The sequence below is a fragment of the Komagataeibacter xylinus genome (genome assembly GCF_009834365.1).
Taxonomy (GTDB): domain Bacteria; phylum Pseudomonadota; class Alphaproteobacteria; order Acetobacterales; family Acetobacteraceae; genus Komagataeibacter; species Komagataeibacter xylinus_D.
The window spans coordinates 1,638,007-1,830,000 of record NZ_CP041348.1; the positions used below are offsets into that span (position 1 = coordinate 1,638,007).

A 191,994-nucleotide genomic window follows, 5' to 3' on the forward strand; every position below is an offset into this window, starting at 1 on the left:
GACCGCGCAGGCGCTTGCCGCGACCGACACCACTGATGGCGCCGAGCGCCTGTGGGCTGGCGAGGAAGGTAACGCGCTGGGCCAGCACATGAGCGCCATGCTGGCGTGGTGCGACGTGCTGCCCGAGGCAAGGCTGGGCGCGCTTGACGGGCTGCTGGCCTCCTCGCTTGCGGGCATGACGGTGCAGGGGCGGCGCGCGGTGCGCGGGCGCGAGGGCACGGCGGTGCATCCGCGCGTGTTCATCTGGGGCCTGCTCGAGGCGCGGTTGCAAACTGCTGATACCATCGTGCTCGGCGGGCTGGTCGAGACCGTCTGGCCCCCCGCTACCGATCCGGGGCCGTGGATGAGCCGCCCCATGCGCACCCGTGTGGGCCTGCCCTCGCCGGAATGGGCCATCGGCCAGGCCGCGCATGACTTCGTATCATGCGCCTGCGCCGCGCCACGGGTCGTGCTGTCCATGGCGGCGCGGCGGCAGGGCGCACCGACCGTGCCCGCGCGGTGGCTGGTCAGGCTCAATGCCTATCTGGCAGGGCACGGCCACGGCCTGCCGCCGCACCCCGCCCTGCGCTGGCTTGACAGTCTCGACCGGCCGCCCGGCGGGCTGGTGCAGCCTGCAAGCCCGCCGCGCCCCCGGCCTGCCCTGGCCCTGCGCCCGCGCAGCCTGTCGGTGACCGAGATCGAGACATGGATGCGTGACCCCTACGCCATCTATGCCCGCCGCATCCTGCGCCTCAACCGCCTGCCCGACCTTGAGGAACTGGCCGATGCGGCCGATTACGGGCAGATCGTGCACACGGCCCTTGACCGCTGGTTCCGCGCCCACCCCACCGGCTGGCCTGCCGATGGCGAAGAACGGATGCAGGCCGTCTTTGCCGATGTGCTGCGCGAGGCCGAACTGCGCCCCGCACTGGCCGCATGGTGGGCGCCAAGGCTGGAACGCATCGCCACCTGGTGCGCGCAGACCGAACAGGCGCGCGGCACGACGGGTGGCAAGCGCACGGTGCTGACCGAGCTGAGCGGGCGCATGCAGCTCGAGGACCTGCCCGGCGGCCCCTTCACCCTGCGTGGCCGGGCCGACCGGATCGACCGCCATGATGATGGCACGCTGAGCCTGTTCGATTACAAGACCGGCACCCTGCCCACCCGCCGCAGCGTGCTGGAGGGCTGGCAGTCGCAGCTGGTGCTTGAGGCCGCGATGATTGAAAGCGGCGGCTTTCCGCCCCCCGTGGCGGGCACGGTGGCCGAACTGGTGTACTGGCGGCTGACCGGCGGCCATGTGCCTGCGCTGGTGCTCGACGTGGCGCGCGGGGAGGAGCTGGCCGAACTGATCGCCTCATGCCGCACGGGGCTACGCGATCTGGTAGCCGGGTATGACAATCCTGCGCAGCCTTACCTGTCGCATCCCTATCCCGGCGAGGAACCCCGCTTTGCCGATTACGCCCATCTGGCCCGCGTTGCGGAATGGAGTGCGGCGCGTGAGGAGAATGGCGGATGAACGTGTCTCCCCCCAAGGCCGACACCACGATGGACGCCATCGGCCTTGCCAATCGCAGCCAGGCCCAGGCATCTGACCCGCAGGCTTCGGTGTTTGTTTCGGCCTCGGCGGGCAGTGGCAAGACCAAGCTGCTGATCGACCGGCTGCTGCGCCTCATGCTGCCGCGTGATGTGCCTGACCGTGATGGCGTGCCCACCCGCGTTGCAGGCAGCGACCCCGGTCGCATCCTGTGCCTGACCTTTACCAAGGCGGCGGCAGCCGAAATGTCGATCCGCCTGCAGGACAGGCTGGGCCAGTGGGTCATGCTGCCTGATGCGGCGCTTGATGGGGAACTTGCCCGCCTGTCCGTGCCGGTGGATGACCGCACGAGGGAGGTGGCGCGTGAACTCTTTGCCCGCGTGCTCGACCTGCCCGGCGGCATGCGCATTGGCACCATCCATGCCTTCTGCCAGTCGCTGCTGCGGCGCTTCCCCATCGAGGCCGCGATCAGCCCGCATTTCACCCTGATCGAGGAGACCGATGCCCGCCTCGCCCAGCGCGCGGCAGTGGAGGATGTGGTGGGCGCGGGCGGCCCCGCCGTGGGGCTGCTCGCGGGTCAGATCGGCGTGGGTGACTTTACTTCCCTGATCGCGCGGCTGCAGGCGCATGCGCGCCGCATGCTGCCGGTGGCACGGCAGTGGGTGCGCGACCGGGCCAGTGTCGAGGCCGCCCTGATGCGCCTGCTGGGCATAAGCGGGCGCAGCGTGGAGGAGGTGCTGCGGCATGCCTGCGCCACCATCCCCGATGAGGCCGCCCTGCGCGATGGTCTGCGTTACGCGGCGCAGGAAGGATCACCCACAGTAAGGACGCAGGCCGAGACCATGCTGGTCTGGCTGGGGCAGGATGCGGCCACCCGAACTGCGACCTGGCCCGTGTGGCGCAAGGCGCTGCTCAAGAACGATGGCGCCCCCCGCCAGCGCGGTGGCCTGAACGCGAAGCTTGCCACCGAGTGCCCGATTCTGGTCGAGCAACTGCTGGCGGAGGCCGCGCGCATCATCGCCATCGAGCAGCAGATGCGCGCGATCAGGGTGTTTGAACTGACCTGTGCACTGCTCTCGGTCGCCCAGCCGGTGCTCGAGCGCTACGCCACGCGCAAGAGCGCGCAGGGCATGGTCGATTATGATGACCTGATCGACCGCACGCTCGAACTGCTGCGCGACCCCGGCGCTGCATGGGTGCTGTACAAGCTCGATGGCGGCATTGACCACCTGCTGCTTGATGAAGTGCAGGATACCTCATTCGACCAGTGGGCCATCGCCGGTGGCCTGACGGCGGAGTTCTTCGCGGGCGAGGGCACGCATGATGACGAGGGCACGCCGCGCACCATCTTCGCGGTGGGGGATTACAAGCAGTCGATCTATTCGTTTCAGGGGGCTGACCCCGAGGCCTTTCGCGCATGGCGGCAGCGTTTTCGCCAAAGTGCCGCGGCAGCCGACGCCCTGTGGCGCGAACCGGCCCTGACCGTCTCCTTCCGCTCCACCGCCCCGGTGCTGAAACTGGTGGACAGCGTGTTCGCCAACCCTGCCGCCGCCCGTGGCGTGGCCGAGCCTGATGGCACCATTCCTCCCCATGTCACGGCCCGCCCCGGCCAGGGCGGCCGCGTCGAGATCTGGCCCCCCGTGCCGGTGGAGGAGGATGGCGAGGCAGTCAGCCCGTGGCAGGCCCCCAGTCAGAATGCAGGCCAGTCCACCGCCCAGCAGCGCCTGGCCGATACGCTGGCCGCCTGGATCGCAGCCGAGCTGCGCAGGCCCGCGGCACCGGGCGAGGCACCACTTGCGCCGGGGGATGTGCTGATTCTCGTGCCGCGCCGCTCGGCCTTCGCCCGTGCCCTGATCCGCGCGCTCAAAACAAACGACGTGCCGGTCGCCACCCTTGTGCGCACGGTGCTGACTGACCAGCTTGCCGTGCAGGACCTCATGGCGCTGTGCGCGTGCCTGCTCCTGCCACAGGATGACCTGACGCTGGCCTGCGTGCTGACTTCGCCCATTGGCGGGCTGGATGATGAGTCGCTCATGCATCTGGCAACGGGCCGCGATGGCAAGCCCCTCTGGGCGGTGCTGCGCGCGCGCCATGCCGAGCGCCCGGACTGGGCGGCGGCATGGCATATTCTCAACACGCTGTTCCGGCAGGTGGATTACGCAACACCCTACCAGCTTCTGGCCGAGGCCCTTGGCCCGCTGGGCGGCCGCACGCGGCTGCTGGCCCGCCTTGGGCCAGAGGCGGTGGAGCCGGTGGATGAACTGCTCTCTGCCGCCCTGCGCTTTGAGGAGGCGCACGCCATCTCGCTGCAGGGTTTCCTGCACTGGCTCAATGCCTCGGATGAGACCGTGCGCCACGAGCCCGATGCCTCGGCCAACATGGTGCGCGTCATGACCGCGCACGGGGCCAAGGGGCTGCAGGCGCGGCTGGTGGTGCTGCCCGACACCATTGCCAGCCCCCGCTCTGACACCAACATCCTGTGGAAAAAAGATAAGCAGACTGGCCTCGACATCCCCATCTGGGTGCCCCGCCGCGAACTGGCTACTGACCTGACCGCGGCCCTGCAGGAAAAGATAAAGAAGGAGGCGGCAGAGGAATATAACCGCCTGCTCTACGTGGCGCTGACCCGTGCGAGCGATCGGCTGGTCGTATGCGGCTGGAAGCCGGGCCGGGGCGTGCCCGATGGCTGCTGGTATGACCTGTGCCACCGTGGCTTCGAACGGGCAGGCGCCGAGGCCCGGCCTTTTGATCTGGGCTGGGAGGGCGAAAGCCTTGTGCTGGAGGAACAGCGCACGGTCCCCGCGCCCGCGGCAAGACCACAGGCCCCGATGTGGGAGATGGAATCCGTCACCCTGCCGGACTGGATGGGTCACGCGCCGCTATGGCGGCCCGTGCTGCCGGTGGCGGAAGGCCCGCTTGCCCGTCCGCTCGCCCCCAGCCGACCCGATGATATAGCCCTTGGCCCGCAGCCTGCCGTGCGCTCGCCGCTGGTCGCGGCCAGCACGGTGCGCGACCGGGCAGATGCCACGGCCCGGCGCGCCCGCGCCCTGCAACGCGGGCAACTGGTGCATGCCCTGTTGCAATACCTGCCCGACTGCGCGCCCGATGCGCGGGCGGAACTGGCCCATGCCTGGCTGTCGCGCCCGGCGGCAGGGCTTGCGCCGGACCTGCGTGATGCACTGGTGGCGGAGGTGCTCGCGGTCATGGACAGGCCGGAACTTGCAGCGCTGTTTGCCCCCGGCAGCCGCGTGGAGCAGCCGCTGGCCGGAATCGTGGGTGAGCAGGTGATCGTGGGGCAGGTGGACCGCATGGCGGTCAATGCCGATACGGTCATGGTGTGTGACTTCAAGACCAACCGCCACCCGCCTGCCGATATTGGCCAGACCCCCGTGCTTTACCTGCGCCAGATGGCGGCCTACCGCGCCCTGTTGCGCGGGGTCTATCCCGGCAGGCAGGTCGAGTGCGTGCTGGTCTGGACCGAGGGCGTGCGCGTTGACATCCTGCCTGCGGCCCTGCTGGACCATTATGCACCCGACAGGGTTGGCCTAAAGGGATCGGTACGGGCTTGACCGCGCGCCGGGTCATGGCCATGTCAGCAGGACGCAAGGACTAAAGGTGGCCACGGCTGCCATAAATGGAGAATTAAGTGATGAGCGAAAACACGATTGCGGTCAGCGACGACCAGTTCAAGACCCTGGTTCTCGACTCGAAGGAGCCGGTTCTGGTTGATTTCTGGGCTGAATGGTGCGGCCCGTGCAAGATGATCGCGCCTGCGCTTGAAGAACTCGGCGGCGAGTTCAAGGGCCGCATGACGGTGGCCAAGGTCGATATCGACAACAATCTCCGCACCCCCAATGAATACGGCGTGCGCAGCATCCCCACTCTGGTCCTGTTCAAGGACGGCAAGCCCGTGGCGCAGCAGACCGGCGCCATGCCCAAGAGCCAGCTCAAGGCATGGGTTGAATCCAAGCTGGGCTGATTATCAGTAAAAAGTTTTTGGGCGCCGCCTTTTTTTAAAAGGCGGCATTCTTTTGAAGCTTTTTGCAAAAAGCTTCACCAAAAACTTTTAGTCTGTCCGTCTAACGTCCGCTGGCGACATCGCTCCATGTCGTGGGTACCGCCCCCGCATGGGCCAGCCCGGAGCGAAAGCCCGGCGCACAGAGCGTGCGGAACTCGGCCTCATGCTCATAAGTCGGCATGAGCCGTTGCAGCAGCCTGTTCTTGGCCGTGGCCGGATGGAAATAGATTTCCGACAGGCCATCAGGCAGATGGGCGGCCAGCGCCGAGACGCGCTCGGTCGTCATGTGTCCGCTCCATGCCAGGCCAAAGCACCAGTCATTCGTCACCAGTCCGGCCTTATGGGCCTGATGGCGCAAAAGCCCGGTCCAGCGCCGCAGGGCGGCATCGCCCAGTGTATCGGCATAGGTGCCGGCCGCACGGAGCGGCTCGGGTGGCTCAAGCGGCACGCGCACCGCGCGCAGGCCATGGCGCAGGCCGCTTTCAATCAGGTAGCGCCCCACGGTGGGGTGCAGGTGCATGTGCTTGTGCGCGTTGGCATGGTCCAGCGCCAGCCCCGTTGCGGCAAAGGCGCGGAACTGCGCCTCGATCTCGGCGGCAAGTTCTCGGCGCACGGCAGGGCGGAAGAAATACTCCACCCCCAGCTTGAGCTGGTCGGAGGGAAACAGCCCATCCTGCGGCACCAGCAGCGGAATATCGGCAGGCGGCAGGGTAGCCGGGCCTTCAATGGCCACAAGATGCAGCCCTACCCGCAGGTCAGGCAGTTTCCTGGCCCGGCGCACGGCATCGGCGGCAGCAGGGCCGGATACCATCAGGCTCGCGGTTGACAGCAATCCATCCCGGTGGGCGATCTCGATGGCCTCGTTGACTTCTTCCGACAGGCCGAAATCATCGGCGGATATGATGACGCGCTTCATGCAGCAAAACCGGGTGGCTTGAAAAAAGAAATGCCGGAACCCGAAGGCTCCGGCATGGATCGTGGCGGGATCAGGCCGCGCGGCGTTCGCGCAGGAACTGGAAAAACTCCACCCCCTCGCGCAGGCGGCGCTTCATCATCTGCGGGCTGCGCACCATCTCGTTCAGGATCGAGGCGATCTTGGGCGCGCGGAAGTAGAACTTCCGGTAGAACTCTTCCACGCTCTGGAAGATTTCGGTGTGCGACAGGTGCGGGTAGTGCAGCGGTGCGATCTGCACGCCGTTATCATCGATCAGCTCGGCGTTCTTTTCATCCAGCCAGCCATTCTCGGTCGCCTGCTGGTGCAGGAACGTGCCGGGATAGGGCGCCGCCAGTGAGACCTGCAGCGTGTGCGGGTTGATCTCGGTGGCGAAGCGGATGGTTTCCTGAATGGTTTCCTTCGTCTCGCCCGGCAGGCCGAGGATGAAGGTGCCATGGATCTTGATGCCGAGCTCGTGGCAGTTCTTGGTGAACTCGCGGGCCGTCTCGACGCGCATGCCCTTCTTGATGTTGTGCAGGATCTGCTGGTTGCCGCTCTCGTAGCCCACGAGCAGCAGGCGCAGGCCGTTGGCCTTGAGCACTTCCAGCGTCTTGCGGGGCACGTTCGCCTTGGCGTTGCATGACCAGGTCACGCCCAGCTTGCCGAGTTCCTTGGCAATCGCTTCGGCGCGCGGCAGGTCATCGGTGAAGGTGTCGTCGTCGAAGAAGAATTCCTTCACCTGCGGGAAATACTGCTTCGCCAGGCGGATCTCGGCGGCCACGTGCTCGGGGCTGCGGGTGCGGTAGTGATGGCCGCCCACGGTCTGCGGCCACAGGCAGAAGGTGCAGCGCGATTTGCAGCCACGGCCGGTATAGATCGAGATGTAGGGGTGCATCAGGTAACCGATGAAGTAATCTTCAATCTTCAGGTCACGCTTGTACACCTCGGTCACGAACGGCAGGCTGTCCATGTCCTCGATCATGGCGCGGTCGCGGTTATGCACGATCTTGCCATCGGCATCGCGCCAGGAGATGCCATCGACATCCTTCCACTCGCGGCCTTCCGCCATTTCCTTGATGGTGAAGTCGAACTCGTTGCGGGCCACGAAGTCCACCGGCGGGGCGTTGAGCAGGCTCTCTTCGGGCTGCACCGCCACCTTGGCGCCAACCATGCCGATCTTGACCTTGGGGTTGGCATCCTTGAGCATCTGGGCCACGCGCACGTCCGATGCGAAGGAAGGCGTGGAGGTATGCATGATGACGAGGTCGCGGTTGCGCACGTCTTCGAGGATCGGCTCCATGCCCATGCGGGCAGGCGGGGCATCAATCAGGCGGCTGCCCTCGACCATGGCGGCGGGCTGCGCCAGCCAGGTCGGGTACCAGAACGACTTGATTTCCCGCTTGGCCTGATAGCGGGAACCGGCCCCACCGTCGAATCCGTCAAACGAAGGCGGCTGGAGAAACAGGGTTTTCATCATGCTACGCGTATCCTCGGGTTCTGGCGGGGAACGGGGTTCCCTTAATACCCGTTCTTATTGACTACAGGGTGGGTTTTTAAACGGTCCGGCGGGCTGGGGGGTATCAGTCACCGGGGGAGGCGGGTTGCGATCGTGGCGTCATGACCGAATGGGGTGTGACATGCATTGTCTGCCCGCGCCAGGCAACCCGTGTGCCCGTAACGCTGCCCACCATGATCGCGGCTGAAATCCAGTCGCGCAGGGGGAGCAGCAGTAACGGCAGCAGGCTGCGCTGCGCCAGTGTCCGGTCAAGGATGAAGGAACATACGCCCCGCCATCCCCACGCGCCAAGAAAGAAGAACCATGTCCACGCCGCATGGGGTGCGAGCAGCACCGCAACAGTGGCCCAGAACAAAGGTAGCTGGATGGCCGAGGCCGCATAGCCTGCCGGTTCCAGTGTCTTGACAGTGCGGCCCCAGCGCAGTTCATGCGCCAGCACCTCACGCATCGAGGTTTCGCCCACGGTGGTCCATGTCATGCACGCGGCAATGGCAATGTCCTTGCCGTGCTCGCGCACGTAGCGGCCAAGAATCGCGTCATCGGCCACATGGGGCACAAGGGCTTCGAGCCCGCCAATGGCGTCGAGCATGGAGCGCCGCAGCGCCATGGTGGCGCCAAGGCAGTCCTGCCGGCCGAGGTAACGCGACAGCATGACGCCGGGCAGGAAGTTGTGGTTGATCTGGCAGGCGGCAAGCAGGCGCGGCACGGTGCTGGAGGCGGGCAGCCCGGCATAGAGCGTGGTCACGAGCCCCACATTGTCGGGCACCATGGCACCCACCACATGGCGCAGGTAATCGGGTGCGACATGAATGTCCGAGTCGGAAATGACCAGCACATCATGCTTCACGCGCTTCATGATATTGATCAGGTTGCCGATCTTGCGGTTCACCCCATGGAAGGTGGGATCGATCACCAGATCCATCGGCACATCCGGATGGCGTTCCATCAGGCGGCGCACGATGGGGATGGCGGCATCATCCTCGGCCTGCACGCCAAAGACGATCTGCATATGCGGATAATCCTGCGTACAGAAGCTTTCGAGTGCTTCCTCAAGCAGGGGTTCATCGCCATGCAGCGGCTTGAGCACGGAGACCGGGGGCAGGGATACTTCCCGGTCAACGCGTTTTTCCTGCCAGCGGAAACGCGAGACCAGAAAAGTGCCTATCGCTGCCTGCATGCACCCGGCGGCCGCGACAGTCGCAGCCAGTCCGGCGGGTGAAACAAGAGCGTTAAAAACAGACATTATTTTTCCGGCAAGGTCCCGCGCGTGAAACAAAATGAAAAAGACATCAGGGAAGGGTCAGGTTACTCTTCCGAAAAAGTCTTGATTTTCTTCTGTAACAGATTTGTCAGTTTTTGCACATTCCCGCCAGACAGGGCGGAACTGAAATCCGCACGCTGTGCCGCAACCTGACTGATGTGGGCATTGAGCAGCACGTCAACGATCTGCCAGCCCTTTGCACTCGAGCGCATCACGTAATTGATTTCCGTCCCGCTCGGGTCATCGGATGAACCAATATGCGTTATAACAATGCGGTCGTTACCCACTGGTGAGGGGGTGACGGAAGGGTCGATGGTGAAGCGCGCATCGCTGCCGGGCTTGAAGCTCGAGACATAGCGGGCAATGGTAAACTGGCGGAACGTGGTCAGAAGCTGCTGCTTCTGGTCATCGGGCAGGGCGGCGTAGCGCGGGCCGATGGAGGAGGCGAGCACGGCCTCCATGTCATAGGCGCGGTCGATTGCCGGCGCGAGCATCTGCGAGCGCTGCTCGAACGTGCCGCTGCCTTTGGCCTGCACGCGGTCGAGGGCAGCATACAGGGCCTTGATCGGCTCCTGCACCTGCGCATCGGACGCGGCGGCCGCATGGGCTGCGGAAATGGGGAAGACGGCAGGGATGACCGGTGCCGCCATCAGGCCGGCGCACAGCGCCAGTGCGGTGGTTTTCAGGGCATGTTTCATAATGTTCATGATTTCGGTCCGTTTGCCGTCTTTAGCAAGGGCTGCGTCATGCTGATTCCGACACCCAGCGCATCGAGTGCGGTATTGGTAATGGCTACCGCATCCAGCCCGGCCTCATGGTACTGGGCCTCCTGGCTGTTATGGTCGATGAAGCGGTCAGGCAGGGTCATGGGGCGGAAGCGCACGCGGTCGAGCAGGCCGGTTTTGGCCAGATGCGTCATGACAAAGCTTGCAAATCCGCCAACCGAGCCTTCCTCGATGGTGATCAGCACCGCATGGTTGCGCGCCAGTTGCTCGATCAGCGCGGTATCGAGCGGCTTGGCGAAGCGGGCATCGGCCACGGTGGGGGCTAGCCCCTGGGCGGCCAGCATGTCAGCGGCCTTCAGCGCATCGGCCAGCCTTGGCCCGAGCGAGAGGATGGCGATGCCGCCCTGCTCGGGGCCGGACTGGCGCGCCATTTCACGCACGATTCGCCCGCGCCCGATCTCGATGATCTGGCCCGCCGCCGGCAGGTCCAGCCCCAGCCCAGCGCCGCGCGGGTAGCGCAGGCCAAGCGGGCCTTCGTCAAACGCGATGGAGGTTGCGGTCATGTTCAGCAGTTCAAGCTCGTCGCTTGGCGCCATGAGCGTGATGCCGGGCAGGCAGCCCAGATAGGCGATGTCGAACGCACCGGCATGGGTCGCGCCATCGGCGCCGACCAGCCCCGCACGGTCGATGGCGAAGCGCACCGGCAGCTTCTGCAGCACCACGTCATGCATCACCTGATCATAGGCGCGCTGCAGGAAGGTGGAATAGATGGCGCAGAACGGGCGCAGCCCTTCGGTCGCCATGCCGGCAGCAAAGGTCACGGCATGCTGCTCGGCAATGCCGACATCAAAGAAGCGGTCGGGATAGGCCCTGGCGAACTTGTCGAGCCCGGTGCCCGACGGCATGGCGGCAGTGATGGTGACGATTTTGTCGTCAGTCGCCGCCTGGCGGACGAGTTCTTTCGCAAACACCGAAGTGTAGCTCGGCGGGCCGGACGGGCCTTTCTTCTGCTCGCCGGTGACCACATTGAACTTGGAGACGGCGTGATACTTGTCACCCGCCGATTCGGCCGGGCTGTAGCCATGGCCCTTCTCGGTGATGACATGCAGCAGCACGGGGCCGACATCCTCGGCATCACGCAGGTTGCGCAGGATGTGGACGAGCTGGTTCATGTCATGCCCATCAACGGGGCCGACATAATAGAAGCCGAGTTCCTCGAACAGCGTGCCGCCGGTCATGATGCCGCGCGCGTATTCATCGGCCTTCTTGGCCGTGCGCTCGAGGCGGCCGGGAAGGCGCTTGGCCATTTTGGCGGCGAGTTCACGCAAACTCAGGAACTTGCGCGAGGACATCAGCCGCGACAGGTAGCTCGACATGGCGCCCACGGGGGGTGCGATCGACATCTCGTTGTCGTTGAGCACCACGATCAGGCGCTCCGCGCCCGGGCCGCAATGCGAGGCGTTGTTCATTGCCTCATACGCCATGCCCGCCGAGATCGAGCCATCGCCGATCACCGCAATCACGTTGCGTTCACGGTAGGAGGGGTCTTCCTCCGCGCGCAGGTGGTGGGCAACGGCCATGCCGAGGCCGGCTGAAATGGAGGTGGAGGAGTGGGCCGCGCCAAACGGGTCGTATTCGCTCTCGCTGCGGCGCGTAAAGCCCGAAAGCCCGCCCGGCTGGCGCAGGGTGCGGATGCGCTCGCGCCGCCCGGTCAGGATCTTGTGGGGGTAGGTCTGGTGGCCCACATCCCAGATCACGCGGTCGGCGGGCGTGTCGAACACGGCATGGAGTGCGACCGTGAGTTCAACCACGCCGAGCGACGCGCCAAGATGGCCGCCGGTGGTGGACACGGTATCGATCGTTTCCGACCGCAGTTCCTCCGCAAGCTGCTTGAGCTGCTCGACCGAGAGGTTGCGCATGTCGTGCGGCCACTGCACCCGGTCAAGCTGGGCGTAGCGCCCAAGGGTCGGAATCGCGGGTTTGGTCTGATCCATGATGTTCGCGTCCATTGTTCTGTGTCGGCCCTTGCCCATATGGGAGGAACCGACCCGGTTTTCGGTTGGGCCCCATGGCCCCGGCAAAGGAGCCGGGCGGGGCTGCCCCGGCGGCGATGAATGGCGGCTCATGGCAAAACAGACCATGGCGACCGTAGCGTAATCGCGATGTGTTACTCCGGTTAGGCGTGCAAATACAGTCTCTAATTCCCTGACTGTTGTTAATTCGCCACACTGAAGGCAATAGCAATTGAATACAGGATGGTTTCTGTCCTATACCCTCGCGAAAGGCTTCATGTGTCGTACAAGTTCGCATTCTCGGCATGCTCTGTGTGCACGGCTGGGTGATGTTGGGCTTGTTTTCTTGTAGGTGGATGTGTCCATAGTCCGACCTACCAGACTTGAAATATGAGACCGGCGGTTGGGCCGGTGCAGGAGCAGAGGTTTCATGGCCGTTCCTATTATGCAGGCAGTCCGCGTCGGCGCCTATGTTGTCAAGCAGCATGTCACGCGGCGTAAACGTTATCCGCTCGTGCTTATGCTCGAGCCCTTGTTCCGCTGTAACCTGGCCTGCGCCGGGTGCGGCAAGATCGACTACCCCGCGCAGATCCTGAACCAGCGCCTGAGCGTGCAGGAATGCCTTGATGCCGATACCGAGGCCGGTGCGCCCGTTATCGCCGTGGCTGGCGGCGAGCCGCTGTTGCACAAGGAAATGCCCGAGATCATCCGCGGACTGATCGCGCGCAAGAAGTACGTATATCTGTGCACGAACGCCCTCCTTCTTGAAAAGAAGATGGACGATTACGAGCCGAATCCGTTCTTCTCTTGGGATGTGCATCTTGATGGTGACCCGCAGATGCACGATGCCTCCGTCTGCCAGGATGGTGTGTACGAGCGCGCCGTGTCCGCGATCAAGAAAGCGAAGGCGCGCGGCTTCCGCGTGTCGATCAACTGCACCCTGTTCGATGGGGCCGACCCCAAGCGCGTCGCCACCTTCTTTGATGAAGTGATGGCCATGGGCGTGGACGGCATCATGACCGCGCCGGGCTATGCCTATGAGCGTGCGCCCGATCAGGAGCACTTCCTCAACCGGCAGAAGACCAAGCAGCTGTTCCGCGACATCTTCCGCCTGGGCAAGGGAAAGAAGTGGCGCTTCACGCAGTCGCCGCTGTTCCTGAACTTCCTGGCAGGCAACGAGCAGTATCACTGCACGCCGTGGGGCAAGCCGCTGCGCAACCCGTTTGGCTGGCAGCGCCCGTGCTACCTGCTGGGTGAAGGCTACGCCAAGAGCTTCAACGAGCTCATGACCGATACCGACTGGGATGCCTACGGCACCGGCAATTACGAAAAATGCGCCGACTGCATGGTCCATTCGGGCTACGAGTCGACGGCGGTGATGGATGCGGTCCGCAGGCCCTGGCACATTGCCAAGGTTGCGCTGTTCGGCCCCGAGACGGAAAAGCCGATGGCGCCGGAAATCCCGCTCGACCACCAGCGCCCGGCGGAATACGTGTTTACCCAGCACGTCGATGCCAAGATGGCCGAGCTGGCCGCCCGCAAGAAGCCCGCGGCCCCGCCGCGCGTAAAAAAGGTCGCGGCCCCGGCCGAGACTGCGGATGCAGCCGACTGAGCACGCATTCCGGCATCATATCGACCGGATGGTTAAGGGAAGGCGGGGCATTTGCTCCGCCTTTTCTTTTGCGCACGGGTCAGGGGCAAAATATGCCCGTCTGGCTGAATATGCTGTAAGAGCGTGGGATCATGCTTGTTTCCCTGATTGTCATATTGTGCCTCGTTCTGCTCAACGGGCTTTTTGCCATGGGCGAGCTGGCGCTGATTTCCGCCCGCCGGGCGCGGCTTGCCATTCTTGCGCGTGATGGCACCAAGGGTGCGGACCGCGCGCTGAAACTGGCTGGCGACCCGCAGAGCTTTCTGCCCACGGTCCAGATCGGCATGACGCTGGTCTCGATTCTCGAGGGCACGTTTGGTGGCAACAGCATCGAGGCCGGGGTCAGCCGGTGGCTTTCACACATAGCCGCCCTGCGCTCGATTGCCGATGAACTGGCCATGTTCCTCGTGGTCAGCGCCATTACGGCGGTCATGCTGGTGCTGGGCGAGTTGGTGCCCAAGCAGATCGCGCTGCGCCAGCCCGAACTGATTGCCGCCCGCCTGTCGCTGCTGCTGGAGTGGATGGCGTGGTTCACGCGCCCCATCGTCTGGCTGCTTGGCCGCTCATCGGAGCTGGTGCTCAGGGTGATGGGCATTGGCAATGCGATCCGCCAGTCGGTCTCGGTGGAGGAACTGCGCGCCTATATTGCCGAGGGCGCCCAGGCAGGCGTGCTGGAGCAGGAGGAGCGCGACATGATCGAGCGCCTGCTGCGCCTGGCCGAGCGCCCGGTCCGCGCCATCATGACGCCGCGCAACGAACTGTGCTGGGTGGAGCGTCACGTGCCGCGCGCGCAACTGCTGCAGGTGCTGCGTTCGACCACCTATTCGCGCATCGTGGTGTGCGAAGGCGGCGTGGACAACCCGGTGGGTGTGATCCTGGCCAAGGACATGCTCGACCGGTTCCTTGATGGCAAGAGCCCCTCGGTCGAGATCGGGCTGCGCCATCCCATCTCGGTGCCCGATACGCTGTCCGCCTTCGATATGCTCGAGCGCATGCGGGCTTCCCCGCTGGGCATGGCGCTGGTGCTTGATGAATATGGCTCGTTTGAGGGAATCGTCACCTCATCCGACCTGTTTGGCGCGATCGTGGGCGAGCAGCACGAGCCGGGCAGCACACCGCCCCAGCGCCTGGCGCATGACGATGTGCTGGTGCTCGATGGTGCCATGCCTGCCGATGAGGTCAAGGACCGGCTCGGCCTGTCCGACCTGCCAGCCGAGGGCAGCTATCACACGCTGGCCGGCTTGGTGCTGGCCCTGCTGCGTCGTGTGCCCGCGAAGGGGGACAAGGTCGTATTCTCGGGCTGGCTGTTCGAGGTGCTGGAAATGGAAGGTCGCCGCGTGGTGCGCGTGCAGGCCAGCCGCCAGCTTCTGGCTGAGAACTGAGGCCAGAGAAGCGGGTTTGGAAATCCAGGAACGCTTCAGAAAAATGCCGCCTTTTTGAAAAAAGGCGGCACCCGGAAACGTCTGTTTTAGTGGATGGTATGACCCGCCATGGCCATTTCGGCGCCAAAGCCGGGCCATTCATCGCGTGCCATTGTCTCGAGCGAGGGGGTGGCAAGGCCCATCCGGTCGGCATAGATCCACAGATAGGTGAAGGCCCGGCGCACATACTCGCGTGTTTCGCCATTGGGCAGGCTCTCGATATAGAGCAGGGGATCTTCATCTTCATCCATCGTCGCACTGCGGCGCGAGATGACGGATGGACCGGCATTATAGCTGGCCAGCACGCGGATCATGTCGCCACCCGCAGGCACATGCGCCCCGCCCGTCTGGGCAGAAATCTGGGCAAGGTAAAGCACGAAGCGCTGCCCGATATCGAGGTTGGTGCCGGGATCGTGCAGGTCGGTCGGGCGGCGGATGAAGCGGTCCCTGTCATGGGCGATGAAACCGGCGGTCAGTGGCATGAGCTGCATCAGCCCGTGTGCCCCGGAGCCGGAAACGATATTGGGGTCGAAATTGGATTCCAGTCGGGTCAGCGCATAGACGAGTGCCGGGTCCATGCGGAAGCCATGCTCGGGCTGGAGCGGCGGCAGCGGGAAGCGGGCGGCGTGGGTGTTATGCTCGCTCTCGTTGGTGTCGATCAGCATGAGCATCTGCGATGACAGTTCCTTGAGCCCCATCGCGTCAGCCACCATCTGGGTGGAATGGCACAGGGCGGCATCGTTCTGGATATCGGGCCACAGCCGCCGCAGCGCGGCCTCCGCCCGTTCGCGCTCGCCCACCTGCATCAGGGCAAACGCCCTGCGCCCGGCAGGGGTGGCGGCAACCGCCTCGATATCGATTTCACCCAATACCGGGCTGCCCGCATGAATGGTCTGCTGGGCTGCTGCAAGCGTCATGTCGGCATCGGCGCTGATGGTATCGGGCGTGCGGGCCGAGCGGCTGGCCTGTGAGGCCCGCAGGCCCAGAATCTGTGAGGCCAGAAGGCCATAGAAGGTATGCGGTGCCGCCGCCGCCCGGTGCAGCCATGGCTGATAGGCCGCGACATCGCCGGTTGCCTGATGCGCGCGGGCTGCCCAGTAGGCCGCTCCCGCGCGGATGCTGCCCGGTGTCAGGCTGGCGCGAGATGCGGCCTCGAACAGGGGACGGGCCATGTCGGCGCGCCCCTGCCGCCAGGCGGCAAGACCGGCCACATAGCCTGCAAACCCAAGCCTCTGGCCGGATTTTTCAAATGCGTCGCGCGCAACCGACATGGCCAGCCGGTTTTCGCCGCTGCTGAACAGCGTCATGGCAATTTCGGCATGCAGATGGGCGGCATACAGGTCGTTTATGCCCGGCGTCGTGGCAATCAGGTGCAGGGCGCTGCGGGCACCCTTTACGCCCTGGGCGGTACGCTCGCGCACGGCGCGGTCGAGCATGCTGCTGCGCGTGAACACCCGCAGCGAGGGGTCATCCTCCTCCGGCAGGTGGATGTGCTGCGGCGAGCGGCTGCTGTCCAGCATGTCATGGCTGGGAGCGGGGGGGAGTGGCCCTCCACGGACCGGCGCGGGCATGGCGGCCAGCATGGAATAGATGGCCGGTGAATCCGCAAGACCCGAGAAGGTGCGCAACCACAGCCGCAACTGTCCCGCACTGGGGTGGTAGGCCGGGTTGAGGTAGCGGGCTGCCAGGATGTCACCAAGCAGGATGTCATCATGGATAAAAGCGGTCTCGCGGATGGCGGCATCGAACTTGCCATCCGCCTGCAGGCGCAGCACCCGGCGGATACGGCTTACATCCTCGGGCGAGAGCGGGCGCGGCATTCCGGCGTTACCGTGCGCGTGGAGGCGTGGAAGGGCGAGCGCCGTTTCCTCGTTATGGTCGCCATGGCTGGCTGGATCATCGTCCAGTCGGCCTGGCGCCACTGTTTGGGCACGCAACGGCGCGAACGCCGCTCCTGCCAGAAATGCGGCGCCAGCCAGAAAGGCTGCTACCGCATGATGGGGGGTATTGATTGTCCCTCGCATGGCGAAGCGGATTTAAGCCGTGCGTGCAGGGAAAGCAATAGCTAACGCATTTCAGGGCAGTAAATAAGTTTTCAGAACAGAATGAGGGAACTTATGTAAACATCGTAAAGCATGTGCGCAAATGGCAATGAATAGCTGATCTGCACAGCCTAATATGCCGGAATGATTATGTTAATACCCTTTATGATTTCAAGGGCATGTTTCCGATTGTTTCGCGTATGAGCAGCATGTCTTTCCATGCATCGCGCCGGGCCGTGGCGCTGGCGCGCAACTGCAGGGGATGGCGCATGGCAAGGGCTGGCAGCGTGGTGGCGGGGGCGCCCTCGGGGCCGGTGGGCAGGGTGATGTCGCGCCACCGACCGCGCATGCGCGCTGCCGTGGTGTTCTGCCCGGTGATGAGGGAGACGGCGAGGTTGCCAAGCAGCACCACCCGCTGTGGCCGCGCGAGCACGATGGCGCGCTGGATGAAGGGCAGGCAGATCCGTGCCTCCGCCACCGAAGGCGGCCTGCCGCCGGGTGGCCGCCATGGAATGATGGGGGCGGCGAGCAGGTCGGCGCGGTCGATGCCGATGCTGGCGAACATGGTCGTAACCAGCGCGCCTCCTTCCCCCGCGAAGGGGTGACCACTGCGGTCCTCATCCGCGTCCGGTGCTTCGCCGATCAGCATCAGCGCGGCCTGTTCCGAGCCTTCAACGCACACGCTATGGGTGGCGGTGGCCCGCAGCCCGCATGGTTCGAAGCCGCTTACGGCCGCGCGCAGCGCGGGCAGCGTATCAGCCGCCGCCGCGGCCGCACGGGCGGCTGCTACCGCCTCGTCAATCAGCGTGGCGCGCGAAGGGGGTGCTGGCGGTCGGGACCTGCGGGCGGGTTTTGGGTGTCCATTCCCCGCATCTGGCTGTATGGGGAGGGGCTGTGCAGCAGGGGCAGGGTTGTGCTGTGGCGTGGGAAGGGCGAGCCTGTCATGCGGGTCGGGGTCCAGCGCGTCATCCGCGCCCCACTCCACATAAAGGCGTAACAGGGACAGGGAATCAGTCATCGGATGGATACACCCCGCACCGGCACGGACCATGCAGCCGCGCGCCGTCCTGCCTCCCCGCTCGGGGTTTGGCAGCAGACGCCGCACGCGGTAGATTCTGGCGTCATGCTCTTACCTCGTCTGTCACGCATGGTCGTGGCCTCCCTTGTTGTACCGCTCCTTGCCGGGATTCCCAACCGGGAAATGCGGGCCGCCCCGCCAGATGACCCCATCATCGAGGCGGGAAAGCAGGATCTGGCCACCAACCTGCTCGTGGGCAACGTGGCGGCAGCCGAGGGCGACAATGCCGAGGCCGCGCGGGCCTATGGCGTGGCGGCAGGGCTTGCGCCCACCTTCCGGCTGTTTGGCGAGCGGGCGTTTTTCTACAGCATTCTCGCAGGCAGCCCGCAGGCCGCCGCCCTTGCCCACGCCCAGCCCCCCGGCGTGATGCCTGAACTGATCATGGGCAATGCCGCAGCCCTTGCAGGGCAGTGGGATGAGGCGGCGACGCATTACCAGAACGCGCCGGCCGACCAGATCATGGGCCTGCTGCGTCCGCTGCTGCGTGCCTGGGCGCTGCAGGGCGCAGGCAAAACGGATGAGGCCCTCGCCGCCCTTGCCCCCGCCGAGGTCGATGCCCGGCTGGGAGGCTACTATACCCTGCACTCGGCCCTGATCGCCCAGCTTGGCGGCATGCAGATGCGTGCTGATACGCTGTTCCGCCAGGCAGCGGACAAGGGCAGTGGCGATCTGTTCACCACGATGGTCATGGCGCGCTGGCTGGTCACACAGGGGCAGGAGGCGGCAGCGCGCGACCTGATCAACCAGCGCATCGCGGCCATGCCGGTGCTGGAAACGGCGCGTGGCAACATCATGGCCATGCTCCAGCACCCGGTGGTCAGTCATGCCACGCAGGGCCTGGCACAGGCATACGGGCTGGTGGCGCTGCTGATCGACCAGCAGCTTTATGCCCATGAGGGTGGGGACGAAGACCACCCGGGCGATGCCGCAATGGAAATCGGCACCCTGCGCGGCACCGAGCAGATGATGCTGCGCATGGCGCTCACCCTTGACCCTGCGGATTCGGAGGCGCGGCTGCTGCTCTCCTCCATGCTGCATGCCCGCAAGCAGGACCGCCAGGCGCGCGCCGCCTTTGATGGCGCCCCGGCCAGCGACCCGCTGCTGTCCGTCTACCGTGCCGAGCAGGCCGATCTTGACGTGGTGCTCGGCCACAAGGAGCAGGCGGCGCAGGAACTGCGCGACCTGCTGCGCCAGTCCCCCGATGACCGCATGCTGTGGAGCAGCCTTGGAGATGCCCTGCTCGACCAGCAGAAATGGCCCGAAGCACTTGATGCCTACCAGCATGCCACAGCACTCACCCCCCACCGGCTGGAAGGTGATGACTGGCGGCTGCTGTTTGGCCAGGCCATAGCCCAGGAGCGCCAGAACCACTGGCCACAGGCGCGGGTGCTGCTGCAGCACGCTCTCCAGCTTGCGCCCAACGAGGCGGAACTGCTGAACTACCTTGGCTACTCCATGGTCGAGCACGGCGAGAATCCGGCCCTGGCCGAATCCTACCTGCGCCGCGCGCTGGCACTCGCCCCTACCGATAACCAGATCCGCGACAGTGTGGGCTGGGTGCTCATGCGCCTGGGCCACGTGGCGGAGGGCCTGCCACTGCTTGAGCAGTCGGTCGAGCAGATGCCGCAGGATCCCGCCATAAACTACCATCTTGGTGTGGCGTACTGGATGGTGGGCCGCAGGCTGGAGGCGGTCAACGAATGGCAGAACGCCATCCAGTTCCAGCCCGACCCGATGGACCGCCGCAAGATCATGGCGGCGCTGGACTATGCCCATGCGTGGCAGGCCCACAGGCCGATGGCCCTGCCTGCCGACCTCAAGCCGGTGGTAACCCCGCCTTCTTCCCCTTCCCAGCCAAATGGAACCCGTCACTGATGTCGTCGCTGCACGAACTGGCGCATGCCAAGATCAACCTGTACCTGCATGTCACGGGGCGACGTCAGGCCGATGGTTATCACCTGCTTGACAGCCTTGCCGTATTTGCTGGTGCTGCGGACAGGCTGGACCTGAAAACGGGCAGCGGGCAGGGCGGCCATGTGGCGCTTGATATCAAGGGCCGGTTTTCTGCCGGGCTGGGCAGCGAGGACTGCGCCGATAACCTGATCGTCCGCGCAGGAACGATCCTGCGCGAACTGGCAGGCGAGCATGCCTCGCGTGACCTGCCGGATGTAGAGATCACGCTGCACAAGGAACTGCCCGTAGCCTCGGGCATTGGCGGTGGCTCGGCTGATGCCGCTGCTGCCCTGCGGCTGCTGCTTGGGGTGTGGAAGCTGTCGCTGCCGCCTGCTCGGCTCAATGCGGTGGCCACGCGGCTCGGAGCGGACGTGCCGGTCTGCCTTGAGCAGCATGCCGCGCGCATGGAAGGAATCGGCGAGGTGCTCTCACCCGCGCCCCACCTGCCGACCTGTGGCATGATGCTGGTCAATTGCGGGCAGAGCGTATCCACCCCGCAGGTGTTCAAGGCACGTGCCCCGGTCTTCACCCCCCGCGCCACGCTGCCTGCCGCCTGGGCCACGCTGGCCGATATGGTGCGCGACCTCGCTGCCCAGACCAACGATCTGCAGGAGGCCGCCTGCGCCATCTGCCCGGAAATCCTGACCGTGCTTGAAGCCCTGCGCGCAGCACCCGGCTGCCGCCTTGCGCGCATGAGTGGCTCGGGGGCTACGTGTTTCGCCCTGTTCGACAGCCCCGAGGTCGCCCGTGCAGCACAGGCCGCCGTGCAGCAGGCTGGCCCGCACTGGTGGGTATGGGCGGGTGATCTGTGCCGTGCCGAGGCCCATGCAGGGGCATGTGTTTCCGCCTGAGCGGGAAGGACATTTACGGATGAAAGTTTCTGGGTGCCGCCTTTTTGAAAAAAGGCGGCGTTCTCTGAAGCTTTTTGAAAAAAGCTTTACCAGAAACTTTTATCAGTTTTTCCTGCGGCGCAGGGCCAGCAGCACGATGCCCATCAGCCCCGTTACGGTGGCAAGCTGGGCATGGCGGCTGGTCAGCAGGAACGGCATGGCCTTGCGCGTGACCATGTCAAACCGGCCATGGGCGGCATAGGCGCCGGGCACGGTTTCATACAGGTCATCAGGCTCATTGCCTGCCACCGGGGTTTTTTCCAGTTGTTTCGCATAGCCCTTGCCCGACAGCCAGCGGTCCGACAGGCCGGGCAGGAAGGTGGACAGCGCCCAGTTGCGCACGCCCGACAGGCCCACCCAGATATCACGCTCGCGCCCGAAGGCGGCGCGGCAGATGGCCTCGGCGGCAATTTCAGGCTCGTACACCGGCCCCATCGGCTTGAGGCGTTTGCCGGTGTGGTTGCGTGTCCATGAAAAGCGCGGCGTGTTGATGGCGGGCAGATGCACCAGCGCGATATGGATGCGGTCGCCATCATGCAGGATTTCGGGGCGGATGCTCTCGGAAAAGGCCCGCACGGCGGCACGCGCCCCGTTTTCCACCGCCTGCAGCGGCGGCGGGCGCAGGCTGGCCAGCCGGTCAAGGTTGACGATGGTGCCATGGCCCCGGCGGCGCATGCGGGTCAGGGCCGCGCGGGTGCCGTTGACGGTGCCAAGGTAGGTCACCTCGGTTGCGCGTCGGATCTCATCGGCCTCAAGGGCTGCGACCTGACCGGTCACGGTGGCCCCGGCGCAGTTGATCCACAGTGTGATGGGGCCGAGCTTTTCTTCTATTTCCTCAGCCGCCTGTTCCACTGCTGCCGCATCGGCCACGTCGGCGCAGACGATATGGGTGCGCACGGTGAGTTCACGCAGTTCGGCTGCGGCATCATTGAGCCGGTCGCGGTTGCGGCCAAGCAGGGCGACATCGCACCCGGCCCGGGCCAGTGTGCGGGCCGTGGCGCGGCCGATTCCCGCGCCCGCTCCGGTAATGACGGCAACCTGCTGCGGCATGAATGATGCTCCCACCCGTTGGTAACAAGAACCGCGCGGGCAACGCCGCGCGGGCTGAAAATCATGACCGGCACCCTATCACGGCCTGCGGCGGGCGAACACCATCACGCAGGCAGGGGTGCCCCCTCAGATGTATTTCAGCGCCACGATGCCGCCCACCAGCACGACAGCGAACAGCCCGGCCACCAGCGGCAGGCGCTGCTCGATAAAGCCCTGGATCGGCGCGCCATAGCGGCGCAGCAGGGCCGCAAGCAGGAAGAAGCGCGCGCCGCGTGTTATCGCGCAGGCCAGCAGGAACGGCACTACAGACAGATGCGCCGCACCACTGGCAATGGTGACGAATTTGAACGGGATGGGCGTCAGCCCCTTGATGAGAATGATCCACACGCCCCATTCACGGAAGCGGTCCTGCAGGGTCTGTAATGTGTGCTCGGCATGATAGAAATGCACGATTGGCATGGCCGCATATTCCAGCAGGAACGAGCCGATGCACCAGCCCAGCACCGCCCCCGCCACGGAGGCCGCGGTGCAGACGGCCGCCAGCCGGAAGGCCCGCTCGCGCTGTGTCAGCACCATGGGCAGCAGCATGATGTCAGGCGGCAGCGGAAAGACGCTGGCCTCGGCAAAGGCGATCACTGCCAGCCAGATGACGGCATGCCGGCTGGCGGCGAGGGCAGTGATGCGGGCATACAGGCGATCAAGCATTATCGGGCAATGCCATTAACCGCCTGCTGCGGGCAAGGACTTATTGCGCGCTGGTCACCCGTGGCTCGCAGCTCACGGGAAAGCGTACAGAGCGCGCGATACAGCTGCGCATGGCGGCATCGTGGTGCAGGTCAATGACCTGCTGCACGTCATGCGCGGTGGAAAGGGCGGCATGGGGCCGCAGGATGACCTGCGTGAAGGAAAATGACCCGTCCTCGAACTCCTCCAGAATGCCCTCGGCATGGTCGGCATAGGAAAGAATGCCGATTCCCATCGCCGTGCACAGATGGATGAACCAGAGCTGGTGGTCAGCGCACAGCGCGCCGAGCAGAAGCTTTTCCGGGTTCCATTTCTGGGAGTCGCCGCGAAAGGCGGGTGAGGCCGAGCCGTCAATGACCGGTCGGCCCGTGCAGTGCAGCTCGTAGCTGCGTTGATGATGGGCCTGCCGGGAAGCCCCGTCATGTTCGCCGCTTCCGGTCCATAAAAGTGAGACCTGATAACGGTGTGTTCTGTCCGGCATCGAGCGCTATATCCTGATTTGTCCGTACTGGAATCGGACCTTAGCAGACAAGTGTGACAGTCACACGTAGTCCATGCGGGTGTCGGTTGCCTAGCCGGATATCGCCGCCAAGCCCCCAGATGATATTACGCGAGATGGACAGGCCGAGCCCCGTGCCGCCGGTTTCGCGGTTGCGGCTCTGTTCGGCGCGGACAAAGGGGTCGAACATGCGCTCGAGGTCCTCGGTGGGCAGGCCGGGGCCATCATCCTCGATCAGGATGGTGACGGTGGATTCCGCGCCATCCTCGCCTGCCTTCTGGTGGGGTGGAAGCAGCACGATCCGCACGCCGCCGCCATATTTTATGGCGTTGGTCACGAGGTTGCTCAGCGCGCGCTTGAGCGCCATGGGGCGCGCGCGCACCAGCACGTCGGGTATTTCGGATGAAAATGCGATGTTGTCAGCCGCATCGAGATAGGTCTCGGTGGCTTCATCGGCAATGGTCTGCAGCAGTGCGGTCAGGTTGACCTGCCCCATCGGCTCGCGCTGCGAGGCGTCGCGGCCAAAGGCCAGGGTGGCGGCCACCATGGCTTCGAGTTCATCGAGGTCAGCGAGCATCTTGGCCCGCATCTCGTCATCCTCGATGAATTCTGCGCGCAGCTTCAGGCGCGTGATCGGCGTGCGCAGGTCGTGGCCAATGGCGGTCAGCATCAGCGTGCGATCGGTCAGGTAGCGGCGGATGCGGTGCGCCATGGTGTTGAAGGCATGGGCGGCGCGCGCCACCTCGCTTGGCCCGTTCTCGGGCATGGGCGGGGCGTTGACGTTGCGGCCAAGCTCCTCGGCGGCGGCGCCGAGCGTGCTGACGGGCGCGATCAGCCTGCGCACGCCCCACAGGATCAGGATGCCGCCCGCGAAGGTCATGATGAGGAAGGCGATGGGGAAGGTTGGCGAGCGGAACAGGCTGGGCCGGGGCAGGATGTAATGGATCGTGACCCACCGCCGCTCATCGGGCAGCAGGAAGGCAACCGCCCGCCTGCGCCCCGATGCGGGCGAGATCAGCACCTGCTCGGGGCGCATGGATTGCGGCAGCGGCCCCATGCCGGGGTCGTTTTCCGGGCCGAATCCATGCGGGCCGCCGGGGCTGTCGGGGCCAAAGGGGCCACCCGGTCCGTGCGGGCCACCGTGGCTGAAGGGCACCGGCCCCATGTCATCGGACATGTGGCCGCCGTTCCACTCACCCGGTGGCATGTGGTGCTGGGAGCGGGGCGGCAGCGCCATGGCGTTGATCATGTCCGGCTCGGGGCCGGGGGTGAGGGTGATGTGCACGCTCTCAGGCAGGTGCAGGGCCGCAAGCTCGCGGTCACGGTCTGACGGCGCCGTCTCCACGATGGCGCGGTAATAGGTGAACATCTTGCTGCGCGCGCGCTCATAGATCATGCGCTGGTCAAAATCGAACCGGTCCAGCGCGTGGATGGTCAGCCCGATGATCTGGATGATGCCCAGCCCCCCGATCAGCAGCAGCGTGGTGCGCGCGGCAAGCGACTGCGGCAGGATACGGCGCCACAGGCGCGGCCACGCACCTGGCGGTTTTTCCGCCGGTGGAGGGGCTGACAGGAAGGAGGAACCGGAGAACGGCTGCATGGGGCGGGTCAGCTGCGCTCGACCTCGGCTGCGAGCACGTAACCCCCGCCGCGCACCGTCTTGATCAGCTGCGCGTTGCGCCCGTTATCCTCAAGCTTGCGGCGCAGGCGGCTGATGGCCACGTCGATGGCGCGGTCGAACGGACCGGCCTGCCGCCCGCGCAGCAGGTCGAACAGCATGTCGCGTGTCATGACCCGGTTGGCGCGGTCGAGCAGGGCGAGCAGCAGGTCGTATTCGCCGCCGGTCAGGGGCACTTCCACCCCTTCAGGGTTATGCAGCCGCCGCCGCCCGGTATCGAGCGACCAGCCCGCAAAGCGCAGCGTGTGCAGCACCGGCACGCTGCGCGGGTCCGGCGTGTCGCTCGCGCGGCGCAGCACGGCGCGGATGCGCGCGAGCAGTTCGCGCGGGTTGAAGGGCTTGGGCACGTAGTCATCCGCGCCCAGTTCAAGGCCGATGATGCGGTCTGTATCATCGCCCATGGCGGTCAGCATCACGATGGGCACGTTGGCCTGCGTGCGCAGCCAGCGCGAGATGTCCAGCCCGCTTTCGCCCGGCAGCATGAGGTCGAGGATGACGAGCTGGTAATGCCCTTCCCCCCACCGGCGGCGGGCTTCCTGCCCGTCACGCGCGGTGGTGACGCGCAGTTCGTTGCGTTCGAGGAAGCGTGCCAGCAGGTCACGGATCTCGCGGTCGTCATCGATGATGAGGATATGCGGCAGCGGGTTCATGCGGTCTACTCTACACCATGGCGCGGGTGGCCGCACCCGGTGTTTCACTCCGTTTCAAAGGCTGTGACCGCAGCCTTTTCAGGCCAGCCAGGAGGGCACGGGCAGGTTCTTGCCGCGCAGGAATTCCGGGTTGAACAGCTTGGACTGGTAGCGCGCGCCGCCATCGCACAGGATGGTGACGATGCGGTGCCCCGGCCCCATGGCGCGGGCCACGCGGATGGCGGCGGCAATGTTGATGCCCGCCGACCCGCCAACCGAGAGCCCTTCATGGATCAGCAGGCTGTAGATCTGCTCCAGTGCCTCGGGGTCGGGGATGCGCACGGCATCATCGAAATGCAGCCCCTCGAGGTTGCCCGTCACGCGCGACTGGCCGATGCCCTCGGTCACGGAAGACCCGCTGACCGAAAGATCGCCCGACTTCACCCAGCCATACAGGCCCGAGCCTTCGGGGTCGGCCAGCACGATGCGCGGGCGTGCCACGCCGGCCTTGCGGGCTTCATCCTCCAGCCCCAGCGTAACACCTGCCAGCGTGCCGCCGGTGCCGCACGAGCAGGTGAAGGCATCAAGCTTTCCGCCCATCTGCTGCCAGATCTCGGGGGCGGTGGTGTGGCGGTGGCCTTCGCGGTTGGCGGTGTTGTCGAACTGGTTGGCCCACACGCCGCCGGTCTCCTCGGCCAGGCGGCGCGAGACATGCACGTAGTTGCCCGGATCGCGGAAGGGCCTGGCGGGCACGAGCCGCAGGTCGGCCCCGATCATGCGCAGGAAGTCGATCTTCTCGCGGCTCTGGGTCTCGGGCATGACGATGATGGAGCGGTAGCCGCGCGCATTGGCCACGAGTGTGAGGCCAATGCCGGTATTGCCTGCCGTGCCCTCGACAATCGTGCCGCCGGGTTTGAGCGTGCCGCGGCGCTCGGCATCGTCGATGATGGCCAGCGCCGCGCGGTCCTTGACCGAGCCGCCGGGATTCATGAATTCCGCCTTGCCGTAGATCTCGCACCCCGTGATGTCCGACGCATGGCGCAGGCGGATCAGCGGCGTGTGGCCGATCGCGCCAGGCATGTCAGCGCTGGGGGAGGAGACGGGATTTGCACTTTCGGCCATAAGGCAGCACCTTCGCTTGATCTGGGTCGTACCATGCGGCACGGCAGGCCGGATGGGGCCATGCAGTGCCTGTTGCATCCTTACTATCAGGAATGGGGCAGGGGTGGCATATCCCCCTGCACAGGTTTTTCCAGCCGAAAGGAAACATGATGATTGACGATATCTCGCCCGCCGCCGCGTGGGCTGCAGTCAGCGGTCGCCCCAATGCCCATCTGGTGGATGTGCGGACCCCCATGGAGTGGGAGCATATCGGTGTGCCGGATCTTTCCAGCGCGGGGCGCGCGCTGGTGCGCGATAGCTGGCAACTGCCGCCTGCCGGCCAGGTCAACCCGGACTTCCTCACCACGCTTGAACAGGCCGGCATTGGCAAGACCGACGAGATCTATTTCATCTGCCGCTCCGGCGCGCGCAGCATGGCAGCTGCCCACGCGGCGTATGACGCGGGCTATCACAATGTTTTCAACGTGGCTGACGGATTCGAGGGGCCGGAAGACGCTACCGGCAGCCGCGGTCGCCTTGCAGGCTGGCAGGCATCCGAGCTGCCGTGGACGCGTGGCTGAGTGGCCGTGCGGGATTAAAGTAAAAGTTCCTGGGTGCCGCCTTTTTTCAAGAAGGCGGCATTTTTCTGAAACTTTTGCAACTTAAAGCCCGCTTTACTGGTCGGCCTGCGGCTCGTGGTCAGCATCGTAATGCACCTGCAGCACCACGCACCACGGGTAGCGGGGGTCGAGGCTTTTGCCATGGCTGTCGGTCAGGCGGCCATTGGGGCCTACGGGCACATGGGTCAGGGCCACGGCATCATCGATATTGCCGCCAATGATGCTGATCTCGTGGCCAAAGGGCGCATCATCATGCGCGCCTGCCACCACGATGCCGCAATGCGCGGGAAAGCCCTGCGGCGTGGGCAGGTCACGAAAGCGCACCGACTTGCTCGCCCCGCGCCCCACGCAGATCAGGTCGCCCGGTTTTGGCGCGTAACGGGCGGGATTGCGGGCCTTGACGCCCTTCTCCTGCCCTGATGCGGCAGCGTTGATATAGGTGGCGTGGTTGGGGGAATAGGCGAAGCGGTCATTCGCACCCGCCACCCGCATCACATACGAGATGAACGCCGCCGACCACGCATAATAACCATCATGCACGAAATCGGTGATGTGGCCGTTTGCATCATGCTTGCCATCCCATGAGGATTCGGTCTCGGCGGGGTCCTGGCCAATCCACCAGTATTCGCCCACGCGCTGCCACAATCCGGCCGTGCGCTCGGGCTTGACCACGGGCGTGGTCGGTTCGGGGCGCAGCAGCGGGTCATCATCATTGACCGGCTGGCCGAACAGCCGCCATTCGCGCAGCGCGATCGCCACCACATCCTGCCGGTTGAAAGGCTCGTAGTTGCGGGTGGCGAAATCGGGCACGTGCGGGTTGACCGCCAGCGGCCCGGCCCCATTGGCGTATTGCGCGACCGGGGTGGTGGCCCGATGGGCCTGATTGGCCGGAGTATGCGCGCACGCAGCCAGCACGAGCAGGGGGGCGAGCAGGACTGTCTTGCGCAAGGGGCACTCCGTAACAGGTAACGTGCCTCTACCCATACGGCGCGGACCGGCCTTGCGGAAGGGGTGCGCCCCTTCCTGGCCCGAAAAAGAACGCAACGCCGCCACGCGCTTCGTGTTGTGAAAGGGCAGGAGCAGGCGCGGGGCGTGCATGCGGCGGCTCCGTCGGGGCGGGTTAACGCCACGTGCCGCGCCGTGGCACACTATGTGTGGCGGTCCCCCCATCGCCACGACCGTTTTACCACAAGGGAGAGCATTTCATGACGCAGGCGCCTGTTACGGAAACCATCCAGATCCGGGGGCTCAAACACCCCGTCTCGCGCATTGCGCTGGGCACATGGGCCATTGGCGGATGGATGTGGGGCGGCCCGGATGACCGCAATGCCATCGCCACCATTCACGAAGCCCTCGATCTGGGCATAACGCTGGTTGATACCGCGCCCGTTTACGGTTTTGGCCATTCGGAGGAGATCGTGGGCCAGGCCCTGGCCGGGCGACGCGATAAAGTGGCCATTGCCACCAAGGTCGGCCTGGACTGGAAGGACGACCACAAGCCGTTCCGCAATGCCTCACCCGCGCGCATCCGCAAGGAAATCGAGGATTCGCTGCGCCGCCTGCGCACCGACTACATCGATCTCTATCAGGTGCACTGGCCCGATTCATCGGTGCCTATGGAAGAGACCGCCCGCACGCTCGAGGCCCTGGTGCGTGAAGGCAAGGTGCTGGCGCTGGGGGTGAGCAATTTCTCCATCGCCCAGATGGATGCCTTCCGGGAGTTCGCCCCGCTCTGTGCCGTGCAGCCGCCCTACAACCTGTTCGAGCGCGCAATGGAGCACGACATCCTGCCCTATGCCCGCCAGCATGACCTGGCCATCCTCGCCTATGGCCCGCTGTGCCGTGGGCTGCTGTCAGGCAAGATGACGGCGGAGACGAAATTCGGCGCTGATGACCTGCGCAGTGCCGACCCCAAATTCCAGGCTCCCCGCTTTGCGCATTACCTGCAGGCCGTGCGTGAACTGCAAGATTTTGCCCATGAAAAGCATGGCAAGTCGCTGCTTGCCCTGGCCATACGCTGGGTGCTGGATCAGGGACCGACCATTGCCCTGTGGGGCGCGCGCCGCCCCGACCAGATCGCCGCCGTGGCCGATGCAATGGGCTGGCACCTGAGTGCTGATGACCGGCGCGAGATCGATGCCATCCTGGCGCGCTGCATCCCCGACCCGGTCGGCCCCGGCTTCATGGCTCCTCCGGGTAGCTGACGGGTGCAGTCGGCCCCGTGTCCTGTGCCCCCTCCGCAGGGCTCAGGGGTCGACCTTGTCGCCCACGCTGGTGCTGTAGCGGGGGCGCCATACCCCGGACTCGACCATGCATTCGGAGAAGAAAGTTGTATGTGATGACCCGACCCATGTCTGGGCGCTGCCGCTGCCCGCGCTGCCCATGGCGCCTACGCCAGCCTTGCTCTGGCACCGCTGCGAGGCTGCTACGTAGCGGGGATCTTTCTCGCTCATGGCAGGCACGAAACCGCTGATATCGCCATAGGGTGAGTTGCCGTGCGGATGATGTTCGCGCACGTTGAAGTGGTGCGAACGGGCCTGTGCTCCCGCGGCCCCGACGGTGCCGAGGCACAGGCAGGCCAGCAGGATACGAATGCGCAGCAGCATGGGGTGGGTCCTCTTGCGGTTTTGGTCTGCCAGGGGTTCGGGTGGTGGCCCTTTTATCAGTCTGTCAGGGCGGGTGCCATGCATGCCGTTTCAGGCAGGGCTGCGCCATCATGGGTGCTGGCGGGCGGAAGGCCATCGGGGCGGGGCAGGGAACGCGCCTCGATCTGGAGTTCCTGCTCGATGAAATCAAGCTCCTGGTTGATGGTCAGCTCGGTCTCGTCATTGATGAGTTTCTGCACCACCCGCATGTGCAGCCGTTCGCGCATGTGGCGGATGAGGCGGAAGCGCAGCGCGAGTTCGGTCCGCTTTTCACGGATGGCGGTGGCGCGGATGCTGGCTTCCGCCGCGCGGGAATTGTCCAGCCTGCGCAGCGTGTCCTGATATTCGTGCAGCAGGCGGCCAATGGCTTCCTGCTTGAGGTCCACGCTTTCCGAGCCATCGGGCATTGTGTCGAGTTCCTGCTGCGCCAGCACGGCCTGTTCGGCATGCAGGGCCTCGATGGCGGTCTGCGCCAGTTCGATGCGCATCATGTCCAGCTCGTGCAGGCTGGGGTCGTCCTCATCGGTGCTCATGCCATGCAGCAGCGGCGGAATGGCCACGCTCGCCAGCACCAGCGAGCAGATGATCACGCCCGCCGCCAGCGTGACCAGCAGGTCGCGGCCCGGAAAGCCGGGTCCTGCCAGCGTTGCCACCGGCAGCGACAGCACGGCCGCCAGCGTAATGGCCCCGCGCGTGCCCGCCACGGTCATGAGCAGCACGTTGCGTGCCGACGGGATGACCGTGTTGCGGTGGCGCAGATGGGCGAACAGCCGCCGGGCGGAAATGGAAATCCAGATCCACGCAAAGCGGATCAGGCTCATCATGAGCTGAATGCCCACGATGGCCAGGATCAGGAACCATGGCGAAATGCCGCCTGCGCGCGCAATGGCGGCCCCCCCGGTCACCAGATCCGGCAACTGCAGCCCCAGCAGCAGGAAGATCACGGCATTGAACGTGAAGTTCACCATGTCCCACACCGTGGTGGCCTTGAGGCGGGTTTCGGTGCGGGCCTCGTTCATCACGCCGGTGAACTTGACCGTCATGCCGCCCGCCACGGCGGCGAGAATGCCCGAGCACTGCACAGCATCGGCCAGCAGGTAGATGCCAAAGGGCAGCATCATGGCCAGCGTGATGTGGGTGGGCGGGTCGTCATAGCCGCGCACCAGCAGCATGTGCTCCGCCCGGCATGCCGCCCACGCCACGACAATACCGATCACGATGCCGCCCGCTGCCATGAAGATGAAGCTGCCCAGCGCCTGCTGGAACGAGAACAGCCCCGTCATGGCCGCCGCCACCGCAAACTTGAAGCACACCAGCCCCGAGGCATCGTTGAGCAGCGCCTCGCCATGCAGAATATGCACCACGCGTGCGGGGGCCCGCCCGCCCTCGATCATGCTGCCCACCGAGACCGCATCGGTAGGCGACATGACGGCGGCGAGCGCGAAGGCCGCGGGCAGCATGATGGGCGGAATGAGCCAGTGGATGAAGTAGCCGCAGGCCAGCGTGGTGAATACCACCAGTCCCAGCGCCATCATGATGATGATGTTGCGCAGTTCACCAAACTCGCGCATCGGCATGCGGTAGGCATCGGCATAGAGCAGCGGCGGAATGAACAGCAGCAGGAACATGTCGGGGTCGAAACCGATATTCAGCCCCGCAAGCGCCGCGATGGCGCCCACCGCAATCTGGATCAGCGGCAGGGGCACGGGAATGCGCCCCACGCGCGAAATCAGGCTGCTGATCCCGGTAACGGTCAGTAATGCAAGGGTGATGAAAACGGCATGCATCTGGCGTGGTCTTTTTTATAGTTCTATTGCATTGCGGAAATACTTCATTTTGGCATGAATTAAAAATACAAAAGATGTTATTTTGAAGTTCCTGTTGTGTTATTTTCTTCTGCCAGCCATGCATGGATCGAAGATTTCATCACCCTTCATTGACCCTGCCTCCCCCACTTCCCATTATTGAAGCATGAAGGGCCGCAAGGCTGTATTGATGGTGTTCAGGGGGCACGGGCGTGGCGCATGGCCGGGCAGGCCCATTCCTGACGGAGGGATGATTTTTAAGTGAGCAAGGATCCATACGAAGTACTCGGCCTGACGCGCTCGGCCAGCCAGGATGATATCCGCAAGGCCTATCGCAAGCTGGCCAAGAAGTACCACCCCGACCTCAACCCCGGCGACAAGGTGGCCGAAGAACGCTTCAAGGCCATAGGGGCGGCCAACGCCCTGCTGTCCGATGAGGCGCAGCGCGCGCGCTATGACCGGGGCGAGATTGATGAAACCGGGCAGGAAAAGGGCTTCGGCTTTGGTGGCGGCGGTGGCTACCGCGACCATGCCGAAGGGGCGCAGGGCTTCCATTACGGTGGCGGCCAGTTCTCGGAAGATGATCTGGGCGATATCTTCGGCATGTTTGGCGGTGGCGGCGGTGGGTTCCGCCGCAGGCCGCAGGGGCCGATGAAGGGTGCTGACCGGCAGTACGCGCTGACCGTGAGCTTTCTTGATTCCGTCAATGGCGGCACCACGCGCATCACGCTCCCCGGTGGTGCGCAGCTTGATGTGAAGATTCCCCCCGGCACGACCGATGGCCAGGTCATGCGCCTGCGCGGCAAGGGTGATCCGGGGCAGCAGGGCGGGCCTGCGGGCGATGCGCTGATCACCATCACCGTCGCACCCGACAGCACCTACACGCGTGATGGCAACGACATCCGCATGTCGCTGCCGGTGGACCTGAAAACGGCGGTGCTTGGCGGCAGCATCACCATCCCCACGCCTGCGGGGTCGGTGAAGATGAACGTGCCCGCCCATTCCGACAGTGGCAGCGTGCTGCGCCTGCGCGGGCGCGGGGTCAAGGCGCATGGCAAGACCGAGGCGGGCAACCTGTATGTCAAGCTGGTGGTGACCCTGGGCAAGGTTGACCCGGCGCTGGAGGAATTCCTGCGCAAGGGCACGGCGGGCGAAAAGGCGGAGCCTGCGGAGGGCAAGAAGGCATGATTACGATCGAGACCCTGTGCCTGCGCATTGGCAACGTGCCGCAGCAGGACGTGCAGGCATGGATCGATAGCGACTGGCTGCGGCCCGAGGGCGCGCCGGGGCACTACCTGTTTCGTGAAATCGACGAGGCGCGGGCCCGGCTGATTGTCGAACTGCGCGATGACATGGGCATCAATGACGAAGGCATGCCGGTGGTGCTGTCTCTTCTCGACCAGCTTTATGCCGCCCGCCGCCAGATGCTGCGCCTGCGCGAGGCGATCAGCATCCCGCGCGAGAACGAACTGCGTTCACGCCTGCGCGGCCTGCTGACCAGCGCGCAGGACTGACACTGACACACAGCCCGCCCCCGTGCCCGCATCCGGCCACGGGGGGTTTTTTCATGGCTCAGTCCGCGCGGCTGAGCGGCAGGTCCAGCTTCTGGCCCGGCTTCGCACCCTGCATCTGCAGGTCGGCGGCATTGGGCGAGATCAGGCGGAAGACAGTGCGCGGGTCGTCATTGACCGAGCGCAGCGAGGTATCATCCTGCACCTTCAGCTCGATGGTGCGGCCCGTCAGCCCCGTGATCTTGCCCAGCGAATCCGGCAGCTTCAGGTAAAGCCGGGCCGCAGGTCCGAGCGCCTTGTTGGCGGCGATGGTGACGGGCTGCAGGCCAAGCGCCGTCCACTCGCCCGTATAAGCGCCGGGGCCATAGGGAGGTTTGGGGTCGGGCTGGTCGGCGCGCGCCACGCCAGCACCCGCGATCACGCCGGTCAGGCCCAGCGCTGCGATCGCCATGTAGAGGGGTTTCATCATCGGTCATCCTGCCTGTTCATTTAGCGTTCACAATGCAGGCGGGGCGCGGGCAGGGCAAGCGGCAAGCCCCGTGTGGCGGCCCTGCGGTCCGCGCCAATCCATATTTTTTATATATGGAAGTAGCCTTGAATATATATTGGACGTACTGAACAACCTGCAGCACCATCATCGTGCCATCTACACATGATCGGGAAGCAGGTCGTGCCGCCGCGCCGCCGCCCCGTTGCAGGAGACCCAGGTCTTGAAGCTGAAATGCTACTCGGTAGGCGATATCGATACCCGCTCCAGCGCCGCTGACGCGACGGGCGTGCGTCCGCGCATGAACCGCCTGTACCAGACCTCCACCATGGCCGCACTGCTCGATGCCGTCTATGATGGGGAAACCACGCTTGATGAACTGCTGCTGCACGGCAATTTCGGCCTGGGCACGTTCAACGCGCTCGATGGCGAGATGATCGTCAATGACAGCGTCATCCACCAGTTCCGCGCCGATGGGCAGGCCGGTCGCGTGCCGGGCGATCTCAAGACCCCGTTCGCCTGCGTCACCTTCTTCAACCCGGAGAAGGAGTACATGATCGACACCGCGCAGGACAAGGAAGGCTTCGAGGCGATTGTCGACCGTCTGGTCAACAACCCCAACCTGTTTGCCGCCGTGCGCTTCACCGGCCTGTTCGAGCGTGTCGAGACCCGCACCGTGTTCTGCCAGTGCCATCCGTACCCGCCCATGCTCGAGGTGGTCAGCCGCCAGCCGACCATGCAGCTCGGTGCCGCCGCGGGCACCATGCTCGGCTTCCGCACGCCGGGCTACATGCAGGGCGTGAACGTGGCGGGCTATCACCTGCACTTCCTGACCGAAGACGGACGCCGTGGCGGCCATCTGACCGATTATGCCGTGCTCAAGGGCAAGCTCGAGGTTGGCATCATCTCCGATGTTGAGATCCAGTTGCCCCGCACCGAGCAGTTCGCGAAGGCCAACCTGTCACCCGAGAACATTCACGAGGCCATTCGCGTGGCCGAGGGCGGTTGAGGGATTATCCCTCCCGCCATTTCCCTGCCCGGCAGCCAAGGCTGCGGCACATAATCTTTCAGGATAGCTGAACCAATGACTGACAAGACCCAATCGGCCGCGCCTGAGTGCGGGGCGGACATGATCGTGCGCAACCTGGTGGCTCACGGCACGACCCACGTATTCGGTATTCCGGGTGCGAAGGTGGACCGCCTGTTCGACGCGCTGGTCGACAGTCCGATCGAGACGGTGGTGACCCGCCATGAGCAGAATGCCGCCTTCATTGCCGGGGGCATTGGCCGCCTGACCGGCAAGGCGGGCGTTGCCATTGCAACCTCGGGCCCCGGCGCCTCGAACTTCGTGACAGGCCTTGCCACCGCCAACTCAGAAGGCGACCCGGTGCTGGCCATTGGTGGTGCCGTGAAGCTGGCCGACCGCCTCAAGCTGACCCACCAGAGCATGGACACGGTGGCCCTGTTCCAGCCGATTACCAAATACAGCGCGGAAATCACCTCGCCTGCCGCCGTATCCGAATCCATCGCCAACGCGCTGCGCTTTGCCGAGAGCGGCCGCCCGGGTGCTGCCTTCGTCAGCACGCCGATGGACATCCTGTCCATGCCGGCGGAAGGCAAGGTGCTGGCCGGGCGCGAACTGCCCAGGAATGGCGCAGCCCCGGCCGAGGCCATCAATGAGGCGCTGGGCCTAATCCGCAAGGCGCAGCGTCCGGTCATTCTGCTCGGCCTGCTGGCCAGCCGCCCTGATGTGTCGGACGCGGTGCGCGCGCTGGTGGCGACCACGGGCGTGCCGGTCATTGGCACCTACCAGGCTGCCGGTGCGGTGTCGCAGGAACTGTCCGACCGCTTTGGCGGCCGCGTGGGCCTGTTCCGCAACCAGCCGGGCGACCAGCTGCTGCATGAGGCCGACCTCGTGATCTCGATCGGCTACAACCCGATCGAATATGATCCGTGGCTGTGGAATGTCGATAACGGCCGCAAGATCGTGCATGTCGATGTGGTCGCCGCCGAGCTCGACACGCATTACGACCCGGCGGTGGAACTGGTGGGCGACATCGCCGCCTCCATCCGCGCGCTGGCGGCACAGGCAGGCAAGCTTGCGCGTGCGCCGCAGCTTGAAGAGATCCTGAGCCAGTATCACGCCACCCGCCTTGCCGCCCTGTCGGGCGCGCGCAGCACGTCCAACACCGCCGTTCACCCGCTGCAGATCGTGCGCGAGCTTGAGCAGTTCGTGACCCCGGACGTGACGATGTGCCTCGACATGGGTACCTTCCACATCTGGCTGGCGCGTTACCTGCTGTCCTTCCGCGCGCGCCAGATGCTGATCAGCAACGGCCAGCAGACCATGGGCGTGGGCCTGCCGTGGGGTATTGCCGCAAGTCTGGTCAATCCGGGGCAGAAGGTCATCTCGATTTCGGGCGATGGCGGGTTCATGATGTCGTGCATGGAGCTGGAAACGGCGGTGCGCCTCAAGTGCAACCTCATCCACATGGTCTGGGTCGATCAGGCCTACAACATGGTTGAGATGCAGGAGAAGAAGAAGTACGGTCGCGGCTCGGGCGTGGATTTCGGGCCGATCGACTTCGCCATGTTCGCCCGTTCGTGCGGTGCGCACGGCATTGCCGTCCATTCCGCCGATGGCGTGGCGGGTGCGCTGCGCGAGGCCATGGAAATTGAAGGTCCGGTGGTGATTTCGGTGCCGGTGGATTATTCGCAGAACCATCTGCTCATGAAGCCGCTGGCCACACTGGGCGAGACCTCGGCCGCGGCGTAAAACCCGGCCCCGCGCACTTGAAAACCGGCCCGCCACGCCCTGACCGGCGGGCGGGCCGTTCTGTTTGGGCATGCGACCTCAGCATTTTATGCGCACGTCGCCCGATGCGGAACATGCCAGACTATAAAACATCATTTTACGAATGCCCCCAGGCCGTGACTGGCGTGCGGGCATGAGGAAATGACATCGAGGAAAAGTAAAAATGCTGAAAGCGGCACAGGACATGGCATCCACAACGGGCGCGCAACTGGTTACGGAACTCCAGCAGATCGTGGGCAACCACCATGTGCTGACCGAGGATGGCGCAACCCTTCCTTACCGGCGGGGGTTCCGTTTTGGTGAGGGGCGTGCCCTTGCGGTCGTCATGCCCGGCTCGCTGGTGGAGCAGTGGCGTGTGTTGCAGGCCTGCGTGAAAGCAGGCGTGATCGTGATCATGCAGGCCGCCAATACCGGGCTGACTGGCGGCTCCACGCCTGATGGCAATACCTATGACCGTGATATCGTGATCGTGCACAGCATGCGCATGCGCACGATTCACCTCATCGGCGGCGGCAGGCAGGTGGTGTGCCTGCCGGGCGCCACGCTCGACCAGCTCGAGACCATGCTCAGGCCCATCGGGCGCGAGCCGCATTCGGTCATTGGCTCATCGTGCATCGGGGCGTCGGTCTTTGGCGGGGTCAGCAACAATTCCGGTGGCGCGCTGGTGCGCCGCGGGCCAGCCTATACCGACATGGCGCTGTTTGCCCAGGTCTCGCCGCAGGGCGAACTGCAGCTTGTCAACCATCTTGGCATCGAGCTTGGCGCCGACCCCGAGGAGATTCTCAAGCACGCGGAGGAAGGCAACTTCCCTGATGCCAGCATCAACTGGCAGGCCGGGCGCGGGCATGATGATGGCTACGCCACCCATGTGCGCGACGTGAACGCCGATACGCCCGCGCGCTTCAATGCCGACCTGCAGCGCCTGCACGAAGGGTCAGGCTGTGCTGGCAAGCTTGGCCTGTTCGCCGTGCGTCTTGACACGTTCGAGGCGGAAAAGGACCCGGTCGTTTTCTACATGGGCACCAACCAGACCGATGTGCTCGAAGATGTGCGCCGTCATATCCTGTCGGAATTCAAGGAACTGCCGATCGCAGGCGAGTACCTGCACCGTGATGCGTTCAACATTGCCGAGAAATACGGCAAGGACACCTTCGTCATCATCCGCATGATCGGCACCAGCCGCCTGCCCGCCATGTTCGCCATGAAAAATGCGTTTGACCGCATCGCGGACAGGATCGGCTTCCTGCCCAAGCATTTCAGCGACCGGTTCATGCAGTTCATGAGCAACTTTTTCCCCCAGCACCTGCCCGCGCGCATGCGTGATTACCGCGACCGCTTCGAGCATCACCTCATGCTCAAGGTCAGCGCCTCGGGCGCGCAGGAGGCGCGTGACTTCCTCAAAAGCCATTTCGCCACGCATGAAGGCGAATTCTTTGAATGCACGCCCGATGAAGGGGCCAAGGCCTTCCTGCACCGCTTTGCCGCTGCGGGTGCCGCCGTGCGGTACCGCAATGTCCATACCGACACGACCGAGAACATCGTAGCGCTCGACGTGGCGCTGCGCCGCAACGACCGCGAGTGGTTCGAGGTGCTACCCAAGGACATCGAGGACGAGATCATCGTCAAGCTGTACTACGGCCATTTCCTGTGCCACGTGATGCATCAGGATTACGTGGTGCGTAAGGGTTATGACTGCATTGCGCTCGAGCACCGCATGCTGCCTGGCCTGGACAGGCGCGGCGCGCGCTACCCGGCGGAGCATAATTTCGGTCATCTCTATCAGGCACCTGAGGACGTGCTGGCCCATTACCGCCAGCTTGACCCGTGCAACTGTTTCAATCCCGGCATTGGTCAGGCGACCAAGCGCCGGAACTGGGTTGCCGAAAGCGTGGGGTAAGGCGCGAACAGCCTTACCGTGCTTTTGGCATGATGGCCCGGCTGCGGGCCATTCATGTGGATCCTCCCCCCGTTGGGGGAGAGGCGCGGCGCGCCGCGCCCGCCACGCAAGGGAAGGAAAGTCGTCATAATGACATATACAGTTGGCCATTACCTTGGTGAACGCCTGGCGCAGATCGGGCTCAAGGACCATTTTGCGGTGGCGGGTGACTACAACCTCGTCCTGCTCGACCAGCTTCTTGAAATCGAGGGCCTGCGCCAGGTCTATTGCTGTAATGAACTGAACTGCGGCTTCAGCGCCGAGGGCTATGCCCGTGCCAATGGGGCGGGCGCTGCGGTGGTCACCTTCAGCGTGGGCGCGCTGTCTGCGCTCAACGCCATTGGCGGCGCCTATGCCGAGAACCTGCCGGTCATCCTGATTTCGGGTGCGCCCAATTCAAACGACCACGGCAGCGGGCACATCCTGCACCACACCACCGGCACGCCGGATTATGGCTACCAGCTTGAAATTGCCAAACGCCTGACCTGTGCCGCCGTGTCCATCACCGCGGCCGAGCACGCGCCGGTGCAGATCGACCACGCCATCCGCACGGCGCTGCGCGAGAAGAAGCCCGCCTATATCGAGATCGCGTGCAACGTTGCCTCCCAGCCCTGTTCGCGCCCCGGCCCGGTCAGCGCCATCCTGGCCGATGTGCCCTCCGACCCGGCCACGCTGAAGGTGGCGGTTGATGCGCTGGCCCGTTTCCTTGATGCGCGCAAGAAGCCCATCATTCTCGTCGGCAGCCGCCTGCGGGCCGCGGGCTGCGAGGAGGCGGCGATCCGCCTGGCTGATGCGCTGGGCTGCGCCGTGGTGAGCATGGCGGCGGCCAAGAGCTTCTTCCCCGAGGATCATCCGGCCTATGCCGGTACTTACTGGGGTGATGTGAGCAGCCCCGGCGCGCAGCAGATCTTTGACTGGGCGGATGGCGTGCTGTGCCTGACCCCGGTGTTCAATGATTACTCCACCGTTGGCTGGACCGCGTGGCCCAGGGGCGACAACGTGGCGCTGATGGAGGCGCGGCATATCGAGGCGGCGGGCACCACCTATGATGGCGTGCACCTGCGCGACGTGATCGATGCGCTGATTGCCCGCATCAAGGGGCAGCCCAAAAAGGATGCAACGCTGGTTGAATACAACCGCATCAAGGCCCCTGTAGCGCCGGTGGCGCCTGCAGCCCCCGATGCCCCGCTGGTCCGCGCCGAGATGGCGCGCCAGATCCAGGCGCTGCTGACATCCAACACCTCGGTCATCGCCGAGACGGGCGATTCGTGGTTCAACGCCATGCAGATGAAGCTGCCGCGTGGCGCGCGCGTGGAACTGGAAATGCAGTGGGGCCATATAGGCTGGTCCGTGCCCGCCACCTTCGGTTACGCCGTGGCCGAGCCGGAGCGGCGGATCATTGCCATGATCGGCGATGGCTCCTTTCAACTGACCGCGCAGGAAGTGGCGCAGATGGTGCGGCTCAAGCTGCCGGTCATCATCTTCCTGGTCAATAACCGGGGCTACACCATCGAAGTCCAGATTCATGACGGTCCGTACAACAACGTCAAGAACTGGGATTATGCCGGTCTGATGAAGGTGTTCAACGCCGAGGACGGTCACGGCCTGGGCTTCCGCGCCACCACGGGTGCGGAGATGGAAAAGGCCATTGCCGCAGCCCTGGCCAACAGGGAAGGCCCGACCCTGATCGAATGCCAGATCGACCGTGATGATTGTACGAGCGACCTGATCTCGTGGGGGCGGCGTGTTGCTTCCGCCAACGCCCGGCCGCCTGCCGCGCGCTGAAGCGCCTACGCCTTCATGGCCTGAAAGCGGGGGGTGCCTACGGGCGCCCCCTTGCTGTATGGGCCACGCATCAACTGCAAGAGGATGGCCGACATGACCGGACAGACCGGCCCGCGCGTGGGCTGTGGCGCGGCCATTATTGATGAGGAAGGGCGAATTCTGCTGCTCAGACGCCTGCGCCAGCCGCAGGCAGGCTACTGGGGCCTGCCCGGTGGCAAGGTGGACGCGAACGAGACGACCTGCCAGGCGATGGCGCGGGAAATTGAAGAGGAAGTAGGGCTGATCGTAAAAGCCCCTGAATTCTTATGCCTGGTGGAGGAACTCGACACCGCGGCGGGGCATTTCTGGGTTTCCCCGGTTTATCTGGTCACGTCATGGCAGGGCGAGCCACGGCTGATGGAGCCGGACAAGCATGAGGGCCCGCGCTGGTTTGCGCTCGATGCCCTGCCGGAGAACCTGACAACCCCCACCCGCCATGCGGTGGAGGGACTGACACTTCAGGCAACCCTGAATTGTAAAAAATGACAAAGTTTGATTTTTGTCGTGGTTACCGGGGGCGATCCGGTCTCAGATAGGCGAAGGGTCAGGACGGGTCAGCTGCCGTATCGAGCGTGCGGGCATAATCGAGCAGCGCGCGGCGGTGGCGGGCATGGATCATGCGCGTGGTCAGGGACCGGGTCGGAATTTCATCCGTAATTAACGGAAGGGCACCGGCTGCGATGGATGAAGCTGCGGCAGACGGGGCGATCGTATCAACTGCAGGGGTCATTGCTGTTTTTCCGTTATGTGCCAAGGACAGGACAATCTCCGGTGAGTCGGGTTGTTAACCGAACGACACATTACCTAATGTTCATACATGTCAGAATTGAGGCATAAAAGACATACTGGCGCGGAAAGCTCATTTTTTCGTTCACATTTAATTTATCATATGGAACTCAGAAATAGGACCACGTTCCTCCCTGAACCTTTCCGCAAAGTAATGTGAGCGTCTTATCGACTGGCAGGAATTAAAAAATTATCTAAATTTTGTCCTCTGGCTAAAAAAATCAGGTGACTTGCCTGCACTCTCAGCCGATATGGCGCAGGAACTGCCCCTTCTTCCAGGCATGGCACAGGGCGACTGTGCGCTCCGACCAGTCCTGGCCCAGGCTCTGCACCTGTCTGGTCTGGGCATGGGTGCCGGTCCACGCCAGAAGCTGGATGCGGCGTTGGATGACGAGGGCTGGCAGGATATCAAGGTCAGCCTGCGTCAGGTCGCCCGTGGCGCCGTAGCCCGCCAACCAGTGGTCAACCCAGCGCGGGGCCTGCGGATGGTCTTCGTAAAAACTCAGCGCTGCTGCCAGATCGTGCATGAACCAACTGATGCCGCAGTCATCAAAATCGATCAGGCGGGTCTGCGTACCGCTGACTAGCAGGTTGGCCAGCCGCAGGTCGGCATGAATCAGGCCGAATCGTGCAGGGCTGGTGCCATAATCAGCCAGTTGGTCTGCAACCGTACGCAGGCAGCCTGCAATCAGGTCGCGGGCCGTATCGGTCATGCCCGGCGCGTCAGGCCACCGGCCCCACAGGGCATCGGGGCCGGTCATGGTGGCAGGGGTCCAGATTTTGCGGGTGAAGCCGGGCGGGCGCTGCCAGTGGCGGCTGTGGGCATGCAGGCGGGCTGTCACGTAGCCCAGCCGGGCGAAGGCGGCGGGGTCGATATCGGTGGTGGGCTCGGTGCCCTCCATCCAGTCAAACAGCACGGCATGGCGAGGCATGCCATCGGGGCCGCAAAGGGTGCGGATGCACCCGCCATCAAGGCCGGGCCGGGGCTGGGGCACGTCCAGACCTGTGGCATGCAGGGCATCGAGCCATGCCAGTTCGCTGCCAATCTCGGCGGCGGTATGATAGCCGGGCCGGTGCAGGCGCAGCACATGGCGCGGGCCGGATGGCGTATCGATGCGAAAGACGACGTTTTCTGAAATGGAAAGCAGGCTGGGCTGCGCATCACGCAGCGGGTACTGGGCCAGCGCTGCGTGGGCCAGCCGGTAAAGGGAGGCGGGATCGGTCATGATCCCTCTCCCATACCGCCTGGGCACGTATTGATGAAGGGTGGGTTAGAGAATGCAGTTGAACTGCAGGCCCATCACCGCCGCATCATGATAGGTGGTAGTGCCGCCGGGGCGGTTGATATACTGGAAATCGGGCTGGAAGCTCATGCCGCGCGCGGTGTGGATGTTGTAGAAGACTTCGTACACATCCTCATGCGTCTGGATGCCCCAGGCCGGACCCCACTGGTTGTTCAGGTAGGGCGTGCCTGCCAGCGCCGAGGATTCCTGCTGCATCACCGAGGCGCGGCTCATCTCGAAATAATGGAACATCGCACCCACCGTATCGAGCGGGCGGCCCCATGCGGCGCCGGTTTCCACCATGCCGGCCCAGGCGTGGTATTTCATCGCCGAGACCTTGCCCGATGTATACATGAAGCCTGAAAGCGCGATCAGGCCGTTGGTCGGGCCCTTGCCGTTGCGGATGAACATCTGGTCGGCCTGGAACCACGCAGTGCTGACACCGGACTGCTTGCGGAAGGGCTGGCCCGTCAGCACGGCGGAGTTGCCGTTGATGTCGGAATACAGGTCGTTGTACTGCGAGTTGTCATAGCCATACCCCGCCTTGTAGTGACCGGCGAGGTGGTGTTTGCCGAATTCGGGCAGCCAGCCGAATTCCACCGGGGTGGAGAACTTGCCCAGCCCGCTCTGCGCCCAGGCCCAGCCCGAGATGCCACCGTTATAGGAATGCGGGGAGACGGCAAACATCGAGGCCATGATGTAGGTATCGACCGTGGGCATGACGCGCATCACCACGCCAAGGTTGCCCGAAGGCCAGTCACGCCCGCCCGGCACGTATTTGCCCGGCGCGGGATTGCCGCAGATCGACACGTTCATGAAGTCACAGAACAGGGGGGATGCGGCAAAGAAGCTGCCCACCGGAATCCAGCCCGCGCTGATGTCGAGCCGGTTATGGAACAGTGACTGTTCGGCATACATGTACACAAGGTGGGCGACCACGTTACCACGCGCACCGTAGATCTGCTGCACGCCGGCAAGCGAATCGTGGATGTAGTCCGTGCTGGCATTCCGGCCATGACCGTTCACGATCATGGTATGGGTCCAGAAATTCTTGGGCGCGCCTGCCAGCTTGTGCCAGTCGATATCGATTTCCACGCCGACCTGGCCTGCATCGGTCACGCCCTGCTTGGCGCCACCACGGAAGTTGCCTGCCAGTTCCTCATGCACGTCGGCCTCGATATGCACGCCGTGCTTCTGCAGGTAGGGCTGAAGCCCCGCCCAGTCGCCAAAAAAGTGCTGGTTGCCGTAGGGCGCGCTGTAAAACAGCCCCGGATCCTGCACCGTAACATTACGGCGGGAGTTGATGTTGAGGCTGGGCTGTGCGCCGACAACGCCCTGGCCTTCTCCCGGAATGGCCTGTGCCCACGCACCACCTTCACCGCAGGTGAAAAAGGCAAGAAGAAACAGGGGGAAAAGCGCAAAAGAGCGGATAAATCTTCGGGTCATTCGCATATCGATAGCATATTTCATGCCGAATATAAACCTTGGCAGGGGAATTGTGTAAAAACTAATATTTTGCAAAATATTGGTAAAGATATTTTTTTTTGTTATATCAATAGATTTATGTAAAATGTTACTATTCCTTAGGGTGTTTTTTTTGTGCAATGCACAAATACATCAGAACTTCGTGTTTGTTCTCACATATTACTCATTTGCCCTATCCGGGCCCATGATATCGTACCCCGTCCGGCCGACCGTTGACGCAACCCCGTGGGAATGCTGAACATGGCCCCATGTCACGCCTTGATATGAAAAAACCGTTTCTGCCCGTTCGCATCGCCGTGCTCACGGTATCCGATACCCGCACGCCCCAGACGGACAGGTCGGGCGATATACTGGCAGCCCGCATCACCACGGCGGGCCATGAAGTGGCTGCCCGCGCCATCGTGCCCGATGATGCGGGGCAGCTTGCGGCCACGCTGTCGGGCTGGATTGCCGACCCGCAGGTCGATGTGGTCATTTCCACCGGGGGCACGGGTGTGACCGGCCGTGATGTCACACCGGAAGCCTTTGACCGGGTGATCGAGAAGCGCATCGAAGGGTTTGGCGAACTGTTCCGCATGCTGTCGTACCAGAAGATCGGTACCTCCACCATCCAGTCCCGTGCGCTGGCAGGTGTGGCAGGAGGCACTTACCTGTTCGCCCTGCCCGGATCGACCGGCGCGGTGAAGGACGGGTGGGATGACATTCTGGTCTGGCAACTTGATAGCCGTCATGTGCCCTGCAATTTTGTTGAGCTCATGCCCCGCCTGCGCGAGCACCTGCCGCCCGGACATGATGACTGATGCGCGAAATGCAGGGAAAAGGATAAAGGTTTCCGGATGCCGTTCTGGTTGAAAAAGGCGGCATCGGGTTAAGGCAGGCTGAGGAGAAAAGGCATGACAGGCACAAAAAAGCTGCTGTTGCTGGCGGGTGACTATGTCGAGGATTACGAGATCATGGTGCCCTTTCAGGCCCTGACCATGCTCGGCTACACGGTTGATACGGTCTGCCCCGGCAAAAAAAAGGGCGACTACGTGCTGACCGCCATCCATGATTTTGAGGGGGCGCAGACCTATAGCGAGAAGCCGGGCCACCGCTTCGTGCTCAATGCCGGTTTTGATGCGATCAGCCACGCTGATTACGCGGGCCTGATCCTGCCCGGTGGCCGCGCGCCGGAATATCTGCGACTCGATGCACAGGTGATCGAACTCGTCCGCGCCTTTGCCGATCGCCCTCTGGCCGCGATCTGCCATGCCGCCCAGCTTCTGGCGGCTGCCCGCATCATTTCAGGCCGCAGGGTTTCCGCCTATCCCGCCTGCCGCCCCGATGTGGAACTGGCGGGTGGCGTTTATGCCGATATTGCCATTGATGCCGCCGTGACCGATGGCATGCTGGTTACGGCGCCTGCATGGCCCGCGCACCCGGCCTGGCTGGCGCAGTTCATTGCCGTGTTGGGGGCGAAGGTCACACTCGCTTAAAAGCGGAGAAAAGTTTTCTGGTGAAGCTTTTTGAAAAAAGCTTCACCAGAAATTTCTGATTGTATTCAGATCCCCGCGCTGCTCATGGCCGGGCGGTTGAGAATGGACAGGAATTCCCGCCGTGTGTCGGAGTTGGTGCGGAACGTGCCGAGCATGCGGCTGGTCACCATCGACACGCCGGGGCGGTGCACGCCGCGCGTGGTCATGCACTGGTGCGCCGCCTCGATCACCACGCCCACGCCATAGGGCTGGAGTTCCTCGTTGATGGTGTTGGCAATCTGCGCGGTCAGGCGTTCCTGGATCTGGAAGCGCCGGGCATAGGCGTCGACCACGCGGGCCAGCTTGGAAATGCCCACCACCCGCTTGCGCGGCAGGTAGGCCACATGCGCCACGCCAATGATGGGCACCATATGGTGCTCGCAATGGCTCTCCACGCGGATATCGCGCAGCAGCACCATCTCGTCATAATCATCGACCTCGGAGAAGGTGCGGCGCAGCATGTCCACCGGGTCTTCGGCATAGCCTGCGAAGAATTCGCCATAGGATTTGATGACGCGGGCAGGCGTGTCGCGCAGGCCTTCGCGGTCGGGGTCTTCGCCCGCCCAGCGCAGCAGGGTGCGTACGGCCTCTTCTGCTTCCGTGCGGGTGGGGCGGGAATCGATGGGGGTCATGCTGTGGGTTCTTGTTGCAGGGGCCCGCCCGGCAGGGACAGGCCACGGAGGAAAAACTTAATGCAGGATGGTCGGGTGGTGCGGGCTGTCGAGGCTGAAGACCGGAATGCTGATATCGAAGTGCTCCCGGCTGGCCGGGCGGATCATGTGGTACTGCCCGCCCATGAAGCCGGTTGGCGTTTCAAGGGCGGCGCCTGACATGTATTCAAAACTGGCGGCGGCGTCGATCAGGGGCTGCTCGCCCACCACGCCTTCGCCTTCCACCCGTTCGATCCGGCCCTGCCCGTCCACGATGCGCCAGCTGCGGCGCAGGAGCTGCACCGCCGTATCGCCGTGGTTCTCGATCCGCACCCGGTAAGCCCACACATAGCGGTGCTCATCGGGCTCGGACTGGTCATCGAGCCAGAAGGTCTGGACCACCACGCGCACCCTGTCGGTCGTCGCCTCGAAACACGGCGTGTTGTCCGGTGTCTCGCCCAGTGCGGCGTCAGCGGCTTCCCCGCCGGGGGGAAGGAAGGGCCTGTTCTTGCTCATGGTGGCGACGCTCCTGCTCTTACCGGTTGGCCAGCGCCGCGAGGCCGCGCCTGAGGTCATCGATCAGGTCATCGGCATCTTCCAGCCCGACCGAGAAGCGGATCGCGCCATCGGTAATGCCAAGGCGGGCACGCTCTTCCGGTGCGAGCTTCATGTGGGTGGTTGTGGCCGGGTGCGTGACCAGCGAGCGGGCATCGCCAAGGTTGTTCGAGATCGAGATCAGCCGCAGCGCGTTCATGAAAGCAAACGCCCCCGCCTTGCCGCCCTCGACCTCAAACGCCACCAGTGTGGAGCCCGCCGCCATCTGCTTTTTGGCCAGTTCGTATTGCGGGTGGTCCTTGCGGCCGGGATAGAACACGCGGGCAATGCCGGGAGCTGTGGCCAGGAAGTCGGCTACTTTCGCGGCGTTCTGCGTCATGGCGTTGACGCGCAGGGCCAGGGTCTCGATGCTCTTGAGCATGACCCACGCATTGAACGGCGAGAGGCTGTTGCCGGTATTGCGCTGGAAGGGACGCAGCACCTCGTTGATCCATTTTTCCGCGCCCAGCACGGCGCCACCGAGCACGCGGCCCTGGCCATCAATGTGCTTGGTGCATGAATACACCACCACGTCGGCCCCGAGTTCGAGCGGCTTCTGGTAGAGCGGGGTGGCGAACACGTTATCGACCACCACGGTGGCCCCTGCCTTGTGGGCAAGGTCACAGATCATGCGGATGTCGAGCACGTCGAGCATGGGGTTCGACGGGCTTTCAAGCAACACGGCACGGGTGGGCTTGTTCAGTGCGTCCTTCCACGCTGCCATGTCGCCGCCATCGACGAACACCGTCTCCACGCCGTAGCGCGGCAGCAGTTCGGAGACGATCCAGTGGCATGAGCCGAATAGCGCGCGCGAGGCCACAACGCGGTCGCCCGCGCGCACCTGTGCGAGCAGCGCCGATGACACGGCGCCCATGCCGGTGGAGGTCAGGGCACAGGCTTCAGCGCCTTCAAGGTCGCACAGGCGGCGCTCGAGGTTGGCTACCGTGGGGTTACCAAAGCGGGTGTACTGGTAGTGCGAGACATCGCCGGTAAAGGTGCCTTCGGCCTGCTCGGCGCTGTCATAGACAAAGCCGGAGGTCAGGAACATCGCCTCGCTGGTCTCGCCATAGGGCGTGCGCTCGAGGCCCGCGTTGATCAGGCGCGTTGCGGGGCGGAAGGATTTGGGGTCGGGCTGGTCAGTCATGGTGGGTGGCAGTTCCTGCAAACAGGGTGGTGTGAAGGCAGGCCAGCGCCGGTTGATGCCCGGCAGTCTGGCCCGAAGGCGGCGCACGACCGTGGAAACCATGATGCCCGCGCCCTGTCACCGGCGGGATCAGGCCTCTTTAGCGCGTATGTTTTACCTCGCCGCAAGCCGGCCGTATCAAATCACGAGGGCACGGGCGCAACCTTGCCCGGGCATGCATGCTTATTGCGGATCAGGACCGGGTGCGTCAACTGCTGGCCAGCCCCCTAAAGGGGTGATTGCATCTGCCATGCTTGTGCAGTATAGAGGGCGGGCCTGCGGGTGTAGTTCAATGGTAGAACGGCAGCTTCCCAAGCTGCATACGAGGGTTCGATTCCCTTCACCCGCTCCAGTTTCCCTTACAGATCGTTATCCTGATCGTGGCCATCATGATCTGTCTGCGTATTTTCAATACTGCAGTCGGACAGGGCGCATTCACTCTGCCTGTCCCGATCATTTTCAAGATAATGATCAGCCTGCGGCAGTAGTTTTCAATAATGGTGCCAGATAGGATGCATTCTGTGGTGCATTTCTGCACGTAATAGTGTTTCGGGACGTATATCCACAGGGGAATGACTGTATTCCGTATTGGGTTACCCAATCTGGGAACAGTGATTTAAAACAGTAAAAGTTTCGGGGTGCCGCCTTTTTTTAAAAAGGCGGCGTCTTTCAAAGCTTTTTGAAAAAAGATTTGCCAAAAACTTTTGGCCTTTCTGCCTTTTTATCGGGTTGGGGTGGGTTCGGCCGTAGCCTGCGTGTCGGCATAGGTGCTGCCATTCCAGACCCACCGATCTGTGCCATCGACCAGCAGGTCGTGCATGCCCTCATGCATTTCGGGCGTGATGGTGATCGGGCCGCTGACGGAATCCAGAACCTGTATCCATTTACGCCCGTCCGGCAGGTAAACGGAGGTGGAGCACCCCGCCGAGCCGCACAGGCTGGCCGATTGCAACTGCACGAACAGCGCCGTGCGCGGTGGATCATCCGACAGGCGGCCCGAGCCTGTCAGCAGCACCGGACGTTCGTTCTGCATGGCGGCATCATGCAAATCGGGCGAGACCAGCAGCCGGGCCTGCCGGTCGAGTTCGGTGCCGGGATGCTGCGCCAGAATCACTGGCCCCCCTTCCGCCCATGCCGCACTCACGCCCGGCAGCCCCATGATGACGACAGGCAGCACAAAGGCACGCAGCAGGTAACGGATACACGGCATGAAGGGCACACTCCCGCAATGACAAAGGTATAGCGAACCCAATGCGTAGCGCCCTTCAAGGTTCCGTGCTGTCTTCCAGTCCGTGGCAAAAGCTGCGTTTGCAAACGGTCAGCGTTTCTTGAAGCTTGCTGATGAATGCAGGATATTTTCTGAACGGGCCTTTTCAGGTCGTTTCTGACCCCGCAATCTGTATTTCAGTAAACGTAAAAAGATTTATGAAAATAGTGAAGATCGGGGATGTTTTTTATATCAATACCAATAAGGGCAGGGCCTGTTTTTAGTATTTAAAAATATTCCATGGTGAAGTGAATTAAAACGGACAAAAGTTTTTGGGTGCCGCCTTTTTGAAAAAAGGCGGCGTTTCCTGAAGCTTTTTAAAACAGGCTTCTCCCAAAATAGACCTCAGCTCCGCCCGTGGTGGCGGGTGCTGGCGGCAGGTTCCGCTGCCGTTGTGGGCCAGCTGGCCTCGATGCGGTCGCTGAGCTGGTTCAGCAGGCCCTCGGTCACCTTGGCAATGTTTTCATTGCTGCCGGTTGCCCCGCTGCCCAGAATGACGGTGCGGTTGCGCTGGATGGGCTGGCGCGAATCCTGCGGAATGATGGCCCAGTCCGCATTCAGCGCGGAGGACCCATCGCGGCTGACATCAAGGCGGCTGATATTGAGCTGCAGCCGCCAGGTGGGGCGGTCGGGCTGGGGCTGGTCGGTCACGAACAGGTTCGGCCATTTCTGCGCAAGCCGCGCCGTGATCAGGTCGGTTGCCCCCACGGAAAGGCGGCTGGCCCAGCGGCCAAGCCCGCTGCGCTCGATTTCATGGCCGTTGCGCACCATGATGTCCTGGCTGTCCAGATAGTCGGGCAGGCGGGTCCGCTCGACCTCGATGACCGGCGTGCTGTCGGTAATGGGAGTGGTGGAGGTGGTTTCCGCACCCGTGGCGATGGCAGGCGCGCCCAGCGTGTAAAAGCGCACGGGCGCTGAGGAACAGGCCGACAGCACCATGGCCGAGAGCAGCAGGCCACCACCCGCCCGCAGGGCCGGATACAGGCGCGAAAGGGAGATAGCGGGCTGGCGCGTTTTCATTGATTGCGTCCCATCAGCAGAAGTTGCGGATTACTTTCGACTTCATTGGCGAATCCGCGCAGCCCGTAGCCGGCTTCCATTACGTCACGCATCGTATCATTCAGGTTGAGCATGTCACGGGACTGCGGATCGAGCAGTGCGCGCAGCCCTGCAAGGGTTTCACGCGATTGCGCCATGGTTTGCCTTGTGTTGGCAATGAGTGTGAGCAGTTCGGCACGGCGGCCTTCAAACTGGCGGGTATTGGTGGCAATCAGCCTGTCCAGCTTGTTTATGCTCACGCTGGCCCGGTTTTCCGCATCGATCACGGTGGCGCGGATCTGGCGCACCGCCATCTCACTGTGCGCCGATGTATCATGAATGCTGGTCATCATGCCCGGCATGGTGGCGTTCACGTCAGCCACGAGCCTGTGCACGCTGGCCAGGGCGGTGGCCAGGTCATGGCGCAGCCCCTCCATGGAGGTGGAAACCATCATCGCTTCAAGCTGCTGCAGCGCGGTCTGGCCCATCGGTATTTCCGGCAGGTCGGTCAGGTCGGGGTGCAGGCGCACGGGCGTGTCGGGGTCGAGGTCAAGATCGAGTTCGGTCTGGCCCGTGACCAGGCTGTGCAGCATCATGTCCGCCCGCAGCCCGTTGGCCACGAGTTGCGGCAGCGGCGGCAGGTCGCCCCGCCCCGGCGCATGATCCGGGTCGAACAGGATATAGACCGGCATGTAGGTGTGGTGGTCGACCGGGTCCACCTTGACCGTAATCCGCTCGACAGCACCCACCGGCACCCCGCGGAAATTGACCGGCGAGCCAATATCCAGCCCGTTCGTGGGGCTTTCAAACACCACCACGGCCTCGCTGCTGCGGCCGGGCAGGGGCAGGTCGCCCTTGACCGTCAGCACGCCAAGCCCCACGGCCGCCACCCCGAGCACGACCGCGCCGATCAGTGTCTGCCTGCCGGGCATCGGCATTACCCGTTTCCATGGGTGCTGGAACTGTCCAGCTGCTCACGGTGCATGAAGGCGTGCACCGTGGGGTCGGTGCAGTGGTCGCGCAGCCATGTGGGCGAGCCATGGGCGATGGCAGTTTTCTGGTCGGCATCAAGAAAGATGCCATCATCAGCAATATGGAACAGGCTCGAGAGCTCGTGGCTGACGATGATGATCGTAGCCCCCAGCCCGTCGCGCAGGTTCAGGATCAGCTCATCAAGCCTTGCCGAGGTAATGGGGTCGAGACCGGCAGAAGGCTCGTCGAAGAACAGGATATCGGGGTCGAGCGACATGGCGCGCGCCAGCCCCGCGCGCTTGCGCATGCCGCCGCTGAGCTCGGATGGATACTGGTCAATGGCATGCAGCATGCCCACAAGCCCCAGCTTGAGCTCGACAAGCTGGCGGATCACGTGCGGTTCAAGCTTGGTGAACATCTGCATGGGCAGGGCCACGTTCTCGCCCACGGTCATCGAGCTCCACAGCGCCCCGCTCTGGAACAGTACGCCAAAGCGGCGCCCGATCCGCACGCGGCTGTCATCATCGCCGGCCCAGTAATTGTCCTTCTGCACCATGTAGGTGCCGTGCGTGGGGCGCAGCAGGCCGATCATGCTCTTGAGCAGCGTGCTCTTGCCGCAGCCCGAGCCGCCCATTACGGCAAAGATGCTGCCGCGCCGGACCTGAAACGAGACATCATGCTGGATCACGCGCGGGCCGAAGGCCAGCGTCACGTCATTCACGTCGATCATGACGGGGCGGTCATCGGTGGAGGGCATCTGGTTATTCATGGCGATCAGATCCCGATAACATTGGCAATAACCGCGAAGACCGCATCAAGCGCGATCACGCCCACAATGCCCACCACCACGGCCTTGGTGGCCGCGATGCCCACATCAGCCGCACTCCGCCCGGCCTTGAGGCCAATGCGGCAGCTTGTCAGCCCGATGAAGGTGCCGAACACGAGGCTCTTGATGAAGCCGAAGGTGAACTGGTCAAGCGGCAGCGCCTGCAGGGTTTCATGAAAATAGCCCAGCGGCGAGACATCGAGCATGATGTAGGAGACGAAGAACCCGCCGAGCATGCCGATCAGGCAGCCATACAGGTAAAGCAGCGGCATGGTGAAGGCCAGCGCGAGCACCGAGGGCAGGATCAGGTAGCTCGAAACCGGAATGCCGAACACCTGCAGCGCGTCGATTTCCTCATTGGCCTGCATGGTGGAGATGCGCGCGGCATAGGCGCCACCGGTGCGGCCCGCCATGATGATGGCCGTCATCACCGCCGACATCTCGCGCACCATGGCAATGGCGACGAGGCTCGCCACATAGATGTCGGCTGCGAATTTGTGCAGTTCCACCGATCCCACAAAGGCCAGGATCGCGCCGACAAGGAAGTTGACCACGCCCACGATCAGCAGTGCCGCAGGCCCTGCGGCACTGAGGTCGGACATGAGGTCGACGGTACGCATCATGCCGCGCCCCACCACGGCGGCAAACCCGCCTTTGGCGGCTGCAGCCCCCATTTCGCTCACGCAGCCGACCTCGTTGAGCGTATCGAGCGTGAGCTGGCCCACGGCGGTGACAGGCTGGAATTTATGCGGTGGTAATGGCGCGGGCGTGGGCGGGATTTCGGGCAGCAGGTCGAGCAGCTTGCGCGCGGATTCGGGCAGGGTGTCGATGCGCAGCTGCACGTCGTCTTCACGGGCGGTGCGCTTGAGCTCCCACAGGAAGCTGATCAGCGAGGTATCCCATTTGCCAAGCTGATCGGTGCTGAATTCAACCGGTTCGCCGTGTGGCACATCCCTGAACCCGGATTCCGGAAAGTCGGGAAGATGGCCCTGCTGTGCAATCCAGTCCCCGGACAATGTGACAAGGGTCCGGTTCGCCTCGGGCTGCAGATGCCATTGCGGCGCACCATTGACGGACGTTTTCACCAGCCTCTCCAACCTCAGTGCCGCAACCTCGCCCACCCGGTTGCGGGGCGGCATGCACAAAACGATCCCGGTTCTCGTCATCCGCCTGTTTGCTGGCAGGCAGGTGGCGGGTCTCTCACGGTGTTCTGTTTTCCATACCAGATGACCCGCCCGGCACAAGCCCTGCTGCCGTGAAGGCTCCGCGATGGGAGCGCATGGCTTTGGCCGGGCCGTGCTCAGGGCGGCGCATGGGCGGAGGACATTTCCACTGCCGGATCGTTCACATGGCCGGTCATGATGGCGGCGGTCATGTCGGCCATGATGCGCTCGGCCACGGGCTGGCGGTAGTGCAGCGGATCCCAGAAATTGTCCCGGTTTCTGGTCAGGGCGGTGTCATGGTTGAAGTCGAGCACCAGCGTGTCGTGGCGGGGGGCTGTCACCCGGCTCACGCCCAGACGGCAGGCCGCAAGCCGCGCATCGGCCACACTGCCAGGCGTGCCGTGCAGAAAGGTTGAGGCAGGCGGGAACCACACGACGCGCCGCGTGATGGCAGGCATGCGCGCCAGCATATCGGCCAGCAGGTCCATGCCCGCAGGTGGCGTCTGTGCCATGCCGGGCGGGGCGGGCGTGTTGTCTGGGGGTGCCCAGCGGCTGAAAATGGCCTGCACGCGGGCGGGGTCGTACTGGCTGTCGGGGGGCACGAAGCGTGTATAGCCATCCGCGCCAAAGCGCTGGGGCTTGCGCCCGGCCAGCCACAGGAATTCATTGGCTGCTTCCTGCAGGGCATACAGGCTGGCCATGTGCAGGTAGCCTGCTGCTGGCGGGTGGCCGTACATCCATTCCGGCCAGGGGCGGTTGGGGCCGCTCAGGCTGCCGGGGCGGGGGTGGCACCAGGCGGCGTCGATGCCGATCAGGACAATGCGCGGCGCCGGGTGCGCCCGCAGGAAGGCATCGAGTTCGCGCGACTGCTCCCACGGGCTGGCGCTGTTCATGGCCATGCTGAGAAAATGTGCACCCAGCTCCGGTCCCAGCACGGCAGGCTGTATGAGGCGGCTGGTCGAGGTGCCGATGATGACGGAGTCAAACTGCGGCGCGCGCGCCAGCGCAGGCATGGTGTAGCGGGCGTTGGAGGTGACGGGTATGCGCGCAAGAGGCGGCGAGAAGGGCAGAATGTTCCACGGGTCAACCGTGATGATGAACAGGTAGAGCCCACCCCCCGTTACCCCGATCGCCAGCAGGGCCAGCAGGGCAAAGCGCCGCCACGGGCCTGCCTGCCCGGCCCCCGCCTGCCTCATTGATGGCGGAACGTCACGACCAGAACATCACGGTAGGCCGGTCGGGCGGGGTCAAGCGGGCGCACGGCCGTCACGCCATGATAGACGCGGTTGTCATTGACCACCGCCGTATCAAGCGGCTGGTCGAGCATGAACCCGCCAAGCAGGGTGCGTTGCAGGTCATGGATGGAGGTCTCGCCTGACATGACGTTCTCACGCCGCACCATGATCACCATCACCCAGTCCACGCCATCGCGGTGCAGGCCCTCGGGCGTGGGCTGGCCGGGGCTGTTCTCCAATGCTTCGATGCGGAACTGGTGCACCTCGGTGTGCCACACATCGGGCAGGCTCGCGGGTTCGCTCAGGTCGGTCACGATGCGATGCATGAGCCGCAAAATGGCCAGCAGGGCAGGGTGGCTGCCCATCTCGGGCTCGATGGCGCGGAACCAGCGCTCGATGCCGCCATTGAGTTCGTTGTAGTCGCGGCTCTGGTAATGGGGCTGGTGCTTCTTGCGCCTTATGCCTTCGGCGCTGATGGCGAAGGTGGCGTGGCGGCGGCGGCGGTAGCGACCGCCATCAGCCATGTAGCGGTCCAGCCCCAGCCGGTTCCAGCTTGCGGCAAAGCTGGCCCAGTCCGCCACGGCCTGCTGGCACAGCAGGGCGCGCATGGCCCCTGCGGGCACGAAGGCAAAGCCATCCGCGCGCAGGGGAGCCTCGAGGTGGGCCAGTATGCCCGCTGTATCTTCAGCCATGGGTGGAGTCATTTCCCTTTGGCGCGGGGGCAGCACTGGCGGCTTCGCCCTTGGGGGCATCGGTTGCACCCTCCGGGCTGGCGGCCGTGCTATCCTTGGCTTCAGGCTGAGCAGGCTTTTCGAGAGCGGCCTTGGGGAAATTTTCTTCCATGTGCATCTGCAGCTTGCCGGAGGGGCCGTTGGTCAGCAGGTTCATCGAAGTCGGGATTGGGAACTTGACCTGTTCCTTCACCATGCGCGCGCTCAGACGGCTGTAATACTCGCGGTAGACCTTCCACTTCGACCCCGGCGCGGTGCGGATGGAGCCAAGGAACTTGGACCCATTGCCATCAGCCTGCTCCAGCCCGAGGAAGGAGAAGTCAGACTTGATGAGCGGGCCATACACATGGTCCTTGCGCAGGATCGCCAGTTCATCCTGCAAAATTGCGGCCACCCGGTGCGGGTCTTCCGACAGGTCGAGCATGAAGCTGACCACCACGAGGTTGTAGTCGCGCGAGGTATTGGCAATCGAGGTGACGGACGAGAACGGGATGATGTGCAGGTCCCCGTTCACCGCGCGCAGCCGCAGCGTGCGGATGGACAGATGCTCCACCGTGCCCGATACGGCGCCCGCCGTAACCCAGTCACCCACCTGCATGGCGTTTTCCACCAGCATGAAGAAGCCGGTGATGAAGTCCTTGACCAGGCTCTGGGAACCGAACGCGATGGCCGCACCCATGATGCCCGCACCCGTAAGCAGGGGGGCCACGTTAATGCCGATCTGCGACAGCGTGGTCACCGTCACGATGATGATGATGAAGGTGAGCAGCACCGTGCGGATGATCGGCAGTACCGTGCGCAGCCGTGTCGCGCGTGAGGCCTGGTCCGATGTCTCGAAGCGGGTGATCTGGTTCTGCAGGGTGGCGTTGGCGACCTCCCACACCACGATGGCGATGGTGTAGGCGATCATGATCGTCAGCATCGCGCCCACGATCTTGGTGCCCAGCGAGCCATGCACGAAGAAGCGGATGGCCGGCAGCCCCCAGGACTGGAGCAGCAGCACGATCGTGAAGAACACCAGCAGCACCGACAGCGTGCGCCGCGCCATGGGGTAGTAGTAGTCCACGCGGGCCTGCAGGCCGGGATAACGCTTTTCGGTCGCCTCGGGCACGTGGAAGATCTTGTTCTGCAGGCTGAAGGCCAGCACCGACAGCAGCCGCGCGCCCAGAATGACCACGATGGTCAGCGACAGCGTGCGCAGGATCCAGGCATACCCGCCCTGGATCTGGGTGGCCCAGACCAGCCACAGCGCGAAGTCGAAGAACATGGCCGGGATCCACCAGAAGCGGACCATCTTGCCCACGAACATCCAGAACGGCTTCTCACGCAGCCGGCCCGAGGGCTGAAGGGCCGCGCCCACATGGTGGCGGATGCGCCAGATGAAGACGGCGATCAGCATATGCTCGATCAGCACCACCGCGCGGATGATGGCTTCGGTGCCACGGGCGGGCATGTGGAACACGCCGCCAAGCGTGGACAGGCAGACCACGATGGAAGGGGCCGCCACCAGAAAGTTCCACCACCGCGTGACCATGCGCGCTGTCGCATCGGATGCGCTGCACAGGCGGATGGTGGGCGAGTGCGGCACGAACACGGTCTCGAGCAGCAGGTAGATCACGCGCGCGATGACATAGGCGTTGGTGAGCGTGATGGTGACCATCGCCGCCTGGTGGGTGGTGGTGAACAGGGCGGAGGCCCCATAGCCCAGCCCGAAGAAGAGGGCGACCGGCAGCAGCTTGATGAGGAAATGCAGCAGCGAGTAGGGAATGCGCGTGATGATGCGCAGCGTTTCATGCTGCTGGCGGTCATCCTGCTCGCGGGTCTGCTCGGTCTGCTGTTCGGCCTGGGCATCGGCCGCGGTGGCAGGCGGCGGGCTGGGCTGGTTTGCATCTGCCGCGTCCTCACGTGCGAGGCGCTGGTTCAGGCGCTGCTCGGTTGCCACCGCGCGCGCGGTAACACTGGCTAGCGGCTTGCGCAGCACAATGGACAGGCCACGCTCAGCCACGAGGGCGAGAATGAAGATGATGCCCGCACGCCCCATCGCATCAAGCAGGATCTGGCGCGAATCCGCATTGGACAGGATGGAGTGAACCCAGCGCCCCACAAAGGCCAGATCGGCGAACAGCGCCATGAAGTTCTGGCCCTGCTTCAACGCGATATCGCGGATATGGCTCAGCTCGTTCATGGTTTCGCTGCTGATGCTGCCGGGCTCGACTTCAACATCGGAGTTGGCGGCGGCGGCCTTCTTGGCGGGGGCCGGAGCAGGGGCAGGCGCTGTGGCAGGCGTGGTCGGCGCAGGCAGGCCCTTGGCGATGGCATCAAGGGTTTTGGTGAATTCCTCGCGCTTCTGCGGGTCGTTCATCACCGAGAGCACCTGCTGGGCCTGCTGGGCGGTGATGGTCTGCCCCGTGGCCTGGGCGGCCGCCGTGCCGGGATCGGCGGCATGAGCGTGGGGAATGCAGGGCAGGAGGGCGAGCAGGAAAGCCGCCAGCACTGTCAGGATGCCGCCCCGTCGGGACTGTCTGGATACGGGATGGGCGCGCGTCGTGAAATGGGCTGACATGCCGATTGTTCACCTCCTTGAAAATATAAAACCCCGCCGGGGCGGGTTCAGGCTCCCCTGTCGAATGACACAGCACCCCCGCCCATCACTGTGCGGGGGTGTGCCATCTTACCGCCTGAAAGCATGCAATATCAGGACAAAAGATTGCCAAAGCCTGCATGGTTGCATTCTTGGCATGCCTTTTTTGCGTTTTTCAGCCCCATTGCGGGGGCTGTGGGGCCAGGGCGCGGGCTTCGCGCCGGATCACGCAGGTGCCGGCCAGAATGTCGTGCAGTGCCTGCTTGCGCTGTGTCCACATGACCATGAGAAAGCCTACGCCAAGCAGCAGCGCCGAAAGATATTTGCCAAAATAGCGCCCCGCCGCGCGCAGCGGCGTGACCCGGTTACCGTAAAGGTCGGTCACGCGCATCTGGCATGCTAGTTTGCCGGGCGTGGCCTGAAAGCGCGAGGATTCAAACACGATGAAATAGAGTGCAGGCAGCAGGATCGACGCCAGCTCGAACAGCCCGTTCCCGTTCCAGTGCAGGTGGGGCATGGCCGAGACGATGGTGTAGTCAGCCTGCGTGTAGCCCGCGGGCTCGATGTAGGAGATGCGGTAGTCACCGCCGCTGCCGCCAGTCGCCTGCGTGTCGAACACCGACACCGAAAGGCTTGGCGGCACCAGCAGCAGGCCCATGAGCCCCAGCACCGCCCACAGCACGATGCCATCGATCACATGGGCAACCACACGCATCCAGAACCCGGCATAGGTCCAGATCTCGGTGGGGGAGGCAGGGCGGAAAAACGGGTTCGTCATGCAGGGCATTCCTGTCTGGCTGCCAAGAGGTTTACCCGTACAGCAATGCCATTGCTCGCTGCGCAGCGGAAGCAGGAAAAACGCGCTGCCCATCAGGCAGGCCCGGCGGCTGTATAAAAACCCAAGAAAGTTCTTGGTGAAGTTTTTCCCCAAAAGCTGAGAAAAGAACGCCGCCTTTTTGAAAAAAGGCGGCACCCAAAAACTTTTACTTTTTTATCAGTGCCTGTTAGCTGCGATAGGAGCCGTTGATGTCGATATAGCCATGCGTGAGGTCACATCCCCATGCCTGCGCCGTGCCGTTGGCCAGGCCAAGGTCGATCGTGATCTCGATTTCCTTGCCCTTCATGTGAGCCACGACCGGGGTTTCGTCGTAGTCGGGCACCACGGTGCCCCCTTCGGCGATCCATGTGCCGCCAATGCCGACGGAGAGCGTATCGCGGTTGGCGGGCTCGCCGCATTTGCCCACCGCCATGACCACGCGGCCCCAGTTGGCATCCTCGCCTGCCACGGCGGTCTTGACCAGCGGCGAGTTGGCTACGGCCATGGCGACCCTGTGGGCCGATTCATCCGACGTCGCGCCGGTGACGACAATATGCATCATCTTCGTCACCCCCTCGCCATCGCGGATGACGAGCAGGGCCAGTTCCAGCAGCAGCGAATCAAGGGCCGCGCGGAAATGGGCCAGTTCGGGCGCAGCAGGGTCGGTGATCTCGGCATTGCCAGCCTGGCCTGTGGCGAACAGCAGCACCATGTCGGAGGTGGAGGTGTCCGAATCCACCGTGATGCAGTTGAAGCTGCGGTTTACGCCCTCGGTCAGGAAGGACTGGAGCACGCTGGCAGGCAGCTTCGCGTCGGTTGCGACAAAGGCGAGCATGGTGGCCATGTCGGGTGCGACCATGCCGCTGCCCTTGGCAATGCCCTGTATGCGCACCGTGGTGTCGCCGATTTTTGCCGTGCGGGTCGCGGCCTTGGGGAAGGTGTCGGTGGTCATGATGCCACGCGCGGCATCCGCCCAGCCATTGGCCGAGAGTGTTGCGTACAGGCCGGGCAGGGCGGCCGAAATCTTCTGGTAGGGCAGCACCTCGCCAATCACGCCGGTGGAGGCGAGGAACACCTCGCTGGCAGCGCAGTTGACCAAGCGCGCGGCATCGGCCGCGTTGGCCTGCGTCGCCTCAAACCCGGCCCGGCCGGTAAAGACATTGGCGTTGCCCGCATTGACCACCAGCGCGCGGGCCCGGCCATCGGCCATGGCCGCGCGGCACCAGTCCACCGGAGCACCTGGGCATTTGCTTTTTGTATAGACGCCCGCCACCGTCGTGCCCGGTGCGAATTCAGCCATGACCAGATCGGTGCGCCCCGTGTAGCGGATACCGGCCTCGGTTGCGCCAAAACGCACGCCAGCCAGCGGCGGCAGTTCGGGCAGAGGCTGGGCAAGGGGGGAGACGGGCAGGGCTTTGGCCATGGTCGTTCGGCTTCCGGTGCAGGGGCGGGGAAAGAATTCAGGTGGCACGGCAGGGCGTGTGCGCCCCGCCGCGCGGCAGGCCGCTTTTAGTGGGCGGGCTGGTTTTCAGGCAGGGGCTTGCCGTCGGGGCCGTAGCGCACGACCTTGACCTGTGCCAGCGCGTTGGCAACCGCCTTCTGCACGCCGTCCTGGATCAGCTTCTGGCGGATCTGGTCGCGCGTTGCGTCAAGCGTGGGGGTGGGCGCGGTGCGCTTGCCCAGCACCTGGATCACGTGCCAGCCATACTGGGTGTGCACCGGGGTCTGGCTGTAGCTGTTGGGCTGCATGGAAGATGCCGCATCCCAGAAGGTGGGCAGCATGTCGCCCTTCTTGAACCAGCCCAGGTCGCCGCCATTCTGCTTGGCCGAGCCGGGATCCTTCGACAGCTTGGTGGCCAGCTGCCCGAAATCGGCGCCGCCCTTGAGCTGCTTGATCACGTCGTTGGCCTCGGCCTCGGTCTGGACCAGGATGTGGCGGGCATGAATTTCTTCAGCGCCCGGCTTGTTGGCGTAGTTCTTGTCGTAATACGCCTTGACTGCATCATCGGTCAGGGTCGGTGCGACCTGCGCCGACAGGTAGGCATTCTGCAGCGCGCCCTGCGAGGCCTGCTGCATCTGCTGCTGCACGTCGGGCTGCTTGTCGAGCCCGGACTTGGTGGCGGCAAGCTGGATGGCGCGCTGGTCAACGAGCTGGTTGAGCAGGATCGGTACGATGATGTTGTCGGGCAGCTTGCGCAGCTGCTCGGGCATCGTGGCCATGGCCTGCCGCACGTCATTGAGGCGGATATCCTGCCCGTTCACGCTGGCAAGCAGCGGATTCTGGTCCGCCGTGGCCGGTGCGGCGGGCGCCGCCGGCGCGGGGGAGGCCGCCATTGCAGGAGGAATGATGAAAGAGGAAGCAAGCAGGGCCATCGTTGCGACAGCCTTTGCCGGACTGATAGTCCGCATGTGCAAAAAACCCTAGTTATGAACGCGTTCGGCAGGCATCATGGCGAAGGGCGGCCCTGCCTGCAAGGGCCGTATGGCGGATGGCCGTTTTCCCCCGCTTTTTCCATGGCGCTGCGGTCCATCGGTTGACCCGTGGCGGCGTGGGTCCTATCTCATGTCTCCGCGCGAGAATTTTATCCGCACGCCTGCCCTGCCCCTGCCGGTTCCTCTGTCGCGGGCGTGCGGGACTTGTCATTCCGGGAAGGTCTTCATGTTCGCCAGTATTGCCCGCGCCCTGTTCGGAACCGCCAATGACCGGGCGCTGAAATCGTATCAGCGGCGCGTGCCCGCAATCAACGCGCTCGAGCCGCAGGTCCAGGCGCTCGATGACGCCGCCCTCGCCGCCAAGACACCGGAATTCCGCGCCCGCATCGCCAAGGGCGAAAGCCTTGATGCCCTTCTGCCCGAAGCCTTTGCCGTGTGCCGCGAGGCAGCCAGGCGCGTGCTGGGCATGCGCCACTTCGATGTGCAGCTCATTGGCGGTATGGTGCTGCATGATGGCAAGATTGCGGAAATGCGCACCGGTGAGGGCAAGACCCTTGTCGCCACCCTTGCCGTCTATCTCAGCGCGCTTGCGGGTGAGGGCGTGCATGTCGTGACCGTGAACGACTATCTCGCCAGCCGCGATGCCGAGCAGATGGGCAAACTATATGGCTTCCTCGGCCTGAGCGTGGGCGTGGTCGTTCCCAACATGCCCGAGGACGAGCGCCGCGCCGCCTACCGGGCCGACATCACCTACGGCACCAATAACGAATTCGGCTTCGACTACCTGCGCGACAACATGAAATACCGCGTGGAAGACATGGTCCAGCGGCCCTTCCATCATGCCATCGTCGATGAAGTCGACTCGATCCTGATTGACGAGGCCCGTACGCCGCTCATCATCTCAGGCCCGGCAGAAGACAGTTCCGGTCTCTACCGCTCGGTCGATGAAGTAATGGTCGCCCTCGTGGCCGACCCCGAAGCCTACGAGAAGGACGAAAAATTCCGTTCCGTCATCCTGACCGAAAAGGGTGCCGAGCAGGTGGAGGAGCTGCTGCGCAATGCGGGCGTGCTGCATGATGGCGGCCTGTATGACAGCCAGAACGTGGCAGTGATTCATCACGTGCAGCAGTCGCTGCGCGCGCATACGCTGTTCACGCGTGATGTGGATTACATCGTAAGCGGCGGCAAGGTGGTCATCATCGATGAGTTCACCGGCCGCATGATGGAAGGCCGCCGCTACTCCGATGGCCTGCACCAGGCGCTCGAGGCCAAGGAACACGTGGAGGTGCAGCAGGAAAACCAGACGCTGGCCTCCATCACCTTCCAGAACTACTTCCGCATGTATCCGCGCCTGTCGGGCATGACCGGCACCGCCATGACGGAAGCCGATGAGTTTGCTGACATTTACAAGCTCGACGTGATCGAGATCCCGACCAACCTGCCCGTCGCCCGCAAGGACGATGATGACGAGGTCTATCTCACCGCACGCGAGAAGTATGAGGCGGTTGCAGCCCTCATCAAGGAAATCAGCAATACCTCGGGCCAGCCGGTACTTGTCGGCACGACCTCGATCGAGAAGAGCGAGCATCTCTCCTCGCTGCTGCGCAAGAATGGCATCAAGCACAGCGTGCTTAATGCCCGCTTCCATGAACTCGAGGCCGAGATCGTGGCGCAGGCTGGTGCGCCGGGGGCCATTACCATCGCCACAAACATGGCCGGGCGTGGCACCGACATCAAGCTCGGCGGCAATGTGGACATGCTGATCAGCCAGAAGCTTGGCGGCATCGAAGATCCCGAAGAGCGCGCCCGGCAGGAAGAGGCCCTGCGCGCGACCGTGGCGCGCGATCACGATATCGTGCGCAAGGCGGGCGGCCTGTACGTAATCGGCACCGAGCGCCATGAAAGCCGCCGCATCGACAACCAGCTGCGCGGCCGTGCCGGGCGGCAGGGTGATCCGGGCAATTCACGCTTCTTCATCTCGCTTGAAGATGACCTCATGCGCATCTTCGGCACCGACCGCATGGGCAACATCCTGCAGAAGCTGGGCCTGAAGGAAGGGGAGGCGATCGTTCACCCCTGGATCAACAAGGCCCTTGAGCGCGCGCAGAAAAAGGTCGAGGCCCGCAACTTCGACATGCGCAAGAACACGCTCAAATATGATGACGTGATGAATGACCAGCGCAAGGAAGTGTACGCCCAGCGCCGCGAATACATGGCGGCGGAAGATCTTTCGCCCATCATCACCGAAATGCGCGAGGACGTGATTCACGAGATCGTGGCCCGCCGCATTCCCGAGAAATCCTTCCCCGAGCAGTGGCTCAAGGATGAACTGGCCCACGATGTGCAGACCGCGCTCAACCTTACGCTGCCCATTGCCGAGTGGGCTGCGGAAGATGGCGTGGATGGCACGGTGGTGACCGAGCGCATCGAGCAGGCGGCAGCTCAGGCGCAGGCCAGCCGGGCCGCCAATTTTGGCCCTTCCGTCATGCGCTTTGTGGAAAAGCAGGTGTTGCTGACCACGTTTGATGCGGTGTGGAAGGAGCATCTGCTCGCCCTTGACCAACTGCGCCAGGGCATTGGCCTGCGCGCCTATGGGCAGAAGGATCCGCTCAACGAGTTCAAGCACGAGGCGTTCGAACTGTTCAACGCCATGCTCGACCACCTGCGCGCGCGCGTGACCTCCTCCATGGCGCGGGTGGAAATCGCGCCGCCGCCCATCGACAACCCCTTCGCCGGTGTTGCCGAAATCCATGCCGACCCCGAGGTGCCGGGGCTGGAGAACGAGCCGGGCCCCGGCCTCATGCCGGATGCGGCGGGCAACCTGCCCGACCCCGCCATGGGCAGGCCGATCGGGGCTGCGGCCATTATGCCCGATGACCCCTCAAGCTGGGGCGAGGTCTCGCGCAATGCGGCCTGCCCGTGCGGGTCGGGCAAGAAATACAAGCATTGCCACGGGCGGCTGGTCTGAACAGCCAGCCCACCCGGGCCGATAGACAAGCAAGACAGTAACAAGAACAGCACGATCAGGGACGAACGATGGCAGGTCATTCCCAATTCAAGAACATCATGCACCGCAAGGGCGCACAGGACGCCAAGCGCGCCAAGCAGTTTGCCAAGGTCATCCGTGAAATTACCGTGGCCACGCGCGAAGGCATGCCCGACCCGGCCATGAACCCGCGCCTGCGTGCCGCCATCTCGGCCGCGCGTGAGGTCAACATGCCCAAGGATACGGTCGAGCGCGCAATCAAGAAGGCCAGCGGTGCAGGCGGCGGCGATGACTACACCGAGGTCCGCTACGAAGGTTACGGCCCGGCAGGCGTTGCCGTGATCGTGGAAGGGCTGACCGATAACCGCAACCGCACGGCATCTGACGTGCGGGCCGCGTTTTCCAAGCATGGCGGCTCGCTGGGAGAGACGAATTCGGTCTCCTTCATGTTCACCCGCCTGGGCGTGATCGCCTACCCGCTCGATGCCGCGAGCGAGGACGACCTGATCGAGGCGGGTCTTGAAGCCGGGGCCGAGAATGTCGAGACCGTGGACGGCATGCATGAAGTGACCTGCCCGGTCGAATCCTTCTTCGCCGTGCGTGACGCGCTTGAAACCCGCTTTGGCGAGCCCGCCTCCGCCAAGCTGGACTGGCGGCCGTCCAACACTGTCGAACTCGATGAGGACAAGGCGCGCAGCGTATTCAAGCTGATCGACACGCTTGAAGACCATGACGACGTGCAGGCCGTGTACGCCAATTTCGACGTGCCGGACGACGTGGCCGAAAAGCTCTCGGCCTGACCCGGCCTGTGGTCCGCATCCTGGGCATCGACCCCGGCCTGCGCTTTACGGGCTGGGGGGTGATTACGGCGCAGGGCAACCGGCTGAGTCATGTGGCCGATGGCGTGATCGCCACCGATGCGGCGCTGGGCGTGCCCGAGCGGCTGCGCCACCTGCATGATGCGCTGCTGGAGCTGGCCCGCAACTTCGCCCCCGATGAAGCTGCGGTGGAAGAAACCTATGTCAACCGCAACGGTGCTGCCACGCTCAAGCTGGGCTATGCCCGTGGCGTGGGGCTGCTGGTGCCCATGCTGCTCGACATTCCCGTAGCCGAATATGGCGCCAAGACGGTCAAGCGCGCGGTGGTGGGCACGGGTGCCGCCACCAAGGAGCAGGTCAGCATGATGGTCCGCCGTATCCTGCCTACTGCCCTGCTCAGGCGCGCCGATGCGGCGGATGCGCTGGCGGTGGCCATCTGCCATGCGCATCATCGCGCAAGTGCCGCCCACATCGCCAATGCCACGAGGATGGCATGATCGCGCAGTTGCGCGGCCTGCTCGCGCAGGTCGAGGCCGATCGCTGCGTGATTGATGTCAGCGGCGTGGGCTACCTCGTGCAGGCCTCGAGCCGCACGCTGGCCGCCCTGCCGCAGCCGCCGGAACTCGCCCTTGTGCTGGTCGAGACCGTGGTGCGCGAGGATGCGATCCTGCTCTATGGCTTTGCCGAGGCATCGGAGCGTTCATGGTTCCGCCTGCTCACCACCGTGCAGGGCGTTGGGGCCAAGGTGGCGCTGGCCATCCTGTCGGTGCTGCCGCCAGCCGAACTGATGATGGCCATCGGCAGTGGCGACAAGACCATGCTCACCCGCGCGGGGGGCGTGGGGGCGCGGCTGGCCCAGCGCATCGTGACCGAACTGCGCGACAAGTGCGAGGGCATGCCCACCGGCGCGCCCGCAGGCGGTGGCGTTCCGGGTGTGACCATTACGGTGCCCACGCCACGCAGCATTGCGGCGGATGCCGTGCTGGCGCTGTCCGGCCTTGGCTTCAGGCGGGCGGAGGCGCAGCCTGTGGTCGAGCGCGTGATCGACCGCTTCGAGGGTGATGTGAACCTTGATGTCGTGATCCGTGACGCGCTGAAGGAACTGGCCCGATGAGTGAGCACCCCGAGCGCGAGATCGACGCCCGCCGGGCGGAGGAAGACGGCAACGAAGGCAGCCTGCGGCCACAGACGCTCGATGACTTCACCGGGCAGAAGGCCAGCCGCGAGAACCTTGCCATTTTCATCGCCGCTGCCCGCCAGCGTGGTGATGCGCTGGACCATGTGCTGCTGCACGGCCCGCCGGGCCTGGGCAAGACCACGCTGGCGCAGATCGTGGCGCGCGAACTCGGCGTGGGCTTTCGCGCCACGTCGGGGCCGGTCATCCAGCGCGCGGGCGATCTGGCCGCCATCCTGACCAATCTCCAGCCGCGAGACGTGCTGTTCATTGATGAAATCCATCGCCTGCACCCTTCCATCGAGGAAGTGCTGTACCCGGCGATGGAGGATTTCCAGCTTGACCTGATCATTGGCGAGGGGCCGGCTGCGCGTTCCGTGCGCATCGACCTCTCGCCGTTCACGCTGGTTGCCGCCACCACGCGGGCCGGGTTGCTGGCAACGCCGTTGCGTGACCGCTTTGGCATTCCGCTGCGGCTGGTGTTCTACACGCCCGAGGAGCTATGCCAGATCGTGGCGCGCGGGGCGCGCAAGCTCGAGTTCGACCTCACACCGGAGGGAGCGGAGGAAATTGCCCGCCGCTCGCGCGGCACGCCGCGCATCGCGGGCCGCCTGCTGCGCCGGGTGCGTGACTTCGCCGCCGTGGCGCGGGCGGGGCGCGGCCCGGTTGACCGCGCGCTGGCCGATGCGGCGCTGTCCCGCCTGGAGGTCGATTCGATGGGGCTTGATGGCATGGACCGGCGCTACCTGCGCCGCATTGCCGAATACCATCATGGCGGCCCGGTGGGGGTCGAGACGCTGGCAGCAGCCCTGGCCGAGGCACGTGACACGCTCGAAGACGTGATCGAGCCTTACCTGATTCAGGAAGGGCTTGTGCTACGCACCAGCCGCGGCCGCATGCTGGGCGAGCGGGGCTGGCGGCATCTTGGCCTGCAGCCCCCCGCCCGCGTGCCCGGCCAGGGCGACCTGCTCGGGGAGGGGGACTGATGGTTCAGCATAGTATCGATTTCCGCATCTATTACGAGGATACGGATGCGGGCGGCGTGGTCTATCACGCCCGCTACCTCGCCTTTGGCGAGCGCGCCCGCACCGAGGCCATCCGCGCGCAGGGCCACTCGGCCGCCGACCTGCTGGGGGATTTCGGCCTGGCCTTCGTGGTGCGCCATGCCGCCATGGACTACCGTGCGCCCCTGCGGCTTGATGACATCGTGTGCGTTACGACTCGCCTGACGGAACTCGGCGCCGCGAGCTGCAGGCTGCTCCAGACCTTTCATCGGGCGGGCGCGGCTGAAAAACTTGATTGTGGCACGCTGGATGTGCGGCTGGCCTGCGTGCGGGCAGCCGATGGGCGCGCGGCCCGATTTCCGCCGTTATGGCGTGATCTGTTGCGCGGGCTGATCGGCTGAACGTGACAAAGCCATGCAAGGCGTGTGTTCTTTTTGTGTCATGGGTTGACCGTGGTGCAGGGCTGTGCGGAAAGCAGGTTGGCCGTGGCTTGCCAAACGGGCAATCTTCGTGTTTGAGCGAACGGCCAAGGTGGGCAGGAGGCGTATTTGGACCAAGCGGTTAATGCAGCGAATCTGGGTGCTGCAGCGGGTGATCTTTCGATGTGGGCGCTGTTCATGCACGCCTCGATCGTGGTCAAGCTCGTCATGATCGGGCTGGTGACCAGCAGTGTGATTGTCTGGGCCATCATTTTTGATAAATTCACCACCATCCGCCGGGTCAACCGGCAGGCCAACGATTTCGAGGAGCGCTTCTGGGCTGGAGGCAGCCTTGAGGATCTGTACGAATCCGACGGCGCCAAGCCCGTGCACCCGATGGCCGCCGTCTTTGGCGCAGCCATGGGCGAATGGCGGCGTTCATCGCGCATTTCGGGTATCGATCTGGTGCATGGTGGCGTGCAGGACCGCGTCAACCGCGCCATGGCCATTACGATTACGCGCGAGATGGACCGGCTGAACCGCTGGATCATCTTCCTCGCGACCATCGGGCCGGTGGCGCCCTTCATCGGTCTGTTTGGCACGGTGTGGGGCATCATGCACGCGTTCGGCTCGATCGCGGCCATGCACAACACCAATCTCTCTGTCGTGGCCCCCGGTATTTCCGAGGCACTGTTCGCCACCGCCATCGGTCTGGTTACGGCCATTCCCGCCGTGATCGCCTATAACGTGGTCAGCAACAGCATGGGTGTGTTCGAGGACCGGCTGGATGCGTTCGGCACCGAGTTCGCCGCCATCCTGTCGCGCCAGTCGGAAGAAAGGGGCGCGTAACATGGGGGCAAGCCTGGGCGACCTGCGGGGGCGGCGGCGCAAGCGGCGCCCCATGGCCGAAATCAACGTCACGCCCCTGGTGGACGTGATGCTGGTGCTGCTCATCATCTTCATGGTGACAGCCCCCATGATGACCAGCGGCGTGAACGTGGACCTGCCCAAGACGGATGCGGCCCCGGTCAATACCGACACCAAGCCCATCACGGTGTCGATCCGCTCCAATGGCGACCTGTATCTGGGCGATGAACCCGTGTCGCAGGACCAGCTGGTGGACCAGCTCAGGGCGGCTGCGCAGAATGACAGCGAGCACCGTATTTTCGTGCGCGGCGACCAGCATATCGATTATGGCCGTGTCATGCAGATCATGGGGCAGATCACCGCGGGCGGCTTTACGCATGTGGCCCTGCTGGCCCAGCAGCCACCCGGTCACTAAACAGAATCTGATACCAGGAGCCGTCTGATCGTGGTCCCACCGCGTCGTTCCGAACGCATCCTCATGCGGCGTTCCATCCTGGTTTCGGGCGGGCTTCATTTTGCCCTGCTGGTGGCCGTGCTGCTCAAGCTGCCGGTACCAGTGCCCAAAGAGCCGCCGCCACCGCCCACCATCGAGATGGAATTCGCAGCCGATACGGGCACCTCAACCCCCCATAAGGGCGACAAGCCAGCCCCAAAGCCCGCGCCTGCGCCCGCTCCGGTAAAGCAGGAGGCCCCGCCTTCGCCCACGCCACCCGAAAAGGAGCCCAACGAGGAGGCAGCGCCACCCCCGCCGCCGCCACCGCCCATGCCGCCGCCGCAGCAGGTGTCAAAACCCGTGCCTGATGCGCCAACCCCGCCGCGTGAGCAGACACCGTCGCCCGATGCGGTGCCGCTGCCGCCCACGCCGCCCAAGGCGGCCCCCGCGCAGGCGCATGCACCCGTGCCGCCTTCGGCGCAGCCTGACCCGACGGCGGCACCCAAGGTGCAGGAGCAGTCACGCACCACGCAGCCCAACGAGGCCAAGAAGCATGTGCCCGATACGCACTCGCTGCTGGCAACGCTCGATACCTTCCGCGCGGACCAGAAGCAGACCCATCCGCCCAAGGCCCGGCCCAACCCGCAGCAGGGCGGCGCGCCCGATGGTGGTGGCTCGCCTGATGGCGACATAACCAGTTCCATGACCGCCACCGAGCAGAAGGCCATCGGCAATTCCGTGCGGCGCTGCTACTCGGAAGATACGGCGGCACGTAATTATGCCCAGTTTGTGGCGCATCTGGTCGTGACCGTGGATGGCACCGGCACGGCACGGCTTGTGGAATTCGCGCCGCAGACACAGGCGCAGATGGCGGCCGACCCGTCGTACCGCGCGCTGGCCGAACGCGCGCGTGATGCGGTGCTCAGCCCGACCTGTGCCAAGCTGCCCATTCCACAGAACCTGCTGGGCCAGACCCGGCAACTGAAATTCGTATTCCGTCCCTGATACAAAGCGGACGAAGACGAGGAGAGGAAAATGATGTCAAGCGTAAAGCCATTGATCCCGGATGATGATGCCGCACGGCTGGCATCGGCCTTCAGCCGGCGTGGGTTCATGGGCGCGGGTGTTGCGGGGGGGCTTATGGCCACGCCGCTATTCGCAGCAGGGTCCGCTCATGCACAGGATGCGGGCGCGGCCGAAATTACGGTTGATCAGGCGCGTACCGCCCCTATTCCCATTGTCCTGCCCTCGCTTGGCAGTGGCGTGGCCCAGCAGATCACGGATGTGATCTCGGCCGATCTGGGCAATTGCGGCCTGTTCCGCCCCATCAGCGCCAGCATGCCACAGGGCACGCCCGATTTCGCCACCTACAAGTCGATGGGCGCGCGCGCGGTCATGACCGGCAAGGTGGTGGAGCAGGGCAGCAGCCTGCGTGTCGAGTTCCGCCTGTGGGATGTGCTGACCGGCAAGCAGTTGCAGGGCACGGCCTATACGGCGGCCAGCCAGGACTGGCGCCGCATTGCGCATGTCATTGCCGATGTGATCTACAGCCGCCTGCTTGGCGAGCAGGGTTACTTCAACTCCCGCATCGCCTACATCGCCCGCTCCGGCCCGCGTGCGCGCCAGATCACGCGGCTTGCCATCATGGACCAGGATGGGGCGGACAGCCGCTACCTGACCAACGGGCAGTGGCTGACGCTCACGCCGCGCTTCAACCCGGCCAATAGTGAACTGGCATTCATGTCATATGCCAACTACAGGCCGCGTGTTTACCTGTTCAACCTCAATACCGGGCAGCAGCGCCTGCTTGGTGACTTTACGGGTATTTCATTTGCACCGCGCTTTGCCCCCAACGGGCAGTCGGTCATCCTGTCGGTCACGCGCGGCAGCGGGTCAGACATCTTCGTGGTCGATCTTGCCACCATGGCGCGTCGGCAGATCACCTCGTCCGGGGCGATCGACACCAGCCCGTCCTACAGCCCTGATGGCTCGCAGATCGTGTTCAACTCCGACCGTGGCGGCTCGCAGCAGCTCTATGTCATGAGTGCCTCGGGCGGCGAGGCGAAGCGGATTTCCTACGGCCACGGGCGCTACGGCTCGCCTGTATGGTCGCCGCGTGGTGACCTGATCGCGTTCTCGCGCATTGCCAATGGCAGCTTCTCGCTCGGGGTTATGGCGCCCGATGGCACTGGCGAGCGAATCCTGACCGAGGGCTTTACGGTGGAAAGCCCGACTTTCTGCCCCAACGGGCGCGTGCTGGCGTTCTGCCGCCAGAGCTCGGCCGGAGCAAATGGTGCCGGATTTGCAACAGGTATCAATACAATTGACATAACCGGCTTCCATGAACGTGCCCTGCCTGCGGGCAGCGCGTCTGATCCGGCATGGTCTGGCCTGAATAAGTAATTCTTTTCAATACGTTGGACAAACACACTGCCAGAACCTCCTCATTTGGCAAATGGCGGATATGTGTTTGTTCCGCGTTGACTGAAACCGGATTTGACAGCTATGCTTGTGGCGGTTTCCAGCGATCGCGAGTTTCTGTTTTACAATTTGTTTGGCAGGGCGCAACGAGACTCGGGACCGTTCTATATTTAAATCCGGAAATTCAACAAATGGTTTCGAAACAAGAAACCGATCCAGGATCCAAAGTAATGAAACTGAAGCTTTTTGGTGCAGCCGGTCTGGCTCTCTTCCTTGCCGCCTGTTCTGACCATGCGAACAAGAACGCGAACACCGGCGCTGCCATGCAGCAGCAGGTTGGCCCCGTTCCCGGCAGCGAGGCCGATCTGGTCGCGACTGCAGGTGACCGCGTTCTGTTCGCGCTGAACCAGAACACGCTGTCCAGCGATGCGAAGGCAACGCTCGACAAGCAGGCTGCATGGCTCGCCAAGTACCCGCAGGTGCATGTGCAGATCGCCGGTAACTGCGATGATCGCGGCACCGAAGAATACAACATCGCGCTGGGCGAGCGTCGTGCCAACGCGGCGCATGACTACCTGGTGGCCAAGGGTGTCGATGCATCACGCATCACCACCATCTCCTATGGCAAGGACCGCCCGACCGCCGTTGGCGATGACGAGGCTTCCTGGGCCCAGAACCGTAACGCCATCACGGCGGTGCAGTAAGTTTCTGCCAGCACTTCTACGGAATGTGGCAGTATGGAACCGGCCGGGCGCTTATCGCTCGGCCGGTTTTGTTTTAGGTAGACGTGCGTAGTATTGCTTGAAGGGTATGGTCCATGCAGTCTGTTATGTCGTGTTTCCTTTCGGTTCGTGGCCGACTGTCATGGTGGGGGCGGGCTGGCATGCTGGCAGGTGGCGTATCGCTGGCCTGCCTTGGTAGCGCACACGCGGCGGGTGACAGCGGCAACCTGACCCTGCAGTTGCTTGACCGCGTCAACACGCTTGAAGAACAGACGCGCGAGATGCGCGGGCAGATCGATCAGCTGACTAATCAGGTGCAGCAGCAGAATGCCGCCATGAGCAAGCAGATCGATGACATGAATTTCGCCATGCAGCAGCACTGGCATGCCGCTCCGGCGGTTCCGGCCCCGGTAACGGCGGCAAGTGGCATGACTCCTGCCGCAGCTCCTGCCACGGCCACCGCCAAGCGCAGCCCCGATGATGTGCTCAAGGCGGGCAATGACGCGCTGCTGCAGCATGATTACGCCACGGCGCAGGCCGATGCGCAGCAGGTGCTCTCCGGCCCCAAATCCCCCAAACAGATCGACGCGCAGTATCTGATGGCGCAGTCCCTGGCGGGGCAGAAGCAGTATCGCCAGTCTGCCCTTGCCTATTACGATACCTATAACCGCGCGCCGCACGGACAGCGCGCGCCAAGCGCCCTGCTTGGCGTTGCGGCCACACTGGTGGCGCTGAACGACAAGGCCTCCGCCTGTCAGGCGCTGGACAAGCTTTCCAGTGAATTCCCCACGCCCGCACCGCGCATCAAGGCGGCCGAACTGGTCTACCGCAAGCGCGCCAAATGTAGCTGATCGCCCGCAGGGGTGTAGGGCGCATGCAGCCTTCCGAACCGGTCAGTCCGGCCCGTTTTGCTGCCCGTATGGCTGCGCTTGGCCCATGGCCGGGGCCGGGCACGCCTGTCTGTGTTGCGGTATCGGGCGGGGCAGACAGCATGGCGCTGGCCATTCTGGCACGGGGCTGGCGGCAGGACGTGGCGGGGCTGGTGGTGGACCATGGGCTGCGTGCCGAGTCGCGGCAGGAAGCCGATCAGACGGTGGCCCGCCTGACCCGTCTTGGCATACCGGCCCGCCTGCTGGTGCTTGAGGGGCTGGCGCGTGGCCCCCGCATGGCCGAACGTGCCCGGCGCATGCGCTATCAGGCACTGTTCGCTGCCTGCCGCGACCTTGGCGCGCTTGACCTGCTGGTGGCCCACCATGCGGGCGATCAGGCGGAAACCGTGCTCATGCGCCAGCAGGCCGCAAGCGGGGATGACGGGCTGGCCGCCATGGCGGTGGCGACGGATATGGCGGATGTGCGCCTTGTTCGCCCCCTGCTCGGCGTGGGCAAGGCCGCCCTTTATGCCACGGTGCGGGCAGCAGGCGCGCAATGGGTGGAAGACCCTTCCAACGCCGACCTGCGTACCGCCCGCGCCCGGGCGCGGCAGGCGCTGGCGACGGATTCCTCTGTGGCAGGTACACTGCTGGCCGATGCCCTGCGGGCCGGGCGGGCCCGTCATGCACGCGATACGCATGATGCACGCTGGCTGGCCGCCCATGCCCGCTTTCACCCCGGTGGCTGGGTGGTGCTGCCCCCGGACCTTGCGCCGGCACGACTGCTGTCAGCCCTGATCCGCGTAGTGGGAGGACGGGATTATGCCCCGGCGCGCGAGGCGGTGGCAGCGCTTGCGGCCCGGCCCCGGGCGGCCACGCTGGCCGGGGTCGCCCTTATTCCATGGCATGACGGGCAGTGGCTCGTGGCCCGTGAGGAAGCGGGTCTTGCTCCCTCCATGGCTGCCACGGCAGGGGCCATATGGGACCGGCGTTTCATCCTTCACGCGTCCCCTCTGCCACCGGGCTGGCGCGTGGGCGCGGCGGGGCCGGTGGCGGCGTGGTGGCCGCATGGCAGGCGGCGGTCATGCTGGCCCGCGCGGCTGTTGCGCACGCTGCCCGCGCTATGGCATGATGGGCAGGTCAAGGCCGTGCCCCATATGGGCCTGCGCGCGCACGAGCAGGCTGCCGCCCATGCGGTTTTCATGAACCAGCCCCCCCATCCCGTAATCGACTGCGCTGTATTTGGCAGCACCGAACGCGGCGAGGCGGGCAGGCTGGCATAAAAGGTTGGTGGGTGGGGGTGTGAATATCCCCTGATCGTCCTATGTATGTTAGGACGTAGTGAACGTGGCATCTGTTCGCCTGCCCACTGTGGGGCAAGGGCGATGGGGCCAGCGGATGGAACAGTGGACAAGATGAACAATTTCGGCCGGAACTTGCTCCTGTGGGTTATCATCATCGTCCTGCTGCTGCTGCTGTTTAATGTCTTCCAGCCGGGAAGCGTGCAGCATGCATCGCAGCAGTTGGCGTATTCCGATTTCATCGGAGACGTGAACAGCGGGCACGTTCGCTCTGTCGTGGTGCAGGAGCACAACATCACCGGCACGCTGACGGATGGTACCTCGTTCGATACCTACACCCCGCAGGACCCCACCCTGATTTCCCGTCTGACGGAAAAGGGCGTGGAGGTCGTGGCCAAGCCGCTCGAGGCGGATACCAACCCCATCCTGCGCTACCTTATCAATTATGCACCGCTGCTGCTCATGGTGGGGGCGTGGATATTCATCATGCGCCAGATGCAGTCGGGCGGTGGTCGGGCCATGGGCTTTGGCAAGTCACGTGCCCGCATGCTGACCGAAAAGCAGGGCCGCGTGACCTTTGATGACGTGGCGGGCATTGATGAAGCCAAGGGCGAACTGCAGGAGATCGTCGACTTCCTGCGCGACCCGCAGAAGTTCACCCGCCTTGGCGGCAAGATCCCCAAGGGCGTGCTGCTCGTAGGCCCTCCCGGCACAGGTAAGACGCTGCTCGCCCGCGCCATTGCGGGCGAGGCGAACGTGCCGTTCTTCACCATCTCGGGTTCCGACTTTGTTGAAATGTTCGTGGGTGTGGGCGCATCGCGCGTGCGTGATATGTTCGAGCAGGGCAAGAAGGCTGCACCCTGCATCATCTTCATTGACGAAATCGATGCCGTGGGCCGCCATCGTGGCGCGGGCCTTGGCGGCGGCAATGACGAGCGCGAGCAGACGCTCAACCAGATGCTTGTCGAGATGGATGGCTTTGACAGCAATGAGGGCGTGATCCTGATTGCGGCCACCAACCGCCCCGACGTGCTTGACCCCGCCCTGCTGCGCCCCGGCCGTTTTGACCGTCAGGTGGTGGTGCCCAACCCCGATGTGGCAGGCCGCGAGAAGATCCTGCGCGTGCATATGCGCAAGGTGCCGCTGGCTTCCGATGTGGACCCCAAGGTCATTGCCCGTGGCACGCCCGGCTTCTCGGGTGCCGATCTGGCCAACCTGGTCAATGAGGCCGCCCTCATGGCCGCCCGCCTTGGCAAGCGCACGGTGGCGATGCTCGAGTTCGAGAACGCCAAGGACAAGGTGATGATGGGTGCCGAGCGCCGCTCCCTTGTCATGAGCGAGGACGAGAAGAAAATGACCGCCTACCACGAAGGCGGGCATGCGCTGGTGGGCATTCTCACGCCGGGTTCCGACCCGGTGCACAAGGCCACCATCATTCCTCGTGGCCGGGCGCTGGGCATGGTGATGAGCCTGCCGGAGAAGGACCGCTATTCCGAAAGCCGCTCATGGTGCATCGGCAAGCTGACGCTGGCCATGGGTGGCCGCGCGGCGGAGGAAATCATCTTCGGGGCGGACAATGTCTCGACCGGTGCCTCGGGCGACATCAAGATGGCGACCGACGTGGCCCGCCGCATGGTGACCGAATGGGGCATGAGCGAAAAGCTGGGCATGGTGGCCTATGGCGGCAACGGGCAGGAAGTGTTCCTGGGCCATAGCGTGACCCAGAACAAGAACGTGTCGGAGGAAACGGCGCGCGAGATCGATAACGAAGTGCGCAAGCTGATCGATGCCGCTTATGAGCGCGCCCGCAGCCTGCTGCTTGAGCATATTGATCAGCTTCACCGCCTTGGCGCCGCTCTGCTGGAATACGAAACCCTGACCGGCGAGGAAATCCGTCAGGTGCTGCGGGGCGAGAAGATCGAGCGCGTGGTGGTGGATGACCCGATGCCGGAGAACCGCCGTCCGTCCGTGCCGCCTTCGGCCCCTTCCGCCCCCGTGGCACCGCTGCCCACGCCGGAAGGCGGTGGCGGGGTAGGTACTGCCCCGGCTGGCTAGGAACGCTGCGAGAGAAAACAGTAAGAGTTTTGGGTGCCGCCTTTTTTCGAAAAGGCGGCATTCTTTTTGAAGCTTTAAGCTGGCAGGCTTTTCAAGCACTCCGTTAATATAGACATGGCGGGGCAGCTTTAGCTGTTCTGCCATGTTTGTATCCGGCCCATGCCAGCGGACATAAAATGATGGGCACGTGGAAAAGAGATAATTAAAGTTTCTCGGTGCTACTTTTTTCCAGCAAGAATCACCAAAACATTTTCATGATCGGGTACGTCTTTCGTGGGGCATTTTTCCAACCAGAAGCTGATTGAGCCACTGGCCCTGCTGCATGGCAAAGCGGCCCGGCAGGCCGTAGCGCAGGGCGTGGCGCGCTGGTTTTCGGGCGGCCCGCAGGCCTATGCGCTTGCCCGTCTGACCGGACCGGGGCAGGAGGATACGATCCTGCCGGTTGCGGCCCTGCCTCCTGCATGGGAGGGAGCAGCCCGGCGCATCAGCGCGCCCGCGCCTGATGCGGGGCTGCCACCGGGCCCGCAGGTCATGGGCATCATCAACGTCACCCCGGACAGTTTCAGTGATGGTGGCCAGCATGACCGCGTGGAGACGGCGCTGGCACGCATAAAGATGCTGCATGCCGCCGGATGCCGGATGGTGGATATTGGCGGCGAGAGCACCCGCCCTGGCGCGCCCGCCGTATCCGCCGAGGCGGAATGGGGGCGTATTGGCCCGGTCATCCGTGCCGTGCGGGCCTGTTCCGCGCTTGATGGCCTGCATCTCTCGGTTGATACGCGGCAGGCCGCGGTCATGGACCAGGCGCTGCGTGCCGGGGCCACGCTCATCAATGATGTCTCGGCGCTGACGCATGACCCCGCTGCCCGCGCGGTCGTGGCGCGGCATGGCTGCCCGGTCATGCTCATGCACATGCGTGGCACGCCTGAAACGATGCGCGCGCACACGACCTACAGCGATGTGGCGGTGGATGTGGTGCGTGAACTCGGCCAGCGGGTGGAGGAGGCAGTAGCGGCGGGCATTGCGCGCACCCGCATACTGGTTGATCCCGGCATCGGCTTTGCCAAGACGCTCGAAGGCAACCTGATCCTGCTGGCCCGCCTGCCGCTGCTGGCCAATCTGGGGTGCCGGGTGGTGCTGGGCACGTCGCGCAAGCGCATGATTGGCGAACTTGCCCACGAACCCGATGCGGCAGCACGCGATTCAGGCACGATTGCGGCCAGCCTGCCGGGAATGGTCTTTCCCGGCGTGGTGCTCCGGGTTCACAATGCCACAGCCATGATCCAGGCCATGCGGGTGCAGCAGGGGCTGGATCAGCACTAACAGGTAAGGTAGGTCGATGTCCGACCAGAACGTATGCGGAGATCTCCAGTCATGGTAAAAACAAGAAAGCTGTTCGGCACTGATGGAATTCGGGGCATGGCCAACCGCTTTCCCATGACGGTGGAAGTCGCGCAGAAGCTGGGTCAGGCTGCGGGCCTGCGCTTCATACAGGGCACGCACCGTCACAGCGTGCTGCTGGGCAAGGATACGCGTCTGTCGGGTTACATGATCGAATGCGCGCTGGTGTCGGGCTTTCTTTCCGCAGGGATGGATGTGACGCTGGTGGGGCCGATGCCAACGCCTGCCATTGCCATGCTCACCCGCTCCCTGCGCGCCGATCTGGGCGTCATGATCTCGGCCTCGCACAATCCGTATGGCGATAACGGCATCAAGCTGTTCGGCCCCGACGGGTTCAAGCTTTCCGACGAGACGGAAGCGGACATCGAGGCTGCGATGGGCGAGGATCTGACCCACATGCTCGCCGCCCCAGACCAGATCGGCCGGGCCTCGCGCCTGAATGACGCGGCGGGCCGCTACGTGGAAAGTGCGAAGTCCTCCTTCCCCCGTCGCCTGCGGCTTGACGGGCTGCGCATCGTGATCGACTGCGCCAACGGGGCGGCCTATCGCGTCGCCCCCACGGCATTGTGGGAACTGGGCGCTGAAGTGGTGCGCATTGGCTGCGACCCCGATGGCATCAACATCAATGAAGGCTGCGGCTCCACCCGGCCTGAAGCCCTGTGTGCTGCGGTGCAGCGCCACCGGGCCGATATCGGCATTGCGCTCGATGGCGATGCCGACCGCGTGCTGATTTCCGATGAAAAGGGCCGCCTGATCGATGGCGACCAGATCCTGGCACTGATCTCGCACTCATGGGCGCGGCAGGGGCGGCTGTCGGGGCGGCATATCGTCGCCACCGTCATGTCCAACATGGGGCTTGAGCGCTATCTCGAGACGCAGGGGCTGGAACTGGTGCGCACGGCGGTGGGTGATCGCTACGTGGTGGAAAAGATGCGCGAGCTTGGCGCCAATATCGGGGGCGAGCAGTCAGGCCATATGGTGCTGTCTGATTTCGCCACCACGGGCGACGGGCTGGTGGCAGCCCTGCAGGTGCTGGCCGAAGTGGTGGAGTCCGGTCGCCCCGCCAGCGAGGTGTGCCGCATGTTTCGGCCTTACCCGCAACTGCTGCGCAATGTGCGCTTTGCCGGCCGCAGCCCGCTGCATGACCCGCAGGTGCACGAAGCACGCAAGGCGGCGGAAAAGCGGCTGGGCGCGCGCGGGCGACTCGTATTGCGTGAAAGCGGTACCGAACCGCTGGTGCGCGTCATGGCGGAAGCCGAGGACGAGGCGCTGGTCAATGCGGTGGTCGATGACATGTGCGAGGCGATCACCGCCATCCAGATGGCTGGCTGAGCCATGCACGGGCGCATCCTCATCATGGCGGGCAGCGATAGCGGTGGTGGAGCAGGCATTCAGGCCGATATCAAGACCGTAACCGTGCTTGGCGGCTTCGCCATGACCGCCATCACCGCGCTGACCGCGCAGAATACGCTGGGCGTGCAGGCGGTCATGCCGGTTTCCCCGGCCTTTATCGTGGCCCAGATGCGCTGCGTGATGGATGATCTGGGCGTTGATGCGTTCAAGAGTGGCATGCTGGACCGCCCGGAGGTGATCGAAGCGATTGCTGATGTGCTGATCACCACTGCCGATACTCCCTACGTGCTCGACCCGGTCATGGTGGCGAAAGGGGGGGCTGCGCTGTTGCAGGATAGCGCGCTGGCCACCCTCAGGGCGCGGCTGCTGCCGCTCGCCACCGTGCTGACCCCCAATATTCCCGAAGCCGAGGCCCTGCTTGGCCGTGCCATTGCCGGGCGCGCGGACATGGTGCCCGCAGCCCGCGCCCTGCTGGAACTCGGGCCGCGCGCGGTGCTGCTCAAGGGTGGTCATATGGAAGGCGATGAACTGCTTGACGTGCTGGTGCAGACCGATGGTACGATACAGGAATTCGTGAGCCGGCGCATTCACACCCGCCATACGCATGGCACCGGCTGCACCCTGGCCAGCGCCATTGCCACGGGGCTGGGACAGGGCATGAGCCTGCCTGATGCGGTGACCCGGGCGCGGGCCTATGTGCTGCGCGCCATTGCTGCCGCGCCCGGCTATGGCGCGGGGGCTGGCCCGTTGAACCATGGTGCGGGCGGAATAGGATAGCGTGTTAATAATTCATTAATAAAATAAGTCTCATTATATTTATTATTCCTATGAAAGAATGGTAATATATAAACAACTTTAGGTTGTTTAATACGTCTGGCGCACCTATAGGTATATATAGTCAAAATATCTACTGGATGGTCGATATGCGGATTTTGCTTGTAGAGCCCAATGCCCGGAAAGCCGAAGAGACCACCCGGCATATGGAGAGGGCCGGATTTACAGTAGATCATGTTGATACAGGACATGATGGACTGGGAATGCTAAAATCCTATAATTATGACCTTGCGGTCATGGAAGTCCGGCTGAAAGATCTCGATGGATTCGAGGTTATTCGGGTCAGCCGGGCTGCGAGGGTGCCCACCCCGGTAATGGTTCTGTCAGAAGAACGCGAGGCCGCCACCAAGGTGAAAGCCTTCTCCACCGGGGCGGATGATTACGTGACCCGCCCCTACGAATCGATGGAACTGACAGCGCGGATGCAGGCGGTCATCCGCCGCTCCAAGGGGTATAGCGAGCCGACCCTGCGCGCGGGGCCGCTTGAGCTGTGCCTTGATAGCCGCGCGGTGAGCGTGCAGGGCCACTGCGTGCATCTGACCGGCAAGGAATACATGATTCTGGAGCTGCTCCTGCTGCGCAAGGGCATGGTCCTGACCAAGGATGCCTTCCTCAACCATCTGTATGGCGGGATGGATGAGCCGGAAATGAAGATTATCGATGTGTTTATCTGCAAGCTGCGCAAGAAATTGCAGGTTGCGGGCGCGGGGCAGCTCATTGCCACCGTGTGGGGGCAGGGCTATGTGCTGCGCGACGAGGCGCCGGCCCTGGCTCCGGCACCTTTGGGGGCCCCGATGTCTCAGATAACGTTGGCGTGATGCCCGTCAGCCCTGAGTAGCTGCAACCGGAACCAGCCCGTCATCGTTAAATGACCGTGCAAAGAAAAATGGCAGGCCCACCCCGCAAGGTGCGCCTGCCAAAGTTTTAAAGTGATGATTCGATATGCGATGCCCCCATCGCCTGACTCTTATCGCATTACCGTGCCGACCCAGAACATGAGATAGATCAAACTCGGCTGAAATAATTCATATGTTTTTTTCCGCGCATCTTTATTCCGTCTCGTTGATGAGACAGGATGCGCTGATTAACAGGATGGAAACAGGCGGCACGTCGATGGGAAACAAGAAAGCGCTGAGGCATCTTTACGCAGGTGGGGCGTTGCTGCTTGCCATATCCACCGGGCTGACCGCGTGTGAAAGCGTGCATGACCAGATCGTGGATAAGGAAAACAGCCTTGCCGCGGCAGGTTTTGTGGTGCGCCCCGCCAATAATCCGGAACGGCAGCTGATGCTGCAGAAACTTCCCCCCAACCGGTTCCTCCAGAAATCGTTTGGAGACCACATGCTCTACATCTATTCCGACCCCAAGGTGTGCAACTGCCTGTATGTGGGCAATCAGGCTGCCTATGGGCGCTACATGTCCTATGTGCAGGCCCAGAATCTGGCTGACCAGCAGCAGATGACGGCGGATATGTATGAGGATGCCTCCTGGAACTGGGGCATGTGGGGCTGGGGCGGCGGCGGCTGGGGGGGGCCATGGGGCGGCGGCTGGTGGTGAGGCGTTGCCTGCAAATACTGCGTTGATAAAATAATAAAAGTTTTCGGGTGTCGCCTTTTTTTTAAAGAGGCGGCATTTCTTTGGAGCTTCTGGAAAAAGGCGTCACCAAATACTGTTTGATTGCAGGATGGTTTTCCTACTGGCGTTTCAGGTGAATTTGGGGCGATGGTCGGCATAGACCACCATCTGCCAGGCCTCACGCGTGCCAAGCCGGTGGGGGTGGGCATGGATGGCAGGCAGGAGCTGCCCTTCGCTTGCGGCTATTTCCACGCCGCAGCCGGCACAACGGTAAATACCGGAATGGGGAGCGACGGTGCGGGGCGGATGAAGCTTGTCGAATTCAGGATCGGTCCACGTATCAATAAACTGTGCGGACTGGTAGAGGGCCATCCCGTTCTCCATTGTTTTTCATCGGCTGGCTGAACTGTTAAAATAACCTTTAGCATGCATCTTATGTGGAGACACATCCATCCCCCCATTGCTGCATTCTATATTCCTGAGCTTTTTCCTGACCCATGGGTATTGACCCTCATGCGGGTCAGATAGACTATTTATGAGGGCATCAGCCGCGAGCCAATATATTTACCAGTACAGAATTAAATTTTTTATACTTATTAATGTAAAATGTAATTTATATTTTTATTATACTCGCATTGAAATTATCATATACGCATTAAATAAGAATATGTAATTTATACCAATTTATCCAGAAATAAAATATTAGTTTTAATAATTATTTACAATAAGGAACTTGCTAAGAACAATAAATTTTTCAAAAAAAGTTCTTATCGGCGCTGGCGCTTGACTGTGCAGCTTGTTCACGCAAACCACCATCGTCCTGTTTCTGGTCACCTTTATCCTGCCCGTTATCATGATGCGGATAGTATATAACTGAAAAGAACGTTTTTTCAGTCTGGGGAATGGAGCGTGAGCGACTGGTCAACTGTTTGTGTAACAATGGCATTCAGCGCGCCATGTGCGGCTGTCCATTGAAAGGGATCGGCATCGTTATTGAAGGTCGGGTCAAGCTGGTTGCCCCGCACCGTGCCATAGGCCTGGAAATACATGTCGGGGCGGGCGGGAATGGTGTCCATCGTCCATGTCCAGTCATCGGACAGGAGGGCCGTGGCGCCCACCTGCGCGCAGGGGCGAGTGGGTGACAGGGTTACGGCTGCGGTCGTCATGAGGGCTGCCTGCGGGCGGTGGTAGCGGCTGTCCCCGCCAATATCTTCCATCTGCAGATCGCGGCGGCGCGTTTCCTCGGCGGGCGGAATGTTGCGCCAGCCATCGCCATCAGGGGCCGCATGGGCGCGGTCGAGCGGGTCCGATGCGGGGCCAAAGGCATGGCCCGCGTAATTGAGCGCGGTGCCTGCGGGCACATGAATCGGGCCATGGGCCGCGGCATTCTGCACAAAGCTGTTTTCAACAGGGTGCCGGGCCAGACAGAGCTCGATCTGGCCACCCGCCCGGGCCGGGTGTGCGGCAAGGGCAAGGCTCAGTCCGATCACGGCCAGCCAGATGCCCCGCCGCATGGACAGCCCGCCCTGTATCGGGAGGCGGGCTGTCCTCATGCGCGGCATGGTAACGACCGGAAACAACCGGAACTCAGTTCCCGGCGGCTTTCTTGCCCGAAGGCGTGCCGACCATATCTTCGGACACGAAGCGGATGCTGTTCTGGGCATCAAGCAGGGCGGCGTCCGCATCCTTGGTGTTGGGTGTTGCACCCGCAAGCAGGTTGGAGGCGCGATAGACATCGCTGGCGCTGGCATCGAGCGGTGCGATTGCCAGCACGAAGTCAACATCCACGGCAGCAACCTGCAGGTTCTGCGCGGCCTGCGCGGGCTTGCCCTTGTTCAGGCTGGTATTGGCCGAAGCCACCGCCGTGCCCTTGGCGGAAGTGGGTTCAAGGTCTTCGGTCACGATGTATTCGCCATCAACCGGCAGCCAGGCCACCGGCTGGGTGGAGGGAGCAGCCTTGGGCGCGGGTGCGCCGGCCGGGGCCTTTTTGGGGGGCGTCAGCTGGGCTTCGGCCTTCATGAACACCTTGTTGTCGCCCTTGGCGCGGGCCAGGGCGTTGTTGGCATCGGTCAGCAGCTTGACGGCGCCAGCGGTATCGTTGTTGGCGAGGGCCGTGCGGGCCATATCAATATCATCAAACGCGCGGCTGCCATCGGCCGACAGCTTGGCGAAATCACGATTGACAGCGCGCCCGGCCGAGGGGGCAGCCTGCGCTGCGCCGACTGCCGTGCCCAGCATGAGCAGGGCTGCGGGCAGGAATGCATATTTCTTCATGGTTCATTCTCCGGTCTTGGTGGCGGTATCATTGCCCGACGCCATCTGTAACAAAAGATGTGGCAACGCAATGCGGCTGCCCTGCTGCCGCATGTCAGGCCCGACCGGGCGCCTGCATGCCAAAAGCCCACTGGTCACGGCGCATGCATGCGCTAGTATGGCCGTGCCGCTCCTGTCTGGTGCGGAGCTGTTTATCAAGGAATGAATCATGTCTGAATGTGCAACCAAGTGCCCTTCCAAGTCTCCCTGCTTCAAGGGCATCCTGGTTTTCGGTGCGATTGTCGGCGTTATCGTGTTTTTCCTTAAGAAAAAGAAGTGCAACGACTGATCTCGCGCAGTCACGCCGTGCCGGTCATGTCCCTTGCGGGCATGGCCCCGGTGCGGTCCGGGCCGTGAGTAGTGCAGGGCATAGGCGCATCATCCATGTTGATATGGATGCCTTTTATGCCTCGGTCGAGCAGCGCGATGATCCGGCCCTGCGCGGCAGGCCGCTTGCCGTAGGCGGTGCGGGGCGGCGGGGCGTTGTTGCCGCTGCGAGTTATGAGGCCCGCCGGTTCGGGGTACGCTCGGCCATGCCTTCGGTCGTGGCACTGCGCAAATGCCCGGACCTTGTGTTCGTGCCGCCGCGTTTTGATGTATATCGCGCGGTTTCTGCCCAGATTCACGCCATTTTTGCCTGTTTTACCTCCATCATACAGCCGCTTTCGCTTGATGAAGCATATCTGGATGTAACCCGGCCCCTGCTGGATTATCCCTCCGCCACGGCAATCGCCACGGCCATCCGCGCGCGTATCCGCAGCGAGACGGAGCTGACCGCCTCGGCAGGCGTATCCTACAATAAATTCCTCGCCAAGCTGGCCTCCGATTACCGCAAGCCCGATGGCCAGTTTGTCATTACACCGCGCATGGGGCCGGATTTCGTGGCGAGTCTGCCGGTCGAGCAGTTTCATGGCATTGGCCCGGCCACGGCGGCGCGGATGCACGCTTTGGGCATCCGCACGGGGCAGGACCTGCGTGCGCAGCCGCTTTCACGCCTGCTGCGGCATTTTGGCAAGGCGGCTGATTTCTATTACGGTATTGCCCGTGGGCTTGATGACCGCCCCGTGGAGGTCAATCGCCCGCGCCGCTCCATCGGCGGCGAGCAGACCTTCGATGCCGATATTCATGACTGGGCTGCCGCACGGGACCACATGCTGGCCCTGTCGGAGCGGGTGTGGGGGCGCTGCGTGGCGCGTGGCCTGACGGGCGTAACCGTGACGCTGAAGGTGAAATACAACGATTTCCGCCAGATCGTGCGCGGGCGCACGGCGCCGGAGCCGGTAGCGGACGGAGCTGATCTGGCCCGGCGGGCGCTGGCGCTGCTGGCTCCGTGTTTTCCGCCGCCACGGGGCATCCGGCTGCTCGGCGTGACCGTATCGGGCCTGCGCGTGCCCGGCGCTGTTCCGCCCGCACGGCAACTCGCGCTGTTTGGTTAAGAAATAACAGAAGTTTTCGGGTGTCGCCTTTTTTAAAGGTGACGTTCTTTGAAGCTTTTTGAAAAAATCCTCACCAAAAACTTCTTATCGATTGTAGGCAGGTCACATTGAGGTCATTGGATGACCTTCCTCATACGAAGCAGGACGCCATGAACAACGCAGCCCCTCCCGGCTCACAGGCCATTCTCAATGCCATTGCCGAACTCGTGCTGATCGCCGTGCCGGAAGAGGAGGAGGAAACCTGTCGCGCCATCGAGATGCACATGGCCTTTACCGGTAATGTCGAACTTGGTGACACGAATGTCTATTTCGGCTTCGATTACGAAACGCAGGAGGGGGAAAAGGTCAATTTCAGCCCCTTCGAGGACGAATCGACCGAAGGCCACATCCGCTATCTGCACGACCTGCAGCATGAACTGCTGGAACTGCGCGCGGCCTTCTGGCGCGAGAACCCGGCCCGTGACCAGCCGGTCTGGACCGGACTGACCCTGCGGGTGGAGATGACCGAAGGATCGTTCTCGGTCGATTTTGAATACTGATGGGCTGTTAATGCCCTGAAATAATAAAAGTTTTTGATGAAGCTTTTTTCAGGGCCCGCAGGCCATTCAGGCCGGGGCAAAAGGCGGCAGGGGTTCGGGCTTCAGGCTGGCAGGCAAATAGAGCGGGTGCTCGGGGCGGCCAGACCCCTTGCTCAGCCGCATGGCGCTGACCGTAATGCCGTGCTGCTGCAGCATGCGGATCACCTCCGGCCCACGGGGCAGCAGGCTTTTGATCTGCGGTGAGCCATAGGCCGCCACCACCAGGTCGGCCTGCCGTGCCATGGCGAGCAGATGGCGGTCGTTCTCGGGGCCGACCGGGTCGGGCACTTCGGTCAGGCGCTTCTGGTCGGTGCAGCGATAGGCGAAGGTGTTGCCCACCAGCAGCGTGCCGTAGCCCCAGGCGCGGGCATAGCGCTGGCATTTGGCCACCGTGCGGTCATCGCCATCTTCCGTCGCAACCGAGGGGTTCATCATCAGCCACATCACTGCAGGCCCATCGGGGTTCCAGGTGCGGGTCAGTTCATAGCGGTAGCATTTGTCCGGGCCGCCATAGATGGCATGGCTGACCACGTCATCGGCCAGGCGGAGCGGGCGGCTGTGGCCCACATGGTGCTGGCCCTGTCTGCTCGTGTTCATGACCCCAAACATACGCATGGCCGCGCGGAGGTCCACCCCCGCGCAGCCATGCGTGTTTCAGTATTGGCGAAAGATCAGCGCGGCGTGCCGATCTTGTGCGGGGCCACCATCAGTTCATGGCCGCGCAGCATGCCATCCCAGTACAGTGCGGGCATGACCCATTCCTTGAGGAACCATGCCAGATGCGTGGGCTTGCGGCCATTGAGCAGCCATGTGGGCAGGGTGGGGGCCAGCTTGCCGCCATAGGCGAACTCGGCCAGCACGATCTTGCCGCGCTCGACGGTGAGCGGGCAGGCGCCATAGCCATCATAATCGGCCACGGCGGGCTTGTGGTCCAGGGTGGCCAGCACGTTCACGGCCACGACCGGAGCCTGCACGCGCACGGCGGCGGCGGTCTTGGCGTTGGAGGTGCCCGCCACATCGCCAAGCGCAAACACATTGGCAAACTTCGTGTGGCGCAGCGTTGCGGGGTCAACCGATACCCAGCCGCCATCGCCTGCAAGCGCGCTGTTGCGGATCACGTCGGGCGCGCGCTGGGGCGGCACGACATGCAGCATGTCGAATTCCACTTCCGAGGACGTCTTGCTGCCGTCTGCCGCCACGTTCTCGAAGGTGGCGATGCGGCCCTTGCCATCCACCTTCGTCAGGTTCGACTTGAGGCACAGGTCAATATGGTAGCGGTTGATGTAGTCCATCAGCGGCGGCACGAATTCCTTCACGCCAAACAGCCCCGGCGTTGCGGTGTGGAAGGAGACGTTGATGTTATCGGCCAGTCCGCGCCTGCGCCATGCGTCGCATGCCAGGTACATCGCCTTCTGCGGCGCGCCCGCGCACTTGATGGGCATGGGCGGCTGCGTAAAGACCGCATTGCCACGGCCAAGCGTCTGCACCATCTGCCAGGTATAGGGGGCAAGGTCATAGCGGTAGTTGGAGGTCACGCCATTGCGGCCAAGGGTCTCGCTCAGGCCCTCGATTGCGTCCCAGTCCAGCGTCAGGCCGGTGGCAACCACCAGCGCCTCGTAGCGGATGGATGAGCCGTTGGACAGGTGCACGAGGTTGGCTTCCGGCTCGAAGCCGGTCGCTGCCGCCTGCACCCAGTCGGCACCGGCCGGGATCAGCCTCTTTTCCGACCGGCGGGTCTGTGACTGCTTGAACACGCCGCCCCCCACCAGCGTCCAGCCCGGCTGGTAGAAATGCGAGCCCGACGGCTCGATGATGGCCAGCGTGATGCCGCCGCGCCGCTTGAGAATGCTCGCAGCGGTGGACAGGCCGGCAGCGCCCCCGCCCACCACGACGACATCATAGGTCAGGCCCCGCGCCGTGCTGGCGAGGTTCGGGGTGGATGGGGCAGTATCGGTCATGAAGGGTCTCCGTAATGACTGTATAGATAAGGCTGCGATGGATGTGCGTCAGGAACGGGTGAGCGGAATTTTGATGTAGCTTACACCATTATCCTCAGGTTCGGGCAGATGGCCGCCACGCATGTTGACCTGCACCGAAGGCATGATCAGGTTGGGCAGCGACAGGGTGGCGTCGCGCGCGGTGCGCATCTGCACGAACGCATCCTCGTCCACGCCATCATGAACGTGAACATTGTTTTTGCGTTCCGCGCCGATGGTGGTTTCCCATGCAAAGGTGTCGCGGCCGGGGGCCTTGTAGTCGTGGCACAGGAAAACCCGCGTCTGGGTAGGCAGGGCCAGCAGGCGGCGGATGGAATGGTAGAGCATGCGCGCATCCCCGCCGGGAAAATCGGCCCGCGCGGTGCCGTAATCGGGCATGAACAGCGTATCGCCGATAAAGGCGGCCTCACCGATCACATAAGCCATGTCGGCAGGGGTGTGGCCGGGCACGTGCAGCACGGTCACGGGCAGCGTGCCGAGCGTGAACTGCGCCCCGTCCTCGAACAGCGCGTCGAACTGCGAGCCATCGCGCGCGAACCGCGTGCCCGCATTGAACAGCTTGCCGAAGATGTCCTGTACTTTCAGGATGGCGTGGCCAATGCCGAGCCTGCCGCCAAGGCGTTCCTGCAGCCAGGGGGCGGCGGAGAGATGGTCGGCATGAACATGGGTTTCAAGCAGCCATTCCACCTTCAGCTTTTCCGCCGTGACGTAGTCCACGATGTCCTGCGCCATGGCGTGGTCGGTCCGGCCTGATGCGGGGTCGTAATCCATCACGCTGTCGATGATGGCGCAGGTGCGGGTGGCGGGGTCGTGCACCACATGGGTGGCGGTGAAGGTGGGCAGGTCAAAGAAAGTCCGGACAACCGGCGCCTGGCCTGTTGCGCGGCATTGGGTCACCTGGCTTGCAGCGGCTTCAAGGGCGGGGTCGGACATGGAATATCATCCATAGTTTATGAATTACATAATAAATGTATGTTATAAGATGGCTTGCGTCAAGGCGCGGCAGATGCAAAAGGGCAGGGCATGAGCACAGAGGCGAGTATACCCGCAAACCATGGCGCGATCGGAACGCGCCCGTTGCGGATCGGGGACGTGGCACCAGACTTTCAGGCCCGTACCACGAAGGGGGAAATGCGCCTGTCGGACTTCCGTGGGCGCTGGCTGCTGTTTTTTTCGCACCCGGCCGATTTCACGCCGGTCTGCACCAGCGAGTTCATGGCGCTGGCCCGCGCGGCGGATCGCTTCGAGCAGCTTGACTGCGCGCTGCTTGGCCTGTCGGTTGACAGCCTGTACGCGCATCTGGCCTGGCTCGAGACGATACAGGAGCGCTTTGGCGTCGAGATTCCGTTCCCGCTGGTGGAAGATCCCTCCATGGCGGTCTGCCGTGCCTATGGCATGCTGGACCTGACCGCGCAGAACAGCGCCACCGTGCGCGCCACCTACGTGATCGACCCCGAGGGCGTGATCCGCGCGCTGGTGTGGTACCCCATGTCGGTCGGGCGCTCGGTCGAGGAACTGCTGCGCCTTGTCGAGGCCCTGCGCCGCAGCGAAGGCAATGCGGTCATGACACCGGAGGGCTGGACGCCGGGCGGCGACGTCGTGCGCCCCGTGCCCACCACGCAGGCCGCCCTGCGCAAGGCCGGGGGCGTTGTCGGCTGCTGGTTCTATAACCCCGTGCCCGATACGGGCCGCAAGCGCGGGCAGTAAAGCCATGTCCGGTCCTGCCCCGGGTTCGCGCCTGTCCTATGTGCTTACGCTGTCGTGCCCCAACCGGCCCGGCATCGTGGCGGCGATCAGCCAGGCCCTGTTCGAGCTTGGTGGCGACATTGCGGGTGCCCAGCAGTTTGATGAGCGTGAAAGCCGCATCTTCTTCATGCGCGTGGTGTTCAGCGTGCCCGCCGGGGGCATGGAACGGGGCATGCTCGAGCAGGCGCTGGCCGCTTTGGCCGCGCGGTTCGACATGCAGTGGTCGCTGCGCGAGAGCCTGCAGCCCACGCGCACCGTCATCATGGTCTCACGATTCGATCACTGTCTGGTTGATCTGCTGTATCGCTGGCGCATTGGGGAGCTTGCCATCGCGCCGGTGGCCATCATCGCCAACCACCCGCGCGAGACCTACGCCCATATCGACCTGGACGGCATCCCCTTCCACTACCTGCCCGTAACATCCGCCACCAAGGCCGCGCAGGAGGCACGGATGGCCGAAATCGTACGCGATACAGGAGCCGAGCTGGTGGTGCTGGCGCGGTACATGCAGATCCTGTCCGATTCCATGAGCGCGTGGCTGGCGGGGCGGTGCATCAACATCCACCACTCCTTCCTGCCCGGCTTCAAGGGCGCGCGGCCCTACCATCAGGCGTTTGCGCGCGGCGTGAAGCTGATCGGCGCTACCGCCCATTTCGTCACCCCCGATCTCGATGAAGGCCCGATCATCGAGCAGGATGTCGAGCGCATTACCCACGCCGATACCCCCGATGACCTGATCCGCAAGGGGCGCGATATCGAGCGCCGGGTGCTGGCGCGTGCCGTGCGTTACTTTACCGAGCGCCGCGTCATTCCCAACGGGCGCAAGACCATCGTGTTCAATCCCTGATGCCCGGCCCGGACTCCAGGCCAGCCGCGCCCCCCATGCCCGATGCCGATACGCAGTGCGCGGGCTTCCGCCAGGCGCGGCTGGCGCGCAAGACGGCCCTGATCGAGGATTATGTCGAACTGATCGACGATCTGCTCAATGACGGGCAGGAGGCGCGGCAGGTCGATATTGCCGCCCGCCTTGGCGTATCGCAGCCCACGGTAGCCAAGATGCTGGTGCGGCTCGAGGCGGATGGTCTGGTCACGCGCAGGCCCTATCGCGGCATTTTCCTCACCGGGGCGGGGCAGGAGATGGCGCAGGCCAGCCGCGAGCGCCACCACACGGTCGAGCAGTTCCTGCGCGCGCTTGGCGTAAGCGAGGCAAATGCCCGCATTGATGCCGAGGGCATGGAACACTATGTGGGGGCGGAAACGCTGCGCGCCTTTCGCCATGCGCTCGAGGCGGGGCTGGCCGCCTTCATGACCAGCGCGGGCAAACGCCACGACGACTGACCTGCCAACGGAAGGGAACACCCCATGACCCGACGTGCGGGTTCCGCCGACCTGCCACTGCATACCGGGCGGGTGCCCGCATGGCTGGGCCAGCGCATGGCGCGGTTGGGAGCGGTCATCACGCAGGCGGTGGTGCATCATTACGGGCGTGATGAATTCCTGCGCAGGCTCGCGCACCCGTTCTGGTTCCAGTCCTTTGGTGCGGTCATGGGCATGGACTGGCATTCATCAGGCATTACCACCAGCGTGATCGGCGCACTCAAGCGCGGGCTTGCGCCATTGCAGGATGAACTGGGCCTGTATGTGTGCGGTGGCCGGGGCCGCCATTCACGCCGCACCCCCGATGAACTGCTGGCGGTGGGGGAGGTCACCGGGCTTGACGCCACGCCCCTTGTGGCCACGAGCCGCATGGTCGCCAAGGTGGACAGCGCCGCCGTGCAGGACGGGTTTGATCTGTACCTGCACGGCTTCGTGGTGGCGGCGGATGGCAAATGGGCGGTGGTGCAGCAGGGCATGCATGCGGGCCAGCGCCTGGCGCGGCGCTATCACTGGCTGTCCGATGACGTGAGCAGTTTTGTCGAGGCCCCGCACGCCGCCATTGATGGCCGCACGACAGGCCGCCCCATCATGAACCTGACCGACCGCCGGGCGGATGCGTCACGCACGGGGCAGGTCGAACTGCTGCATGCCATGGCGCCGGACCGGCTGACGCGTGAACTCATGCGCATCGAGGGTCATGCGCCTCCGCCGCCGCCTGCGCAGGGCGAGCTGCCCTATCTGTGCATGCCCGCCCATCATGATGTGCAGCCACAGGATGTAAACATGCGCCGCCTGCATGGCGCGCTGGCGGCAGCGGCCGAGGCCGGGCCGCGTGACTTCCCCGATCTGCTGCGCGTGCCCGGCGTGGGGGCGCGCACGGTGCGTGCACTCGCACTGGTGGCGGAGGTGGTGCATGGCGCGCCGTGCCGTTTTGATGATCCGGCCCGCTTCTCGCTGGCGCATGGTGGCAAGGACCGCCACCCCTATCCCGTGCCGGTGGCGGTATATGACCGCACGCTCTCGGTCATGAAGGCGGCAGTGAGTGCTGCGAAGCTGGGGCGTGAGGAACGGCTCGACGCCATCCGCAGGCTAGACTCCGCTGCACGCAGGCTGGAGCGCGACGTGGGCGGGCCATCGTTCTCCACTATTATGGGCGAAGAACGCGCACGCTCGCATGATTATGGCGGGCGCTCGGTATTCGGTCATGAACCGCCACCGCCCGGCCGGGTTTCAGAAGGGCAGCGGAACGGGATCATGCGCCATGATGACCAGCCACACGACCAGCAGCGACACGAAGGCGAGGCGTCCCGCAATGCGGGATAGGGGTGCATCTGTCATGCAGGCATGATACCGGGCCAAATGCGGCATAAGTGCGGAGCCTTTCTCCCGCCATGTCCCCAAGGCAGCATCCTCGCATGAACGTGAAAGACTCGGTACTTCCCCCTGATACGCGCCCCGTGCCCGCCCTGGCGCGGTACCGCACGCGCCCGCTGGGGTTCATTTTCCATTACGTGCGGCTGCATGGCCGGTGGCACGCCATCATCATCAGCGCGATTGCGGTGGCGGTGGCGTGCAACGTGGGCATGTCGGCCATTATCCGCCACCTGGTCAATGGCATGACACAGGGTGGCCAGGGCATGCAGGCGGTCTGGGTATCCATCTTTCTGTTCTGCGCCACCATCATCTGCGACAACGCGGCCTGGCGGGTGGCGGGGTGGATGGCCTCGGGCGTGTTCGTGCGCGTGGGCGGCGATGTGCGCGGCGACCTGTTCCGCTACCTCAGCGGGCATGATGCGACCTATTTTGCCGACCGGCTTTCCGGCGCACTTGCGGCCCGCGTCTCGGCGGCGGCAGGGGCGGTGGTGTCGCTGGAGAACATGGCGGCGTGGAACCTGCTGCCTTCGGTGTTCAACCTGTTTCTCGCCATCATCACGCTGGGCACGGTCAGCCCGCTGATGGCGGGGGTGCTGGTGGGCATGACGCTGCTGCTGGGGCTGTGCATCTACCTGCTGGCAGGCCACGGGCAGGAGATGCACCTGGCCTACGCGGCGGAAGCGGCGGAGGTGGATGGCGAGATGCTGGACGTGATGCAGAACCTGCCCCTTGTGCGCGCCTATGGCATGATGGGAGTGGAGCATGCCCGCATGCGCCAGCGCATCCGTGGCGAGATCGGGCTGCACACGCGCTCGCTGCGCTACATGGAAAAGCTGCGGATGATCCATTCCGTCGTCACCGCCTTCATGACCACGGGGCTGCTGCTGTGGGCCGTGCTGCTGTGGCGCATGCACCGGGCCACCACGGGCGATGTGGTGATGGTGACTACGCTGGGCTTTCTGATCCTGAACTGCACGCGTGACCTGGCCTTTTCCATGGTGGAGGCGATGAAGCACGTCACCCGCCTGGCCGAGACGCTGGGCCACCTGCTGGTGCCGCATGAAGGCAGCGGCGTGGCCGAGACGGTGGTGCTGCCGCCCACGGCGCTACGCGGGCACGTGCAGTTGCGTAATGTCAGTTTTGCCTATCCCGGTGGCGCGCCGGTGCTGTCGCATTTCAACCTTGATATTCCCGCAGGCACACGCGTGGGGCTGGTGGGGGTGTCGGGCTCGGGCAAGAGCACGGTGCTTGCCCTGTTGCAGCGCCAGCGCTTCGTGCAGGCAGGGGCGGTGGAACTCGATGGCGTCAACATCCTTGAACTTGACGAGGCCAGCCTGCGCGCCTCCATGGCGGTGGTGCCGCAGGAGGTGTACCTGCTGCGCCGCCCGGTGGGCGAGAACATCCGCTACGGCCGCCCCGATGCCACCGATGACGAGGTGAAGGCCGCGGCCGAGGCTGCGGGCTGCACCCGTTTCATCAACGCCATGCCGCAGGGGTTCGCAACCGTGGTGGGCGAGCGCGGCGTCATGCTCTCGGGGGGGCAGCGCCAGCGTCTGGCCATTGCGCGCGCCTTCCTGCGCAATGCGCCCATCCTGATACTTGATGAAGCGACCAGCGCGCTTGATGGGGAAAGTGAGCGCCATGTCCATGCCGCCCTTGAGCGGCTCATGGTGGGGCGCACGGTCATTGCCGTGGCGCACCGGCTTTCCACCCTGCGCGGATTTGACCAGATTGTCGTGATGGAGCACGGTCATATTGCCCAGGCGGGCACCATGGCCGAGCTTGAGGCCGTGTCCGGCCCGTATCGTGACCGGCTTCTGGCGACTGGCGACCTGCTGCGCCCGGTACCGGGTCTTTCGCCCCTATCCTGAACCGTGCCTGAAGCAATTCAGGCAGCGTCCTGAATTACGCTACAAGGAAACCCCATGCAGGCCCCAACCCACCGCATAGGCCCCGAAGATCTCGTGCCCATGGTGGCCGCCACCCTTGCGGGCGAGACGGATCTGATCGCCAACATGGCGAATATTGCAGCTCTGGTGTTCGAGGCGCTGCCAGACATCAACTGGGCCGGATTCTATCTGTGGAAGGACGGCATGCTTGTGCTGGGGCCTTTTCAGGGGCGGGTGGCATGCACGCGCATTGCGCCGGGGCGTGGCGTATGCGGTGCGGTCGCACGCGAGCGTAGGACAAAAGTGGTGCCCGACGTGCACGCCTTTCCCGGCCATATCGCCTGTGACGCGGCTTCTGCTGCCGAAATCGTGGTGCCGGTCCTGCACGGGGAACGGCTTGTGGGGGTGCTGGACGTTGACAGCCCCCTTAAGGAACGTTTCACCCCGGCGGACCAGCACAGGCTCGAGCAGGTCGTGGCCCTTCTGGTGGCAGACATGCCCTGCGAAGCACCGGAACATTCTTGAGGGTTACAGGCTGTCTGCCGTCTGTCTTTTTCAGGCAGCCGCTTTTAAAGACACGGCTGCCGGTCGCTTTTGTTATTTCCTGTCAGTCTGCAGGGCGGGGTGGGGCGCAGGGTCGGGCGCGGTCTGCATTGGTGCGGCTGGCGCGGGCGGCGTGTCCGTCAGGCGGGCAATGGCCGTGCGGGTGGTGAGCATGCCGTGGGCGGCCTGACCGCGGTCATTGGGCATGTCGGCCTGGGGGGTCATGTATATCATGCCCTGCGGAAAGGCCATGAGCACGCGCCTGCGCCGCAGGAAGTTCATGCCCAGCACGCTGTAGCTGGTTTTTTCCACATTCACGTCCAGCGGCAGGTCGTGCCATGCGCCAAGGGCAATATTGTCAAAATGGTGCCTGCGTCCGTTCAGGATTTTTCCGGCATTGGTCCGTACGTGAATGTCTTCATGCAAAATGGCGGCGGTCAGGCCCAGCGCCCTGGCATCCTTGCGCGAGAGGGAGGACATGTCGGCCCCCGGTTCGATCTCCATGCGCGTATTCTGCGTGCCCACCTGCATGCTGATGCCGGTCAGGCGACCACGGTGGTCGGGCTGCAGGGGCAGGGCCGTGCTGTCCGGCCCGAGCCATTCCTGTAGTGGCGGGCAGCCGGGCGCGGTGCTGGCAACGAACAGCACCATGACGCGGGCGGGGAAATCAAACAGCACATCGTAATTGCCCAGTATGTCATAGCCGATCACGCCCAGCACGGGCTGGTCATTGAGGTGGGGCTGCTGCATGCCCTCGATCAGGGCGGGCACGTCATCGGCATGGCCGTTGCTGATGCGCAGGTCGTGCAGCACCGTGGTGTAGGTGGTGTCGACGCCTGCGATGGTCTGTATGCTGATGGCTGACAGAACGGGAAAGGCGGTGGCGTTGGGCGCGTAAATGCCCACCTGGTCCTGGGTTACGCTGACATAGGCCAGCCCGGCCATGTCATTGAACGTGGCGGGAATGATGGGGCTGCCGCTATTGGTCAGCAGCGGGGCGGCGATGACATGGCTCAGGCAGGCGGCGGGCAGGCCATAGCGCAGCGCGGGTGGCGGCGGTGCAGGCGGGGGCGCGGCGTGCCGGGCGGCATGGGCGGGTGTGCCCCCCACAAGGGCAAGCAGCACGGCACCTGCGCGGGCCAGCAGGGCAGCGCGCGGATCAGTCCGGCTGGTCCGTGAGGTATTCCGCCACCTCGGCATTTTCATCGAGGGGAGATTCGGTCTGGTCAAAGCGGGTGTAGTCAACGGTGATCCGCCCATCCGGCCCGGCGTTGATGATATCGACGAAGCGGTGATTATACAGCATGCGGTCAAATCCGTAAGCGGAGCGCGCAAAAACGGTCTGGCCGGAGGCCTCGTCGGTGCCGGTCAGGCTGACGATGATTTCCGCCTCCTGTGCGGCCAGATCGTTTTCCGTCAGGCCATAAAGCGGGCTGTCGGTGTTGATGACATGGGTGGGCGTGCAGGCAAAGCGCAGCACCGGCACATGCGACTGCTGGAGCGTGAGCGGGTCGAACTGCCGCACCACCCGGCCGGATGGCGTGTGAATGAGGCGGGCGAGCGCAAACTCCACATCCACTGACAGGATGGGGCTGCGGCGGCAGTTGGCAATGCGGATATCAAGGTGAAGGTGACCGGATTCCGCCAGGATCAGCGCCTTGTCGCTGAACATGACCCGTGCGCGCGGGCGCGAAAAACGCGCGAAGATGAGGCCCGTGGCCAGGGCATTGATCATCATGCCGCCCAGCACTTCCACCGTGGCGATCAGGTTGGCGGTGCGGCTGACAGGCACCATGCCGCCATAGCCCACGGTCGAGAGGGTCTGCACGCTGAAGAAGAAGAAATCGGCGAAGCTGTGCGGATCAGCTCCTTTAACGCCCTGGCTGTCGGCCATGTACAGCAGCGCGAAAAGGATATTGACCACCACGTAAACCAGCAGCGAACTGTAAAAGAACGTGCGCCACGGTGCCGTGAGGGCATGGTGGTAGAAATCGGACCAGATGCGGTCCACCTGCCCCACGCGCACGATTGTATCGTGTCCCTGGTCTTCGATCCTGTGAAGAGATTGCGGCCTGTCGCCTGCCGGAGGGCTGGGGCGTGGGGGCGTTTGTGGCCCGGCGTCCTGTGCCATGGCGTGTCCTGCCTGCGCGTGTGATGTGGGGCCAGGACGGATCGGCCTGACAAACTTTGTAATATGGCATGTGCCCCGGCGGGGCAACGGGCTGCATGATAGAGAGGGGCGTGCACCCTTCGCATATCCATGCACACCCGCCCGGCAGGAGACCCCATGACAGAGCTTACCCCCGACCAGATGGAACACATGGCCACCACGCTGGAAGGCACGGGCCGCTACCGCGTGCTGCGCCCGCTCACCCCGCGCGTGCTGACCGGATACCCGCCTGAGGCAGGCACGCGGCTGGGCATGTTTCTTGATCTCGAGACCACGGGACTGAGTGCTGCGAAGGACGAGATCATCGAATTCGGCATCGTACCCTTTGTGTACACGCTGGACGGACAGATTCTGGGTAGCCTGGAGCCGTTCAGCCGCCTGCGCGAACCCTCGCGCCCCATTCCGCCCCAGATCACCGCGCTGACCGGCATTACCCCGGCCATGGTGGCGGGGCAGTCGGTAACACCTGAGGAGGTGGCCAGTTTTGTGGCGCCTGCCTCACTTATTATCGCGCATAATGCAGATTTTGACCGCAAGTTTGCCGAGCGTTTCACACCTGCCTTCACCACCAAGCCCTGGGCCTGCTCCATGAAGGACGTGGACTGGGCGGCAGAAGGTTTTGAGGGGCGCAAGCTGTCTTATCTGGGCATGCAGGCGGGGTTCTGGTTTGACGGGCATCGCGCGGTGGATGACTGCCAGGCGGGCATTGCCATTCTCGACCGGGTGCTGCCGGTGTCAGGGCAGCCTGCCCTTGCGGCGCTGTTGGAAAACGCCCGGCAGGTGCGCTGCCGCATCTGGGCGGAAAATGCGCCCTATGAGTTCAAGGACCAGTTGCGCCAGCGCGGCTACCGGTGGAATGACGGAACGGATGGCAATCCGCGCGCATGGTCCATCTCGCTGCCCGAGGCGGAGGTGGAGGCCGAACTGGCATTTTTGCACGCAGAAGTCTTTGCCCGTCCGGTGGAACTGCCGGTTACGCGGATCACGCCGTGGGACCGGTTTTCCACCCGTTGCTGATGGGGCTGCCTTTTTTCAGGAGGCAGTGTTGGATGAAGCTTTTTGGGGAAAGCTTCGAAAAATGCTTCCCCCAGCAATTTCTACGGACCGGTAAAGAATGCATCCCCCATGTAATCGGGCGGCCCCCCGTCCAGCCCTTCGGCCTCGAAACCGTCATTATAGGGGCCTGAATAATACCCCATGCCGTAATTATGTTCATTCCAGTCATTATTCGCAATCATCGGGCCATCTGGCCCGGAAAGCTGCGGGCCTTGAGGCCCCGCGCAGGCCGCCAGCAGGCCCAGCAGCGGGAGCAGCAGGCCCAGGCTCAGGGCGGTCTTGCGTGCGGGCATAAGGCGGGTTCCTGTCATTTTCCGGCAGATGACTGGCCGGGCAGCGGGCCGGTAACCGGCTGGCCACGATGCCAGACCTGCCGGATCCGGTCCAGCGCGGCAGGCTCCACCGTGGGGTTGCCCTGCACCACCAGCAGGTCGGCCCACTGGCCGGGCGCTATGGTGCCCCGGTCAGTCAGGTGCATGAGGTGTGCGGCATCGCCCGTGGCCAGCGTAATGGCCTGTAGTGGCGTTAGCCCGGCCATGATGGACAGGCGCACTTCCCGGTGTTCCGCAAAGCCGGGAATGCGCACCGGCGTGGCCCCTGAATCCGTGCCGAAGCCTACGGGGATACCCGCACGGTAAACCGCCATCAGGTTCTGCATGTTCATGGCCAGCGCCCGGTGGGCGGCGGCTGTCAGGGGGGCTGCCAGCGTTCTGGCCCGCCAGGCGGGGTCGGCAAATTGCTGGCGCAGCGCGGGCGAAAGGCCGAAGGACAGGAAGGGATCATCGAGCCATTCCGGGTGCTCGGCAAAGATGTAGCCGGCCTCATCAAGCGAGAGCGTGGCGATATAGCCCGTGCCCTGCGCGCGCATGGCGTTGATTAGTGCGGGGTCAATGGGCCGGTCGCGCACGCCATGGGCCAGAATGTCCACGCCCGCGGCCACCAGCGCGCGGGCATCGGCCAGGTCATGAATATGGGCCGCAACCCGCTTGCCCCTTGCGTGCGCCTGCGCAATGGCGGCGCGGTAGATTGCAGGCCGCATCTTGGGCAATGGGTGCGCGCCAGGCACGCCGTTACGGAAATCATCCACCCACAGCTTTATCAGGTCCGTGCCTTCATTGACCATGCGATCGACAGCGGCGCGTGTCTCGGCAGGCGTTGTGGGGCGAAAGACCTGATCGGAGCCGATATGGAACATGTTTTCAGGCGGCACGCCATCGGGCGCGCCAATGCCCTGATCCACGCCAAACAGGTCAGAGCCGGGGTTGAGGCCCGCATGCTGTTCGTGGCGCAGGTCATCGAATAGCGGGGAGCGGTTCAGTCCGAGCGCGACCACTGTCGTCACGCCATAGCGTTCATACTGCGCGAGTTCGGCAAGGATGTTGGCGCGGGTATAGTTTTCCGCCCCGTTACGGGTACCGCTGACCTGGCCCACATGGCTGTGATCCGAGATCAGCCCTGGCAGCACGCTTGCACCCGACAGGTCGAGCACGCTGGCATGGGCAGGCGGCTTAAGCTTATGCCCTGTGGCGGCAATATGCCCGTTTTCGATCAGGATATCCGTATCGACCTGTGCAGGCTGCCCCGTGCCGTCAATCACGGTGGCATGGCGCAGCAGCACGGGTCTGGCCGTCTGGGCCTTGGCGGTGCCGCACAGGGCGGGCAGGCTGGCCAGAATGGCCATCAGGGCAGGGCGGACGCGGGGCATGCAGACCTCCATCGGGCACGGGCAATAGTGCAGTGTTGCCCATCGGGTGGGCCCGCGTCCATTCACGTCCGTGCCGGTCAGGCGGTTTGGGCGGGCAGGCGGGTCGCGCCCCCTTCAATCAGGTCGGCAAAGGCGTCCTGCACGTCGCCACTTTCAGGAAAACAGACAAGAACGTCGTCGCTTTCCACTTTCGCCTCACGCGCGGGTTTGACCACGCTCTCCCACTGGCGCGAAAGGGATGTGACCGTGCCGATTTCGGGCTCAAGAAACTGCCATGACCCACCCTTGGCCGTTGACCCCATGACGGTGGTGAGCAGAAACACGCCCGCCTGGTCCGGCAGGGGCGAGGGCACGCGATGAAACTGGTAAAGCGTGCCGGATTTTCCAAACAGCGTGAATGAATTCCACGGTTCCATAAGCCTGTTACCTCCCTCGGTAGCGAGGCAGTATGCCATACTTCGCCATGATGGTGGAAAGGTGACGCAGGGCCTGCCAGCCATGCGGGCGGGGCCAGAACAGGGGGGGGAGTCAAAGTTTTCAGGTGCTGCCCTATTTTAAAAAAGGCGGCCTTTACGAAGCTTTTTGAAAAATGCTTCACCAAAAACTTTTGATGATTTCCGGGAGAATGAAAACCCGTCAGCCATGGAAATGACTGGCAATCTGGCAAATCAGGAGAAAAGCCTGTCTTCAGCTGATACGCGCATTGATCTGCGGTAAAGTAGCTGGCGTCCCGTACGGGATTCGAACCCGTGTTGCCGCCGTGAAAGGGCGGTGTCCTAGGCCTCTAGACGAACGGGACTAAAGGCGTGAGCGGTAACTATCCCGCCACGGGGGGCAGGTCAACCCCCAGATGCAAAAAAGACTGAAATTATTGAGCGATCGCCACATCGCGGATGAAGAACGTGGCTGATGTCCGCCCGTTCCAGCTCTCCGCCCGCAGCCAGCCCGCAAGGTGCAGCGGGGGTGTGTCGCGGTCTTCCAGCACCGGGGCGATCGGGCTTTCATTGGCGCGGAATACCAGCGCCTTGAGCCGTGGGCCCCGGCCTTCGCCCTGTAGTGTCAGGCGCAGGGTGTTGCCCTCGCGCCCGATCCGCTCGGCATAGGCCACGCGCACGCGGGGCAGGGCGATGAGTGGTTCGTCATTGCCCGCGCCAAAGGGGGCGAGGCGATCCATATTGGTTGCCAGCGCCACGTCGGCGGCGGCCACGTTCACCACGGCATCAATGGTCAGGTCCACCGCATCGGGCAGGTCGGCGGCGGAGGCCAGGTACCGGTCGAGAAAGTCGTGCAGCGCCGGAACCCCTTCGGCGGGCAGGCCAAACCCTGCCGCCATGGCATGGCCACCGCCCGAGGTGAGCAGCCCCGCCTGCCGCGCGGCAATGATGGCGCCGCCCAGATCCTGCCCCGGCACGGAGCGGGCCGAGCCCTTGACCGTGCCATCATCGAGTTCCGCGCCCACCAGCACGGGGCGGTTGAATTTTTCCTTTATGCGCCCGGCCACGATGCCCACCACGCCGGGGTGCCAGTCGCGCCCGCTCAGCACCAGCACGGCATGACCCTGTTCGCGCTGGGCGGCGGCGAGTTCCATTGCGCGGTCCAGAATGCCGGCTTCCACGCTCTGGCGGTTATGGTTGACCGAATTCAGCTTGTCGGCCAGCGCCTGCGCCTCGGCGGCATCATCCGACAAGAGCAGCCGCAGCCCCAGCCCGGAATCGGCAATGCGCCCCCCGGCATTGATGCGCGGGCCAAGCGCAAACCCGCAGGTAAAGGCCGAGAGCGGATCACGGGCGCCCGCGGCCTCGAGCAGGGCGGCAAGCCCCGTGCGCCCGCGCTGCGCCATGATGTTCAGTCCGTGGATCACGAAGGCGCGGTTCAGCCCGGTCAACGGCATCACGTCGCACACGGTGGCCAGTGCCACCAGGTCGAGGCTGTTCTTGAGCTGCGGGTCGGGGTGGGTGTCAAACCACCCTTCGCTGCGCAGCAGGCGCGTGGTGGCTCCGGCTGCCAGAAAGGTCACCGCCGCCGCGCAGATGTGGCGCAGGCCGGAGGGGCAGTCAGGCCGGTTGGGGTTGACCGTGGCCACCACGCGGGGCAGCGCGCCCTGCACCTGATGGTGATCAAGCACGATCACATCGCAGCACTGGCTGACATGCTCGAGCACATCGACTGCCGCCGTGCCGCAGTCGAGGCAGATGATCAGGCTCGCCCCCTGCGCCTGCATGGTTTCGATGGCGGGGATATTGGGGCCGTAGCCCTCTGTCATGCGGTCGGGGATGTGGGTAAGCACCGTGCAGCCCTGCGTGCGCAGGAAGGCGGTCAGCAATGCGGTGGAGCACGCGCCATCCACGTCATAATCGCCAAACAGGCCTACGGTCTCGCCATTGCGGATGGCGCGTGCCATCCGCTCGGCAGTCACGTCCATGTCCACCAGTGTCGAGGGGTCGGGCAGCATCTGGCCCATGGCAGGCTTGAGGTAGCTCTCCACCTGCGCAGGGTCGATATGACGCAGGGCCAGCATGCGGGCCACGATCTCGGGCAGGCCGGTCTGCTGGGCAATGGCCATGCCCATGCGGTCGACATGGCTGGCCTGACTGCCCGCGCGCCATGTCCATCGCCGCCCTGTCACGCTGTGGGTCACCCCCAGCACGGCGGGCGCTACCCCGTCCTCAACCAGTTGCGCTTCAGGGGCGGGAGATGTCAGCTCGGTAACAGGCACAGGCGGGTCCTTGAGCAGGGGGCCAGGGTCAGCAACGGGGCGCGGATGGACGCATGCCCATCCGCAGCCGTTCCTAGCCCGCGTCGATGCGGATCAGGGCGGGCTCGTCCAGCACGGCGGCCAGTTCGGCAATATGATGCAGGGCGTGCTGCATGGCCGCTTCGTTGGTCTTGTGGGTCAGCAGCACCAGCGGCACGGCATGGGTGCCGTCGGGGCGGGTCTCATGCGCATCGGCATGCTGGAGCATGCTGCGCAGCGAGACGCCATTGTCGCGCAGCACGGCGGTGATGTCGGCAATCACGCCGGGGCGGTCTTCCACGTTCAGGCGCAGGTAGTATTCGCCCACGAACGACTTGGCGGCCAGGGCCACGGCCTGCGTCAGGCTATCGGCATCGCAGCCCCATACGGGAATGGCGGCCCCACGCGCGATGTCGATCAGGTCGGCGCATACGGCGGTGGCCGTTGGCCCTTCGCCCGCGCCCCGGCCCTCGAGCATCAGGCGGCCGACAAACGCACCTTCCGCCACCACGGCGTTGAACACGCCATTGACCTGCGCGATCGAGGCATCCTGCGGCACGAGGCACGGATGCACGCGGGCCTCGATGCCGTTTTCATGCTGGCGGGCAATGCCCAGCAGCTTGATGCGGTAGCCCATCTTGCGTGCGAACTGCAGGTCCAGCGCGCCAATGCGGCGGATGCCCTCGATATAGACGGAGGCGAACACCACCGGCCGCCCGAAGGCCAGTCCCGCCAGAATGGCCAGCTTGTGCGCGGTATCGACGCCGTCCACATCCGTTGAGGGGTCGGCCTCGGCATAGCCCAGCTTCTGGGCATCGGCCAGGATCTCGGCAAAGTCGCGGCCGGTCTCGTGCATCACGCTCAGGATGTAGTTACACGTGCCGTTGAGGATACCGCCGATTTTAAGGATGCGGTCCGCCGCCAGCCCCTCGCGCACGGTCTTGATGGCGGGAATGCCACCCGCCACCGCCGCCTCGAACATCAGCGGCACGCCTGCGGCCTGCGCGGTGCAGGCCAGTTCCGCGCCGTGGATGGCGATCAGCGCCTTGTTGGCGGTCACCACCGGCCTGTGGTTTTCCAGCGCGCGGGTCACGGTCAGGCGGGCAGCGCCTTCGGCGCCGCCAATCAGTTCGGCCACCACGTCCACATCCGGGTGGGTGGCGAGTTCTTCAGGCGTGTCGCACCACGCAACGCCCGACAGGTCGACCCCGCGGTCGCGCGTGCGGTCGCGCGCGCTCACGGCGGTCACCACCAGTTCGCGTCCGGCGCGGGCGCGGATCAGGGCCGCGTTCTCGCGCAGCAGTTTCATGACGCCAGCACCAACCGTGCCCAGCCCTGCAATGCCGATGCGCAGGGGCGGTTTGGGTGCGGGCGAAGAAGAAGGTTTAGAAGTCATCTGTTTTCCGTCAACCGAGTAGGGCGTCATGAATGGGCGGGCTGCGTGTCGGGCAGGGGAGCGGCCTGCTCGCTGGTCGGGGCGACGCCGCCATGTTCCGTCATGAAATGGCGGATGGAGCGGCAGGCCTGTCGCAGGCGCTGGGTGTTTTCCACCAGGCCGATGCGCACGAAGCCTTCGCCATGCTCGCCAAAGCCAAGGCCCGGAGCCACGGCAACGCCTGCTTCCTTGAGCAGAAGCTTGGAGAAGCCCACGCTGCCGAGTTCGCGGAACTGCTTGGGAATCGGCGCCCAGGCGAACATCGAGCCCTCGGGCGAGGGCACGTCCCACCCTGCCGCGTGCAGGCCCTGGATCAGCACGTCGCGGCGCTTGCGATAAATGTCGCGGATTTCGGCAACGCAGTCCTGCGGGCCGCTCAGGGCCGCCACCGCCGCAACCTGAATGGGAGTGAACGCGCCGTAATCAAGATAGGACTTGATGCGTGTCAGCGCCGAGATCAGCTTGGGGTTGCCCGCCGCAAAGCCCATGCGCCAGCCTGCCATGGAATAGGTCTTGGACAGCGAGGTGAACTCGACCGCGATATCTTTTGCCCCCGGCACTTCAAGGATCGAGGGGGGCACGTTGTCGCCAAAATAGATCTCGGCATAGGCTAGGTCGGACAGGATCCAGATCTCGTGCTTGCGGGCAAACGCCACCAGCTTGCGGTAGAAATCAAGGTCGGCCAGGTACGCGGTCGGGTTTGACGGAAAATTGACGATCAGCGCCGTGGGCTTGGGCACCGAATGGCGCACCGCGCGGTCGAGGGCCTCGAGCATTTCGTCATCCGGCGTGGCCGGAATCGAGCGCACCGAGGCGCCAGCAATGATGAAGCCGAACTGATGGATGGGATAGGACGGGTTGGGCACCAGAATGGTGTCGCCCGGGCTGGTGATGGCGGAGGCGAGATTGGCCAGCCCTTCCTTTGAGCCAAGGGTCGCGATCACCTCGGTCTCGGGGTCGAGCTTTACGTTGAAGCGGCGCTCATAATATCCCGCAAGCGCCCGGCGCAGGCCGGGAATGCCCCGGCTGACCGAATAGCGGTGCGCGCGCGGGTCGGCCACGGTCTCGACCAGCTTCTGCACGATGTGCGGCGGCGTGGGCGTGTCGGGATTGCCCATGCCGAGATCGATAATATCCTCCCCCCGCGCTCGGGCGGCGGCCTTGGCCTTGTTGACTTCAGCGAAGACATAGGGCGGCAGGCGGCGGATACGATGGAATTCTTCGGTCATGGGACGCTCTGTTACGGGCGCGCGCGAAAGCGCGCCGGGTTGCGAATCAGGTCATTGCAGGCCCGCGTACCGGGCCGGCGGCACCACTCTAGCGCAGCACGGCAATTCTTGCACCATTGCCAAAGGCATGGGCGCGTACCACGATTTTGCTGGCGGGCACGCCGCGCGCCACGAGCATGGCGGTGATGGTGCGGGTGCGCAGGATGGCGAGGTTGAGGGCGGCGGTCTGCCCTTCCGCCGTGGCGTTGCTGGCATTGCCGTAGCCGTTCACGATCAGGGAACGGCTTTCGCCGCGTTCCTTCACGGCATTGTCCACCACTTCCTCCTCGCCATCGGCAATGTGATCCGATCCGGGCAGGAAGTGCACCGTTGGCCCGTCATCGGCGCTGGCAAGGTGGTAGTTCGGCAGGTCCAGCCCGTCACGCGCCGCGTTGTCAGGCAGGCTGATGCCACCCACATTGGGCAGGGCGGGCGCTGCCTGGGCTATGGGCGGCAGGTTGGCGGGAATGGCCTCGGGGTGTTCGCTCACTATGGTCGAGACCTCGGGCATGAGCAGCTGGCCGTTGCTGCCATAAAGCGGGCGGCCGTCCGGGCCGGTCTGCTGGGCAGATGTGCTGTCCGGCGCAGGGGTGGCCGTAGCCGTGGTGCCGGTGGGGCTGGTGGCAGGCGTGTCAGGACTGTCCGCCGCCTTGAGCGAGGCGGACTGCGTGCCGAACTGCGTGCGCGAGGGGATGGGCGGAATATCCGCCATCGTGGGCATGGTGCCCATGATCGCATCCTGACGCTGGTTGAGTTCGTGCTGGGCCTCGAGGTCGGCGGTAATGTCCTCGCGCAGGTCGGGCGAGGGGAGTTCAGGCGCCTTGCGCGGGCCAAGCCCGATCTTGGGGTAGGGCTGGTGGGTGCCCGGTGGCGGGGGGCGCTGGTGGCTGATCACGCCGCCCTGGTACTGGTGGTACCACTGCGTCACGGTATCGACCGTGTCCTGGTGGTGCACGCAGCCCGCAAGCGCTGCCGCGCACAGGGCCAGCGTGGCCGCCCGTGCGGCACGCGCGCTGCATGATGGCGGAAAAAAAAATCTTCCGGGACTTGGCGATGGCACCCGCTTTCCCAATCTCTAGCTCCCATGGCCCTTGTGGCCTGCACACGACACGACCGGGGCAAACTAGCCTGCAATGCCGCTCTTAGCGAGAGGGGTTGCGTCACTTGCGTCATGACGTGCGCCACCTCTTTACCCGATTGCACGGTCGGGACTTGGCACCGGGCGCAAGGCAGCGCAGGATAAGGGCATGACCAGGACAGTCCCGGAGAAGAGGGAGAACCCGATGAACGGCATGCAGCCGAACTACCGCATCCGCATGGATGATGAAGACCCGAGAGATCCCGATATCCCCGAACCCCAGGGCCCGGAAACCGAGGAGCCCGACAAGAACCGCACGCTGTCCTCGCCCATTGGCGAGCTTGAAAGCCGCCTGTTCGACCAGCGCAAGGTGCTGGTGTTCGGCCCGATCAATGACAAGATCGCCCGTGACGTGACCGGCCGCCTGCTCGCCCTTGCCGGTGCATCCGACAAGCCGATTGATGTGTACGTCAACTCGCCCGGCGGCCATGTGGAAAGCGGCGACACCATTCACGACATGATCCGCTTTGTCGATTCGCTTGCCCCGGTGAACATGATCGGCACGGGCTGGGTTGCCTCCGCTGGCGCGCTCATCTTTGCCGCGGGCAACAAGGAGCGGCGCTACTGTCTGCCCAACACGCGCTTTTTGCTGCACCAGCCCATGGGCGGCGTGCGCGGGCCTGCCACCGATATCGACATCGAGGCCCGCGAGATCATCAAGATGCGCGAGCGGCTCAACCGCCTGTTTGCCCGCGAGACCGGCCAGCCTTACGAGAAGGTGTGCAAAGACACCGACCGTAACTACTGGATGTCCGCTGATGAAGCGATTGCCTACGGTCTGGTGACGCGCGTGATCGACAAGATCTCGGACCTGCATTGATCTAGGGCAAGGCGAGGTTTCGGGCTCGCCCATAATGCTGGTGTTCCGTTCCGCAGGAGGGGCCAAAACCCCTTCTGCGGATTCCAGATAACAGTTCTGCACTTTGCATGGACTTATGATATGGGAACCGGCAACGAGGGTGTCAGGCAGTTTGAATGAACGCCTCATCGGCCGGCGTATTCACGCGACACCGTTCCGAACAGCGAGCCGACATGACGAAATCACTTTCTGACATTTACACAACCCTGCCTGAAGCCCGTGATCCGGGCGCCGCCACGCCGGATGCCGTGGCGAAGGCCGATTTCAATGCGCGGCACTGGTCCAGCCCGGTTGCAGGCCCCCTCAAGCCGGGTTCGCCTGCGCACAAGAAGGCCGTGGCGGACATGTTCCGCGAGACCTTCAACCCCTACAAGCCATCCGTCATCGAGTGGCCCGAGCTGGATGCCGAGACGCTGCAGCGCGTCACCTCCCTGCCGATCTGGGACATTGCGGTCCAGACCGAAGGCAAGGCCCGCCTGCGCATGGCAGCCTATGCCCGCCTGATCGACGATCCGGACATGAAGGATGCCCTGTCACGCAATGCGTGGGAGGAGAACCGGCATAAGGAAGTGCTGTCCAAGATGGTGGAGGCCTACGGCATTCCGCTGGCGTCCGAGCCGCCTTACATCGAGCCGCGCGATGTGGAATGGGCCTATATGGTTACCGGTTTTTCGGAATGCGTGGACAGCTTCTTCGCATTCGGCCTGTTTGCCATTGCCCAGAAATCCGCCTTCTTCCCGCCTGCGCTGATCGACACGTTCGAGCCGGTGATGCAGGAGGAATGCCGCCACATCCTGCTGTTTGCCAACTGGCTGGCCTGGCACCGCGCCACCATGCCGTGGTGGAAGCGCCCGTGGTTCGAGGCGCGCGTGCTCGGCGTATGGTTCTTCCTGCTCTATGAGCGGCTGGGCATGGTCACCACGTTCGATGCCGATGGCAACAAGCATGAGCAGGACAACAACTTCACCGTCAACGGCACCAAGGAGGTGGCCGATGTCGATGTAAAGCTGCGTGACATGATCGATATCTGCCTGATCGAGAACGAGCGCCGCTTCTCGGGCTATGACCCGCGCCTTGTGCGGCCGAAGCTTGCGCCCAATCTTGCGCGCATCATCCGCTTCTTCCTGCCGCGCACGCCCGATTCAGCCAGCCTTGAAAGCCAGCCCGGCGCGGCGTAACCCGCTGCCGGAACATTCCCCGCCCGCTTGGCGCGGGCGGGGGAAAACGGGTTCAGCCCAGCGTGGGCACGGCGGGGCCTGCCCCGAAATCAAGCTGCCCCAGATAGGCTACGCGCTCACCGGGCACGATATCGCCAATCCGGCCGCCTTCGATGCGGGCATAGGCAAAGACCTTGCTTTCCTCCTCATCTGACGAGCCGATGGCAAGGCCGGTGAACGGCTTGCCTGCCGCATCCTTCAGTTGCCACACATCGCCGCGCACCACGGCATCGTATTTGTAGCGAAAGCCCGGCACGATTTTTGTCAGGAGCAGCGGCATGGCGGCGGTGACATCAATGGCCGTGCGCACGAAGGCGGTGCAGGCGTCATCGGGGGCGAAATAGCCGCGGGCATCCGCCGTCATCAGGATCAGCCCCGGCGTTGTGCCATTGGGGCCGACAAGGCGGCTGCGGATGACGATCTTCTGGTCATCGCGCGAGACCTCCGAGGCAAGCATCACGGTGCCAGCCGGTGCTGCGAGCAGGTCAGGCACCACGATGAGATCTGACAGGGGAAGGGTGGCGAGTCTGGTCATTTTTCATTCTCCATCGCGATGGTTGCCAGGGGATGACGGGAACGGACTGTGCGCTTCGTTACGTTTCATGACAACCATCCAGCCCTGCGGTTGTTACATGCTACATGATACGCACATGCCCCATGCGTGGCAGGAATATCCCGCCGTTCATGCATGCATGATAAACATTGGTAATATGGGGCCTGTGCCCCAATTTAAAAGACGGGTATGGAGACAGTTCCGTGCCTCATAGAGGGAGAGTAACCGCATGACGGGTCACATCAGGAAGGGACTAACGGCTGTCGCGCTCGGGCTGATCCTGGTCAGCGGGGCAGGCGGCGTGGCCCATGCCCGCAGTCACTCGGCCAGTGCGGCTCCCGGCGCCAGCAGTTATGTGCCCAGCCAGGATGAAGGCGATGGCGTAGGCATGCCGCCATCCTACAGCGCCCCCGAGACCGGTAATGGCGGTGGCGTGCCGCAATTCGGCAATGACAATGCGGAGGCCGACCAGATGAGCGGGGCGATGATGATGCCCGGCTCCGCGTCTGGCAGTGCCGCACCCGGCATGACCGATGGCAGCTACACCAATATGAACATTGGTGGCGAAGACAGCGCAATTCTGCCAGGCGTCAACTGACGGCTGGCCGGGGTGCCCACGGCCTTCTTATAGGTAATTTTGATTAGAGGCTGCCGGATGACCGCATCTTCTCTTCCCTCGCCGCCTGCGCATTACAGTTGGGAGACACGGTGGCTGCACTGGCTGACCGCCGTGCTCGTGCTCGAACAGTTCGTTGTGGGGCAGGTGGGCTGGCATCTCATGGCCCGCACGGCGGCATGGCGGCCTTTTCTGGTCGCGACGCATACCTCGCTGGGCGTGGTGCTGGCTACGGTGTTCATCATTCGTGTGGTATGGGCCATGACCGGTGGCCGGGCCATTCATTTCCCCATCGTGACAATGCAGGACCGCGTGGCGCGCAGCGTGCATCGCCTGCTCTATATGCTGCTCGGCGGTGAGATCGTGTTCGGCTACATGGCGCGCTGGTCTACCGGGCGGCCCGTCATGGCGTTTGGCGTGCCGATCAATTCGCCCCTGCCCATGCTGATGCACGGAACGCATTCCTTTTTCTCAGGATTACATCACTGGAATGCATGGTTACTGTTTTGCGTGGCGCTCTTTCATGGGTTTGCAGGATTTTACCATCTGTTCATTTATCGTGACCGAATTTTTCAGAGAATGTTACCTTGATGAGTGTGGATAAGGCGGGTTGTCCTAATAGCGCCTGCTAATGGTACAGAGCGCTTCTCTGTAAATAAAAAAATAGGAATATAAGCCTAAAAACCACTATTCTGGAATTTGTCTGCGGCGCTTTTAAATAGGAAATATCTTTAACTGCCAGGGCTGAGACTGCTCTAAGGTATTCATTAAATTTCTTTAGGATAATTTTTTGTTGCATTGTGAATGAATGTTTACTAATATCTGATTAATCTCAGCAAATATAAAAATAAATGGCTGATTCTCCGTTGGATGCCCTTGTTGTAAGCGGTTGATGCCAGAAGGTTTCCACAATGCCCATGTGGAGCCAGGTGTTTGTTGAAACTTGTTTTCGTAAACGCATGGTATCGGGCGCTCAAAAATGGAAGTCATGAGCAATCATATCTATGAACTGAAGGTATATGATCCCTTCCTGCTCGCTGGTGCGCTGATTGTATGCGTAACAGGCGCGTGGATTACGATGCGGCTGGTAACCCGGGTGGCGCAGACCCGTGGCCGTCAGCGGCTGGGCTGGTACTGCCTTGCCAGCATGGCGGGGGCGAGTTTCGTGTGGTGCACGCATTTTGCCGCCATGCTGGCCTATCACTGCAATGCCCATGTACATCTTGACCCGCTGAACACGGGGCTTTCGCTGCTGGTCATGCTGGTTGCCATGCCGCTGGCGGTGATGCTGGCCGTGCGCCTGTATGGCCGTGGCGGCTGCATGCTCGGTGGCCTGGTGCTCGGGCTTGGCATTGCCGGCATGCATTATGCCGGCATGGCCGCCTACGGGGTTGATGCGCCCGTGGTGTGGAGCGGCCTGCTTGTGGCGGTGTCGATCGTAATCGGCATTGCACTGTCCGCCACTGCCCTTGTGCTGGCATTGCGGCCGGTCAATCCACGCCGCGAGGTCGAGACGACGCTGGCCCTCGTCGGCGCTGTCGCCGGGCTGCATTTTACCGGCATGGAGGCCATGCATGTGGTGGCCATGCCCCAGCACATGCTGGCTATGCACGATAACGGGCAGTTTCTGGCGTTGGGGCTCTCGGTCATCGGGGGTACGATGCTCATGCTTATTGCCGGTATCGCCTCGTTCGTCATTGATGGCAGCGCACGGCAGGAATCCTATGAGGAACTGCATCGCATGGCCATGTCGGACGGGCTGACCGGCCTGCCCAACCGCATCAGCTTCAATGAGCGGCTGCAGAACGAAGTCAGCCGGGCCGACCGCGATGGCGAACAGTTTGCCGTTATTGGCATTGACCTGAACAAGTTCAAGGAAATCAACGATACCCGAGGCCATGCCGCAGGTGATATCGTGCTCACCACGCTGGCCGAGCGCTTCAGTGCCCTGCTTGCGGATGGCGAGTTCGTGGCCCGTCTTGGCGGTGATGAGTTCATCGCCATCCACCGCACGTCCGACAGCGCCGAACTGCATGGTTTTGTCGAGCGGATCCAGCAGGCGCTCAACCAGCCGATCCCCATCGAGGATTACGTGGTGACCAGTGGCGGCAGTATTGGCGTTGCGGTCTACCCCGTGGATGCGACCGACAGCGAGACCCTGATCTCGCGCGCGGACATGGCCATGTATCGCGCCAAGACCGACCCGCATCATACCATCTGGTATTATGAAAGCGCGCTCGACCAGAGTATGCGCGAACGCCGTGCACTTGGCGGGGACCTGAGGGCCGCCATGGCCAACGGGCAGCTTTCGCTGTTCTATCAGGTGCAGACCGTAGTGGCCACGGGCGAGGTTTCGGGTTACGAGGCGCTGCTGCGCTGGGAGCACCCCGAACGCGGGGCGATCGAACCGCGCGAGATCCTGCAGATTGCCGATGAGAGCGGCCTGATCATCAAGCTCGGTGAATGGGTGCTCAGGACCGCCTGCGAGGCGGCGGCAGGGTGGGATGAAAACATCCGGGTCGCGGTCAATATGTCCGCTGCCCAGTTTCTCCAGCCCCGCTTTGTCGTGGCCGTGCAGGAAAACCTTGCCCGCAGCGGGCTTGCGCCCGATCGCCTTGTCATCGAGATCACGGAAGACACCGTGCAGCGCAATCTTGACCGCGCGCTTGCCATGGCCAACAGCCTGCAGGCCCTTGGGGTGCGCCTTGCACTTGATGAGTTTGGCGGTACCCATTCGGTGCTGCACATGTTGCGCGTGTTTCCGTTCAGCAAGCTCAAGATCGATCGTTCGCTCATGCAGCAGGTCGATACCGCCCCGGTGGTGGCGCAGCTTGTGCGCTCCATCCTGCTCATGGGCCACGCGCTGCGCATATCGGTGCTGGCGCAGGGGATCGAAACCAGAGGCCAGTTCAGCATAGCCTCCGCCGAAGGGTGCGACGAAGGCCAGGGCTACCTGATCGGCCACCCCGCGCAGTCGGCCCAGGGCGCAGCCATGACAGGGGTGGGATCTCCCGCCGCTTCCATACGCGCCGTCTCTTCTCCCGTATTCAGTCCTGATACCTGAGAGACGCGAATTTTTCATGAAACAGCAAGAGCATGTAATGAACCCTCACGATGCCTCCGCGATGACGTCTGGACAGACCCCCGCCAGCGAACTTGACATGACTGCCGATGTCAGCCTCCAGCTGCTTGAGCAGGCGACGGACGGTGTGGTCATCATCAACGAACGCAACGAGGTGGTCTTTTTCAATCCGGCGGCCGAGAAGCTGTGGGGCTATTCCGAGAGCGAAGTGCTGGGTCGTAACGTGAGCTGCCTCGTGCCGTCGGTCTATCGTGGCGATCATGACAGCTACATCTACAAGAACCGCAAAACGGGCGTGAACCGCATTGTCGGCACCTCGCGCGAGGTAACGTTCGAGAACAAGGCGGGTGACTACATCTCGGGCGAGATGTCGATCTCGACCGCACTGCTCGGGCCGGAACAGAAACGTTATTACATGGCCTTTATGAAAGGCGTGACCGAGGAGAGCCACCGCCGCAAGCTGCTCGACCTGCAGAATACGGTGTTCCAGGCCATCTCCAACGACATGCTGGTTGAAGACGTGGCCGATCTGGTGTGCCGTGAGGTGGAAAGCTTCGTGCCCAACACGGTCTCGGTCATCATCTTGCTTGATGAGAACAACCGCCTGAGCATCCTGTCGGGCCCCGGCCTGCCGCGCCGTTATGCCGCGGCACTCGAGAACATGGCCCTGACCGAAGGCGACCTTGCGGCACTGGGCAATGACTTGTCGGAAGCCAACAGCATCGTGTGGGACAGCTACCGCTCGCTCGGCATCTCGCTGGGGCTGCACAACTGCTGGGCCTCGGCCATCAAATCGCGCAACGGGCGCATTTCGGGCATTTTCGCGCTGTATTCACGCAACCAGTACAAGCTGAGCGACTGGCCGCAGAAGATCGTGTCGGGCTGCGTGCCCTTCTGTAGCGTGGTGATCGAGAACTACGAGGCGCAGCAGCATATCTCCCAGTTGGCCAACCACGATTCACTGACCGGCTTCCTCAACCGCACCGCCATCCACACGGTCATCAAGTCGATGATCGACCGCCCGGGTGACAATGAGTTCGCGGTGTTCATGATCGATATCGACCGTTTCCGCGATATCAACGACACGCTCGGCCACATGAATGGCGATGCCTTCCTCAAGGCGGTGGCCCAGCGGCTCAAGGACCTGTCGCGCAGCAATTACATCCTCAGCCGATCGGGCGGCGATGAGTTTGTCATCGTCGTGCCCGACTGCGATGAAGACAAGGCCGTGAGTTTTGCAGAGAGCCTGATCAAGGCCATGCAGGAACCCATCGAGATCGCGGGTAACCTGCTTGTTGTCTCCCTAGGCATCGGCATCAGCCTGTTCCCTGAGAACGGGCCGGATAGCGAATCCCTGCTTGGCCATGCCGAGATTGCCATGCGCCGGTGCAAGAAAGAGGCGCGTGGCGGCTACTGCGTGTCCAGCACGGCCGATAACCGCGCCGCCCAGGACCGGCTGCTGCTCGGCTCGGCGCTGCGGGATTCACTGGCCAAGGGCATGCTCAACCTGCATTACCAGCCGCAGGTCGATATCCAGACCGGCAAGCTGTATGGCGTGGAGGCGCTCTCGCGCTGGAAGCACCCGACGCTGGGTAACATCTACCCCTCGCGCTTCATTGCGGTGGCGGAGGATACCGGACAGATCGAGACGATCGGCACCTGGTCGCTGGAGGAAGCGACAAGGCAGATCCTCGACTGGGAGCGCGCCGGGCTTTACGTGCCGACCGTTTCGGTCAACCTGTCGGCGGCGCATTTCCGCAATCGCGGGCTGCCCGCGCTGATCGAGCGCATCCTCAAGGACCGCCACATCTCGCCGGACCGCCTGTGCGTGGAAATTACGGAAAGCGTGATGATGGACGAAAACGAGGATACGATGGAAGGCCTTGCCGCCATCCGTAACCTTGGGGTTGGTCTGTCGATGGATGATTTCGGCACGGGGTATTCGTCGCTTTCGAGGCTGACGCGCCTGCCGCTGACCGAGATCAAGATCGATCGCAGCTTCATCATGAACCTCGAGCATGATGCCAACGCCCAGGCCGTGACCACGGCGGTGATCGGCATCGGCAACCGCCTGGGCATGACCGTCGTGACCGAAGGTGTCGAGACCGAGGCCCAGCTTAAGCTGCTGCAGGGGCTGAACTGCGATGTGGTGCAGGGCTATCTGTTCGCGCGGCCGATGCCGCCGGCGGAACTGCTTGAATGGTCGCAGGGGCCAGCCAAGACGCTTGCGCTCGAACTGATTGCCTCTGATAAGGCCGAAAGCAAAACCAAGAAATAGTTTCGCCGCAATTTCTGGCTTGTTCGCTGTCCCCATGCCTGGTTGGAAACAGGCCTGCTTAACCTTGGATCCCTATGAAAACGCAGAATCCCACCCCTTCGCCAGCTGTCGTGGCCATTCCTGAAATCAGTTTTGAACTGTTACATCAGGCACATGACGGCATGGTTATCATCGATGACCATAATACGATCCTCTATGCCAATCCGGCAGCCGAGACGTTATGGGGCTACGACCCGGGCGAGCTCACGGGGCGGCCCGTGGGGGAACTCATGGCTGCATCTGTGGAAAATGGGGCAGCACCCTTTGACATCGATGCCTCGGTCCAGGCGGTTGAGCCGGTATCGGGGGAGGTCACGTTCGAGAACCGCAGCGGCGACTACATCTCTGCCGAGGTCAGCCTGACGGCGGCGCGCGTAGGGGCCGGCGGCCGCCGTTACCGCCTGATGATGGTGCATGGCACTACCGGCGCGGGCCATCGCAGCCGGGTGGTCGAACTGCAGAACACGGTGTTCCGCTCGCTGTCGAGCGAGATCCAGATCCAGGACGTGGCGGACATGGTCTGCCGCGAGGTCGAGACGCTGGTGCCCAATACGGTTGCCGTGCTGATCCTGCTTGATGAGCAGAGCCGCCTGCGCATCCTGTCGGGTCCCGGCATGCCGCGCCGCTTTGCCGCAGCCCTGGAAGACATGCGCCTGACCGAGGCCGATATTGCCGCCCTCGCCAATGACCTGAACGAGGCGACCACCATCGTCTGGGACAGCTACCGCTCGGTTGGCATCTCGCTGGGGCTGCATCATTGCTGGGCTTCGGCCATCCGCACGCGCAACGGGCGCATTACGGGCATTTTTGCGCTGTATTCGCGCTCCGAGCGCAACCGGGGCGGCTGGCCTGCGCAGATCGTGAACAGCTGCGTGCCGTTCTGTGGCGTGCTGATCGAGCAGCATGAGGCGCGCCAGCACATCTCGCAGCTGTCGAATTACGACCCGCTGACCGGCTTCCTCAACCGTACGGCGGTGCACAAGGTCATCCGCTCGCTGATCGGCCAGCCGGGTGATAATCATTTCGCGCTGTATATGATCGATATCGACCGCTTCCGCGATATCAATGATGCGCTGGGCCATATCAATGGCGATGGCTTCCTGAAATCCGTTTCCGAGCGGCTCAAGGGTGTGTCGCGCAGCAATTACGTGCTCAGCCGTTCCGGCCCGAACGAGTTCCTGATCATCGTGCCCAACACGCGCCGGGATGATGCGCTCAGATTTGCCGATATCCTGCACGGCTGCGTCAAGCAGCCCATCGAGATTGGCGGCAACATGATCGTGCCGACGCTGGGCATCGGCATCAGCCTGTTCCCCGAGAACGGGCCGGATGGCGAATCCCTGCTCAGCTATGCCGAGCAGGCCATGCGGCACGCCAAGCGCTCGGGGCTGGGCATGACCCACCTTGCCCGCTCGGAAGACAACAAGGCCGCGCAGGACCGGCTGCTGCTGGGCTCGGCACTGCGTGAATCGCTGGCGCAGGGCCTGCTCAACCTGCAGTACCAGCCTCAGATCGACGTGCGCAACAACACGCTGTATGGTGTTGAGGCGCTGTCACGGTGGAACCATCCCACGCTGGGCAACATCTACCCCTCGCGCTTCATTGCCGTGGCGGAAGAGACAGGGCAGATCGAGGCCATTGGCACCTGGTCGCTGGAGCGCGCCGTGCGGCAGATCCTTGAATGGGATGCCCACGGCATTTACGTGCCCACCGTGGCGGTCAATCTTTCTGCCGGTCACTTCCGCAACCGCAACCTGCCCGGCTTCATTGCCCGCCTGCTCAGTGACAGCAAGCTCGAGCCCCATCGCCTGACGGTCGAGATTACCGAGAGCGTGATGATGACTGAAAACGAGGACACGAACATGGTCCTCCAGTCCATCCGCAACCTTGGCGTGGCGCTGTCGATGGATGATTTTGGCACGGGATATTCGTCGCTTTCAAGGCTGACGCGCCTGCCGCTGACCGAGATCAAGATCGATCGCAGCTTCATCATGAACCTCGAGCACGATGCCAACGCCCAGGCCGTGACCACGGCCGTGATCGGCATTGGCGGCCGTCTTGGCATGACGGTGGTGACCGAAGGCGTGGAAACCGTGCGCCAGCTTGACCTGCTGTGCCAGCTTGGGTGCGACGTGGTGCAGGGCTACCTGTTCGCCCGCCCCATGCCGCCTGAAAAGCTGGAGGAATGGCTGCGTGATGATCGTCTCGCCGCCGTGCTGAAGGAAGCCAAGGAAAGTCGCGCCGCCGCCAGCGAATAAGGCGCACACCTGCATCTGTATCCATGATCCGCACCCCGGCCCGCAAGGACCGGGGTGTCTTTGTATGGGCGGTTTGCACACAGCCGGGTGCATGCCATACAGGCAGGATCAGCAACCCCCTGCGCCCGCCTGCCGCATGCCGCCGGTTGCGGGTTCATGGCCACAGGATAATTCCATGACCCTACCCATTTTTGATCTTTGTCTGAAAAATGGCAGCGTTGTCCTGCCTGACGCCACGGTCGTGACCGATGTTTACGTGCGTGACGGGCGTATTGCCCGCATTGGCGGCCAGGGCGATGCGGGCCGGGTCATTGACTGCACGGGGCTGACTGTCCTGCCGGGCGTGATCGACACGCAGGTCCATTTTCGTGAGCCGGGGCTGACAGCTGCGGAAGATCTGGCCACCGGCAGCCTCGCCGCCGTGATGGGTGGCGTGACCGCCGTGTTTGAAATGCCCAACACCAAGCCTGCCACCGACTGCCCCGAGGCGGTTGTGGCCAAGCTTGAGCATGCGCGCGGGCGCATGTGGTGCGACCATGCCTTTTACGTTGGGGCCACGACCGATAACGCCGATCGCTGCGCCGAACTGGAAATGTTGCCGGGCACGGCGGGGATCAAGATTTTCATGGGTTCTTCCACCGGCAACCTGCTGGTGTCCGATGATGCGGTGCTTGAGCGGGTGCTGCGCTCGGGCCGCCGCCGTGTCGCGATCCATGCCGAGGACGAGACCCGCCTGCTTGAGCGCATGAATGAGCGCAGGGCAGGCGATCCGTCGAGCCACCCGGTCTGGCGCGATGATGAAACGGCCATGCGCGCAACACAGCGCATCGTGCAACTGGCGCGGCGCACGGGGCGGCGCATCCATGTGCTGCATATCACCACACCGGCTGAATATGAGTTCCTGGCAGGTCACAAGGACATTGCCAGTTGCGAGGTCACGCCGCAGCACCTGACGCTGGCGGCCGAGGATGCCTATCCCCGGCTGGGCACGCTGGCGCAGATGAATCCGCCCATCCGTGGCCAGAAATATCGTGATGGACTGTGGTACTGGCTGGGCCAGGGCGTGCCCGACATTATCGGTTCCGACCATGCGCCCCATCCGCTCGCGGCCAAGCAGCGCGCCTATCCCGATACCCCTTCGGGCATGCCGGGGGTGCAGACCCTGCTGCCGCTCATGCTTGACCACGTAGCCAAGGGGAGGCTGTCGCTGCGCCGGCTGGTGGACATGACATCGGCTGGCCCGCAGCGCCTGTTCGGGCTGGTGCGCAAGGGACGCATCGCGGTGGGGTATGACGCGGATTTCTCGGTGGTCGATCTGGCTGCGCGCTGGACGGTGCAGCAGGAATGGCTGGCCTCCAAATGTGGCTGGTCGCCTTTTGTTGGCGCAGAACTGACCGGTCGCCCCATGGGCACCATCATCCGCGGCAATGTAGTCATGTGGGAAAATCAGGTCGCGCCCACCGCGCAGGGTGCGCCGCTGTTGTTTGAAGCTACGGATCGCCCGCTGACCGCCTGAATGCGGTGACCTGAAAAGATTGCATAAGCACAAGATAATCAAAAAGTCTGGACGCCGCTTTTCTGAAGGAAGGCGGCGTTATTTTAATATATTTAAGTAAATATTTGTAAAATCTGTTAACAGAAGCCTTATGCATTGCAGGTCATTGCATTGAAAGGCGTTCTTGCGTCTATCCAGACAACATGCCCAAGACGTGGCAGGCCGGTTTTTTAAACCGGCCAGACAGGCCATGAGTGGATTTTGTGAGGAGCGTGTTGATTTTCAATCAGATGCCGGTGCCTGTAGCCCATCCGGGCAGGCAATTGGTCGATTGTTTTTCAGGCATGTCACGGTTTGACGCCAAACCTTTAAGGCCAAAGGTGGTTATGGAGGAGGCTTCACCCGCAAGGCCAGCTTCTATGCATCGTAACGTGCCTGTGCACATGCTTCCTGAGCCCGATAACGCGTATTGCGCACAAGGATGATCATCACGGCGTCTGTATCCATGATTTCAAGGCATTGTTAGATCAAAAAAACTTTTTGAATCAGTTATTTATTATAATAACATTGCATATACTGTATATATCCCTATATCCGTAATTCTTTATTTAAAAAGAAAGTATTAATATTAGTTTCACCAGAAATATTCATACAATTGTAAAAAAAATGCAAATTGCATCCCTTAGACATGTAATGTAATGATTTGAAAAATTTTGAAACGTTTTGAAACATGGGAACAATGGATTATAGAAGTAATTATCTTACGCCATTATGTTTTTCATCTCTCATGGCCTGTGTTTCAAGCTGCGTGTTTTTTCCGGGGTTCATGAGCTTCGATTCCTTTTACCAGTATGGGCAGGCCCTTGGGCTGGAACCCCTTAACGATGCCCATCCACCCATCATGGCCTATATCTGGGGGGTGCTATGTCATGTGGTGAAATCACCCGGAACATTGCTGTTTTTTGATCAGATCATTTACTGGGCGGCCATTTTTCTCTTTTCGTGCGCCGTGTTCGTACGGCCATGGCATCGTGTGATCATGATTGCGGTCTTGGGCCTCTGGCCGCCGCTTTACATCATTTCGCTCCATCTATGGGCTGATGCGGGCATGATGGCCTTTCTGGCGCTTGCTGTTGCATGCCTGGCGATCCAGAGCACCGACGAGAGAAAACGCTGGCTTGTCATGGCAGGGATAGCCTTATTTGTTGCTGCGGCCTTACGGCATAATGCCATAACCGGCGTTATTCCTTTGCTCTGTTATATTGCATGGCGTTTTGCAAAGAATTTTCCTGTACCAGTTTCGGCCTTTATAAAAATTCTCTGTTCTTTATCCCTGATTTTGGTGATTGGCCTGAAAACCCTGACAATTGGCATCCAGCACCTGCCGCAACTGGGCTCAATTTTTGTATGGGATCTGGTGGCGATCAGTGTGGCTGAAAATAAAGATGTCATTCCTGATTATGTTTCAAAGAAAGCCGGCCCGAATTTTGTCGGGCGCTTACGCTCTCACTGGAGCCCTGACGTAAATATACCTGGATTCAGTGAAGTTTCTCCTGACGTAACCCCTGTGCAGGAAAAGCAACTGATCAAGGACTGGATTATAGCAGTAATTAATAATCCTGGTGCATATCTTGCCCATCGGATGCACGTGGTTGGAAATATTCTCGACCTGAGGCATGGTGTTTATTACCCATATCAATATATTGGTATAGATCAACCAAATCCATATGGAATTGATTTCACTTTCAAAAATCTTGTTCATAAAATAATGCACTCAGTATTCGATAAAGAAACAAAGTTGATAATATATAGGGTATGGATTTATGATTTGTTGGCGTTGTTGTTAATATTTTTCTATTTATATAAATTATTAGTTACCCATGAAGCGGGTTATTTTGGTGCATTGCCTGCCATAACCGCATTAAGCGGCATTATGATAGAACTGCCCCTCTTCATTCTTGCTCCGGCATGTGATTACCGATATTCGATCTGGGTTGTTTTCAGTGCCATTCTTGCGCTTGTCCTGACAATCTGTGGACGGTACATGAAAAATCGGGTTTCTAATTCTACTGCCCTTGAGGCTGTGAGTATTGAAGCATAATGCTCGTACTTCTCTGACGGTACCAGAAAATCATGAAAACCGTCCGTTGGAGGTTCTTCGGTGGGGGCTTGCCCTTCGGACGGATCAGGTAGTGTCATAAAAGACAGACTGCCTCATGCTCATTACAAACACCAATGTAGTCCGGCCCGTTATCCAGAACCTCACAGGCCCTAAAACCTGCCAGGTGCCACTTTCTTGAAAGGAGCACTTTTTTTGAAGTTTTCCAAAGGACGGTGCGGCAGGAATGGCTGGCCCCGAAATGTGGCCGGTCGCCTTTTGCGGGCGAAGAACTGACCGGTCGCCCCATGGGCATCATCATCCGCGGCAATGTGGTCATGTGGAAAAACGAGATCGCGCCCACCGCGCAGGGTGAGCCGCTGCTGTTTGAAGCCATGGATCGCCCGCGCGAAGCCTGACACCACGGATGAAGCGCCTGTTACGGGCTGTCAGGCCTGGATTGGGGGGGCGGTGGGGTCAAACAGGCCCGCCAGATAGGTCGAAACTCCCGCCGTGCTGCCCGGACTGGCGACTTCCAGCAGACTCATGCCCTCCACGATGGAAAGGATAGCCGCCGCCCGCCCAGGCTGGGCACCCGTGGGCGGTGTGGTCAGGCGTGAGTCGATCCATGCCATCCAGGTCCGGACCACATCGCGCGCGATGCTGTCATAGGGCTGGACCCCTCTGGCGCCACGGGCGATGACATCGGTCCATACCTGCATGAAGGGGGCCACGTCCGCCTCATGAGCCAGCGAGAGCACACGGGTCAGGAACTGCCCGGGTGAAAGGCGTGGCCCTGTACTGTGCTCCGCCAGCAGGCGGCTCAGGCGATTACTGATTTCATGCAGTACGGCCAGAATCATCTGCTCACGGGTCGTAAAATAATAAAGCAGCATGCGGTCACTGGTGCCCAGTCTGGCTGCCAGGGCGCGCACGCTCATATCCCCCAACCCTTCATGCAGGATAATTGTTGCAATCTCAGCAGTCAGGGCCGCGTGGCGGGTCGCCTTATCGCCCCGGGCGGTGGGGCGCTTGACGCGCGGGCCGTCTTTAGGCGTTTTCATGCAGAAAATGTAGCATGTGCTACATAGTTCTGATATGTAGTGGGTGCTACATAAGAAAGGACGAACCATGATGCTCCGCCCACGGCAGATCGTGATCTGCACATCGCTTGCCGTTTCCTTCTGGTTGCTGGCGACACTCTATATTCGCTTCATGCCTGTGTTCGTGACCGATCCCCTGCAGGGGAATATCGGGTTCATGACCAGCATTCCGGTCTGCTGGTTCTGTATCTGGCTGACCGTCCGCCTGGCCCGGCTCGAGCCGCAGCAGATCCTTGCGGGCTGCCTGCTTGTACTGGCCGATGCCATGATGATTGACGGCATCGTGCTGCGCTGGTTTCACGCAGTCTACACAACTGATGAACGGACCGCACGCCTTGGCGCGGCGTGGCTGCTATGGGGATATGGGATTAGTGCGTGGATTGCCCTTTTCGTGGCAAACCGCAGGGCCCGCCTGCATCAGGCCCCTGACAGGTGATCATGGGCGCATACGATCACGCCCCGCCTGCCATATGCAGCGGATGACCTGATGAGTGCAGCAATTTCAATGAATTGAATGGTGCCCAAGACCGGGATCGAACCAGTGACACTGCGATTTTCAGTCGCATGCTCTACCAACTGAGCTACTTGGGCACCGGGCCGTTGGTCCGGCTAGGTCATGGGGCAGGGCCGCATGACGTTGGAAAAGCGTTTAACCCACCTCATCATCGGGATCAACCCGTCTTGTGTATTTTTCATCCATTTCGGAGGGAATTTCAGTAGAGGGCACGCGATACTGCCCCGAGAACCAGCGCCCGAGGTCCACATCCGCGCAGCGCCGCGAGCAGAACGGCCGGTAGCGCGGGTGGGCCGGCTGGCCACAGATGGGGCAGGGGGCGGCTTTGGGGGCTAGCGCGGTCATGGTTCAAATCTCCAGCCATGGGCGGGCAGGGCCGTGTCGGCAACGGGCTGGAGCACGCGCCCGGTCAGGCGCATGAAGTCTTCCACCCAGGCCGGATGGTCCTGCATCATCTGCATGATACCATAACCACAGGCCAGCCGCACGGGCTGGCCGTTGGGCGGCATGCCGCGATAGGCCTGCATCTGCCCGCGCAGGGCATGCAGCATGCGGCCCTCGCGCGAATGGAACAGCTCATGCAGCGGAGGGTGCACGCGCGGGCGCACGATCTCGGCCAGGCCCAGCGCCGTAAAACCCAGAAAGCGCGGGCGCAGCGGGTCATCGCGCAGCACGGTCTCGATCGTGTCACCCAGCGCGCGGCGCTTGCGGATGGCAAGCCCCGCCACGTCAACCACAATTGCGCCCGACAGGTTGCGCAGCCGCAACTGGCGCATCAGGTCGGGCAGGGCATCGCGGTTGGCAGCAAACTGCGCGGTCTGCTTGGGGCGGCGGTCCATGCTGGTGGCCGCTCCCCCATCCATGTCGATCGCAACAAGGGCCGGGGTGGGCGTAATGCTGGCCGACATGCCGCCGGGCAGGGGCACGGTGGCTTCCTCCAGCGCATCGGCCTGCGCGCGCAGGTCGCTGTCAAAGGCGGAACTGGCGCGTGACAGGCGCGGGTGCAGGCTGGCAGGCAGCAAGGTAGCAATAGCTGCGTCATCAATGACGATGGGGGCATCGGGGTAACGGGTGGCCAGCCGCTCCAGCGGGGTGGGACCGCGTCGTAACAGCCGGGGATCGGCACCGCCGGGCAGGTCGGGGGGCAGGTTGCGCGCGCCAAGCCGCACGCCCTTGCCGCCCTGTGCGCTGCGGGTGACGGTGACAAGTACCGTCTGCCCCTGCGTCAGAGGACCAAGCCCTTCCGAATCGGGCAGGAAGCCCGCCTGTTCCTGCCCTGGCAGGGTGACAAACGTGCCCCCGAGCGCAGGCGCATGCGCGCTGACACGGGCGCGGTAAATATCGCCCACCCCATCGGGCATGTCAGGCCGCCACAGGGCGAATTCCTGCAACACGCCATCAAGGGCTACGGCAATGCGGATTTCACCCGGGCTGCTGCTGGCGCAGATGCGCGCGCTCACGAAAGCCAGCTTCCCTTCTGCCCGCGCAGCAACTGGGCGGTCTCGAACAGGGGCAGGCCCACAATGCCGGTATAGCTGCCCGACAGAAAGCGCACGAACGCTGCCGCATGGCCCTGTATGGCGTAGCCGCCCGCCTTGCCCTGCCAGTCGCCTGCGGCAATGAGCGCATCGATCTGTGTGGGGGTCAGGCGCGAGAAAGTGACCGTGCTGGCCACAATGCGGCTGCCTGCACGCCCTGCCGCCCATGCAGCGGTGGGGCGCAGGGCGATGGCGGTAAAAACGGTATGGCGGCGGCCCGAAAGCCGTTCGAGGCAGGCGCGCGCCGTCTGCTCATCTTCCGCCTTGGGCAGGATGCGGCGGCCAAGGGCCACGACCGTATCGGCTGCCAGCACGAGTGCGGGGCCTTCGATCTGACCAGCCACATGCGCCGCCTTTTCAGCGGCGAGGCGCCCGGCGTAGGTGCGGGGCAGTTCATCGCGCCCGGGCGTTTCATCGATATTGGCTGGAAAGACCTGACCGGGCACAAGCCCGATCTGGCGCAGCAGGTCAAGCCTGCGGGGTGAAGCCGAGGCAAGGACAAGCCGCGCCTCCGCCGCCGCGCCATCGGGCGCGGGGGTTCCGGTCATGACCGACAAGGGCGGCTTACTTGAAGCGGAAGGTGATGCGACCCTTTGTCAGGTCATAAGGCGTCATTTCCACATTCACGCGGTCACCGGCGAGCACGCGGATGCGGTTCTTGCGCATCTTGCCGCTGGTATGCGCGAGGATGGTGTGCTCGTTGTCCAGTGTAACGCGGAACATGGCATTGGGCAGCAGTTCGGTAACCGTGCCGCTGAATTCGATCATGTCTTCTTTAGACATCGTGTCCTTCAATCATCAAAAGTGCCGTCCTGCCGCGGGCCCGCGGCGCAGTACGGTTGGTTTATGTGGGGAGACTCGCCGCCGGGGTCAAGTTCCGTTATTGCGCGCCATCAGGTCCAGCCAGCCGTACCGCCACACTCAGGGCATGGGCATCAAGCCCTTCGGCCTCGGCAAGGCTTACGGCGGCAGGCCCGATCTTACGCAGCGACTCGGCCTGCGCCTCGATGAACGTGGTGCGCTTGATAAAGTCGAACACCGAAAGCCCTGACGAGAACCGCGCCGTGCGGCTGGTGGGTAGTACATGGTTCGGCCCGCCCACGTAATCACCGATTGCTTCGGGGCAGTAGCGCCCCACGAAGATCGCGCCCGCATGCCGTACGCGGTCAAAGACCGGCTGCGGGTTGTCGATCATGAGCTCCAGATGCTCCGGCGCGATCTCGTTTACAAGGTCGGCGGCTTCATCAAGGTTGCGCACGGTAATGATCGCGCCATGCGCATCCCAGCTGGCGCGGGCAATTTCGGCGCGCGGCAGGGTTTCAAGTTCTCTGGCTACCGCCTGCTCCACTTTCTGCGCCATGCCAGCATCGGGCGTGATCAGGATGGACTGGGCCATGGGGTCATGCTCGGCCTGGGCCAGCAGGTCGAGCGCAATGGCGCGGGGGTCGTTATTGCCGTCGGCAATCACCACCACCTCCGACGGGCCTGCAATGCTGTCAATGCCCACCGTGCCGAACACCTGCCGCTTGGCTTCGGCCACATAGGCATTGCCTGGCCCCACCACGCGGTCAACCGGGGCGATGGTGACGGTGCCGTATGCCATGGCGCCCACGGCCTGGGCCCCACCCACGCGGTAGATCTCGGTCACACCCGCGCGGCGGGCGGCGGCGAGCACGAGCGGGTTGAGCACGCCATCGGGCGTGGGCACGCACATGGCAATGCGCTCGACACCGGCCACATGGGCGGGGATGGCGTTCATCAGCACGGAGGAAGGATAGGCCGCCTTGCCGCCGGGCACGTACAGCCCCACCGAGTCCAGCGCCGTCCAGCGCATGCCCAGTGTCACACCCGCGCCATCGACATATTTCATGTCGGTGGGCATCTGCGCCTTGTGAAAGGATTCGATGCGGGTGGCGGCGACTTCCAGCGCCTCAAGCAGGGCAGGGCTCACCTCGGCGCAGGCGGCCTCGACTTCCTCGGGCGTGATGCGCAGGGTAGCGGGGGTGACGTTGGTGCGGTCAAATCTGTTGGTGAACGCGCACAGCGCTTCATCGCCGCGCTTGCGCACGGCCGCGAGGATCTCGGTCACGGGGCCATCGACGCGGGCGGTGTCGCTGTCGCGCTCAGCCAGCAGGCGTTTGAATTCGGCGCGGAAATCCGCCTGGGTGCTTGTAAGGCGCTTCATGCCTTGTGCTCCTTGGCCAGTGCTGCGCGGAAACGGTTTATGATCGCGGTAATGCGCTCGGGCCGGGTTTTCAGCGCCGTGCGGTTCACGATCAGGCGGCTGGTGATATGGGCGATGGTCTGGGTTTCCTCCAGCCCGTTGGCGCGCAGCGTGGAGCCGGTATCGACCAGATCGACAATCAGGTGCGAAAGATCGAGCACCGGGGCCAGCTCCATCGCGCCATGCAGATGCACGATGGAGGCATTGATGCCGCGTGCCGCGAAATGCCGCCGCGTAAGCGAGGGGTATTTGGTCGCCACCCGCACCTGCGAGAGGCGGTTGGGGTTATCTTCCTGCCCGCTGCGGTCCTTGGGCTGGGCGATGGAAATGCGGCACCCGCCAATGCCCAGGTCAAGCGGGGCATAGATTTCGGGGTAGTCGAACTCCATCAGCACATCGGCGCCGCAGATGCCGATCTGCGCCCCGCCAAAGGCCACGAAGGTCGCCACATCGAACGAGCGCACGCGCACCACGTCAATGCCGGGGTCGTTGGTCTCGAAACGCAGCAGGCGGCTTTTGTCGTCGTTGAAGTCCGGGCCGGGCACGATGCCCGCCATATGCAGAAGCGGCGCCGCGGCTTTGAGGATACGGCCCTTGGGCAGGGCGAGTACCAGCGGGCTATCCGTTTCCGGAATGGCGGTCTGGGCCGGTGACAGGACGGTCAATGCATTCTCCGCACGTGAAGGCAGGCCCACCGCAATCGCGGGCGGGCCGAAAGTGACATGCGCGCATACCACATTCCGCCATCATGCAGGAAGCGCCCTTTTGTCAGGCCAGATGCCTCAGCCTGAAACGCGTTCGATATGGGCACCTACCTGTGCGAGCTTGCGCTCGACCGCCTCATAGCCACGGTCAAGGTGATAGACCCGGCTCAGGATCGTCTCGCCATGGGCGGCAAGCCCTGCCAGAATCAGCGAGAACGAGGCCCGCAGGTCGGTCGCCATGACCGGCGCGCCCGAGAGCGAATGCACGCCGCGGATGATGGCCGATGAGCCATGCACGTTGATGCGCGCGCCCATGCGATTGAGTTCGGGCACATGCATGAAGCGGTTCTCGAAAATGGTCTCGGTCACCATCGAGGCTCCTTCCGCCACCGAGAGCAGGGCCATGAACTGCGCCTGCATGTCGGTGGGGAAGCCGGGATAGGGCTCGGTCATGATATCGACCCCGCGCAGCGCGCCGGTGCGCTGCACGCGCACGGCCCCTTCCTCCTGCACCATTTCCACGCCCGCTTCCTCCAGCGCGCGCACCACGGCGCCCAGATGCTCGACCTGCCCGCCCACAAGGCGCAGTTCGCCGCCGGTAATGGCGGCGGCACAGGCATAGGTGCCGCACTCGATGCGGTCGGGCATGACGCGGTAGCGCGCACCATGCAGGCCCTCGACCCCGTCGATCACCAGCTTGCCGGTGCCAATGCCGGTAATGCGCGCGCCCATGGCGTTGAGGCAGCCGACCAGATCGCCAATTTCGGGCTCGCGCGCGGCGTTGACGATCTCGGTGCGGCCTTTTGCCAGGCACGCGGCCATGAGCAGGTTCTCGGTCGCCCCCACCGAGGCAAACGGCAGGATGACCCGCTCGCCCTTCAGCCCGTTCGGGGCCTCGGCATGGATGTAGCCGTTCTCGAGCGTGATTTTCGCGCCCAGCGTTTCCAGCGCCTTGAGGTGCAGGTCAACGGGGCGGGTGCCGATGGCGCAGCCACCGGGCAGCGACACGCGGGCTTCGCCACAGCGCGCTAGTAGCGGGCCGAGCACAAGGATCGACGCCCGCATCATGGAGACGATGTCGTACGGTGCTTCCGTATTGGTAATCTCGCCACCGACCGAAAGCGTGCCGCCATCGCCGCTCACGTCTTCCACATTCAGGCCGTGCTGCTCGAGCAGGCGGCGCATGGTGCGGATATCGGCAATGCGGGGCACGTTTTCGAGCACCAGCTTCCCGGGCGTGAGCAGGCCCGCCACCAGCAGCTTGAGGGCGGAGTTCTTGGCCCCGCCAATAACGATGTCGCCACGCAGCGGGTGGCCGCCGTGGATGATGAAACGGTCCATAGGCTTGCGGTTCCTGCTTACATGCGCGGTGGGGCGACGCCGATCTGCCCCATGTATTTGCCCTTGCGGTCGGCGTAGCTGACCTCGCACGGCGAGGCCCCCTGAAAGAACAGGAACTGGCAGATGCCCTCATTGGCATAGATGCGCGCGGGCAGCGGCGTGGTGTTGCTGATCTCGATCGTGACCTGCCCCTCCCATTCCGGCTCCAGCGGGGTCACGTTGACGATGATGCCGCAGCGCGCATAGGTGGATTTGCCCAGGCACACCACCAGCGTGTCACGCGGAATGCGAAAATACTCCACCGTATGCGCCAGCACGAAGCTGTGGGGCGGAATGGTGCAGCAGTCGCCGTGGCGGGTGACAAAGCTGTTCTCGGCAAAGTTCTTGGGGTCGACCACCGCGTTGTCCACGTCGGTGAAGATCTTGAACTCGTTAGCGATGCGCGCATCGTAGCCATAGGAAGACAGGCCGAAGGAGATCACGCCCTCACGGTTCTGTTTTTCCACGAAAGGCTCGATCATGCCGTGTTCCGTGGCCATGCGGCGAATCCACGTATCAGGCATTATGGGCATGGTGTCCGTTCCTCCGGCATGGATTGCGCGCAGGGCGTGCCCCGTTGCTGCGCGACCACTAACGAAGTGATCGGCCAACCGCAACTGGCAAAATCACGCTTCTTTGCAAGATGTATCCTGCGGCGGGGCTTCGGGTGGCGCGGTGCGCGCACGGCTCTGCTGCTTGCGCCGGCGCAGGTTGGCGCGCAGGGCTTCGGCCTCGCGCTCGAGGCGGGCAAGGCGGGCGGCTTCGGCCCTGTCGGTCAGGCGGGGGGTGTCAGGCCGGTCGGTCATGGCGGTGTTCGTTCAAAAACAGGCCCATCCGCCCCGGCATGGGGCGGATGGCGCGGCACTCAGGCCGTGGTTTCGGGCTCGGTGGTGCAGGCGGCGGGCGGGACTACGGGCGTGACTTCACCCTGCTGTGCCGCATCCTTCTGAATGCCGCAGCGCATGAGCAGCTCGCGCAGCGCCTTGACCACGGGGAAGATCTCGACATTGCGGTCGTAGCCCACCTCGTTCCACGCCGCCTGCTCAAGCTCCACGATTTCCTTGTCCTCAAGGAAAATGCGGTTGGTGAACCAGCCCAGTGCGGGCCAGATCAGGTCGATCAGCAGCGGGGTCTGCGGGCGCAGGATGGACAGCAGGCCAAAGGCCTGGGTCACGCGTTCGTCCTTGTCCACCGGCACGTAGGCCGTCCACAGATCCATGATCAGGTCACCATCCTTGTCGGTGATGCGCAGGGTCTGGTACGGGTATTCGGTGCGGATGGTCACGACTTCCTCAACGGGCTGCTCCTTGCCGTTGAGATCCTTGTGCTTGCCAAAGATCAGGCGCTCGGCCAGCGGCTGCTGGCCCGCGCAGCGCATGAAGCTGTAGCGCGCCTCGATAAAGTCCTCGCCCTTGTCCTGGCCAAGGAAGCGCGCCTTGATCTGGCCCATCTGGCGGCGGTGCAGGAACTGATGGTTCATGTCCATCAGGTTCTCGTGCATGAAGGTGTAGTGGCAGTTCACGCGCGGGCCGAACTGCTTGGTCTTGTAAGCGGGGTTTGCGGTCTGGGCCAGCTTGGGGAAGGGGACGGTCTCGGCCTTGGCCGGATCACCGGGGAAGACAAAGATCAGCCCGCCTTCCTCGCGCACGGGGAAGGTGCGTACGCCGTTGGGCAGCTTGCCCTTGCCCAGATAGGGCACGTCGATGCAGCGGCCCGAGCGGCCAAAGGCCCAGCCATGATAGCAGCAGCGCACGGTCTGGCCGTTTACTGTGCCCTTGCTCAGCGGCACCTGGCGGTGGGGGCAGCGATCGAACAGGGCGAAGACGGTACCTTCCTCGGGGCGGACGAGCACCATGGGAATGCCCGCAAAGCTGACGGCCAGCGTCTTGTTCTTGCGCAGGGCGGAAGACCACGCCACCGGATACCAGAAATCCGGATTGGAATTGACCCGCCGCAGGTCGGGCGCGGTGGCCGTGGCGGTGGTGTCTGTCTGGACGGGGGAAATCTGGTTCATGTGGTGCAGTCCCGAAGTGTTCACGTTAAACGGCGGTCAGCGGGCATCCCCGTCCGCCAGGAATCAGAATGTGCCATGGGTGAAGAATTTCAGCCGGGTTGTCGACCGTAAAACAGCCCCTTGCATATGGCCCATGCTCCGGGCTGGATGCTCGGCCACGGTTTTGGGGCGGCCATGAGGCAGATCAAGGCATTGTTGCACTGTATATGACATAATTACGGCGCAGCGCACTCAGCCTGCCTGGGGCAGGGCTTCCTCATCCCACTCCGGGCTGCCCATGGTGGCGTGATAGAACGTGTCCGCCAGCCGGGTATGCAGGAGTTCATCATAAACGCACAGGGTCGCGTACTGCATGGCCTGGGTGGAATAATGCAGCAGCACGTTTTCGCGCGCACGCACGGCAAGGTCCGCACGTTCATCTGCCGACAGGTCGGTCACGTGGTGGATGCACGCGGCAAGTGCCTGCGTGTCATCGGGGGGGAAGGCAAAGCCGGTCACGCCGTTCTCCACCGTTTCCAGCGCCGCGCCATGGGCGGCCACGATCACGGGGCGGCCCATGGCCTGCGCCTCCACCACCACGCGGCCAAACGGCTCGGGCCTGCGTGAGGGCACCACGATCATGTCGGCCAGCATCATGGCTGCGGGCATGTCCGCGCAGTGCCCGGCAAAGCGCAGGTGTGCGGCAATGCCGCAGCGCTCGGCCTGGGCCACGAGGGCGCGGCCTTCCTTCGCATTGGCCTCGCCCACGAAAATGCACACCCAGTCCTGGCCCAGGCCGCCCGTGCGGGTGAGATGGGCCAGCGCCTCGATCAGCACGGCGTGGCCCTTCCACCCGGTCACGCGCGCGGGCAGCATGATGACCGTGGCCCCATCGGGGATCTGCCATAGCCCCAGCAGCTTCTGCACCCGGTTGCCGCGCACGTTATGCGGGTCGAAGCGCAGCATGTCCGCCCCGCGCGGGATCAGGCGCAGGCGGTCGTCGCCCACCCTGTATTCCTCGCGCAGGCGGGTGGCGATGTACTGGCTGATGGCAATGACCCGCGCGCCCGAGGCCAGCACGCTGTTATAGCGCTTCTTGCCTGGCAGGTTGGCCGCATGCACCCCGTGCCATGTGGTGACCAGCGGCACGCCCGCCCGGCGGCAGGCAAGTGATGCCGCCCAGGCAGGTGCGCGCGAGCGGGCATGCACCAGGTTGACGCCATGCTCGGCCATGACATGGCGCAGCCTGCTGGCGTTGCGCATGATGGAGAAGGGATTCTTGGCCCCGAGTTCGAGCGCGATGGGGGTTGCGCCGATATATTTCAGGCGTGGCACAAGGCGTCCGCCCGCACTGGCCACCAGCGCCGTGCCGCCAGCCTGCACGATGGCCTGCGCCATTTCCAGCGTGCCATGTTCTATTCCGCCGGATTCGAGTGCTGGCAGCACCTGCAGGATGACGGGTCGGTCAGTAACGGTTTGCATCACATTCCACCATACCACGAACGCAAAGGAACTGCACGGCCTGCGGATCAATGGGGCTTTGACCTTGACCTTGGCCGCAGGCAGGCCGACGAATGCGCTAATGAGACCTTTTGCCCAGCCCTCTTTCTGCGCGCCTGCCCTATGGCGCAGCCCTGCCGCAAGGCCGGTGCCTGTGTTTTCGTATGCCCGGCGCACGGGTGTCATGGTCTTTGGCCTCGTGCTGGCCGCGGGTCTTGCGTGCGGGCGCGCCCGGGCCGATGAAACCAGTCCCGCAAAAGAGGCGCCACCCCTCATCGCCAGGCCCTCATCCACTCCTCCCGCGACACCGCAGGACTGGGATTTCAGCCACTGCACCGCCACCCTGGCCGATGACCCCGATGGCGCCCGCGATTATGCCGAGGACTGGCGCAGCCATGGCGGCGGGCTTGAAGCCGAGCAATGCGCGGCCCTGGCCCAGATGGAACTTGGCGATGTCGCTACCGCTGCCACGGAACTCGACCGCCTGGCACATGTGCCCGACTGGCCGGCCGGCCCGCCCGCGAACCGGCGGGGCAGCAGGCAGAATGTGGCTGAAACACCGGCTTCGCGCCTGCGGCGTGCGAGTGTTGCGCAGGCGGCAGCCCGCGCCTGGCAGGCTGATGACAGCCCGAAACAGGCCTTTGACAGCGCAACCTATGGCCTGATGCTGGCCCCTGATGATCCGGGGCTGAAGCTGGTCTATGCGCGGGTGGCGGTGGAGCTGGGCCAGCCCCAGCGTGCCATCGACATGCTCACGCCGCTGCCATCCGCGCCCGCCGCGCGTGACGAGGCGCTGGTGGCGCGGGCGGCCGCATGGCGCAAGCTCGGGCGCATCGATCAGGGCATGGCCGATATCAACGCCGCCCTGCACGACATGCCCCATAACGGCGCGGCCCTGCTCGAGCGCGGCATTCTGTACCAGCGCCAGGGCCAGATGGAACAGGCCCGCGCCGACTGGCTCGATGTGGTGAAGCAGGCCCCGGACTCGGATGAGGCCGATCTTGCGCGTCAGGACCTCGCCCTGCTGGAAACCGACCCCGAGGCACCCTGATATGGCCCGCATTCTTGTCATCCGCCTGGGCGCGCTGGGCGATTTCGTGCAGTCCTTTGCCCCCTTTGCCGCCATCCGTGCCCATCATGCCCATGATGAGGTGGACCTGCTGACCCAGGCACCCTTCGCCGAACTCGGGCGGGCCTGCCCATGGTTCGACCATGTGCTGCTCGACCGCAGGCCACCGTGGCGCGACCTTGCCGCCATCATGGCGCTGCGGCGGCTGCTGCGCAGTTATGATTTCATTTACGACCTGCAGACCTCGGGGCGCAGCACGCGCTATTTTCACCTCTCGGGGCGCAAGGCATGGTCGGGAATCGGGCGGGGCGCGCAGGCGGTGCATGACAACCCCCAGCGGCGCTTCATGCACACCCGCGTCCGCCAGCGCGACCAACTCAGGCGGGCGGGACTTGATCACCTGCCCGTGCCCGACCTGTCATGGCTGGCCCGGTGCGGCCCGGTGCTGCCCGCACCCTATGCGGTGCTCGTGCCGGGTGCTGCCGCCCACCGCCCGGCCAAGCGCTGGCCGGTGGCGCGCTACGCAGCCCTTGCCATGCGCCTGCGCGCGCAGGGCCTGCTACCGGTCGTGGTGGGGGGAACCGGCGAGGCCGGACTGGCCCGCATCATCCGCGAGGCCTGCCCCGATGCCGTTGACCTGACCGGCCGCACCACGCTGCCCGAACTCGGCGGCGTGCTGGCGCGTGCGGCATGGGCGGTGGGTAATGATACCGGTCCCATGCATATGGCCGCAGCCCTTGGGGTAAAGTGCACCGTGCTGTTTTCCGCCGACAGCAACCCCGCGCTCACCGCTCCGGTGGGCGTGCGGGCCGGGCAGGTTCAGGTGATTTATGTGCGCGATCTGGCCACCGTGCGCGTGGACAGGGTTGCAGCAACGCGCGGCTGACGCCATTACAGCGCAGTATCTTCTTACCGGAGCAATGAAACCATGCCTGCCATAACCCTGCCTGACGGATCCGTTCGCCGCTTTGACGGGGCAGTGACGGGCACTACCGTGGCGCAGTCCATCGGCGCCGGTCTCGCCCGCGCCGCCCTTGCCATGGAAGTTGATGGCAGGCTCATGGACATCGGCCGTGAGATCGACCATGACGCCAGCCTGCGCTTCATCACGCGCAAGGACCCCGAGGCGCTGGAAATGATCCGCCACGACGCCGCCCATGTGCTGGCCGAGGCCGTGCAGTCGCTCTTTCCCGGCACGCAGGTCACGATTGGTCCGTCGATCGAGAATGGCTTCTATTATGATTTCTACCGCAACGAGCCGTTCAGCCCGGAGGATTTCGCCGCAATCGAAAAGCGCATGGGCGAGATCGTGGCCGCCAACGAGCCCTTCGTGCGCGAAGCCTGGCCGCGGGAAAAGGCTATCGAATTCTTCGAGAGCAGGGGCGAGCGCTTCAAGGCCGAGCTGATCCGCGACCTGCCGGCGGATGAGGAAATCTCGATCTACCGCCAGGGCGAATGGCTGGACCTGTGCCGTGGCCCGCACCTGCGCGGCACGGCCGATGTGGGCCATGCCTTCAAGCTGATGAAGGTGGCGGGCGCCTACTGGCGCGGCGACCACCGCAACCCCATGCTTACGCGCATCTACGGCACCGCCTGGCGTGACCGCAAGGAACTCGAGGCCCATCTGCACCAGCTTGAGGAGGCCGAACGCCGCGACCACCGCCGCATTGGCCGCGAGATGGACCTGTTCCACATTCAGGAAGAAGCCGTGGGCCAGATCTTCTGGCACCCCAAGGGCTGGCGGCTTTACACCGTGCTGCAGGATTACATGCGCCGCGCGCAGACGGCCAATGACTACCAGGAAGTGCGCACCCCGCAGCTTGTCGACCGCGCCCTGTGGGAGGCCTCGGGCCACTGGGACAAATACCGCGAGCACATGTTCATCGCCACCGTGGAGGACGAGGACAAGACACTCGCGCTGAAGCCGATGAACTGCCCGTGCCATGTGCAGATCTTCCGCCACGGGCTGCGCTCGTATCGTGAACTGCCGCTGCGCATGGCGGAATTCGGGGCCTGCCACCGCTATGAGCCCTCGGGTGCTTTGCACGGCATCATGCGCGTGCGCGGCTTTACGCAGGATGACGCGCATATTTTCTGCACCGAGGACCAGATCGCTGATGAAACCGCACGCTTCGTGCGCATGCTGGCCGATGTGTATCAGGATCTCGGATTCGAGCACTTCCGCGTCAAATTCGCCGATCGTCCCGAGCAGCGCGCGGGTGATGACGCGACATGGGACCGCGCCGAGAACGCGCTGAAAGTGGCGTGCGACATGGCGGGCGTCACCTACGAGCACAATCCGGGCGAGGGTGCATTCTATGGCCCCAAGCTGGAATTCGTGCTGCGTGATGCCATTGGCCGTGACTGGCAGTGCGGCACGCTGCAGGTCGACTACGTGCTGCCCGAGCGGCTCGATGCCTCCTATGTGGGCGAGGACAGCGCGCGCCATCGCCCTGTCATGCTGCACCGGGCCATTCTCGGCTCGTTCGAGCGGTTCCTTGGCATCCTGATCGAGCAGCATGCCGGGCGCTTCCCGCTGTGGCTCGCACCCACGCAGGTGGTCGTGGCCTCGATCGTGACCGATGCGGCCGATTATGCCCAGCATGTGACCGACACCCTGCGCGAAGCCGGGCTGGTGGTGGAGGCCGACCTGCGCAACGAGAAGATCAACGCCAAGATTCGCGAGCACAGCCTGGCGCGCGTGCCGGTCATTCTGGTGGTGGGCCGCAAGGAAGCGGAGGAAAACACCGTGGCCATGCGCCGCCTTGGCGGCAAGACGCAGGAGGTGCTGCCGCTCGAAGAAGCGGTCTCGGCCCTTGCATATGAGGCCCTGCCACCCGATATCCGTCGCAAGCGCGGCTGATTACCTTTGTCCCGTGCCGGAACTGCATGGCTGTTTTCGCAGGTGCGGGGCAAGACAGTACTTGATCTGGGGCGCGTCTTTGCGTCACATATCTTTCCATAATGTAAGGTCATTCCTTGCCCGCGTATTTTCCACGGCTTCGGCCTTGGGGCGCGGGCAGCGGGAATGGCCTTGCCTGCCGTTTGAATGCAACAGTTACAGGAGCTGACCATAGCCAGACCCCCGATGCCCACTCCGCCAAATCGAGAGGGCCCCCGCGTCAATGAAGAGATCCGCGTGCCGCAGGTGCGTCTGATCGATGAAGAGGGCGAGATGCTCGGCATCATGTCCACGCGTGATGCGCTGGCACGCGCTTATGCCGCTGGTCTTGACCTGCTTGAAATCAGCCCGAACGCCGAGCCGCCGGTGGCCAAGGTGCTCGATTACGGCAAGTTCAAATACGAGCAGCAGAAGAAGCGCAACGAAGCGCGCAAGAAGCAGAAAGTCATTGAAATCAAGGAAGTCAAGGTTCGCCCGAACATTGATGAAAATGACTATCAGGTGAAAATGCGCGCGATGAAGACCTTCATCGGCGAGGGCGACAAGGTGAAGGTGACCCTTCGCTTCCGTGGCCGCGAAATGGCGCATCAGGATCTGGGTGTGAAAGTTCTCGAACGTATCCGCGCCGAGATGGATGAACTGGCCAAGGTTGAGCATATGCCCAAGCTTGAAAACCGCCAGATGATCATGGTGCTGGCACCGCGTTGACACCTTTGCGGGTGCAGGACGCAAAAGCCCGGAGGGATTACCCTCCGGGCTTTTTTTGTGGGTAAAAGCTTCAGGAGAACGCCGCCTTTTGAAAAAAGGCGGCGCCCCAAAACTTTTATTTTATCAAATCTGTTTAAGGTTTGAGGATAACCGTGGCCCGTGCCGTTGCGGTTACATCCTGCTGCCCGGTGGGCGCTTCAGGCGCGATTCCGTCAGCCGGGGCCATGCGGGCCATCATCATCATGGGCATGGGGCGGGGGAAGTTCTGCTCTTCCAGTGCGACCGAACGGATGGAGGCCACCCTGAGCTTCAGCGTCGCGGCTGCCGCCTGCGCGCGGGCCTGCATGTCTTCCAGCGCCAGGGTCTCGGCCTTGCGGGTCAGTTCCGCGCGCCTGCCGCGCGAGAGCGACCAGTCCAGCCGGGTCAGCGCCAGGTTTTCGGCCTGGATGCGGCCTACGAGCGGCAGCAGCACCTTGCCATCGGCTGCCGTCAGGCGCAGGCCCTGCCGCGCCACCCAGTGCGGCTTGCGGTTCTGGTGCACATCACCTTCATCATGATGCACGAAATAGGATTCGGCATTGATCACCAGCCCGTCGGTATGGGCGGTGGCGGCAATGGCCTTGCTGATGAGCGTATTGAGCTGTGCCTGTGCCGCAGCGGCGGTATCGGCCTGCGCCTCGGCGGTGAAGGTCGCGGTCAGTTCATCGGGCGGGGCCTGCACGGTGCCGGTCGCACTCAGTTCGAGTTCGGTGCCATCGGGGCGGGTGGAGTCGGGGGACTGGGTCTGGGCCATGCCTGTTGCCGGATGCAGCGCGGCTACTGCCAGCAGGCCGCACAACGCCACCCTTTGGCTGCAGCGGGCGGGGAACAAAAAATGGGGTCGGGTCATGAATGCGTGGTCTCCTTGAGTTCAACCAACGCGCGACGCAGCCGTACGATGCCCGAGCGGATGCGCCCCTCGCGGCACATGTCGGCACCCTGCATGCGCAGGCTGTCCACATCCTGTGGCAGGGCAGGGCCATAGGCATCGATGATGTTGAGCAGCCGGTTGCAGTAGGCCTTGGTGTCGCTGGTAATGATGACCGGCTTGTCACTCCCGCCATCACGCGCGGTCATGATCTGGGGCGTGTCCTCCGGCGCTACCGGTGCAGGTGCTGCGCCGCAAAGGCAGAAACTCATCACGACGATGGCGGGCGTCACGGAGGATTGCATGGTCATCCTGTTACTCTACGCTACTGTTCGTGTCGTGCTGATGGGGTAAAGGTGACGTTTGAGTCATGCCTGATATGTGCGCGGATGAGGACAGATCCTCTTCCGCTTCAGTCAGGGCGCTTGCGGCTACGGGCAGGGCGAGCGAAACCGTAAGCCCCGGCGCATGCGAGGAGAGATGCATCTGCCCCCCATGCAGCTGCACGATGGCGCGGACCATCGACAGCCCCAGCCCCGAGCCGGGGGTGTGGCGGGCCTTTTCCGCACGGAAGAAGCGCTCGGTCGCGCGCGCCATGTCCGCCTCGCTCATGCCAATGCCCTCGTCACTGACCGAAAGGTCGAGCATGCCCTCGCCCGTGGGGCCGGCAAGGCGCCCTGGCGCGACCTCGCGCAAATGCGCGCGCAGATAAACCGTGCCGCCGGGGGGCGAGAATTTGATGGCGTTATCAAGCATGTTGGCCACCGCCTGTTGCACCAGCGAGCGGTCGCCGTAAAAGAACAGGCGCGCGGGCAGATCGAGGGCGAGGACAATGCCATGCTCTTCGGCCACGGCTTCATAAAGGTCGGCCACATCGCGCAGTACGGGCACGAGGTCAAAGGTCATGAACGCGGAGCGGCGCGCACCTGCCTCGATCTGGGCAATGCGCAGCAGCGCCTCGAACACGGCGGTCACGTTATCAAGGTCGCCCACCGCGCGGTCGATCGCGCCACGCAGTTCATCGGGCGTGCTGGCGTGGAGTGCGGCATCTTCAAGCTGGGTGCGCGCACGGGCGATGGGGGTGCGCAGGTCATGGGCAATGGCGTTGGAGACCTGCCGCACGCCATCCATCAGGCGCACGATCCGGTCGAGCATTTCATTGATGGCCTCGGCCACCTGGTCCATTTCGTCGCCATTGCCCACAAGCGGCATGCGGCGGCTCAGGTCGCCATGCGCAATGGCGGAGGTGGTGCGCGCCACGGTCTTGACCATGCGGCGGAAGATGCGGTGCACCAGCACCGCCCCGCTGATGGCCAGCAGCGTAACCATGACCCACGCCCACAGCAGCGAATCGGTCAGCAGATGGCGCAGGATGCCGCGCGCGCGCACATCACGCCCCACCAGCAGGCGATAGCCGCTATCAAGCTGGCCTTCCGTATGGGTCTGGGCCGTGCCGGGCAGGTTGTAGCCATGGAGCTGGGCCATGCCGCGCAGCCCCGCGCGGGTATCGGGCAGGTTGTACCACCGGTCGGTGTGCTCGACCTTGCTGGGCCAGGCGGAGACGTTGCCGGTCAGGTAATTGCCCTGCGGGTCGATGACCAGATAGATCGCGTCATCATCAAGGTTCTGTTCAAGCCGGTCCTCGATGGTCAGGGCCAGCGTGGGCAGGCCGCCCATGACCCAGCGCTCGGCCAGGCCGCGGGCATCGGCGTTGATGGCGGTTTCCACCTGGCGCTCAAGGAACCCGATCGTACCCCACCACATGAATGACATGAACAGGATGGAAGACAGCGCGAACATCGTGCCATAGGCCAGCGAAAAGCGCAGGCTGGCCGACCGCCACGCCCGCCAGCGCGAGCGGCGTGGCGGGCCGGGCGTGGAAAAGGCGGGCGTCGTCATGCCCCCCCGCGCAGCGGGCATCCACGCAGGCGCCTCCCTGCCGCCGGGGGGCGTGCCGTGCCGGGGGAGGCTGCCCCCTGCGCCGGACAGGGCACGCGGTTGCTCCCGCAGGGCGCTGCGGGTTGCCTGTTACTCGGCACGCAGCATGTACCCCGCATTGCGGATGGTATGGATGAGGGGCGCGCCGAAGGGCTTGTCCACCTTCTGGCGCAGGCGCGAGACATGCACGTCGATCACGTTGGTCTGCGGGTCGAAATGGTAGTCCCACACGCCCTCGAGCAGCATGGTGCGGGTCACGACCTGGCCTGCATGGCGGGCAAGGTATTCCAGCAGCCGGAATTCGCGTGGCTGGAGGTCGATCCTCTGCCCCCCCCGGCGCACCGTGCGCGAGAGCAGGTCGATCTCGAGATCGGCCACTTCCAGCTTGGTCTGGGGCGCGCTCTCGGTGCGGCCCCGGCGGCCAAGCGCCTCGACGCGGGCCAGCAGCTCGCTGAAGGCGAACGGCTTGGTCACGTAGTCATCGCCGCCTGCCTTGAGGCCCTGCACGCGGTCATCCACATCCGCCAGCGCCGAGAGCAGCAGCACGGGGGTGGTGTTGTTCTGCGCGCGAATGGTCTCGAGCAGGCGCACGCCGTCAATGCCGCCGGGCAGCATGCGGTCGAGTATGATCAGGTCGAACTTTTCGCTCACGGCCATGAACAGGCCGTCCTTGCCGTTATCGGTCATCTCGACCAGGTGGCCTGCTTCCTTCAGGCCCTTGGCCACGAAAGAGAGGACGGTGGGGTCATCTTCAACAACAAGAATATGCAAAATGGCCTCGTGTCGGTTGGGGCGGGGTCGGTCAGTCGTCCAGGTCTTCATCAGGGCGGTGGCTTACGCAGGCCTCCAGGCTCATGGTATCGTGGCGACGGCGGATGTGCAGCGTTACGGTGGAATGAGGCCGCTTTGCCGCGATCGAGCGGATCAGCATCCGCGCGGTGTCGATCGGCTCGTCATTGACCGCCGTAATGACATCGCCAATGCGCAGGTGCGCCTTCATGGCCGGGCCATCACGGTCGATTCCCACGATCTGCACGCCGCCATGCCCTGCGCCGTCGGCCAGTGTAACACCAAGCCAGCCACGGTCTATATGCCCGTTCTGGCGCAGTTCCTCCACAATCGGCGCCACGATCTCCGATGGCAGGCCAAAGCCTATGCCCACCGAGCCGCCGGTGGGCGAGACGATGGCCGTGTTCACCGCCACCACCTGCCCGCCCAGATTGAAGGACGGCCCGCCGGAATTGCCGGGGTTGATGGGCGCGTCGATCTGGAAAAAGTCATCGAAGGGGCTGGTGCCGATATCACGCCCGCGCGCCGATACGATGCCTGCCGTAACACTCGAGCCCAGTCCGAACGGGTTGCCCGCAGCCATGATCCAGTCACCGATATTGACCAGCCTGCTGTCGCCCCACGGCACGAAGGGCATGGGGTGGGGCGCATGGATCTGGATCACCGCGATATCGGTCAGGTCATCGCTGCCCACGAGGCGGGCCGGGAACTCGGTGCCATCGGAGAGCGAGACGGTAATCTGGTCAGCACCGCCCACCACATGCGCGTTGGTTACGATCACGCCGCCGGGGTCGATCAGGAAGCCCGAGCCCGCGCCCAGCATTTCCTCGCCATGGGCGCGCATGCGCTCGCGGAATTTATGCTCGAACGGCGTGCCCTTCACGCTTGGCGGCAGGGGCTGGCGGGCAGCGGCCTGATGGCTGTCCTGCGCCTGTGATACGGCGATGTTCACCACCGCAGGCCCAACCTGGCGCACGAGCGGTGCGAAGGTCAGCGGCCCGGTCTGCACCACAGGCGGCACTGGGGGCGCAAACAGCGAGGGGCTGGCAGGCACGGTGGATGCGGGTGCCGCCACCACATCCTGCGCAAGCGCCTCCGTGCCCGCGCCGGTCATGCCCAGCAGCAGGACCGGTAGCAGGCGTGATGCCGGACGGGCCGTGGCGATCCATGTCATGCCGGGAGGCGGGAGAATGCGTTCATGATGAAGCATGTTATCCGAAAAAAGCGGCAATGCCATGTCTGCATGGCATGGTAGGGCCAGATGCATGCGTTTTTGGAGGTTGTATAAAAAGCCTGCGCAACACTGCTTGAAAGCCGTAAGACGTTTTTGGGGAAGCTTTTTTCAAAAAGCGTCGAAACAATACCGCTTTTTTGAAACAGGGGAGCACCCGAAACCTTTTATTATTTTAATCTGATTCCTACGCGCCCCGGCGCGGGCGGGGTGGTGGCGGGCTGGCTGTTGCCGGGTTTTCGGGCCAGTCATGGCGGGGGTAGCGTCCGCGCATGTCGCGCCGCATGTCGGCCCACGACCCGGCCCAGAACCCGGCAAGGTCCGCCGTGATCGCCTGCGGCCTGCCCGCGGGCGAGAGCAGGGCGATACGCAGGTCGAGCCTGCCATCGGCCAGGCGCGGGGTCTGGGTCACGCCATAGAAGGTCTGGGCGCGGGCGGCTGCCACCGGCACGGGTTGCAGGTAATCGATCGCGGCACGGCCACCGGGCAGGTCAAGATGGGTGGGCAGCATGCGGTCCAGCCATTTCAGGCTGGCATGGTCCATGGTGGCGCGCAGCATGGCCAGCAGGTCCATCTCCGCCAGCGCCGAAAGCCGGTTCACCCCGGCCAGCCAAGGGGCAAGCCATGTTTCGGTGGTGGTGGCGAGTGCTGCATCCGACAGGTCAGGCAGGTCCGGGCGGTCAAGCTGCGTGCGGGCGGTCTCCACCCGTGCCTGAAGCTGGCGGCACGCATCGGACCATGTCAGCGTGGCGGCAAGGTTCTGAGCCGCCTGTGCGCACAGCAGACTGCAGACCTCATCGGCGCTGGCGGTGACCGTGCGGTCACGCAGCACGAGGTTGCCCAGCCGTAGCCTGCGCCGGGCCAGCACGCTGCCCGTGGTGGTGTCGAGCGTGGTTTCCACCTGTTCCTTTGCCCGCGCCAGCAGGGTCTGGGGCAGGTTGTCGCGCTCCAGCGGGGCGGCAAGGCAGATCTCGGCCGCCTTGCGCACATGCATGCCCGCCACCGCCAGCAGGGTGCTGCGCGCCAGTTCATCGGTCTTGGAAAGCCGGGCGCTGCCCCCGCCTGCCAGCCGGAAGGAACCGACATCGCCCCGCGCCTGCGCCACCCGGTCGGGGAAGGCTGCGGCAATCAGGGCGGCAGGGTCGCCCGTGGCCTCGATATCGCGGCCCAGCCCCAGCCGCCTGCGATACTGCCGGGCGGCGTGGCGGATGCGCGAGAGCGCAGCCCGGTCGGCATCGGGGTGGTCGCCGCCCGCAATCAGGTCAAGGCGCAGGCGGATATCGGCAGGTGCTGCGGGTGGGGCGCCCCGGCTGCCGCCTGCGGGGCGACGGGGGCGCAGCGGGTCGCGTTCCTCCAGCAGGGCGGCGATATCGGCGGCCATGGCGCGTTCGGCGGGCGTGCGGGCGGCCAGCATCATGGCGGCAAGGCGGGGATGCGCGCCCAGGGCGGCCATGCGCGTGCCCTCACGGGTGATGCGGCCTTCCTCGTCAAGCGCGCCGAGGGCCTCAAGCAGGCTGCGCCCGGCCTCGAACGCGCCATTGGGGGGCGTATCGGGGAAGGGGAGATCGGCAGGCTCCGTGCCCATCGCTTCCTGCCAGGCAGCGGCATCGAGCCGCAGGCCGGTCAGTTCGGCCTCCATCATTTCCGGCTGGTCGTGTGGCGGCATGGCGCGGCTGGTCATCTCTGTCCAGAGCCGGATGGCAATGCCGGGTGCTACACGGCCCGCGCGGCCCGCGCGTTGCTGGGCGGCGGCGCGCGAGATGCGCACCGTATCGAGTCGCGTCAGCCCCGTGCCCACATCCAGCCTTGGCACGCGGCGGAACCCGCCATCGACCACAATGCGCACGCCCGGCACGGTGAGCGAGGTCTCGGCAATGGAGGTGGACAGGATCACCCGCCTGCGCCCGGCGGACTGCGGTGTAAGGGCCAGGTCCTGCTCGGCGGGGGGGAGTTCGCCATAAAGCGGCAGCACATCGGCATCGATGCCCGCAAGGGCGGTGCGCGTGCGGTGGATCTCGGCCACGCCGGGCAGGAAGGCCAGCACATCGCCTTCATCCTGCGCAATGGCGGTTCGGATGGCGGCGGCCATGGCATCGGGCAGGTCGCGGCGGTGCACGAGGTCACGCGTGGCGTGGCGGATCTCCACGGGGAACATCCGGCCTTCGCTTTCCACCCGCTCGGCATTCATGCGGGTGGCGAGGGCTGCACCATCCATGGTGGCGGACATGGCCACCAGCCTGAGTTCCGGCCGCAGGCTGCGCTGCAGGTCGAGGCAGAAGGCGAGTGCTGCATCGGCATCGACCGAGCGTTCATGAATTTCATCAAAGATCACGCAGGCCACGCCATCAAGCGTGGGGTCGGATAGCAGGCGGCGCACCAGCAGCCCCTCGGTAATCACCTCGATGCGCGTGCGCTCCGAGCCCGCACCATCAAGCCGGGTGCGGTAGCCCACCAGCCCGCCAACCGGCTCACCCACCAGTTCCGCCATGCGGGTGGCAGCCGCCCGCGTAGCCAGCCTGCGCGGCTCAAGCATGAGGATGCGCCCATCGCCGCGCCATGGCGCATCAAGCAGGGCAAGCGGCACCAGCGTGGTCTTGCCCGCACCTGGTGGTGCGACCAGAACGGCGTTGGATGTGCGTGCCAGCGCCGCCTGAAGGGCGGGCAGGGCCTGAGCTGCGGGCAGGGCGGCGGCGTTCTGGGCCACAAGGGCATGCAGCCGGTTTTGCAAGGTCGGGTCGAAAGCCATATCTTCATCTTATGGCGTCGGGCATGGTGGCGGGGCAATCCTTGCCGTGATGCGTGACTGCGTTTTTCCTTATCCCCGTTTTCTGGTGGAGTAATGTCCGTGCCCTTTCTGTGGCTTGTGTCGATCCTGTGCATGCTGGTCACTGCTCTGCCTGCTGCCCGCGCCGCCCAGAGCGACCCCGTAACCTCGCCCCGCGCCACCGCCACGCTGGTCACGGATGATGACACCTACAGCCCCGGCCGCGCCCTGCATGTGGGGCTGCGCCTGCAACTCGCCCCCGGCTGGCACACCTACTGGCTCAACCCCGGTGATGCGGGCGCTGCGCCCACCCTTGTGGTGAACGCGCAGGGCGGGGCCACAGGTCAGGCCAGCACCATTGAATGGCCCACGCCGCGCGTACTGCATGACGGGCCGCTGACATCCTACGCCTATACCGGCGATGTGCTGCTGCCTGTCACCCTCACCCCCGTGGCGGGCGATGGCGACGGCCCGCTCACGCTCAACGCCGTGGCGGATTGGCTGGTCTGTGCCGAGGTGTGCGTGCCCGAGCATGGTACGTTCAGCCTGAGCCTGCCGCGTGGAACATCTCTTCCTTCGGCTCAGGCGCCCGCCTTTGCGCAGGCCGCAGCGGCCCGGCCCGTGGCCTCGCCGTTTGAGGCAAAGGTCTCGCCAGACGGGATCATGCAGTTGCGTGGGCGCGAACTCTCGGCTGACAGTGTGCACGAGGCCTGGTTCATGCCCGAGGTAGCGGGCGCGATTGATCACGATGCCCCTCAGGCGGTGACGGTGCGCGATGGCGTGGTGCAGCTTGCGCTCCATCCGGGGCCGGAATTCCATGGGGGCGCCAACCTGTCCGGCATTGTGGTGCTGCGTGACGGCATGGGGCGTGAGCGCGGGCTGCAGGTCAGGCCGGTGCCGGGGGCGGTGGTGGCCCTTGCCGCTCCGGTGGCGGCAACGACGGCACGCGCCAATGTAGGGGTGCTGCTGCTCATGGCGTTTGCAGGCGGCGTGATCCTGAACCTCATGCCCTGCGTCTTTCCCGTGCTGGCCATGAAGATCCTCGCTCTTGAGCGCATGGCGCGCGGGGCGCGGGGGACGGCGCTGGCAGGGGCTGCGGCTTATGGCGCGGGTGTGGTCGTATCCTTTGTCGCACTTGGCGGCGTTATTGCGGCTTTAAGGGTGGCAGGACACCAGGCGGGGTGGGGGTTTCAGTTCCAGTCCGTAGGGTTCGTGACCGTTATCTGCCTGCTGCTGTTTGCCGTGGCCCTCAATCTGCTGGGCGTGTTTACCATCGGGCTGCGGCTGATGGGGGTGGGGGGCAACCTGCCCGCCCATGCCGGTGATTTCCTGACCGGCGTGCTGGCCGTGGTGCTGGCCTCGCCGTGCACGGCGCCGTTCATGGGGGCCGCGGTGGCAGCCGCGCTTGCGGCCTCGCCCGTGATCGGAGTGGTGGTCTTTGCCGCCTTGGGGCTGGGGCTGGCAGCACCTTATCTTGTGCTGGCCGCCATGCCGGGCCTGCTGGCGTGGCTGCCCAAGCCAGGCAAATGGATGGAAACGGTGCGCAACCTGCTGGCCCTGCCGGTGCTGGCAACCTGCGTGTGGCTGGGATGGGTTGCGAAGCTGGAAGGCGGCATGGATGCCCTTGCTGTGCTGGGCGCAGGGCTGGTGCTGGTGGCCATTGGCTGCTGGAGCCTGCGGCGCGCCAACCATCTTGACCTGCGCGATGCCATGGAGGGGCGCGCCGGGGTGTACCGCGCGGTGGCGACATTGAGCCTGTTGGCGGCATTCGTGGGGGGGGCTGTGCTGCCGCCCGCCACGCTGCATGACCGGGGGGCAGCGCGCGTGGCCGATGGCAGTTCGGCCTATTCACCCACCCGCCTGGCTGAATTGCGGCGGCAGGGAAGACCCGTATTTGTGGACATGACGGCGGCGTGGTGCATCTCATGCCTGGTCAATGAGCGTGTGGCCCTGTCGAGCCAGAGCGTGCAGGCGGCTTTTGCCAAGCGCGGCATTGTGTACATGAAAGGTGACTGGACCCTGCGTGATGCGGCCATTACCGCCTTCCTGCAGGCGCATGGGCGCGATGGGGTGCCGTTTTACGCCTACTATCCCGCGCATGGGGAGGAAGTGATCCTGCCTGAAATCCTGACCCCGGCCATCGTGCTGGAAATGACCGCGCCTGCGGGTAGATAACCCGCGAAGGCAGGAGAGATAAAAGAACGCCGACTTTTTTGAAAAAAGGCGGCGCCCGGAAACTCTTGTCCCTGCTTACTGGCCCGTGCTGCCCGGCAGGGTCAGGTTGCCCGGTTGTGGTGAGCGCATCTGCGGGGTCGGGGCTGCGGTATCGCTACCTTCGGAGGAATATCCTTCCGGGAAGATCGCGTCCGGTTCTTCATGGATGGCCTTGGCCCGCGCGGGTGTGGGTGCTGCTGCCGGAGCGGTCGCGGCCTCCGGGTGGTCATCGGTCGGGCCGCCGCCAATGGTCATGGTATCTGCCCCGGTGGCGGGGCCGGCGGGGGTGGTGGTGGTGACGGCAGGCGTGTCGCCATCAAGCGGCTGGGCAGCCACGCTGCCCGGTGCCTGCGGCGTGACCAGCCAGTTGCCCAGATTGGCGCGGATCTGGTTTCCCAGCTCCTGGTTCATGTCCTGCAACATGAGGTTGGTCAGGGTGTTCAGGTTCTGGGGCGTGTCGCTGTTGCCATGCTTTTTCTGGGGGTCGAACGAGCGGGTGACCTGGGCCACGGCATAGCCGGTGCGGCGGCCATCGGCGGAGGTTACGTCCAGATGCACGTTCAACTGCCCATCAAGGATGCCGCCCGGCTCATGCAGGATGGAAACCCGGTCGATGGTAAACGTGCCGCTACCCCCGCTGCCTGCGGCCAGCAGCCGGTCATGCGCCAGTTGCTTGAGCAGGTCATCAGGCGGGTTGGGCGCGCGGCCCGACAGGTCGCCCGGCACCAGCCCCGGCCCGCCCCGGTCCACCACCGATATGGTGGCCACATTCAGGCTCAGCGGCGGCTCATCGCCATATTGCGGCCCGGCAAAGGTGGTCGGCTCGTCATGGTGGTGGCGGCTGTAGGCAGGCGCGCTGACAGCCGTCAGTGCAATCAGGGGCAGGCCTGCGGCCAGCACCACGCGCAGGCTGCGGCGTAACGACAAGGAGCTAAGCGGCGAACGGTTCGGTCGCATGGATATATCCCGATAACGGCTGGCGCACCCGGCGCGGTCGGTCGATCAGGAGTGTGATCGTGCCATGTCCCGCGCCGGGCGCATAGGGGCTGTCAGGCGGTCTTGCCGCTGATCTCGCTGCGCTGGAAGTGGAAGTCATGGTTGCAGAACTGGCAGTTCATGGTGATCGTGCCGTCCTTGGCCATGTGGTCAAGGTCATCGAGCGGAAAGGTTTCCAGCAGGCTCGACAGCCGCGCACGCGAGCAGCGGCAGCCAAAGGCCAGTGCGCGGGGCTGGCCCGTAATCAGCCCTTCGGCATGGAACAGGCGGTACAGCAGGTCGGCCGAGCCAAGCCGGTCATCGAGCACTTCGCGCGCGGTAAGCGTGGTGGCAAGCGTGATGGCGGTCTCCCACGCATCATCGCCTTCCTCGGGGGTGATATCGGCTTCAATGCCGCCGCCCATGGCGATCTTTTCCATCACCAGCGCGCCCGCGCGCCAGCCAGCTTCCGTTTTGTCACAGAACAGCTTGACCCAGCAGGCATGCTGCTCGGAGGTGGCGAAGTAATGCGCCGCCATCTCCGACAGGCTCTCCCCGCTGATCTCGACAATGCCCTGATGGATGTCGGTATCAGGCCCCTGGTCCACGCTGAAGGCAATGTAGCCCTTGCCCAGCAGGTCGCTCGCGGTGGGGTTGGGGTTGGTCTTGAGCAGTTCGGCCACCGCCTCATCATCCGAGCGGGCATGAAAGCGCAGCGCGCCCGCATCGGTGCAGTCGGCCAGCAGCAGGCTCAGCGGTCCGTCGCCCTTGGCCTGCAGCGAGAAAGACCCCTGAAACTTGAGCGCCGAGGCCAGGGCCGCGACGAGTGCGAGCGCCTCGCCCGCAAGCCTGAGCACGCAGTCGGGGTTGTCGTGGCGGGTCAGCAGCGTGTCGGTCAGCACGCCCGGCCGCACGAGGCGGCCGCGCACGGGCCGGTTATCGAGATAGAACGGCACCACGCCCTGCGGCACGACCAGATCGGGTGTGTCGGGGCGGCTGGTGTCGAGAAAGGCGGGGGAGGAAATATTGGAGGTCATGGCACAAACCCGCTTCATCACGCCCCGCCATTGCAGCAGGGCGCTGGGAAATCAGAGGTTGGCGGTAATATCCGCCTCCAGCGCGGCAAGGCGCTGGTCGAGGTCTTTAAGCCCGGCGGCGGGCAGCAGGCCCGCGTTTTCTACCGCGCTGAGGGCCTGCTGGCGGCATCGGTCATGTTCCATGTCCAGGTCCTGCGTGCGGCCCGCACCGGCAAGGCAGTCCAGATAGGCATCGCGGATGGTGTCAAGCCGCGCGTCATGCACCGGCAGGGCGGCAAAAATGTCGCGCGCGCTCTTTTCCGCCCAGCCGGGCACCTCGGGTGTCTCTTCGGTGCCGGTGGGCAGGGCAGGCTGTTCGGCGGGGCCGGTCATGCGGTGGGTTCCTTTCCATATTGCTGCCAGTCCGCGCCACACAGCGCCCAGACCAGAATGCCCTTTTGCGCGTGCAGGCGGTTCTCCGCCTCATCGAACACGACGGAGCGCGGGCCTTCAAACACGTCTTCGGTCACTTCTTCCCCGATATGGGCAGGCAGGCAGTGCAGGAAAAGGGCATCGGGGGCAGCATGCGCCATCAGCGCCGCATCAACCCGGTAGGGCTCGAACGCGCTCACCCGCTGGTCGGATGCCTTGTCGGACATGCTGACCCAGGTATCGGTAATGATCGCATCAGCGCCTTTTACCGCGGCAACTGGGTCGGTCGTGACCGTGATGTCGCCGCCATGCGCGCGCGCCCAGGCAACCGCTGCAACCGAGGGTGCATGGGTTGGCGGCGTTGCCAGCCGCAGGCTGAAGCCGAACAGGGCGGCGGCCTCGATGAAGGAGGTGGCGACATTGTTGCCATCACCCACCCAGGCCAGCGTACGGCCCCTGATCGGGCCGCGATGTTCCTCGAACGTCATGATGTCGGCCATGATCTGCACGGGGTGCGAATCCGGCGTCAGGCCGTTGATGACCGGCACGCTGCTCCACCGCGCCAGTTCGCGCAGGTTCTCGGTCCTGCCGGTGCGCAGCACGATGGCATCGACAAAGCGCGACAGCACGCGGGCCGTATCGGCAATGCTCTCGCCGCGTCCGAGCTGCATGTCGGATGGCGCCAGCAGCACCACGTTGCCGCCAAGCTGCTGCATGCCCACTTCAAACGAAACACGCGTGCGCGTGGAGGGCTTGGAGAGCATCAGCCCCAGCGCGCGGCCGCGCAGCGGCAGGGCGGGGTGCATGGGGCGCGCCCTGTGGTCCTGCATGCGCTTGATGCCGCTGGCTACGTCGAGGATGGCGCGCAGCGTTGCGGCATCTATTTCCTTGAGGTCAAGGAAATGACGGGGCGTGACATGGGTGGGGGTGCGCAGCGCGTTCATGCCACATTCTCCGCATTGGTGGCCGCGAGGTGGGCATGCACGCGCGCAGCCGCCCGGTCCAGCATGGACAGGGCCTCGGCGCAGTCGGCCTCGGTCACGGTCAGGGGGGGGAGCAGGCGCAGCACGTTGTCGCCCGCCGTTACGCACAGCATGCCTTCGCCCACGGCCGCATTCTGCACCAGCGCTACGTCGGGCCTGCATTTCAGGCCAATGAGCAGCCCGAGGCCGCGATGGGCGGTGAAAATGTCGGGATGGGTTGCGATCAGCCGGTCGAAGCCTGCGTCAAGCTGTGCCGCGTGCGCGCGCACGCCTTCAAGGAAGCCGGGGGCGAGGATGATGTCGAGCACCGCGTTGGCGGCGGCACAGGCCAGCGGGCTGCCGCCAAAGGTGGTGCCGTGGCTGCCCGGTGTCATGTGCTTTGCAATGGTCTCGGTCGTCAGCACTGCCCCCATGGGGAAGCCGCCCGCAATGCCCTTGGCGGTGGACAGGATATCGGGCGTGATGTCCGACCATTCATAGGCGAACAGGCGGCCGGTCCGGCCCATGCCGCACTGCACCTCGTCCACGCCCAGGAACAGGCCATATTCATCGCACGCCGCCCGCAGTTCGCGCATGAAGCGCGGGTCGGCGACATGGATACCGCTCTCGCCCTGCACCGGCTCGATCATGATGCCAGCCGTCTCGGCGCAGATGGCGTCGCGCACGGCGTTCATGTTGTTGAGCGGTACGTGGTCGAAGCCTTCCACCCGGGGGCCGAAGCCATCAAGGTATTTGGCGTTGCCGGTAGCCGACAGGGTCGCCAGCGTGCGCCCGTGAAAGGCGCCGTTGAAGCAGATGATGCGCGTGCGCTCGGGATGGCCGGACTTGGCCTGCGCGCGGCGGATCATCTTGATCATGCCTTCATTGGCTTCCGCACCCGAATTGCAGAAGAAGGCACTGTCGGCAAAGCTGTTGGCAACCAGCCGCTCGGCCAGCTGCTCGGCCTGCGGCACGCGATACAGGTTGGAGACATGCATGACGCGCTGCGCCTGCTGCGCGATGGCCTGCACCAGATGCGGGTTGTTGTGCCCGACCGAGGAGGTAGCGATGCCGGAACCGAAATCGAGGAATCGTCGCCCGTCCACCGTGTACAGCCAGGCACCTTCGCCACGCTCGAAAGCGAGGTCGGCGCGATTGTAATTCGGCATCAGGGCGGAAATCATGGAATGGCCTTGCGATTTCGGTTCAAAGAAAAAAAGAATGATGGTCCAGAAACGAAAACAACCCACCGCTCGGGGTGGGCCTCTTTTCGGTCCTGCTTTTTCCAGGCCGCCTGCGGGAGCTTTGCCCACCGCGCCCGGAGCCGGAAAAGCGGAAGAATATGGCGCACGGGGGCGAAATGCAACCTTCCGCGCCATTTCCACCCCGCGTTGTGGCCATGCCTGCCATACTGGCATAGGCGCGCGGGGGCTGATTGTGGCACACTGCGCGCATCATGGTGGCCCGTCCTTCCCGTTCTGCACCCCGCCCGCTGCCGCCAGCGCCCGATGGTGCTGCGCTGCGCGCGGTCGCACTGGCCTATCTGGCCCGCTTCTCGGCCACGCGGGCAGGGGTGACGCGGGTGCTGACCCGCCATGTCGACCGCTGGGCGCGTCGCGCGGTTGATGGCGGGATGGACGCCGATGAGGCCGCGCGCAGTGTGCAGCCCGCCCGCGTGCTGATCGAACGCATCGTGGCCGATATGGAAGGGCTGGGTGCGGTGGATGATGCCCGCTTTGCGGAATTCCGGGCCCGTTCCCTGGCGCGGGCCGGGCGCTCGCGCCGCATGGTTGCGGCCCATCTGAGCGCGCGCGGCGTGGATGAAGCGACGGCAGGAGTGGCGGTGGAGGAAGCGCTGGGCGCGCGTGATGGCGAGGGGCGCGAGACCGAACTGGCTGCGGCTCTCGTGTTCATCCGCAAGCGCCGGGCGGGGCCTTTCCTGCGGGCCGATGCCGATGAGGCCGAGGCCGCCCTGCGCGACCGCCGTGCGATGGATGCCATGGCGCGCGCGGGCTTTACGCGCGATACGGCGCGCACGGCGCTGGATATGGACCGTGACGAGGCGGAGGACAGGATCATGCGTATGAGGATGGCGTGAGGCGCGTGCTGGCGCAGGCGGCAGGGGGGCTTGCGCTCCTGTCGCTTGCGGCGTGCGCGGGGGGCAGCGGGCAGGGATGGCATGGAGCGGTACAGTGCGCGCCCTATGCGCGGCAGGTCACGCATGTGCAGTTGCGCGGCGATGCGGCCTCATGGTGGGGGCAGGCGCAGGGACATTACCCCCGCACGCATGTGCCCCGCACCGGGGCGGTGCTGGTGTTCAGGGCGACGGGCCGCCTGCCTGATGGGCATGTCTCGGTCGTGCAGCAGGTGCGCGGCCCGCGTGAGGTACTGGTGGACCAGGCCAACTGGGTGCCAGGAAGGGTAGGTCACGGCGAGCCGGTGGTCGATGTATCGGGGCGCAATGACTGGTCGCAGGTCAAGGTCTGGTGGTCCCCCATTCACGCGATGGGCAAAACCGTCTATCCTGCCTATGGGTTCATCCTGCCACGGGGCTGAGTGGCGTGAGGCAGGGGAGCTTGCATATCATGCGCTCTCCCCTCACATAGGCGGGGAGGGCAGGCCGCTTCCATACAGGAGCGGTGGCCAACACGGCATTTTGCGTCATGGACGCGGATCGAGGGATGCGATGGGTAGCTTGAGCTGGGGACATTGGCTGATCGTACTGGCAGTGGTGCTGGTACTGTTTGGCGGCGGCGGCAAGATCAGTTCGCTCATGGGTGACATGGCGCGCGGGATCAAGTCATTCAAGAAGAACATGGCCGATGACGAGCCGCACGAGCCCGTTGCCTCCGGTCACATCCAGGGGCCGGGCAAGGAAAAGGATGCAACCTTTACCGAAGCGCCGCAGCCTTCCACCAATAACGTGAAATGACGCGGCTTTCCGATCGCGCGGGCGGACCGCGTTAAATCATGACGCAGTCCGTTTTTCCCGCAGGGGCCTATTGCCGCGCGGTGGAGCGCATCATCGCCGCGGGCCAGCGCATGGACCGCTTTGGCTGGGTGCCCGCCACGGCAGGCAACATCAGCATCCGCCTGCCTGATGGCAACCTCGCCATCACGCGCTCGGGTGGCCACAAGGGGCTGCTCGGGCCGGATGGGGTGATCTGTGTCGATGCCCATGGCCGCCCGCTTGCCGCAGGCGACCGGCCCAGCGCCGAAACACTGCTGCACTGCCAGGTCTATGCGCATGACCCGGCAGCAGGTGCCGTGCTTCATGGCCACTCCGTTGCCTCCACCGTGCTGTCGATGGCAGGAGGCGACGCCCTCGTGCTTGAAGGTTACGAGGTGCAGAAGGTCTTTGCCGGGCAGAACACGCATGCCGCCCACGTAACGGTGCCCATATTCGACAATGATCAGGACATCACACGCCTCTCGCGCGTGGTGGCCCCGCATCTTGATGGCATGCGCGCGGGCTACATCATCCGTGGGCACGGGGTTTATGTGTGGGGGGCTGACATGGACATGGCCCTTGCGCGGCTGGAGGGGCTTGAATTCCTGCTTGCCTGCGAACTCGAGAGGAGGAAGCTCGCATGAGCCGCCTGAACGTTTTTGCCGACAACAATCCCGGCACGCCCATCATTCACCTGACCGACCCCGCCCGCATCGCCGCCGAGCTTGCGCCCATTGGCGTGCGCTTCGAGCAGTGGAACAGCCCGGTCACCCCCGACCGTGCAGCCCCCGAGGCCGAGGTGCTGGCCGCTTACCGCCCCTATCTTGACCAGCTTATGGGCGAGACGGGAGCCGGTTCCGCCGATGTGCTGCGCGTTGGCCCCGACACGCAGGGCTGGGCGGAAGCGAGGCGCAAATTCCTGTCCGAGCACACCCATGGCGAGGACGAGGTGCGGTTTTTCGTGCATGGGCAGGGTGATTTCATCCTGCATGTGAATGGCCGCGTGTATGACGTGCGCTGCACGGCGGGCGACCTGATCTCGGTGCCCGCAGGCACGCCGCACTGGTTTGATGGCGGCGAGACGCCCGATTTCGTAACGCTGCGCATCTTCACCAACCCTGATGGCTGGATCGCGCGCTATACCGGCAGTGACATCGCAGCCAGCTTCCCCGCTGAAGCCTGAGCCGCACCGAAGGAGAACAAGACCGTGACCCAGGCCACGCAGCCGCCAGTACGCGCGGTGCTGCTGGATATCGAGGGGACGACCATACCGGTTTCCTTCGTCCATGCGACCCTGTTCCCCTATGCCCGCAAGGCGCTGCCCGCCCTGCTGCGCACCCATGCGGATGACCCCGAAGTAAAGGCCCAGATCGCGGAAATCGCGCGTCTTGCCCCCGGCGTGCCCCCCCTGCACCAGCTGGAAGCGTGGATGGATGCGGATGCCAAGGTGGCGCCGCTCAAGGCCCTGCAGGGCATGATCTGGGCGCAGGGCTATGCCGAGGGTGTGCTCAAGGCCGGGCTCTACCCCGATGTGGTGCCCGCCCTGCGCTGCTGGGCTGCTGCAGGGCTTTCGCTTGCGGTGTATTCCTCCGGCTCGGTGGCGGCGCAGAAGCTGATCTATGGCCATACGACCGAAGGCGACCTGAGCAACGTGTTCGTGGGGTTTTACGACCTGCAGATGGGCGGCAAGCGCGATGCCGAAAGCTATCGCCGCATCCTTGATGCCGCGCGCTGGCAGGCGGGCGACGTGCTGTTCCTGTCCGATGTGGTGGCCGAGCTTGACGCGGCGGCACAGGCGGGCCTGCGCACCTGCCAGATCGTCCATGCCGAGGACGGCACGCAGCCCGGCACCACGCACCCGGTGGCAGGCTCCCTGGCCGAGGTGGCACAGCGTTTTGGCCTGCCCCACCCGGAGGTGGCATGAAGGCGCGGCTGCATACCGACTGGCGCCATACCCCCGATAGCGCGCGCGGGTGCGTGGCGGCCCTGGGTAATTTTGATGGCGTGCATCTCGGCCATGCCCATCTGGTCCATGCGCTGCATGCCGCCCGCCCCGAGTGTGAACTGGCGGTCGTGACCTTCGAGCCGCATCCGCGCGAACTCTTCCGCCCGCAGGACCCGCCCTTTCGCCTGACCCTGCCCGAGGAGCGTTTTGCAGCGCTTGCCGCCCTTGGGGTCAGGCATGTGTTCCAGATCGGGTTCGACCCCGAATTCAGCGCCATGAGCGCCGAGCATTTCGTTACCCGCGTGCTGCATGAAGGGCTTGGCCTGCGCCATGTCGCCTGCGGCATGGATTTTGCCTTTGGCCACCGCAGGCAGGGCAATGTCGATTTCCTGACCGAGCAGACCGAGGCGCTGGGCATCGGGCTGACGGTGGTGCCGCCGCTTTCCGATTCGCTTGGGCCGTATTCCTCAAGCCGCATCCGCAGGCTGTTGCAGGATGGCTACCCCGAGCGCGCGGCGGAGGAACTCGGCCGCCCGTGGTCGATTCGCGGTGTGGTGCAGCATGGCGACAAGCGTGGCCGCCTGCTTGGCTTCCCCACCGCCAACATTTCCCTTGGCCGCCACCTCGAACCCGCGCGCGGGGTCTATGCGGTGAGCGTGCGCCTGCCTGATGGCCGGGTCTGCCCCGGCGTTGCCAATATCGGCCGCAGGCCCACCATCAATGACGGGCAGGAAAGCCGGCTGGAAGTGCATCTGCTCGGCTTTGAGGGCGATCTGTATGGTCAGACCCTGTCGGTGGCACTCCATACGCTGCTGCGCGCCGAGCGCCGGTTTGACGGGCTTGATGCGCTCAAGGCGCAGATCGCGCGTGATTCCGCGCAGGCCAGCGCGTGGCTTGCCGCGCACCAGTCCGCCAGCCCGCCCGCCAAGGCTTGACCGCGCCGCGCCGCCGCACCCATAAGATTGCGCCCCCTGATGTTACGCGTCCCCTGGGGCCAGCTGAACTTTCCCCTGCCAGAAGAACAGAACAGGCCATGTCCGAGTCAAAACCACAGGATCTCTACCGGGAGACGGTCTTCCTGCCGACGACCTCCTTCCCCATGCGCGGCAACCTGCCCCGGCGGGAACCCGAGATTCTGGCGGGGTGGGAAGGCGAAAAGCTTGATGCGCGTCTGTTCGAGCAGGCGAAGGGGCGTGACGTGTTCATGCTCCATGATGGCCCGCCCTACGCCAACGGCCACCTGCATATCGGCCACGCGCTGAACAAGATCCTCAAGGACGTGATCAACCGCGCCCACCGCATGGCGGGCTACGGCATCCATTACGTGCCGGGCTGGGACTGCCATGGCCTGCCGATCGAATGGAAGATCGAGGAGGAATACCGCAAGCGCGGGCAGGACAAGGACAGCGTGCCCGTGCTGCAGTTCCGCGCCGAGTGCCGCGCCTATGCCCAGAAATGGCTGGATACGCAGGCCAGCGAGTTCCGCAGGCTGGGCGTGCAGGCGGAGTGGGCAAACCGCTACGCCACCATGGATTTCTCGTCAGAGGCGGCGATTGCGGGCGAGATTGGCAAATTCCTGCTCAACGGCCTGCTGTATCGTGGCCTGCGCCCGGTCATGTGGAGCCCGGTTGAAAAGACCGCGCTGGCCGAGGCCGAGATCGAATATCGCGACCACGAATCCACCGCCATTCACGTGGCCTTCCCCTTCGTGACCGACCCCACGCCCGCAAAGGCGCTCGAAGATGTGGCCGCCGTGATCTGGACCACTACGCCGTGGACCATCCCCGCCAACCGCGCCATCGCTTACGGTCCGGACATCACCTACGCCGTGGTGCGGGTTGATGGCGTGAGCGAGAACGCGACGCTGGAGCCCGAAGCAAAGGTGCTGGTGGCCGAGGACCTGATCGCGCCGTTCTGTGAGGCTGCCGGGGTGACGGCCCACCACGTGCTGTACACCCTGCCGGGCAGCGCGCTTGAAGGCGCGATCTGCGCCCATCCGCTGCGCGGGCAGGGCTATGATTTTGATGTGCCGCTGCTACCCGGCGAGCATGTGACGACCGAGGCGGGCACGGGCCTCGTGCACACGGCCCCCGCCCATGGCGAGGACGACTTCAACCTTGGCCGCGCCTATGGCCTCGAAATCACCGAACTGGTGATGGATGATGGTCGCTACGCCGATTATGTGCCGCTCTTTGCCGGTGGTCATGTGTTCAAGGCCGCCGAGCCGGTGTGCCAGGCCCTGCTTGAGGCCATGCAGCGTGCAGTGAGCGCGGGCACCGCGCCAAGCGGGCTGGTGGCGCGGACGACGCTGGTCCATTCCTACCCGCATTCCTGGCGCTCGCGCGCGCCGATCATCTATCGCGCCACCCCGCAATGGTTCATCCGCATGGATGGCGAAGGCCACCTGCGCGACCGCGCGCTGGCAGCCCTTGAGAAAGTGACCTTCGTGCCCGCGCAGGCGCGTAACCGGCTGACCTCCATGGTCGCGGGCCGGCCTGACTGGTGCATCAGCCGCCAGCGTGCCTGGGGCGTGCCCATTGCCGTGTTCGTGGAAAAGCGCACCGGCGAGGTACTGCGCGATAAGGATGTGATGGAGCGCATCGTCACCGCCTTCCGCGCGGAAGGGGCGGATGCGTGGTACAGTTCGCCCGCGTCGCGCTTCCTTGGCGAAGGCCGCAACCCCGATGAGTACGAGCAGGTGTTCGACATCGTGGATGTGTGGTTCGAGAGTGGCTCGACCCATGCCTTCGTGCTCGGCCATGGCGACATGCCGTTCCCCGCCGACCTGTATCTTGAAGGCTCGGACCAGCATCGCGGCTGGTTCCAGTCCTCGCTGCTTGAAAGTGTCGGCACGCGCGGCGTCGCTCCCTACAAGGCGCTGGTGACCAATGGCTTCGTGCTCGATGAGCAGGGCCGCAAGATGTCGAAGTCGCTGGGCAATGTCATTGCCCCGCAGGATGTCAATGACAGTCTTGGCGCCGATATCCTGCGCCTGTGGGTCATGAACTCGGACACCAACGAGGACCTGCGCATCGGCAAGGAAATCCTCAAGCAGCAGGGCGAGCTTTACCGCCGCCTGCGCAACACGCTGCGCTGGCTGCTCGGCGCGCTTGACGGCTTTACCGAGGCCGAGCGCGTGCCCTACGGCGAACTGCCCGAGCTTGAACGCTGGGTGCTGCACCGCATGACCGAACTCGGCGGCCTCGTGGCCCGCGCGGTGGAAACGCATGAATGGGTTGGCGTCTACCCCGCGCTGCATGGCTTCTGCGCGGCTGACCTGTCGGCCTTCTACTTCGACGTGCGCAAGGACACCATCTACTGCGATGGTCCCCACAGCCTCAAGCGCCGCGCGGCCCGCACCGTGCTTGACCACCTGCACCGCAACCTGTGCACGTGGCTGGCCCCGGTGCTGGTGTTTACGGCGGAGGAAGCCTGGCTGGCCCGCCCCGGCAATACCGAGAGCGTGCACCTGCAGGCATTCGAAGAACTGCCCATTGGGTGGAACGACCCCGAACTGGGCGAGCGCTGGGCCATGCTGCGCGCCGTGCGCCGTGTCATCACCACCGAGATCGAGACCGCGCGGCGTGACGGGCTGGTCAAGTCCTCGCTGCAGGCAGCGCTCGAACTGCCCCTGTCGGAAGCGGAAGCCGCACGGTTTGCAGGTGTGGACTGGGCGGAGCTGAGCATTGTCTCGCAGGCCGATGTAACGGTGGTGGCGGGCAGCGGCTCGATCTATCTGGGCGAGGACGAGGCGCAGGAGGGCACGCCGCACGGCATTCCCACCATCAGCGTGGCGACCGGTCATAAATGCGCGCGCTGCTGGAAGGTGCTGGAAGAGGTGGGGCAGGACGCCACCCACCCCGAGCTGTGCCTGCGCTGTGTCGATGTGGTGCAGGGCAAGGCATAGGCACGATGAACAACCGCGTTCTGGGCGCCGTCTGCCTTCTGGGCGCGCTGGTGGCCGACCAGGCCAGCAAATACTGGATACTCGATATCTATGACCTGCCGGCACGTGAAAGCGTGCCGGTGCTGCCGGGCCTGAATCTGACCATGGTCTGGAACCACGCCATCACCTTCGGCATGCTGGGCGGCGCGGGGGCTGCGGGCCGCATCATCTTCTCGGTCGCGGCACTGCTGATCGTGGCGGGGCTGGGTGTATGGATGGCGCGCACCCGGCGGCAATGGGTGGCGGTGGCGCTGGGCATGATCATGGGTGGGGCGATTGGCAACGTGATCGACCGGCTGCGTTTTGGCGCGGTGGTCGATTTCATCCATGCCCATGCCTATGGCTGGTCATGGCCGGTGTTCAACATCGCCGATGCGCTGATAGATTGTGGCGTTGCGATCCTGATCATCGACAACCTGCGTGATCGCGATGCAAACTAGGGGAGGCGGAGCGTGCATATGCTTGCCGAACCGTTCCACTAACGGTAATAGGCGAGATATGGCGATTTCAGCTCTCAGACCCCTTTCCTGTGCATTGCTTGTCTCGAGCGGTTTCATGCTCTCGGGGTGCACGGGTGCCGATGTTTCGCGCGCTTTCGGGCTCGAGCGCAGCCTGCCGGATGAATACACCGTCACCACCCGCGCGCCGCTGTCCATGCCGCCTTCGGATGAACTCGGCGCACCCAACAGCAACGCGGTCCAGCGCGCGCAGGATACCAACCCGCGCATGCAGGCGCTTGAAACCCTCTCGCCCAACGTGGCGCTGCAGGGTGCTGATGGCACGGGCAGCGTGGGGCAGACCGCCCTTGTTGGTGAAGCGCAGGAAGCCGCGAACGAGCCAGACAAGGGCGAGATGGGCCGGGCTGATACCAGTTTTGTGGACAAGCTGATGTTCTGGCATGGCGGCGGGGCGGGGAGCCTGGTCAATGGCAAGGCAGAAAATGCCCGCCTGCGTGAGGATTCGGCCCTTGGCCGCAACCTGACCCAGGGGGCGACCCCTACCGTAAGCGGCCCGACCAAATAAGAGGCTGGCCTTGCATGGGCAGCATCATGCTGCTCCACCAACTGCCGGTTTATCTGCATGAACACGTCTTCCACGCCTGAACTGCCGGTCATCCGTCGCCTGTCGGAGCAGGTGGTCAATCGCATTGCCGCAGGCGAGGTGATCGAGCGCCCGGCAGCCGCACTCAAGGAACTGGTGGAAAACGCGCTGGATTCGGGCGCACGGCGCATTGGTATCCGCCTCGACCGGGGGGGGATCGACCGCATCGAGGTGACCGATGACGGCTGCGGCATGTCGCCCGATGACCTGTGCCTTGCCGTGGAGCGGCACTGCACCTCCAAACTGCGTGACGAGACGCTGGTGCGTATCTCCACCCTTGGCTTCAGGGGTGAGGCGCTGCCCTCCATCGGGGCTGCGGCGCGGCTTACGGTCATGTCGCGTCGGCATGGGGCGGATTCGGCGTGGTCCATCCGCGTGGAAGGGGGGGCTGTCAGCCAGCCCGAACCCTGCGCCGGGCCTGCGGGCACCCGCGTGCTGGTGGAGGACCTGTTCTTTGCCACCCCCGCGCGGCGTAAATTCCTCAAAAGCCCGCGTGTCGAATCCAGTCATGCCGAGAACGTGGTGCGCAGGCTCGCACTCTCCGCCCCGCATGTGGCGTTCAGGCTGGAATTTGACCAGCGCGTGGTCCTTGACCTGCCCGCGCAGGATCGCGCCGCCCGCGTTGCGGCCATTCTTGAGGCCGGTCAGGCTGATGGCCTGCTGGCGGTTGAAGGCCAGCGTGGTGACCTGAAACTGAGCGGCTATATCTGCGCGCCATCGGTGCACCGGGCTACGGCAAACGGACAGATGCTGCTCGTCAACGGCCGGCCGGTGGTCGATCCCGTGCTGCGCACAGCGGTGCGGGTGGCCTATCGTAACGTAATGGAGCACGGGCGGCATGCGGTGGTTGCCCTGTCGCTGGAAATTCCGCCCGAGCAGGTGGATGTGAACGTACATCCCGCCAAGACCGAACTGCGCTATGCCGACTCGGCTGCGGTGCGCGCACTGGTCATTGGCGCGCTGGGCCGCGCCCTTGGCACCGGTGCGGGTGTGGCAGGCGTGCGGCCCGACCTGCTTCAGTCGCGCGGTCCATCATCGGCGCGGATCTGGTACCCGCCCGAGCGCGGGAATGACGCGGCGGACCTGTCCACCCGCATGGCGGCCCCGCAGGCGTCCGCTCCGCAGGCCGATCCGGGTCTGCCGCCTGGCTTTGCCGAGTCGTCGCTGCCGCTCGCAGCCCTGCCTGCGGCCCGCAAGGCGGTGCCTGAAGCCGTGCTTGAGCATGCGGACACCACGGCGGCCATGGCCCACCCGCTGGGGGCTGCGGTGGCGCAGGTGCTGGGCACCTATATCCTGTCACAAACGGCGGATGGCGCGCTTGTGCTGGTGGACCAGCACGCCGCCCATGAGCGCCTGACGCATGAAATCCTGCGCGCGCAGTATCTTGGTGGCGAGATCCGCGCCCAGCGACTCCTGCTGCCCGAGGTGGTGGACCTGCAAGCCCGGCAGGTGGCGGTGCTGCTGCCCTTTGCACCCGCGCTGGCCCGGCTGGGCATCGAGATCGAACCCTTTGGCGGCACGGCGGTGCTCGTGCGCGCCCTGCCTGCGCTGCTGGGCAAGGAAAATCCGGCGGCCATGCTGCGCGATCTGGCCGAGGAACTGGAGGCGGACGAGCTTTCTGACCCCACCCAGGCCGATGCGCTGGACAGCCGTATGGATGCGATCATTGCCCGCATGGCCTGCCACGGCAGCGTGCGGGCGGGCCGCAGGCTCACACACGAGGAAATGAACGCCCTGCTGCGCGACATGGAACGCACGCCGCGCGCGGGCACCTGCTCGCATGGCCGCCCCACCTGGCTGAAGCTGGAAAAGGCCGATCTGGAGCGGATGTTCGGCCGCCGCTAGGCCCGGCAGCAGGGTTGCCGGGGTGTAGGGCAGGGGCGCCATGGCATGCGTCATGCCGGGGTTGCTCTGCATAATGTGAGCGGGGTGTGGCTGGATTCTGAGCCGCCAACGCTCCTAGGGTCAGCGCATCATTCATGGATGATGTGAGACCGAATGTGCATCCGATCCTGCTCTCCCTAGTTACGTATCTGCCCCTTGTCGGGGCTGCGGCCATCCTGCTCACGCGCGGCACGGCCCAGAACATCGAGACCGCCGCACGCTGGGTGGCGTTGTGGACCAGCGGCATCGTGTTCGTGCTGGCCGTGATCATGTGGGTGCAGTTCAACCCTGCAAGGCCCGGCATCCAGTTCGAGCAGCAGGTCGGGTGGGCCAGTGGCGCGGGCATCTCCTACCATGTGGGGGTTGATGGCATCAGCCTCATGTTCGTGCTGCTTTCCGCCTTCCTCACGCCGCTGGCCATCATTGGCGGGTGGCGGCAGGTCACGGGCCGGGTGCGCGACTACATGGTCGCCATGCTGGTGCTGGAAACGACGCTGATCGGCCTGTTCTCGGCGCTGGATCTGGTGCTGTTCTATGTGTTCTATGAAGCAACGCTGCTGCCCGCCAGCCTGATGATTGGCGTATGGGGCGGCCCGCGCCGGGTCTGGGCCTCGCTGCAGTTCTTCCTGTTCACCTTTGGCGGGTCGCTGTTCATGCTGCTCGCCCTGCTGGCCATGTGGAACGCCACCGGCACCACCGACATAGTGGCCCTGCAGCATCATGGCTTTGGCCATGGCATGCAGTGCTGGCTGCTGGCGGGCTTCATCATTGCCTTTGGCGTCAAGCTGCCGCTGTTTCCGCTGCATGCGTGGCTGCCCGATGCCTACACGGAGGCCCCAACCCCGGCCTCGGTCATGCTCTCTGGCGTGCTGTCAAAGGCGGGGGCATACGGCCTGCTGCGTTTCGGTGTGATGATGTTCCCCGATGCGGCGCGGCTGTTCGCCCCCGTGGTGCTGACGCTGGGCGTGATTGCGGTGATCTACGCCGCCATCATCGCACTGGCGCAGACCGACATGAAGCGCGTGATCGCCTATTCCTCGTTCTCGCATATGGGGGTGATTGCCATCGGGCTGTTTACGCTGACACCCGAGGGGATTGATGGCGCGATTTTCCAGATGCTGTCGCATGGCATCGTGATTGCGGCGCTGTTCTTCTGTGTCTCCGCCGTGTCGTGGCGGGCGGAAACGCGCGAGATCAGCGCATTCTCCGGCGTGGCGCACAAGATGCCGGTGCTCGCTACGCTCGCCATGCTGTTCGTCATGGCCAATATCGGCCTGCCGGGCACGGGTGCCTTCGTGGGTGAGTTTCTGGTCATGGTGGGCGCGCTGCATGTCTCGTTCTGGCTGGCCTTCCTCGGCGGCACGAGCATGATCCTGGGGGCGGTCTATATGCTGGTGCTTTACCGCCGCGTGCTGTTTGGCGCGGACAGGGGCGGCATCGTAGCCCTGCTGCGTGACCTGACCGGGCAGGAACTTGCCGTGCTGGTGCCCTTGGCCATCGTCACGGTGTGGATGGGGGTGCACCCCAACTCGTTCCTGCGCGTGTTTGACCCGGCCGTGACCTACCTGCTGCACCCGCTGGCCACCGTGGCCGCAGTCGAGCCCACGCAGATCACGCATGTGGCAGGATAGGGAATGATAAAAGTTTTTGGGTGCCGCCTTTTTTTAAAAAGGCGGCGTTCTTTTGAAGCTTTTTGAAACCCGGCCCATCCTGGAGGCCGGGTTTTTTATACGTCGAGGTTATCGACCTGATTGGCGTGTTCCTGAATGAAGCGGAAGCGCAGTTCCGCCTTGCGGCCCATCAGGTGCTCCACGCGCTCGAGCGTAAACGCCCGGTCCTCGGGTGGGGTGATGACCTTGAGCAGCGTGCGGTGCTTGGGGTCCATGGTGGTCTGCTTGAGGTCGGCAGGCGGCATTTCACCTAAGCCCTTGAAGCGCGAGACCTCGACCTTGCTGTTGGGCTTGAACACCTTCTTCAGCTTGCGCTCGCGGTCAGCGTCATCCATGGCGTAAACGCTCTTGCTGCCCTGTGTCAGGCGATAGAGCGGCGGCTGGGCCAGGTACAGATGCCCGCCCCGGATCAGGCCGGGCAGTTCGCGGTAGAAGAATGTCATGAGGAGGGAGGCGATATGCGCGCCATCCACATCGGCATCGGTCATGATGATGATGCGGCCATAGCGCAGCTTGCTGGCATCAAAGCGCTCGCCCGTGCCGCAGCCCAATGCCTCGACAAGGTCGCGCAGTTCCTGGTTGCCGCGCAGTTTTTCATTCGAGGCGCTGGCTACGTTCAGGATCTTGCCGCGTAGTGGCAGCACGGCCTGTGTTTCACGGTTGCGGGCCTGCTTGGCCGATCCACCCGCCGAATCGCCCTCGACCAGAAAGATTTCGGTCTCGGCTGCGTTCTCGCGGGTGCAGTCGGTCAGCTTGCCAGGCAGGCGCAGGCGGCGGGTGGCACTTTTGCGCGGTGTATCCTTCTGCTCCTTGCGGCGCAGGCGTTCTTCGGCGCGTTCCACCACAAAGGCCAGCAGGTTATCGGCCTGTGGCGGGTTGCCCGCCAGCCAGTGGTCGAAGCGGTCACGCAGCGCGGTCTCGACAAGCTTGCTGGCCTCGCCGCTGGTCAGCTTCTCCTTGGTCTGGCCCTGAAACTGCGGGTCGCGGATGAATACCGACAGCTTGGCGGCAATGCAGCCCATGATGTCATCGGCGGTGATGTTGGCCGCACGCTTGTTGGCACGCTGCTCGCCCCAGTTGCGCAGGCCCTTGACCAGCGCGTTGCGGAACCCGGTCTCGTGTGTGCCGCCATTGGGGGTGGGAATGGTGTTGCAATACGACGCCAGCGCCGAGGTGCCCTGCTCAAGGAAGGCGATGGCCCATTCCATGCGCCCCGTATCCGCGCCATCGGGGCCGGTGGGCAGGTCGGCGTCACCGGCCCATAGATCGGTCAGCAGGGCGGCTTTTTCGCCCAGTTCATCGCGCAGGCTGTCAGCCAGACCGCCGGGGAAGTGCAGCACCGCCTCGGCAGGGATGTCATGGTCCTTGATCAGTGCCGGGTCGCACGACCAGCGGATGGTGACGCCACGGAACAGGAACGCCTTGGAGCGGCACAGCCGGTACAGCCGCGCGGGCGAAAAATGCAGGCGCCCGAAAATCTCGGGGTCGGGCGTGAAACGGATCTGGGTGCCGCGCCGGTTATTGACCGGGCCAATTTTTTCCACGCCCGCCAGCGGGCGACCACGCTCATAGACCTGCCGCCACAGGGCGCGGTCGCGCGCGATTTCCACTTCCATGCGCGATGCCAGCGCGTTGACGACCGACGAGCCAACCCCGTGCAGCCCGCCCGAAGTGGCATAAGCCTTGCCCGAGAACTTGCCACCCGCATGCAGCGTGGTCAGGATCACTTCAAGCGCCGAGCGATCGGGAAAGCGCGGATGCGCATCGACCGGAATGCCGCGCCCGTTATCACGGATGGTCAGGTAGTCACCGGCCTCGAGTGTGACATCGATGGTGGTGGCGTGACCGGCTACGGCCTCATCCATCGCGTTATCGAGAATTTCGGAGGCGAGGTGATGATACGCCGTCTCGTCCGTGCCGCCGATATACATGCCCGGCCGCCGCCGCACGGGTTCGAGTCCTTCGAGCACCTCGATGGCGCTGGCGTCATAGGAATCGGGACCGTTTTTTGCGGGGTCTGGCATGGCGGCGGGGGTAACCTTGTGTGGAGTGGGCCGGGCAGGCGGCGCAGGCGTGGAAAAAAGATCGTCGTTCATGAAGCGTTCTTTGTTCTGTCAGGTCACGTCCTGTCAAGCTGCGCGGCCTGTCTCCTTGCGCCGACTATGCCCGCACTTGCGGGCATGAAAAAGGCCGGACAAAGCCCGGCCCCGATTTTTCTTTACTCTTTGCGCGCAGGCTGGCGCGGATCAGCTGCGCACCGTGCGGCGCGCGGGCGTGCGCGGGCGGGCAGGAGCTGCGGCCGGGCGGTTGGGGGCCGTGCAGGTCAGGTATGAGGCAGGCTGGATGATGTCCTTGGCCTGGGCGTAGTTTGACAGGTCAGCCGTGCTTTCAAGCTCCTGCACTTCATCGAACATGGAAACATGCTGCTGGCAGAACGCCGTGCCCGCCTGCAGGCCGCGCTCGGACTGCACGTTGGCGAGCTGCGTGATGTAGTCATCATGCTGGCGCTGGGCGTTGCGGCCATAGGTGGTGGAAAAATACCCGTTGAGCACATGCTCCTCGGCCGCGAGCTTGCTGCGGAATTTGCCGACAAAGTTGTTGTACTTGTCCTGCGCGCCACAGGACAGCGCGGTGACCATGAGCTGGCTCTTCAGGCCCTGCACGTCAAACGCCTCATGCGCGGGCGAGGGGGAGCACGGACCGGCAGCCAGTGCCTGCCCGCCATTAACCAGCCCCACAAGGGCAAGAGCTGCAGCGCCAGCGCGCCAGATCGACATGGACATCAGGACGGGTTCTCCAGAGATAGTGGGGCGGTTGCCAATGGGGGTAATGCACGGACCCCGCATATTCCGGCACGATGAAATCCGGATCAGGTCTATAGCGCAAACATGCTGCGGCCAAAAGGGCGCGCGGCAGACCCGCGTTCAAAAAGATGCGTTATGAATGCACGATGGGATGACAGCGCCCCGTGGGCCGGGTATGCCACACGGGCAGGGCGTGCATGCCTGTGCAAAAGCAACAGGTGGGGCTTTTCCGCCTTGGTGCGTTGTTCTACAGCGTATGCCACGGTGGTTGGCCGGTGCGCCAATCCTGACCGTTACGGGGCGGCGCAGGCGCAATGGTCCTTAACGGGTGATGTATCAAACACAGCGGAGCTGACGAGTGCGACTGCGACTGTCTGCAATCATGATGACGACGGGCATTCTGCTCGCCGGATGTGACAACAAACCGGCGGTGAACCTTGGTGGCATCACCGGAACCCCCAATCCCTATAACTACATGAAGGCCTCCGGCCAGTGCCAGGTGGGCAGCCTTGCCGATGCGGGCAAGAACACGAAATCCACTACCATGCAGGTGCGTAGCGATGATGGTTACTGCGCCATCGAGACGCGGGCCTCGGCAGGGCATCCCTATGCCTCGTTTGGCGTCTCTCCGGCGCCCGATCACGGCAAGGTGTTCATCTATAATTATAATGATCACACTTATGTGACGTACACGGCCAACACCGCCTATTCCGGCCCGGACAAGTTCCGTGTCGTGCTGATTCCCGGTGGGGACAAGCCGCGTGAATATATGGACGTGACCACCACCGTTACCGCCGCGAAGTAACCCGGCGGCTTACCGGCCCTGCTCCGGCAGGGCTGGCAGGCGGGTCAGATCAGATCGAAAACGTGATCGGCTCGGGCAGCGGGCGGCGCATGCCCGCATGCTCGGCCCGGCGCACGAGGTCATCAAGGCTGATCTTGCGGCACTGTTCATCGATCATCGTATCGAATTCCTGCCAGCACGGCTCGACAACCTTCTGGAACAGCCCGCCAATGGGGCCGTCATCCGTATTGTCCTCTGCCGTGATGACCGCAAGAATATCCGCCAGCAGGATGTCACGCCGCGGCCGGCCCAGGCGGTAGCCGCCACGGGGGCCGCGCACGCTTTCCAGCAGGCCCGAGCGTGACAGGGTCTGGAGCAGCGGCTCGATCCCGCGCCGGGCCAGGCCCGCGCGCTCGGCGATGTCGGCCGCGCTGATGGTGCCGTTCCGCCCCGCGTGAAAGGCCACGTCAAGCATGATCAGTATGGCGATCATGGTCCTGTCACGCCGCAGCAGCATATCGTTCAGCCTCGCCTTGCCTGGATGAAAAAACCGGTTTCCCCTATTTACCAGTAATTTGCTGATTGTTCCACGCTTCTGTTCAGGAGGATGGTGGATTATGTCAGACTGCACGCGTGAATAGGCCATTGCCGCACCAAGGAGTGATACCGGATGACGAAAACCACCCCGCCCGATCGCACGTACGGTTTTGCCGCCCCGCGCGGGCGGATATACGACTCCATTGTCGAGACCGTGGGGGGTACGCCGCTCGTGGCGCTGCCGCATCTGACCCGCGAGGATGGTCTGGCCGCCCGCGTGCTGATGAAGCTGGAGTTCTTCAATCCGCTCGCCTCGGTGAAGGATCGCATCGGTGCTGCCATGATCGAGGATGCCGAGGCACGCGGCGAGATCCATCCTGGCAAGACCACGCTGGTGGAACCGACTTCGGGCAATACCGGCATTTCGCTGGCTTTTGTGGCGGCCGCACGGGGCTACAGGCTGATCGTGACCATGCCGGAGGGGGCCTCGATCGAGCGGCGCAAGATGCTGCGCCTGCTTGATGCCCAGCTTGAACTTACCCCCTCGCGCCTGGGCATGGCGGGCGCCATCGCGCGGGCTGAGGAAATCCTGCAAAAAACCCCCAATGCGTGGATGCCGCGCCAGTTCGACAACCCCGCCAACCCCGAAGTTCATGCCGCCACCACGGCGGAGGAAATCTGGGTTGATACGGCAGGCACGGTTGACATTGTGGTGGCGGGCTTAGGCACGGGCGGCACGGCAAGCGGCATTGCCCACGGGCTCAGGTCCCGCAAGTCCGGCATCGAGGTCTATGGCGTGGAGCCGATGGAAAGCGCCATTCTCAATGGTGATGAGCCGGGGCCGCATGGCATTCAGGGAATCGGGCCGGGCTTCTGCCCCCGCACGCTCGACCTTGCGGCGCTGGCGGGCGTGCTGCCGGTATCGGAGCGCGAGGCCATCGCCGCCGCCCGCCGCTGCGCGCGGCTGGACGGGGTGCCGGTGGGCATCTCATCGGGTGCGGCCCTGCATGCGGCCATACAGCTTGCGGGGCGGCCCGAGAACGCAGGGAAGACCATCGTCACCATCGCGCCTTCCTTTGCCGAGCGCTACCTGTCTACCTCCCTGTTTACCGGGCTGGTCTAGACCTTCAGAATGCCGCCTTTCTGAAAGAAGGCGGCATCCCGGCAGCACCATATGGAAAAAGCGGCTCCCTTGCGGTGCCGCTTTTTTCTTTTCCATGTCCAGATGTGGAACGGGCAATCAGTGCAGGATGATCTCCACCCGGCGGTTCTGGGCCTCGCGCGTGTTGGCAGCGGTCTGAACCAGCGGGTTGCCATCGCCATAGCCATGAATATCGATGGCGGGGCCGGGCACACCGTCACGCACCAGTTCGGCCTTGATGACCTGCGCGCGCTTGAGCGAGAGGGCCTGATTATACTTTTCGCCCTGCGGGCCGGGATGGGCCGCCGAGTTGTCGGTATAGCCATTGACCTCGATGCGCGTGGTCTGCGTGTTGGTCGAGGCCTGCGCCGCGACGGCCACGATGGAGCGGGCGCGGTCGGTCAGGTCGCTGCGGTCCCAGTCAAAGAACACGAGGTAGGTGCGGTTCTCGGCCGGGGCAGGCACGGCGTTGGTCGAAGGCGGCGGCGGTGGCGGCGGGGCCGGATTGAACTCGTAGCGCAGGCCGAGCATCAGCGAATGGTTGAAGTCGGTGCGGCTGTCACGGTTGCCGTTGCGAAAGCCGTAATCATTGTTCATGGCCGTAAGCGCGGTCTCGCTGCCCGTCACCACGGAATGGTGCGACTGCGGGCCGAGCATGGTCCAGAACCGGTATTCCGCCGTAGCTGAAAGCCCCACGACCCACGGCATGGGGAAGGAGAGGCCGAAGATGCCCTGATAGGCGAAGTTGCCGTAGCTGCCGCTCACGTGCTGGCTGTAGTTCGCCCCATTCACGTTGCCCGTGATGGTGGTGTTCATGTTCTGCCAGCCATAGCCGATACCCGCGCCAAAATACGGGAACAGCCAGCTTTTGCCGATATCAAGGTCGAACAGCGCATTGGCCATCAGCCCCGATTCCTGCTGTCTGCCATCGGCGCGGGCGTGATAGGCGGCATTGCCGCCCACGGTTTTCAGGTCGTTGTTGCGATAATGGCCCTCAAGCTCCACGCGGAAGCCATTGCCAAGCCCCCAGCCAATCGCGCCGAGGCCAATGGCGCCGGTGCGAAACTGATCACGTGCCGAAGAATTCCGTATGACCTGGCCCTGGTTGAAGGTCGCGCCACCTTCACCGCTCATATACAGGCCCTGGACAGGCTGGGCGAATACAGGAGCGGAGACCAGCACGGAGCCCAGGGTAACCGAGGCAGCCAATAAAGACCCTGCAAGCAATCCGTACCGCAGATTCATACTCTTTTTCTCCCTTCGACGGGCCTCTTCCGGCATATAGGCCCGGTCGGGTGCACGTGCCATATTCCCTGGACTGATCAGCATCCGCATTCTTTTGCTGAAAGAAACCGGCCCTGACAATCCATTGCCACCACCTTAACCCGCCGCCCGGGTATGTGTGGCCCACTGGCATGGCTGACTGTGTGCCAGATGCCACACCTGCTGGCCGGATCGGTTTCCCTGCTTTCAAACCCGTGGAATCACGTCTTTCATATCAATCTTGCTTCAAACGGCGGCGCCAGATCAGGGGCATCGAATTCAACAACCCACAAGTCGGGGTCGCGTTCCATCTGCCGTGTGACATAGGCGTCAACACCGGCCTGATCAACATCCGTCTCCCCTGTAGCGCGGAACCATGCCCGGCGTCCATCGGGGGTACGGGTCTGGGCCAGCACGCACATCCGCCCCCCACGCCCCAGAAGCACGGCCAGCACGCCGCCTGCGTCATCATCGCCATGGTGCAGCACCATGCCCGGATTTCCCTTCTGTCCAGCCTGGCGCAGCATTGCCCGGACCCACAGGCCGGTTTTCAGGCGGGGTTCATCCATGGGGTCTGATTTCTCCGGTAATGCATAAAAACAGAGGGTGGCATGCAGGAATAGCACAGTTTGCACCCGCGCGGGCGCCTCATCCCCCGTTCGGGGTGGCGGCATCTTCTTCCGGTATGGCCGACAGGGCGGCGCGGTATTCCTCGGGGTTGTCGAGCAGGGAGTGGGCGGCATCGAGGTCGCTATCGGTGCCGATGGCAGCCGGGCAGGCCTTGCGGATGGCCAGAATGCGCGACAGGTCGGCAGGCGAGCGCACCTGGCGTGCCGCCACCACCCACTGCGCGCTGTCGGCCGTGCCTTCAGCCAGGTTCTGCAACTGGCGTTCGAGTTCGCTTTCGCCCCGGCTGGTGCAGACCTGCGGCATGACGCCAAGCCCCTGCAGCGGCCAGCCCAGGGGCGCGAGCACGCGACTCCATGTTACGAACAGCTCGGCCCCGTTGGGCATCTGGCCAATGGTCTGCACCAGCCCCTTGCCCAGTGTGGCGCTGCCAATCACCACGCCGCGTTTCTGGTCGGACAGGACGGCGGCGAGAATTTCGGCGGCACTCGCAGTCCGGCCATCGACCAGCACGATAATGGGCAGGCCATTGGTCATGTCGCCGCCCTGCACGGCCCAGACATGGTTGGCCTGCGGGTCGCGCCCCTGCGTAATGGCGGCCACCCCGTGGTCGAGCATGAGGGCAGACGTGGTCACGGCCTGTTGCAGCACGCCGCCCCGGTTGCCGCGCAGGTCGAGGATCAGGCCCGAAATGCCGGGCACGTTCATGGCCTCGTCGAGATACTGGCTCATTTCCTCCGCCGTGTTGGCGGAGAAGGCGGTGATGTGCAGCACCACATGCTTGCCGCTGGTATAGGCGAACACCGTCTCGGGCGGGGTGGAGGCGCGATGCAGGGTGACAGTGGTCTGCCGCCCTTTCGCTTCCACCGTGATGCGCACAAGGCTGCCACCGGGGCCATTGAGCCACGAGGTTACGGTATCGACTGTGTGGGACTCGGTGGAGCGACCATTGACCGCGCGCACGATCTGCCCCGCCGCCAGGCTGGTGGGCCAGGCCGGGCCGTTGGCATTGACCGCCGTGATCCGGATGGCGTGATGGTCCATCCCCAGCGTCAGCCCGGCCGTGGCCTCGCCGCCCGTGCGGGTGCTGCGGTCCGATACGGCCGCGCCGGGCGGGATGTAGCGCGAATAGGGATCGAGATGATTGAACAGCTCATCGAAGAAGCCCTGCAGCACCCCGTCCTGCCCGGTGTTGCGCATGGCGGGCGAGTGCTGCCACGCCACATCGAGAATGCGGGTGATGGCCGCACTCCATCCCGCCACGTCATCGGGTGCGGGCACAGGCAGGGCGAGCACGGTTTTCTGGGTGGCGGCAAGTTGCAGGAAGCCGTGCTGCTCATCAATGCTGAGCGAGGGATCGAGCGCGCTCAGTCCGTTCAGGCCCCACAGGGCAAAATCGTGAATTGCATGGTTTTCCAGCGTGCGGGGCTGCAGAAAGGACAGACTCGCCTGCATGACCGATGACAGCACGGCAAGGTCCATGCCGGGCATATCCGGGTTTTCCATGCTGTCTTCATGCAGCGGCGGCTGGGGCGTGGGCGCGCGCGGGGTGGCGGGCGTGTCATCGGCGCAGGCGGCGGTGGTCAGCCTGACGATGATGAGCAGCAGGATGAACGTATCACGCGGGAGGTGGCCCAGCGTGAACATGCGCCGCCGCCACGCACCCGCCCCCTCGCCGCCCAGCCTTATGGGCCGGACGATGATGACGGGAAACAGGGCGCGTTTCACGGCCTGCGTTTCCGCAGGCGGGGTGCCACGTCGGGCAGGGCCAGAAGGACGGTGCCCCGGATGGCGCATGCTTCTTCTATCCGTACGCGCAGAGCCTGACCGGGGCGGAATGCCATGGTCGTGTCGCGTGCGTGCAATGTCTGCGTTTTTTCATCGTGATGCCATTGATCTTCCGGCAGGGCAGACATGGGCAGCAGGGCGGAGGTTCCTGTTGCATCCAGCACGATAAAAATACCGAATCGGGACAGGCTGGAAATATGCCCGTCCATCTCGGTGCCGATGCGCGCCTCAAGCCAGGTCGCGGCATACCGCTCCAGCGTCTCGCGCTCGGCCTGTGCCGCGCGGCGCTCGGTGCGGGTGATGGCCTCGCCCACTTCTTCCAGCGCCTCATGGCCGGGTGCGGGGCCAGGTTCGAGTCCGGTGGCGACGAGCAGGGCGCGGTGGGTCAGCAGGTCGGCATAACGGCGGATGGGGCTGGTGAAATGCGCGTAGGCCGCAAGCGAGAGGCCAAAATGACCGATCGGCTCGGGGCTGTATTCCGCCTGGTTCTGCGCGCGCAGGATCAGTTCATTGACCAGCCCGGCCTGATCGGTGTCGCGCACCCTGTCCAGCACGCGGTCAAGGTCGGCGGCGCGCAGGCTGCCCACGGGCGGCAGTTTCAGGCCCATCAGGTCGAGCGTGCGGCGCAGGCTTTCCAGCCGCTCGGGCGTAGGCGGCGCGTGGATGCGGTACAGGCATGCAATATGCCGTGCCTCAAGGCAGCGGGCGGCAGCGACATTGGCCGCGATCATGAATTCCTCGACCAGCCTGTGGCTGTCGAGGCGGATTCGCGGCGCAATGGCCGTGATCTCGCCGCCATCCCCCAGCCGGACCAGCCGCTCGGGCAGGTCGAGGTCCAGCGTGCCGCGTGCGCGCCGGGCTTTGGTGAGGCACGTCCACGCGCCAAACAGGCTGTCGAGCAGACCCGGTGGCAGGGCCTGCATGGTGGTGTCGGGTGCGCCGTCGCGCGCGGCCTGCACCTGCTCATAGGTCAGGCGGGCGGCGCTGCGCATGATGCCGCGCCCGAAGCGGGCGTTGCTGACCGCGCCATCGGGCGCGACCGTCATGGTCACGAACAGGCAGCCCCGGTCCTCGTTCGGGCGGAGCGAGCACCAGCCGTTCGAGAGATCCTCGGGCAGCATCGGGATTACCCGGTCGGGGAAGTAGACCGAATTGCCGCGTAGTCGGGCCTCGCGGTCGAGCGCGCTGTCAGGGCGCACGTACCAGGCCACATCGGCAATGGCGATGGTGATGCGAAAGCCCTCGCCATCGGGTTCGGCATAGATGGCATCATCAAAATCGCGTGCATCCGCGCCATCGATCGTGACCAGCGGCATTTCGCGCAGGTCGGTGCGGCCTGCGGGGGCGACGCCACGGGCGGCTTTGGCCTGGGCCAGCGCCTCGGTGGGGAAGACGTGGGGAATGCCCAGCATGGCGACTGCCACCATGCTGATGGTCCGTGCATCGCCCTGCGGGCCAAGGCGCGCGATGATGCGCGCGGGGTGCAGCCCCGGCCCGGACTGGGGCAGGGGCGTGGCAATGACAATCTCGTTATCTGGCGCGTTGTCATCCTCGCCTGCGGGAATGACCCACTCGGCCTTGGCGCGGCGGTCGGCGGGCGTGAGGCGGCCCGCGGGGCGGAAGCGGGCAGGGGTGCTGGCTGCCGGGTCATCAGGCGGCAGGGTGCGGAACAGGCCCACGATCTGGGTAGGCGCATCGCTCAGGCGGCGTAGCGTGCGGCCTTCATATCTGCCGGGGCCGACCCGGCGCAGGCGGGCCACCACGCGCTCGCCGGGGGCAAGGGCTGCGCGGCCGCGCAGTTCGGGGTGCATGAACACGGTGGGGGCGGGGCCTTCGCCATCCCACTGCACGGGCCGGGCAATAGGGTCGCCATCGGCATCGGTGCCGGTCACCTGCACCACCATGGATTCGGGCAGCCGGTCTGATACGCGAAAGCGCCGTGCGCCTGCGGGGGCGAGCGTGCCATCAAGCGCCATGTCGCGCAGCATCTGGCGCAGGGGCGCCTTGTGCTCCGGCCCAAGACCGAATTCGCGGCTGATCTCGCGCTTGCCGATGCGCCCTGTCGCCCCTTCGATAAACGCGCGGAGCTGCTCACGGTCGGGCAGGCCACCCGTACGGGCTGGCGGCGTGCCCGTGGGCAGGCGGTCCGGCATCTCGGGAGTTGCTGGACGCTGCCGCTTCATGATCAGTCCGTCTCGCTTTCAGTCTTGGCCGGGGTGGCCTTCTTGCGGGTGGTGGTCTTTTTGGCGGCCGGTTTGGCCGCTGTTTTCCTGGGGGCTGCCTTTTTCTTTGGCGCAGCCTTCTTGGGCGCGGCGTCCTCGCCTTCCGCCGCCTTGGCCTTTGTCTTGCGGGCTGCGGGCTTGCGGGTGGTGGTGGCCTTTTTGCCCTTGGCCTTGAGTGGCTTGCCCTTTTCGGTCAGCAGCGTCAGGGCTTCGTCCATGGTCACGTCGTTCATGTCCTGCCCGCGCGGCACGGTAGCCACGATGGAGCCGTGCTGAACGTAGGGACCAAAGCGGCCCTTGCGCACCATGACCGGCTCGCCATCCTTGGGGTGGGGGCCGATGGTGCGGATGGAGGCCAGCTTCTTGGCCAGCGCATCGACCGCGCGGTTCAGCCCCACGGTCAGGACATCATCATCCTTGTCCAGCGAGCCATAGACCGCGCCCATTTTCACATACGGGCCAAAGCGGCCCAGACCCGCCTCGATCGGCTCGCCAAGTTCGGGGTGAATGCCCACGATGCGCGGCAGGGACAAAAGGCCCACCGCCTGTTCGAGCGTGATCTTGTCGCCATCGAGCCCGCGCGGAATGGTGGCGCGCCTGGGCTTGGCTTTCTTGTCCTCGGGATCGGGCTCGCCCTGCTGCACGTACAGGCCCCACGGGCCACGGCGCACGGTCACGTCCTCGCCGGTGGGTGCAGCACCCAGCACGCGCATGCCATCCTTCAGGGCGGCGGCATCATCGCCTTCCTTCGGGTCGGCCACGAGTTTGCGGGTGTACTGGCATGTGGGGTAGTTCGAGCAGCCAATGAACGCGCCGTACCGCCCCAGCTTCAGCCCGAGCCTGCCGGTGTTGCACGCCGTGCACAGGCGCGGGTCCTGCCCGTCCTCCCGCGCGGGGAAGAAGTAAGGCGAAAGGTCCGCATCCAGCGCCGTGATGACGTCGGATATCTTGAGATCCTTGGTCTGGTCCACCGCGTGCGAGAAGTCGGACCAGAAGGCGGACATCACATCGCGCCAGTTGGCCCGCCCGCCGGAGATGTCATCAAGCTGTTCCTCAAGCCCTGCGGTGAACTGCGTGTCCACATACCGCTCGAAGAACGAGGTGAGGAAGGCCGTGACCAGCCGCCCGCGGTCTTCGGGGATGAAGCGGCGGTTCTCAAGCTGCACGTAATTGCGGTCGCGCAGCACGGTCAGGATGGAGGCATAGGTGGAAGGGCGGCCAATGCCGATTTCTTCCATCTTCTTCACCAGCGAGGCTTCCGAATAGCGCGGCGGCGGCTGGGTGAAGTGCTGGTCCGCCGTGACCTCGCCGCGCCCGATGGCGTCGCGCTCCTTCATGGCGGGCAGCATGCGGTCCTGTTCGTCATCCGCCTTGGCGGGCGAGTCGTCGCGGCCTTCGCTGTAGAGTTTCAGGAAGCCGTCAAACGCGATCATGGACCCCGTGGCGCGCAGGGTCACGCGCTGGTTGCGGCGGTCCACGATATCGACCGCCACCTGGTCGAGCTCGGCGGACTGCATCTGGCTGGCGACCGAGCGCTTCCACACCAGATCATACAGCTTCTTCTGCTCGGGCGAGAGGTAACGCGCCATGTCGGCGGGGGTGCGGCGCACGTCTGTCGGGCGGATGGCCTCATGGGCTTCCTGCGCGTTCTTGGCCTTGGTGGAATAGATGCGCGGCTTGTCGGGCACGTACTGCTCGCCAAAGCTGTGGCCGATATGGCCCCGGATGGCGCTGATCGCCTCGCCTGCCATCTGCACGCCGTCGGTTCGCATATAGGTGATGAGGCCCACGGTCTCGCCACCGATGTCGATGCCTTCATAAAGCTGCTGGGCCGTGCGCATGGCCACCTGGGCCCCCATGCCCAGCTTGCGCGAGGCCTCCTGCTGCATGGTCGATGTGGTGAAGGGCGGCGGCGGGTTGCGGCGCACCTTGCGGCGCTCGACCTTCTCCACCCCGAATTCACCGGCCTCGACCGCGGCCTTGGCTGCCATGGCGCTGGCTTCGTTGTTGAGGTCGAACTGCTCGAGCTTGTGGCCATCAAGATGCGTGAGCCGTGCGGTGAATGCTGCCCCCGCAGGCGTGGTCATGCGGGCCAGAACGGACCAGTATTCACGCGGCTTGAAGATCTCGATCTCGGCTTCGCGCTCACAGATCAGCCTTAGCGCGACCGACTGCACGCGCCCTGCGCTGCGCGAGCCGGGCAGCTTGCGCCACAGCACCGGCGAGAGCGTGAAGCCCACGAGGTAGTCAAGCGCGCGGCGGGCGAGATAGGCCTCGATCAGCGGGAAGTCGAGCTCGCGCGGATGGGCCATCGCGGCCTTGATGGCGCTTTTGGTGATCTCGTTGAAGGTGACACGCTGCACCTCGATGCCCTTGAGGAGCTTCTTCTCCTCAAGGATCGAGCGCACGTGCCACGAAATGGCTTCCCCTTCGCGGTCGGGGTCAGTGGCGAGGTACAGGTGGCTGGCCCCGCGCAGCGCCTTGGCGATGGCCGCGATCTGGCGGCTGCCGCGCTCGTCGGTTTCCCACACCATGGCAAAGCCTTCGTCGGGCTTGACGCTGCCATCCTTGGGCGGAAGGTCGCGCACATGCCCGAACGAAGCCAGAACCGTATAGTTATCACCCAGATACTTATTGATCGTTTTCGCCTTGGCTGGCGATTCGACCACCACGACGTCAGTCATTCTGTCTCCGGATCACGATTCTAAAAACCTTGCTCTATCCCGCGCTCAGGCCGGGGGTGGACGCCGCACGACCAGATCCCCCGCAAGGAATTCGATCGTACCCGCAATCTCCATTTCCGACAGGACGGTCAGGACTGCTGCAGTCGAGAACTGGCAGCGCCGTACAAGATCGTCAACAGGCGATGGCGTGAAAGATAGAAAACCTTCCACCATTTCATGCAGGTCGCCCTGGGCGGGTAGGGGTGGCGTCGGGTCTGTCTGCGGCGAGGCCAAGGCTTGCCCACCCGATGGGGCAGCATTGTGGCGCACCGGGCGGATAGAGGCGGAAAACAGGTCGTTTTCCTCTATGGTTTCAGGCAGTTCGCGCAATATGTCGCGTTCGGTTTCGGTCACGACCGCACCCTGGCGCAGCAGGTCATTGCTGCCCCGGCAGCGCGGATCAAGCGGCGAGCCGGGCACGGCAAAGATGGTACGCCCGTAATCAAGTGCCATGCGTGCGGTAATCAGGCTGCCCGAGCGCAGTGCAGCCTCGATCACCACGCAGCCCAGCCCAAGGCCCGCAATCAGCCGGTTGCGGCGTGGAAAGTGCCGGGCCTGCGGCACCGTGCCTAGCGGGGCCTCGGTCACGACCGCGCCGGAGCGTGTGATTTCGGCCTGCAGGGGGCCATGTTCAGGCGGGTAGGGGCAGTCCAGCCCGCCGGCAATGGCGGCAACCGTGCGGCCCGCCGTCATGGCGCCGCGATGGGCTGCGCCATCAATGCCGCGCGCCAGCCCCGATACGGTGTGCACGCCGTGTGCCGCGAGCAGGGCGGCCAGGCTTTCGGCCATGCGCAGCCCGCCCGATGAGGCATTGCGCCCGCCCACGATGCCCACCATGCGGGCGGACAGCAGCGCCACGTCGCCCAGCACCGACAGCACGGGCGGTGCGTCAGGCAGTGCGGCCAGAAGGGCGGGGTAGCCGGGCTGGCCGTGTGCGAGCAGCGTGCCGCCTAGCGCATGCAGGCGCTCAAGCTCGCGCAGGGCGTCATCATGCGGGTGGAGCGGGCCGATGGTGCGGCTGATGCGGGTGGCCCCGCGCTCGAGCATGGCAAGGGCCGCTTCAACGCTGCCATGGGTGCGGATGAGCTTGCGGTAGCTGACCGGGCCGATGCCGTCCGTTCGCGCCAGCCGCAGGCAGGCCAGCGCCGTTTCGGCATCGGGGCGGGTCATGTGCTTTTCTGGCCGATTCTGGGCTCGGTGCCCCTGAGCAGACGGGTAATGTTGGCGTGATGGCGGACCAGGATCATCACTGCAATCAGCACCCCGGCCAGATAGGCGGGGGAGTTGAAGTCAATCCGCCCCGGCCGGATCATGAGCAGCGGCAGGGCGGCAAACGCGATGATGGCACCCGCTGATGAAATGCGCGTGACCTTGGCAAAGATCAGCCACAAAGCACAGCAGCACAGGCCCACGCCGGGCATGAGGGCAAGAATGCAGCCCAGCCCGGTCGCGACGCCCTTGCCACCCCTGAACTTGAGCCAGACGGGAAAGCAGTGCCCGGCCACGGCAAAGATGGCGGCCAGCGATTCGGCGGCCAGCGTGTGGAACGGGCACAGCACGAAGGCGCAGAACACCGCGAACGCCCCCTTGGTGCCATCGAGCGCCAGCGTGCCGGCAGCCAGCCCCTTGCGGCCGGTGCGCAGCACGTTGGTCGCCCCGATATTGCCCGAGCCGATCTTGCGGATGTCGCCACCCCCCGACAGCGCGGTGAGCACCAGGCCAAAGGGAATGCTGCCAATCAGGTAGGACAGGAAGGCGACGCCGCCCATCAGCGGCAGGTCGTAGGTGGGGATGCCGTAGATCATGCGGCCTGCGCCCCGAACACGCGCGCGCCTTTCTTCCACGTGCCCAGCACGCGGCCTTCCAGCGCGCGGCCATCAAACGGGGTGTTCTGCGCCTTGCCCGGCAGGTCGCCCGCGCGCACCACCCAGGCGGTATCGGGGTTGAACAGGCACAGATCGGCAGCAGCCCCCACGGCCAGCGTGCCCGCCCTGCTGCCCAGCACGGCAGCCGGGCGGTGGGTCAGCAGGCCAATGGCCTCCATCATGCCAAGGTGGCCCGCATGCACCTGCGCAAGTGTTACCGCCAGCAGCGTGCACAGCCCGGTGCCCCCGGCGGCGGCCACGGCAAAAGGCTGGCGCTTGTCATCGGCGTCACACGGCATGTGATCGGATGCGATGGCGTCGATCGTGCCATCGGCCAGCGCAGCACTTACGGCACGGCGGTCGGCTTCGGTGCGCAGCGGCGGCGAGAGCTTGGCGTAGGTGCGGAAATCGCCGATCACCGTCTCGTTGAGGTCGAAATAGGGGGGGGCCGTATCGCAGCTCACACGCAGGCCATCGGCCTTGGCGTTGCGGATCAGGTCAAGCCCTTCCGCGGTCGAGACATGGCCAAAATGCAGCCGCCCGCCGGTCATGCGCGCAAGGCGCAGGTCGCGTGCGATCAGGATCGCCTCGGCCGCGGCCGGAATGCCAGGCAGGCCAAGGCGGGTGGCCAGTTCGCCATCAGTAGCGCAGCCGCCACGTGCCAGTGACGGATCTTCAGGGTGCTGCACGATCAGGGCGTTGAAGCCTTTGGCGTAGGTCAGCATCTGGCGCATCATGCGGCTGTCGGCAATGGCATGCGGGCCATCGGTAAAGGCAATGGCGCCCGCTTCGGCCAGCAGGCCGATCTCGGCCATTTCCCTGCCCGCGCATTCACGGGTCAGGGCGCCATAGGGCAGGATGTCGATCATGCCCGTTTCCTCGCCCCGCGCGCGCAGCAGGCGGGCAAGGGCGGGGTTGTCGATCGTCGGGCTGGTATTGGGCAGCACGGCAATGGTGGTGATGCCACCCGCCACGGCAGCGCGGGCGGCGGAGAGTACCGTCTCGCGGTATTCATAGCCGGGCTCGCCAATAGTCACGCGCATGTCCACAAGGCCGGGGCACAGCACGAGCTGGCCGCCGCCATCAATCACATCCGCGCCTTCGGGCATGCCTTCGGCCTGCGGCGCGTCGATGCCTGCAATCACGCCGCCCTGCACCAGCAGGCGGCCGGGGCGGTCCGTATTGCTGGCGGGGTCGATCAGGCGCACATTTTCAAAAATGGTTGGCTTCATGCGCCTTCTCCCCCGCGTGCGAGCAGGTCAAGCACCGCCATGCGCACCGCAACCCCCATTTCCACCTGTTCACGGATCACGCTCTGGTCGGAATCGGCCACGCGGCTGTCAATTTCCACGCCCCGGTTCATCGGGCCGGGATGCATGACCAGCGCATGCGGCTTCGCCAGCGCAAGGCGCTTGTTATCGAGGCCGTAGAAGCGGAAATATTCCCGCGCGCTGGGCACCTGTGTGCCCTTCATGCGCTCGCGCTGCACGCGCAGCATCATCACCACGTCCACGCCGCGCAGGCCATCCTCCATGGTGTGATGGATGCTGACGCCCAGCGCGCCAATGGCACCCGGCACCAGCGTGGGTGGCCCCACCACGCGCACCTGACAGCCCAGGGCTGTGAGCAGGTGAATGTTGGAGCGCGCGACCCGGCTGTGGCTGACATCGCCGCAGATCGCCACCGTCAGCCCCTCGAACGTGCCGAAATGGCGGCGGATGGTCAGCGCATCGAGCAGGGCCTGGGTGGGGTGTTCATGCGTGCCGTCGCCTGCATTGACCACGCTGGCCTGTACCTTCTGCGCCAGCAGGGCGGGTGCGCCGGACTGGGCATGGCGCACGACAAGCAGGTCGGCATGCATGGCGTTGAGCGTGGCCGCCGTGTCGAGCAGTGTTTCGCCCTTGTTGACCGAGGAACTGGCCACGGTCATGTTCACCACATCCGCGCCGAGCCGCTTGCCCGCCAGCTCGAACGAGGTGCGGGTGCGGGTGCTGTCCTCAAAGAACAGGTTGATGAGCGTGCGCCCGCGCAGCAGGTCGCGCGGGGTCTTGCGCGAGCGGTTGAGCAGGGCGTAGTGCTCGGCCAGGTCCAGTATGGGCATGATCCGGCTGGGATGCATGCCCTGCACGCCCAGCAGGTGGCGTGTGGCCGGGGTGGCGAAAACGTTGCTGCCGTGGGCGCTGCGCTCATTCATGGGCGGCGACCGCGTTGATGCGTGCCAGAACCTCGTCACGGCCAAGGGCGACCAGCGTGTCATCGATACCGGGCGACATGGTGCTGCCGGTTACGGCGGCACGCAGCGGCTGGGCCACCTTGCCCAGCTTCATCTCATGCGTCTCGGCAAACTGGCGCAGTGTCGCGTCGATCGCTTCCTTGCTGAACGGCTCGGTCGCCTTGAGGGCTGCGGCCAGTTTGCCCAGCATCACGCGGTTTTCCGCACTCAGCTGCTTTTCGGCCTTGGGGTCAAAGGCAAGGGGCAGCGAACGGCCGAGGAAGGCCGCGTTATCAGCCAGTTCCACCAGTGTCTTGGCACGTTCCTTCAGGCCGGGCATCAGGGCCAGAACCTTGGCACGGGTGGCATCCGATGTATCCACGCCTTCCATCTTGGCCAGGCGTTCCATCACGTCATTCGTCAGGCGGGTATCATCGGCCTGGCGCAGCCATACGCCGTTGATGTGCAGGAGCTTGGCGTAATCCATGCGGGACGGCGAACGACCCACGCCATCGAGGTCGAACAGCCTGATCTGTTCCTCGCGCGAGAGGATCTCGGCATCGCCGTGGCCCCAGCCAAGGCGCAGCAGGTAGTTGTTCAGCGCCTCGGGCAGGTAGCCCATCTCGCGGAATTCCACGACCGACTGCGCCCCGTGCCGCTTGGACAGCTTGGCCCCGTCAGGCCCGTGAATGAGCGGCAGATGCGCGAAATGCGGCAGGTTCCAGCCCATGGCGCGGTAGATCATGGCCTGGCGGAAGGTGTTGGTCAGATGGTCATCGCCACGGATGACGTGGGTGATGTCCATGTCATGGTCATCGACCACCACGGCAAGCTGATAGACCGGGGTGCCATCGGCGCGCAGGATGATCATGTCATCAAGTTCGCTATTGGCCACGCGCACGTCACCCTGCACCAGATCGTGGATGGTGGTTTCCCCCTCACGCGGGGCCTTGATGCGGATGGTGTAGGGGGTGTTGGCGGGGGCGTCGGCGGGGTCGCGGTCGCGCCACATGCCGTTGTAGCGGGGGGGACGGCCCTCGGCCATCGCCTTCTCGCGCATTTCCTTCAGTTCATCGGCCGTGCAGTAGCAGCGATAGGCCAGGCCCTTTTCCAGCAGTTCATGCGCCACCTCGGCATGGCGGCCCTGGCGTGTGGACTGGAAGACCGGCTTCTCGTCGGATTCGATGCCCATCCAGGCCAGACCGTCGAACAGCACGTCGACCGCCTGCTGGGTCGAGCGTTCGCGGTCGGTATCCTCGATGCGGAGCACGAACTGCCCGCCGTGGTGGCGGGCATAGAGGAAATTGAAAAGGGCGGCACGGGCGTTGCCGATATGCAGCAGGCCGGTGGGGCTGGGAGCAAAACGCGTACGGACAGTCATGAACCGGGTTCCTAGCATGTTTTTGCCCTGCTGACAGGGGGCACTCTGGCGTGAAAACCGTTCCGCCCGCTAGGGTGTGCATTCCTGCCACGCCTTTTACGCGCATTATGGGGGTCTTCTGTCGGGTTCGTCTGCCATTTGCCATCAATGCCGGTGCCGCTGTCCTGCCCAAGGGGTGTGGACAGGCGTTTGGCGGGCGGCGATTCCGGGCCGTGCGGCAGGCCTGGGCGTGCGGGGTGGTTTTTGAGCCGGGCGGCGGGGGCAGGGAACCTGCTGCGCCTGCGGGGTGCGCTCATGGCATGGCTGTGGGGGCAGAACAGTGGGCTGGTGCTATGGCTGCCGGTGGCTCTTGCTGGCGGCATCATCGCGTATTTTGCCCTGCCGTTCGAGCCGGGCGAGGTAGGCGCGGCAGGTGCGGCGCTGGCCTGTGTGGCCTCACTCGCCTGCCGTCTGCTGTGGCCTGAGTGGCTGGCCGTGCGGCTGGGCGCGGGCGTAGTGGGGGCCGCTGCCATGGGGTTGCTGCTGGCATGGGGGCAGGCATGGCGCATGCCGCCTTTTCCCGATCTGCCGCACCGGGCGGTGCATCTGTCAGGGCAGGTGATGGGCGTGGAAGTGCAGCGTCTGGCCGATGGCACGCAGGCGCTGCGTGTGGCGTTGCGCGGCGTGCGTTTTGAGGATGGAATCAACATGGGCATGCCGCCCCTGCGGCGGTCGCTGTCCGTGCGGCTGCGGGCCGATGACCCCGCGCGGCCCATACCGGGCGACGGGCTGCGGGTGCGTGCCCTGCTTTCGCCGCCTGCCTTCCCTGATGTGCCGGGCGGGTATGATGCCCAGCGCCGGGCGTGGTTTGCAGGCCAGGCAGGCCATGGCCGCGCGCTTGAACGGGCCACGATCACGCCTGCGCAGGTGGCCAGTGGTCCAGCGGGCTGGCTTGCGGGCAGGCGGCAGGCGCTGGCGGAACGGATTCGTGCTGCCCTGCCCGGCACGCGGGGCGATATTGCCGCGACTATTCTGGTGGGAGCCGATGGCGTGGTGGCGCCCCGGGAGCGTGAGGTCTTTGCCGATGCGGGGCTGGCGCACCTGCTGGCCGTGGCGGGGCTGCATCTGGCGATTGTTATGGGGCTGGTCATGGTGGTGCTGCGCACGGGGCTGGCGCTGAGCGAGCGGGCGGCGCTGTACTGGCCATGCCGCCAGATCGCGGCGGTGGGTGCGCTATTGGCGGGCGGCGGTTACGTGCTGCTGACCGGCGCGCACCTGCCTGCCCGGCGCAGCCTGCTCATGGCGGGGCTGGCGGTCGTGGCGCTGCTGGCAGGCAGGCGGCCGCTGTCGCTGCGGGCGCTGGCAGTGGCGGCGGCGGTGCTCATGGCGCTCAACCCGGAGGGCGTGATTGAGTTGTCCCTGCAGATGTCGGTTGCGGCGGTTATGGCGCTGATTGCGGGGTTTGAGGCACTGCGGCCCGCGCTATCGGGTTGGGAGCATGATGACGTGTGGCTGCGGCGGGTTGCGGCGCGGCTGGCCCATCCGCTGCTGGCCAGCGTGCTGGCAGGGAGTGCGTGCCTGCCGGTGGGCATGGCGCATTTCGGCACGGTGCAGCCATGGTTCGTGCTGGCCAACCTGCTGGCGGTGCCGCTCATGTCGGTCTGGATCATGCCGTGGGGGCTGGCGGCATTGGGGCTGATGTCGCTGGGGCTGGAAAAACTGGCCCTTGTGCCCATGGGCTGGGGGCTTGGCGTGGTGGCATGGCTGGCACATCTGGTCGCCCGGCTGCCCATGGCGCGGATGGGCGTGCCTGCCTTGGGCAATGTGGGGCTTTGCGTGTTCTTCGTGGGGTTGTGCTGGCTTTGCCTGTGGGTGGGGCGGGTACGGTTGCTGGGGCTTGTGCCGATCGTGCTGGCGGTGCTTTCCCCATGGATGATGACCCGCCCGGTGCTGCTGTTGGCCCCTGATGCCCGCATGGCGGGAATTGTGACGCAGGGGCACCTGCTGACCGGCCCCGGCACGCACCCCGATCCGTTTGCGCTGCGTGAATGGCAGCGCGTGACCGGCCTGCCCTCAGATGTGTTGCCGGCCGAGGGAACGGTGGGGCAGGTGGCCTGCCATGGCGGCGTCTGCCGTGTGGGAGATATCGTGCTGGTTTTCACCGCCCGGCCGCCTGCGCCCGGCCTGTGCCGGGGTACCGGGCTTTTGGTCAACCTGCCGGGCACATGGGGGTGTGATGGCGTGCCCTCCATCGGGCGCTTCGATCTGTGGCGCAACGGGGCTTATGCCATTTACCGGTGGGTGGATGGCGGGCTTGTGGTGCGGACGGACCGCGCCATGCGCGGAGCGCGGCCATGGGTCATGCGCCCCGGCGGGGCGGGCCTGCCCAACCTGCCCCTGGCGCAGGCGGAATAAAGATCAGCACGAAAAATGATAAAAGTCTTCGGGTGCTGCCTTTTTGAAAAAAGGCGGCGTTCTTTCAAAGCTTTAAAAACTTCTGCTTGTTCAGGCAGGGGCCAGGCGTAGCTCATCCTTCATGCGGTACTGGCATGGTTCAAAAGCGGGGCAACGCCAGCATTCGGGCCTGCGGGCCTTGCACACGTAGCGCCCGTGCAGGATCAGCCAGTGATGGGCCGGGCGCAGCATGTCAGGCGGAATGCGGCGGACAAGCTGGTCCTCCACCGCACGCACGGTGGCCCCCGGCGCCAGCCCCGTGCGGTTGCCAATGCGGAAGATGTGGGTATCCACCGCCATCGTGCTGTCGCCAAAGGCCACGTTCATCACCACATTCGCGGTCTTGCGGCCAACACCGGGCAGGGATTCGAGGGCCGCGCGGTCATGGGGCACCTTGCCATCAAAGCGGTCGAGCAACTGCCGTGATAGCGCCACCACGTTGCGCGCCTTGGTGCGCCACAGCCCGATGGTGCGGATATGCGCGCCCACCTTTTCTTCGCCAAGGTCCACCATGGCCTGCGGGGTCGGCGCATCGCGGAACAGGTTGACGGTGGCCTTGTTGACCGAGGCATCGGTCGCCTGCGCCGAAAGTACGACTGCTACGAGCAACGTATAGTCATCGACAAAGTCGAGTTCGCTTTCGGCATCGGGGTTGGCGGTGGCCAGAAGGCTGATGAAGGCGCGGACTTCGGCCAGCGTCATGGCGCGGCGGGCGGGTTTGGCTCTGGCGCGGGTGGGGGGTGTTGGCATCGGCTACTCGCTGGGGTGGGTCGGGGCGTATTGTGCGGCGTGGGGGTGGGGTCTGTAAATTGCCCCGGACCCCGATAGTCGGGCAGGGGCCTTGCATGCCACGCGGGGCGGGGCTAGTCGTTCCAGCCCTTTGCGGCGCTCGGGTCACGGTCGCGTTTTTTGCATTCTGGCGTGGTGGGCATGGCTTCTTCCTCTTCTCGATCCGTTACGCGGCGGCATGAATTCGCAGCCGTTCTGAGCTTTGTGTGGCACCGGTGGCGGGCGTGGCCTGCCCTGCTGGCGGGCACGCTGGCAGGGATCGCGCTGGCTACGGTGGCGGATGTGATGATGCCGCTGCTGGCGGGCTGGCTGGTCGATGATGTGTCGCACCCCGCACAGGTGGCCACCATCCACCGCGCCATACGCGATGTAGCGGGGCTGACGGGGCTGGGCGTGGGCGGCATCGTGGCGCGGCGCATGGCATATGTAACCATCTCGCACCTCACATCCCGTGTCATGACCGGCATCGTGACGGAGGCGTTCGCCCGCGTGCAGCGTTTCTCCAGCGAGTGGCATGCCAGCAACTTCGCGGGCTCGACCGTGCGGCGCATCACGCGCGGGCTGGGGGCGATCGACACGCTGGGCGATACGGTGCTGCTCATGCTGGTGCCCGAGGTGATCGTGCTGTGCGCCACGACCGGCGTGCTGGCTTTTCACTGGGCGTTCATGGGGCTGGTGCTGGCGGTGGGGGCAGTAGCCCTTGTGGGGCTCTCGGTCGTGCTGACGCTGCATTACGTGGCGCCATCCGCCCGGCTGGCCAATGCGTGGGATACGCGCATGGGGGCCACCCTGTCCGATGCCGTGACGTGCAATGCCGTGGTCAAGGCCTGCGGGGCGGAGGGGCGCGAGGATGCCCGGCTGGCATGGGTTGCAGGCCGGTGGCGGCAGCGCATGGTGCGTTCGTGGCTGCGCGGCACCGATAGCGCCAATTTGCAGAACCTCGCTGCCCTGCTCATGCGCATGGCGCTGATTGCAGGGGTGGCGGTGCTGTGGGTGCGTGGCCGTGCCGGGCCGGGTGATGTGGCCTATGTGCTGACCATGATGTTCGTCATACAGGGGTACCTGCGTGATATCGGCCAGCAGATTTCGGTCGTGCAGCGCTCGGTCAACGAGATGGAGGAACTTGTTGCCCTGTTTGCCATGCATCCCGGCGTCGCGGACCGCCCCGATGCCCCGGCGCTGCGCGTGACACAGGGGCATATCCGCTTCGAGCATGTGCGCTTTGGGTATGTGCGCCAGCACGGGCGGGTGCTGTTTGATGACCTGAACCTTGATATCGCACCCGGCAGCCGGGTAGCCCTTGTTGGCCCGTCCGGCTCGGGCAAGACCACGCTCACGCGGCTGCTGCAGCGGCTTTATGATGTTCAGGCCGGGCGCATCACCATTGATGGCACGGATATTGCCACGGTTACGCAGGCCAGCCTGCGCGGGCAGATTGCCATCGTGCCGCAGGAGCCGCTGCTGTTTCACCGCTCGCTGGCCGAGAACATCGCCTATGGCCGGCCCGACGCCACGCCCGCCGAGATCGCTCATGCCGCCCGGCAGGCCAATGCGGCGGATTTCATCGACCGTCTGCCGCGCGGCTACGCCACCATGGTGGGCGAGCGTGGGGTCAAGCTCTCGGGCGGGGAGCGCCAGCGCATTGCCATTGCCCGCGCCTTTTTAAGCCAGGCGCGCATCGTGATCATGGATGAGGCGACGTCGAGCCTCGACTCGCAGTCTGAAGTGCAGGTGCAGCAGGCGATGGAGCGCCTCATGGCCGGGCGCACCGTGCTGGTCATCGCCCACCGGCTTTCTACCGTGATGGGGCTCGACCGCATCATTGTCTTCCGCCATGGCCGGGTGTGCGAGGATGGTCCGCATGCCGTCCTGATGCAGCGCGATGGCGGGCTGTATCGTGACCTGTTTGAACTTCAGTCCCTGTAGAACACTGTTCATTACAGGAAACGCCGCCTTTTTTGGAAAAGGCGGCGCTCGTAAACTTTTATTTTTTTAACAATTCATATTTTAAATTCATGCAGGGTTATCGGTGGTTTCCAGATAGCGGTACCATCAGGCAACCGCCCCTGTTTGTCCGGCTTCAGCCCGGCAGCATGGCGCCAAGCGGGCGGCCACCAAACAGGTGCACATGGAAGTGCGGCACTTCCTGCCCGCCTTCAATGCCGGTGTTTGACACAAGGCGATAGCCCGGGGCTTCCAGCCCGAGGTCACGCGCGACCTTGCCTACCGCGCGGGTAAAGCCTGCAATGTCCGCCTCACTGGCCGTTGCGCTGAAATCGGCAAAGGAAATATAGGCCCCTTTGGGGATCACCAGCACATGGACGGGCGCCTTGGGGGCGATGTCGTGGAAGGCGAGGGCGTATTCATCCTCATACACCTTCCTGCACGGCAGTTCCCCGCGCAGGATGCGGGCAAACACGTTCTGCGGGTCATACGCGCCGGTGCCATTTACGGCCATGGGTCTTGTCTCCTGTTTGGGTCGGTCAGGCCAGCGGGTCGCGGGGGCGGGCGGCTTTCTCGGCCACGCCGCTCGTGCCTTCGCGGCGCAGCAGTTCGGCCCAGACTTCAGCCGGTTTCACACCCGCATCCACCCACATCACGATCAGGTGGTAGAGCACGTCCGCACTTTCGCTGATCAGTTCCTCGCGGTTGTCCGCCACGGCCTCGATCAGGCATTCCACGGCTTCCTCGCCGAATTTCTGCGCGATCTTGCGCCGCCCACGGGCCAGAAGGCGGGCGGAATGGCTGACGGAGGGGTCCGTGCCCCGGCGCGATTCCACAACGTTGAACAGGCGGTCGAGCACATCGGGTGTTGCGGGGCCTACGGCCTCGATCTCGATGGTTGCGGCAGGGGCCTTGCCTGCCGCCTTGCCGGGGGCCGGTTTGGCCGGGGTAGCCTTGGCGGGCGCGTTCTTGCGGGATTTTTCTGGCTTGGCCATGACAATGCTCCGATAGGCGGGAAAAGGGAGATCAGGTGGTCTGTCTGACCGGCAGGCCCGCTTGTGCCAGCGCCTGCTTGACCTGTGGAATGGTGAACTGCCCGAAGTGGAATACGCTGGCTGCCAGCAGCCCGGTCGCACCCGCGCGCGCGCCCTCAACAAAATGTTCGAGCGCGCCAACCCCGCCCGAGGCCACGATGGGAATGCGCACTGCCGCATTTGCCGCCCGCAGCAGGTCAAGGTCGAACCCTTTGCCGGTGCCATCGCGGTCCATGCTGGTCAGCAGGATTTCACCCGCGCCACGTTCCGCCACTTCCTTGCACCAGTCAATTACGTTGCGCCCGGTGGGGGTGCGGCCACCATGGGTGTAGACCTCCCACCCGCCATGGCCATCGCTGCGGGCATCAATGGCGACCACGACGCACTGGCTGCCGAATTTCTGCGCAGCCTCGCTCACCAGTTCGGGCCGCGAGACGGCAGCCGAGTTCATGGCGCATTTATCGGCACCCGCCAGCAGAAGGCGGCGCATGTCATCGGTGGTGCGCACGCCGCCGCCTACCGTCAGCGGCAGGAAGATGCGCTCCGCCGTGCGGCTGACCACGTCGAGGATGGTATCGCGGTTTTCGTTGCTGGCCGTGATGTCAAGAAAGGTGAGTTCATCAGCACCTGCCGCGTCGTACACGGCGGCCTGTTCCACCGGGTCACCCGCATCGCGCAGCGAGACGAAGTTGACCCCCTTGACCACCCGACCGTTCTTGACGTCCAGGCAGGGAATGACGCGCAGCTTGAGCATCAGGACAGGACCCGCAGGGCTTCACCAAGGTTGATGCGGCCATCATACAGCGCGCGCCCTACAATCACGCCCTCGATGCCCGGCGCCCGTGCCGTGGCCGCCCGCAGGGCTTCAAGGTGGGCCAGATTGCCCACCCCGCCGCTGGCAATGACCGGGATGGAGAGCGCATTGGCCATGTCGGCGGTCTGCTCGATGTCGATGCCAGTCAGCATGCCGTCGCGGCTGATCTCGGTGAAGATGACGGCAGCCACGCCCGCATCCTGCATGCGCAGGCCGAGGTCGACGGCCTTCATCTCCGATGTTTCGGCCCAGCCTTCGGTTGCCACCTGCCCGCTGCGCGCGTCAATGCCCGCCACGATGCGACCGGGGAACAGGCGGCACGCCTCGCGCACCAGCTCGGGGTTCTTGACTGCGATGGAGCCCAGGATCACGCGGCTGATCCCGGCATTGAGCCATTTGCCGATGCTTTCAAGGTCGCGCAGGCCGCCGCCGAGCTGCACCGGCACCGAGGCATTGGCGATAATGGCCTCGATGGCCTCGGTGTTGGCCGAGCGCCCGGCAAATGCGCCGTTGAGGTCGACCACATGCAGCCACGAGCATCCGGCATGGATCCAGGCCCGCGCCTGCGCGCCGGGATCATCGGAATAGACGGTGGCGTTGTCCATTTCGCCACGGCGCAGGCGCACGCATGTGCCATCCTTGAGGTCAATGGCGGGGTAGAGGGTCAGGCTGTGTCCGGTCACGGGGGCATGTCCTGCTGCAGGGATGGGAGTGGAGGCATCCTGCGGGTGGGCGGGTACGATCCGCTCGTCATCCTGCAGGCGCTTGGTGAAGAACAGGCCGCGCACGGTGCGGCCATCGGTGCGGGCATAGCTGGGGTGGGTGCCCCAGTGGTGGAAGCCGCTGCTGCGGAACAGCCGCACGGCCTCGGTCTGGGTCTCGCGTACGTCGAGGTTGATGATCTGGTAGCCCATGCTGCGCGCGCAGCTTTCCACCTCGGTCAGCAGCAGGCGGCCCAGCCCCAGCCCGCGCGCGTAGGGGGCGATATAGAAATGCATGAGGGTCGCACTCATGGCCTGCGCCTCGTTGTTGCGCGGCGGGCGCACGAGCTGGGCGGAGCCTACGATCATGTCATCAAGCCGGGCCACGAACATCTGCCGCTCGGGCACCAGCAGCACGCCGCGGAAGTAACGCTCCAGCGTCTCGCGCGGGGGTGGGGCCAGCCAGCCAAAGCCGCCGCCATCGAGTATGGCCGCGTTGGTCGCGTCACACAGGGCGTGCAGGTCGTCCTCGTGCATGTTGTCGTGCAGGCGTTCGGCATGCAGCGTGCCGGCAAGCGTGGCCTGACGGGTCATGGCGCGGGGTCCGGCGCAGGCGTCCAGCGCAGGAAGTTTGACAGGATGCGCAGGCCTACCTGCTGGCTTTTTTCTACATGGAACTGGGTGCCCGCCCGGTTGCCGCGCGCCACGATGGCGGGCACCGGGCTGCCGTAATCGGTGGTGGCGACCATGTCGGCACCGTCATATCCGGTCAGCGCGAAGGAATGGACGAAATAGCCATGCGCATCCGCTGCCAGCCCTTCGGTCAGGGGATGGGCGCCAGGGGTAAAGGCCAGTTCGTTCCAGCCCATCTGCGGCAGGCGCAGGTCAGGGGCCTCCATCAGTGTAATTTCCCCCGCGATCCAGCCAAAGCCAGGGGTCACGCCATGCTCGCGCCCGCGCTCGGCCATGAGCTGCATGCCAACACAGATGCCCAGAAAGGGCACGCCGCCATCAGTTGCCGCAACAATCGCATCGCGCAGGCCGGGCTGGGCCTCGAGCCCTGCCGCGCAATCGGCAAACGCACCCTGTCCGGGCAGGACGATGCGGTCGGCCTGCAACACGGCCTGCGGGTCTGCCGTGATGGTGACGGTGGCATCGATGCCGCTATCAGCCGCGGCCCGTGTCAGGGCGCGGGCTGCGGAGGCGAGGTTGCCACCATTATAGTCGATCACCACAATGGACTGGGGGCGAGAGGATGCGGGCGCGGGCATGGTATGCCTCATGATACGGGGGAAGGGGAGGGAACGGGCGGGTTATGCTCCAGCCAGCGCACAAGGGCGGCGCTACGGTCTGGCGCATACACGCCTGCTGCCGGGGCATAGCCGCGCAGTTGCAGTTCCCATTGCCGGATTTCCGGCGTGTTGAGGGCCAGCAGCAGGTGCAGCCCGCCCAGCACGGGCAGGGCTAAGGCCAGCGGTAAGAACTGGGTCAGCAGAATGCTCACGCCGCCCGCCAGCAGCCCGCTGATGAAACAGCCCCGCAGCAGCAATCCGCCCCAGCCGCACAGCAGCACCAGCCACGACATGCGGCACGCCACCATCACGGGCCACGCCCGCGTATCGGGCCTGCCTGCAGGCGGCAGCAGGGCGGAATAGAATGTCACAGGCTGCCCTTGGTGGAGGGGATGATGCCGCCCGCGCGCGGGTCGGGCTCGCTTGCGGTGCGCAGGGCGCGGGCCAGCGCCTTGAAGGCGGCCTCGGCAATGTGGTGGCAGTTATGCCCCGCGCGCTGGATGATGTGCAGCGTGACCAGTGCGCTCATGGCGAAGGCGCGGAAGAATTCCTCGAACAGCTCGGTATCCATCTCCCCGATCTTGTCGCGGCCGAAGGTGACGGACCATGCCAGAAAGGGGCGGCCGGAAATATCGACAACCGCCTCGCACAGCGCCTCATCAAGCGGCACGGTGGCGCTGCCGTAGCGGCGGATGCCCCTCTTGTCGCCAATGGCCTGCGCGAAGGCCTTGCCCAGGGCAATGCCCGTATCTTCCACCGTGTGGTGGTAGTCGATATGCAGGTCGCCTTTGGCAACAATGTCGAGATCGCACATGCTATGGCGGCCAAGGGCTGTCAGCATGTGGTCAAGGAAGCCGATCCCCGTATCGATGCGGGTCT

172 protein-coding genes, 3 tRNA genes and 1 riboswitch (2 of these 176 cut by a window edge) are annotated in these 191,994 nt (G+C 64.3%); of the genes, 79 read left to right on the plus strand and 96 right to left on the minus strand.

Annotation, left to right across the window (positions count from 1 at the left end):
* The 3 genes from addB to trxA all read left to right on the plus strand — a co-directional run.
* A protein-coding gene (addB, locus tag FMA36_RS07885; protein ID WP_159261888.1) for a double-strand break repair protein AddB crosses the window boundary here: on the plus strand, window positions 1-1,495 show its end. It extends 1,559 nt beyond the left edge of the window; only the last 1,495 of its 3,054 coding nucleotides appear in the window; the start codon falls outside the window, past its left edge; the stop codon is at window positions 1,493-1,495.
* Window positions 1,492-5,082, plus strand: a complete 3,591-nt coding sequence (addA, locus tag FMA36_RS07890; protein ID WP_159261889.1) for a double-strand break repair helicase AddA — start codon at window positions 1,492-1,494, stop codon at window positions 5,080-5,082. Before addB ends, addA begins: the two co-directional genes overlap by 4 nt.
* An 80-nt stretch (window positions 5,083-5,162) precedes the next feature.
* Window positions 5,163-5,492 (plus strand): thioredoxin, encoded by a 330-nt coding sequence (trxA, locus tag FMA36_RS07895; RefSeq protein WP_159261890.1) that lies wholly within the window; start codon window positions 5,163-5,165, stop codon window positions 5,490-5,492.
* A gap of 100 nt (window positions 5,493-5,592) precedes the next feature.
* Here trxA and hpnK read toward each other — a convergent pair whose 3' ends face one another.
* The 5 genes from hpnK to dxs form a co-directional block, all read right to left on the minus strand.
* Window positions 5,593-6,447: a hopanoid biosynthesis-associated protein HpnK gene (hpnK, locus tag FMA36_RS07900; protein WP_159261891.1), complete on the minus strand. Its 855-nt coding sequence runs from the start codon at window positions 6,445-6,447 to the stop codon at window positions 5,593-5,595.
* Between the two features lie 70 nt (window positions 6,448-6,517).
* Complete coding sequence (gene hpnJ, locus FMA36_RS07905; RefSeq protein WP_061272758.1) at window positions 6,518-7,942, minus strand: hopanoid biosynthesis associated radical SAM protein HpnJ; 1,425 nt, start codon at window positions 7,940-7,942, stop codon at window positions 6,518-6,520.
* A 103-nt stretch (window positions 7,943-8,045) separates the two neighbouring features.
* Complete coding sequence (gene hpnI, locus FMA36_RS07910; RefSeq protein ID WP_159261892.1) at window positions 8,046-9,224, minus strand: bacteriohopanetetrol glucosamine biosynthesis glycosyltransferase HpnI; 1,179 nt, start codon at window positions 9,222-9,224, stop codon at window positions 8,046-8,048.
* 62 nt (window positions 9,225-9,286) lie between these two features.
* Window positions 9,287-9,949 carry an ABC transporter substrate-binding protein gene (locus FMA36_RS07915; protein WP_159261893.1) on the minus strand — a complete coding sequence of 221 codons (663 nt, stop codon included), beginning with the start codon at window positions 9,947-9,949 and terminating at the stop codon, window positions 9,287-9,289.
* The gene (gene dxs / locus FMA36_RS07920) at window positions 9,946-11,976 is read right to left on the minus strand and encodes a 1-deoxy-D-xylulose-5-phosphate synthase (RefSeq protein WP_159261894.1); all 2,031 of its coding nucleotides are present in this window, start codon (window positions 11,974-11,976) and stop codon (window positions 9,946-9,948) included. The genes FMA36_RS07915 and dxs overlap by 4 nt, the downstream gene beginning before the upstream one ends.
* Window positions 11,977-12,409: 433 nt before the next feature.
* Here dxs and hpnH point away from each other — a divergent pair, with 433 nt between their 5' ends.
* Window positions 12,410-13,591, plus strand: coding sequence for an adenosyl-hopene transferase HpnH (hpnH, locus tag FMA36_RS07925; protein WP_061272768.1), 1,182 nt, complete (start codon window positions 12,410-12,412; stop codon window positions 13,589-13,591).
* A 131-nt stretch (window positions 13,592-13,722) separates the two neighbouring features.
* Entirely contained in the window at window positions 13,723-15,012 is a 1,290-nt protein-coding gene (locus FMA36_RS07930) for a hemolysin family protein (protein ID WP_159261895.1), read from the plus strand.
* Window positions 15,013-15,098: 86 nt separating this feature from the next.
* Here FMA36_RS07930 and FMA36_RS07935 read toward each other — a convergent pair whose 3' ends face one another.
* Both FMA36_RS07935 and FMA36_RS07940 read right to left on the minus strand, forming a co-directional pair.
* Window positions 15,099-17,075 (minus strand): lytic transglycosylase domain-containing protein, encoded by a 1,977-nt coding sequence (locus tag FMA36_RS07935; RefSeq protein WP_159261896.1) that lies wholly within the window; start codon window positions 17,073-17,075, stop codon window positions 15,099-15,101.
* Between the two features lie 181 nt (window positions 17,076-17,256).
* On the minus strand, window positions 17,257-18,198 hold the full coding sequence (locus tag FMA36_RS07940; RefSeq protein WP_159261897.1) for a uracil-DNA glycosylase: 942 nt from the start codon (window positions 18,196-18,198) through the stop codon (window positions 17,257-17,259).
* Window positions 18,199-18,216: 18 nt separating this feature from the next.
* On the opposite strand from FMA36_RS07940, the gene FMA36_RS07945 reads away from it, so the two are divergent.
* Both FMA36_RS07945 and FMA36_RS07950 read left to right on the plus strand, forming a co-directional pair.
* The gene (locus FMA36_RS07945; RefSeq protein ID WP_240906526.1) at window positions 18,217-20,046 is read left to right on the plus strand and encodes a tetratricopeptide repeat protein; all 1,830 of its coding nucleotides are present in this window, start codon (window positions 18,217-18,219) and stop codon (window positions 20,044-20,046) included.
* Entirely contained in the window at window positions 20,046-20,975 is a 930-nt protein-coding gene (locus FMA36_RS07950) for a 4-(cytidine 5'-diphospho)-2-C-methyl-D-erythritol kinase (RefSeq protein ID WP_159261898.1), read from the plus strand. Before FMA36_RS07945 ends, FMA36_RS07950 begins: the two co-directional genes overlap by 1 nt.
* 102 nt (window positions 20,976-21,077) lie before the next feature.
* On the opposite strand, the gene FMA36_RS07955 is transcribed toward FMA36_RS07950, so the two are convergent.
* The 6 genes from FMA36_RS07955 to FMA36_RS07980 all read right to left on the minus strand — a co-directional run bounded on the left by FMA36_RS07955 (window position 21,078) and on the right by FMA36_RS07980 (window position 26,736).
* On the minus strand, window positions 21,078-22,064 hold the full coding sequence (locus FMA36_RS07955; RefSeq protein WP_159261899.1) for an SDR family oxidoreductase: 987 nt from the start codon (window positions 22,062-22,064) through the stop codon (window positions 21,078-21,080).
* Window positions 22,065-22,190: 126 nt separating this feature from the next.
* Window positions 22,191-22,769 carry a YqaA family protein gene (locus FMA36_RS07960; RefSeq protein ID WP_159261900.1) on the minus strand — a complete coding sequence of 193 codons (579 nt, stop codon included), beginning with the start codon at window positions 22,767-22,769 and terminating at the stop codon, window positions 22,191-22,193.
* Window positions 22,770-22,809: 40 nt separating this feature from the next.
* Window positions 22,810-23,289 carry an OsmC family protein gene (locus tag FMA36_RS07965; RefSeq protein ID WP_159261901.1) on the minus strand — a complete coding sequence of 160 codons (480 nt, stop codon included), beginning with the start codon at window positions 23,287-23,289 and terminating at the stop codon, window positions 22,810-22,812.
* A gap of 40 nt (window positions 23,290-23,329) precedes the next feature.
* Window positions 23,330-24,907 (minus strand): ATP-binding protein, encoded by a 1,578-nt coding sequence (locus tag FMA36_RS07970; RefSeq protein WP_159261902.1) that lies wholly within the window; start codon window positions 24,905-24,907, stop codon window positions 23,330-23,332.
* Window positions 24,908-24,915: 8 nt separating this feature from the next.
* The gene (locus FMA36_RS07975) at window positions 24,916-25,635 is read right to left on the minus strand and encodes a response regulator (protein WP_159261903.1); all 720 of its coding nucleotides are present in this window, start codon (window positions 25,633-25,635) and stop codon (window positions 24,916-24,918) included.
* 78 nt (window positions 25,636-25,713) lie between these two features.
* Window positions 25,714-26,736 (minus strand): cysteine synthase A, encoded by a 1,023-nt coding sequence (locus FMA36_RS07980; protein ID WP_159261904.1) that lies wholly within the window; start codon window positions 26,734-26,736, stop codon window positions 25,714-25,716.
* A 149-nt stretch (window positions 26,737-26,885) separates the two neighbouring features.
* On the opposite strand from FMA36_RS07980, the gene FMA36_RS07985 reads away from it, so the two are divergent.
* Entirely contained in the window at window positions 26,886-27,296 is a 411-nt protein-coding gene (locus tag FMA36_RS07985) for a rhodanese-like domain-containing protein (protein WP_159263751.1), read from the plus strand.
* Window positions 27,297-27,389: 93 nt separating this feature from the next.
* Here the strand turns inward: FMA36_RS07985 and FMA36_RS07990 are convergent, their stop codons facing one another.
* On the minus strand, window positions 27,390-28,319 hold the full coding sequence (locus FMA36_RS07990) for a DUF2272 domain-containing protein (RefSeq protein WP_159263753.1): 930 nt from the start codon (window positions 28,317-28,319) through the stop codon (window positions 27,390-27,392).
* A 221-nt stretch (window positions 28,320-28,540) separates the two neighbouring features.
* Here FMA36_RS07990 and FMA36_RS07995 point away from each other — a divergent pair, with 221 nt between their 5' ends.
* Window positions 28,541-29,539: an aldo/keto reductase gene (locus FMA36_RS07995; protein WP_159261905.1), complete on the plus strand. Its 999-nt coding sequence runs from the start codon at window positions 28,541-28,543 to the stop codon at window positions 29,537-29,539.
* Window positions 29,540-29,581: 42 nt separating this feature from the next.
* On the opposite strand, the gene FMA36_RS08000 is transcribed toward FMA36_RS07995, so the two are convergent.
* On the minus strand, window positions 29,582-29,941 hold the full coding sequence (locus FMA36_RS08000) for a hypothetical protein (protein ID WP_240906528.1): 360 nt from the start codon (window positions 29,939-29,941) through the stop codon (window positions 29,582-29,584).
* 56 nt (window positions 29,942-29,997) lie between these two features.
* Window positions 29,998-31,767, minus strand: a complete 1,770-nt coding sequence (locus tag FMA36_RS08005) for a Na+/H+ antiporter (protein WP_240906529.1) — start codon at window positions 31,765-31,767, stop codon at window positions 29,998-30,000.
* 279 nt (window positions 31,768-32,046) lie between these two features.
* Between FMA36_RS08005 and FMA36_RS08010 the strand changes: the two genes are divergently transcribed.
* Window positions 32,047-32,973, plus strand: coding sequence for a DnaJ C-terminal domain-containing protein (locus tag FMA36_RS08010; RefSeq protein WP_159261906.1), 927 nt, complete (start codon window positions 32,047-32,049; stop codon window positions 32,971-32,973).
* Window positions 32,970-33,299 carry a chaperone modulator CbpM gene (locus FMA36_RS08015; protein ID WP_159261907.1) on the plus strand — a complete coding sequence of 110 codons (330 nt, stop codon included), beginning with the start codon at window positions 32,970-32,972 and terminating at the stop codon, window positions 33,297-33,299. The genes FMA36_RS08010 and FMA36_RS08015 overlap by 4 nt, the downstream gene beginning before the upstream one ends.
* A 58-nt stretch (window positions 33,300-33,357) precedes the next feature.
* Here the strand turns inward: FMA36_RS08015 and FMA36_RS08020 are convergent, their stop codons facing one another.
* Complete coding sequence (locus FMA36_RS08020; protein ID WP_240906530.1) at window positions 33,358-33,765, minus strand: hypothetical protein; 408 nt, start codon at window positions 33,763-33,765, stop codon at window positions 33,358-33,360.
* 223 nt (window positions 33,766-33,988) lie between these two features.
* Here FMA36_RS08020 and budA point away from each other — a divergent pair, with 223 nt between their 5' ends.
* The 5 genes from budA (at window position 33,989) to FMA36_RS08045 (ending at window position 40,844) form a co-directional block, all read left to right on the plus strand.
* Complete coding sequence (gene budA, locus FMA36_RS08025; RefSeq protein WP_408885653.1) at window positions 33,989-34,792, plus strand: acetolactate decarboxylase; 804 nt, start codon at window positions 33,989-33,991, stop codon at window positions 34,790-34,792.
* A gap of 75 nt (window positions 34,793-34,867) precedes the next feature.
* Window positions 34,868-36,559, plus strand: coding sequence for an acetolactate synthase AlsS (gene alsS, locus FMA36_RS08030; protein WP_159261909.1), 1,692 nt, complete (start codon window positions 34,868-34,870; stop codon window positions 36,557-36,559).
* Window positions 36,560-36,761: 202 nt separating this feature from the next.
* The gene (gene dld, locus FMA36_RS08035) at window positions 36,762-38,495 is read left to right on the plus strand and encodes a D-lactate dehydrogenase (RefSeq protein WP_159261910.1); all 1,734 of its coding nucleotides are present in this window, start codon (window positions 36,762-36,764) and stop codon (window positions 38,493-38,495) included.
* Window positions 38,496-38,624: 129 nt separating this feature from the next.
* On the plus strand, window positions 38,625-40,319 hold the full coding sequence (locus FMA36_RS08040; protein ID WP_159261911.1) for an alpha-keto acid decarboxylase family protein: 1,695 nt from the start codon (window positions 38,625-38,627) through the stop codon (window positions 40,317-40,319).
* Between the two features lie 93 nt (window positions 40,320-40,412).
* Entirely contained in the window at window positions 40,413-40,844 is a 432-nt protein-coding gene (locus FMA36_RS08045; RefSeq protein WP_159261912.1) for an NUDIX domain-containing protein, read from the plus strand.
* Between the two features lie 58 nt (window positions 40,845-40,902).
* Here the strand turns inward: FMA36_RS08045 and FMA36_RS08050 are convergent, their stop codons facing one another.
* The 3 genes from FMA36_RS08050 to FMA36_RS08060 all read right to left on the minus strand — a co-directional run bounded on the left by FMA36_RS08050 (window position 40,903) and on the right by FMA36_RS08060 (window position 43,897).
* Window positions 40,903-41,088, minus strand: a complete 186-nt coding sequence (locus FMA36_RS08050) for a hypothetical protein (protein WP_061272832.1) — start codon at window positions 41,086-41,088, stop codon at window positions 40,903-40,905.
* Window positions 41,089-41,386: 298 nt separating this feature from the next.
* Window positions 41,387-42,370 carry a phosphotransferase enzyme family protein gene (locus tag FMA36_RS08055; protein WP_159261913.1) on the minus strand — a complete coding sequence of 328 codons (984 nt, stop codon included), beginning with the start codon at window positions 42,368-42,370 and terminating at the stop codon, window positions 41,387-41,389.
* Window positions 42,371-42,415: 45 nt separating this feature from the next.
* A complete protein-coding gene (locus tag FMA36_RS08060; RefSeq protein ID WP_159261914.1) occupies window positions 42,416-43,897 on the minus strand; it encodes a carbohydrate porin in 1,482 nt (493 codons plus the stop codon).
* Between the two features lie 263 nt (window positions 43,898-44,160).
* On the opposite strand from FMA36_RS08060, the gene moaB reads away from it, so the two are divergent.
* On the plus strand, window positions 44,161-44,712 hold the full coding sequence (gene moaB / locus FMA36_RS08065; RefSeq protein WP_159261915.1) for a molybdenum cofactor biosynthesis protein B: 552 nt from the start codon (window positions 44,161-44,163) through the stop codon (window positions 44,710-44,712).
* A gap of 93 nt (window positions 44,713-44,805) precedes the next feature.
* On the plus strand, window positions 44,806-45,387 hold the full coding sequence (locus FMA36_RS08070) for a DJ-1/PfpI family protein (protein ID WP_159261916.1): 582 nt from the start codon (window positions 44,806-44,808) through the stop codon (window positions 45,385-45,387).
* A gap of 65 nt (window positions 45,388-45,452) precedes the next feature.
* Here FMA36_RS08070 and folE read toward each other — a convergent pair whose 3' ends face one another.
* The 3 genes from folE to metZ are packed head-to-tail and all read right to left on the minus strand — an operon-like array spanning window position 45,453 to window position 47,814.
* Window positions 45,453-46,058: a GTP cyclohydrolase I FolE gene (gene folE, locus FMA36_RS08075; protein WP_159261917.1), complete on the minus strand. Its 606-nt coding sequence runs from the start codon at window positions 46,056-46,058 to the stop codon at window positions 45,453-45,455.
* Window positions 46,059-46,115: 57 nt separating this feature from the next.
* Window positions 46,116-46,592 carry a Co2+/Mg2+ efflux protein ApaG gene (apaG, locus tag FMA36_RS08080; protein WP_159261918.1) on the minus strand — a complete coding sequence of 159 codons (477 nt, stop codon included), beginning with the start codon at window positions 46,590-46,592 and terminating at the stop codon, window positions 46,116-46,118.
* 19 nt (window positions 46,593-46,611) lie between these two features.
* A complete protein-coding gene (gene metZ, locus FMA36_RS08085) occupies window positions 46,612-47,814 on the minus strand; it encodes an O-succinylhomoserine sulfhydrylase (RefSeq protein WP_159263757.1) in 1,203 nt (400 codons plus the stop codon).
* Between the two features lie 118 nt (window positions 47,815-47,932).
* Window positions 47,933-48,013: riboswitch (SAM riboswitch) on the minus strand.
* 118 nt (window positions 48,014-48,131) lie between these two features.
* Between metZ and FMA36_RS08090 the strand changes: the two genes are divergently transcribed.
* A tRNA-Gly gene (locus FMA36_RS08090) sits at window positions 48,132-48,205 on the plus strand.
* Window positions 48,206-48,574: 369 nt separating this feature from the next.
* Here the strand turns inward: FMA36_RS08090 and FMA36_RS08095 are convergent.
* The 11 genes from FMA36_RS08095 to FMA36_RS08145 all read right to left on the minus strand — a co-directional run bounded on the left by FMA36_RS08095 (window position 48,575) and on the right by FMA36_RS08145 (window position 60,856).
* Window positions 48,575-49,063: a hypothetical protein gene (locus FMA36_RS08095; protein ID WP_240906531.1), complete on the minus strand. Its 489-nt coding sequence runs from the start codon at window positions 49,061-49,063 to the stop codon at window positions 48,575-48,577.
* 402 nt (window positions 49,064-49,465) lie between these two features.
* Entirely contained in the window at window positions 49,466-50,140 is a 675-nt protein-coding gene (locus FMA36_RS08100; RefSeq protein WP_159261919.1) for a PqiC family protein, read from the minus strand.
* The gene (locus FMA36_RS08105; protein WP_159261920.1) at window positions 50,137-51,096 is read right to left on the minus strand and encodes an MlaD family protein; all 960 of its coding nucleotides are present in this window, start codon (window positions 51,094-51,096) and stop codon (window positions 50,137-50,139) included. Before FMA36_RS08105 ends, FMA36_RS08100 begins: the two co-directional genes overlap by 4 nt.
* A complete protein-coding gene (locus FMA36_RS08110; protein WP_159261921.1) occupies window positions 51,096-51,899 on the minus strand; it encodes an ABC transporter ATP-binding protein in 804 nt (267 codons plus the stop codon). Before FMA36_RS08110 ends, FMA36_RS08105 begins: the two co-directional genes overlap by 1 nt.
* A gap of 5 nt (window positions 51,900-51,904) precedes the next feature.
* Window positions 51,905-53,095 carry an ABC transporter permease gene (locus FMA36_RS08115; protein WP_408885654.1) on the minus strand — a complete coding sequence of 397 codons (1,191 nt, stop codon included), beginning with the start codon at window positions 53,093-53,095 and terminating at the stop codon, window positions 51,905-51,907.
* Between the two features lie 161 nt (window positions 53,096-53,256).
* Complete coding sequence (locus tag FMA36_RS08120) at window positions 53,257-54,315, minus strand: hypothetical protein (RefSeq protein WP_159261922.1); 1,059 nt, start codon at window positions 54,313-54,315, stop codon at window positions 53,257-53,259.
* Window positions 54,312-55,046: a 2OG-Fe dioxygenase family protein gene (locus tag FMA36_RS08125; protein ID WP_159261923.1), complete on the minus strand. Its 735-nt coding sequence runs from the start codon at window positions 55,044-55,046 to the stop codon at window positions 54,312-54,314. Before FMA36_RS08125 ends, FMA36_RS08120 begins: the two co-directional genes overlap by 4 nt.
* A complete protein-coding gene (locus FMA36_RS08130) occupies window positions 55,039-57,648 on the minus strand; it encodes a mechanosensitive ion channel domain-containing protein (protein ID WP_206065231.1) in 2,610 nt (869 codons plus the stop codon). Before FMA36_RS08130 ends, FMA36_RS08125 begins: the two co-directional genes overlap by 8 nt.
* A 193-nt stretch (window positions 57,649-57,841) precedes the next feature.
* Entirely contained in the window at window positions 57,842-58,444 is a 603-nt protein-coding gene (locus FMA36_RS08135; protein ID WP_159261924.1) for an RDD family protein, read from the minus strand.
* A gap of 226 nt (window positions 58,445-58,670) precedes the next feature.
* A complete protein-coding gene (argJ, locus tag FMA36_RS08140; protein ID WP_159261925.1) occupies window positions 58,671-59,906 on the minus strand; it encodes a bifunctional glutamate N-acetyltransferase/amino-acid acetyltransferase ArgJ in 1,236 nt (411 codons plus the stop codon).
* An 86-nt stretch (window positions 59,907-59,992) separates the two neighbouring features.
* Entirely contained in the window at window positions 59,993-60,856 is an 864-nt protein-coding gene (locus FMA36_RS08145) for a peptidylprolyl isomerase (protein ID WP_110569033.1), read from the minus strand.
* A 286-nt stretch (window positions 60,857-61,142) separates the two neighbouring features.
* Between FMA36_RS08145 and secA the strand changes: the two genes are divergently transcribed.
* The 19 genes from secA to FMA36_RS08240 all read left to right on the plus strand — a co-directional run bounded on the left by secA (window position 61,143) and on the right by FMA36_RS08240 (window position 81,130).
* The gene (gene secA / locus FMA36_RS08150) at window positions 61,143-63,884 is read left to right on the plus strand and encodes a preprotein translocase subunit SecA (RefSeq protein WP_159261926.1); all 2,742 of its coding nucleotides are present in this window, start codon (window positions 61,143-61,145) and stop codon (window positions 63,882-63,884) included.
* A 68-nt stretch (window positions 63,885-63,952) separates the two neighbouring features.
* On the plus strand, window positions 63,953-64,702 hold the full coding sequence (locus tag FMA36_RS08155; protein WP_159261927.1) for a YebC/PmpR family DNA-binding transcriptional regulator: 750 nt from the start codon (window positions 63,953-63,955) through the stop codon (window positions 64,700-64,702).
* A gap of 8 nt (window positions 64,703-64,710) precedes the next feature.
* Entirely contained in the window at window positions 64,711-65,217 is a 507-nt protein-coding gene (gene ruvC, locus FMA36_RS08160) for a crossover junction endodeoxyribonuclease RuvC (RefSeq protein ID WP_159261928.1), read from the plus strand.
* The gene (gene ruvA, locus FMA36_RS08165) at window positions 65,214-65,834 is read left to right on the plus strand and encodes a Holliday junction branch migration protein RuvA (protein WP_159261929.1); all 621 of its coding nucleotides are present in this window, start codon (window positions 65,214-65,216) and stop codon (window positions 65,832-65,834) included. Before ruvC ends, ruvA begins: the two co-directional genes overlap by 4 nt.
* Entirely contained in the window at window positions 65,831-66,880 is a 1,050-nt protein-coding gene (gene ruvB / locus FMA36_RS08170) for a Holliday junction branch migration DNA helicase RuvB (RefSeq protein ID WP_159261930.1), read from the plus strand. Before ruvA ends, ruvB begins: the two co-directional genes overlap by 4 nt.
* Complete coding sequence (locus FMA36_RS08175) at window positions 66,880-67,299, plus strand: YbgC/FadM family acyl-CoA thioesterase (RefSeq protein ID WP_159261931.1); 420 nt, start codon at window positions 66,880-66,882, stop codon at window positions 67,297-67,299. The genes ruvB and FMA36_RS08175 overlap by 1 nt, the downstream gene beginning before the upstream one ends.
* Window positions 67,300-67,500: 201 nt before the next feature.
* Window positions 67,501-68,166 (plus strand): protein TolQ, encoded by a 666-nt coding sequence (tolQ, locus tag FMA36_RS08180; protein WP_159263761.1) that lies wholly within the window; start codon window positions 67,501-67,503, stop codon window positions 68,164-68,166.
* 1 nt (window position 68,167) lies between these two features.
* On the plus strand, window positions 68,168-68,599 hold the full coding sequence (gene tolR, locus FMA36_RS08185; RefSeq protein ID WP_078524994.1) for a protein TolR: 432 nt from the start codon (window positions 68,168-68,170) through the stop codon (window positions 68,597-68,599).
* A gap of 30 nt (window positions 68,600-68,629) precedes the next feature.
* The gene (locus tag FMA36_RS08190) at window positions 68,630-69,622 is read left to right on the plus strand and encodes an energy transducer TonB (RefSeq protein ID WP_159261932.1); all 993 of its coding nucleotides are present in this window, start codon (window positions 68,630-68,632) and stop codon (window positions 69,620-69,622) included.
* A 30-nt stretch (window positions 69,623-69,652) separates the two neighbouring features.
* A complete protein-coding gene (gene tolB / locus FMA36_RS08195; RefSeq protein ID WP_159261933.1) occupies window positions 69,653-71,020 on the plus strand; it encodes a Tol-Pal system beta propeller repeat protein TolB in 1,368 nt (455 codons plus the stop codon).
* A 248-nt stretch (window positions 71,021-71,268) separates the two neighbouring features.
* Window positions 71,269-71,742 (plus strand): peptidoglycan-associated lipoprotein Pal, encoded by a 474-nt coding sequence (pal, locus tag FMA36_RS08200; protein WP_159261934.1) that lies wholly within the window; start codon window positions 71,269-71,271, stop codon window positions 71,740-71,742.
* A gap of 113 nt (window positions 71,743-71,855) precedes the next feature.
* On the plus strand, window positions 71,856-72,611 hold the full coding sequence (locus tag FMA36_RS08205; RefSeq protein WP_159261935.1) for a tol-pal system YbgF family protein: 756 nt from the start codon (window positions 71,856-71,858) through the stop codon (window positions 72,609-72,611).
* Between the two features lie 23 nt (window positions 72,612-72,634).
* Window positions 72,635-73,912: a tRNA lysidine(34) synthetase TilS gene (gene tilS, locus FMA36_RS08210; protein ID WP_159261936.1), complete on the plus strand. Its 1,278-nt coding sequence runs from the start codon at window positions 72,635-72,637 to the stop codon at window positions 73,910-73,912.
* Window positions 73,913-74,044: 132 nt separating this feature from the next.
* Entirely contained in the window at window positions 74,045-75,985 is a 1,941-nt protein-coding gene (gene ftsH, locus FMA36_RS08215; protein ID WP_159261937.1) for an ATP-dependent zinc metalloprotease FtsH, read from the plus strand.
* Between the two features lie 273 nt (window positions 75,986-76,258).
* Window positions 76,259-77,308 (plus strand): dihydropteroate synthase, encoded by a 1,050-nt coding sequence (gene folP / locus FMA36_RS08220; protein WP_159261938.1) that lies wholly within the window; start codon window positions 76,259-76,261, stop codon window positions 77,306-77,308.
* A 51-nt stretch (window positions 77,309-77,359) separates the two neighbouring features.
* Complete coding sequence (gene glmM, locus FMA36_RS08225; RefSeq protein ID WP_159261939.1) at window positions 77,360-78,718, plus strand: phosphoglucosamine mutase; 1,359 nt, start codon at window positions 77,360-77,362, stop codon at window positions 78,716-78,718.
* Between the two features lie 3 nt (window positions 78,719-78,721).
* On the plus strand, window positions 78,722-79,516 hold the full coding sequence (gene thiD / locus FMA36_RS08230) for a bifunctional hydroxymethylpyrimidine kinase/phosphomethylpyrimidine kinase (RefSeq protein ID WP_159261940.1): 795 nt from the start codon (window positions 78,722-78,724) through the stop codon (window positions 79,514-79,516).
* 146 nt (window positions 79,517-79,662) lie between these two features.
* On the plus strand, window positions 79,663-80,391 hold the full coding sequence (locus FMA36_RS08235) for a response regulator transcription factor (protein ID WP_159261941.1): 729 nt from the start codon (window positions 79,663-79,665) through the stop codon (window positions 80,389-80,391).
* Between the two features lie 295 nt (window positions 80,392-80,686).
* On the plus strand, window positions 80,687-81,130 hold the full coding sequence (locus FMA36_RS08240; RefSeq protein WP_240906532.1) for a hypothetical protein: 444 nt from the start codon (window positions 80,687-80,689) through the stop codon (window positions 81,128-81,130).
* 147 nt (window positions 81,131-81,277) lie between these two features.
* Here FMA36_RS08240 and FMA36_RS08245 read toward each other — a convergent pair whose 3' ends face one another.
* The 3 genes from FMA36_RS08245 to FMA36_RS08255 form a co-directional block, all read right to left on the minus strand.
* Window positions 81,278-81,520 (minus strand): hypothetical protein, encoded by a 243-nt coding sequence (locus tag FMA36_RS08245; protein ID WP_206065233.1) that lies wholly within the window; start codon window positions 81,518-81,520, stop codon window positions 81,278-81,280.
* Window positions 81,521-82,038: 518 nt separating this feature from the next.
* Complete coding sequence (locus FMA36_RS08250) at window positions 82,039-82,662, minus strand: hypothetical protein (RefSeq protein WP_159263763.1); 624 nt, start codon at window positions 82,660-82,662, stop codon at window positions 82,039-82,041.
* Window positions 82,663-82,735: 73 nt separating this feature from the next.
* Window positions 82,736-83,422: a YfdX family protein gene (locus FMA36_RS08255; protein ID WP_159261942.1), complete on the minus strand. Its 687-nt coding sequence runs from the start codon at window positions 83,420-83,422 to the stop codon at window positions 82,736-82,738.
* A 431-nt stretch (window positions 83,423-83,853) separates the two neighbouring features.
* Between FMA36_RS08255 and dinB the strand changes: the two genes are divergently transcribed.
* Window positions 83,854-84,897, plus strand: coding sequence for a DNA polymerase IV (gene dinB, locus FMA36_RS08260; protein ID WP_240906534.1), 1,044 nt, complete (start codon window positions 83,854-83,856; stop codon window positions 84,895-84,897).
* Window positions 84,898-85,046: 149 nt separating this feature from the next.
* Window positions 85,047-85,436 carry an immunity protein YezG family protein gene (locus FMA36_RS08265; protein WP_159261944.1) on the plus strand — a complete coding sequence of 130 codons (390 nt, stop codon included), beginning with the start codon at window positions 85,047-85,049 and terminating at the stop codon, window positions 85,434-85,436.
* Window positions 85,437-85,502: 66 nt separating this feature from the next.
* Here FMA36_RS08265 and FMA36_RS08270 read toward each other — a convergent pair whose 3' ends face one another.
* The 3 genes from FMA36_RS08270 to FMA36_RS08280 form a co-directional block, all read right to left on the minus strand.
* The gene (locus FMA36_RS08270) at window positions 85,503-86,072 is read right to left on the minus strand and encodes a DUF1643 domain-containing protein (RefSeq protein WP_206065235.1); all 570 of its coding nucleotides are present in this window, start codon (window positions 86,070-86,072) and stop codon (window positions 85,503-85,505) included.
* Window positions 86,073-86,146: 74 nt separating this feature from the next.
* The gene (locus FMA36_RS08275; RefSeq protein ID WP_159261946.1) at window positions 86,147-87,433 is read right to left on the minus strand and encodes an NAD(P)/FAD-dependent oxidoreductase; all 1,287 of its coding nucleotides are present in this window, start codon (window positions 87,431-87,433) and stop codon (window positions 86,147-86,149) included.
* 48 nt (window positions 87,434-87,481) lie between these two features.
* On the minus strand, window positions 87,482-88,405 hold the full coding sequence (locus FMA36_RS08280; protein WP_159261947.1) for an MBL fold metallo-hydrolase: 924 nt from the start codon (window positions 88,403-88,405) through the stop codon (window positions 87,482-87,484).
* A gap of 90 nt (window positions 88,406-88,495) precedes the next feature.
* On the opposite strand from FMA36_RS08280, the gene FMA36_RS08285 reads away from it, so the two are divergent.
* From FMA36_RS08285 to FMA36_RS08310, 6 genes are all read left to right on the plus strand, one after another.
* Complete coding sequence (locus tag FMA36_RS08285) at window positions 88,496-89,179, plus strand: peroxiredoxin (RefSeq protein WP_159261948.1); 684 nt, start codon at window positions 88,496-88,498, stop codon at window positions 89,177-89,179.
* Between the two features lie 4 nt (window positions 89,180-89,183).
* Entirely contained in the window at window positions 89,184-90,065 is an 882-nt protein-coding gene (gene purU, locus FMA36_RS08290; protein WP_159261949.1) for a formyltetrahydrofolate deformylase, read from the plus strand.
* Window positions 90,065-90,556 (plus strand): manganese-binding transcriptional regulator MntR, encoded by a 492-nt coding sequence (mntR, locus tag FMA36_RS08295; protein WP_167518022.1) that lies wholly within the window; start codon window positions 90,065-90,067, stop codon window positions 90,554-90,556. The genes purU and mntR overlap by 1 nt, the downstream gene beginning before the upstream one ends.
* Before the next feature lie 24 nt (window positions 90,557-90,580).
* Window positions 90,581-91,918 carry a DUF763 domain-containing protein gene (locus FMA36_RS08300; protein ID WP_159261950.1) on the plus strand — a complete coding sequence of 446 codons (1,338 nt, stop codon included), beginning with the start codon at window positions 90,581-90,583 and terminating at the stop codon, window positions 91,916-91,918.
* A 92-nt stretch (window positions 91,919-92,010) separates the two neighbouring features.
* Window positions 92,011-93,840 (plus strand): ABC transporter ATP-binding protein, encoded by a 1,830-nt coding sequence (locus FMA36_RS08305; protein WP_159261951.1) that lies wholly within the window; start codon window positions 92,011-92,013, stop codon window positions 93,838-93,840.
* Between the two features lie 54 nt (window positions 93,841-93,894).
* Complete coding sequence (locus tag FMA36_RS08310) at window positions 93,895-94,383, plus strand: GAF domain-containing protein (protein ID WP_159261952.1); 489 nt, start codon at window positions 93,895-93,897, stop codon at window positions 94,381-94,383.
* Window positions 94,384-94,455: 72 nt separating this feature from the next.
* On the opposite strand, the gene FMA36_RS08315 is transcribed toward FMA36_RS08310, so the two are convergent.
* Window positions 94,456-95,601, minus strand: coding sequence for a retropepsin-like aspartic protease (locus FMA36_RS08315; protein WP_159261953.1), 1,146 nt, complete (start codon window positions 95,599-95,601; stop codon window positions 94,456-94,458).
* Window positions 95,561-96,532: an ion channel gene (locus FMA36_RS08320; RefSeq protein WP_159261954.1), complete on the minus strand. Its 972-nt coding sequence runs from the start codon at window positions 96,530-96,532 to the stop codon at window positions 95,561-95,563. The genes FMA36_RS08315 and FMA36_RS08320 overlap by 41 nt, the downstream gene beginning before the upstream one ends.
* 156 nt (window positions 96,533-96,688) lie before the next feature.
* On the opposite strand from FMA36_RS08320, the gene FMA36_RS08325 reads away from it, so the two are divergent.
* Entirely contained in the window at window positions 96,689-97,588 is a 900-nt protein-coding gene (locus FMA36_RS08325) for a 3'-5' exonuclease (RefSeq protein WP_159261955.1), read from the plus strand.
* Between the two features lie 80 nt (window positions 97,589-97,668).
* On the opposite strand, the gene FMA36_RS08330 is transcribed toward FMA36_RS08325, so the two are convergent.
* From FMA36_RS08330 to FMA36_RS08365, 8 genes are all read right to left on the minus strand, one after another.
* The gene (locus tag FMA36_RS08330) at window positions 97,669-97,920 is read right to left on the minus strand and encodes a hypothetical protein (protein WP_159261956.1); all 252 of its coding nucleotides are present in this window, start codon (window positions 97,918-97,920) and stop codon (window positions 97,669-97,671) included.
* A gap of 14 nt (window positions 97,921-97,934) precedes the next feature.
* Complete coding sequence (locus tag FMA36_RS08335) at window positions 97,935-99,332, minus strand: amidohydrolase family protein (protein ID WP_159261957.1); 1,398 nt, start codon at window positions 99,330-99,332, stop codon at window positions 97,935-97,937.
* Between the two features lie 77 nt (window positions 99,333-99,409).
* On the minus strand, window positions 99,410-99,748 hold the full coding sequence (locus FMA36_RS08340; protein WP_159261958.1) for a hypothetical protein: 339 nt from the start codon (window positions 99,746-99,748) through the stop codon (window positions 99,410-99,412).
* Window positions 99,749-100,055: 307 nt separating this feature from the next.
* Window positions 100,056-100,131, minus strand: a tRNA-Glu gene (locus tag FMA36_RS08345).
* Between the two features lie 69 nt (window positions 100,132-100,200).
* Entirely contained in the window at window positions 100,201-102,048 is a 1,848-nt protein-coding gene (recJ, locus tag FMA36_RS08350; RefSeq protein ID WP_408885655.1) for a single-stranded-DNA-specific exonuclease RecJ, read from the minus strand.
* 73 nt (window positions 102,049-102,121) lie between these two features.
* Entirely contained in the window at window positions 102,122-103,462 is a 1,341-nt protein-coding gene (locus FMA36_RS08355) for a homoserine dehydrogenase (protein ID WP_159261959.1), read from the minus strand.
* Between the two features lie 26 nt (window positions 103,463-103,488).
* Window positions 103,489-104,730 (minus strand): LL-diaminopimelate aminotransferase, encoded by a 1,242-nt coding sequence (locus tag FMA36_RS08360; protein WP_159261960.1) that lies wholly within the window; start codon window positions 104,728-104,730, stop codon window positions 103,489-103,491.
* A gap of 88 nt (window positions 104,731-104,818) precedes the next feature.
* Window positions 104,819-105,841, minus strand: coding sequence for an OmpA family protein (locus tag FMA36_RS08365; protein ID WP_159261961.1), 1,023 nt, complete (start codon window positions 105,839-105,841; stop codon window positions 104,819-104,821).
* Window positions 105,842-106,052: 211 nt separating this feature from the next.
* Here FMA36_RS08365 and FMA36_RS08370 point away from each other — a divergent pair, with 211 nt between their 5' ends.
* The gene (locus tag FMA36_RS08370; protein ID WP_078524923.1) at window positions 106,053-106,727 is read left to right on the plus strand and encodes an ATP-dependent Clp protease proteolytic subunit; all 675 of its coding nucleotides are present in this window, start codon (window positions 106,053-106,055) and stop codon (window positions 106,725-106,727) included.
* A gap of 212 nt (window positions 106,728-106,939) precedes the next feature.
* Complete coding sequence (locus tag FMA36_RS08375) at window positions 106,940-107,944, plus strand: ferritin-like domain-containing protein (RefSeq protein ID WP_159261962.1); 1,005 nt, start codon at window positions 106,940-106,942, stop codon at window positions 107,942-107,944.
* A gap of 52 nt (window positions 107,945-107,996) precedes the next feature.
* On the opposite strand, the gene FMA36_RS08380 is transcribed toward FMA36_RS08375, so the two are convergent.
* Window positions 107,997-108,518, minus strand: coding sequence for a hypothetical protein (locus FMA36_RS08380; RefSeq protein ID WP_159261963.1), 522 nt, complete (start codon window positions 108,516-108,518; stop codon window positions 107,997-107,999).
* Window positions 108,519-108,765: 247 nt separating this feature from the next.
* Here FMA36_RS08380 and FMA36_RS08385 point away from each other — a divergent pair, with 247 nt between their 5' ends.
* The 8 genes from FMA36_RS08385 (at window position 108,766) to FMA36_RS08420 (ending at window position 120,821) form a co-directional block, all read left to right on the plus strand.
* Window positions 108,766-109,134, plus strand: a complete 369-nt coding sequence (locus FMA36_RS08385; protein ID WP_159261964.1) for a hypothetical protein — start codon at window positions 108,766-108,768, stop codon at window positions 109,132-109,134.
* A 57-nt stretch (window positions 109,135-109,191) separates the two neighbouring features.
* Window positions 109,192-109,743, plus strand: coding sequence for a cytochrome b (locus FMA36_RS08390; protein ID WP_159261965.1), 552 nt, complete (start codon window positions 109,192-109,194; stop codon window positions 109,741-109,743).
* Window positions 109,744-110,140: 397 nt separating this feature from the next.
* Window positions 110,141-112,216, plus strand: coding sequence for a putative bifunctional diguanylate cyclase/phosphodiesterase (locus FMA36_RS08395; protein ID WP_240906536.1), 2,076 nt, complete (start codon window positions 110,141-110,143; stop codon window positions 112,214-112,216).
* 37 nt (window positions 112,217-112,253) lie between these two features.
* Window positions 112,254-114,512 carry an EAL domain-containing protein gene (locus FMA36_RS08400; protein WP_159261967.1) on the plus strand — a complete coding sequence of 753 codons (2,259 nt, stop codon included), beginning with the start codon at window positions 112,254-112,256 and terminating at the stop codon, window positions 114,510-114,512.
* Between the two features lie 74 nt (window positions 114,513-114,586).
* On the plus strand, window positions 114,587-116,809 hold the full coding sequence (locus tag FMA36_RS08405; protein WP_159261968.1) for a sensor domain-containing protein: 2,223 nt from the start codon (window positions 114,587-114,589) through the stop codon (window positions 116,807-116,809).
* 175 nt (window positions 116,810-116,984) lie between these two features.
* Window positions 116,985-118,325: a dihydroorotase gene (locus FMA36_RS08410; RefSeq protein ID WP_159261969.1), complete on the plus strand. Its 1,341-nt coding sequence runs from the start codon at window positions 116,985-116,987 to the stop codon at window positions 118,323-118,325.
* Window positions 118,326-119,130: 805 nt separating this feature from the next.
* Window positions 119,131-120,405 carry a hypothetical protein gene (locus FMA36_RS08415; RefSeq protein ID WP_159261970.1) on the plus strand — a complete coding sequence of 425 codons (1,275 nt, stop codon included), beginning with the start codon at window positions 119,131-119,133 and terminating at the stop codon, window positions 120,403-120,405.
* Window positions 120,406-120,638: 233 nt separating this feature from the next.
* A complete protein-coding gene (locus tag FMA36_RS08420; protein ID WP_240906537.1) occupies window positions 120,639-120,821 on the plus strand; it encodes a hypothetical protein in 183 nt (60 codons plus the stop codon).
* A gap of 30 nt (window positions 120,822-120,851) precedes the next feature.
* Here the strand turns inward: FMA36_RS08420 and FMA36_RS08425 are convergent, their stop codons facing one another.
* On the minus strand, window positions 120,852-121,466 hold the full coding sequence (locus FMA36_RS08425; RefSeq protein WP_159261971.1) for a TetR/AcrR family transcriptional regulator: 615 nt from the start codon (window positions 121,464-121,466) through the stop codon (window positions 120,852-120,854).
* Between the two features lie 67 nt (window positions 121,467-121,533).
* Between FMA36_RS08425 and FMA36_RS08430 the strand changes: the two genes are divergently transcribed.
* Window positions 121,534-121,941 (plus strand): DUF5367 family protein, encoded by a 408-nt coding sequence (locus FMA36_RS08430; RefSeq protein WP_240906538.1) that lies wholly within the window; start codon window positions 121,534-121,536, stop codon window positions 121,939-121,941.
* Window positions 121,942-122,020: 79 nt separating this feature from the next.
* Here FMA36_RS08430 and FMA36_RS08435 read toward each other — a convergent pair.
* The 12 genes from FMA36_RS08435 to FMA36_RS08490 form a co-directional block, all read right to left on the minus strand.
* A tRNA-Phe gene (locus FMA36_RS08435) sits at window positions 122,021-122,096 on the minus strand.
* Between the two features lie 58 nt (window positions 122,097-122,154).
* On the minus strand, window positions 122,155-122,364 hold the full coding sequence (locus tag FMA36_RS08440; protein WP_159261972.1) for a DNA gyrase inhibitor YacG: 210 nt from the start codon (window positions 122,362-122,364) through the stop codon (window positions 122,155-122,157).
* Complete coding sequence (locus tag FMA36_RS08445; RefSeq protein ID WP_206065239.1) at window positions 122,361-123,479, minus strand: ribonuclease E/G; 1,119 nt, start codon at window positions 123,477-123,479, stop codon at window positions 122,361-122,363. Before FMA36_RS08445 ends, FMA36_RS08440 begins: the two co-directional genes overlap by 4 nt.
* A complete protein-coding gene (locus FMA36_RS08450; RefSeq protein WP_159261973.1) occupies window positions 123,476-124,105 on the minus strand; it encodes a Maf family protein in 630 nt (209 codons plus the stop codon). The genes FMA36_RS08445 and FMA36_RS08450 overlap by 4 nt, the downstream gene beginning before the upstream one ends.
* Before the next feature lie 16 nt (window positions 124,106-124,121).
* Window positions 124,122-124,340, minus strand: coding sequence for a translation initiation factor IF-1 (gene infA / locus FMA36_RS08455; protein ID WP_010508114.1), 219 nt, complete (start codon window positions 124,338-124,340; stop codon window positions 124,122-124,124).
* A 97-nt stretch (window positions 124,341-124,437) separates the two neighbouring features.
* Complete coding sequence (gene hisD / locus FMA36_RS08460; RefSeq protein WP_159261974.1) at window positions 124,438-125,742, minus strand: histidinol dehydrogenase; 1,305 nt, start codon at window positions 125,740-125,742, stop codon at window positions 124,438-124,440.
* On the minus strand, window positions 125,739-126,518 hold the full coding sequence (hisG, locus tag FMA36_RS08465; RefSeq protein WP_159261975.1) for an ATP phosphoribosyltransferase: 780 nt from the start codon (window positions 126,516-126,518) through the stop codon (window positions 125,739-125,741). The genes hisD and hisG overlap by 4 nt, the downstream gene beginning before the upstream one ends.
* 45 nt (window positions 126,519-126,563) lie before the next feature.
* Complete coding sequence (gene murA, locus FMA36_RS08470) at window positions 126,564-127,826, minus strand: UDP-N-acetylglucosamine 1-carboxyvinyltransferase (RefSeq protein ID WP_159261976.1); 1,263 nt, start codon at window positions 127,824-127,826, stop codon at window positions 126,564-126,566.
* Between the two features lie 17 nt (window positions 127,827-127,843).
* Entirely contained in the window at window positions 127,844-128,398 is a 555-nt protein-coding gene (gene dcd / locus FMA36_RS08475) for a dCTP deaminase (RefSeq protein ID WP_159261977.1), read from the minus strand.
* 93 nt (window positions 128,399-128,491) lie between these two features.
* Window positions 128,492-128,671: a hypothetical protein gene (locus tag FMA36_RS08480; RefSeq protein ID WP_159261978.1), complete on the minus strand. Its 180-nt coding sequence runs from the start codon at window positions 128,669-128,671 to the stop codon at window positions 128,492-128,494.
* Between the two features lie 59 nt (window positions 128,672-128,730).
* Window positions 128,731-129,879: a Rieske 2Fe-2S domain-containing protein gene (locus FMA36_RS08485; RefSeq protein ID WP_240906302.1), complete on the minus strand. Its 1,149-nt coding sequence runs from the start codon at window positions 129,877-129,879 to the stop codon at window positions 128,731-128,733.
* 231 nt (window positions 129,880-130,110) lie between these two features.
* Entirely contained in the window at window positions 130,111-131,340 is a 1,230-nt protein-coding gene (locus FMA36_RS08490; RefSeq protein WP_159263772.1) for a glycosyltransferase family 4 protein, read from the minus strand.
* A gap of 172 nt (window positions 131,341-131,512) precedes the next feature.
* On the opposite strand from FMA36_RS08490, the gene FMA36_RS08495 reads away from it, so the two are divergent.
* The 4 genes from FMA36_RS08495 to infC all read left to right on the plus strand — a co-directional run bounded on the left by FMA36_RS08495 (window position 131,513) and on the right by infC (window position 136,037).
* Entirely contained in the window at window positions 131,513-132,409 is an 897-nt protein-coding gene (locus tag FMA36_RS08495) for a tetratricopeptide repeat protein (protein ID WP_240906303.1), read from the plus strand.
* A gap of 1 nt (window position 132,410) precedes the next feature.
* A complete protein-coding gene (locus FMA36_RS08500) occupies window positions 132,411-133,313 on the plus strand; it encodes a glycosyltransferase family 9 protein (RefSeq protein WP_159261979.1) in 903 nt (300 codons plus the stop codon).
* Between the two features lie 42 nt (window positions 133,314-133,355).
* The gene (gene thrS, locus FMA36_RS08505) at window positions 133,356-135,290 is read left to right on the plus strand and encodes a threonine--tRNA ligase (RefSeq protein ID WP_159261980.1); all 1,935 of its coding nucleotides are present in this window, start codon (window positions 133,356-133,358) and stop codon (window positions 135,288-135,290) included.
* A gap of 225 nt (window positions 135,291-135,515) precedes the next feature.
* Window positions 135,516-136,037: a translation initiation factor IF-3 gene (infC, locus tag FMA36_RS08510; protein ID WP_061273391.1), complete on the plus strand. Its 522-nt coding sequence runs from the start codon at window positions 135,516-135,518 to the stop codon at window positions 136,035-136,037.
* 133 nt (window positions 136,038-136,170) lie between these two features.
* Here infC and FMA36_RS08515 read toward each other — a convergent pair whose 3' ends face one another.
* The 6 genes from FMA36_RS08515 to hrpB all read right to left on the minus strand — a co-directional run bounded on the left by FMA36_RS08515 (window position 136,171) and on the right by hrpB (window position 143,648).
* The gene (locus tag FMA36_RS08515; protein WP_159261981.1) at window positions 136,171-136,926 is read right to left on the minus strand and encodes an SIMPL domain-containing protein; all 756 of its coding nucleotides are present in this window, start codon (window positions 136,924-136,926) and stop codon (window positions 136,171-136,173) included.
* A complete protein-coding gene (locus FMA36_RS08520; protein WP_240906304.1) occupies window positions 136,923-137,249 on the minus strand; it encodes a hypothetical protein in 327 nt (108 codons plus the stop codon). Before FMA36_RS08520 ends, FMA36_RS08515 begins: the two co-directional genes overlap by 4 nt.
* Window positions 137,250-137,259: 10 nt before the next feature.
* Window positions 137,260-138,843, minus strand: a complete 1,584-nt coding sequence (locus FMA36_RS08525; protein ID WP_159261983.1) for a sensor histidine kinase — start codon at window positions 138,841-138,843, stop codon at window positions 137,260-137,262.
* A gap of 129 nt (window positions 138,844-138,972) precedes the next feature.
* Window positions 138,973-139,653: a winged helix-turn-helix domain-containing protein gene (locus tag FMA36_RS08530; RefSeq protein ID WP_159263777.1), complete on the minus strand. Its 681-nt coding sequence runs from the start codon at window positions 139,651-139,653 to the stop codon at window positions 138,973-138,975.
* Window positions 139,654-139,684: 31 nt separating this feature from the next.
* Window positions 139,685-140,908 carry a S1C family serine protease gene (locus FMA36_RS08535; protein ID WP_159261984.1) on the minus strand — a complete coding sequence of 408 codons (1,224 nt, stop codon included), beginning with the start codon at window positions 140,906-140,908 and terminating at the stop codon, window positions 139,685-139,687.
* Between the two features lie 181 nt (window positions 140,909-141,089).
* Window positions 141,090-143,648 carry an ATP-dependent helicase HrpB gene (gene hrpB, locus FMA36_RS08540; protein ID WP_240906305.1) on the minus strand — a complete coding sequence of 853 codons (2,559 nt, stop codon included), beginning with the start codon at window positions 143,646-143,648 and terminating at the stop codon, window positions 141,090-141,092.
* A gap of 93 nt (window positions 143,649-143,741) precedes the next feature.
* Between hrpB and FMA36_RS08545 the strand changes: the two genes are divergently transcribed.
* Window positions 143,742-145,841, plus strand: coding sequence for a protein-disulfide reductase DsbD family protein (locus FMA36_RS08545; protein ID WP_159261985.1), 2,100 nt, complete (start codon window positions 143,742-143,744; stop codon window positions 145,839-145,841).
* Window positions 145,842-145,916: 75 nt separating this feature from the next.
* On the opposite strand, the gene FMA36_RS08550 is transcribed toward FMA36_RS08545, so the two are convergent.
* From FMA36_RS08550 to FMA36_RS08570, 5 genes are all read right to left on the minus strand, one after another.
* Entirely contained in the window at window positions 145,917-146,837 is a 921-nt protein-coding gene (locus tag FMA36_RS08550; RefSeq protein ID WP_159261986.1) for a hypothetical protein, read from the minus strand.
* A 92-nt stretch (window positions 146,838-146,929) separates the two neighbouring features.
* Window positions 146,930-147,910 carry an Hsp33 family molecular chaperone HslO gene (hslO, locus tag FMA36_RS08555; RefSeq protein ID WP_159263780.1) on the minus strand — a complete coding sequence of 327 codons (981 nt, stop codon included), beginning with the start codon at window positions 147,908-147,910 and terminating at the stop codon, window positions 146,930-146,932.
* Window positions 147,911-147,943: 33 nt separating this feature from the next.
* Window positions 147,944-148,264 (minus strand): hypothetical protein, encoded by a 321-nt coding sequence (locus tag FMA36_RS08560; RefSeq protein ID WP_159261987.1) that lies wholly within the window; start codon window positions 148,262-148,264, stop codon window positions 147,944-147,946.
* Window positions 148,261-149,247: an ornithine carbamoyltransferase gene (gene argF, locus FMA36_RS08565; RefSeq protein ID WP_159261988.1), complete on the minus strand. Its 987-nt coding sequence runs from the start codon at window positions 149,245-149,247 to the stop codon at window positions 148,261-148,263. Before argF ends, FMA36_RS08560 begins: the two co-directional genes overlap by 4 nt.
* On the minus strand, window positions 149,244-150,449 hold the full coding sequence (locus FMA36_RS08570; RefSeq protein WP_159261989.1) for an aspartate aminotransferase family protein: 1,206 nt from the start codon (window positions 150,447-150,449) through the stop codon (window positions 149,244-149,246). The genes argF and FMA36_RS08570 overlap by 4 nt, the downstream gene beginning before the upstream one ends.
* Before the next feature lie 272 nt (window positions 150,450-150,721).
* Between FMA36_RS08570 and FMA36_RS08575 the strand changes: the two genes are divergently transcribed.
* The 12 genes from FMA36_RS08575 (at window position 150,722) to FMA36_RS08630 (ending at window position 162,722) form a co-directional block, all read left to right on the plus strand.
* On the plus strand, window positions 150,722-151,363 hold the full coding sequence (locus FMA36_RS08575; protein ID WP_159261990.1) for a regulatory protein RecX: 642 nt from the start codon (window positions 150,722-150,724) through the stop codon (window positions 151,361-151,363).
* Window positions 151,360-151,821: a CHAP domain-containing protein gene (locus FMA36_RS08580; RefSeq protein ID WP_159261991.1), complete on the plus strand. Its 462-nt coding sequence runs from the start codon at window positions 151,360-151,362 to the stop codon at window positions 151,819-151,821. The genes FMA36_RS08575 and FMA36_RS08580 overlap by 4 nt, the downstream gene beginning before the upstream one ends.
* Window positions 151,822-151,951: 130 nt before the next feature.
* On the plus strand, window positions 151,952-152,197 hold the full coding sequence (locus tag FMA36_RS08585) for a twin-arginine translocase TatA/TatE family subunit (RefSeq protein WP_061273365.1): 246 nt from the start codon (window positions 151,952-151,954) through the stop codon (window positions 152,195-152,197).
* 38 nt (window positions 152,198-152,235) lie between these two features.
* Window positions 152,236-152,859, plus strand: a complete 624-nt coding sequence (locus FMA36_RS08590) for a methylthioribulose 1-phosphate dehydratase (RefSeq protein WP_159261992.1) — start codon at window positions 152,236-152,238, stop codon at window positions 152,857-152,859.
* Window positions 152,856-153,398 carry a 1,2-dihydroxy-3-keto-5-methylthiopentene dioxygenase gene (locus tag FMA36_RS08595; protein WP_159261993.1) on the plus strand — a complete coding sequence of 181 codons (543 nt, stop codon included), beginning with the start codon at window positions 152,856-152,858 and terminating at the stop codon, window positions 153,396-153,398. The genes FMA36_RS08590 and FMA36_RS08595 overlap by 4 nt, the downstream gene beginning before the upstream one ends.
* Window positions 153,399-153,422: 24 nt before the next feature.
* On the plus strand, window positions 153,423-154,139 hold the full coding sequence (mtnC, locus tag FMA36_RS08600) for an acireductone synthase (RefSeq protein ID WP_159261994.1): 717 nt from the start codon (window positions 153,423-153,425) through the stop codon (window positions 154,137-154,139).
* Window positions 154,136-155,095: a bifunctional riboflavin kinase/FAD synthetase gene (locus FMA36_RS08605; protein WP_159261995.1), complete on the plus strand. Its 960-nt coding sequence runs from the start codon at window positions 154,136-154,138 to the stop codon at window positions 155,093-155,095. The genes mtnC and FMA36_RS08605 overlap by 4 nt, the downstream gene beginning before the upstream one ends.
* A gap of 98 nt (window positions 155,096-155,193) precedes the next feature.
* Window positions 155,194-158,067, plus strand: coding sequence for an isoleucine--tRNA ligase (gene ileS / locus FMA36_RS08610; RefSeq protein WP_159261996.1), 2,874 nt, complete (start codon window positions 155,194-155,196; stop codon window positions 158,065-158,067).
* A 5-nt stretch (window positions 158,068-158,072) separates the two neighbouring features.
* Window positions 158,073-158,546, plus strand: a complete 474-nt coding sequence (gene lspA / locus FMA36_RS08615; RefSeq protein ID WP_159261997.1) for a signal peptidase II — start codon at window positions 158,073-158,075, stop codon at window positions 158,544-158,546.
* 94 nt (window positions 158,547-158,640) lie between these two features.
* Window positions 158,641-159,129, plus strand: coding sequence for a DUF3035 domain-containing protein (locus FMA36_RS08620; RefSeq protein WP_159263782.1), 489 nt, complete (start codon window positions 158,641-158,643; stop codon window positions 159,127-159,129).
* 57 nt (window positions 159,130-159,186) lie between these two features.
* A complete protein-coding gene (mutL, locus tag FMA36_RS08625) occupies window positions 159,187-161,052 on the plus strand; it encodes a DNA mismatch repair endonuclease MutL (protein WP_159261998.1) in 1,866 nt (621 codons plus the stop codon).
* Between the two features lie 134 nt (window positions 161,053-161,186).
* Complete coding sequence (locus tag FMA36_RS08630) at window positions 161,187-162,722, plus strand: NADH-quinone oxidoreductase subunit M (protein ID WP_159261999.1); 1,536 nt, start codon at window positions 161,187-161,189, stop codon at window positions 162,720-162,722.
* Between the two features lie 95 nt (window positions 162,723-162,817).
* Here FMA36_RS08630 and parE read toward each other — a convergent pair whose 3' ends face one another.
* Window positions 162,818-164,857 carry a DNA topoisomerase IV subunit B gene (parE, locus tag FMA36_RS08635; protein ID WP_159262000.1) on the minus strand — a complete coding sequence of 680 codons (2,040 nt, stop codon included), beginning with the start codon at window positions 164,855-164,857 and terminating at the stop codon, window positions 162,818-162,820.
* 150 nt (window positions 164,858-165,007) lie between these two features.
* A complete protein-coding gene (locus FMA36_RS08640; RefSeq protein ID WP_159262001.1) occupies window positions 165,008-165,544 on the minus strand; it encodes a hypothetical protein in 537 nt (178 codons plus the stop codon).
* 403 nt (window positions 165,545-165,947) lie between these two features.
* Between FMA36_RS08640 and FMA36_RS08645 the strand changes: the two genes are divergently transcribed.
* The gene (locus FMA36_RS08645; RefSeq protein WP_159263784.1) at window positions 165,948-166,370 is read left to right on the plus strand and encodes a hypothetical protein; all 423 of its coding nucleotides are present in this window, start codon (window positions 165,948-165,950) and stop codon (window positions 166,368-166,370) included.
* Between the two features lie 49 nt (window positions 166,371-166,419).
* On the opposite strand, the gene FMA36_RS08650 is transcribed toward FMA36_RS08645, so the two are convergent.
* Window positions 166,420-166,866 carry an RrF2 family transcriptional regulator gene (locus FMA36_RS08650; protein WP_130730627.1) on the minus strand — a complete coding sequence of 149 codons (447 nt, stop codon included), beginning with the start codon at window positions 166,864-166,866 and terminating at the stop codon, window positions 166,420-166,422.
* Window positions 166,867-167,019: 153 nt separating this feature from the next.
* Between FMA36_RS08650 and cysK the strand changes: the two genes are divergently transcribed.
* Window positions 167,020-168,009 (plus strand): cysteine synthase A, encoded by a 990-nt coding sequence (gene cysK, locus FMA36_RS08655; RefSeq protein ID WP_159262002.1) that lies wholly within the window; start codon window positions 167,020-167,022, stop codon window positions 168,007-168,009.
* A 117-nt stretch (window positions 168,010-168,126) separates the two neighbouring features.
* On the opposite strand, the gene FMA36_RS08660 is transcribed toward cysK, so the two are convergent.
* The 10 genes from FMA36_RS08660 to gltX form a co-directional block, all read right to left on the minus strand.
* On the minus strand, window positions 168,127-169,272 hold the full coding sequence (locus tag FMA36_RS08660; protein ID WP_167518023.1) for an OmpA family protein: 1,146 nt from the start codon (window positions 169,270-169,272) through the stop codon (window positions 168,127-168,129).
* Window positions 169,273-169,520: 248 nt separating this feature from the next.
* Complete coding sequence (locus tag FMA36_RS08665; protein WP_159262003.1) at window positions 169,521-169,859, minus strand: DUF1491 family protein; 339 nt, start codon at window positions 169,857-169,859, stop codon at window positions 169,521-169,523.
* A gap of 79 nt (window positions 169,860-169,938) precedes the next feature.
* Window positions 169,939-171,645 carry a S41 family peptidase gene (locus FMA36_RS08670; RefSeq protein WP_159262004.1) on the minus strand — a complete coding sequence of 569 codons (1,707 nt, stop codon included), beginning with the start codon at window positions 171,643-171,645 and terminating at the stop codon, window positions 169,939-169,941.
* Window positions 171,642-173,858 (minus strand): ribonuclease R family protein, encoded by a 2,217-nt coding sequence (locus tag FMA36_RS08675; RefSeq protein WP_159263788.1) that lies wholly within the window; start codon window positions 173,856-173,858, stop codon window positions 171,642-171,644. Before FMA36_RS08675 ends, FMA36_RS08670 begins: the two co-directional genes overlap by 4 nt.
* 32 nt (window positions 173,859-173,890) lie before the next feature.
* A complete protein-coding gene (gene topA / locus FMA36_RS08680; RefSeq protein WP_159262005.1) occupies window positions 173,891-176,611 on the minus strand; it encodes a type I DNA topoisomerase in 2,721 nt (906 codons plus the stop codon).
* Window positions 176,612-176,656: 45 nt separating this feature from the next.
* Entirely contained in the window at window positions 176,657-177,820 is a 1,164-nt protein-coding gene (gene dprA / locus FMA36_RS08685) for a DNA-processing protein DprA (RefSeq protein WP_159262006.1), read from the minus strand.
* Complete coding sequence (plsY, locus tag FMA36_RS08690; protein ID WP_159262007.1) at window positions 177,817-178,455, minus strand: glycerol-3-phosphate 1-O-acyltransferase PlsY; 639 nt, start codon at window positions 178,453-178,455, stop codon at window positions 177,817-177,819. The genes dprA and plsY overlap by 4 nt, the downstream gene beginning before the upstream one ends.
* Entirely contained in the window at window positions 178,452-179,747 is a 1,296-nt protein-coding gene (locus tag FMA36_RS08695; RefSeq protein ID WP_159262008.1) for a dihydroorotase, read from the minus strand. The genes plsY and FMA36_RS08695 overlap by 4 nt, the downstream gene beginning before the upstream one ends.
* Window positions 179,744-180,709 carry an aspartate carbamoyltransferase catalytic subunit gene (locus FMA36_RS08700; RefSeq protein WP_159262009.1) on the minus strand — a complete coding sequence of 322 codons (966 nt, stop codon included), beginning with the start codon at window positions 180,707-180,709 and terminating at the stop codon, window positions 179,744-179,746. Before FMA36_RS08700 ends, FMA36_RS08695 begins: the two co-directional genes overlap by 4 nt.
* Window positions 180,702-182,108, minus strand: a complete 1,407-nt coding sequence (gene gltX / locus FMA36_RS08705; RefSeq protein WP_159262010.1) for a glutamate--tRNA ligase — start codon at window positions 182,106-182,108, stop codon at window positions 180,702-180,704. Before gltX ends, FMA36_RS08700 begins: the two co-directional genes overlap by 8 nt.
* A 294-nt stretch (window positions 182,109-182,402) precedes the next feature.
* Here gltX and FMA36_RS08710 point away from each other — a divergent pair, with 294 nt between their 5' ends.
* Window positions 182,403-184,502 (plus strand): ComEC/Rec2 family competence protein, encoded by a 2,100-nt coding sequence (locus FMA36_RS08710; RefSeq protein ID WP_159263790.1) that lies wholly within the window; start codon window positions 182,403-182,405, stop codon window positions 184,500-184,502.
* 90 nt (window positions 184,503-184,592) lie between these two features.
* Here FMA36_RS08710 and nth read toward each other — a convergent pair whose 3' ends face one another.
* Window positions 184,593-185,243 carry an endonuclease III gene (gene nth / locus FMA36_RS08715; protein ID WP_206065295.1) on the minus strand — a complete coding sequence of 217 codons (651 nt, stop codon included), beginning with the start codon at window positions 185,241-185,243 and terminating at the stop codon, window positions 184,593-184,595.
* A 228-nt stretch (window positions 185,244-185,471) separates the two neighbouring features.
* Here nth and FMA36_RS08720 point away from each other — a divergent pair, with 228 nt between their 5' ends.
* On the plus strand, window positions 185,472-187,256 hold the full coding sequence (locus tag FMA36_RS08720) for an ABC transporter ATP-binding protein (protein ID WP_159262012.1): 1,785 nt from the start codon (window positions 185,472-185,474) through the stop codon (window positions 187,254-187,256).
* Between the two features lie 154 nt (window positions 187,257-187,410).
* On the opposite strand, the gene FMA36_RS08725 is transcribed toward FMA36_RS08720, so the two are convergent.
* The 7 genes in view from FMA36_RS08725 to hisB are tightly spaced (at most 31 nt apart) and all read right to left on the minus strand, a layout consistent with a single transcriptional unit that may run on beyond the window.
* On the minus strand, window positions 187,411-187,788 hold the full coding sequence (locus tag FMA36_RS08725) for a histidine triad nucleotide-binding protein (protein WP_159262013.1): 378 nt from the start codon (window positions 187,786-187,788) through the stop codon (window positions 187,411-187,413).
* Window positions 187,789-187,813: 25 nt separating this feature from the next.
* On the minus strand, window positions 187,814-188,269 hold the full coding sequence (locus tag FMA36_RS08730; protein ID WP_159262014.1) for a phosphoribosyl-ATP diphosphatase: 456 nt from the start codon (window positions 188,267-188,269) through the stop codon (window positions 187,814-187,816).
* Window positions 188,270-188,300: 31 nt separating this feature from the next.
* Window positions 188,301-189,062 (minus strand): imidazole glycerol phosphate synthase subunit HisF, encoded by a 762-nt coding sequence (gene hisF, locus FMA36_RS08735; RefSeq protein ID WP_159262015.1) that lies wholly within the window; start codon window positions 189,060-189,062, stop codon window positions 188,301-188,303.
* Window positions 189,062-190,417 carry a 1-(5-phosphoribosyl)-5-[(5-phosphoribosylamino)methylideneamino]imidazole-4-carboxamide isomerase gene (hisA, locus tag FMA36_RS08740; RefSeq protein WP_159262016.1) on the minus strand — a complete coding sequence of 452 codons (1,356 nt, stop codon included), beginning with the start codon at window positions 190,415-190,417 and terminating at the stop codon, window positions 189,062-189,064. Before hisA ends, hisF begins: the two co-directional genes overlap by 1 nt.
* Complete coding sequence (gene hisH / locus FMA36_RS08745) at window positions 190,414-191,094, minus strand: imidazole glycerol phosphate synthase subunit HisH (protein WP_159262017.1); 681 nt, start codon at window positions 191,092-191,094, stop codon at window positions 190,414-190,416. The genes hisA and hisH overlap by 4 nt, the downstream gene beginning before the upstream one ends.
* Before the next feature lie 8 nt (window positions 191,095-191,102).
* The gene (locus FMA36_RS08750) at window positions 191,103-191,486 is read right to left on the minus strand and encodes a hypothetical protein (RefSeq protein WP_159262018.1); all 384 of its coding nucleotides are present in this window, start codon (window positions 191,484-191,486) and stop codon (window positions 191,103-191,105) included.
* A protein-coding gene (hisB, locus tag FMA36_RS08755; RefSeq protein ID WP_159262019.1) for an imidazoleglycerol-phosphate dehydratase HisB crosses the window boundary here: on the minus strand, window positions 191,483-191,994 show its 3' portion. 85 nt of this gene lie beyond the right edge of the window; the window shows 512 of its 597 coding nt (coding positions 86-597); its start codon lies beyond the right edge, outside the window — the gene reads right to left on this strand; its stop codon occupies window positions 191,483-191,485. Before hisB ends, FMA36_RS08750 begins: the two co-directional genes overlap by 4 nt.

Excerpts from the sequence above, each read along its gene's own strand:
- alsS (WP_159261909.1), top strand. The coding sequence starts at position 34,868 with ATGACTGACAAGACCCAATCGGCCGCGCCTGAGTGCGGGGCGGACATG.
- FMA36_RS08040 (WP_159261911.1), top strand. The coding sequence starts at position 38,625 with ATGACATATACAGTTGGCCATTACCTTGGTGAACGCCTGGCGCAGATC.
- hisA (WP_159262016.1), bottom strand. The coding sequence starts at position 190,417 with ATGACCCGTCAGGCCACGCTTGCCGGCACGCTGCATGCCGAACGCCTG.
- FMA36_RS07970 (WP_159261902.1), bottom strand. The coding sequence starts at position 24,907 with ATGCAGCCGTTCTCCGGTTCCTCCTTCCTGTCAGCCCCTCCACCGGCG.
- ruvB (WP_159261930.1), top strand. The coding sequence starts at position 65,831 with ATGAGTGAGCACCCCGAGCGCGAGATCGACGCCCGCCGGGCGGAGGAA.
- infC (WP_061273391.1), top strand. The coding sequence starts at position 135,516 with ATGCCCACTCCGCCAAATCGAGAGGGCCCCCGCGTCAATGAAGAGATC.
- FMA36_RS07975 (WP_159261903.1), bottom strand. The coding sequence starts at position 25,635 with ATGAACCCGCTGCCGCATATCCTCATCATCGATGACGACCGCGAGATC.
- FMA36_RS08250 (WP_159263763.1), bottom strand. The coding sequence starts at position 82,662 with ATGCGGCGGGGCATCTGGCTGGCCGTGATCGGACTGAGCCTTGCCCTT.
- FMA36_RS08265 (WP_159261944.1), top strand. The coding sequence starts at position 85,047 with ATGAACAACGCAGCCCCTCCCGGCTCACAGGCCATTCTCAATGCCATT.
- FMA36_RS08235 (WP_159261941.1), top strand. The coding sequence starts at position 79,663 with ATGCGGATTTTGCTTGTAGAGCCCAATGCCCGGAAAGCCGAAGAGACC.
- hslO (WP_159263780.1), bottom strand. The coding sequence starts at position 147,910 with ATGAAGCGGGTTTGTGCCATGACCTCCAATATTTCCTCCCCCGCCTTT.
- FMA36_RS08390 (WP_159261965.1), top strand. The coding sequence starts at position 109,192 with ATGACCGCATCTTCTCTTCCCTCGCCGCCTGCGCATTACAGTTGGGAG.
- mutL (WP_159261998.1), top strand. The coding sequence starts at position 159,187 with ATGAACACGTCTTCCACGCCTGAACTGCCGGTCATCCGTCGCCTGTCG.
- FMA36_RS08605 (WP_159261995.1), top strand. The coding sequence starts at position 154,136 with ATGAAGGCGCGGCTGCATACCGACTGGCGCCATACCCCCGATAGCGCG.
- tilS (WP_159261936.1), top strand. The coding sequence starts at position 72,635 with ATGCAGCCTTCCGAACCGGTCAGTCCGGCCCGTTTTGCTGCCCGTATG.
- FMA36_RS08325 (WP_159261955.1), top strand. The coding sequence starts at position 96,689 with ATGACAGAGCTTACCCCCGACCAGATGGAACACATGGCCACCACGCTG.
- FMA36_RS08335 (WP_159261957.1), bottom strand. The coding sequence starts at position 99,332 with ATGCCCCGCGTCCGCCCTGCCCTGATGGCCATTCTGGCCAGCCTGCCC.
- FMA36_RS08695 (WP_159262008.1), bottom strand. The coding sequence starts at position 179,747 with ATGAAGCCAACCATTTTTGAAAATGTGCGCCTGATCGACCCCGCCAGC.
- FMA36_RS08590 (WP_159261992.1), top strand. The coding sequence starts at position 152,236 with ATGACGCAGTCCGTTTTTCCCGCAGGGGCCTATTGCCGCGCGGTGGAG.
- parE (WP_159262000.1), bottom strand. The coding sequence starts at position 164,857 with ATGAACGACGATCTTTTTTCCACGCCTGCGCCGCCTGCCCGGCCCACT.
- FMA36_RS07995 (WP_159261905.1), top strand. The coding sequence starts at position 28,541 with ATGACGCAGGCGCCTGTTACGGAAACCATCCAGATCCGGGGGCTCAAA.
- FMA36_RS08270 (WP_206065235.1), bottom strand. The coding sequence starts at position 86,072 with ATGAACACGAGCAGACAGGGCCAGCACCATGTGGGCCACAGCCGCCCG.
- FMA36_RS08645 (WP_159263784.1), top strand. The coding sequence starts at position 165,948 with ATGATGACGACGGGCATTCTGCTCGCCGGATGTGACAACAAACCGGCG.
- FMA36_RS08535 (WP_159261984.1), bottom strand. The coding sequence starts at position 140,908 with ATGGCATTGCCGCTTTTTTCGGATAACATGCTTCATCATGAACGCATT.
- cysK (WP_159262002.1), top strand. The coding sequence starts at position 167,020 with ATGACGAAAACCACCCCGCCCGATCGCACGTACGGTTTTGCCGCCCCG.
- FMA36_RS08060 (WP_159261914.1), bottom strand. The coding sequence starts at position 43,897 with ATGAAATATGCTATCGATATGCGAATGACCCGAAGATTTATCCGCTCT.
- metZ (WP_159263757.1), bottom strand. The coding sequence starts at position 47,814 with ATGACTGACCAGCCCGACCCCAAATCCTTCCGCCCCGCAACGCGCCTG.
- FMA36_RS08525 (WP_159261983.1), bottom strand. The coding sequence starts at position 138,843 with ATGACGACGCCCGCCTTTTCCACGCCCGGCCCGCCACGCCGCTCGCGC.
- FMA36_RS08110 (WP_159261921.1), bottom strand. The coding sequence starts at position 51,899 with ATGAATAACCAGATGCCCTCCACCGATGACCGCCCCGTCATGATCGAC.
- FMA36_RS08415 (WP_159261970.1), top strand. The coding sequence starts at position 119,131 with ATGAGCTTCGATTCCTTTTACCAGTATGGGCAGGCCCTTGGGCTGGAA.
- FMA36_RS08280 (WP_159261947.1), bottom strand. The coding sequence starts at position 88,405 with ATGTCCGACCCCGCCCTTGAAGCCGCTGCAAGCCAGGTGACCCAATGC.
- purU (WP_159261949.1), top strand. The coding sequence starts at position 89,184 with ATGTCCGGTCCTGCCCCGGGTTCGCGCCTGTCCTATGTGCTTACGCTG.
- lspA (WP_159261997.1), top strand. The coding sequence starts at position 158,073 with ATGAACAACCGCGTTCTGGGCGCCGTCTGCCTTCTGGGCGCGCTGGTG.
- FMA36_RS08425 (WP_159261971.1), bottom strand. The coding sequence starts at position 121,466 with ATGAAAACGCCTAAAGACGGCCCGCGCGTCAAGCGCCCCACCGCCCGG.
- FMA36_RS07935 (WP_159261896.1), bottom strand. The coding sequence starts at position 17,075 with ATGCGAGGGACAATCAATACCCCCCATCATGCGGTAGCAGCCTTTCTG.
- tolR (WP_078524994.1), top strand. The coding sequence starts at position 68,168 with ATGGGGGCAAGCCTGGGCGACCTGCGGGGGCGGCGGCGCAAGCGGCGC.
- FMA36_RS08340 (WP_159261958.1), bottom strand. The coding sequence starts at position 99,748 with ATGGAACCGTGGAATTCATTCACGCTGTTTGGAAAATCCGGCACGCTT.
- FMA36_RS08240 (WP_240906532.1), top strand. The coding sequence starts at position 80,687 with ATGGGAAACAAGAAAGCGCTGAGGCATCTTTACGCAGGTGGGGCGTTG.
- argF (WP_159261988.1), bottom strand. The coding sequence starts at position 149,247 with ATGAACGCGCTGCGCACCCCCACCCATGTCACGCCCCGTCATTTCCTT.
- FMA36_RS07955 (WP_159261899.1), bottom strand. The coding sequence starts at position 22,064 with ATGCCGCAGCAGGTTGCCGTCATTACCGGAGCGGGCGCGGGAATCGGC.
- FMA36_RS08490 (WP_159263772.1), bottom strand. The coding sequence starts at position 131,340 with ATGCAAACCGTTACTGACCGACCCGTCATCCTGCAGGTGCTGCCAGCA.
- FMA36_RS08125 (WP_159261923.1), bottom strand. The coding sequence starts at position 55,046 with ATGGCTGAAGATACAGCGGGCATACTGGCCCACCTCGAGGCTCCCCTG.
- dxs (WP_159261894.1), bottom strand. The coding sequence starts at position 11,976 with ATGGACGCGAACATCATGGATCAGACCAAACCCGCGATTCCGACCCTT.
- plsY (WP_159262007.1), bottom strand. The coding sequence starts at position 178,455 with ATGATCTACGGCATCCCCACCTACGACCTGCCGCTGATGGGCGGCGTC.
- FMA36_RS08725 (WP_159262013.1), bottom strand. The coding sequence starts at position 187,788 with ATGGCCGTAAATGGCACCGGCGCGTATGACCCGCAGAACGTGTTTGCC.
- FMA36_RS08665 (WP_159262003.1), bottom strand. The coding sequence starts at position 169,859 with ATGGATGAACCCCGCCTGAAAACCGGCCTGTGGGTCCGGGCAATGCTG.
- dcd (WP_159261977.1), bottom strand. The coding sequence starts at position 128,398 with ATGCCCATAATGCCTGATACGTGGATTCGCCGCATGGCCACGGAACAC.
- FMA36_RS08575 (WP_159261990.1), top strand. The coding sequence starts at position 150,722 with ATGGTGGCCCGTCCTTCCCGTTCTGCACCCCGCCCGCTGCCGCCAGCG.
- FMA36_RS08020 (WP_240906530.1), bottom strand. The coding sequence starts at position 33,765 with ATGATGAAACCCCTCTACATGGCGATCGCAGCGCTGGGCCTGACCGGC.
- gltX (WP_159262010.1), bottom strand. The coding sequence starts at position 182,108 with ATGACTGTCCGTACGCGTTTTGCTCCCAGCCCCACCGGCCTGCTGCAT.
- FMA36_RS08145 (WP_110569033.1), bottom strand. The coding sequence starts at position 60,856 with ATGGCCCTGCTTGCTTCCTCTTTCATCATTCCTCCTGCAATGGCGGCC.
- FMA36_RS08710 (WP_159263790.1), top strand. The coding sequence starts at position 182,403 with ATGGCATGGCTGTGGGGGCAGAACAGTGGGCTGGTGCTATGGCTGCCG.
- FMA36_RS08330 (WP_159261956.1), bottom strand. The coding sequence starts at position 97,920 with ATGCCCGCACGCAAGACCGCCCTGAGCCTGGGCCTGCTGCTCCCGCTG.
- topA (WP_159262005.1), bottom strand. The coding sequence starts at position 176,611 with ATGACTGACGTCGTGGTGGTCGAATCGCCAGCCAAGGCGAAAACGATC.
- FMA36_RS08405 (WP_159261968.1), top strand. The coding sequence starts at position 114,587 with ATGAAAACGCAGAATCCCACCCCTTCGCCAGCTGTCGTGGCCATTCCT.
- FMA36_RS07950 (WP_159261898.1), top strand. The coding sequence starts at position 20,046 with ATGTCGTCGCTGCACGAACTGGCGCATGCCAAGATCAACCTGTACCTG.
- FMA36_RS08400 (WP_159261967.1), top strand. The coding sequence starts at position 112,254 with ATGAACCCTCACGATGCCTCCGCGATGACGTCTGGACAGACCCCCGCC.
- FMA36_RS08520 (WP_240906304.1), bottom strand. The coding sequence starts at position 137,249 with ATGCAATCCTCCGTGACGCCCGCCATCGTCGTGATGAGTTTCTGCCTT.
- thiD (WP_159261940.1), top strand. The coding sequence starts at position 78,722 with ATGCACGGGCGCATCCTCATCATGGCGGGCAGCGATAGCGGTGGTGGA.
- hpnJ (WP_061272758.1), bottom strand. The coding sequence starts at position 7,942 with ATGATGAAAACCCTGTTTCTCCAGCCGCCTTCGTTTGACGGATTCGAC.
- FMA36_RS08105 (WP_159261920.1), bottom strand. The coding sequence starts at position 51,096 with ATGCCGATGCCCGGCAGGCAGACACTGATCGGCGCGGTCGTGCTCGGG.
- dinB (WP_240906534.1), top strand. The coding sequence starts at position 83,854 with ATGGATGCCTTTTATGCCTCGGTCGAGCAGCGCGATGATCCGGCCCTG.
- FMA36_RS08300 (WP_159261950.1), top strand. The coding sequence starts at position 90,581 with ATGACCCGACGTGCGGGTTCCGCCGACCTGCCACTGCATACCGGGCGG.
- mntR (WP_167518022.1), top strand. The coding sequence starts at position 90,065 with ATGCCCGGCCCGGACTCCAGGCCAGCCGCGCCCCCCATGCCCGATGCC.
- FMA36_RS08730 (WP_159262014.1), bottom strand. The coding sequence starts at position 188,269 with ATGGCCAAGCCAGAAAAATCCCGCAAGAACGCGCCCGCCAAGGCTACC.
- FMA36_RS08595 (WP_159261993.1), top strand. The coding sequence starts at position 152,856 with ATGAGCCGCCTGAACGTTTTTGCCGACAACAATCCCGGCACGCCCATC.
- FMA36_RS08395 (WP_240906536.1), top strand. The coding sequence starts at position 110,141 with ATGAGCAATCATATCTATGAACTGAAGGTATATGATCCCTTCCTGCTC.
- FMA36_RS08070 (WP_159261916.1), top strand. The coding sequence starts at position 44,806 with ATGACAGGCACAAAAAAGCTGCTGTTGCTGGCGGGTGACTATGTCGAG.
- moaB (WP_159261915.1), top strand. The coding sequence starts at position 44,161 with ATGTCACGCCTTGATATGAAAAAACCGTTTCTGCCCGTTCGCATCGCC.
- FMA36_RS07980 (WP_159261904.1), bottom strand. The coding sequence starts at position 26,736 with ATGGCCGAAAGTGCAAATCCCGTCTCCTCCCCCAGCGCTGACATGCCT.
- FMA36_RS08370 (WP_078524923.1), top strand. The coding sequence starts at position 106,053 with ATGAACGGCATGCAGCCGAACTACCGCATCCGCATGGATGATGAAGAC.
- glmM (WP_159261939.1), top strand. The coding sequence starts at position 77,360 with ATGGTAAAAACAAGAAAGCTGTTCGGCACTGATGGAATTCGGGGCATG.
- hpnH (WP_061272768.1), top strand. The coding sequence starts at position 12,410 with ATGGCCGTTCCTATTATGCAGGCAGTCCGCGTCGGCGCCTATGTTGTC.
- FMA36_RS08355 (WP_159261959.1), bottom strand. The coding sequence starts at position 103,462 with ATGACTTCTAAACCTTCTTCTTCGCCCGCACCCAAACCGCCCCTGCGC.
- FMA36_RS08450 (WP_159261973.1), bottom strand. The coding sequence starts at position 124,105 with ATGACCGGAACCCCCGCGCCCGATGGCGCGGCGGCGGAGGCGCGGCTT.
- addA (WP_159261889.1), top strand. The coding sequence starts at position 1,492 with ATGAACGTGTCTCCCCCCAAGGCCGACACCACGATGGACGCCATCGGC.
- FMA36_RS08315 (WP_159261953.1), bottom strand. The coding sequence starts at position 95,601 with ATGCCGAGGTGGCGGAATACCTCACGGACCAGCCGGACTGATCCGCGC.
- FMA36_RS07965 (WP_159261901.1), bottom strand. The coding sequence starts at position 23,289 with ATGCCGGACAGAACACACCGTTATCAGGTCTCACTTTTATGGACCGGA.
- FMA36_RS07915 (WP_159261893.1), bottom strand. The coding sequence starts at position 9,949 with ATGAACATTATGAAACATGCCCTGAAAACCACCGCACTGGCGCTGTGC.
- pal (WP_159261934.1), top strand. The coding sequence starts at position 71,269 with ATGAAACTGAAGCTTTTTGGTGCAGCCGGTCTGGCTCTCTTCCTTGCC.
- tolB (WP_159261933.1), top strand. The coding sequence starts at position 69,653 with ATGATGTCAAGCGTAAAGCCATTGATCCCGGATGATGATGCCGCACGG.
- dprA (WP_159262006.1), bottom strand. The coding sequence starts at position 177,820 with ATGACCCGCCCCGATGCCGAAACGGCGCTGGCCTGCCTGCGGCTGGCG.
- FMA36_RS07985 (WP_159263751.1), top strand. The coding sequence starts at position 26,886 with ATGATTGACGATATCTCGCCCGCCGCCGCGTGGGCTGCAGTCAGCGGT.
- trxA (WP_159261890.1), top strand. The coding sequence starts at position 5,163 with ATGAGCGAAAACACGATTGCGGTCAGCGACGACCAGTTCAAGACCCTG.
- FMA36_RS08500 (WP_159261979.1), top strand. The coding sequence starts at position 132,411 with ATGGCCCGCATTCTTGTCATCCGCCTGGGCGCGCTGGGCGATTTCGTG.
- hisF (WP_159262015.1), bottom strand. The coding sequence starts at position 189,062 with ATGCTCAAGCTGCGCGTCATTCCCTGCCTGGACGTCAAGAACGGTCGG.
- FMA36_RS08135 (WP_159261924.1), bottom strand. The coding sequence starts at position 58,444 with ATGACGAACCCGTTTTTCCGCCCTGCCTCCCCCACCGAGATCTGGACC.
- FMA36_RS08310 (WP_159261952.1), top strand. The coding sequence starts at position 93,895 with ATGCAGGCCCCAACCCACCGCATAGGCCCCGAAGATCTCGTGCCCATG.
- thrS (WP_159261980.1), top strand. The coding sequence starts at position 133,356 with ATGCCTGCCATAACCCTGCCTGACGGATCCGTTCGCCGCTTTGACGGG.
- FMA36_RS08410 (WP_159261969.1), top strand. The coding sequence starts at position 116,985 with ATGACCCTACCCATTTTTGATCTTTGTCTGAAAAATGGCAGCGTTGTC.
- FMA36_RS08675 (WP_159263788.1), bottom strand. The coding sequence starts at position 173,858 with ATGCCGGACCGCCTGCCCACGGGCACGCCGCCAGCCCGTACGGGTGGC.
- FMA36_RS08560 (WP_159261987.1), bottom strand. The coding sequence starts at position 148,264 with ATGACCGGCCCCGCCGAACAGCCTGCCCTGCCCACCGGCACCGAAGAG.
- FMA36_RS08660 (WP_167518023.1), bottom strand. The coding sequence starts at position 169,272 with ATGAATCTGCGGTACGGATTGCTTGCAGGGTCTTTATTGGCTGCCTCG.
- FMA36_RS08550 (WP_159261986.1), bottom strand. The coding sequence starts at position 146,837 with ATGCGACCGAACCGTTCGCCGCTTAGCTCCTTGTCGTTACGCCGCAGC.
- FMA36_RS08285 (WP_159261948.1), top strand. The coding sequence starts at position 88,496 with ATGAGCACAGAGGCGAGTATACCCGCAAACCATGGCGCGATCGGAACG.
- murA (WP_159261976.1), bottom strand. The coding sequence starts at position 127,826 with ATGGACCGTTTCATCATCCACGGCGGCCACCCGCTGCGTGGCGACATC.
- FMA36_RS08305 (WP_159261951.1), top strand. The coding sequence starts at position 92,011 with ATGAACGTGAAAGACTCGGTACTTCCCCCTGATACGCGCCCCGTGCCC.
- apaG (WP_159261918.1), bottom strand. The coding sequence starts at position 46,592 with ATGAGCAAGAACAGGCCCTTCCTTCCCCCCGGCGGGGAAGCCGCTGAC.
- FMA36_RS08245 (WP_206065233.1), bottom strand. The coding sequence starts at position 81,520 with ATGGCCCTCTACCAGTCCGCACAGTTTATTGATACGTGGACCGATCCT.
- ileS (WP_159261996.1), top strand. The coding sequence starts at position 155,194 with ATGTCCGAGTCAAAACCACAGGATCTCTACCGGGAGACGGTCTTCCTG.
- FMA36_RS08115 (WP_408885654.1), bottom strand. The coding sequence starts at position 53,095 with ATGCCGCCCCGCAACCGGGTGGGCGAGGTTGCGGCACTGAGGTTGGAG.
- FMA36_RS08100 (WP_159261919.1), bottom strand. The coding sequence starts at position 50,140 with ATGAAAACGCGCCAGCCCGCTATCTCCCTTTCGCGCCTGTATCCGGCC.
- FMA36_RS08515 (WP_159261981.1), bottom strand. The coding sequence starts at position 136,926 with ATGACCCGACCCCATTTTTTGTTCCCCGCCCGCTGCAGCCAAAGGGTG.
- tolQ (WP_159263761.1), top strand. The coding sequence starts at position 67,501 with ATGTGGGCGCTGTTCATGCACGCCTCGATCGTGGTCAAGCTCGTCATG.
- infA (WP_010508114.1), bottom strand. The coding sequence starts at position 124,340 with ATGTCTAAAGAAGACATGATCGAATTCAGCGGCACGGTTACCGAACTG.
- FMA36_RS08570 (WP_159261989.1), bottom strand. The coding sequence starts at position 150,449 with ATGATTTCCGCCCTGATGCCGAATTACAATCGCGCCGACCTCGCTTTC.
- FMA36_RS08480 (WP_159261978.1), bottom strand. The coding sequence starts at position 128,671 with ATGACCGACCGGCCTGACACCCCCCGCCTGACCGACAGGGCCGAAGCC.
- FMA36_RS08120 (WP_159261922.1), bottom strand. The coding sequence starts at position 54,315 with ATGAGGCAGGCGGGGGCCGGGCAGGCAGGCCCGTGGCGGCGCTTTGCC.
- FMA36_RS08175 (WP_159261931.1), top strand. The coding sequence starts at position 66,880 with ATGGTTCAGCATAGTATCGATTTCCGCATCTATTACGAGGATACGGAT.
- ruvA (WP_159261929.1), top strand. The coding sequence starts at position 65,214 with ATGATCGCGCAGTTGCGCGGCCTGCTCGCGCAGGTCGAGGCCGATCGC.
- FMA36_RS08440 (WP_159261972.1), bottom strand. The coding sequence starts at position 122,364 with ATGACCGCGCTAGCCCCCAAAGCCGCCCCCTGCCCCATCTGTGGCCAG.
- FMA36_RS08155 (WP_159261927.1), top strand. The coding sequence starts at position 63,953 with ATGGCAGGTCATTCCCAATTCAAGAACATCATGCACCGCAAGGGCGCA.
- FMA36_RS07945 (WP_240906526.1), top strand. The coding sequence starts at position 18,217 with ATGCTCTTACCTCGTCTGTCACGCATGGTCGTGGCCTCCCTTGTTGTA.
- FMA36_RS08650 (WP_130730627.1), bottom strand. The coding sequence starts at position 166,866 with ATGCTGCTGCGGCGTGACAGGACCATGATCGCCATACTGATCATGCTT.
- FMA36_RS08720 (WP_159262012.1), top strand. The coding sequence starts at position 185,472 with ATGGCTTCTTCCTCTTCTCGATCCGTTACGCGGCGGCATGAATTCGCA.
- FMA36_RS08380 (WP_159261963.1), bottom strand. The coding sequence starts at position 108,518 with ATGACCAGACTCGCCACCCTTCCCCTGTCAGATCTCATCGTGGTGCCT.
- FMA36_RS08015 (WP_159261907.1), top strand. The coding sequence starts at position 32,970 with ATGATTACGATCGAGACCCTGTGCCTGCGCATTGGCAACGTGCCGCAG.
- hisH (WP_159262017.1), bottom strand. The coding sequence starts at position 191,094 with ATGCCCGCGCCCGCATCCTCTCGCCCCCAGTCCATTGTGGTGATCGAC.
- FMA36_RS08700 (WP_159262009.1), bottom strand. The coding sequence starts at position 180,709 with ATGAATGAGCGCAGCGCCCACGGCAGCAACGTTTTCGCCACCCCGGCC.
- FMA36_RS08585 (WP_061273365.1), top strand. The coding sequence starts at position 151,952 with ATGGGTAGCTTGAGCTGGGGACATTGGCTGATCGTACTGGCAGTGGTG.
- FMA36_RS08005 (WP_240906529.1), bottom strand. The coding sequence starts at position 31,767 with ATGCATGCCGTTTTCATCACCCTTGCATTACTGACCGTTACCGGGATC.
- FMA36_RS08275 (WP_159261946.1), bottom strand. The coding sequence starts at position 87,433 with ATGACCGATACTGCCCCATCCACCCCGAACCTCGCCAGCACGGCGCGG.
- hisD (WP_159261974.1), bottom strand. The coding sequence starts at position 125,742 with ATGAAGCGCCTTACAAGCACCCAGGCGGATTTCCGCGCCGAATTCAAA.
- FMA36_RS08000 (WP_240906528.1), bottom strand. The coding sequence starts at position 29,941 with ATGCTGCTGCGCATTCGTATCCTGCTGGCCTGCCTGTGCCTCGGCACC.
- hpnI (WP_159261892.1), bottom strand. The coding sequence starts at position 9,224 with ATGTCTGTTTTTAACGCTCTTGTTTCACCCGCCGGACTGGCTGCGACT.
- FMA36_RS08375 (WP_159261962.1), top strand. The coding sequence starts at position 106,940 with ATGACGAAATCACTTTCTGACATTTACACAACCCTGCCTGAAGCCCGT.
- FMA36_RS07930 (WP_159261895.1), top strand. The coding sequence starts at position 13,723 with ATGCTTGTTTCCCTGATTGTCATATTGTGCCTCGTTCTGCTCAACGGG.
- FMA36_RS08055 (WP_159261913.1), bottom strand. The coding sequence starts at position 42,370 with ATGACCGATCCCGCCTCCCTTTACCGGCTGGCCCACGCAGCGCTGGCC.
- FMA36_RS07960 (WP_159261900.1), bottom strand. The coding sequence starts at position 22,769 with ATGCTTGATCGCCTGTATGCCCGCATCACTGCCCTCGCCGCCAGCCGG.
- FMA36_RS08630 (WP_159261999.1), top strand. The coding sequence starts at position 161,187 with ATGGATGATGTGAGACCGAATGTGCATCCGATCCTGCTCTCCCTAGTT.
- nth (WP_206065295.1), bottom strand. The coding sequence starts at position 185,243 with ATGACGCTGGCCGAAGTCCGCGCCTTCATCAGCCTTCTGGCCACCGCC.
- FMA36_RS08640 (WP_159262001.1), bottom strand. The coding sequence starts at position 165,544 with ATGTCCATGTCGATCTGGCGCGCTGGCGCTGCAGCTCTTGCCCTTGTG.
- FMA36_RS08320 (WP_159261954.1), bottom strand. The coding sequence starts at position 96,532 with ATGGCACAGGACGCCGGGCCACAAACGCCCCCACGCCCCAGCCCTCCG.
- secA (WP_159261926.1), top strand. The coding sequence starts at position 61,143 with ATGTTCGCCAGTATTGCCCGCGCCCTGTTCGGAACCGCCAATGACCGG.
- folE (WP_159261917.1), bottom strand. The coding sequence starts at position 46,058 with ATGACCCCCATCGATTCCCGCCCCACCCGCACGGAAGCAGAAGAGGCC.
- FMA36_RS08050 (WP_061272832.1), bottom strand. The coding sequence starts at position 41,088 with ATGACCCCTGCAGTTGATACGATCGCCCCGTCTGCCGCAGCTTCATCC.
- hpnK (WP_159261891.1), bottom strand. The coding sequence starts at position 6,447 with ATGAAGCGCGTCATCATATCCGCCGATGATTTCGGCCTGTCGGAAGAA.
- ftsH (WP_159261937.1), top strand. The coding sequence starts at position 74,045 with ATGAACAATTTCGGCCGGAACTTGCTCCTGTGGGTTATCATCATCGTC.
- FMA36_RS08545 (WP_159261985.1), top strand. The coding sequence starts at position 143,742 with ATGTCCGTGCCCTTTCTGTGGCTTGTGTCGATCCTGTGCATGCTGGTC.
- argJ (WP_159261925.1), bottom strand. The coding sequence starts at position 59,906 with ATGGCCAAAGCCCTGCCCGTCTCCCCCCTTGCCCAGCCTCTGCCCGAA.
- dld (WP_159261910.1), top strand. The coding sequence starts at position 36,762 with ATGCTGAAAGCGGCACAGGACATGGCATCCACAACGGGCGCGCAACTG.
- FMA36_RS08430 (WP_240906538.1), top strand. The coding sequence starts at position 121,534 with ATGATGCTCCGCCCACGGCAGATCGTGATCTGCACATCGCTTGCCGTT.
- hrpB (WP_240906305.1), bottom strand. The coding sequence starts at position 143,648 with ATGGCTTTCGACCCGACCTTGCAAAACCGGCTGCATGCCCTTGTGGCC.
- FMA36_RS08485 (WP_240906302.1), bottom strand. The coding sequence starts at position 129,879 with ATGAACCAGATTTCCCCCGTCCAGACAGACACCACCGCCACGGCCACC.
- FMA36_RS08130 (WP_206065231.1), bottom strand. The coding sequence starts at position 57,648 with ATGTCAGCCCATTTCACGACGCGCGCCCATCCCGTATCCAGACAGTCC.
- FMA36_RS08255 (WP_159261942.1), bottom strand. The coding sequence starts at position 83,422 with ATGAAGAAATATGCATTCCTGCCCGCAGCCCTGCTCATGCTGGGCACG.
- FMA36_RS08045 (WP_159261912.1), top strand. The coding sequence starts at position 40,413 with ATGACCGGACAGACCGGCCCGCGCGTGGGCTGTGGCGCGGCCATTATT.
- FMA36_RS08385 (WP_159261964.1), top strand. The coding sequence starts at position 108,766 with ATGACGGGTCACATCAGGAAGGGACTAACGGCTGTCGCGCTCGGGCTG.
- FMA36_RS08095 (WP_240906531.1), bottom strand. The coding sequence starts at position 49,063 with ATGCCGTGTATCCGTTACCTGCTGCGTGCCTTTGTGCTGCCTGTCGTC.
- FMA36_RS08360 (WP_159261960.1), bottom strand. The coding sequence starts at position 104,730 with ATGACCGAAGAATTCCATCGTATCCGCCGCCTGCCGCCCTATGTCTTC.
- FMA36_RS08205 (WP_159261935.1), top strand. The coding sequence starts at position 71,856 with ATGCAGTCTGTTATGTCGTGTTTCCTTTCGGTTCGTGGCCGACTGTCA.
- FMA36_RS07990 (WP_159263753.1), bottom strand. The coding sequence starts at position 28,319 with ATGGGTAGAGGCACGTTACCTGTTACGGAGTGCCCCTTGCGCAAGACA.